Below are 230686 nucleotides of genomic sequence, written 5' to 3'. Positions count from 1 at the left end.
AAAAGCCCCTGATCTGCAATACGCCCCTTTCTATCTCCCCCGCCATGAATCGTACCAGCCTGATAATATAACGGGTGAAGAGGTAAATGACGAGGATGGTAAGCAGGTTGGGTATGTAGGCCAATATATTGCGGAGGATATCTTTCAGCGGATCGAGCACATAAGTGAGCAGCCTTTCTGCCAGCTTCTCCGTCCAGGGGAATATGCCGAATAATATGGGTAGTGTAAAGTAAACGATGATAAGAAGTGCCGCCAGCCGGATGATGGCTACTGTTTTAAGCCAGAGCCCGCGCACGCGGTCGCCCGAGAGGAGGGTATAGTTGTTGACCACAAAGGGTTTGTAAGTACGGCGCGCATACCGGTATTTGATGCGGCGGTACAATTTGTTGAGCAGCCAGATGATCACGAGCAATCCTGCCAGTACTGCCAGCGCTTCTAGGGCAAAGAGCATCACCTGCCGGAAGCTGGAAAAGGATTGCAGTTCACCGGTCTTCTCTTTGATGACTGACAGGTAATTACTGGCAAGCATGGTCCTGTCGAGATCGGTGAAGCCGGCATCACGGGAGGTGATGGTCATAATCACCTGCCCTTTATACATAATCCGGGAGGCCACCGTGTCTTCTGTCAGTATCATTGAATCCGGACGGAAGTCGTGCTGGTTGTAAATAGCGGTAAGCCTGTTGCTGATAAGGGCCGCCCTTTCGTGCAGGTGGAGATTGTGGGGAGCTGTTTGCAGCACAAACAAGGTATCTCCCTGGAATATTACAGGGGCGGAGGGAAGGCTGTCCTGTGCTACAGACCGTAGTCCGGTAAGCAGGCACAGAACGAGCCATACTATTTTCCAGTGGTGCATACAAACATGGGTTTGTATGTAATTTAACAAATTGCCGCTAAATCAGAGCGTTATGGCGGAAGTGGTATTTTCTGCATACAGCACCCAATCGAAACGCTCCTGCAGTTTTACCGGTAGCAGCGTAAACTGATGCTCAGAAGCATATACGCCTACCGTACGCATTCTGCCAACGAGGTTAGCTTTCTTTAAAGGCAGCAGGAACAGTGGGACTTTGAATTGCTGCAACTGTGCATCTACAGAGCCAGGAAGGGGAGGGATAATAAGATGACCGCTATCTGGATCGCTCCTGAGTTCAGCCTGCGCGCGATAAGTGCCGGAACCGGTGAGCATCGCAATGTTTACATAATGATTGCCATATGCTTCCCGAAGGTGTGCACCCATGGGCTTGAATACCACCATGGAGTCAATATAGTAGTTGCCGAGGTGTGAATTATGTGCCCACAGCATCATCTTTTCCCCTTTGTATTTTTCCCTTATCCACTGCACATTACTGGCCATCATGGAATCGCGGGTATTCATGGATTTAGCCCAGTCTCCTTCCTGCGCCAGGAACTCAACAGATGCAGCCCTGATATTATCGAGATAGAACCTTGCCAGCTGCCATTGTTCTGCCGGAACACTATCGTTTTTTTGAGGAAGAATAAGGGCTAAACTGTCTGCAATCCTGATCAGGGGTATCATAGCCTGTGTGAAGGGGACGGCAGTATCTGCACTATATTCCAGCAGCGGGTTGAAACAATGCAAATTGTAACGGGATGAGATTTCAGTAAGCCCCTGATGGAAATAATGCATCTGCTGGCAGTCGAACCCTGTGAACCGGAGTTTTTTATCGTGGGCAAGATTGTACTTGCGCATCCAGTAAACGAGATCAGCGAGTTCCTGTACCTGGTATACTTTATGGAAATGCTCACGGATAATGGCGATGGGGTTGCCTACGCCCGTTTCGAGGTATTGCTGGATAAGAGCGGCGCCATACGGACTGTCTTCCATCGCGAAAACAGTATATCCCATTTCTTCAGCGAGGAAACGGAATAAGCGGTGCTTCATCCTGAAGAACTCCCGGGAACCGTGTGTGCCTTCGCCGGCACCGATCACTGTGGCGGAGGAGAGGGATGCTTTTAGCGGAAGGAGGTCAGCATAGGAGGTAACAGGATCGGTGCTTTGAAGGCGGTAAGGTTGCTGGGCTATCGCGCCTGTGTACATACAAAGGAGTGCCAGTAACGGCATGCAGATGCGTTTCATGTTATATGGATTATTGATGGAGGATCGGATCAGATGCCGCGCAGCTCACGGAAGAGTGCCGTCTGGCGGCGGCTAACAGGCACGGTGGAACCGTCTGTCATCTCCAGCTGCAACAATTGTGAAGGCAGCAGGGAAACGGATTGTACGTGCTGCAGGTTCACGATATGGCGGCGGCTGGCACGGAAAAAGAATTGCGGATCCAGCTTCTGCTCCAGCGATTGCAGGCTGCGGGGCAGCAAAGGCGCATGCTTCCCGAAGCGGAGGCGCACATAATCATCAGCGGCTTCCAGCAGCCGGATATCTGCCAGCGGCACAAACCAGCAACGGTCTCCGTCTTTCACGAAGATCTTTTCATGGATGGGAAAGTAGGATGCGGCAGAGGCTGCAGGAACTGTGGCCGGTATACGGGCCAGCGCTTCTTCCAGCCGTTTTTCAGTTACGGGTTTCAGCAGATAATCGAGCGCATTGATCTCAAACGCCTGGATGGCATAGGCATCATAGGCGGTGGTGAAAATAACATGGGGTGTGGTTGTTAACCGTTCCAGCAGATCGAAGCCATTGCCTTCGGGCATTTCTATATCGAGGAAAAGGAGCTGCGGACGCAGGCGCATGATCATCTCTTCCGCCTCCCGGATATTGGCAGCTTCCCCTGTGATGGTTATTTGAGGGAAGGCTTTGAGTACACCCCGGAGGTCGCTCCGGGCCAGCCTTTCATCATCTATGATCAGTGCCTGAATCATGCTGCGGGTAGTTTAACCGTGGCACGCACGGTAGTGTCGGAAATATTGGCGATGCGGAAAGTTGCTTTTTCTCCATATAGCAACGCAAGGCGTTTAAGTGTACCGCTGATGCCGAAACCATCGCCTGAACCGGGCTCCGTAAGCTGCCCCGTATTATCGACCTGTATAATGAAATGATTGCCTTTGGTTGCTGCTGATATATGTATAGTGCCACCGGAAGAGCGTTTGGATACCCCGTGCTTGATGGCATTTTCCACGAGTGTCTGCAACAGCATGGGCGGCATGGTTTGTTTTTCAGGAATCGGGCCTATGGTGTATTCTATCAGCAGCCTTTCTTCGAAGCGGATCTTTTCAATTGCGAGGTAATGCTTCACCACTTCCAGTTCTTTGTCGAAAGCAATGAGCTGCTGCCTTTCAGAAAGCATAGCGCTGCGTAGTACTTCCGCCAGTTCGCCCACCGCCCGTTGTGCCCGTTCGGGATTTTCTGCGATAAGACTGCGAATGCTGCTAAGTGAGTTGAACAGGAAATGCGGATTGAGGCGGGTTTTCAGATTATCCAGCTCCGCCTGCTTCAAACGGTTCTCACTTTCCAGTTCCTGTCTTTTTATGCGGCCCTGCGCCAGTGCAAAATAGATGGCCACCCATAACCACACGAGCAGGTGCCATACGAAGATGATCAGGATAAAGACGATGATTAATTGCGCATTGGCGGATAGGCCGTCTCTTTCTTTAAGTCCGTTTGAGGAAAAGGATTTCCATCCGCCTGCTTCCCATACAGACAGGATACCCATATTCACTACCAGGAGGATGGAGGTGCCGATCACGGCCAGCCAGAGTTTAGGGAACACCCCACCGAACCGCATACGCTCCAGGCCCTGCTTCCGGATGAAGAGATGCAGCAGGTGAGTACAGAATATTCCGTTAGCGATATGGAAGTAGTAATCGTAATCGACAAACACATCACTCCGCAACCCGAAGCCATCTATCCGGAGATTGCTCCACAGGTAAGTGAAGATGGCCCAGCCAAGGAGCTGGCTTATCCAGTATCGGTATTGCAGTTTCATGGAATCAAAACTAGTCGTTATAGAGTAAGGTAAGAAATTCAATCAGCCGGATGGTGGAAATAGCCGGTGAATGGCGGGAAGTACCTGCAATAAAAAAAGCGCCCCGGTTCCGGGGCGCTCTCAGGTATGGTCAGTTTTTATCAGCGGATGGAATATACTGCCCCTTTCACCGTGGGGAACGAGGTTTGCCGGGCTGCGTTTTGAGCCTTGTAAACGGCTACGCCTTTGGCATTGTAAACTGATTTGCCGGCAGGTACTACCACAGCACAGGGACCGCCTTTGAGGGAACGGATCTTCGCGGTAGCGATAGCGCCATTTTTCCAGTCCATATCCACAGCAAAGCCCCCGCGTGCCCTGAGCCCTTTCACACTGCCCTGCTGCCATCCGGCTTCGGTAGGGAGAGCGGGGAGGAAGCGGATAACGGTGGAGTCGCCATGACTTTGCAGCAGCATTTCCGCCACACCGGAGGTGAAACCGAAGTTACCATCAATCTGGAAGGGAGGGTGGGCACAGAAGAGGTTGGGATAAGATCCGCCTCCGCGTGCATTGGCGGGATCTACCGGGCGCAGCAGCTTGTGAATCAGGCCAAGGGCATGATCTCCATCCTGCAGGCGTGCCCAGAAGTTAATCTTCCACGCGAGCGACCATCCGGTACCATCATCACCACGCTGGCGGAGAGTTTCGCGCATGGCTGCCGCCAGCTCAGGCGTTTTCCAGGGAGTGATTTCATCATAAGGATGCAAGGCGTATGCATGGGAAACGTGGCGGTGGTGGGGCTCGTTATCTTCCCAGTCGTGCAGCCACTCGTTGATGTCTCCTTTTTTACCGATCTGGTTCGGCGCCAGTTGTGCACGCACACTGTCCATTTCCTTACGCCAGGAGGCATCGGTATTCAGGATGCGCGATGCTTCAATGGATGCGCCGAAGAGTTCGCGGCAGATCTGCATGTCGATGGTAGGGCCCATTGCCGTGCTGGCACGGGTACCATCGGGCATAATGAAGCTGTGCTCAGGCGAGTTGGAAGGCGCTGTTACCAGCCAGCCATGCTCCGGCTCGCGGATAAGGATGGCACGCAGGAAGTCAGACGAGCCTTTTAATACCGGATAATATTCGCGGAGGAAAGCAGTATCGCGTGTAAAGCGGAAATGCTCCCAAATGTGTTCGCATAGCCATGCACCGCCGGTGAGGGTAGAGCCCCAGTCGGCCCCTTCGCCGGGCGATGTAAAGCCCCAGGGGTTAGCGATCACATGCGCCACCCAACCGGGGGCATTGTAATACGCTTTCGCTGTACGGGTACCTTCGTTAGACAGCAGGCGGATATAGCGGTGAAGCGGTTCGGAGAGTTCGTCGAGGCCGGTGATGGGTGCCAGCCAATAGTTCATCTGGAGGTTGATGTCGATATGATAATCTCCGTTCCAGGGTGTCTGATACTCTGGTGCCCAGAGGCCCTGCAGGTTGGCAGGGAGGAAGCCGGGGCGCGATGAGCCGATGAGCAGGTACCGGCCATAGTTGTAATACAGAACAGGCAACTGCGGATCGGGTGTGCCATCGAAATAACGGCGGAGCCTTTCCGGAGTAGTGAGTGCATTGGCACCGGCAGCGTTAGCCGCCAGTGTAAAAGAGCTGCGGTTATAATATGCCTGGTGCGCCTGCTGCTGTGCTTTGCGGAGTGCATCATACGATTTGCCTTTCACACCATTGAGGCGTGTAAGCACAACGGGTAACGGAGCCGGACCACGCTGGCGGAAGTCGGTATTATTATAATCTGTTGCTGCGGAAAAATAAAGAGTAACGGCATCTGCATTTTCAATGGTGAGTCCATCCGCAGAAGCAGTGCTACGGCCACCGGTGAGCTGCGCGGAGAGTGCTCCGGCAAAGCGCATTCCCGGTTCTTTCTCGTTATTAAGTTGCCCTTCCATGATGAGGAATCCGTTTTCGGAACGGGTGGCAGCTTTCTCGCGGCGGGAAAGGGCGGCGGTGAAGGAAACTGCGCCTTTCCTGGAGGAAGTGATGCGCACGGCCAGTACATTGGCAGGGGCGCTTATCCAGGCTTCCTGCGTGTATGTGATGCCGTTACGCTGCCAGGTGGTACGTGTTGCGGCGGTGGAGAGGTCGAGTGTACGGCGGTATGCGCTGAAAGGTGCGGTGGTATCCTTCCAGTTGAGGGTGAGGTCACCAAAGGTCTGATAACAGCCAAAGGGAACATTGGCGCCATTGCCATGACCCGAGCCTTTGCCTTTACAGATGAAGTACTGCTGCAGGAGTGTTTGTGCTTCCTTGTTACGACCTGCAAGGAGTGATTCACGGATGCGGGGGAGGATGCGGTAAGCAGTATCGTTGTCAGCTTCCTGCGGACCGCCGGACCATAAACTGATTTCGTTCAGAGAAATGCGGTCGCGCACCGGGCCGCCATAAATCAGGGCACCGAGGGTGCCGTTCCCCAATGGGAGGGCCTCCTGGTAATAATTGGCGGGCTTATCGAAGTAAAGTGTCTGATCAGTCCGCTGCTGGGCGGTTGCTGCAATGGATACGGCCATCAGGGCCGGGAGTAGCACGTGGTTCATATGTTTAAATATAACCGGATTACAGCTAAAAAGAAAGCGTGTGGTAAAGCAGCAACGGGAAAAGATAAAATGGCATCAACACTTACGAATGGCGGCTTCTTCGTAAATTACCGGATGCGTGTTTATCTCCCTTTGTTGTGGGTACTTGTTTCCTGCCATAGCAACGCTCCCAGGTCAGGGATACCCGATATTTCATACGTTGCTGTTGGCGATTACCGCTATCTGGCACCATGCGGTAACCCTGCATACAGCGATACACTGGCCGCAGGTAAAGGGCGTGGTGACTTCAACGTATATGTATTGAAAGACAGTTCGGATGTGAACAATTGCATCGCATCTGCTTATCCCATTTTACAGAAGCAGGCGTTTCCTATGCGTTACGGAAAAGATTTTTTACTGGCGGTAGAGATGAATGATGCGCCGGACTGGGGGATGGATGTAAAGGTGACAAGAAGTGAGGGCGGGATACTGGAGCTGATGTTAATACCGGTGCGGCAGAAGAGTGGGAAAGAGAAGGCGCAGTACATCTGGCACTTTGCAGCCGATGATAAACGGGTGGTGAAGCTGTTGGGCGCCAACAGGCGATTTGCCTATGCGAAAGGGCCGGCCTGGCAACCGGGGCAGGTTTGGCAGGAAGAGGATTGGGCACAGGGAAAGTGACAGCGGTTTGGGAAGGGGCAGGTGACTGAAAAGAAACCCGCATTGTCTAAGCATCTAAGTAGATCGTTTGATCTTAACCGCGTTATAAATAAATCGATATATCGCTGGACAGGCGCCTCCTCTCAGAAAAAATTGCAGGCCGGTAACTGAAAAGAAACCCGCTCATGCAATTAATAATGGGGAAAAGCAACTGCCGGATGTGTGAATTCGGATGTCAGACGGAGTAGTCAAAACGGCAAAAAGCTACTTTGTTGCCGTGGTATGAATACGGCAACAAAATAGCTTTTAGGGATGCACACGGGAGTTAATTGATTGTTAACCGGCGCATTGGTGACGATAAAATAATGCTGACTCCTTTATGAGAAAATGATCAGCAGCATGGGTACTGCCGAGGTAAGCCCGGCCAGCAGCTTGGTGAATTTGATATTAAATCCACCTTTTTCCCCATAATAATAGCTTTCCTTGTATCTGTCATATTCAATGGGAGCTCCCAGATCTTTCATGAGTTTGAGGAACTCGTACAAGGTACGTTCCGAGATCCGGAGGCGCTTGGCGAGCTGGGCTGGCTTGCCGGTCCCTTTAATACGGATCAGGTAATCGATGGTCTGTAGTCTTTCAAAATAACGCTTTGGCATGGATCAACAGGGGGTTTAAGCTAAATTGTAAATGTTGTTAACGAATGTGTCCTGGTATGGAATTGAGACTTCACTGTGTCTGTGTCTAAAAAAGTTGAAAAATCACATCATTCGCGGGTATTGGTTTAAAGGTTAACGAATAAACAGTACTGTTTTGCTTAAATAGGATTCGCCTCTAAATTACGCCGCAGTCCTGCAATATTATGGCAGCAGGCGAACTATTTGAAAAGGCAACCTCATAAAAGAGGTTGCCTTATTAACGGTTAACCTGGAGCTTGAATCATGTACCAATATTACATTACAGCCGTTTCTTACCTTGTTAACGGCATGTTATAAATATGTCATATTTTGATTTTTATTAACAAATAGAATGGGTAGCCTCTGGGTAGCCATTGGGTACCTGATCTACTGCCACCTGCCTGCATCCCAACACCCCTGCTTTTCCACGCTCATGCCAACCTGCCGCACCTCCCTGCGGCACAACTGGTAGTGTCCTTGAATTTGCAAACCCTTTACAGTAGCGAATTATTGCAATAAAAAACCGCCGGCAGGGAGGATGCCAACGGTCATTTTGCTTAAATTAAACCAGAGGCCCGAAGGCGTAAAACGAGCGGTTTTATGGATCAGGTGGTAAATTTCGTACCCAATGTTAATGGCGTTTGAAAAATACTTTTGTTAACAAGATGTTAATGAAATATGATTTAACAGTCTGCTGGGTTTAAACCCAACACGTATTTTGCCACTAAACCGGGAGTCATTTCGGGAAATATTTATCTCAGCATGCATCATTCCACGCATCTTGTCACTTTATGCCCCTGCCCCTGAAAATTTCACACCCATTTCAGATTTACACATTCCCGGCCAATAAACTACCATTTTTCACCCCGCAGGCAAACTAACTTGCCGGCTTCATTCAAAATCAAACGCTAAGCATGAAACGATCATTGATCCTGGCCGCCTTCTGCGCCCTCTGCCTTTCCACAGCAGCTCAGGAAAAACGCATCTTCAACGAAACTCCTGCCCAAAAAGAAAAACGCCTCGCCTGGTGGACCAACGACCGGTTTGGCATGTTCATCCACTGGGGTATCTATGCCCTCCCGGCCCGCCACGAATGGGTACAGAACCGCGAACAGATTTCCGACTCCGCTTACAGGAAATACTTCGAACTCTTCAATCCGGATCTCTACAACCCGCGCGAATGGGCCCGGCAGGCCAAAGCCGCAGGTATGAAGTATGCCGTAATCACCACCAAACACCACGATGGCTTCTGCCTGTTCGATTCCAAATACACCGATTATAAATCCACCAACACCCCCGCCAAAAGAGATCTCATCCGCGAATGGGTGGATGCTTTCCGCGCCGAAGGACTTAAAATCGGATTCTACTATTCACTCATCGACTGGCACCATCCCGATTTTACCATCGATAACACACACGCCCAGCGCCCGCGTAACCCGGAAGATTATGATAAGCTCAACAAAGGCCGCGATATGAATAAGTACCGCACCTTTATGCACAACCAGGTGCGGGAGCTGCTCACTAATTATGGTAAAGTGGATATGCTCTGGCTCGATTTCTCTTACCCTGGCAAAAACGGTAAAGGGCATGAAGACTGGAACTCACTCGATCTCATCAAAATGGTGCGCAAACTGCAGCCCGCTATCATAGTTAACGACCGGCTGGACCTGAAGGAGTATGCTGATGGCGGTGATTTCGTAACGCCCGAGCAATTCAAGGTATCGGCATGGCCCACCCAAAACGGCCAGCGCGTACCCTGGGAAACCTGCCAGACCTTCTCCGGATCCTGGGGCTACTACCGGGATGAAAACACCTGGAAAGACAATAAACAACTCCTCGTACTCCTCATTGAATCGGTAAGTAAAGGAGGTAACGTACTACTGAACGTAGGTCCTACTGCCCGTGGCAAATTCGATCCCCGCGCACAAAAGGCACTTGCCGGTATGGGGGAATGGATGGAGCTGCACGGCCGCAGCATTTACGGTTGCACTCAGGCGCCAGACGAATTCGCCCGTCCTGATCATAGCCTGATCACTTACAACCCAACCACCAAACGCCTCTACATCCACCTGCTCGACTACCCACTGCAAAACTTCACCCTGCCCGGCTATAAAGGCAAAGTGAAATATGCCCAGTTCCTGCACGATGGTTCCGAGATTAAATTCAGCGCCCCCGCAGGCCACTGGATCAAGAACGAAGTAGGCGCCAACGATCTCAACCTGAGCCTCCCCGTCATCAAACCCGGCGTGGAAATCCCCGTGATTGAACTCATCCTGGCAGATTAACCGTATTTGATGGCAATCAGAAGCCATGCAATAGCCACTCAGATGGTCATGTAAATGTCATGTGAGATACCTTTGAGTTACCTTTGAGATACCTTTGAGTCACCTTTGTCATACCCTTAAAAGGGGTAAGACAAAGGTGTCTCAACTTTGGGACAATCATCATACAAACGAGTTTGTTATTAATCACTTCTTATCGTTGATGACGGTGTTTCGCTGCTTCTGCTATCTTTATTCCCTGATTAAGGGTTAAATCCAACTCAAATGATTAGAAAAATCGCTTCCTTCCTCCTTTTGGCAGCCACTGCAGCCGGATCAGCCAGTTTCCTTCCCGCAGAGCCGCCTCCGCCGGCTAAACCGAATGTTATTATCATTTTCATGGATGATATGGGGTATGGAGACCCCTCGTGTTATGGTGGAGGGCCTTATACCACGCCTCACCTCGACAGGATGGCTGCACGGGGAATGCGTTTCACCCACTTCTATGCTGCTCAGGCAGTATGTTCCGCTTCACGGGCTGGCCTGCTTACGGGCTGTTATCCTAACAGGATCGGGATTCACAATGCCCTTAACCCAAATGCTAAAATTGCGCTGAACGGTGAGGAGGAAACGATTGCGGAGATTTTGAAAGATCAGGGCTACAAAACAGGTATGGTAGGCAAATGGCACCTCGGGGCCAAAGTGCCGTTTCTGCCATTACAAAATGGCTTCGATGAATATCTGGGCCTGCCATATTCCAATGATATGTGGCCGGTACATTACGACGGCAAGCCTTATCCGGATACATCGAAAGTATGGCGGGCACAATACCCGCCGCTGCCGCTTATTGAAGGCAACGAAACCCGCCGCATCATCCGTAACCTCGATGATCAGGCGGAACTTACCGGGATTTATACCGACCGTGCATGCGAGTTCATCCGCAAAAACAAGAAAGCTCCCTTCTTCCTCTATATGGCGCATAGTATGCCTCATGTACCCATTGCAGTATCCAAAGCTTACCGCGGCAAAAGCGGTGCAGGACTGTTCGGGGATCTGATGACGGAGCTGGATGCTTCTGTGGGTAAAGTCCTCCAAACACTCAAAGAAAACGGACTCGATAAAAATACCCTCGTGATCTTCACTAGTGATAATGGCCCTTGGCTGAATTATGGTAACCATGCCGGTAATACCGCAGGCTTACGGGAAGGCAAAGGCTCCAGCTGGGAAGGCGGCCAGCGCGTGCCCTGTATCATGCAATGGCCCGGACAAATACCTGCCGGCACCGTATGCAATAAAGTAGCTGCTGCCATTGATGTACTGCCTACCGTAGCTGCCATCTGCGGAGCAAAGCTGCCTGCAAAGAAGATTGACGGACTAAGTATTTTACCCCTGCTCAAAGGCGATCCCACAGCTAATCCGCGCGAGCATTTCGTGTATTACTACAACGTAAATAACCTGGAGGCGGTACGCAAAGGACAGTACAAGCTGGTATTCCCGCATAAAGGCCGTACATACCGTTTACATGTACCCGGCTACGATGGTTTCCCTGGTTCCGCGCCGGATGTAGATGTACCGGCTGCACTGTACGACCTCAGTATTGATCCGGGAGAAACAACGGATGTCAGCAAAGTATTCCCTGAAGTGGTGAAAGATATTGAAGCCATTGCAGATAATTACCGCCAGACGCTTGGTGATGAGCTGCGTAAAATGCCCGGAACGGAACGCCGCCCTGCGGGTAAAGTACAGCAGTAATAATATCAAACTAATTTGCATTGCCCTCCCGGTTTCATTACCGGGAGGGCTTTTTCATGGCTGTTAGCACCTGAATCGCAGATAAGGCCCGCCTGTATTGAACTTTCAACTGTGGCCGATGTTAATATATGTAGTTGCATCTGTCCGTTTTCTCCCTCTGCCCCCGCCTGTTTAGCCCTCTTCCTTTCAATCCGATTGCTGACATTCTAAACACGTTGATGTATGAAACCAGGCTTACTCAAGTATGTCGCGGTACTGATGCTGTTCCTTTGCACAGGGCTGGCACAGGCCGGTCCGCCAGCAGACCCCGTGAAGGGTACAGTGCGGGATAAAGAAGGAAATCCCCTGCCGGGCGTAACCATTCAGATCAAAGGCACGAACCAGGGCACAGTAACCCAGCCCGATGGTACGTATTCCCTCAATGTTACAGATCCCAATGCCATACTGGTATTTTCTTATATCGGCTACACTCCGCAGGAAGTACCGCTTGGCGGCCGCGCAGTGGTGGATCTGGTACTGGAATCTTCCGCCAGTGAACTGAACCAGGTTGTAGTAGTGGGGTATGGTACCCGCCGCAAGCGCGACCTCACAGGGTCTGTAGGTAGTGTGAGTGGCGATGCTATTGCCGCCCAACCTGTGAATACTGCCACGCAGGGCGTACAGGGTAAGCTGGCCGGGGTACAGATCATCAGTTCCGGCGCTCCCGGATCGCAGCCGCAGGTGCGTGTGCGCGGTACGGGTAGTATGCTCGCCGGCGCGGAACCATTGTATGTGGTGGATGGTGTGCTGACGAATGATATCCGGAATATTAATACGACAGACATTCTTACCATGGATGTACTGAAAGATGCATCTGCATCCGCCATCTACGGTGTGCGGGCCGCTAATGGCGTAATCATTATTACCACCAAACGCGGGCGTGTGGGTAAGATGGAGGTAAGTTACAACATGTCTGTAGGCTGGCGGGAAGTGGCCAGTCTGGTGAAAATGGCTAACAGTGCCCAGTATACCGATTATCTGAAAGATGCCGGACCCAACGTTACCATTCCTTCCTACAATGCAGATAGCGATTGGTATGATGCGCTGCTCCGCAAAGGAATGCAGCAAACGCACAACGTTTCCCTTTCCGGCGGTACCGAAAAGTTCCTGTACTATTTCAACGTTGGTTACCTCACCGATGAAGGTATTGTGCGCAGCAATAAATACGACCGCTTCACCATACGGTCTAACAACGAATGGAACATCGCCAGCAACCTCAAATTTGTTGCGCAGGTTTCCTATATGCACAACACCACGCAGAATGTAAACCTCGCGGAAGTGTATAACAACACCTACCGTGCAGCGCCTGTTATCCCTATCACCCGCGATGGTAAGTATGGTAATACTTCCGCCTTTCAGAACGTAGGTAATCCCATCCTTTCGATTGATAAGGTTAACGACCGGTATAAGGAAAACCGGTTGCAGGGAACGGGGTACCTGGAATACAGTCCGTGGGAGTTTATTAAACTGCGCAGCAGCATGAGCGCTAACCAGGGTTTCCAGAACCGGCGGCGTTATAACGTAGCATTCCTCAACAACGAATCCACTTTCCTGGTAGCCGGTGGTAACCAGCAGCGGCCTGAAAGCCAGCTCACGATGGTGAAGGAAGAAGGCACGGAATGGATATGGGATAACACGGTAACGTTCCAAAAGAAGTTCGACCGGCACGATCTCACAGTACTGGCAGGCTTCACCTCGCAGGAGTACCAGGGTAATTATCTTGAAGGCCTGCGGCGAAATGTGCCTAACAGTCCTGATTTATGGTACCTCATTGCAGGTGATCCCAATACATCCACCAATACAGCGGATGGTGATAAATACGCCCGCCGCTCCTGGCTGGGCCGTATCAATTACAGTTATGCAGACAAATATCTGCTGACGGCATCTTTCCGTAATGATGCTTCATCCCGGTTCCCGTCCGATAACCGGAATGGTTATTTCCCCGCGGTAGGTGCCGGTTGGGTAATTTCAGAAGAACCCTGGATGCCGAAAGGCGGCGCGCTGAGCTTCCTGAAACTACGCGGCAGCTGGGGGCGTATCGGTAACGATAACATATCTTCCAACCTCTACATACTCACGGCTAATTCTGGACTACTGTACTTCTTCGGCGGTACACCCACGCTGGGTACCAATCTTGCCGATATCAAAGACAGGAATCTGAAATGGGAAACAACAGAGGAATACGACTTCGGCCTTGAATTCGCTTTCCTCGACAGTCGCCTCACCGGTGAAGTAAACTATTACAATAAGAAAACCAAAGACGCACTGGTGACTGTGAAGATACCCGGTTTGCTGGGTGATCCCGATAATGAATACACTACCAACGCGGGCTCTTTTGTGAACAAGGGATGGGAGTTTACAGTAGGCTGGAAGGATAATATCTCGGAAGATTTCAGTTACAACATCGGAGGTAACCTTACGTTGAACGATAATGAAGTAACCGGCCTCAACCAGGGCCAGCCGTTATTCCGTGGCGGAGTAGGGCAGCAGGGTAATATAACCAAGACTGATAACGGGCAGCCCATCGGCAGCTTCTTTGTGCTGGATGCCATGGGCGTATTTCCTACGCAGGGTGCCATTGATGCTTATGTAAATAAGAACGGGCAGAAGATTCAGCCTAACGCCCAGCCCGGCGATCTGCAATACCGCGATGTAAATGATGACGGCTCCATTAATGATCTGGACCGCATCTACGCAGGCTCGTATCAGCCTAAATTCTACTACGGTATCAACGCGGGCCTCGCCTGCAAAGGGATCGATTTCAGTATGGATTTTTACGGTAACGCCGGCAATAAGATCTATAACGGGAAGAAGGCATTCCGCTATGAGGTGACGGATAATGTGGAAGCAAAGTATGCCGACCGGCGGTGGACCAGCACCCGGCCATCCACTACCGATCCGCGTGTACTGTATGGTAATACACCAGCATCCACCTATTTCGTCGAATCAGGAAATTTCTTCCGGCTTAACAATATCACATTGGGGTATAGCCTGCCTAAAAGAATATTGGATAATATCAAAATGGAAAAGATCCGTATTTACCTGACATCGCAAAATCTGTTTACCAGCAAGCGCTTCAGCGGTTTCAGCCCGGAAATGATTTCCAGTAATCCCAAGCAGGATGGCTTCCTTAGTCTGCAAAACAGTAGTAGCCCGCTCGAAGCCGGTATCGAACTAAGTCCATATCCCACAACGCGTACATATGCGCTGGGTCTGAACATCACCTTCTAAAAACGGCGACATGAAAAAACTGAATTATATACCATTTGTGCTGATTGGCTCCCTCGTAATATATGCCGCCTGCGGAAAGAGTTTCCTCGACATTCCGCCGCAGGGAAGGGTAACGGAAGACGAGATCAGGACCAATCCCACCGCTTCCATCGATCTGGTGAACGGTGTATATAACGTGATGTGGCTGGGCGGGTTTGGCCCCGATGTACACGGGCTGCAATTCATTACCCTCACCAGCATCTCCAGCGATGATGCCGATAAAGGCAGTACTCCACAGGACTATGAACCCGCACTGCAGATAGACAATTTCATCTTCACGGCCACCAACCCGATTGTTCAGAATTACTGGACGGGTTTGTACCAGGCCATTGCGCGGTGTAACCAGGCGCTGGATAAATTGCCGCTAAGTCCGTTGGAGGCTGCAGAGAAAAACAGGCTGATAGGTGAAGTACGTTTCCTGCGCGGATACTTTTATTTCAACCTCGTGAGAACATATGGAGGCGTACCAAAGCTGGACCGTGTGCCTACACCAGACGAAGCCAATTCAGACGAGTTTCAGACACGTGCCACGGCCGATGTGATCTATGAACTCATTATCAGTGATCTGCAGTTTGCGGTGGATAATGTGCCGCTGAAAGGCGCCACACAGGTAGGGCGCGTTACAAAAGGCGCAGCACAGATGTTGCTGGGGAAAGTTTATATGTACCGTAAAAACTGGCAGAAAGCTTTTGAGCTCTCGCAGGCGGTGGTGAACTCAGGCCTGTACGATACCCTTTCTGCCTATGCCGATATCTGGCGGGCAAAGGGAGCCAACTCCATCGAATCGATCTTCGAAGTGCAAACCGGTACAAATGCAGCCTGCAATGCGGCAATTGAACTATATGCGAATTCGCAGGGGATAAGAGCCAGGAAGGGGTGGTCCGATTTCGGATTCGGATTTAATAATCCCACTGCCGACCTCGCTGCCGCCTATGAGCCTGGCGATAAACGGAAAGATGCCACCATCATCACGATTCTTCCCAATGGTACCGTACTGTGGGACGGCTTCCGGGTACCCAGCCGCGACTCTGTGGAAAACGACCGCTACAGTTATAAAGCTTATCACAGCCGTACGCAGGAGCCTTATTGCGGCAGTCCGGACCGTACGCCGAAAAACCTCCGGGTACTGCGTTATGGTGAATTGCTCCTGCAATATGCTGAAGCTGCCAATGAAGCAGGGAACGGCGGGGAAGCACTGGCCAAACTGAACATCGTTCGTAAAAGAGCAGGCCTGCCGCCTGCCGTTAGCGGTGGACAGGCAGATCTCCGGCAGAAGATCTGGAAAGAAAGAAGGGTAGAGCTGGCCATGGAGCACGACCGCTTCTGGGATCTGGTGCGTACCGGCCGTGCAGGCGCCGTAATGCGGGCACATGGAAAAGCATTCATGGATAACAAGAACGAGTTGTTCCCTATTCCGCAGGAGCAGATCGTGCTTTCCAACAACCGTCTGAAACAAAACCCGGGTTATGATTGATATGCTCCGGCAATTTGCCATAACATGTTTTACAATATTCCTTTTGCCTATGGTGCTAATGGCACAGCAAAAGAAAAAGATCCCCCGGCAACAGCTGGGGGATACTGCTTTGGTGACGCTCGTGCAGCAGCGCACCTTCGATTACTTCTGGAAGTTTGCTCATCCCGTATCTGGCCTGGCGCCGGAACGTACCATAACACCGGATACCGTAACCATCGGTGGTTCCGGGTTTGGAGTGATGGCCATCCTGGTGGGAATCGAAAGGAAATTCATTACCCGGGAAGAAGGGCTGGACAGATTGCTGAAGATCGTGAACTTCCTGCTTACTGCCGATCATTACCACGGCATATGGCCGCACTGGATGCATGGTGCCACGGGTAAAACCGTACCCTTCGGGCGGCGCGACGATGGGGGCGACCTTGTAGAATCGGCCTTCATGTGGCAGGGGCTATTGTGCGTGCGGCAGTACTTCGACAGGGATGTTCCCAAAGAAAGGCAGCTGCGCGATAAGATAGGATGGATGTGGAATGAAACGGAATGGAGCTGGTATACACAAGGCGGGCAGGATGTGTTGTACTGGCACTGGTCGCCTAACCAGGGCTGGGCTATGAATCATCCCGTGCGGGGGTATAATGAATGCCTGATCGCTTATGTGCTGGCTGCCTCATCTCCCACATATCCCATTACGCCTAAAGTGTATCATCAAGGCTGGGCGGTGAATAACCATTTTCTGAACGGAAGGGAATATTACGGGATCACTCTGCCGCTGGGGTTCCCTTATGGAGGACCGCTTTTCTTTGCGCATTACTCCTTCCTCGGTCTTGATCCGAGAGGACTGAAAGACAGGTACGCTGATTACTGGGAACAGAACCGGAACCATACGCTTATTAACCGGCAGTATTGTATCGACAATCCTAAGAAGTTCAAAGGTTATGGTCCGGAATGCTGGGGGCTTACCGCGAGTGATAACCATGAGTTTTACAATGCCCACAGTCCAACCAATGATCTCGGAGTGATTACACCAACGGCTGCACTCTCTTCTTTCCCATACACGCCGGAGTATTCCATGCAGGCCATGCGTCATTTTTATGATAAGCTGGGCGACCGGCTATGGGGACCATACGGTTTTTACGATGCCTTCAATGAAACGGAAAACTGGTTTGATTATCAATATCTTGCTATAGACCAGGGACCTATAGTGGTGATGATCGAGAATTACCGCAGCGGGCTGCTGTGGCGGCTTTTCATGAGTTGCCCGGAAGTGAAAACGGGTTTAAAAAGACTGGGCTTCAGTAGTCCTGTTCTGTAGAATGCGAATCCACTACCAGTATCCGTTAAAATAATGCTTTGTTACATGCAACCGATTGCATAATTTCGGTACACGTTTACAGGATGGTTTTAAAGATATGGTTGCCCTGATACCTGCAAACGTTTGCTTAAATAATTACACGTCGCCAACGATCAACTGAATAATTTTTTTTATATATGCCCTGCGAGGCACCGCGTTATGAAAAGTAGTATCATGTACTTTTCCAATCAAATCCAGTTTTCCGGGAAGTTCACGGGTGGTATGGTTGTGTTCCGTACCCCTGTGAATGCCGGGACCATGGAGCGCCGGTGCGGCAAATTAAAACAGGTAACATCAATATGAATGTAAGGATGAAAGGCTGGGTAGCCGGGTTGTTGTGCCTGGCAGCTACACCGGTGACGGCACAGAAAGTGATGCCGGCCGATCCGTTGCTGAAGCTCTGGTACCGCCAGCCTGCTGCTAACTGGAATGAGGCATTGCCAGTGGGGAATGGGCGTATCGGGGCTATGGTATTTGGGTCGGTGGAAGAGGAGCAGCTGCAGCTGAACGAAGCTTTTTTATGGAGCGGCGGGCCGGGTGTGGGTAATAATCCGGATGCTTATAATCAGCTGCCTGTAGTACGGCAGGCGCTGTGGAGCGGGGAGTACCTCAAAGCGGATTCCATCAGCCGGTTGATGCTCGGGCCTTACTCAGCACGGTACCTTACATTAGGCAGCCTGTTGCTTAAAACGGATAATACTACAAATACCACAGGGTATGAGCGCACGTTGGATCTCAACACCGCTACTGCCACGGTTTCTTATACTGCGAATGGAGTACGTTTTACGCGGGAGGTTTTTGTATCCTATCCCGATCAGGTGATGGTGATCCTCTGGAAAAGCAGCAGCAAAGGTGCCATCAACTTTACAGCCAGCTTCCGGAACCCTATGCAGTCTGTTACCGCTGCAAAGGCGAAAGATCACCTGGTGATGAAAGGGCAGTGCCCGTCTTACGTGCCCCACCGGCCGTATGAAAAGCGCTCCATAGAATATGATCCCGCCAAAGGCATCCCTTACGAAGTGCATGTGAAAGCCACGCTTAAAGATGGTAGTTCCACTGCCGGAGTAGATGGCCTGCATATCAAAGGCGCCACGGAAGTGACGTTGCTCGTTTCTATCGGAACGGGATATAATGGTCCAAATAATGATCCGGTGCGCAATGGCCGCAAGGCGGACTCCGCTGCACTGGCACCCCTGAAAAAGGTGGCCGGAACTGCGTACGGTGCCCTGCTGCAACGCCATCTCGCTGACTACCGGCCCCTTTTCAGCCGGGTAGCGCTGGACCTCGGGAAGGATACTTCCGCCGGCAAACCTACAGACGTAAGGCTGCTGGAATACACCCGCGCCAAAGGCAACCGCGATCCTCAGCTTACCACACTGCTTTACCAGTTTGGCCGCTACCTCATGATCGCAGGATCGAGAAAGGGCGGGCCGGCTATGAACCTCCAGGGTATCTGGAACGATAAAGTACAACCACCATGGGGCTCTAACTATACCACGAACATCAACACCCAGATGAATTACTGGCCGGCAGAAACCGCCAACCTCAGTGAGTGTGCCGCGCCTCTGTTTGAATTCATCGCCCAGCTTGCAGAGAACGGCAAAGAGACCGCCAAAGTCAATTACGGGCTCTCCGGCTGGACCGTACACCACAATGCCGATATATGGGCTATAACTGCCCCTTCCGGCGGTTTTGACTGGCGCGACCCCAGAGGCGATCCCCGCTGGGGCATCTGGCCCATGGCAGGCGCCTGGTTGTGCCGCCACCTCTGGGAGCATTATGCTTATACGGGAGACAGTGTGTTCCTCGAAAAAACTGCTTACCCACTCATGAAAGGGGCTACGGAGTTTATGCTGGACTGGCTCATAAAAGATACATCCGGGCATTGGGTTACCAACCCCTCTACTTCCCCGGAGAATAATTTCCGTATCAACGGAGTGCGCAAAGGCTCGGTAAGCATCGCCTCCACCATGGATATTTCTATTATCCACGACCTGCTGAACCGTACTGCGCTCGCAGCCACATTGCTGAAGCGGGATAAAGAACTGGTATCGCAGATCAGGCAGAAGCTGGCAAAACTATACCCCTTCCAGGCAGGTCAATACGGCCAGCTGCAGGAATGGTACCTCGACTGGGATGATCCGAAAGACAGTCACCGTCACCTTTCACATCTCTACGGCCTGTTCCCCGGTAATGCGATAACGCCCCGCCGTCAGCCCGAACTGGCTGCCGCCGCAAAGCGCAGTCTGCTGCTCCGTGGCGATGGTGGAACAGGATGGTCGAAGGCCTGGAAGATTAACTGGTGGGCTCGCCTCGAAGATGGTGACCATGCCTATACCATGCTCAATAAGCAATTATTCCTGGCCACGGCAGACTCTATCAGCGTGGCAGACAACAGCGGCGGTTCTTATGCCAACCTGTTTGATGCACATCCTCCTTTCCAGATAGACGGCAACTTTGGGGTAACCTCCGGGATTACAGAGATGCTGGTGCAAAGTCATGACGGGGTGATTCATATTTTACCGGCATTGCCATCCGCATGGCCCAACGGCAGCGTGAAGGGATTGAAAGTGAAAGGCGGAATGGAAATCGACATCGTATGGAAAAACGGAAAACTGCAATCCGCAAACATCCGTTCACAGAAAGATGCCGGCAGCAGGATTATCAGAACCGGAGTGCCTGTGAATATCGCAGCGGCCCCTGCATCAAAAGAAACTGCAGGCGGATTGAAGGATTTTGATTTCGCTGTGAACAAGCGCATTTCCGCTGCGGATAAATTACCAGCACTGGACTTGCCAACGGTACAGGATCAGGCGGTACAGATTAAAAAAGGTACAACCACGATAATAGTAAAATGAGAAAGGCAGGTTGGATATTGGGATGTGGGCTCGCTTTGGGGCTTCCTGCTACTGCACAGTTCCAGGGCGATGACGAAGGCATCCTTATGCAACGCGCCGCCAGCAGAGACAGTGTGGCTATTGCTTCGGCAGTAAATGGCTGGTGGACGGCCTCCATGAACGGTCACGAGCAACGCATTGCCTGGTGGAGAGAGGCCCGGTTTGGGTGTTTTATTCACTGGGGCGTATACTCCGTACCGGGTGGATTGTGGAAAAACAAGAAAGTGGGTGGATATGCGGAACATCTCATGCGGAAAGAGAAAATCTCCCGCGCAGATTATGCCCGCGAACTGCTGAAACCTTTTAACCCGGAAGCATTCAATGCCGATAAATGGGTGCGCACGATCCGTGATGCCGGAATGAAGTACCTGGTGATCACCGCCAAACATCACGACGGCGTAGCGATGTACCCATCCGCAATCGGAGACTATACTATCAAAGCATCTGCCTTCCGCCGCGATCCTATGCAGGAACTGGCAGAAGCCTGTAAGAAGTACGGTATACGCTTCGGGTTCTATTATTCCCACGCCTTCGACTGGGAGCACCCCGATGCTCCGGGCAACGACTGGGATTATAAGAACCCCGGTGGCGACAAGCAGCTGTATGGCGGCACCAACTGGTATGATCATCATCCTGAATTACTGCCCAAAGCAGTGAAGTATGTGGATGAAAAAGCCATCCCGCAGATAAAGGAGTTGCTGCAAAAGTATCATCCGGATATTCTTTGGTTTGATACCCCGCATAAATTACCCTTATCAGAGAATATTCGCATCCTTAAAGCGATCCGCGAAGTGGATGTCAATGTGGTTGTGAACGGGCGCTTGGCACGTAGTTCGGCAGTTTCTTTCGGAGATTATAAAAATACTGCCGACAGGCCTGCTGCATTTTACCCGGTAGAAGGTGATTGGGAAGCCATCCCTACCACCAACGAGTCTTACGGTTATTCCAGGTACGACGATAGTCATAAATCGCCCGCGTTCTTCATCCGCCTCCTCACAAAGGCAGCGGCACGCAATGGCAACCTGCTTATGAATATTGGTCCAATGGGTAACGGGCGCATAGATCCGCGGGATACTGCCATTCTGCACAACATTGGCGAATGGCTGAAAGTGAACGGAGAAAGCATCTACGGATCTCAGCCATCACCATTACCCGTACAACAGTGGGGGGATGTAACACGCAAAGGAAACAGACTGTACCTCCACTTGTATGAGTTGCCTGTTGAAGGTATACTGACCATAGGCGGACTTACGGCTGAACCTGAAAAGGCTTATCTCCTCGCTACAGGAGCGCCATTGAAAGTGAAGCGCATAAGCCCGAAAGATGTACAGATAGAAATGCCCCAAACCTGGGTAGACCCTGCGGCAACGGTGATAGTGCTGGATGTAAAAGGCGATATAACAAAAGAAGAACACCGGCTGGTAGAAGGCAGGGCGCAACATATATTTCATGCTTTCGACGCAGCACTGCATGGCAAAGGCTGGAGCTATGGCGATGGAAAGGCAGGGAAGGATGTTGCACAAAACTGGAAAGACACAACGCAATACCTTACCTGGAAAATACGGCTGACGAGGCCAACTAAATTTAAAGTAGCGCTGCGATTTGCGGAAGGTGGAGGGCCAAAGAACTGCAGGTTTATCCTTAGTGCCGGAAGGAAGTTGCTGGAAGGAACGCCCGGGGCGGATGGGGAATGGGATATGATTCAGCTGAATGCCGGTATTACGGAACTAAAGCTGGCGCTGGAAGGTGGTGCTGACGCAGAAGGATTGAAGTTCCGGCAAATGGAATTGTTATTACCATGATTATCAGAATGCCTGAAATGGAACGATACAACATTTTAAAGCTTGCACTCGTATATGTTTGCCTGATGTGGCTGCAAACCGCAACCGCAGGGGGCGGCGACTGGCTGAAACGGGCGCTGGAAGTGAGGCGTACGCAGATACGTACGGAGGCTGCATGGGCTATGCAACAACAGCCGGTAACGGTAACCGCATCGTCCTGCGATCGCAGTGCCGGTGGCAAGCACGATTTTTACTCCGAAGGTGATTATTGGTGGCCCAATCCTGTACATGCTGATAGTCCGTATATACAGCGCGACGGGCAAACCAATCCCGGAAATTTTGTGGCGCACCGCCAGGCAATGGTACGCTTCAGCCGTGTTGTAGGGGCTTTAGCTGCGGCCTATGTGGCAGACGGTAAGCGTGCATCGCTGGAGCATGCAAAGAAGCATGTGCTGGCATGGTTTGCTGACAGTGCTACCAGCATGAGTCCGCACCTGTTATATGCACAGGCTATTAAAGGCAGGGCAACGGGCCGTGGTATAGGTATAATTGATACCATTCACTTCCTCGAAGTGGCGCAGGCGCTGCGGATTATGGAGAAGGCCGGCGTGTTGAAAGGGCAGGAGCTGGAAGCAGTGCGCAGGTGGTTTCGGGAGTACCTGCAATGGATGACGGAACACCCTTATGGGAAAGATGAAATGCAGGCGAAAAACAACCACGGTACCTGCTGGGTAATGCAGGTGGCGGCGTTTTCCGCCTTCCTGAAAGATACCGCCTGGACGAGTTTTTGCGAACGCCGTTACAAAGAAGTATTGCTGCCCGGGCAGATGGCCGAAGACGGCAGCTTCCCGTTGGAACTGCGCAGAACAAAACCATATGGATATGCGTTATTCAATCTGGATGCCATGACTACCATATGCCAGATCCTCAGCAAACCCGGCGCGGATCTCTGGCAGTATGAGACTTCCGGAGGGAGGTCAATAAGTAAAGGCATATCCTTTATGTACCCCTATGTTCAGCAAAAAGATTTATGGCCTTGCGGCAAAGACGTAATGTATTGGGAAGAGTGGCCCATGGCGCATCCTTTCCTGTTATTTGCAGCCGTGGCTTATAAAAAAGAAGAGTATTTCCGGTTGTGGGAGCGATTGCCTCATAACTCGGCTGTAGAAGAGGTATTGCGCAACCTGCCGGTTCGCAATCCTGAAATCTGGTTGGTTAAACTTTAAGATATTATATACATGAACGCATAAAGATTTTTACTGTAGACGTGGAATATGATAACGCCGGTCTCGTCTGAGCCGGCATCTTTTTTTACTTCCGGCGCACAGTAATGCCCGCTGAATTTACAGTAGCAATTTTGTTTTAAAAAGAAGATGATAGTAGTTCAATCAGCTGCAGTGTGCGACGCAACGGCTGTTAAATGGTAAAGTAAATGCCGGCTGCTGCCTGCATTATTTATGTATTTACCGCGCTTGGGCAAACTTCCGAAACAAGGCGGAAAAGTATGTCGCGCAGCAGGTCGGCATCCTGCTCCCCGATAATGCTGGTGTAATACTCCTGAATACCTGTAACGGCTCCGAACATATCGATCATGAGCTGCTTCCCTTTCTCACTTAAAAAGATAACTGTAGCGCGCTTGTCGGTTTCATGCTTGCGGGTTACAATGTAATCGCTTGCCTCCAGGTTCTTAACCACCTTACTCATCGCCTGCTTGGTGATGCGTGCCTTTTTAGCCAGCTCATTATTAATGGTGCCTTCCGTAGAGATGTTCGCCATAAGCACCATGTCGCCAATCTTAAAATCGGCATAACCATTCTTTTGCAAATGCTCGGTGAGGCGGGCATCGTAATCTTTTTTTACAATGCTCAGCAATCTTATCAGCAGCTTATGCCGTTGTGCAATAATATCAGTCAGTTGTTGGTCCTTATCAGAAATTGTCATGGTGGTGCGGACAGTGTTTGGATGAAGGGCTAAAATATTCCTTTTGTCATACAAAGATAATAATATTTTGAAGAAGGTCAACTTATTTGTCTAATTGGTAAGCTTGGTTTACCTTTGGCCCCATTTCTTGATAAACACACACAATGGAAACTGCACCCGCAAGCCCGCGTAAGGGCAAACTCGTGGCGCGACTGATCTTTGTCGCCATACTGATTCTCGGCGCCATATTCGGCGTAAAACAATGGCTTTATGCCCGTCATCACGAAACTACAGACAACGCACAGGTAGAAGGGCATTCCGCTCCCGTAATAGCCCGTGTGGCTGGCTACGTGAATGGGCTTAGCGTTCAGGATTACGGTAATGTGCACCGGCATGATACCCTGGTAACCATCGACGATGAGGAATACCGGATTGCACTTCAGCAGGCGGAAGCCGACCAGCTGCAGGCTGCCGCAGATGTGGCAACTGCACGCGCTAACCTGGTAAATGCCCAGGCAGGCATTACCGTGGCACAATCCAACGCGCAGGTAGCATTGGTGCGGAAGGATAAATCTACTGCCGACCTCCGGCGCGATCAGAACCTTTTCGACGATCATGCCATAACCAACCGCCAGCTCGACGATACCAAGGCTGCGAGCCTCACTAACGACAAGCAATACCAGGCAGCACAGGACAACATTACCCTGGCCCGCTCTGCTGTTCAGGTAGCCGCAGCCAAAGTACAGCAGGCAGAAGCCCTGCTGGCAAGTAAACAGGCCGCTGTAGGCCAGGCGAAGCTGAAGCTGAGCTATACCAACGTAACTGCTAACATTACGGGCCGCATCGGCAAAAAGAATGTGGAAGCAGGGCAATTTGTACAGGCCGGCCAAAGCCTCTTCACGATTGTGGACGAGAATGGCTTTTACATAGTAGCCAACTTCAAGGAAACACAGCTCGCGCATATCACCGTAGGCCAGGAGGCCGATATTGAGGTGGATGGTATCAGCGGATTGCATCTGAAAGGGCATGTGGTTGCTATTTCCCGCGCTACGGGTGCCAAATTCTCCCTGCTGCCGCCCGATAATGCTACCGGTAACTTCGTGAAGATTGTGCAGCGTGTACCTGTTAAAATATCCATTGACAATGCTGACCAATACCTCGACCGCCTGCGCGCCGGCCTGAGCGTGGAAGTGGCTTTAAAATACTAGACGCATGACAGCGAAACCAAAAGGGCTCGCCAAATGGATCATCGTGGCCACCGTCATCTCCGCTACCATGCTGGAGCTGATAGATACCACGATTGTGAACGTGGCGCTGTCGCAGATCAGCGGCAACCTGGGCGCCACGATCGAAGACGCCTCATGGGTCATCACCGCATATGCCATCGCTAACGTGATCGTGATCCCCATGACCGGGTTTCTTGCTTCCTATTTCGGCCGGAAAAACTATTACCTCACCTCCATCCTCATCTTCACTTTTGCTTCGTATATGTGCGGGCAATCGGGCAGCCTGTGGGAACTGGTGGCCTGGCGCTTTTTGCAGGGCGTAGGCGGAGGGGCACTGCTGAGTACTTCACAATCCATCCTGTTCGATACTTTCGAGATATATGAACGCCCCACGGCATCAGCGATCTTTGGGATGGGGGTTATTATCGGTCCAACCGTAGGGCCCACACTGGGCGGCATTATCGTGGATAACTTCCACTGGTCGCTCATCTTCGACCTGAACGTACCCATCGGTATCATAGCTGCTTTCCTCGTATTTACTTTCATCGACAAACTGCCGAACGAATACAACATCAACCGGAAGGCTATCAAGATCGATTACCTCGGCATCCTGCTCCTCATCATATGGGTAGGCAGCCTGCAGTATATTCTGGAGAAAGGGCAGTCGGAAGACTGGTTTGCGGCTACGCACATTGTAGTGCTTACCATTGCGGCAGCAGTTTCCTTCATCGCCTTTATCTGGTGGGAACTGCGAACGGATGCACCTGCGGTGAACCTGCACGTACTCAAAAACCGGACGCTGGCCATAACCACCCTGCTCACCTTTATCATGGGTATGGGTATTTACTGTTCCATGTTCGTGTACCCGGTATGGATGCAGCGGGTGATGGGTTATACCCCAACATTAACCGGGGAAAGCCTGTTTCCGGGGGCTATTATGGCGGCGGTAATGATGCCCATGGTGGGTAAAGCCATTCAGCGGGGTGTACCGCCAAAGTACCTCATCACAGGGGGCTTTATCATATTCGCGATATTCTGTTTCTGGATGTCGGCCGCCAGTCCGGATGCGGGGGAGATGTTCTTCTTCATTCCCCTGTTGCTGCGTGGTGTAGGCTCTGCCATGCTGAGTGTACCACTTACAAATCAGGCAGTATCGGGGCTTGCACCGCACGAAATGCCACAGGGCATCGCCATCAATAACATGCTCCGCCAGCTGGGAGGCTCCTTCGGTATTGCGTTCATGAATACCTACGTGGCGCGGCAATACCTGGAGCACCGTACCCAATTGCTGCCGTATGTAGGGCCTGATAGTCCCATTGCCACCGAGCGCCTCCAGCAAATGGGGAACGCCATGATAGCTAAGGGAATGACGGCGGCTGATGCTCACCGGGCCAGCCTTTCCATGCTCGACGGACTTGTAACCAAACAGGCATACATACTCACTTATCTCGACGCATTCCGCATCGTAGGCATCTTCTTCATATGCGTGCTGCCGGTAATGCTGCTTGTGAAGAAAAGAAACCTCAGCGCATCCGCCATGAAAGAAGCGTCGGAACATGCGCATTGATCGTATAAACACACAACAAATGAAAAAAGCATTTATCATCATATTGACATTGGCGGCAGGAGGGGCCGCTGCACAGGAGGCTCCCGCAGCTCTGAAATCCCTCGTGCAGCAATCCTTCTCCCATTTCACGCAGATCAAAGCGATGGAAACACAGCAGCGCATTGCTGCTGACCAAACCACCCTGGCAAGGGCCGGCCGTTTACCCGAAGTAAATGGTAGTGCCAGCTACAGCCACGTGTATCCCGTTCCCAAGGTACAGTTACCCGGCAGTTCATTCACTTTCCAGCCGGTGCCTTCAGAAAACCTGAGCACTACAATTGAAGCACGCCAGCTGCTGCTGGATTTCGGTAAGTCGGGCAGCCAGATTAAAAAGAGCACTGCTCAGGCTGGCCTGCTGGGGGTGCAGACAGATGAGGCGCGTGAAGAACTCGCATACCAGGTGGCCAATGTTTATCTGAACATCGCTTTCCTGCAAGACAATATTTCCGTGCAGGATGCCAACATCCGCCTGCTGGAAGACACCGAAACAATGGTGGAAAACAAACTGAAGCATGGCGATGCCATTGATCTGGATCTCATCAACACCCGCGTGAAACTGGAAACATACCGTAATAAAAAAGTAGATTTCCGCAATTCGCTTCAAAAGCAACTGGCCGCCCTGGAATACCTCACCGGCGAGCCTTTGAGTGATACCGTGAATACTGACTTTGCATGGGCTGTGCCCCCGGCGGCGGATGATTTTACACGTAACTCTGCCATCCGCACCTCCCTCGAGAAAGAGAAAGTTGCTGATACGGACATTGAACTGGCGAAGGCGCAATTCAAACCTTCACTGTTCCTCAATGCAGGTACTGGTTTCAAAAACGGTTACCTGCCGGAGATCACTACGCCTAAGTTTAATTACTATGCGGGCGTAAGTTTGTCTGTACCCATTTATAACGGAAAGAAACTCCGCACCCAGGAGCATATGGCTGCCACCGAAGCAGAAATAGCAAAACTGCATACCCAGGATGTGAAGGAAAACCTCCGGAAAGAAGCCATGCAGCATAACGCTGATATTGCTGCCGGAAAAGAAAGGCTGCTCACGGCAGAAGTGTTGCTCGAACAGGCGAACAAAGCGCTTACGCTGGCGCAGAGCCGCTACCGTAACGGGGTAATTACTTATCTCGATCTGCAGAATGCACAAACCTCCCTGCTGGAAGCGCAGCTCTCGAAAATACAATACCAGTACCAGTTATCGCTTGCAGGCCTGGAGCTTATGCATCTCGGAGGACAACAATTTTGGAAACAATAACCATCTGGTTATGTTTTCGTAGTGTGTGTTTAAATAAAAAGGCCCGGTCTTTCGAGGACCGGGCAATTTTTTATAAGGCAGTTGCGTTGGGGTTATTTCCCGGCAATGCCCATTTCGAGGCCACGCAGTTCGGCAAGTCCGCGGAGGCGGCCTATGGCGCTGTAGCCAGGGTTTGTTTTCTTGTGGAGGTCGTCCAGCATCTGGTGGCCATGGTCTGGACGCATGGGGATGGAAACACCTCTGCGCTTCATTACAGCAAGGATGTTTTTTACCACGCTGTACATATCTACATCACCTTCCAGGTGATTGGCTTCGTAGAAGTTGCCTTGTGCATCGCGCTTGGTGGAGCGGAGGTGGATGAAGTGGATGTGCTCGCCGAGGCGGTCTATCATGCCGGGCAGGTCATTATCTTCCCGCACGCCGTATGATCCGGTGCAGAAGCATAAGCCGTTAGAGGGCGATACGATAGTAGCCAGCAGTTCGCGTGCATCCTGTTCCGTACTAACCACACGGGGGAGGCCCAGGATAGGGAACGGAGGATCGTCCGGGTGAATGGCCAGCTTAACACCCACTTCTTCTGCTACCGGCACAATTTGCTGGAGGAAGTAGAAGAGGTGCAGCTTGAGCTTAATGGCATCAATGTCTTTGTATTTATCCAGTGCTTTCTGGAACAGTTCGAGGGTGAAGCTTTCTTCCGAACCTGGTAAGCCGGCAATGATGTTGCGCTGCAGGAGTGCAATTTCATCGGCGGTCATGCTGTCGAATTGCTCCTTGGCGCGGGAGATCTCTTCTTCCGGATAATCGTTTTCTGCACCGGGGCGTTGCAGAAGGAAGAGGTCGAATGCCATGAACTGGGCTTTATCAAACCGGAGGGCTTTGGAACCGTCTTCCACGGTATAGGCCAGATCGGTACGGGTCCAGTCGAGTACAGGCATGAAATTATACGTAACCGTATAGATGCCGCAGGCGGCGAGGTTACGGATGGATTGCTGGTAGTTTTTGATGTAATCCTTGAAGCGCCCGGTCTGCGTCTTGATATCTTCATGTACGGGAACGCTTTCCACTACAGACCAAACGAGCCCCGCGGCTTCAATTTCCTGTTTGCGCTGCATGATCTCTTCTTTAGTCCATACAGTGCCGTTAGGAATGTGATGGAGGGCAGTAACGATACCTGTGGCGCCGGCTTGCCGGATATCAGAAAGGCTTACCGGGTCTTTAGGTCCGAACCACCTCCAGGTCTGTTCCATTCTCAACATAAACTTGACAATTTTTTTAGTTTCCCAAAATTAGCATTACCGACCAGATAAGCAAATTATCTGCCGGGAAATTGTCAAACGTTTGCCGGGCCGTGGATGAGGATAACGGCGAGATCCATAACATTGGTGTTGGTTGGGCCGGGAGAGATGTGTGTGCGGGTTTGCAGGAAATAATGCCAGCTGTCGTTATTCTCCAGGTAAGGCACCGGGTCGGGCCCCTGTGCCAGGGCTTCCGCATCTATCACGGCGCCCGCAGCATCAGTAGGGCCATCGATACCATCTGTACCTGCAGAAAGGAAAGTAATCTGCGGATGATCGCGGAGCAGCATACCTGCCGCCAGTGTTAATTCCTGGTTACGCCCCCCAAGGCCCGTGCCCGTTACCTGAACGGTGGATTCTCCACCAGCCAGTAGGCATCCCGGAAAAGGCCCCTTGTATGCCAGGGCGCTTTGAACAAGCGATGCTGCAAGGTCACGCGCCATGCCGGTGGCATGATCAGTTAGTATATGGGGGAAATATCCAAGATTAGAAGCTTTTTCTGCCGCAGCTTCCAGGGCTATGCGGTTGCTGGCAGCTACGATGTGCGTGGCATGCGGGAGCTCTCCGGCACGGGCGGTTTCAGGGATAAGTCCTGCCACACCCTGTTCAAGATGTGCAATTATGCCGGAAGCCACCTGATCGCGGAGTTGATATTTATCGATGATATCAAGGGATTCGCTGAATGTGGTATTGTCTGCAACGGTAGGGCCGGAGCCGATAACGGCAGGGTCGTTACCAGGTACGTCAGATAACAGGATGGAATGCACCGTAGCCGGATGGATAGCACGTGCGAGTTGACCGCCCTTGATGGCAGAAAGGTGTTTACGCACGGTGTTCATCTCCGTTATATCGGCACCGGAGTTGAGTAACAGCTGAAATGCATGCCGCAGCTCTTCCATGGTAACACCTTCCGGCACATCGGCCAGCAGGGAAGAGGCGCCTCCGGAAAGAAGGAACACCACATGATCTCCCGGACGGAGGCCTGCCGCCAGTTGCAGCATGGTGGTGCCGGCTATAATGCTGTTGATATCCGGCACGGGATGGCCCGCCGTAATAATTTCGGTTTTCTGTAAGGGAAAAGTGGAGGGATGGCTGGTAACTGCAAAGCCATGGGTAAGCCTGTCTCCCAATATACGCTCTGCCTGGTGCGCCATGGCTGCGGCTGCTTTACCTGCTGCCAGCAGAAATATCCGGCCATCGCCGGGAGGCAGGGCTGGTAAACTGAGCGGAACAAAATAGCGTGGCTGAACAGCCTTTACGGCTTGGAGGTAAATGGCTTCTGCATGCTGACGACCTTTTAAGCTCATCCGTGGCCGGGTTTTCTCGCTTCCTTCTTCTCCTGCTTGCGGTCCATCTTCTTTTCCATGTCTCCCTTTTTCATCAGCTCCCAGTCGTTCCATTTTTTGTATTGGGAAGTGGAAAGTACTTCACGGAAGCGGCGGTTGCGGTCGGCATCGAGCTGCTGGAATACCTGCATACGCTGACGCGGGCTAAGTGAGGAATCCTTCTTGGCAGCATCCCGCTTACGCGCAATGTCTTCATTGATATCGTAAATAGCCTTGCGCTGGTCTTTGGACAGGTCCAGTTCGCGGTAGAGTTTATCACTCATCTTGTCTGCCTTCCCTGCAGCGTCCCAGCGGTGGCCACGGGTACGCGTGGTATCCTGCGCCTGTACCGAAAGACCGGTAGCCGCTAACAGGATGATAATGAGCCAAATCTTATTTTTCATATAGTGATGCCGTGTATTATTACCAGGTGGTTTACCGCTTGTAAAAATTTATACTAAAATACTAGGTTCGGCGGACAATCATTTATTAAATTTAAAGCTTGTTGCTGTATTGAAACCTGATTGCCGTGCTTTTTCCGGATCTAACCTGTGCCGGCATCGTCGTCCTTTTCAGCCATTATCTAAACGTATCTTAATCAACCTGCCATGAAAGCAATTAAAATTCCTGCCGGGGCGCCAATGCCGGAGACAGGGTTGCAGCATCGCCGCTATCTTTTAACGCGGTGGGCGATTGGTGCAGTATGCGGACTGTCGGCTTTATTGCCGGCCGGCGCAGTACTGGGCCAGCAAACTTTCCCTGTAAACGGTGTGGCCGAACCGCGCGAAGGCTGTTATGCCTTTACCCATGCCACCATAGTAAAAGACGCGAAAACCACATTACGGGATGCCACCCTCATTATCCGTGATGGCAAAATTGTAGCCGCCGGTACCGGGGCTGCAGTACCTAAAGATGCCGTAGTTGTCGACTGCAAAGGGAAATACATTTATCCGTCGTTCATTGACCTCGACAGCGACTATGGCATGTCTTCCGCTCAGCGTTCGCCTGGCGGCCGTGGATCACAACAGTTCATATCCGGTACTAAAGGCGCCTATAACTGGAACCAGGCCGTTAAACCGGAAGTGAACGCTGTGGATATCTTCGGCGCAGACGCCGCCAAAGCAAAGAATCTCCGCGAACAGGGCTTCGGTGTAGTGCTTACCCATCAGCACGACGGTATTGCCCGCGGTACGGGAGCGCTTGTAAGCCTTGCCTCCACACGGGAAAACAAAACCATCCTACGCGAAAAGGTTTCTTCCCACTATTCCTTCGATAAAGGTTCTTCCTCGCAGGATTACCCCGGTTCCCTCATGGGGGCCATCGCACTGCTGCGCCAGCAATACCTGGATGCACTGTGGTACAAGGGCAACCCATCTGCAGAAGGCGTTAACCTCAGCCTGCAGGCCTGGAACGATCAGCAGAACCTCATACAGATCTTTGAAGCCGGCGATAAATGGAACGCGCTTCGTGCAGACAAGATCGGGGATGAGTTTGGTGTGCAATATGTAATCAGGGGCGGTGGTAATGAATACCAGCGTATTCCTGAAATGACCGCTTCCAGAGCATCCTTCATCCTGCCCGTCAGCTTCCCTGCCGCTATGGATGTGGAAGATCCTGCTGATGCGCGTTTTGTAGCCCTTGCAGATATGAAGCACTGGGAACTGGCGCCAACAAACCCTGCGGCATTCGAGAAAGCCCGTATCCCTTTTGCGCTCACGCCCGGTGATGTGAAGGATGCAAAGTCTTTCTTCACTAACCTGCGTAAAGCAATCGATAATGGCCTCTCTGAAGAAAAGGCCCTCGAAGCACTTACGCAAACTCCCGCCGCAATTCTGAAAGCTTCCGATAAGATCGGTAGCCTTGATGCTGGTAAACTGGCCAACTTTCTCATTGCATCCGGTCCTATTTTCGATGAAAGCACCGTGCTGTACCAGAACTGGGTACAGGGTAATAAATATGTGCTGAAAGAAGACGGCTGGTCCGATCTCCGGGGGAAATACAATATCGTGCTGACGTATCCCAATGGTTCCGGTACATATCCTGTGGAAATCAAAGGCACGCCTGCAGCACCTTCTATTGTTAATAAAGATACCATCCCCGGTAAGATCGATGTAGCCGGTCCGCTGGTAACAATCATTCTCAATACTACCAAAGATAACAGCCGCCAGATCCGCCTCAGTGGTGCCATCCGCTTTATGGAAGGTGCCACGACCACCATGCGCGGTGCCGGTATCGACGAGAAAGGTGTTCCTGTAAGCTGGGAAGCAGTTCAGACTGCTGCTCATGTAGCCAAAGCCGATACTGCTAAGAAGAAGACCCCGGAAGCTCCCGGTAAAATTTACTTTCCGTTCGTAGGCTATGGTTTCGAGGAAATGCCGAAGCAGCAGGATCTGCTCATCCGCAACGCCACCATCTGGACCAACGAAAAAGAAGGAAAGATAGAAGGTGCCGATGTACTGATCCGTAATGGGAAGATCGCACAAATCGGGAAAGGCCTTTCTGCGGGTAGTGCCCGCGTGATTGATGGCACCGGTAAGCACCTCACACCCGGTATTCTCGACGAGCACTCGCATATCGCCATCAGTCGTGGTGTGAACGAAGGCACGCAATCTGTAACTGCAGAAGTGCGGATTGCCGATGTGGTGAACCCCGATGATGTGAATATTTACCGTCAATTGTCTGGGGGTGTTACTTCCTCTCACCTGCTGCATGGCTCCGCCAATACCATCGGCGGCCAGAGCCAGCTGATCAAACTGCGTTGGGGAGCCAATGCGGAAGATCTGAAGTTCGCCGGTACAGACGGCTTTATAAAATTCGCGCTGGGTGAGAACGTGAAGCAGTCGAACTGGAACCTGCCTGCCCGTGTCCGCTTCCCGCAGACGCGTATGGGAGTAGAGCAGGTGCTGACAGATGCATTTACCCGTGCCCGCGATTACGAGAAAGCAGGGGCCGGCAAGCGCCGCGATCTGGAACTCGATGCGCTGGTGGAAATCCTCAATAAGAAACGTTTCGTAACCTGCCACTCTTATGTGCAGAGTGAGATAAATATGCTCATGAAAGTAGCCGAGCGCTTCAATTTCCGCATCAATACCTTCACCCACATCCTGGAAGGTTATAAAGTGGCGGATAAGATGAAAGCGCATGGTGCCGGAGGTTCTACATTTGCCGATTGGTGGGCGTATAAAATGGAAGTGATCGATGCTATTCCGCAGAACGCCACTATCATGCAGCGCGTTGGTGTTACCACGGCCATCAATTCCGATGATGCTGAAATGGCACGCCGCCTCAATCAGGAAGCTGCCAAAAGTGTGAAGTATGGTGGAATGGGAGAAGAGGAAGCCCTTAAAATGGTAACCCTCCATCCCGCTCAGCTGCTGCATGTGGCAGACCGTATCGGTAGTATCAAAACCGGTAAGGATGCCGATGTGGTACTCTGGAGCGATCACCCCCTCAGCATTTACGCTAAAGCGGAGCAGTCTATTGTTGACGGTATCGTGTACTTCGACCGTTCCCGCGATCTCGAACTTCGTACCCGCATTGCAGCAGAGCGCAGCCGCCTCATTGCAAAAATGCTGGGCGAGAAGAAGAAAGGTGCCCCCATGCAGAAAGCAGTGCCCTCCCGTGAGGAAATCTATCACTGCGAAGATCTGCAGGCCGGTCATCAGCATCATATTTTGAACGACGTGGAAACACACTAAGCCACGCAAACATCCAACAACATGAAAAAAGTATTCCTCTCCATAATCGGACTTACCGCCTGCCTCGCCACGCTGCGTGCACAGGAAACGGTGTATCCGGCCAAAGCACAGCAGGGACTGGTATTTCTTAAGAATGCCACTATCCATACCGGGGCCGGACAGGTTATTGAACGTGGTACCATAGGCTTCAGTAACGGAAAGATCATTGCCGTTGGAGCTAATGTACCCATCCCTGCCGATGATGTACGTGTGTTCGACGTACAGGGCCAGCATATTTACCCCGGCCTCATTGCATCCGACAGTAATCTGGGGCTAACGGAAGTAGAAAGTGTGCGTGCCACGAATGATTACAGTGAAGTAGGAGACATCAACCCATCGGTCCGCTCTATCATCTCCTATAATACAGATTCCAAAATCATCAATACCCTGCGTACCAACGGTATCCTGATTGCGCAGGTAGTACCGGAAGGCGGGCTGGTTACCGGCAGCTCTTCCGTTGTGCAGCTCGATGCCTGGAACTGGGAAGATGCTGCGTATAAGACAGATAACGGCATCCATTTCTATATGCCCCGCCTTATGCCCCGTTCCAATCCGTTTGGTGCAGAAGCCCGTGGTCCGGGAAATGATGCTGTGAAAGAAGCCATGGAAAGAATAGAATCCGTGAAAGGATTCTTCCGGGAGGCCAAAGCCTATCTCGATGGTGGTTCGAAAAAGAACGGTACCAACCTGAAATATGAATCAGTGAAAGGGCTGTTTGACCGCAGTCAGAAGCTGTTCGTACACTGCGACCTCATGAAGGAAATGATTGTTGCTGCAGATATGGGTCAGGAGTTTGGCTTCGACGTAGTAATTGTTGGCGGAACCGACAGCTGGATGATTACCGGCCTGCTGAAGAAGAACGGTATCCCCGTTATCCTGAGCCAGCCGCACAGCCTGCCCGTAATGCAGGACGATGATGTGGACCAGCCTTATAAAACACCGGCCATCCTTCAGAAAGCCGGTATACTGTTCAGTATTTCGAACGAGGGTTTCTGGCAGCAAAGGAACCTCCCATTCAATGCCGGTACAGCGGGGGCATATGGTCTTACCAAAGAGGAAGCCCTCAGCGCCATAACCCTTAACGCAGCAAAGATCCTCGGCATTGCTGAGAAAACCGGGTCACTGGAAGTAGGGAAAGATGCAAACATCGTGGTAAGTACCGGGGATATTCTGGATATGAAGTCGAGCGTAATTACAAAAGCTTATATCCAGGGCCGGGAAGTAGATCTTACGGACAAGCATAAGCAGTTGTACGAGCGTTATAAGCACAAGTATAATCTGCAATAGATTGATTTGTAATGAATAATATGGAAGCCGTCCGCATTAGCGGGCGGCTTTTTTTATGGAGTAAGTTTTCCAATTTCACCACCTTCCTGCCCATATTTTGACAGGATGTAGGACTGTTTTCGCCCAGCCAGCCATCATGGGGGTATTATAAAGTATTGATAAATAATGATTTAAGTCTAAGTTGTATCACAGTGAAGATGCATTCAGGGCAGGGGAGGATCGGGGAAAGAAAATACATAAAGGCTGCTGACATACCCTTGTCACATGCTGGTGTGAGATTTATAAAAAAAAAGATGAGACAAGCGATAACAACGGCCCGCCTCTTTGGGCTGAATGAGATTTCGCCGGAGGAGGTACTCCGCCGGTTAGAGGAACCGGGTTTCCGTATGATCGATAATAACAGTTGTGCCTCATTTAAGCGGCATCACATTCCGGGTGCACGCCATTTGGATCCGGGGGATTATGGCGCTGGAGATCTGGGAAGTACGAAAGCAGATACCATTGTATTTTATTGTTCAGACGCATTGTGCGGAGCGGCGCCATATGCAGCCAAGCGTGCTAAGAACATGGGATTCGAGCATGTATATGTAATGACGAAAGGAATATCTGCCTGGTTGAAAAACGGGTATCCAATTATAAAAAGTGAATAAAAGTATTTTGGGTTGAACAATAATCGAAAAAGCCCGGAGTACATTGTATCTCCAGGCTTTTTCTTATTTCATGACAGTGTGGTATTCCTACACCATGCGAACGAGGTAATAATTTTTCTTGCCTTTCTGAAAGAGGATGCTCTTTCCGTTGAGGAGTGATGATTCATCGATGATCAGGTCAACACCTGTAAGTTTAGAGCCATTGAGGCTTACACCGCCACCCTGAATAGTTTTGCGAGCTTCGCCTTTACTGGGGAAGATGCCGGCCTCCGCAAGGAAGGTAACCACATCTTTTCCTTCTGTCAATGAAGTCGCGGGCATTTCATATTGCAACACACCGGTGAGTACATTGATCAGCTCTTCTTCAGAAAAGGAGCGCAGTGTTTCGATAGATGCCTTACCGAAGAGGATCTCAGAAGTTTTAATGGCTTTCTCATAGCCTTCTGCCCCGTGAATAAAGGTAGTTACTTCCTGTGCGAGCTTCTTCTGCAGCAGGCGCTTCCCGGCGTCTTCACGGTGTTCAGCAATAAGATTGTTGATAACAGCCTCTTCGAGGAAGGTGAAAATGCGGATGTAGTTTTCTGCATCGTCATCATCTGCATTCAGCCAGAACTGATAGAACTGGTAAGGCGTGGTTTTATTAGCATCCAGCCATATGTTCCCGCTTTCGGACTTGCCGAATTTGGTACCGTCTTTCTTCTTGATCAGCGGGCAGGTAAAAGCATAGGCTTCTCCACCGCCCAAACGGCGCACAAGCTCCGTTCCGGTTACGATGTTGCCCCATTGGTCGGAGCCGCCCATCTGCATTTTACAGTTCTTCTGATTATATAAATGATAGAAGTCGTAGCCCTGGATCATCTGGTAAGAGAATTCCGTGAACGACATGCCGCTGTCACCATCAAGGCGTTTCTTCACAGAGTCTTTCGCCATCATGTAATTGACGGTGATATGCTTGCCCACATCACGGATGAAGTCGAGGAAAGTGATGTTCTTAAACCAGTCGTAGTTATTCACCATTTCCGCATAATTCGGCTTAGACGGGTCGAAGTCCAGATACTTTTCCAGTTGTGCCTGAATGGAGCGGAGGTTGTGCGCCAAAGTATCGAGATCGAGCATTTTGCGCTCTTCTGCTTTAAAAGAAGGGTCGCCCACCATACCGGTGGCGCCGCCTACCAGTGCGAGTGGCTTGTGGCCTGCGCGCTGCAGGTGTTTCAGCAGCATAATAGGAACGAGGTTACCCACATGCAGCGAGTCTGCCGTAGGGTCGAAGCCTACGTAAGCAGTCGTCATTTCCTTTTCCAGCTGTTCTTCCGTGCCTGGTTTGATATCCTGTATCATACCACGCCAGCGCAATTCCGATATTAGATTCATGAAATGGTGAAAAATTTTTGCAAAGTTACGTTTATATCCACGAATAACCGCCCCTTTTGTCACATGCGGGGGCGCCAGGGCAGTTCTTCTACCTGGAGCTGGTGCCCTACATACCGCGCCAGTACAAAGAGGTAATCGCTTAACCGGTTCAGGTATTGCAGCACCAGTGGTTCCACGGGCTGGCCTTCGTCCTGCAAAGCTACACACAGCCGCTCGGCTCTCCTGCAAACACAACGGGCAATATGGCAGTGAGAAACAGCTACATGCCCGCCAGGCAGTATAAAGTGTTTCATTTCAGGAAGAATTTCGTCCATCTTATCCATGGCATCTTCCAGCATTTTTACATCTTCTTCGTGAAGGTCCGGCCTTTTCATTTTGGATTCCTTCTCAGGATCGGTTGCCAGGGAGGCGCCGATGGTAAACAGCCGGTCCTGCGACTCCCGGAGCATTGCCCGCACGCCGGGATCGGTCATATGGTCGTTCACCAATCCTATCCATGAATTGAGTTCGTCTACTGTTCCGTAAGTTTCGATGCGGAGGTGCCCTTTGGAGACTTTAGTGCCTCCGATGAGGGATGTTTTGCCCTTGTCACCGGTTTTGGTATATATTCTGAATGCCATAAAGCAGGGTTTTGGCGAATGTACTAAAAAAAGCGGCCCCGGTTTTACCGGAGCCGCTGTGCATATCGTGAGGCTTTCGCTGGCTAGTGGGCCAGTACTTCCTTAATAGCGTTCAGTTTATCAGATTCCATCAGGCCATCGCGGAGGCGGATGATCCGGCGGGCATGTTCGGCAATATCTTCTTCGTGGGTAACCAGTACTACGGTATTGCCGCCGGCATGGATCTTCCCGAAAATATCCATAATTTCTATGGAAGTTTTCGTGTCGAGGTTACCGGTAGGTTCATCGGCGAGGATGAGGGAGGGATCGTTTACCAGCGCCCTTGCGATAGCAACGCGTTGGCATTGGCCGCCGGAAAGCTCGTTGGGTTTATGTTTATATCGGTCGCCCAGGCCAACTTTTTCCAGCATGGCCCTGGCTTTATCTTCTCTTTCCTTTTTGCTTACGCCGGCGTAAATGAGGGGGACAGCCACATTTTCGAGGGCACTAAGCCGGGGCATGAGATTGAATTGCTGGAATACAAACCCGATTTCCTGGTTGCGGATGCGTGCCAGTTCGTTATCCTCCATGCTGCTCACATCATGCCCGTTCAGGATGTATTTACCGCTGGTAGGCGTATCCAGCGCGCCGAGGATGTTCATCAGGGTCGATTTCCCGGAGCCGGAGGGGCCCATCAGTGCTACATATTCATTTCGGTTTATGTCGATGCTTACGCCTTTCAGCACGGGCAACTCGTTTTTACCGATGAAGTAGCTTTTCCTGATTTCTTCCAGGTGGATAACGGATTGGGTCATATTATTTCTTGATTACTTTGGGAACGCTGAAATATTCTTCGGTATGTACGGGCGCGTTGCGAAGGGCTTCTTCCCGGGTAATGCCGGGGATTACTGCGTCTTCACGGAAAACATTGGCGTCGCGGGTCATATGCAGCAATGGTTTCACGTCGGTCGTGTCCAGTTCATTCAGTTTCTCCACAAAGGTGATCATCCGCTGGAGGTCCAGGCGGATTTCCTCCCCTTCTTCCTGGCCGATCTTCAGTCTTGCCAGCGTAGCCAGCTGCTGTATCAGCGCGTCATTCACTTCCATGAGTTTAAATTAACGTTTTAAAGCTAATAAATTGTATTCATATAACCGATAAATGTGATCGGTATGGCAAAAATAGGGATAATTGGGCGGGATGTGGATGTATCCTTTCCCAAAAGCCTTGTTAAAATTTCTTATTTTGCGGCCCGATATGGCTAAGGAAAAAGAAATCGTAGTGAGCGGTATCCGCTCTACCGGCATTTTGCACCTGGGTAACTATTTTGGTGCCATCCGTAATTACATCCGGATGCAGGAAGAATTCAATTGTTATTTTTTCGTGGCCGACTGGCATGCGCTTACCACGCATCCCGATCCGAAAAGCCTCAGGGGCAACGTGTACCGGGTGCTGGCAGAAAACATCGCTTCCGGCCTCGATCCTGAAAAAGTAACGCTTTACGTGCAGAGTGATATCCCGGAGATCGCGGAGCTTTACCTGCTGCTGAATATGATGGCTTATAAGGGAGAACTGGAGAAGGTACCCACCTTTAAGGATAAAGTGCGCCAGAACCCCGATAACGTGAATGCCGGACTGCTGACCTATCCGGTACTCATGTCAGCCGATATTCTGATTCACCGTGCGGTAAAAGTACCCGTAGGGAAAGATCAGGAGCAGCACCTGGAAATGAGCCGGAACTTCGCGCAGCGCTTCAACAACCGCTACGGTGAGCTTTTCCCGGAACCTTATCCTTTTAACTACGGAGATGATCTCGTGCGCATCATGAGCCTCGACGGAAACGGTAAAATGAGCAAGAGCGAGAATGAAAACTCCACGCTTTACCTCAACGACAGTGACGATGCCATCCGTAACAAGCTGAAAAAGGCGAAAACGGACAGTGGCCCGCAGGAACCCAATTCCGCGAAACCCGACTATATCGCTAATCTTTTCACGCTCATGCAGCTCGTTTCTGCCCCCGATACCCTTCAGGCATTCGAAGATGCCTACAACGGGTGCAGTATCCGATATGGTGATATGAAAAAGCAGCTGGCAGAAGATATGGTGAATTTCATCAGGCCGATCCGTGAAAAGGCGGAGGCTATCCAGCAAGATCATGCCTACCTGCACCGCATCATGCGCCAGGGAGCCGAAAAAGCCCGCGAATCTGCCGCAGCTACTCTCAGAGAAGCACGCAATCTGATGGGCATCAACTTCTATTGATACTTAACTGTTGAATCATACCCCACTGCATGGCAAAGAATAAAGTCAAACATATCGCGGTAGCCGGGAATATCGGTGCCGGGAAAACCACCCTCACGGAAATGCTGTCGAAGCACTACAAATGGGTGCCCCAGTTCGAGGATGTGGAACATAATCCATATCTGACCGACTTTTACGACGATATGCCCCGCTGGTCGTTCAACCTGCAGGTGTATTTCCTGCACAGCCGCCTCAAGCAGCTGGTGGATATACAGCATGGCAAAGACACCGTGATTCAGGACCGCACCATTTATGAAGATGCGCACATCTTCGCGCCCAACCTCTACGAAATGGGGCTGATGACGAAGCGCGACTTCGACAACTATTTCAATTTCTTTGAGACACTGAAGTCAATGGTGAAACCACCGGATCTGCTGATTTATCTGCAGGCATCAGTGCCTACACTGGTAGCGCAGATTCAGAAACGCGGGCGGGAATATGAAGAAAACATCCGCCTCGATTACCTGAAACGGCTCAACGAATATTATAACAGCTGGATCGATAAGTATAAGGATGGCCCCCTGTTAATCATTGACGTAGACAAGAATAAATTTCCGGAAAACGAAGAACATCTCGGAGAAATTATTTCTCGCGTAGATTCGCAACTGTACGGGCTTTTCTAGGAATTTCGAATACCTTTTTTATCTCCGGATAACGGTTAATCTCCGTTTTTCGGAGATATTTTTTTTGGTGCATATCTGCACTGTCTTTAGTTTTGAATTATTGTTTGATTGAACCCGTTTTACTATGACCATTGTTTGCAAGCTCACCCTGCATTGGGTGTTTCTTCAATTATTTACGATTCCTCCGTTAACAGCCGCTTTTGACATCTGGAATGAGCCGGGCAGTTTAGCTGCACAGCGGCACGTAGTGGCAGGAGTTTACACGGAAAAAAGATTTATGATCGATGGATGGAACATTCATGCATTGTCTGCTGCTATTCCTGTGGGGAGTGGTGTTGCAGGATTACAAGTTTTGCAGGAAGGAGTAAGTCCGTACGTGCAAACACATTTTAACCTGATGTATGGGTTGCGGTTGGGAAAATCCCTCCGGATGGCAGCAGGATTGGGCTATGGAAAAGGGAGGCCGGAAGCCACGGTAGGTTCTGTCTGGGAAACCGGGAAGCATTGCAGGTTGGGGCTTCAGTTCAGGATGGGCGGAGCCGGGTTAGGGTATGGCGGCGCTTCATTGACTTTCCAGCTGGGGCAGCCCGCGGAGTTGGAACTGGCTGGCGGAAAGGAAGCAAGGCAGCCGCTTACAGGCAGGTTGCAACTCCGGTACCGGCCGGTAGACCGCTTCCTGCTATTGGGCGGGTATGCTGTTGGTCCATTATTTCCCTACTTCGGTGCAGGTTGGGGAATGGGGAAATGGGAAATAGGCGTGATGGGAAGATGGCATCCCTATCTGGGTATCAGCCCCGCAATAATGGTAGGTTGGAAAGACAGGAAGAGTGATAAACAGAATAGGCAGGTAGAGTAACATATCAATTGCGGACCTGCAGTAGCGTTTGAAAAGGTAGTGATTACCAGAAAATTAGCAAAGGGGAGGCTGACCGAAGATTGATAATCAATCACGTTCTGTTATACAGGACCGGATCAGTATAGTATAGATAGTGGTTGGGCAGAATGTAGTTGCATAGCTGGCTGTTGCGTTTTAAGAAAACGTTGACTGTTCATTTTACTTAAAAGAAATGAAGCAGTTCAAATGTAGAAATCATGTATTGCCAGTAGGTAATGTGTGGAAGTTAGTTTTTCAGCATGTATGCTGCTGCCTGATGATGTGTTTGGCTAACCCTGTATATGCAATTCAGGAAGAAGAAAGGCATACTTCGGAAACACAGGAGCAGCTGGCAGAGCTGGATCCCGGGAGCCTCCGGGAAAATGATGAACAATGGAGCCTGTTGCAAAAGTACCTTCATCGTCCACTGGACCTTAATGCAGCATCGGCAGAAGATTTACAGGAATTGGGATTGTTGCTGCCGGTTCAGATATTTCAATTACTGGAGCACCGGAAATCACTGGGGCCCTTAGCGGCTATATTCGAGCTGCAGGCGGTAAAAGGTTTTGATCTGAACACTATCCGGAAGTTACTGCCATATGTGACTGCAGGCAATCCATTCCGTCAGGAGGTTCCATTACGCACTTCCTGGACTGATGGAACCCATATGCTTCAGCTGAGATTTGCAAGAACCTGGGATGGCCCCGGAGCAAAGCTTTTCCCTGCTGCGGAAAAGGCGCCTGCATATGCCGGCAGTCCGGAGAAGATATTGTTGCGTTACCGCTATCAAATGGGGCGGTATGCTGGATGGGGAATAGTGTTGGAGAAAGATGCCGGTGAATCTTATCTCCGTAAAAAAGGGATTCCCATACCCGATCATCTCGGTTTTCATTGGGTAATACGGCGGCCGGGATTACTCAAAACCCTGGTGTTGGGAGATTACACGATCAATATGGGGCAGGGGTTAATTCAATGGCACGGCCTCGCTCCGGGAAGAAGCTCATCCGTACTTTTTTTAAAACGGGAAGGGGAGTCGCTCCGCCCTTATGCCGGAGCCGGTGAGTACTACTTTTACCGTGGAGCAGCGGGGACGCTGGCGTTTCGGAAATGGGAACTCACTTCCTGGCTTTCCGTTCGGGCGCTCGACGGAAGGGTGCGCCCGGTAGCAGGAGAAGATTTTGATTCAGCAGGTTCTTTAATGACAGGAGGCTACCATCGCACAATTTCTGAACAGGAAGCCCGGGGCAACATTATACAACATACAGCCGGAGCCATGCTGAAACTGCGGTTGAAAACTGGGCATGCAGGATTGAATGTACAGGGCCAAAAGTTTTCGGTGCCCCTTCGCGCAGGTGATGAACTGTACCAGCGGTTTCGCTTCCGGGGAAACCAATTGCTGGAATGTAGTTTTGATCATGCATTCACCTGGAAGAATGTTCACTTTTTCGGAGAAGTAGCGCAAAGCGGATCAGGAAACCGGGCAGCCATGCAGGGATTACTGGTGGCTTTATCACCGGTGCTGGATGCGGGAATGGTTTGGAGGAAAGGCCAGCCGGGTTTTTCGGGGTTATATGGTGCACCGTTCGGCGTAACGGGCATTGCAGGGAACGAAGAAGGATGTTATGGAGCATTGCAATGGAAGGTCCGCAATAACTGCGTGGTATCAGGATATGTGGATTTATACCGATTTCCCTGGTTGAGATACCGTGTTGGCAGCCCGTCGGCCGGTACAGATGCACTGCTGGCTGTACAATGGAACCCTGAACGCCATGCCATGATTCAGGGTAGTTACCGGTACGCGGAGCAGGCGCAGGATATGCTGCGGGAGGGGTATCGCGAGATGCAGACGTTGAAGCAGGCGAAGCATCAGATTCAGTTGCGGGGAGAAGTTCCTTTATCCGCCGCTGTAACATGGAAGGTGAGGGTGCAGGCTCAGCAGGTTGCCGGTGCTTCCAGCTGGATGGCTCTTCAGCAATGGAAATGGAAGTATGGAAAATGGAAGGGTGTATTTGCCCATACCTGGTACAGTCCATCTCCCGGGCAGGCCATGTATCTCTCTGGTCAGGGATTTGCAGGAGATGGAACCGTTAGCCGGTTTAGCGGAACGGGATGGTACTGCCGGTTCCAGGCCCAGCGGAAGCTTGGAGAACGCTGGAGCATCTGGGGCAGCTGGCAATACGCACAATCAAAAGAGCATCCCCAAACGTTGAATGAATGGAGGGAAGTATTAGGTCCGGAAAGTCGTAGTACTGTGCAGCTACAAATTGAATATGAGTGGGGGAAGGAGAAATGAATGTGTGGATGAAAACTAGTGATTCCGGATAGATCAATTCCTGGCAAAACGGTCAGAATTCATGGTCAGAAGATTGCCGGCAGGCGCCCTGTAGTATGCATTGTTTTACGGGCTTCAATCTCTTTTGACATATTTGCCACTTACCACTCATCCTCAAAACAGTTAATATCGGTAAGGGCACCCACTATTTCCACTTTGCGCTCCGGGCAACATAATTGTCTATCCCTTGTTATTTATGTGAACTTCATCCCCCAATTACTAGGCGATTGCAGTATTACAATGTATCTTGCATCGCTTGTTTATCCAAGTAGCCCTTAACTCTTTGATGATTTAGATTTTGATTGACACCAACTGATCATCAATCCGCCGGTTTCTTCGGAAACCGGCTTTTTTGTGCCCCAAACTGAAAAATATCTCCTCTTTTTCAATCACTTTTAGAGCTATCATGAAAAGTTTAGTCCAATATTGAACATCAATAACTTATCTAGTGATTACCGCACATCCGCTGCAGTAGGGTGTTAATAACCCTTAACAAAGTTTTAACTTAAAATTTTTGCGGATTCAAAAAACTACCTACATTGCGGTAGTCAACCAAAATCTAAATCATCTATGAAAAAGGCTCTACTTTTTCTCACCATGCTCATGGTGAGCGGGAGCCTGGCTTATGCCCAATTACGCCAGGTCACCGGTAAGGTTACAGGGGAAGACGGTTCTCCCATACCTTACGCCTCCATCCAGATCAAGGGAACCACAAAAGGTACCACCGCTGATCAAAACGGGAATTACAAAATTCAGGTCTCAGAAAAAGACGTACTGCTGATTCGGAGCGTAGGCTATAACACGCTCGAAAAACCAGTAGGCTCTTCTACCTCTTTACCCGTAATCCTGATGCTGGATTCGCGCAGTCTGCAGGAAGTCGTAATCACTACGGCTATGGGTATCCAGCGGCAGGCTAAATCTGTTGGCTACTCCGTCGGGAAAGTGAAAAGTGCCGACCTGGTAACGGCAAAGGCTACCACGGTAGCCTCGTCGCTCGTAGCCAAAGTTTCAGGCCTGCAGGTAAACACGGTTAATAACTCGGCTAACCCCAGCACCCGCATCATCCTCCGGGGGAACCGCTCTATCACGGGCGAGAACCAGGCACTGATCGTACTCGATGGTGTGGAAATCCCCGGCAGCCAGTTCAACACCATCAACCCGGAAGATGTGGAAGATGTGAACATCCTGAAAGGCGCCAACGCTTCCGCCCTTTACGGCGCCCGTGCCTCCAACGGTGCCATCATCATCACCACCAAAAAAGCACAGAAAGGCCGGCCTGTAGTCCAGCTTGCTAACTCCACCCAGTTCGAGGAAATATCTTTCTTCCCTGCGCTGCAGGACAAATTCGGGACCGGCTCCACCAAAGCCCCCATCCCTGTTTACAATGCTTACGAAAACCAGCAGTACGGCCCCGCTTACGATGGTTCCGAAGTGGAAATAGGAAAACCACTGGAAGACGGATCTATTCAGCGGGTGAAATACTCCCCAACGCGGGACAGGTACAACTTCTGGAACACAGGACTCACCCTGCAAAACAACCTCTCTGTTGCCACTGCCGATGATAAAACATCTTTCTTCGCTTCCATTCAGAACCAGAAAGTGAACGGTGTAGTGCCGAAGGATAAGTTTGGCAGAAATGGTGTTCGGGTGAATGCCAGCCGTGAGTTCGGGAAAGTAACCGCAAGTGCCAATATCAGCTATTCCCAGAATACCGCAGATGTGCATACCAATGCCGGTGGGCTGGAGGAAAGCGTATACTGGATGGTGATGAACACCGCTGCCCATGTACCCCTTACCAGCTATAAGAATTGGCGTACCGATAAATTCGCGAACCCCAACGGGTACTATAACGAATACTACTATAACCCTTACTTCATCATCGATCAGTTCAGGACCGATGCTAAAACCGATAACCTCATCGGGAACGTTACCCTGAATTACAAACCCCTGGAATGGCTGTCGTTCCTCGGAAGGGTATCAACCTCTACGCAAAACTCCGCTTCCAAAGACCGTGCAGACAAATTCACTTACACGCCCTACACGGAAGAGATTTCCGGCAATAAAGTGAAAGCCGAGGTGACCAATGGTTTTGTACAGGATAACTGGAGCAATTACGCGTTAAACCAATTCGATTTCATGGCTACTTTCCAGAAGAAGTTCAATGATCTCGATGTGCGCGTGATGTTGGGTAACCACATCAGGCAGGAGAGGAGCAAGGTTGGGTTTGTTCGTGCCAATGCACTGGTGAACCCGGGCTTCTTCAATGTGAGCAACCGCGTGGGTGAGCTGGATGGGGATGAACGCAACTTTACCGCCCGTGAGCATTCGCAATACATGGATGCTTCTTTCGGGTATAAAGATTTCGTGTTTATGCACGGCAGCTACCGCCTCGATCATATCTCCCGCCTTTCCAAAGTGAACCGCAATTTCGGATATCCCAGCATCGACGTTGCGTTTGTGGCCACAGAGGCTATTCCTTTCCTGAAGGGTAAACGCGCTATCAATTATCTCAAACTGTTCCTGGGGTATACGGAAGTAGGCCAGGCAAACATCGGCCCGCACTCGCTTGATGAAGTATTCGTTCGTGGTCCCGGGTTCCCCTTTGGATCTACTGTGGGGTATACTGTGGGTAACACCCTCGTGAGCGACAACCTTCGCCCGGAAAGACTGAAGTCAAAAGAAGCGGGTGTGGAAATGGGCTTTGTGGACGGCAGGGTGAACTTGCAGTTTACGTACTACGATCAGCTTTCTATTGACCAAACCATCACGGCAGGTCTTTCCAACTCTACAGGATATGGCGGATACCTCATCAATACTGGTAAAGTGAAGAACAAAGGGTATGAAATTGATCTGAAGTTACTGGCGCTGAAAACTGCGGATTTCCGTTGGGAGATTGGTGGTAACTATGCTTTCCGTGATAACAAAGTACTGGAGATCGGGGCAGACCTTCCTGAGCTGGCACTGTCAGACGCTTCAGGTAACGCTTATGTGGCGGCCATTCCGGGATATCCCTATCCCATGCTGAAAACAACTTCTTACGAGAAACATAATGGCAAAGTGATCGTGGATGCGGAAACGGGTATGCCCAGCCGCGCTTCCGGTTATTTTATCATCGGTAATACAAATCCAAAACATGTAGTGGGTATCAATACCAGCTTCCAATGGAAAGGTCTGCGCTTTACCGCACTCGGCGAATACCGCGGAGGGTATGTTGTGTACCACGACATTGGTTCCGACCTCGACTTCACCGGCGCTTCTGCAGTTAGTGCTTCCTATAACCGCCAGCGCTTCATCTTCCCCAATTCCGTTATTGAGTCACCCGCAGGATCCGGGAAATATATAGACAACAACAACGTGCTGGTAATGGATGGTAACTACGACTTCTGGCCGGAAAGTGCGTATCGTACTTCTATCGGGGAAAACTATGTGTCCAGCGGTGCCTTCTGGAAACTGCGGGAGCTGACGCTTTCGTATGATTTACCAGCTTCAGTTTTACGCCACCTGAAAATCGTGAAGAAAACGACTATCGGGTTCACCGGCAGAAACCTGGTTACCTGGCTGCCCAAGTCGAATCAATACACCGATCCGGAATTCAACTTTACCACCGGCAACGCCACGGGGTTGAATGACTATCGCCAGACCCCGCCAACACGCCTGTATGGTTTTAACGTATCTGTTACTTTTTAATCCGATCCGATCATGAAGAAACTCATCTATATCATACTGGGTGTGGGCATGCTCGCCACCAGTTGCAAGAAAGACTTCCTTGAAATTAATAATACACCCAACGATGCTACCGACGCAACGCCTCAGGCCGTACTTACCGGGGCGCTTTCAGGAACAGGCACTCTCGTATGCAATACCTGGCAGACTTATGGTGCCTGGACGGTTGGTTACTGGGCTAAATCCAATGTGGTAAGTGGTTATAATACCTACCGCACCTATAACTATACCAGTGCTACAGAACAAGGCGTATGGAATCAGTCGTATAACAACCTGATGGATTACGAGTTTATTGAGAAGAAGGCCGCTGCACTTACCCGGCATGAATATTTCATTGCCCTGGCCAAAATCATGAAAGCATATGTGTATCAGCAGGTTATTGACCAGTACGGAAACGTTCCCTACTCAGAAGCGCTGAAAGGAAAGGCTAACCTAACGCCTGCATATGATAACGCAGTTACGATTTATGAAGATCTTATCAGGCAGCTGGACGCTGCCAAGAAAATTATTGATGAAACCGACCCTGATAATACTATCCACGTGGGTAATGAAGATATCCTCTTCGATGGGGATCTGGACCGTTGGAAGCAGTTGGCAAATTCAATAAAGATGCGGTTGCTCATCCGTCAATCGCGCGTAGCGTCCCGGCTGGCATATATTACACCTTTACTCACTGCCCTGGCAGCAGATCCTGATGGTTTCCTTGAGGAAGACGCTGTAGTGGATCCGGGTTATCTCAGAACTGAGGGCAAGCAGAATCCTTTTTGGAACAGATACTATATGAATGCGGCAGGTTCTTCCGCCACAGAACATGATTATGTTATGCCAACAACTTACGGTGTTGCTAAGGTGGATCATGATCGCGGGGTAGCAATATTCGGTAGTACAGCTGCCAGCGGGGTAGATCTTGGAGATCTCAATCCGCCTGATGCCACGCCTTTTGGAGCCGCTTCAATTTTCCGTAGTTATAATCAACCGGTTGTTATTTTCCAGGTATCGGAAATGAAGTTCCTGCTCGCCGAAGCCGTACAGGAACTGGGGATAAATTTCGGGAAAACTGCCAAAGCATTTTATGAAGAAGGCGTTGCAGAAAGCTTCTATTATCTCATGACATCCCCTGCCATGATTGCTTATAACGGTTTTGATGACCGTGCCACCATTTATGATGAGCTGGTGCAGCCTTATCTCACCAGTGAGGAAGTAGATGCTGACTGGGAATTTTCGCCTAATAAGCTGAAAGCAATTGCCACCCAGAAATGGATCTCCATGTACCTCATCAACTCCCTGGAAGCATGGAACGAATACCGCCGTACCGGTTACCCCAATATTCCGGCTTCGCTGGAGTCTATCAAGCCCGGGCAGCTACCCTCACGCCTCCTGTATCCGCAAACGGAGGAGTCATATAACGCCGCCAACCTGGTGAAACAGGGTAAAATAGATCAGTTCACGAGCAAAATTTTCTGGGACGTAAACTAAAAATGAAGATCATGAAAAAGCTTTCTCAATATATCCTCTTCGCTTCGGCCACCGGTCTCCTTTTTACCGGTTGCCTGAAAGACGATGCCAGTTTTATCGACTACACCACTGCCCCGCCTGCCCTGCAATTCCTGTATGCAGAGCATGACGGTGACAAGGTGATCGAGGCCTTCGACTTGTCTAACGATGCGCAGGACATGCCTATTGAAGTGGCCATAGCATCGAAAGATCCGCTGGGTACTGCCGTAAATGCAAAAGTGAGCCCAATTACAAATGCTGCACAGATCTACAACCAGAAGTTCGATGATGAATACAATCAACTGCCGGCCGATGCATACACCATGACGGTAAATACAGTATCGGTACCAGCCGGTACAAGGTCTGTACCTTTCGTGGTGAAGGTAAACTCCAGCAAGATCCCTGATCTGTCTAAGAAATGGATGGTGGGCTTTCAACTGACAGATCCCAGCGGCGCTGTTATTGCATCCAACCTGGGGAAGGTGTTTATCGAAGTGGTGGTAAGAAATGCTTATCATGCCTACTATCGTGCCACCGGCGTCTTTCACCACCCTGTAAATGGCGATCGCCCGATTGATATGCGTAAAGAGCTGATTACCACTGGACCAAACTCGGTTATTGCCTATCTGGGCGACCTTGGGCCGGATTATCAGATGGTGCTGACCGTAAATGCGGATAACTCTGTAACCATCACTCCGGCGGGCGATACACCCAATATTGACCAGCATTGGGGAGTAAACAGATACGATCCTGCTACCCATACTTTCCACCTCCATTATTCCTATAACACGGCAGCGCCGCGTATTGTGGAGGAAACTTTTGTGAGAGAATAAGAAGAAGGATACATATTATAAAAAAAGAGGTGCTGGAAATGGCACCTCTTTTTCTATTTTTGTGATTCCAAAGCCACATTATAATGGAAAATGAAAATGAACAGCAACAGCTGAATATTGAGTTAAGCGAGGAAGTAGCAGACGGAACGTATGCCAACCTGGCGATCATCACGCATTCACCGTCGGAGTTTGTGGTTGATTTTATCAATGTGATGCCCGGTTTGCCTAAGGCCCGGGTGAAATCCAGGATCATCCTGACGCCGCAGCATGCCAAGCGCCTGATGAAAGCGCTGGTAGACAATATCAAGAAATATGAATCCGCTCATGGCGCCATCCAGGACCAGGAACCGGTTTCCTTACCGATGAACTTTGGCGGTCCCACCGCTCAGGCATAACCGCAGCATTAGGATGGAGCAAATTTTCCCGTATAGCCACCTGCAGGCATTTACCCGCGATGTATTTCTGAAAATGGGCTGCTCTGCAGCACATGCAGAACTTGCGGCTACCGTTTTACTCTCTGCTGACCTCAGGGGTATTGATTCTCATGGTGTTGCACGCCTTAGCGGGTACGTTCGCCTATGGGAAGCAGGCCGTATCAATCCCACGCCGGATATCCGGATCGTCCACGAAACGCCTTCTACGGCAGTGGTGGATGGAGACGGAGGCCTTGGCCTCGTGGTAGCGCCTTTTGCTATGCAGGTAGCCATCGAAAAGGCAAAAATCGCCGGCACGGGATGGGTTAGCGTCCGCCATTCCAACCACTTCGGGATAGCCGGATACCACGCCATGATGGCACTGGAGCAGGATATGATCGGCATGGCCATGACAAATGCCAGTCCGCTCGTAGCCCCTACTTTTGCCACGGAGCGTATGCTGGGTACCAATCCCATCGCGGTAGCCATCCCGGCAGGGGAACAGCCTCCTTTCGTTGCCGACTTTGCGACTACCACAGCCGCCAACGGTAAACTGGAGATTCTCCAGCGCAAGGAAATGGAGGCCCCTACAGGCTGGGTGCAGGATAAGCATGGCCATTCCAGTACCAATCCGAACGAGCTTAAAAGCGGTGGTGCATTGCTGCCGCTCGGAGGCGACCGGGAACATGGCAGCCATAAAGGCTATTGCCTCGGCTCTATCGTGGATATCTTCTCGGCTGTGTTGTCTGGTGCCAATTATGGTCCCTGGGCACCGCCTTTCGTGAGTTTCCTTCCCCTGCCTCCCGACCCAGTCGGGAAAGGACTGGGCCATTTCTTCGGGGCTATGCGGGTAGATGCCTTCCGTCCGGCTGATGAGTTCAAGTCACATATGGATACCTGGATCAAGCGCTTCCGGGGAGCTAAAACCGTTGCGGGAGAAGAAAAAGTACTGATCCCCGGCGATCCTGAAAGGGAAATGCAGGCCTACCGTATGGAAGCCGGTATCCCGATCCTCGATCCTGTGGTAAAAGACCTTGGCGAAGTAGCCATGAAATTTAAAATCGATTTTTAAGTAATATATATCACAAACAAATGAAAGTCTTAAAATTTGGCGGAACCTCGGTTGGCAAACCGGAGCGCATGCATTCCGTAGCACAGTTGATCACAGCTGACACCGATGCCAAAATAGTGGTACTCTCCGCCCTTTCGGGAACAACCAACGCACTTGTCGAAATTGGTCAATCGCTGTCTGAAGGAAAGAAGACGGAAGCGAAGCAGCAGATCGACAAGCTGGAAAGCCATTACCGGGCTTTCTGTAACGAACTGGTGAAAACCGAAGCAGGACGGGCTAATGCCAAAGCCATCGTAGACGAACATTTTGAATTCCTTAATATCATCCTTCGTATTTCTTTCAACGAGGCACTGAACAAAGACATCCTCGCCCAGGGCGAGCTCCTGTCTACCAAACTATTCAGCGCATACATGGAGGAAACCGGCGTGAAAGCCGTGCTGCTGCCTGCGCTGGATTTCATGAGCATCGATGAGTTTGAAGAACCGGACATTCCCCGCATCAAAGTAAAACTCAACCACCTGCTGGAACAGCAGAAAGGCCAGACGCTCTTCATTACACAAGGATACATCTGCCGCAACTTCCGCGGAGAAGTAGATAACCTGAAACGTGGTGGCAGCGATTATTCTGCTTCCCTCATCGGCGCAGCCATCCAGGCAAAAGAAGTACAGATCTGGACCGATATCGACGGTATGCACAACAACGATCCCCGTGTTGTGAAGAAAACATTCCCGATCGAGCAGCTCTCTTTCGACGAAGCTGCCGAGCTGGCTTACTTCGGCGCTAAGATCCTTCACCCTGCATCCATCTGGCCTGCACAGCATTTCAACATTCCCGTGAAACTGCTGAACACGATGCAGCCCGAAGCGAAAGGCACCATCATCACTGAAATGCCTAACGGCAACGGTGTGAAAGCTATCGCAGCGAAAGATGGTATCATCGCCATCAAGATCAAATCCAGCCGCATGCTCCTGGCTTACGGCTTCCTCCGTAAAATCTTCGAGATCTTCGAGAAATACCGCACACCGATCGATATGATCACCACTTCAGAAGTGGCGGTTTCTATCACGATCGACGATCAGCGTCATCTTGATCAGATCCTCAAAGAACTGCAGCCCTTCGGAACAGTAGAGCTGGATCACCACCAGGCTATCGTTTCCATCGTGGGTAATGAGGTTGCGGCCACACCGTCTATCCTCAAGAAACTGTTCGATTCCCTGAATGAAGTGCCCCTGCGTATGATCTCTTACGGCGGCAGCAGGCACAACATTTCCATCCTCGTTGGTGGCCAGCACAAGGAGAAAACACTCCAGCTGCTGAATAAAGGACTGTTCGGACTGGAATAGTAATGATTGTTGATTACATGAATACAAAAGCCGCCTCATTCTCATGAGGCGGCTTTTTTTATATGTTTATAGGCGGAAAGAGACGCTATTATGCAGTACTGAGCGGAGCGCGAAGGGTGCCGGTTTCTTTCGCTTTATCTTCGAAGTATCCTATTTTCCGCATGTAGTGTACATCGAGGGAATATACCCCGAACTCCTCTATCACTTTGCCTTCAAGAATATAAAAGCCGCCTTTCATAAAAGGGTACCGGCGCAGACTGTCGGGGAAATGCACAGTGTCGAGAAAGTCGCCATCACGGTCGAGGAAAGTACCGAAGCACATGGCTTCCTGTTTTACGGTATAGACATGTTTGAGTGTTACGAGGTAGCCGAGCATGGATACGTTTTTGCCCAGATGACGCTCCAGATCAGCAACCGGCATGTATTTGCGCTGGTCGTGTTGCAATACGCCAAAGGGTGAAGTCAGCGGAAAGCCCAGCAGTTCAATTTCATCGAATGCATCCTCGTGATCGTGATAGGAGAGCGTAGGCAGCGTCCAGTTGCGGGAAGGCTCCCTGAATAGCCCGGGCTTTGAGGGATCGTTTGTATCCCTGCGCAACAGCGCAGCGCTTTTCCACAAAAGGTTCTTCTTTGTTTCCTTCGTGAAATGGAAAGCCCCGATGCGTATCAGAATTTCCAGCTGTGCAGGGTGAGGCTGCGTACGGTTCACGAAATCTTCCATATTGAGGAAATACCCGTTCGCTTTACGGTCGTCCAGCACGGATTCGATCCATGCCTGCTCCAGTTTCTCCACATGTATAAACCCAACATGCACTTCGTTTTTCTTGATGTTAGTGTAATAGTCACTACGGTTAACACAGGGCGGGTTGATATTGACGCCGGTTTTCTTCAGCTCCCTGAAATACAGTTCCCGGTTATAGAACCCGCCGAAATTGTTGATAACTGCCACCATAAACTCTGCCGGAAAGTAAGTTTTCAGGTAAAGACTCTGATAGCTTTCCACGGCGAAACTGGCCGAGTGCGCTTTGGAAAATGAGAAATTAGCAAAGCTGGCGATCTGGCGCCACACCTCATCACTCACGGCCCTGGGGCGCCCCAGTTTTTCACAGTTATCGAAGAAAAGGTTCTTGATCTTCTCGAAGTTCTGCTGCCCGCGGTATTTTCCTGCCATAGCACGCCGGAGAGTGTCTGCATCTGCCAGATCGAGGTTGGCGTAGTGGTGCGCTACCTTGATCACATCTTCCTGGTACACCATCACGCCATACGTTTCTCCCAGCAGGGTTTTCATGACGGGGTGGAGGTATTCCACTTTGTCGGGCTGATGGAAGTTCAGCACATACTGCCGCATCATGCCCGCCTGTGCCACACCCGGACGAATAATCGAGCTGGCAGCCACAAGCGTGATGTAATCGTCGCAACGCAGCTTGCGCAGCAGTTGCCGCATGGCGGGAGATTCGATGTAAAAGCAACCGATAGTCTGAACATTACGGAGGGCGTCCTTCACCTTGGGATCTTCCATGAAGGATTTAACATCGTGGATGTCCAGATCCAGCCCGTGGTTTTCTTTAATGATATCCAGCGAATCACGGATGTGCCCGAGGCCGCGCTGACTAAGGATATCGAATTTATGCAGGCCGATGGCTTCTGCCAGATGCATATCCAGCTGCGCGGTGCAAAGCCCTTTGGGGGGCAGGTGCGTTGCGCAGTGCTGATGGATGGGCGCTTCACTGATGAGGATACCGCCGGCATGAATACTCAGGTGATTGGGGAACCGGTCGAGCATGCGGCCATAGCGGATGATGCGCTGATGCACATTGTCTTCTCCCAGTTTTACCTGGTAAGGGTTTTCAAGGATTTTGTCGATCTCGCCTTTGGGTAATCCATATACTTTGCCCAGCTCGCGTACGATGGCGTTTGTCTGGAAGGTAGCCACGGTTCCCAGCAGGGCGGTATGTTCTGTCGTGTATTTATTGAAAATATAATCGAAGATCTCATCCCGGTCGCGCCAGGAGAAGTCGATATCGAAATCAGGAGGAGAGCTGCGGTGCGGATTGAGGAACCGCTCGAAATACAGATCCAGCGCAATGGGGTCTACGTTCGTGATGCCCAGGCAATAAGCAATGATGGAGTTAGCCCCGCTGCCTCTGCCTACATGGAAGAAGTCGCGGTGACGGGCATAGCGCACAATGTCCCAGGTAATGAGGAAGTAAGCATTGAAATCCTGCTGGTCGATGATCAGCAATTCTTTATCGATGCGTTGTTTCGCTTCTGCATTTCCAATTCCGTAGCGGTATTCCATCCCTTCATATGCCAGGTCCCTCAGCAGTTCTCGGTCGCCTTCGCGGCTGTGTGTAAAACGTTTTTTGTTGAGGTGTTGCCCGAAGGTGAAATGCAGCTGGCATTCCTCCATCACCCGGAGGGTATTGCGGACGATGTGGGGTTGTTCTTTAAATAGTTCCAGCAGTTGAAAGGGAGGGATGAAGCATTCATCTATCCCTGCCACTTCTTCCGGCGGCAATTGGCTGATGAGCAAATTATTATCGACTGCCCGTAAAACCCGGTGCAGCCGCTGGGATTCTTCGTTCTGGAAACTGATGGGCTGTAATACAACGAGCTTATCTGCATAGCGCCGGGTATCTGTCCGGAACAGGCGGTTTAGTTCCCTGGGGCGGATGCCTATCAGTTCGTTTTCCGCTAAAGAATGGAGTGGTCTGGCTCCGCAGGCGTATATCACAAAGGTTTCCGGCAGAAAAGGGGCTTGCTCCGGAAATGGTTCTTCTGATTGGAGGTGCCGGGAGAGGAAGCGGTTAATAGACAGCCATCCGTCCATATTCCGGGCAAGGAGGATGTACCGGAAAGCAGCACCGTTCCGGCATTCTAAGCCGAGGATGGGCTTGATGTCGTGCTGCATGCATTCCTGTACAAACATCCATGCATCCGTAGTTGCATTGATATTTGTAAGTGCGAGCGACGTAATCCCGTGGGCCTTGGCGGTAGCCACGAGCTCGTCGGTACGGATGGTGCCGTAACGCAGGCTGAACCAGGATTTGCAATTCAGGTACATGTTAATGAGGATATCGGCGTTTCATAATCAGGGTTTCCTTCTGGTAGGGCTGCAGCTGCTGATCGAAGTTTCCACCGCTGCTGCTGCCACGCATCAGGTATTGCCAGCCGAACTGCTGTTTAATGCTGTCGATAGCCTGGTATAATGAAATCATATCTTCCGTATCATCGAAAAGACTGATCTGGTAATTCCCTGAAACGAGGTTGCTGAACCGCACGCCGATCAGGCGTACCAGCAGCCTGCGGTCGTACAGCTTGGAGAACAGTTGTTTCACATGCTCCAGCAGCACATGATCGCTGGAGGAATAGCGGATACTGAGTTGTTTGGTGACGGTTTCGAAGTCGGAATACCGGATTTTGACAGTTACACAGCCGGTAAGCCGGTTTTGCTGCCGGAGCTCGAAGCCGATCTTTTCCGTCATCCTCACCAGTTCGCTGTGCATAAAACCCAGGTCTATCGTGTCCTGCGGGAAAGTCTGTTCCGTAGAAATAGATTTTTGCTCATGAAACGGAATTACGGGCGATTCATCGATCCCATTGGCTTTGTTCCAGAGGGATATCCCGTTTTTCCCCATCCAGGCCTCCAGGAGGCCAACAGGGATCTCGCTGAGGGTTTTCACGGTTTCTACCCCCCGGCGGCGGAGCTGTGCAGCGGTTTCTTTCCCTACCATGGGTATTTTATCGACCGGCATAGGGGCGAGGAACCCTTTTTCGTGCCCGAAGGGGATGGAAAGCTGTCCGTTTGGTTTGGCTTCGTTGGTGGCTACTTTCGACACCATTTTATTGGACGCCAGGCCGAGGGAGATGGGCAGATGCGTCTGGCGCATGATTTTCTGGCGGAGTTCGGTGGTCCATTTGAGGGAACCGAAGTATTTATCCATCCCTGTCAGGTCCAGGTAAAATTCGTCGATGGAGGATTTTTCATATAACGGGGCCGAACCGGCGATAATGTCGGTCACTTCCCGCGAAAAATGACTGTATTCTTCAAAGTCCCCGCCTCTGATTATGGCATGCGGACAAAGCCGCAAAGCCATTTTCATAGGCATGGCGGAGTGGATGCCAAAAGTGCGGGCTTCATAGCTGCAGGCTGCCACCACGGCCCTGTCGCCCTTGCCGCCTACGAGGAGGGGCTTGCCCTTAAGGCTGTGATCTTTCAGGCATTCAACCGAAACAAAAAAGCAGTCCAGGTCGAAATGCGCGATCGTGCGTTGGCCGTCTAACAACATAATCGTGTCTTTACCCAAAATTACTAAAATAATTAGCAAAACTAATGCAGTTAGCAAAGAAATAATAAACTAAAGCAACCAGGCGTTTGTTTAATAGGTAGAACTAATCCATTTCGTTATGAAACACACGGATTATGTTAAAGAAGTCCTGCTGCTGGCACTGCTGTTAGGGCCCATGGTGTACCTTGCACTGATCTGGAATACGCTTCCTGCGCAGATTCCCACCAATTTTAACCTGAACGGCGAGGCCGACGGGATGGTGTACAAAAGGGAGTTCCTCCTGTTAATGATCTTCCTCTTTTTTACGAATGGCATGCTGTACGCATTGTTCCGGTATATTCCGAAGCGGGATGTATGGGATGAAACGCCGGCTGAATTCAGGGCGTATATGAAAGAATATTACCGCATCCGTTTCCGGATACATATCTATCTGGCTGTATTTACATCAATTGTCATCTATCTGATCAGTACAGGCAGGGAAATATTCCTGGAGAAATGGGTGTTTGTGGGCGTAGGGCTCCTTATTGCAGCGCTGGGTGTTTTCCTGCGGAATCTCAAACCCAACTATTTTGTGGGCGTCCGTACTCCGTGGACGCTGGCCAATGATGTTATATGGACGGAAACGCACCATATGGCAGGCAGGTTGTGGCTGTATGCAGGTATTGTAATTATGGTAGCCGGGATGTTTATGCCGGTGATGAGCGGGGTGTTCCTGTTTATTTTTGCGGGGATGGCCCTGGCGGCACTGCCTTACATTTATTCTTACCGGTTATTTTATAAGACGCAGGGTTGAATCGTCGTGGGCACGGGAAGTGGCAAGCATTCCCGTGCATAAAAAAAAGTAAGAACGGGGATCAACCTGTTCTTACTTTTTTTATGGATAGTTATAAAACTATTAACGGAGGGAGGGGAGCAGTGCTCTGCCGATCAGTTCACGGCCGGGCCATGGGATCATGGCGAGGATGAGCACGAGTCCGAGACCGAAGAAGATGAGCGCGGTTTTGTGCTTTTTAGCATCCGAGTCAGCTTTCTTGATTTTGGAACGGCCGATGTGAACGAGCGCGATGGCGATGATGCCCAGCAGGGTGTGCTCAACGGTAAAGAAACGGAGCACTTTGTCGCCCATTGCGGCGCCCATATTGCCAAAAGCGGTTTTGGTGAGCGAGCTGGTGAACATAAGCACCAGGCCGATCAACAGCTGAATGTCCAGGAAGATCATGAAAAAGAGGCCGGCCTTGGTATCGCCTGCGCCGTAAGGCTTCTTTCCGGTAACGCCCATAATGGCGCGGATCACTGCGATTACGCCAAAGGCGAGGATGAGCCAGCGCACGTAAGAGTGAATGTCTAACAAAGCTTGCATATTGTTTGAGTTTGTCCGGGGCAAAAATAAGCGTTGAGTCACAGATAAAATTTTTTATTACAAAAAATGTTTGCTAATTTTGTTAGCATTGTTGTACTAAATAATTTAGGGATGTCTACTGTTTGCCAAAATCTTAAATATCTGCGCAAGCAAAAGGGCTGGACGCAGCAGGAATTTGCTGACCGCCTTAACATAAAGCGTTCTTTACTGGGGGCTTATGAAGAGGAGCGTGCCGAGCCTCGAACAGAGGTATTGGAACAGGTGAGCGATATGTTCCGTGTTTCGATCGACGATCTGTTGCGGCGCGACCTGAGTTCTGCCAAGGAAAGCTTCCTGGAGCGCAGGCGCCAGCAGAAGCTGGGCGGTACCAACCGTCAGAATGTAGTATTTGTTCCGGTAAAGGCCGCTGCGGGTTATCTCGCGGGCTTCAATGATGACGAGTTCATCGATGAGCTGAACACATTTACTTTGCCCATGCTGGGTGCGGGCCAATACCGTGCTTTTGAGATCGCAGGGGATTCCATGTTGCCAACACCATCCGGTTCCGTAGTAGTTTGCCATAAGGTAGACGGCTGGGAGGATATCCGGAATAACGAGGCATACATTGTGGTGACCAACCGCGAAGGCATTGTTTACAAGCGTGTACTGAAAAGCAACCGTTCCAAAGCCAAGGTTACGCTTGCTTCCGACAATCCCATGTACGATCCTTATTCTGTGAATATGGAAGAAGTACTGGAGATCTGGGCGGCAGATGCTGTTATCCAGAAAATGGGCCAGCAGCATAAAATGAGCGTGAACCACCTTGCAGGTATGGTAAACCAGCTTCAGGAGCAGGTAAGCATGCTGAAGAAGCAGATGAAGAACTGATCTGTAGCCTGAAGAGGTTGCAGTTTGGTAACCACTGCTACCAATCAACTTACTTTCCATTACCCGGAAGTATGAAGAAGCTTTCCGGCCGTGAGAGATCGCGGCCGGGTATTGCTATCGGCAGTTGCGCGTATTAATGCCGTGATAACTACTGTCTGGAGTTTCCGGTAGTAACACATGGATTGCTTTCAGTGGGTTCAGGTAATGATTGCTGTGTGTTATTTTCAGCAGGTGTGGGATGTGATACCAGCATATTATTAACAGCAAATGCAGATAGCGATACCAGAATATGATTATCTGTAGATGCGTGTAGTAATACCAGGATAATATTATCAGCAGTTGCGGGAAGTGAAACCAGCATATTATTGTCAGTAGATGCAGGTAGCGATACCAGGGCATTGTAGTAACATAAAATAATTTTGCGACCGTATCAGGGCAACAACTGAACGCTTAAAGATTGTGACATAGAATAAACCGTATGTCATATGCAAAGGATTTCATCGTTGTTTTCCCAACCCCAAGTTAACCATTGACAGTGCCGGAGGAAACTCCGGCATTTTTTATTTGGCTTCTTTCTCCGGACACGCCATTTCCCCATGACAAGTTCAGGTAACTCAGATCCCGCTTCCCTTCAATTATCTGCAATTCCCGGATAGTTAAAGCCTGGAGTCAGGTTGAGACATGCCTGATTTGAATACCCGATTCTCTACCATTACGGGGGGTATTTGATATTTATCAGGATTATTTATATGGTTTACCACTTTTCGAAATCCTCTAACCACCATGCATTTCACTTTAGAGATTACTGAAGCATGAGTGCTTCTAACCTTCGACGTTTTACAATCCCTGAAATTACTGTATTAGATATCCTTCAATTATCGCAACCTTAGCTCCGTGGCGGTTTACATAAATTTAGGGGTAACAAAATTTCTCTATTATGGCAATCTTAGATTCTCTCATTCCATTTACCGGCAGGCTGGGCAATATCATTGCCTACAAACGAAACGGCAAACACTGCCTGCGAACCGTGCCGGAAAAAGTAAGGCAAACGGCAAACACCCGCCGCGCTGCCAAAAGGTTCGGTGCAGCCAGCAGCAAAGGCGCCCTTATCCGCCATGCTATCACGCCACACCTGGACATCCATACAGATCATGCGCTGGTAAACCGCCTGAACAGCTTAATTCTGCAGGCTGGCAGGAACAATCATGCAGCACTGGCTAAATTCCGCTTCAATGGATACACAGGTATCAATACGCACATCAATGCAAGGCCCGTATTCACTAAAGACGGGAAACTGCACATCCCCGCACAGGAATTCAAAGCATTTGCAAAAGCAGACCGCATTGAGATAAAGTTGATTGCCACCCGGATCGACTTCACTACACGAACAGTAACCGGTTCTGACACTGCCGTGCTGAACATCACCCTGAATGGACGTTATCAATACTTCGAAGGTGCAGATATGCAGGTAAACGTACCCGGTAAAGGCACACTGATAGTAGTGCTGCAGGTAAGGCAGTTTAAAGATGGTGATGATATCGGTAACCGAAGGGGATATGCAGCAGATATCATTGCAATAGTGGAAGAGGAACAAAAGGAAACGGTTATTACCAAAGTAAAGCCCGTTCACGAACCATCTCACCCATCAGTCTCTCCTGTCCTCACCACACTCTCTGCTCAAAACAGACAGGTGCTCATCCAACGGGAATAGCCTATCGCCATAAGAGAGAGATTTTGTTATAACTAATTAATTATCAAAATATATGGAACCCAAATCTACACGGCAGGCAATTCCTCCGCCAGCCATTGCCATATACCCCATGCTCGTCATCTTCACTATTTCTCTTTCCTGTCCCCTTTTCACCAACTTCGCATAACATCCTCCCCGCATTCGCATCAAGTCCACGTTCTCTCCAACAATAATTTCTGGTTACCACAAAGTTACTATCCGGTAATCAGGTAGTAATTAGCTTCAAATAAGCACTGTAACTGCACTTTAATGTACGCTAAATAACCTGCAGCTAAGGTGTGAGCCGGGTATGATTCCGCAATATGCCTGCGTACCTTCTATTCTTAGAATATATGTGTTCAACTCCCATTCTTCCTACGAATATTACCAAGATGCGTAGCCGCATTCTTCCATAACCATCAATTCTTTGTCGATAAACACCAGCTGTAGGATATCTCATCCGACACCGCTGGAGTGAAGCAAATGGGCAGCATTTTCTTCGTACATTCATCTTACATAAAACTCCTCACATGAAAGCCTTTTGCGCAGCAACCATCTTCCAGGTCAGGGATCTCAGTATCGCAGTTCCATTTTACACTGAGGTGCTTGGGTTTACAAAGTATTTTGAATTCGCCAGCATAGTAGGAATCGAACTTGGAGAAGTGCGCATACATCTTTCCGGCCCGGAAGCTCAGGGACATAAGAAAGCCATCGGAGAAGGGGATATGTATATTTTCTGTGATGAAGTAGACGATTACTTCAGGGATATTAGTACCAAAGGAGCGAATACCTTCGCACCTCCGGAAGATCGTGGTTACGGCATGAGAGATTTTGCAGTACAAGATCCGGACGGAAACGTACTCGCATTCGGTAAAAATATAGAAGGAGAGAAGTAGTCACCTACACCTTAAACACCCCCGTCCCTCCAATTACAAAAACCTCCGAATCTTCCCCGGGCTCCACACAATACGTCCCGGTAAATGCACTGAACGCAGGCAGGATAGCACCCTCCGCACCAAAATAAAAACACGGCAGCCGCAAACGTTGCCGGCCATTACCCACCATCCAAACTCCCGGATGAATGTGGCCCGACATGGCATAAAGTTCCCCGTTATCTGCAGGTTTGTCTTTTGGGTCATGCACAAAGTAAATGCCTCCCAGCGTCAGCGTATCCATCAGCTGAACATCGAGAGATGCATATACAGACGGGTCCATGATATCGTGGTTACCCGTTACCAGCTCGAACCGGATATGTGGAAACTGGTTGCGCCAGATCCGGAAATACTGCACTTCGTTATTAGCAGAACTATGGAACATATCACCCACCACAATTAGCCGCTGCGGATTGTATTTGGTGATCAGTTGCTGCAACCGGTACAGGTCTTCCTGCACAATGTTCCCCGGTACCGCAATACCCGCTTTGCGGAAATGAGCCGCCTTTCCCACATGAAGGTCTGCCACAATGAGCGCCCGCTCTTCTTCCCAATACACTGCTTTGCCGGCAGATAACCGCCAGTGTCCGCCCTTCATTTCATACCTGATATCTTCCAATGCTATCTTTATTTTAACCGGATATGCCGGGATGTTTTTGTTATAGTTATAAAAGTAGGGCGACCCTCAGCTGCCTTAAACGCAGCAGGGCATCACTGCCACAGGGTCATCTTCTTAATCCTGTCTTCCAGCTTCTCACTGGTCAGTTCCTCACGCAGGCTATCCACCTTAATAGGGAAGCAGAACGGCGTTAGCCGCTGTGGGAAAGTAATCACGATCTTACTGTTGCGGATGCGCTCCAAAGTTTCCCGTAAACGGGCTTCTTCCATCTGGTAAAAAAATGCTTCGTTGTACGCCTGCCGCACCAGGATATTCTGCGCGTCATAATCCTCAAACACTTTAAACAATAACGAAGCAGACGATTGCAGATGTCTGTTAGCTTTCGATTTACCCGGATACCCCTGGAATACAAGCCCTGCAATGACTGAGATGTCCCGGAACTTACGGCGCGCCATTTCCGTGGCGTTTACACTGCTTTGCAGATCGGTGGTAAGATTTTCTACAGAGAAAAGCTCATCCGCATTAGTATCGTCTACCGGGATGGGCTGGTCGCTCAGCAGCTCGAATCCGTAATCGTTCATGGCAATGGAGAACGTGATGGGATGCAGCTGACTGATACGCCAGGCCAGCAGCATGGCCATCACTTCATGCACCAGGCGCCCCTCGAAAGGATATACAAAAAGATGATACCCGTCTTCCGTTTTGATTTGCTCCATCAGCAGCTCATTTTCCCGTGGGATGTGAGACAGCATCTGCTGCAACTCAAAAAGCGGCTGCAAAATAACGATTTCCGGCTCATGGGCCTTGCCTGCCATAGCCTCATGGAACTTCCGGCGCAGCATCATCCCGAGGTTGGCGGAAAGGGGCATACGGCCACCGTTCCAGCTGGGTACAATGCTTTTCTTTGATTTGGATTTGCGCACCAGCACCGTCATGTCTTTGATCATAACAAATTCGAGGTTATGACCGCTGAGGCGGAAGCTGTCGCCCGGAGTAAGGCGGGATATGAAATATTCTTCAATAACACCGATGTATCCCCCCGTCATGTACCGCACTTTCAGCATGGCATCGCTCACTATGGTGCCTATGTGCAGGCGGTGGCGCATGGCCTGCTGCTTGCTGGTGCAGTAGTAACGGTCGCCCACGAGGTGGACTTTATGATATTCATCGTATACCTGCAGTGCTTCGCCGCCCGATACGAGGAAGGAAAGGCACCAGTTCCATTCATCATTGGTCAGATCCCGGAAGCAGAAAGTAGACTGTACTTCTTTCCGTATTTGTTCCGCCTCAAACCCTTCAGACACACTGAGCGTCATCAGGTATTGGAGCAGCACGTCATACGCTAGGATAACGGGCATCCTGCTTTCGATAAGGTTCTCCACCATGGCGTCTTTCAACGCGGCGGCTTCTACCAGTTCGAGGGAGTGGGTGGGGAGGAACCAGATACGGCTCACAGCATCGGGCCTGTGACCGCTACGCCCTGCCCGTTGCAGGAAACGGGCCACACCCTTTGGACTGCCCACCTGAATCACCGTATCCACCGGCCTGAAATCCACGCCGAGGTCAAGACTGGAAGTACATACCACCAGTTTGAGGGTACCGGTATGCAGGGCTTCTTCCACCCAAATGCGCAGCTCGGCGTCGATAGATCCGTGGTGCAGGGCGATGGCGCCTGCCAGCTCGGGGCATTCCTTCAGGATCTGGTGGTACCATATTTCGGACTGTCCGCGGGTATTGGTGAAAAGGAGGGTGGTGTTACTTTCCATGATCACGGGCAGCACTTTATGCAGGAGGCGCAACCCCATATGCCCGGCCCAGGGATATTTCTCGATCTCATCGGGCAGGATGCTTTCCACTTCGATGGCCTTATGCACATCGGCCCTAACAATCACCCGCTCACCGGGCAGATTGCCGAGGAGTACATCAAGCGCTTCGTCGAGGTTGCCGATAGTGGCGGAAATGCCCCAGATGCGGAGATGAGGACGTAAGCCACGGAGACGGCTGATGCCCAGCTCGGTCATAACCCCGCGCTTGGAGCCAAGCAGCTCATGCCACTCGTCGGCCACGATAGTTTCCAGGTGCTCAAAGCGTTTAGGATATTCCCGCTGGGCGAGGAGGATGTGAAGGGATTCGGGGGTGATGATGAGCACTTCGGGCATGCTGCGCTTTTGTTTTTCGCGCACGCTGGCAGGCGTATCCCCGCTGCGGATACCTACCGCCCAGGGTACATCCAGCTCACGGAGGGCTTCCTCCATGGCGCGCCCTATGTCTTTAGCGAGTGCCCGCAGCGGGGTGATCCACATAAGGCGGAGACCGTTGCCGGTACGTTTCCGGTAATCTTTGGGGTTTTCGTTGATCCAGCGGATCACGGTTCCCAGGAATAAGGAAAACGTTTTGCCGAAGCCCGTAGGGGCATTTACGAGGCCGGAGCGGCCCTGCAGGTAATGTTCCCATGCTTCTTCCTGGAAGGCAAAGGGGGCAAGCCCTTTTGCTCCCAGCCACTGTTCGATCGCTTGCCAGCCGGGTGTGTTTTTCATCAGACATTGAAATTAGGAAAAATTCCCGCAAGGCATACCTTTGCCGTATGCGCGATTTCTTTCGTTTACACGAGAACGGTACCACCGTCAGGCAGGAGTTGCTGGCGGGCCTCACTACCTTTTCCACCATGGCCTACATCCTGGCGGTAAACCCCATGATCCTCTCCAAAACAGGCATGGATTTTAACGCGCTCATCACCGCCACCGCCCTGGCCGCCGCCATCGGTACGCTCGTGATGGGACTGTACGCCAAACTGCCCGTGGGCCTCGCTCCGGGCATGGGACTGAACGCTTTTTTCGCCTACACCATTGTGCTGGGTATGGGTTACAGCTGGCAGTTCGCACTAACAGCCGTTTTCCTGGAAGGGATCATATTCATCTTCCTTTCCCTTTTTCATATCCGTGAAGCCATCATCAATTCCATTCCCGAAAATCTCAAACACGCCATATCCGTCGGAATCGGACTGCTGATCGCACTGATAGGCATGGCCAATGCGGGCATAATTGAAACAGGTATGCGCCATATAGGGGAGGACAAACTGGATGGGGTGATCCTCAAAATAGGGCACATTACCAGCGCCGGACCGCTCATTGCCCTGCTTGGGCTGGTTGTGAGCGCCGTCTTAATGTACCGGAAAGTAAATGCCGCACTTCTGATTGGGATACTCTTCGCCACGCTGGCGGGCATTCCCCTGGGGCTTACCATGTGGCCGGAGCATGGTATCGTAAGCCTGCCGCCCAGTCTTTCCCCGATTGCCTTTCAGCTTGAATTCGATAAGATTTTTACCATGGACATGGTGGTGATCCTCTTCACCCTCCTGATGGTCAACTTGTTCGATACAGTGGGTACATTGATAGGGCTCTGCAATAAAGCCGGACTGCTCGATAGTCAGGGCCGCATCCCCCGCGCCAAACAGGCATTGTTTGCAGATGCCGTAGGTACAACGGCAGGGGCATTGCTGGGTACGAGTGTGGTAACGGCTTATGTGGAAAGCGCCAGCGGTATTGCATCCGGCGGGCGCACAGGGCTTACTGCCGTTACCGTTGCGGGCATGTTCCTGCTGGCATTGTTTTTTGCACCGCTTTTTGCCATGATACCCGCGGCAGCTACGGCGCCTGCCCTGATTATTGTGGGGATGCTGATGATGGGGTCGGTAGTGAAGATCAATTTTGAAGATGTGACAGAAGCCATCCCCGCCTTTCTGGCGATTGTGATGATGCCATACACGTACAGCATCGCCGAAGGAATCGTGTTCGGGATGCTGTCTTATGTTTTACTGAAAGTATTTACAGGAAAATACCGGGAGATCAGCCCGGTGATGTACGTGCTTTCCGTACTGTTTGTACTGAGTTTTCTACTACAGTAATCAGGTAAAAAGAAGTCTTACACCAACAATAAGCAGTGCGCCTGCCAGGGCAATCATGATGCCTTTGGGCTTTACTTTGCTGGAAAGTCCTGCGCCCAGTTGGGCACCTACCACCACACCAATACCAATGGAGAGAGCTGTTTGCCAGCCTTCCCAGAAGCTGCCCTGGATCATGTGCACTATCGTGCCTGCCAGCGACATAATGGCCAGAATAAAGTGACTGGTGGCTGTGGCGATGTGGATGGGGAAGTTAAGTACGCTGATGAGTGCAGGCACATGGATGATGCCACCGCCGATGCCCAGCAAACTGCTGATAAAGCCTACGGCAAAGCTGATGGCGATGCCGTACCAGATGTTAAAACGGTACTGATGCTGCTCCCCGCTGCGTTCGGTAAGATCACGATCTACACATTTACCCTTGAGGGTACCCGCGGCATAGGCTCCGCGGTTAGGTTTCAGTATGAGAAAAATTGCGATGACGATTAATAATCCTCCGAGAATGAGGTTAAAGGTATGCCTTGAGATAACGCTGGTGGCCATAGCGCCGAGGATAGCTCCCGGCAGGGTGGCTACTGCAAAGATGGCGGCCGACCGGTAGTCGATCCGTTTTTTACGGGCATAGGCTACAGATCCTGAAGTAGCGTTAAGACAAACTACGGCGAGTGAAATACTGGTGAGCACATCCGGTTCCATGTTGGGATACATGAGTAACAGGAGGGGCATTAATATAAAGCCTCCACCGGCCCCTATCAGGGTACCGAAGGTTCCGATTCCAAATCCTATTAATACTAACAACAATGCGGCCTGCAAGTCCATCTGGCGTTATCAAATTTTCACGTGTGAATAGAATGTTGCATCCTCGGGCATTACGAAAGAAAAGCCAATGACTTCGGCAATGGTAGGTACAATTGCGTTTTTTTAATGTTGGTCGTCGAATGATTGGTCCTTTTCCCTTCCGTTCTGTACGGTTTAAGGATGTTTTGGCGGCAGGGACTTCTCCCCCGCAAACCAAAGGTAGTACATGACTTCAACACATATTCTGTAGACTAAAAGGGTAATGCGATGGGGCTACGATTGTTGTTCCAGCAGTTGCTTCAGATCGTCGAGCGTATTGATTTCTGACACGGGTTTATCATGCCGCCAGCGGTGGATACGCGGGAAGCGGAGGGCTATACCGGATTTATGCCGGTTGCTGGCGGCTATTCCTTCAAAAGCAATTTCGAACACCAGTTCAGGCTTTACCGTGCGCACCGGCCCGAATTTTTCCACGGCATGCTTCTTCACCCAGGCATCTACCTGCCCGATCTCCACATCCGTAAGCCCTGAATATGCCTTTGCAAAAGGCACCAGCTGATCGCCATTGCGCACGGCAAAGGTATAATCGGTATAAAGATTCGACCGGCGGCCGTGCCCTTTCTGGGCATAAACCATCACGGCATCCACCGTAAAAGGGTCTACTTTCCATTTCCACCAATCGCCCCGCCTGCGGCCCACCTGGTAGGTAGAGCCTGCATTTTTCAGCATGAGGCCTTCACTGTTATTGTCCCGGCTTTGCGCTCTAATGGTGGCCAGTTCGTCCCAGTCGGTATAGGTGATCAATGGCGATATCTTCAATGCCGGCTGGTTGACGGAATCTGCCAGCGCTTCCAGCTGCAGGCGGCGGTCGCGCAGGGGCAGCAGGCGTATATCCTGCCCGTTCCATTCCATCAGATCATATGCCAGCAGTACTACGGGCGATTCCTGTAGTTGTTTTTTAGTAAGGTTCTTCCGGCCGATGCGGGTTTGAAGATTCTGAAAAGGGAGCGGGCGTGCCAGTACTTCATCCCATGCGAGTATCTCTCCGTCTATCACCGTTCCATCCGGTAAATAATCGAGCAATCCGGCTATTTCGGGGAATTTATCCGTAATCAGCTCTTCCCCGCGCGACCATAAAAATACCTGTCCGTTCCTGCGGATAAGCTGGCCGCGGATGCCATCCCATTTCCACTCTGCCTGCCACTCGGCTGGTTCTCCCAGTGTGGCAGGCCCGCCATCCAGCGCATGCGCCAGAAAGAAAGGGTAGGGCCTCGAATCGTCCGGATTGTTGTGATGATTATGCAGCAGCTGCGGAAGCGTGGTTTGCTGCGGGTCCCAGTTGCCGCTGATCATATGGCTTACCACAGCCCCTTCCATGCCATAAGCTTTCGCGATGGCATTCACCATCGCCCCCTGCGATACCCCTATCCGGAAGCCGCCGGTAATAAGCTTGTTGAAAACAAACCTCTCCCCCGGCTGCAGCTGCTCCCAGGCGTTGCGGATAAAAGCCTGCTTTTCCGCTTCCGGCGCTTTTTCCAGCAGCATGAGTGATTCTATCCAGTAATGCAGCGGCCTGGGCGCTTCCCCGCGTTCAGGCGGTGGCAGCAGCAGGGCAATGGTTTCGGCGAGGTCGCCTACGGTATGATAACATTCATTGAAGAGCCATTCAGGCAGCCCGGCAGCCTCCTGGCACCAGCGGCGCAGCTGAGCGGAGTTAACTGCCCGTTTGGGCCTTCTGCCACTGAAAAGGGCCAGCATCCAGGCTTTGTCGCGCTCGTCGGCAGTAGAAAAATACCGGCTGAGCAGCTCCAGTTTTTCATTGGTTTTGGTGCTATGCGAAAGGTCTGAAATGAGTTGGGAGAACTGATGCATGGGTCATACAGTGGTTTCGGTCGTTTCTTCTTCTCCGCCGAAAGCAGTACGCACGGCTTCTGCGGGTATGTTGTTTTCCTCGAGGTAACGCGCCAGCGTGCTGCTGAAGCCGTGTGTCACGAATACTTTTTCGGCATGTGTGGCGCGGATGGATTGTAGCAGCCCCGTCCAGTCTGCATGGTCAGAAATCGCGAATCCCGCATCGGCATTCATTCTCCGGGCATTGCCCCGCACCTGCATCCATCCGCTGCATACTCCGAGGGAATATGGGGAGAAGCGCTTCATCCATGCGGAGTCCGCCGCCGAAGGAGGCGCAATTATTAGCTGGCCTTTCAGGTCACTTTTAGGTGTTTCAGGGGTGATCAGCTCCACGGGAGGGAGGGGCCATCCTGCCGAAAGCAATACCTGGTGGGCGTTATAAATTGCCCCGTGAACGAAGAAGCGCTTGCCGGTATGCGCCAGGTTATACAGGAGGCGCTGGGCTTTACCCAAACTGTAAGCCACCAGTATACTCTGTTTCCCGGAAGCCTCATTTTCCCGCATCCATGCTTCGATGTCACCGAAGATGGCGGTTTGGGGCCGCCAGCGGTAAATGGGCAGGCCGAAGGTACTTTCCGTAATAAAGGTATGGCAGCGCACAGGTTCAAAGGCTCCGGAGATGCCGTCGTTCTCTGTTTTATAATCGCCGCTGGCCACCCATGTTTGTCCGCCTACAGTTACTTTCACCTGTGCCGATCCTATCATATGGCCCGCGGGATGGAACGATACTTCCGCACCGCCTATCTTCACCGTTTCTCCCCACCCCGTTCCCTGCACGGAAATATCCTTCCCCAGCCGCAATTGCAGGAGAGGCACGGAATCCTTTGTACAGAGGTAATGCCGGCTGCCGATACGGGCATGGTCTGCATGGGCGTGGGTAATCACGGCACGGTCGGCCGGCTTCCAGGGGTCGATGTAGAAACCTCCTGCGGGACAATAAATCCCTGTTTCGGTGAATGTGAGAACGGGCTGCATGGATATCTGAAGCTACAACAAAAACCGGTCCGCCGGGTTGGGAGGCAGGGGCATAAAAAAAGACCGGGGATACCGGTCTTTTTTCTTAATTATTTGTTCATCAATCAGTTAATCGTATTCATTTTAAAGTCTGCACTGTCTCCTTTCTGAATGATGTAGATGTTTTTATTCTCGAAGTAATCCGGTGTTTCCCCATTTTCCTGCAGATAAACCGGCTGGTAATTGAAGGTGGTGAATACACGGTTACCCGGTTTGTTGAGGTCTTTGTTGAAATAAACCCCGTCCTGTGCAAGGGCTTTCACGAAGTAATAAGTTACCTCGAAGCCTTTGAACGCCATGTCGGAAGGTCGGGATTTATACTTATGACGGAACGCGTCTGCTACGTATTTGCTGTAGTAATCAGACTTATCGTTGTAATAAGGCGAAGAGTAATACAGGGTGATGCCTTCGAAATCGGGCTCTTTAAACTTCATCACATCCCAGGTAGGCATGCCGAAGATGTGCATAGGGTAAGCAGCACGCTGGGGAGCCAGTTTGCGGAGGATGCTTTTGGCGCCTGCTTCGTCGAGTGCGGTTACGATCAGTACGTTGGGCCTGTCGGCCAGCAGGTACTGGGAGAGTTGTGCTTCCGTAGTGCCTTCGTTCCAGATCACTTCGCGGATGCGGGATTTCTTATCGTAGTTCATCCTTTCGTATGCAGCCTTGATATTGCCATAAATGCCGTTTTCGAAAGGCGTGTTCCGGCGGAGGATGAGGATATTCTTGTTGGCAAAACCTTTCTGTACATAATCATGCATGGCTTCCACATGGGAGCGGAGGGTGCTGTTGGTGATGAGGAAGAAAGGATTGTTGTTAATACCGCCGTCGTTGGGGAAGGTGGCCGATACGAAATTGATCTCTTTTTGTTTGGCGAAATCGCTGAGGGCTTTGATCTCAGGGGAGCTTACCGATCCAATGATAAGGTCGGCATTATCGAGGCGGCGGTTGCGGATAAGCGTTGCCGGATCGTTTTGCCGGGATTTGCTGTCGAACACCTGTACGTTCAGCTTAATGCCGAGGTGGGAGAGGGAGTCGAGGGCCAGCTGGGCGCCTTCATAAAATTCGAGGCCGGGCAATACATAGCGCGGCATAGTGCGGCCGGGAATTTCCAGGCTGTTGGCGAATACGGAATCAAGATACAGCGGTGCGAAAAGCACCACGTTATATGCGTCTTTTTTCACTTCGCGGGCAAAGGCAGGAACGTTGAAGGGTGCCCGGGCTGCGGGCTTCTCGTCAACGGGCTTTTTAGGCTCTTCCTTTACCGGCTTGCTCAGCTCGGGAGGAGGCCCGTCCGTTTTCTGTGGTGCCTGACGGAATATTCCGCAGGCGGAAAGCAGGAGCATGCAGGATAAGGTAACCGTCAGCCTGCTCAGGATGTTCGTTCGGTTCATGAGGCCAAATTTGCAAAAATCATTCCATGGATAAAAACAATTACGAATTACAAATGAATAAAATTGTTCATCCGTAATTCGTAACTGCTCATTTCTTCGGGGAAACTATTCCCATTCTATCGTTGCCGGTGGTTTGGAGCTGATGTCGTACACCACACGGTTGATGCCTTTCACTTTATTGATAATGTCGTTCGATACTTTGGCGAGGAACTCGTAAGGGAGGTGAGCCCAGTCGGCCGTCATCCCGTCTGTAGAAGTAACTGCACGGAGCGCTACGGTGAACTCGTAGGTACGCTCGTCGCCCATAACCCCAACGCTTTGTACGGGGAGGAGGATGGTACCTGCCTGCCATACCTGGTTGTAAAGGTTCATTTCCTTCAGCAGATCGATGTATACGGCGTCGGCTTCCTGGAGCATGTCCACCTTTTCAGGGGTGATTTCTCCGAGGATGCGGATAGCAAGACCGGGACCGGGGAAGGGGTGGCGGGCGAGGAAGATGTCGCTGATGCCGATTTCCTTACCTACGCGGCGTACTTCATCTTTAAAGAGGAAGCGCAGCGGTTCTACCAGGCCCATGTTCATCTTTTCAGGAAGGCCGCCCACGTTGTGGTGGGATTTGATAGTAGCGGAGGGGCCGTTAACGGAAACAGATTCGATCACATCCGGGTAGATGGTGCCCTGGCCGAGGAACTTAATGTCTTTCAACTCTTTAGATTCCTGCTGGAATACCTCGATGAAGAGGCGGCCGATGATCTTCCGTTTTTGTTCTGGATCGGATACACCTTTGAGCTCGCCGTAGAAGAGGTCTTTTGCGTTAACACCTTTTACGTTGAGACCCATGTGTTTATAGGAATCCAGTACGGTTTCGAATTCGTTTTTGCGCAGCAGCCCGTTGTCTACGAACACGCAGTACAGGTTGGAGCCGATGGCTTTGTGGATCAGCTCGGCAGCCACGGTAGAGTCTACCCCGCCGCTGAGGGCCATTACCACTTTCTGGTCGCCTACCTGCTCTTTGATGCGGGCTACGGTTTCCTGAACGAAAGCGGCCGGCGTCCATTCCTGGTGCATACCACAGATATGAACGAGGAAGTTGCGGAGGATCTGCTTGCCTTCGATGGAGTGCGTTACCTCAGGGTGGAACTGCACAGCATGGATGGGGTGCTTGGCGAGGGTGAGGCTTTTGAAGGCCGCCACCGGAATATTATCGGTATGTGCGATAGGGGTGAACACTTCAGGCAAACGAACAATCGTGTCCGCATGGCTCATCCACACCTGGCTTTTCAGGTTTACGTCGTAAAAGAGGGGTTCTTCCTTGTCGGAATGCTCGAGGAAAGCACGGCCGTATTCGCGGGTGCTGCTCTTGGCTACTTCACCGCCAAATACTTTGGCCATCAGCTGTGCTCCGTAGCATACGCCTAATACCGGAACGCGCTCGCCCATGGCGGCAATATCTACCACTGGTGCCAGCGGATCGTTAACGGAGAAGGGAGAGCCGGAAAGAATAATGCCTTTGATACTGTCGTCCCACTCTATGGGCTTGTTACATGGCTGTATTTCACAATAAGTATTCAGTTCCCGGATGCAACGTGCAATCAGTTGCGTGTATTGGGATCCGAAATCGAGGATCAGGATCTTTTCTGTCATGGTGGTGCAAAGATAAAGGAATTTCGGACTTCGGATTTTGCTTTCCGCCAGATTCGCCCGAAATTACCCCGGGCCGTGCGTTCTGAATATTTTATCGTATTTTTCGCCCATAACCCTCGTTCTAAATCAACTGCTGTATGAAAACGCAATTCACCATGCTGGCTTTCCTCCTGGCTGCAATGCCATTCTGGATGGCCTGCGACCAGGTTAACGGAAGCGGCCGCGTAGCCACTGAATCCCGTCAGGTCAGGAATTTTTCCCGGATACACGTTCAGGGATCCATGGATGTATATATTACCAAAGGCACCGGCGGCAGCGCCAAAGTGGAGGCCGAAGATAATATCCTACCCCTCATCGAACTGGAAGAAGACGGTGATGTGCTGCGGGTACGGTTCAAAAACAATGTCAATATCCGCACCCATAAAGATATTAAGGTGTTCCTCGCCACTGAAACCCTCCGGGAGGTAGAACTGGCAGGTTCTGGCGATATTAAAGTGGAAAGCCATTATGCCTCCGCCGAGCCGGTAGAGCTGAGCGTTGCCGGCAGCGGCGATATCGAAGCCGGATTCAGCGCCCCCGCCATTCGTGTAAACATTGCAGGTTCCGGTAATGCCGATGTAAAAGGGGAGACCCGTGAGCTGAATGTAGACATCGCAGGCAGCGGTAATTGTGATGCCTCCGACCTGCTAGCGGAAACCGCCGAAGTAAGCATTGCCGGCAGCGGCGACGTGAAGCTGCATGCCAGCCGTTCCCTCTCCGCCAATATTGTAGGGTCTGGCAACGTTTATTATAAAGGAGAGCCTGCCATGAACGTGAGTAAAATGGGTTCAGGCACCGTCCAGAAGCGATAACAAATTGAAAAACTTTTGTATGTTTGCAGGTTTTATTTGAACATACGACTGCCGTATATGAGTCAACTTCCCAAGATATTAGTGGTGTATTACACCCAAACGGGCCAGCTAAAGAGAATAATAGATCATGTGTTAGCGCCTTTGCAGGGCAAGGCGGAAATAACGTTCGAGGAAATTGAGCCGGTAGAGGATTTTCCTTTCCCCTGGCCCAAACAGCGTTTCTTCGACACTATGCCGGAAACTGTACTGGGCAGGCCTAAAGCCATCCAACCTCTGAAAACTGATCCCGGAGCACACTATGATCTGGTATTACTCGCTTACCAGCCCTGGTTCCTCTCACCGTCGCAGCCCATCGCCGCTTTTCTGCAAAGCGAAGAAGGGAAGCGCCTGCTGAAAGGGAAGCCCGTGGTTACACTCCTGGGATGCCGTAATATGTGGATCAACGCGCAGGAGAAAGTAAAACGCTACCTCCAGGCCGCCGGTGCACAGCTGGCCGGGCATATTGCGCTGGTAGACAAGCACCCCAATCTCGTATCGCTCATCACCATCCTCCGTTGGGCTACCAAAGGAAAGAAAGATGCATTTTTTATATTTCCCCCGGCCGGTGTGCAGGAAAAGGAAATCGTGGAATCGTCCCGGTTTGCGGCTCCCATCGGTGAGGCACTTGGGAAGAAGGATTTCAGCAGGCTGCATTCGGAACTGCTCGCTCTCAACAGCGTGGAAGTAGACCCCGGCCTGATAGTGCTCGAAATGAGAGGCGTTAAGCCTTTCCGATTCTGGGCCAACTATATCAGCGCTGCCGGAGAGCCGGGAAGCCCCGCCCGCCAGGGCCGCGTTACCATGTACCGCGTGATCCTGCTGGCCGCCATTCCCATCCTGACGCCTTTTACTACCATTGCCGGATGGCTTAAGCTCACACTGGCAAAGAAGCAACTTAACAGCGATGTAACATATTACAAAGGAATACAGCTACGCGAAAACTGATAAAATTCTATATTTACGGCCGCTTAATCACTTAAAAACAACCCTGAAATGACTGCGGTGCCCCGGAAGCACCGTTTCTTCAGATCGACAAAAAGGACAACTCACTGCGATGAAAGAAGTATATATAACGAGGCTCTCCAAATTTTTGCCGAACGAGCCAGTAGCGAATGACGAAATGGAAAGCATCCTCGGTATGGTGGATGGTAAGCCTTCCCGGGCACGTAATATCATCCTGGGAAACAATAAGATCAAGACACGATACTACGCACAGAACAAAGAAGGAAAAAGCACCCACACCAACGCAGAAATGACTGCCAAAGCCGTGGAAAACCTGTTCGACGATAAATTTCCCATCAGCAATATGCAGCTTCTGGCCTGCGGCACCACCAGCCCCGACCAGCTGTTGCCCAACCATGCCGCCATGGTTCACGGCATCCTGAAATGCCAGCCCGTAGAGATCGTAGCTGCCACCGGCGCCTGTGCTGCCGGTATGCAGGCATTCAAATACGCGTGGATGGCCGTTAAATGCGGCAGCGCTGCCAACGCGGTAGCCACAGGCTCAGAGAAATTCTCCGCCTGGCTGCTCTCCCGCAACTTTGAGCCGGAAACAGAAAACCTGAAGTCGCTCACCGATAATCCCATTATCGCTTTTGAAAAAGACTTCCTCCGCTGGATGCTCTCCGATGGTGCCAGCGCCGCCCTTTTCCAGGATAAGCCTAACGAAGATGGGCTCAGCCTGCGGGTAGACTGGGTAGAGATCGCCTCTTACGCCCATGAACTGGAAACCTGCATGTACGCAGGCGCCGTTAAAAACGAAGATGGTTCCACCAAAGGCTGGACCGACATGACGCCCGAAGAATGGGCTGCCAACAGCGTATTCTCTTTCAAACAGGATACCCGCCTGCTCGGTAAAAACATTGTGCCCTCCGGTGCACAAATGTGGAAAGAGCTGGTAGAAAAACATAACATCGACCTGGATAAGCTTACCTGGTTCCTCCCGCACCTCTCTTCTGAATTCTTCCGTATGAAAATCGATGAAGAGATCGCCCGGGTGAACTGCTACGTACCCCAGGAGAAATGGTTCACCAACCTCACCCGCGTAGGTAACGTTGGCACAGCTTCCCCGTATTTCATGCTGGAAGAACTGCTGAATCAGGACAAACTGAAGAAAGGAGATACAATCGTGATGATGGTACCGGAAAGCGCACGCTTCTCCTATGCATACGCACACATCACTGTTGTCTGATCTCTTTTGCCCGTGCAAAAAACGATTTTCCATGCAGCAGCCGCCGGAAAAAACCGGTGCCTGCTGCATTTCTAAATAATAACAGGGGGCTGTTCCCCCAACCCTAAAACTGCACAATCATGAAAAAAGATGAAGTTCCGCAGGATGGCGACAACCTGCATAAAGGTACATTCAGGCAACTATTTTATGCAGTAGACCAGTCTGGCGACTACACCACCGCCACCAGCATCGGCTGGGAACCGGAAAACGTAGCCCTGAGCCAGGCCTGGGATGAAGTGGAACAGCGCGTGGCCAATACCAAAGCAAAGGTAGATGCCGGTGAACTAAGCCCCATAGCCTACTATATGGAACGCACCCTGCTTGATCTGCCACTGCTGGCCCTCAAAGCCGGTAAGTTTCAATGGCAGGTAAAGCGGCATATGAAACCGGGTGTGTTCAAAGGCCTCAGCGATAATATGATTGCCCGCTACGCGGAAATTTTCGGCATTCCTTTTCAAACACTCCGCAGTGGCGAACTGCTGCCTTTCAAGCGCCCAGCATAACAAACAGACATGACACAATTCAGTCACACGCAAACCGCACACTGCGAAAGCGGCGTAATATCCAACCTCTTCGGTCATTATGGTCTCCACATCAGTGAACCCATGGCCTTCGGCATCGGTGCCGGCATCTTCTTCGGCCACCTGCCTTTTGTGAAGGTGAACGGCGTGCCTGGCACCACCTACCGCATCTGGCCCGGAGCCATCTTCTCACGTGCCTGTAAAAGGCTCGGAGTGGAAATGGAATCGCGCAAATTCAGCAGCGTGGATAAAGCCATGAAAGCCCTCGACCAGCTCCTTGAAGAGGGGGTGCCCGTAGGGATGCAGTCCAGCGTGTACTACTTGCCATATTTCCCGGAATCATACCGCTTCCACTTCAACGCACATAACCTCGTGATTTATGGTAAGGAAGGCGACGATTACCTCGTCAGCGATCCTATCATGGACACCGTTACCCGCATAGACACCGAAAACCTCATCCGTGCCCGATTCGCCAAAGGCTTTCCGGCACCGAAAGGGAAAATGTATTACCCCGTGAACGTTCCGCAGGAAGTAGACTTCCGGGAACCGGTAAAAGCAGGCATTGCTCAGGCATGCCATTACATGCTGAAAATCCCCATCCCCATGTTCGGCGTAAAAGGCATCCGCTTCCTCGCCAACAGGATGAAGGATTACCCCGCTAAACTGGGCGACCGCCGCGCGGCACTTTACCTCGGTAACGTAATCCGCATGCAGGAAGAAATAGGTACCGGCGGCGCAGGCTTCCGCTTTATGTACGCCGCTTTCCTCCAGGAAGCAGGTACACTGCTGAACCGCCAGGAGCTGAAAGACATTGGCCGTGAGCTGACATCCGTTGGCGACGGCTGGCGTAACTTCGCATTCGCTGCCGGCCGTGTATGTAAAGCACGCGCTGCCGATAACATGTCGTATGGCGAACTGAGCAAAATGCTCCTGCAGATCGCAGATGAAGAAGAAAAAGTATTCCGCCGTTTATCCACCGTAAAACTCTGAGGACGTGAACAGTATTGCCGTGAAAGATCTGCAGAAAACCTATGCAGGGGCCTTAACGCCCAGCCTGCAGGGGCTTTCATGCACTTTCGCAGAAGGCACTATTGCTGGGCTGCTGGGGCCTAACGGCGCCGGCAAAACCACTACCATCTCCATCCTTTGCGGACTGGTAGAGCCTTCAGGCGGTACAGCTGAAATATTCGGTATCCCGCAAACACCAGCCAACCGCGAGGCAATAAAACGGACCATCGGCGTGGTGCCCCAGCAGATCGCACTTTTCCCGCAGCTCACCGCATATGAAAACCTCCGTTACTTCGGTAACCTGTACGGTTTCAGCGGCCGCCCGCTCCGGGAAAAGATCATGCAGCACCTCGAAGCATTCGGACTGGAAAAAGCTGCGCATAAAGAAACAGGCAGGTTTTCTGGCGGGATGAAAAGGCGTGCCAATATCATCGCTTCCATCCTGCACGAGCCAAAGCTGCTGGTACTCGACGAGCCTACCGCAGGGGTGGATGTACAGTCACGCTCCATGATCCTGCAGTTCCTGCGGGAATATAATGCGAAAGGTAACAGCGTCATTTACACCTCGCACCTGCTCGAAGAAGCCGAACAGATCTGTGAAGAAGTGGCTATCATAGACGAAGGTAAACTGGTTACCCAGGGCGCCCCGACGGAACTGATAGGCCGCCACGGTCATTGCCGTAACCTGGAAGACGTGTTCCTCCATTACACCGGCCATGCCGTACGGGATTAAAGCAACAACAACATGTTAAGGATCATCGCCACGATACGGAAAGAATGGTTACTGCTGCGGCGCGATAAAGCCGGGCTGGCGCTGCTTTTTGCCATGCCCCTCGTGCTCATCACCGTGATGGCCCTCATACAGGATGCTCCCTTCCGCGATTATCAGGAAGTGCAGTTCGATATCCTCACCGTCGATAAAGACCAGGGCCGCCTCGGCCGATATATCCGCGAAGGCCTCCAGACCGGCGGACAGTTTAAAGTGATCGATTCCCTCAACGGTCAGCCCGTGACGGAAGAAGCAGCTAAGAAGATGGTGGCCGAAGGGAAGTATAAAATCAGCATCACCATCCCTAAAGGCGCAACGGCGGAAATCGTCAGTAACGCCAATAAGATTGTAAATGATATTTCGAAGCGGATGGGCCTGCCGGCGCAATTACCGGTAAAAGCCCTGTCCAATGATTCGCTGGCTGTACAGCTGTATTTCGACCCTGCGGCAAAGAAAGCATTCAAAAGCGCGATCCATCAGGCATTGGATAATTTCCTCACGCAGGTGGAAACCGATCTGCTGCTGGAGCGCATCCAGCTGCAGCTCCGCAACCGCGACAGCCTGCAGCAGGATACATTCCCCGCCATCCGCCTCAAAGCTGTGGCACTCCGTGAAACAAGCGTGGGGGAAGGGAAGCAGATAGATGTCATCTCCAACTCCGTACAACACAACGTGCCGGCATGGAGCATTTTCGCCATGTTCTTCATCGTAATCCCCATCGCGGGCAATATGATCCGTGAGCGGGAAGATGGCAGCCTGGTGCGGATGAAGCTGATCCCAGGTAATTACCTGTCTGTACTGTCGGGTAAACTGCTGTTTTTTGTCGGCATATGCATTGTACAGTTCTACCTGATGATTATGGTAGGCCTTTACCTGCTGCCCTTGCTGGGCTTACCGAAGCTCCAGCTGGGGGTCGATCATCTGGCGGGTTTCCTCGTGGCGGCCAGTATCGGCGTAACGGCTACAGCTTACGGGATACTCATCGGTTCGGTATTCAAAACGCCCAACCAGGCGCTGAACTTTGGAGCGGTGAGCATCGTGATCCTCAGCGCCATCGGCGGCATCTGGATACCGCTGGAAATCATGCCGGAAGCAATGCAGCACATCGGCCGGCTCTCGCCCCTGAGCTGGGGGCTGGATGCCATTAACGATGTTTACCTCCGCAACGGCCATATCCGGTATGTTTTACCTGATCTGGCGAAACTGCTTTGCTGCGGCGGAGCCATGCTGGTAATAGCCGCCATGGTGGAACAGCGGAGGATCGGATAAGAACAATTTTCATAACAACGGTAAAACAACTAATTTTACTCCCCCGGAATACGCCACTGGCGTAAAACCTACAACAACATGGAAGCATTAAAACTGAAACTCAAACAGCAGATCATCGAAGCCCTCAACCTGCAGGACACCAAACCGGAAGACATTGACGACAATGCTCCCCTGTTCGGCGAAGGTCTTGGGCTCGACAGCATCGATTCGCTGGAATTGATGGTGCTGCTGGAAAGGAACTATAAGATTAAAGTGGAAGACCCGCGCGAAGGCCGTAAGATCCTTCAGAGCGTGCAGACCATGGCAGAATTCATCATGAGCAAACAGGCGGCTTAATCCGCTGAACTGTATGGCAGAACGTGTGCTGATAACAGGGATGGGTATGATCTCCGCCATCGGGAATAACGTGGAGGAGAATTTCCGCAGCCTCCGGGCGCAACGGAGCGGCATCGGGTACTCGCAATATGTGGATACCATTCACCGCGATGTGCTGCCGGTAGGTGAAGTGAAATGCAGTACGGCAGAACTGGCGGAAATGGCCGGTATTACCGATGCCACCGGCTTCACCCGCACCACGCTCCTCGGCCTCATAGCCATGCAGGAAGCACTGCTTTCCGCAGGCATCCGCGATGCCGCAGAAACGCCCACCGCATTCATCAATGCCTCCACCGTTGGAGGCATGTGCGATACCGAGAAGATTTACTTCGATATTCTCGACCCCGAAAAGGAAGGCACTTTCCTGCAACTCATCGATGCCCTCGATTGTGCAGACTGTACACAACGCATCGCTGACCACACCGGCCTCACTGCCTACGTTACCACCATCAGTACCGCATGCTCTTCCTCCGCCAATGCACTCATGTATGGCGCAAGGCTCATTCGCGCAGGACTCGTTCAGCGCGCAGTATGCGGCGGTACCGAAGCCCTTACCCGGTTTACCATCAACGGCTTCAATTCCCTTAAAAATATCGACAAAAGGCATTGCATGCCCTTCGACAACGACCGGAATGGTCTTAACCTTGGCGAAGGTGCGGCATACCTCGTACTGGAATCAGAAAGCTTCGCACAACGCCGTAAGGCAAGGCCCATGGCCGAGCTGAGCGGGTGGTGCAATACCAACGAAGCCTTCCATCCCACATCGCCCTCACCGGAAGGTGATGGCGCTTTTGAGGCTATGCGCAAGGCCATTGCCATGAGCGGCCGCACATTGGAAGATGTGCAATACATCAACGTCCACGGTACCGCCACGCTCAATAACGATGTATCTGAAGGCCGGGCACTGGAACGGCTCTTTGGCGACAACGTACCTTCATTCAGTTCTACCAAACCTTTTACCGGCCACACCCTTGCGGCAGCCGGAGCGATAGAGGCCATTTTTTCCGTGTTGTCCATCAACCGGCAGATGATTTGGCCAAATCTCAATTTTAATGCGCGAATGGAAGAGCTGCGCATCTCACCGGAAACGCGCCTGCTGGAAGAGTCGCCCGTGCTGAACGTGGTGTCTAACTCCTTCGGGTTCGGCGGTAACAATGCATCACTCGTGATCAGTAAGTATGGATATTAAGTGCTACATACAGTCCAGTGCGGCTATCTCCCCCCAGCAAAGCTTTACGGGAGATTACATACCGCAACTGCTTCCCCTCACGGAGCGTAATCTGATGCGCGCCGTGGAGCCGGCGTATACAGGCTTTATCCCGCCCAACAGTTTGCGCCGTATGAGCCGTTTGCTGAAGATGGGTTTAACCTCGGCATTGCAATGCCTCCGCAACTGTAATTCTGCCGTTCCGGGTGCTATCATCACCGGCACTGGCCGTGGCAGCCTGCAGGATACCGAGAAGTTCCTGCACGATATCCGTACGTATGAAGAAACGGCCCTCAATCCCACGCCGTTCATACAGTCCACCTACAATTCCGTAAACGGACTGATAGCATTGCAGCAGCAATGCACCGACTATAACAATACTTTCGTTCACCGTGGTTTCTCTTTCGAACACGCCCTCCTCGACAGCATATTGCAGATTCAGGAAGGCGTAGCGGAAAGTGTACTCACCGGTGGTTTCGACGAAATGACAGTTGAACATCACTACATCAAAAGCCGTATCGGCTACTGGAAAACCGAACTCACACAACCGGCAGACATGCTGGGATCCGATACCCAGGGTACCATTGCAGGTGAAGGTTCCGTATTTTTCCTCATCGGCACCGCTCCATCTGCAGTTGAGTTGAAAGGCATGCAGATGCTTTATAAACCCACACCTGAGCAGCTCACTGCCAGTCTCTCTCAATTCCTCACACAGCAAGGCGTTGCCCCGGAAGAAATCGATCTGCTGGTAAGCGGCCGTAATGGCGATACCCGATTCGATCATTATTACGACGTGGCTGAAAAGGTACTCCCTTCTTCCGTAGAGAAAATTCACTTCAAACAATACTGCGGCGAGTACGATACCGCCGGCGCTTTCGGTATGTGGACGGCCACGCAGGAGTTACTTTCCGGCCGCCATAAAACTGCCCTTCTTTACAATAACTTTTACGGGGAGCAGCATACGTTTGTGTTGCTGCAGGGAAGTAAGTCCTAAACCCGTTCCCAAATACCCGCAGTTTCCATCAACAATCCCGTCTCACTTTCGTGCAATAGGACTAAGTAAGTTTTATTGTCGCCGGATGTAAAGGAGACGAGTAGTGCAGACCGGCTGAATGGATTAGTCAGATCCGGTTTTAGGTCATAGATATCGTTATCCCGGTTTTCCTGCAATAATTGTTTCGCGATTGCAATGGTGGTAGTTGAGCTGATGAATTCATGCAGAATGGCAGGTGAAATTATCCCCTTGTTATTGTAATGTTTCGAATTTTCAATGGCCTCACAGATTTCAGTGAACCATGGCATTTTCTCTTTTTGTTTACGGTTTCTTTCCCTGAACCATGCGCCTGATGCTGCAATGACGGAGAAGATAAGGCATAATAGTATTGCCAGCGTGAAACCACCAGTAAGAAAAGCTATGAGAAAAAAGATAATGGCTGCGGCAAGGGGGATATGCCACATTTTAGGCTCCCGTGCCGCGGTTTTCTTCCGGCCGGGTCTGAACACGGCTGCAATGAGGATACAATTAAAAACCACCGCGGCAAATTCAAATGCGTACATAGGATAAGGGGAATAATAAGATTAAGATATACTTTTCAGGACATAAGAAGAAAAAAGGCCGCTCCTTTATCGGGAGCGGCCAGTGGGTATTAAACTATGTGGGTATTAATCAATAACATGGGATAACATTTTCGAGGGCAATTTTACTTAGTTTTTCCGCGACTTCGGCAGATTCGGATCAGCCCTGTAACCCGTCCAGGCTTCAATCTGATCAAGATCGGATTCAATGCGGATCAGGCTGCTTTCGATGGGTGCTAATCTGATTTCAAGAAGGTTGAACCGGGTATGCATCAGTTCAAACCGATTGTCTACGTCATCGAATCTTCTGTCTACCTCATCAAACCTTAAATCAATCAATTCGAATTTCTTGTCCATTGATTCGAACCTTTGATCAATCAATTCGAATTTGCTGTCCATTGACTCGAACCTTTGATCAATCAATTCGAATTTGCTGTCCATAGATTCGAACCTTTGATCAATCAATTCGAATTTGCTGTCCATTGACCCGAACCTTTGATCAATCAATTCAAATTTGCTGTCCATGATGGTGAACCTTTGATCGATCAATTCAAATTTCTCATCCATTTCATCAAACCTAAGGTGGATCATGTCGAATTTGCTGTCCATTGATTCGAACCTTTGATCGATCAAATCAAATTTGCTGTCCATGATGGTGAATCTTTGATCGATCAAATCAAATTTCATCTCAAATTTGATTTCCATCTCGTCGATTCTCTTCTCCAGTCCATCGAATCTAAATTCCAACCTGTCCATCCTCTTCTCCAGTCCGTCAATTCTACCATCCAGGTAGTCGAACTTGTAGGCCATCTCTGTGCCTAATGAATTAATTGCGTTTAAAATTGCCAACGTTTCTTGCGTCATAGATTAATATTAAAATGTTAAACAATGATGGCAATGTATATTTTTTTGTAACTGAAAAATTTTTCTGGCAGTTATTTTTTTTCTGTCGATTCGATGAAGAATTGCTTGTTGAGAGTATTAGTATCATTTCACTATTCTGAACACCGGATACCGCATGAATCCCGGCTCGTTCCAGGGGGATTGACGGTATACGAAATTCAACTGGTCACCACCGCTTTTTGCAAACGAAGAATCGCTGGCACGGCGTGTTTCAAGTGCTTTTCGTACTTCAGGATTTTGACGGAGGAACTCACCTGCAGTATCTTCAAACACATACGTTGAATACCCTTCTTTCTTTCCCAGAATAGCATCAAAGAAATTCCATGCGAAGTAAGAATCCGCACCTTTCGGTTCCAATGTTTCCACAACAAAACGATTAGCCGCCTGATTCATGGGGATGAGATAATCACCTTTCCGGAATGCAATTTTTTGTTGCGATGTTTCCGTAGTTACGCCGTGATGCATGTAATGTTTTTCATAGGGCTGCGCTACGGTTTTTATATCCTTGATGGTATATACTTCAACAGTGATGATGGTATCACGGGTGAGGCGCTTCATCTGTACTTTATTGTTTTGCAGCAGCTCAATCACAGTCCACCATCCCTGCGGAATAATATAAGCTTCAGGTTTGGTTACGAAGTTGTCCGGCTCAAAGTGGTTAAATATCCGGATTTGCTTTTCGTATGGTTTGTTGCGATCATAGTAAAGCCGCGGCAGTCCGGATACCTCGCTGGGTTTGTAACCAGCTTCATAACCTTTGAACGTGTACAATTGTGGCCTACTAACATCAGGCTGCCAGCTGAGCGGGAAGCTTTCCTGCGTTTTTACGGATGCCCGGGTAGCATCGCGGAGGGCTTTGATCTTATTACTGTTCTCGGAGGTGAAGCGGATGAAGCATTCCATCAGGGCATAGGTTGCCTCTACACGCTGTTTGTAGGGCTTCAGCATATGGGTTTCGGGTACAAAGCCGAAGGTGTGGAATAAGGTGGTGTATCCGCTGGAATACCGGGGCCCGTCGGCGAAGGCAGTCCAACCGCTGTCGGGCGTTGGCCCGAAGTGGTTCACATAGGGGAGGAGGTCGTACCCTTTCTCAGCCATCATTTTATAGAGGGCCGGTTCAAAAGTATCGTGGAGGTAAGCGCCCATAACACCGCCAAGTTTACCGTGCTGGGTGGCGAGCAGGGTCATGACGTGCTGGTAATCAGCACCATTGCTTACGTGGTTGTCCACAAACACGTCCGGATCGGTGAGGTGGTAGATCTGGTGGAAGGTGCGGGCGTTACGGGAGTCGGCTTTAATGAAATCCCGGTTAAGATCCAGGTTCTGGGCGTTTCCCCGGGAACCGAAGGCATCGGGGCCATTCTGATCTACCCGGAAGAATTCGGAGCGGTTGAGCGCTCCGCCGATATTGTAGATGGGGATAATGGCGAGGGTCACATTGGCCGGGAGCTTCTTTTTGCCGAGGCAGAGGTCGCGTACCAGCATCATGGTGGCATCTATGCCATCAGGTTCACCGGGGTGGATGCCGTTGTTGATGAGGATAATACGGCGGTTTTTGCGGTGCAGGCTGGCATAGTCAAAGTCCCGGTCGGGGGAGAGGGTGACGAGGTGGAGGGGGAACCCTGCATCTGTAGCTCCTATTTCCCGGATATGGAGCTGCGGGAAGCGGCGGACGAGCGTTTTCCAGTAATCGATGCATTCGGCATAGGTTACGGTTTCCCGGGCGCCGGAGCGCTCGTATTTTGTCGTTAAGTCTTGTGCCTTAGTGTGTTGGGAGAATGCGGCAAACAAAGCTGCCAGCGCAAAGCTGCGCCAGGTTCGGTTTAGATGATTGATAATCAACGGTTAAGTGTTTGATTGTTGAAAGGTGTTGTAAATATACAAAACCTGCTGACATCCTCCTGCCATCCTTCAGTGATCCTTCAGTGGTGTTCAGTGGTGGTATAGGTTTGAGGGTGTTTGACTGAAGGTTCACTGAAGGAGTACTGAACAAACGGGCCTGCTCAAAAGAGGTTATAATTGCAAATTGTGTTATTTAATGGATATACAGGGGGGCTTGATGGCGTAAGTAGCAACTGTAAGGATAAGGTTGGCGAGTCAGGGAATCTCCCGGGAAAGATAGAAGATCTGAGTTTGGAGCGGAAAAGGGTTAACCTGAGGGAATCCGGGAAATTAAAAAAGCCCTTCCCGTGTTGCAGGGAAGAGCTGGAAAATTATGTTAACAGGCTGACTATTAAGCGAGAGCGTTCACCTTAGAGGCGAGCTTGCTTTTCAGGTTAGCTGCTTTGTTCTTGTGGATAACGTTACGCTTAGCCAGTTTGTCGATCATAGAGATCACTTCCGGGAGGTTCTCGGAAGCTGAGGCTTTGTCGGTCAGTTTCTTCAGATCCCGTATGGCATTGCGGGTCGTTTTGCCGTAGTAACGGTTACGCTCATTACGCTTTCTGCTCTGACGTACGTCTTTTTTTGTTGCTTTATGGTTTGCCATTGTTTAAATTTCAAGTTTCGGACGGCAAAGGTAAGTTTTATCTTTTTATAAACAAAAATAAATACCGGGATTTCAGGATTTTACCGGTCTTACCATTGCGGAATGCGAACAAAGATCATGAAAAAATGTGAAAAACCAACACGTTTTCCACCCTGTAAATCCGGTAAAAAGGCCGCAAAATCCCAAATCTTTAGCGATATTTGCAATCCCGTAACACATTTTTCTTGTTATAGGTTAAAGCAGAATTAAAGACCAAGCTTAAATTCGTTGTAAATGAAGGACTTTTCGTTTGTCACCAACTCGCACCCGGCGTACATAGAATCGCTGTACAATTCGTACCGCGAAGATCCGGCCTCGGTAGACCCGGACTGGATCAAATTTTTTGAAGGATTCGACTTTGCAGTGAGCAACGCAAACGGGAAAGCAGGCGCCGCGGCAACCGGCACCACCGCTCTGGGAGTTTCGAACGAACAGCTGACCAAGGAACTGGCGGCTTACCGCCTCATTCAGGCCTACCGCAAAAAAGGCCACCTTATCGCCAAAACAAATCCCATCCGCGAAAGAAAAGACAGGCATGCCAATCTTGACCTCGCACATTTCGGCCTCTCCGATGCCGATCTTAAAACAGAATTCTATGCCGGCCAGATCATCGGGATCGGCAAAGCTCCCCTCGAAAAGATCGTTCAGCATGTAAAAGAAATCTATGCAGGTAAAGTAGGCATCGAATTCACCTATATCAACGATCTCAAAAAGATCGAATGGCTGCAGAAGGAAATGGAGACCACCCTCCGTGCTCCCCTGAAAGCAGAACAGAAGAAACGCATCCTCGGTAAACTGAACCAGGGCGTGATGTTCGAACAATTCCTGCACACCAAATACATCGGCCAGAAACGTTTCTCCCTCGAAGGAGGTGAAACCACCATCCCTGCGCTCGATGCCATGATCAATACTGCTGCTGAATACGGTGTTAAAGAAGCCGTAATCGGTATGGCCCACCGCGGCCGTCTGAACGTACTGGCCAACATCCTCGGCAAAACCTACGAGCAGATATTCTCAGAATTTGAAGGAACCGCCGTTCCCGACACCACTATGGGCTCGGGCGACGTAAAATATCACCTCGGCTTCCGCGCCAGCATCCAGACGCCTAACGGCAAGGAAGTGAACGTGCAGCTCACTCCCAACCCCTCACACCTTGAGGTGGTAGACCCCGTGGTAGTAGGCTTCGCCCGCTCCAAGGCCGATGTGATCTATAACAGCGACTACGATCAGATCCTCCCCATCCTCCTCCATGGCGACGCCGCCATTGCCGGACAGGGCGTGGTATATGAAGTAGCCCAGATGAGCAAGCTCCGCGGTTACTATACCGGCGGTACCATGCACTTCGTGATCAACAACCAGATCGGTTTCACCACCGATTTCGAAGATGCCCGCTCATCCGACTACTGCACCAGCGTAGCCTCCATTGTTCAGGCTCCCGTGTTCCATGTGAACGGGGATGATGTGGAAGCTACCGTGAAAGTGGCAGAAATCGCCACCCGTTACCGTCAGGAATTCAACTCCGATATCTATATCGACATGGTTTGCTACCGTAAGCATGGCCACAACGAGGGGGACGATCCCAAGTTTACCCAGCCCAAGCTGTACGAAGCCATCGAGAAACACGCTAATCCCCGCGAGATCTATTCCAAACAACTCATCGCCAATGGTGATGTGGACGCGGCACTCGCCACGGAAATGGAAAAGTCTTTCTGGAAAGACCTTCAGGAGCGCCTCGACAATGTGAAGCAACACCCGATCCCGTATAAATACCAGCAGCCGGAAGTATGGTGGCAGGAACTGCGGAAATCGACCCCGGAAGATTTCGTGAAATCTCCCGACACCGCAATCTCCAAAGAAGAGCTCGAAAAGCTGTTTGCCGATATCATGGCCATCCCGGATGGGTTTAAGCAATTGCGTAAGATCGAAAAACTCCTGAAGGATAAACAGAAGCTGTTTGCCGAACAGGGGCTGCTCGACTGGTCGTCTGGCGAACTGCTGGCGTATGCCAGTATCCTGGGTGCCGGTAAAGACGTGCGCCTCAGCGGGCAGGATGTGAAGCGGGGAACTTTCTCCCACCGCCATGCCGTACTCCGCAGCGAGGAAACCGATGAGGAATACAGCCGTCTCAGCCGCATCGGCGAGAACCAGGGTAAGTTCCGTATCTACAATTCCCTGCTGAGCGAGTTTGCCGTGCTGGGCTTCGAATATGGTTATTCTATCGCCAATCCTAATGCACTGACCATCTGGGAAGCGCAGTTTGGCGACTTTATGAACGGCGCGCAAACGCTGATCGACCAGTTCATCACTTCTGCCGAAACCAAATGGCAGAAGCAAAGCGGGCTGGTAATGCTGCTGCCGCATGGTTACGAAGGCCAGGGCCCCGAGCACTCCAGTGCCCGCCTGGAACGTTTCCTGCAGCAATGCGCCGAATACAACATCTTCATCACCAACTGCACCACCTCGGCCAGCTTCTTCCATGCACTGCGCCGCCAGCTGGCACTGCCGTTCCGGAAACCGATGATCAACTTCTCCCCCAAAGCCAACCTGCGCCATGTGCGGAGCTACAGTCCGGCTACGGACTTTACCCAGGGAGGCTTTAAGGAAGTGCTGGACGATCCGTTCATCACCGATCCTTCAAAAGTGAAGAAAGTGCTCATCTGCACCGGCAAAATGTACTTCGACCTGAGCGAGAAGCAAATGAAGGACGACCGGAAGGACGTGGCCGTTGTTCGCCTCGAGCAGCTGTACCCCCTGCCCATTGCGCAGCTGGAAGCTATCCAGTCGAAATACAAAGGCGCTACATGGTTCTGGGTTCAGGAAGAGCCCCTGAACATGGGTGCTGCCAGCTTCCTGCAGATGAACCTCAAGCAGTTCAATTACGGCGTCATCTCCCGCAACCCCAGCGCCGCCACGGCCACCGGTTATGGCAAAGTACACGCGCAGGAACAACAGGAAATCATCGATACCGCATTCAATATTTAAGGAGAAAGTAAAAGAAAGGCTGACCGCACTAACGCGAAAGCCCTTAATTTTACGCATCAAATTTTTAACGTAACTTTTTACGGGAGGGTTAAACACATGATAATCGAAATTAAAATACCTCAGGTAGGAGAATCAATCAGCGAAGTTACTATCGCAAAATGGCTGAAGAAGAACGGCGAATTTGTGAATCAGGACGATGTTCTGTGTGAAATGGAGTCTGAAAAGGCCACACTGGAGCTTACCGCCGAGAAGTCCGGCGTGCTGAAGATTGTGGCAGAAGAAGGCGCCACTGTTAAGATCGGAGAAGTAGCCTGCACCATCGATACCGATGCAACAGGTGATGCACCGCCCGCCGCTGCTCCTGCAGCAGCAGCCCCCGCAGCAGCCGCTCCGGCTCCCGAAGCAGCTCCCGCTCCTGCCGCCCCCGCTGTCAACAAAGGCACGATTGATATCAAAGTTCCTACTGTAGGTGAATCCATCAGTGAAGTAACCCTCGTAAAATGGCTGAAACAAACCGGCGATTACGTGGAAAGGGATGAAGTGCTTTGCGAACTGGAATCTGAAAAAGCCACCTTCGAGCTGAATGCAGAAGAAGCCGGTGTACTGAAAACTATTGCAAAAGACGGCGACACACTGAACATCGGTGACGTTGCCTGCCAGATCGATACTTCCGCAGCACGCCCTGCCGGTAAAGCACCCGCCCCACAGGCCGCTGCCGCTCCCAAGGCTGCCCCCCAGGCACAACAGGCCCCTGTAACCTCCATCCCTAATGATGTGAAGGCCAGTCCCGTTGCCGCCGCGGTTATCGCAGATAAAAAGGTAGACCCCGCCAGCATCAAAGGCTCCGGCGCCCATGGCAAGATCATGAAAGATGATGTAATGGCTGCCCTCCAGAACCCCGGTGTGGCGATCGGACAGGAACTCTTCTCCCGCAACGACCGTCGCGAGAAAATGAGCAACCTCCGCAAAACCGTTTCCCGCCGCCTCGTGGAAGCCAAAAACACCACGGCCATGCTCACCACTTTCAACGAAGTGGACATGACCAACATCATGGCTATCCGCGCTAAATACAAAGAAACCTTCAAAACCGCCCACGGTGTAAACCTCGGCTTCATGAGTTTCTTCACCAAAGCAGTATGCTTCGCCCTCCAGGAATTCCCTGCGGTGAACGCCTACATCGATGGTGAGGAAATCGTTTACCACGATTACTGCGATGTTTCCATCGCCGTATCCGCCCCCAAAGGCCTCGTGGTACCCGTGATCCGCAATGCAGAAAGCCTGGGCATGGCTGATATCGAAAAGAAAGTTGTGGAGCTGGCTACCAAAGCACGCGACAGCAAACTGACCATGGACGAAATGACCGGCGGTACCTTCACCATCACCAATGGTGGGGTATTCGGTTCCCTCATGAGCACGCCCATTATCAACATCCCGCAGTCTGCCATCCTCGGTATGCACAAAATCCAGGACCGTCCCATGGCCGTGAACGGACAGGTGGTAATCCGCCCCATGATGTACCTGGCGCTGAGCTACGACCACCGTATCATCGACGGCCGCGAATCCGTAAGCTTCCTCGTAAGAGTGAAAGATATGCTGGAGAATCCCGATCAGCTGCTGTTCGGCAAAGATCCGGTGAAGGCTTTACTGAAACTGTAATTTACCGTAATAGTATATCGCAAAAGGGGCGGCCTTCATTGGCCGCCCCTTCTTTATTTATTTAACTTCACGGAGGAACTTCCTTTCCCGTGGCCCGCTTTTGAACAGGAGCGTATCACCTTTGAATGTGAAAAAAGCCGGGGTTTCTGTAATCACAAAACGGTCGGGGTGTGTGAAATACATTTTGCAGGGTTGCCCGTCATTGAAAGAAGCATGCAGTCCACCTTCGGAAGTATTGATTTTTACTTTTGTAGTCTTTTCCACATAGCTGCCGGTATACTTCCTGCTCAGGCTGTCGGGGAGCACGGGAAGCAAGGGTAGTTTTTCTTCATCCTGGAAATCTTTCCATTGGTATACATTCCCGATAGCCCGGGCAATCTCATCGATAATCATGTAATTGTTGCAGTTGGTCATAATCACAAACCCGTTGCCGCCTTCCATACTGCCGTAATACACACAGGCAAATCCGTAGTTGCCGCCGTTGTGATTGAACCAGCGGCCATCCCGCGCCATAAAAACACCTAACGCCGAGTTGGGATTGAGGTAAGGAGTGAGGCGGGTTTTAGTCATGGATTGAGAGAGTACTTTAGAAGATTTGCCCTCTTTAGCCAGCTGCGTTTCGATGATGTATTTTGCAAGATCGGTGGGGTTGGTCCAGAGGCCGGCTGCACCCTGCTCCGGGTACACGTGGTACTTACCTTTAGCGGGCTTACCCTCACCCACATATGCCGTGGCCAGCAGATTCGCTTTATCCTTCGGCGGGGGCTGGGAGAAGAAGCTTTGCGTCATACCCATGGGGTTCAGTACTGCAGCCTGGAGGTACTTTTCATAAGGTTCGCCGGTGATGGTAGTGAGGATCAGCTGGGAAACGGTAGTGCCGCCGCCGGAATACTGAAACTTTTCTCCGGGAGCGCCAAAGGGCCTTACCTCGCTGGTATTGGCGGGTTTGGCTCCACGTAATATCTGTTCTGTTGTAGGCAGGTTGTCTGTTGTTTCGTATCCGGGGAAGCCATGTATGGTAAGGCCGGCCGTATGGCTGAGGAGGTGCGCCAGGGTGATGGTGCCTTTGTTCAGTTCGGGGTGCCAGGTTTTCAGATAGGTATTGATATCCTCATCCAGCTTTAGCTTTCCATCCTGCACCAGTTTCAGAATGGCCATAGCATTGAGCGATTTACTGATAGATGCCGCCTGGAAGAGGGTTTCGGTAGTAACCGGGCGCTTTTCTTCCTTATCGGCATAGCCATATCCTTTGGCCCATTCGAGTTTGTAATTTCTGATAACGCCTACCGTAACACCAGGAATTTCAAGGGCTTTAAGCCTGTCTTCCACGGAGAAACGCATGGGCTGCTGGTCCTGGAACTGTACCCAGGGCATCAGGCCGTTTTCAACACGGCGCATATTGTCTGCTGCAGACTGGGCGAAGGCGCTTAATGGGAGTAAGAGGCAGAGCAGGGTTCTGATAGCTTTCATGGAGGGGGATTTTTCTTTTAAAATTACGGCTTTCACGACATGAATCCCTGCAATGTGATTAACAGGATAAGGTGCGATTTGAAATACTGCTTCCGCGGGATCGATTATCTTTGCGGCCATGACGCGATGGGAAAATTATCTCCGTTCGGCCACAGCCGTACTGGAGGCCTATGATGGCAGCGTGCCGCTGCACCACTTCCTGAAGAGTTTCTTCAAATCCAGGCCCCAGATGGGCAGCCGCGACCGTAAATTGGTTACGCAACTGGTATACAGATATTACCGCCTTGGCCGCTGGCAGCTGGATATGCCGGTGGAAGACCGCCTGTTACTGGCCACATTCCTCTGTGAAACATCCCCTGAACCCATGCTGGAAGCCCTGCGTCCGGCGTTTTCCTCCCACATGGCCGCCTCTCTGGATGAGAAACTGGCCGTAGCCGGACTTACCTGGGATGCCGGAGCGGTATTCCCCTTCCTGCAGCAACTGTCTCCGTCGGTCAATACAGCCCAATTCAGCCGCTCTTTCCTCCAACAGCCCCGATTGTTCCTCCGGGCCCGTCCAGGCCGTAAGAAAGCCTTAATTAAGCAATTAGAGCAGGCCGGGGTAACCTATGCCACGGTAGGAACGGATGGTATTGCTCTGCCGAACGGCACCAAAACTGAAGCCATCCTCCCCGAAAAAGGCTGGTATGAGATACAGGACCTCTCCTCACAGGAAACCGGCCAGCGCTTTCATCCCAAAGCAAAAGAATACTGGTGGGACTGCTGCGCCGCCAGCGGGGGTAAGTCCATCCTCCTCCACGACATTCAGCCCGATCTGAGACTGCTGGTCACCGATGTAAGGGCATCCATCCTCGATAACCTGCGGAAGCGCTTTACAGAGGCCGGTATCCGCGATTATGCCTCCAAAGTGGTGGATCTTACATCGCCCCATGTAGGGGGACAGCTACCTCATACCCGTTTCAACGGCATCATCCTCGATGCGCCCTGTACCGGTTCAGGTACCTGGGGCCGCTCGCCGGAGAACCTTTATTTCTTCGATAAAGCCAGAATAGCAGAATATGCCGCCCTGCAGAAGAAGATCGCGGGGAATGTGGTACCCTTTCTGGCGCCGGGAGGCACGCTTATCTACATAACCTGCTCGGTATTCCGGGAAGAGAATGAGGATGCAGCAGCTTACATACAGCAGGAATGCGGGCTCCGGATTGTGGAAAGCACGGTGGTGGAAGGATATAACCGGTATGCGGATTCTATGTTCGTGACCGTTGCCCGGAAGGAATCATAAAACAGCCTTCTGTTAATATTGTATCAGATGGAGGTGTTCCTAATAGGGGTGAAAAGTCGTTTTAGGCAGGGATTTTATAGGGAAATGTTCTTCTAACCGTATTCTAACCGTATTAAAACAGTATTGTAACCGTATGCTAACCGTATTGTAACCGTATTAAAACCGTATTGTAACAGTAATGCTATAGTAATAGCAAAGTAACAGTGTGGCATGAATACAGCATTGAAACAGTAAACTACAATTCTTAAGACATGCCGGAAAGAAGGATCCCACGGCAAAGATTCTCAGAAAATAAAAGGCCCCTCTTGCGGAGGGGCCTTTGTATATAGCTGAATTACAATGCTTATCTGCGGATAATGCCACCACCCAGTACATCGTCGCCTTCGTAGAAAACGGCGCTTTGTCCGGGTGCAATACCTTTCACCTGGTCGTAGAAGTGAACCTTCACGAGATCACCGGAATTGTGGAGATTGGCTAAGGTGCCTTTATCCTTGTAGCGCACTTTTACCACGGCTTCCATGCCTTCGGGGAGGTGATCGTATTTTACGAGGTTGATGCCGCCTACGTTCATTTCGCTGCGGTTCAGTTCTTCTTCATCGCCCAGTACCACGGTATTGGTTTCGGGGATGATCTCGGTAACGAAGATGGGGCGGCCCAGGGCAATATCAAGCCCTTTACGCTGGCCGATGGTGTAGAAGGGGTAACCTTTGTGCTGGCCTACCACTTTGCCATTGGCGAGTACGAAATTACCGCCGTTTACACGTTCTTCCAGCCCGTCTACCTTCCGCTTCAGGAACCCGCGGTAATCGTTATCGGGTACGAAACAGATCTCATAGCTTTCGGCTTTCTTGGCCAGTTCGGGGTATCCGAAATCAAAAGCCATCTGGCGGATCTCGGTTTTACGGTAGCCGCCAAGGGGTAGGAGGGTGCGTTTGATAACATCCTGATCAAGGCCCCAGAGCACGTAGCTCTGATCCTTGGTTTCATCTACCCCCTTGCTGATGATACCTCTACCGTTCTCCACACGTATCTGGCCATAGTGGCCGGTGGCGATGAAGGCACAATCCATGGCATCGGCCCGTTTCATAAGGGCGCGCCATTTGATATGGGTATTGCACAGCACACACGGGTTGGGGGTGCGGCCTGCGAGGTATTCGTCCACGAAGTTATTGATCACGAAATCGCCGAATTCGTCGCGTATATCGAGAATGAAGTGCGGGAAACCGTGATGTACGGCAGCGGCACGGGCGTCGTTGAAAGAATCCAGGTTGCAGCAGCCGGTCTCCTTTTTGGAGGCTCCGGCGGAAGCATAGTCCCAGGTTTTCATGGTGATGCCCACCACTTCATATCCCTGCTCATGGAGCATAAGGGCGGTAACGGTACTGTCGATGCCCCCGCTCATGGCTACCAGCACTTTTCCATGCTTGCTCATTTTCCTATCGGTTTAGCGTGCAAAATTACTGAAAATACCCGGGATAGGGGGGCACGACCTATAGATACTGCTGATAGCACCATAGTTTCACCCGATAGGCCCGATGGAAAAAATTCAAAATGAATGGATTTACAACGATTGATATTGCATTTTTGCCATAATTCTTTAACTATTCGTCAAAAAAGTCACAGTCTAATTTTATATTTATCGGAAATTAGCCAGGTCATATATTAAATTTAGATGCATGCTACCTCGTTTGAATAAGGCTCACGTTATGAATCACCCCGAGTGGGGCGTTACCTCCGATCATCTTCAGTTACCGGAAAAAATTCTTCAGTTCGGCACCGGCGTACTCCTGCGCGGACTGGTCGATTACCTCGTAGATAAAGCAAATAAACAGGGTATTTTCAACGGCCGTATCGCCATTGTGAAAAGCACCGATGGCGGAGACGCCGCTGCGTTCCATGCGCAGGACGGACTGTTCACCACCCACATTAAAGGTGTTTCCCAGGGGAAGCCCGTTGATCAATACCTGGTAAATGCTTCTGTTAGCCGTGTATTGCAATCGAATGCAGATTGGGAAGCGGTGCTCGAAGCAGCCTGCCAGCCCTCCATGGAAATCATTGTTTCCAACACCACGGAAGTGGGCATTCAATATGTGGAAGAGAACGTGGCGGCAGGAGTGCCGGCATCTTTCCCCGGAAAACTGCTCGCCATCCTGTTTGAACGCTTCCGCCGCAAGCTCCCCGGCTTCGTCATCATCCCTACCGAACTGGTAGTGGATAACGGCGAACTGCTCCGCTCCATCGTCCTCAAACTGGCAGCGTATAACGAAATGCCGGATAATTTCATCCAGTGGATCAGCCAGGGCAACCGCTTCTGCAGTTCGCTGGTAGACCGTATAGTGCCCGGCAAGCCCAAGAATCTGGCGGAATGCTGGGAAGAAGCAGGGTATGAAGATGAACTGTGGATTGACTCCGAGCCCTTCCTGCTATGGGCCATTGAAGGCGATGCCGGTGTGGCACAGAAGCTGGGCTTCCACCGTGGAGACGACCGGATGCTCATCGCCCCCACCATCACCCCGTACCGCGAACAGAAACTGCGTATCCTCAACGGCAGTCATACCGCCGCCGTTACCCTCGGATATCTCTCCGGACTCAATACCGTGTACGAATGCATGGAAGACAACTACATGCGCCGCTTTTTCGAAACAGTGGTGAAAGGGGAGATCCTGCCTACGCTGGAACATCTCGGGCCGCAGGTAGCCGTGTTCGCCTCCGATGTGCTGGACCGCTTTGCCAACCCTGCCATCGAGCATAAACTATTATCCATCACTTTCCAGCAGAGCAGTAAAATGAATGCACGCAATGTGCAAACCATGATCCGCTACCGCGAAAGCAAAGGCCTTCTGCCGGAAATGATGCTGCTGGGCTTTGCCTGTACATTGCTCTTCCTCCGCCCTGTGCGGGAAAACGACGGCAAGTACCAGGGCCAGCGGGGAGACGATCTGTATGATATCAACGACGACAATGCCGCTATATTTGCCGGTTACTGGAAATCGGTTGCTAAAACAGGGTACCCCGAGATATCCGCTATGGTTCGTGATATTTGCGCAGACGACCGCCTTTGGCAAACCAACCTCAACCAAATGCCCGGTTTTGCAGACACCGTTACCGATCACCTCGTTGGCATGTTGCAAAACGGCGTAAAGGAATACATCATCCACCATTCCAAGGTTTTATAATCGCATGAAACAATTTTTGTCGGAAGACTTCCTCTTACAAACCGAAACGGCCCGGCGCCTGTATTTCGATTATGCGAAAGACATGCCCGTGATCGATTACCATAACCACCTCCCTCCGGATGAGATTGCGATGAATAAAACCTTCGCGAACATGACGGAGATATGGCTGAAAGGCGATCATTACAAATGGCGCGCCATGCGGGCCAATGGGGTTGCTGAAGACCTGATCACAGGTAATGCAGATGATTTCACGAAGTTCCGCGTATGGGCGGAAACGGTACCCTATACACTACGTAACCCGCTCTATCACTGGAGCGCGATGGAACTGAACAATCCTTTCGGCATCCGCGAAACCCTGAACGGGGATAACGCCGCCAAAATATATGAAGCCTGTAATGCACAGCTGCCGCAATATTCCACCCGCAACCTGCTCCATCATTTCAAGGTTAAGGCGCTTTGTACTACAGACGATCCTTCCGATTCCCTGGAGCATCATATTGCTTTGCGGAAAGAAGGGTTCGATGTGAAAGTACTGCCTACCTTCCGGCCCGATAAAGCCATGGCAACCGAAGACCCTGCCGTTTTCAAAGCCTATTTGGAAAAGCTGGGCGCAGCAGCGGGGATAAACATCAACTCTTACAAAACACTGTTGGAGGCACTTAAAAACCGCCACGACTACTTCCATGCAGCAGGCGGCCGCCTTTCCGATCACGGACTTAACTACTTTGTATACAGTGATTTTACGGAAGCAGCGCTGGAACAGGCATTCGCAGATGTAATGGCCGGAAAGCAGCTGGAGGATAAGGATGCAGTTATGTTCAAATCCGCCACGCTCCACTTTATTTGCCAGTGGAACCACGAAAAAGGCTGGGTACAGCAATTTCATGTGGGCGCCATCCGTAACAATAACAGCCGCTTACTCACCAGGCTGGGTGCGGATGCAGGCGTAGATTCTATCGGCGACTGGTCGATGGCTGCAGCCATGAGCAAATTCTTCGACCGCCTCGATAAGGACGACCGACTGGCCAAAACGGTAGTATACAACCTGAACCCTTCCTACAACGAAGTATTTGCCACCATGGTGGGCAACTTCCAGGACGGCAGTGTAGCCGGTAAGATGCAGTTCGGCTCCGGCTGGTGGTTCATGGATCAGAAAGACGGGATGGAGAAACAGATGAACGCCCTCAGCAATATGGGCCTCATCAGCCGCTTTGTAGGTATGCTCACCGATTCACGCAGCTTCTTGTCGTACAGCCGCCATGAGTATTTCAGAAGAATATTGTGTAATTTGTTCGGCAACGACGCAGAGAACGGTGAACTGCCCGCCGATATTCCATGGCTGGGCAAAACGGTGCAAAACATATGCTATAACAACGCACAGGCGTATTTTAATTTTTAATGCAACCAGTATCAGTCATCACTTTCGGAGAGATATTATTCCGCCTTTCGCCCGAATGGGCTAATCACCGCGCAGCCATGTACGTTGGCGGTGCGGAAGCCAATGTAGCCGCAGCACTGGGCACATGGGGCAATACAGTAGCCTACATCAGTAAGGCGCCCGACAATGGCCTTTCCCGCCAGGCTATGGCACAACTGGAAGCAGCAGGCATTGCTACTGACAGAATGCTCTGGGGCGGCGACCGAATCGGTGCATATTATTTATCGCAGGGAGCAGATCTGAAGCACTCCGAGGTGGTGTACGACCGTAAATACTCCAGTTTCAGTGAAATACAGCCGGGTACCGTAGACTGGGATGCCTTACTGGAAGGAGCCAACTGGTTTCACTGGAGCGCCATTTCGCCCGCACTCAACGCCAATGCAGTACTGATCTGCCGCGAAGTGCTGGAGGCTGCCACCCGTAAAGGCATGACCATCTCCACCGACCTGAACTATAGAAGCAAGCTCTGGCAATATGGACAATCACCGCTGGATGTAATGCCCGCGCTATCGGAATACTGCCATGTGATCATGGGGAACATTTGGGCGGCAGATATGATGCTGGGCGTGCATTTGAATAAAGAAGCCGTAGGGGAGAACTCGAAAGAGGGATATCTGCAGGCAGCACGGGAATCTGCAGCAGCTATCATTGCCCGCTTTCCCAAGTGCGACCGCGTGGCGTTCACTTTCCGGTTTTCGGAAGGGCCCACACACAACCAGTACTATGCCGTGTATTACACGCAGGGCGAGTTGTTTGTAAGCCGGCAATATGAAACCAATGACGTGGTGGACCGTGTGGGGAGTGGCGACAGTTTTATGGCAGGCCTTATTCATGCCAACCTGCATGGCTTTACCCCGCAGGATACAATCGGGTATGCCGCAGCCGCAGCTTATACGAAACTGTTCAGGATGGGAGATTTCAACCTCACGCCCCGGGAAACAATCACGCAAATGATGTAGTAAGATGAAAACGCAACCAGATATAATTGTAAAAGCATTTGAAGACACGAAGGTGATCCCGGTATTTTACCATGAAGATCCTGAAGTGTGTGCGGAAGTGATGAAAGCCTGTTATGCAGGTGGTATCCGCGTATTCGAATTTACCAACCGCGGGGAGGGCACCCGTCAGAACTTCGCGCATCTGCGCGATCTGAAAACCGCTACCATGCCCGACATGCAACTGGGCATCGGTACTATTAAGAATGCAGCCGACGCAAAAACGTTCACTGACATGGGGGCCGATTTTATCGTGTGCCCTGTAGTAGACCCTGAAACCGCTGCTTACTGCAAAGCTGCCGGCATCCTCTGGATTCCCGGATGTATGACGCCCACAGAGATTTCCATCGCGGAAAAGAATGGTGCACCACTGGTGAAGCTCTTCCCCGGAAGCGCACTCGGTCCTGATTACGTAAAAGCCATCAAACCACTGTTCCCCGGCCTGAAGTTTATGCCTACCGGTGGCGTGGAACCTGAAATAGCTAATCTGAAAGCCTGGTTCGGCGCAGGCGTTGTCTGCGTAGGTATGGGATCCAATCTCATCCCTAAAGATATCCTGTCTAAAAAGGACTGGTCCGGACTGGCTGAAAAGATTAAGCAAACGTTTGCATTATTAAGGTCGTTTCAGTAAATTGTTCTGTAATGATCATCCCTTAAACAATCAACTGATATGAATTCCACTGTAATTGGCCGGTATCGCTGGCGAATTGTCGCATTACTTTTTTTTGCCACAACCATATGTTATATCGACCGTCAGGTATTGTCGATGATCTCTACTGATGAAACTTTTCAGAAAGATATTCTGGGTTTATCGGCCGACCATGTGATGGGAACTTCCGATCATGCGGAATTTAAAAAAGCACTGGGTAATACCGATGCAGCTTTCAAGATCGCATATGCACTGGGTTTCCTGATAGTGGGATGGTTCCTCGACCGCATTGGCGTTCGCAAAGGCTTCCCGATTGCCCTGGGTGTATGGAGCCTTTCGGGTATGCTGCATGGACTGGTAAAAAGCGCGGGGGGATTAATAGGGGCCAGGTTTGCATTGGGATTGGGAGAAGCAGGGAACTTTCCATCGGCCAATAAAACCATATCGGAGTGGTTGCCGCGAAAGGAGCGGTCGCAGGCTACCGGTATCATGAATGCGGGCGCAAATATTGGGGTGATCGCTACCGCATTAGCCGTTCCGTTTCTGAATCAGCATTTTGGATGGAGAGTATGTTTTATTGTGACAGGGGCGCTGGGTTTTATACTGATCGCATTCTGGATTAAAATGTACCGTAAGCCCCGCGAAAGCCAATCGCTCAGCGCAGCAGAGCTGGAATACATTGAAAGTGATAAGGAGCAGGACCCTCCGGGTAAAGTATCCTGGATCAGGCTTTTCGGTTACCGCCAGACATGGGCTTTTGCCGGCGCCAAATTCCTTACCGACAGTGTTTGGTACTTCTTCCTCACCTGGCTGCCGCTCTTCTTCTCCCGCAACAATACGCTGGATCAGAAACTGGATATTTCTTCCATCGGTTTCACCTTCGTTTTCATTTATATCATTTCTGATATCGGCAGTATCTTCTTCGGATGGCTGACCACCAAATTCCTGAAAAACGGCTGGACGCTGAACCGCGCCCGCAAAACCACACTTGTTATCTGCGGACTGTGTGCATTACCGATTTTCTATGCAGCCTTTACCGGCAGCTACTACGTAGCGGTGGGCATTATTGCCCTCGGTACCGCAGCGCACCAGGGCTTCTCATCTAACATCCTCACCATGCCCGGCGATCTCTTCCCGAAATACGCCGTTGGTTCCGTAACCGGTATTGGTGGCACGCTCGGCGGTATCGCAGGTGCTATGATGACCTGGTACGCCGGCCATACAGACAGCTATGTTCCCTTCTTCATATATGGCAGCACCGCTTACCTGGTGGCCACGTTAGTGATCCACCTCTGTGTACCTAAAATGGAGCGTGCGGAAATAGCGTAAGAATGTTTAATCTTTTAAAGGGGAAAACAGCACCACCGTAAAAAGTGGTGCTGTTTTTTTATTGGCTGAACGATAAAAAAGAAGCGGCGGAGCAAAGGCCCCGCCGCTTTTCTATTTTCATCTACTTAAACGCTGATTAAAGGCTCACCCCGCGTTTCCAGGGAATGAAATCATCCTGGTGGAGGAGCTCGGCTTTGGTTACTTCTTCGCCACTCGCTACTTTGATCACGTATTCGAGGATCTCTTCACCCATTTGCGCAATGGTTTTTTCGCCACTGATAATGGTGCCGGTGTTGATATCGATGATATCAGGCATACGCTGTGCGAGGCGGGTATTGGTAGCCAGTTTAACAACAGGCGCAATGGGGTTGCCGGTAGGCGTGCCGAGGCCAGTGGTGAACAATACTATGTTAGCGCCGGAACCTACTTCAGCAGAAGTGGATTCCACATCGTTACCCGGAGTACACAACAGGTTGAGGCCCGGTTTGGTCACGTATTCAGTATAATCCAGTACATCGCGCACGGGAGAAGTACCGCCTTTTTTGGCAGCACCGGCAGATTTAATGGCGTCGGTGATGAGGCCGTCTTTAATATTGCCGGGCGAAGGGTTCATGTAGAAGCCGGAGCCTACAGACTGTGCCTGGCTTTCGTATGCACGCATGATGGAGATGAACTTATCGGCCGTGGCTTCTTCTTCGCAACGGTTAATCAGTTCCTGTTCCACGCCGCAAAGTTCAGGGAACTCGGAGAGGATGGTGGTACCGCCCAATGCTACCAGCATATCGGATGTATGACCGATGGCGGGGTTTGCGGAAATACCACTGAACCCGTCGGAGCCACCGCATTCCAGACCGATAACGATCTTTGAAAGAGGAGCGGGTTTGCGTTCCTGTTTATTGGCTTCCACGAGAGCAAGGAAGGTGTCACGGATGGCGTTGCTCAGCATGCTGAACTCCGAACCGCTTGTTTGCTGCTCGTATACCAGTACCGGTTTATTGAAATCCGGGTTGAGTTTTTTAAGTGATGCCTGCAGGATAGAAACCTGTGCGTGCTGGCATCCCAGGCTGAGTACGGTAGCACCGGCCACATTGGGATGGTGGATGTACCCGGCCAGCAGGGCGCAGAGCGCATCAGAATCCTGACGGGTGCCGCCGCAGCCACCTTCGTGGATGAGGAATTTAACACCGTCTATATTCGGGAAGATCTCACTGCGGGTATTGGCTTTTTGAGTCTCCGCAGCCTGATATGTTTTAATGGCGTCGAGATTGCCGCTTTTATACAGGCTCACAAGGTCGTTCACCTGCTCATTATATGCCTCCGTTGGCGCGAAACCAAGTCCTTTTTCAAAGGCGGTTTTAATAACGTTTACGTTCCTGTTTTCGCAAAACACCATGGGGATCACGAGCCAGTAGTTACGGGTACCCACCTGTCCGTCTTCCCGGTGGAAGCCATTAAACGTGGCATTTTTCCATTTGGTAACATCCGGTGCCTGCCATTGGATGGAGGCATCTTTTTCGTGAAACGCATCGGCATCGTGCTGAAGGTTCTTAACGGTAATGGGCTCTCCGGCCGGAATGTCAGTTACGGCTTTACCTACCAGCACTCCGTACATCAGTACGGGATCGCCGGAATGGAGCGTCCTGAATGGAAATTTATGTTTGGCGGGAACGTTTTGCAGCAATTGGATCGATGTGCCGTTGAAGTCAATCTGCCGGCCTGCCGGGAGATCCTGTAAAGCCACCAGCACATTGTCTTTCGGGTGAATCTGAAGAAAGGTATTCATGATATGCTAAAATAGATCATTTCGAAAACCTGCGTTAATACTATCGTCTGTATTCATGATTAAATATTAACGCTACCACAAAGGTACGAAAGCCCCTACCAAGTGATACCATTCTTTATGCAAACGTTTGCAGATACGGAAGATTCTTTATAACTTCCGGTCCCGTTCCACGGTTATTATTTTCATTACGATCACGCATTTATCAAAAACATCAATTATTCATGAGCACGCATATCGAAACCAGGTACGCCAGCAGTCCCGCTGAAGCCAAATCCTGGGACACTGCACAGGCGCGCGAAGCCCTGCTGATACCCTCCCTGTTTGAAGCAGGGCAGGTGAAGCTGGTATATAGTCATTACGACCGTTTCATCACCGGTGGCGCCATGCCTGCTGGGGCACCCCTCCGCCTCGAAGCTCCCGATACACTGAAAGCAGACTATTTCCTCGAACGCCGTGAACTGGGTATCATCAACGTAGGCGCCGCAGGCACCGTAACCGTTGACGGAGAAGCATTTGAACTGGGCCATAAAGAAGCCCTTTATATCGGAAAAGGAAAGAAAGAAGTGATTTTCGCCAGCGCAGGCTCAGCAGCCCCCGCCCTTTTCTACCTCAACTCCACCCCGGCGCATATGACCTACCCCACACGCCGTGTTACGAAAGCAGAGGCAGAAGTGGTAACCCTCGGCGCACAGGAAACTGCCAATCACCGCACAATCAATAAGTTACTCGTCAATTCCGTAATCCCCACCTGCCAGCTGCAAATGGGTATGACGGAGCTGAAACCCGGAAATACCTGGAATACCATGCCGGCACATACCCACGACCGCCGTATGGAAGTTTATTTCTATTTCGAAGTGCCGCAGGGCCAGTCGGTTTGCCACTTCTGGGGCCAGCCACAGGAAACCCGGCATATCTGGATGCAGAACAACGAAGCCGTAATTTCCCCTCCCTGGTCTATCCACTCCGGCTCAGGCACCAGCAACTACACCTTCATCTGGGGCATGGCAGGCGAAAACCTCGACTACGGGGATATGGATCACTGCGCTATTACCGAATTAAGATAATCATGGATATGATCACTAACTGGAAGAAATGGTGCCTCGCCGGCATCATCAGCGCCGGAATAGCCATGCCTGTATGCGCACAGGAAAGGCTGGTACCCGATACCATTTTCACGTATATGAAAAAGGTAAACGACTGGCAGTTCAAAAACCTGGAACGCAAAGGCTGGACATGGTCTAAATGGGACTGGACCAACGGCGCCCTCTATGCAGGCGCCTTCTCCTTTGCAGAAATCGCCAACGACCCGGTGAATATGGAACGCCTGCTCCGCATTTCGGAAGATAACGGTTGGAATACCGGTCCGCGCAGGCTGTTTGCCGACGATTATTGCGTAGGCCAGCTCTATTCCCAACTATACCGCATATACGGAGAGGAAGCCATGATACGCCGCTGGCGCTCACTGGCCGACAGCATCGGCCGCCTGCCGCACGACGAATCCCTCGAATGGAAGAACCATATCCATATGCGCGAGTGGGCCTGGTGCGACGCACTCTTTATGGGCCCCCCGGCCCTGGCGTACCTTTCCACCGCCACCGGCGACCCTTCTTACCTCGAAACTGCCGTGAAGCTCTGGTGGAAAACATCAGACTACCTGTACAATAAAAACGAACGCCTGTACTACCGCGACGCGCGTTACTTCGATAAAAAAGAAAGCAACGGTAACTCCGTGTTCTGGAGCCGTGGCAATGGCTGGGTAATGGGCGGCCTCGTACGCATGCTCAGTAATATGCCCGCAAACCATCCCTCGCGGCCTGCTTTCGAAAAGCAGTTTAAAGAAATGGCTACCCGCCTGGCCGCCCTGCAGCATGCAGATGGCACCTGGCATGCCGCCCTGCTGGATATGGACAATTACCCCTCGAAGGAAACTTCCGGCACCGGGTTTTTCCTCTATGCCATGGCTTGGGGCGTAAACAACGGACTGCTCCCGAAGAAAGACTTCCGCCCCGTGATGGTAAAAGCATGGAATGCGCTGCAGTCCAGCGTGCATACCGACGGCAAGCTGGGTTTTGTACAAAAGATAGCAGACTCTCCCGGTAAAACTACTTTCGACGATACAGAGGTGTATGGCGTTGGAGCCTTCCTGCTCGCCGGTACCGAATTGCTGAAAATGACGCTGGCAGAACAGAAGTTCCCCATTACCGTGGAATTGCATAACCCCGCAGGAGCTTCCGGCGGACTGGTGGAGCTGGACTACGCCGCGGTTGCTGCAAAGTGGAAGCCCCTCCGCAAAGGGCATTTCAGGATCATCAACGCTGTTACTGGTAAAGAAATCGCTTATCAGCTTATCACCGAAGGCGGTAAACAACCCGTGAAGATCCTGCTGGATGCTCCATTGGCACCCGGCGCAAAGGCTGTACTTACTTTCACGGAAGGCATGCCGGCGCCCGTTGAAACGAAAACCTACGGACGCTTCATTGCAGAACGCCTCGATGATTTTGCCTGGGAAAACAACCGCGTAGGCTTCCGTATGTACGGCCGTGCCCTCGAAGCACAGCCCAAACACAACGCTTACGGGGTCGACTTCTGGAATAAACGTACGGAAAAGATGATCGTCAACAGCTGGTACAAACGCACCAATTATCATAAAGACGAAGGCGAAGGGCTCGACGGTTACAGCGTAGGCTTTACCCTCGGAGCCGGCGGCATCGCACCTTATACGAAAGACAGCATCTGGTATTCCCGCAACTACGTTTCCCATCGCATGCTCGACAGCGGCGCGCTCCGCACCACCTTCGAGCTGGGATACGAGCCATGGAACGTGAACGGGCAGCAGGTGAGTGTTACAAAAAGAGTGTCTATTGACGCACATGCGCAGCTGTCACGTATGGAAGTTACCTATACCGCACCGCTTACGGCAGCTGTGGGGATTGTAAAAAGATCCGCGCCGGGAACGGAATATTTCGGTGAGAAAGACGGGGTGATGGGCTACTGGGAACCTGCCTCTGCGAAAGACGGTACCACCGGCATCGGTGTGGTAATGGCAACACCGGTGAAAGAGATGGCCATGGAAAAAGGGCATCTGCTTTCCATGGTGCCAACCGGGAAAGATAATAAAGTAGTGTATTACACAGGCGGCGCCTGGGATAAAGCGGGACTTATCACTTCTTCCGGAGAATGGTTCCAATACCTGCGGGAGCAGGCACAGCGGCTGAAGCAGCCCGTTCAGGTACGGATTTATTAAATTTGAAAAACAGGCATTATGTCCATATTTGACAAGTTCAGCCTTAAAGGCAAAACTGCTCTCGTAACCGGCTGTAAGCGGGGAATAGGTAAAGCGATGGCCGAAGCACTGGCGGAAGCCGGAGCAGACGTGATCGGGGTATCGGCCTCCCTGGAGCTGACCGGAAGCGACGTGGAAAAAGCCGTAACGGCTACCGGCCGTAAGTTCAAAGCTTACCAATGCGATTTTGGGAACCGGGATGCTTTGTATACATTTATTGCGGCAGTCCGGCAGGACTTTCCGGTTATCGACATACTTGTGAACAATGCAGGCACCATTATGCGCAAGCCCGCAGCAGAGCATCCGGACGAATACTGGGACGAGGTGATCGCCATCAATCAGACGGCGCAGTTCATCCTCACCCGGGAAATAGGGAAGCAAATGCTGGAAAGAGGCAGCGGGAAAGTGATCTTCACCGCATCGCTCCTCACATTCCAGGGCGGCATCAATGTGCCGGGGTACGCGGCCAGTAAGGGCGCGGTAGGACAGCTGACGAAAGCATTCGCCAATGAATGGGCGCACCGCGGTGTTAATGTAAACGCCATTGCGCCGGGGTATATCTCCACCGACAATACCGCAGCACTGCGGGCCGATGAAAAACGGAGCCAGGGTATCCTGGAACGTATACCGGCCGCGCGCTGGGGAGAGCCGGAAGATTTTAAAGGCCCCGTAGTATTCCTGGCATCGGAAGCTTCCTCCTATATGCATGGTACGGTAATGACGGTAGACGGGGGCTGGATGGGCCGTTAAAATCAATATAATTGTATGTCCGCACGTTCTGAAAAAACCATCGTTGATATCGCTGAAGAGCTGGGGCTCTCCGTATCCACCGTTTCCCGCGCACTGAATGATCATCCCAACATCAGCGCCAAAACAAAGGAAAAAGTTAAGAAGATGGCCCGGAAGCTTGGCTACCGGCCAAATGCCATGGCGGCGGGCTTGCGGAATAACAAAAGCAAGACCATCGGGCTCATCATCCCACGGATCTCCATGTTCTTCCCCGCAGCCATCACCACCGTGGTGCAGAACAAACTGCAGGAATATGGTTACCACCTCATCATCTGCCAGAGCAACGATTCACTGGAGCAGGAACAGGAACTGGTGAACACCCTGTATTCCGCGCGCGTCGACGGACTGGCGGTTTCCGCCACCCTTTCCACGACAGACTTCTCCCACTTCGACATTTTCAAACAGCACAATATCCCCGTTGTTTTCTTTGACCGCACGCCGAAAGATTACCAGGCCAAAGTGATCAAGGGAGATGATTTCCTGGGAGGCTACACTGCCACGGAGCACCTCATCGAACAGGGCTGCCGCGATATCGTGCATATATCCGGTCCGCTCACCTGTAACCTGTATAAGGAAAGGCTGGCGGGGTATAAAGATGCCCTTTCAAAGCACAAGCTGCCATACAAAAAGCCACGCGTTTTCTTCCACGAACTAACGCGTGAGAACGCATTGGCCACTGCCGAGAAGATCTTCGCACAGCAGCCTTACCCCGATGGTGTTTTCGCTACCAACGATACTACGGCCATCACCATCCTGGAATATTGCAGGAAGCAGGGTATCCGTGTTCCGGAAGATGTGAAGATTGTGGGATACTCCAATGATCCGCGAACCGAGATCGTGACCCCTTCCATTACATCGGTAGACCAGTTTTCCGCCACTATGGGCGAAAGGGTGGTAGCCGCACTGATGGACCTGATACAAAACAGGCATCCCAATTCTTACCGGCATCCCCAGGAGATCGTGCCCATTCAGCTGATCAAACGGGAGTCGAGTGTGGGATCGCCGAAAAAGAAAAAATGATCCACTTATGAAACGACTTGTCTTAGCATTACTCATTACCAGTTCCACCACCGCCTTCGCACAAACGAAGGTGAGCAAAAAAGAGATGAAAGCCCTTGTGAAGGAAAGCCTCGATTTTTCCGCAAGGCAATACAAAGGGATGATGACGGCAGTACCCGATTCTCTCTTCCCCCGTTCCACTAACAAAGACGGCAGTATGATGACTGCGAAGTATAACTGGTGGACGGCCGGCTTCTACCCAGGCTCCTGCTGGTACCTCTTCGAAGCCACCGGCGATCCGGCTTTCCGGGCAGAAGCAGAAAAGCGCCAGGAAAATCTTTTGCCCAATCAGTACCGCACCAATACCCACGATCTCGGGTTCCTCATGTATTGCAGCTTCGGTAACGACCTGCGGCTTACGAAGGATACTGCCGCCCGCAGCATCCTGCTTACCAGCTCCGCATCGCTCATCAAACGGTATAAGCCTTCCATTCAGGCCATCCGCAGTTGGGACCATGCCGGTTGGAAGTGCCCTGTGATCATCGACAATATGATGAACCTCGAAATGCTCATGTGGGCCGCCCGCGAAAGTAAAGATCCCAACTTTGCCCGCATTGCCGTGGAGCATGCCAATACCACATTAAAGAATCACTTCCGGGAAGATTACAGCTCCTACCACGTTATTGATTACGACACCGCCACCGGTCAGGTATTTGCGAAGAAGACGCACCAGGGCCACTCCGATGCCTCGGCCTGGAGCCGGGGACAGGCATGGGGGCTGTATGGATATACCATGATGTACCGCGAAACGAAAGACCGTACCTACCTCGATCAGGCGCGCCACATCGCGGATTACATGCTCAACCATCCCAACATGCCGGCCGACCTCGTACCTTATTACGACTACGACGCACCGGAGATACCCAACGCCATCCGCGATGCTTCCGCCGCCGCAGTAATGAGTTCCGCACTGCTGGAACTGAGCCGGTATGTGGATAAAGCGGAGTCTAAACGCTACTGGAATGCCGGTGCGGATGCATTGGTGAGCCTCAGCAGCGATGCATACCGTGCAAAAGAAGGTGCCAACAATCACTTCATCCTCATGCACAGCACGGGTTCGGTGCCGGGTAAGTCCGAACTGGAAGTGCCGCTTTCTTACGCCGATTATTACTATCTCGAAGCGTTGCTCCGCTATCAGAAGTGGGGAGGCCGTTAATATTTTATTTATAGGCGAATAGCCTTTCTGGACGGGGAATGTAGCCATAGGGGCGCGTTCCCCGTTTTGTTTAGACTCCCATCTGCCGTCTTTTTTTCCTATTTTAGCCATACTCAGATAACAAAAGAAACTAACATAAGACGAGCGTATGGGCCATTTTCCGAACCTGATTGTAGACCTTGCCCTGATCCTGGGCGCAGCGGCTGTAACCACATTAATATTCAAAGCACTTAAACAACCACTGGTACTGGGCTACCTTATTGCAGGTATCCTGGTAGGGCCTTACTTCCACCTGTTCCCTACGGTGCAGGAAGAGGGCAATATCAAGGTTTGGTCAGAAATAGGGGTGATCTTCCTGTTATTTAGTCTGGGTCTTGAATTCAGTTTCAAGAAGCTGATGAAAGTGGGAGGCAGTGCGGGGATCACCGCATTTGTGGAAGTGGCCGTGATGCTGGGCTTCGGTTATGTAGCCGGGCAGCTCATGGGCTGGAACACCATGGATTCCATTTTCCTCGGCGGTGTATTATCCGTTTCTTCCACCACCATTATCATCCGGGCATTTGAAGAACTGGGCGTGAAAGGGCAGAAGTTCGCAGGACTGGTTTTCGGTATCCTCGTAGTAGAAGATCTTATTGCCATCGTATTGTTGGTATTGCTTTCCACCCTTGCCGTAAGTCAGCAGTTTGCCGGTTCGGAAATGCTCATGGCCGTGGTGAAACTCGTGTTCTTCCTCGTGCTGTGGTTCATCGGCGGTATCTTTTTCATCCCTACATTATTGAAGAAGACGAAGAAGCTGATGAGTGAAGAAACCCTGCTGGTAACCTCTATTGCGCTGTGCCTCCTGATGGTGGTACTGGCAGTAAAAGTGGGATTCTCTCCGGCACTGGGGGCCTTTATAATGGGCTCCATCCTTGCTGAAACCACACAGGCGGAAAAGATAGAACACCTCATCAAATCGGTTAAAGACCTGTTTGGCGCCATCTTCTTCGTATCCATCGGTATGCTGATAGATCCCGGCATGCTGCAGATCTATATTGTTCCTGTAATTATTATCACCTTATTAACACTGTTCGGCAAAACCTTCAGCACCACGCTGGGCGCGGTAATATCCGGGCAGCCGCTGAAAACTTCCGTGAAAGCAGGTATGAGCCTGGCGCAGATAGGGGAGTTTTCCTTCATCATCGCCATCCTGGGCCGCGACCTTAATGTAACGAGCGATTTCCTGTATCCCATTGCCGTGGCGGTATCTGCAGTTACCACGTTTACCACGCCCTACATGATCAAAGTAGCCGATCCTTTCTACAACTGGCTCGATAAATACATTCCTGAAAAATGGAAGTCATCCCTCGCCCGGTATAGTACCGGTGCGCAAACGATCTCCCAGGCGTCTGACTGGCAGGTGCTTTTCAAGGGATATGTGCTCAATGCCATGGTGTTCTCCGTGATCATTCTGGCGCTGGGACTGCTGTCGTCCATATACGTACTACCTTTTGCAAACGGCTTTATTGGCGACAGATGGGGTAAAATGGTGACCGCAGCTATTACTTTCCTCGCTATGCTGCCCTTCCTCTGGGCGCTGGCGGTAAGGCAGATACAACCCAAGGCGTTCGCCAACCTGTGGTCGCAGAACCGGTATAAAGGCCCGCTTACGCTTTTCCGTACTGTCCGTATAGGTCTCGCGGTATTCCTTGTAGGCTTTATGCTGGACCGTTTTTTCTCCTTTACCGTGGCCTTAACCGCCACCGCCCTCATTACAGGGGTGCTGCTGATTATGAACCGCAGGATCCAGACCTTCTACGACCGCCTCGAAGCGCGTTTCCTCTCCAACTTCAATGCCCGCGAAACTGCAGAAGCAGCACGCAGGCCGGTATTGGCACCATGGGATGCCCACCTCGCCTCTTTTAATGTGCATGCCGACTGGAATGGCGTAGGTAAAACCCTCGAACAGCTGGGCTTCCGTGAAAAGTACGGTGTAAACATCGCCGTGATCGAAAGGGGAGAAAGGCTTATTCCCATCCCCCCGAAAAACGAGCGCCTCTTTCCGGGCGACCGCCTGCAGGTAATCGGAACCGATCAGCAGATAGAAGCCTTCCGCCAGTTTATAGAGCATCACGAGCCGCATCCACAGTATACCCGTTCAGAAGTACAGTTGCGCCGTTATGAAGTGCTGGAAGGGTCTGGCGTGAACGGTAAAACCATCCGTGAATCCGGTATCCGGGAACTGGCGCACAGTATGGTGGTAGGTGTGGAGCGTGGAAACGAGCGTATCCTGAATCCTATTTCCGATATGCGCCTCGAAACGGGGGATGTGGTATGGGTAGTGGGTAATCCACGCCGTACAACGGCCCTTTTCCGCGTAAAAGGCGACCAGCAGAAAATGATGTAAATCTTTCCCTGAATTCTATAATGCCCCGCCGGGTGTTCCTTCCGACCTTTGTATCCTCTAAAGGAAACATAACATGGAAACAATGGAACAGACGGTCAAAACAAGCTTCCCGGTAACCGGCATGAGCTGCGCAGCCTGCGCCGGCTCCGTGGAAAGCATGCTCCAGGCCCAGCCGGATGTAGTATCTGCCGCCGTAAACTTCGCCAGCAGCTCTGTGCTGGTAGAATACGTACCCGGTGAAGCTGATCCCGCAGCATGGAAGAAAGCAATTCAATCCGTAGGATACGACCTGCTGACCGAAAATATGGAATCAGGCCTGGAAGACCACCAGCGCCATCATTACCAAAACCTCAAACAACGCACCATCTGGGCCGTGATCTTTTCATTGCCCCTTGTGGTGATCGGGATGTTCTTCATGGACATGCCATACGGCAACTGGATCATGTGGGCACTCGCCACACCGGTTGTTCTCGTGCTGGGAAGGCACTTCTTCATCAACGCCTGGAAGCAGGCGCGCATGGGGAAAGCTAATATGGATACCCTCGTAGCCCTCAGTACCGGTATCGCTTACCTATTCAGCGTATTTAACACCCTCAACCCTGATTTCTGGCATAGCCGCGGCCTGCACGCACATGTGTACTTCGAGGCCGCCGCCGTGGTAATCGCCTTCATCCTCCTCGGCAAACTGCTGGAAGAAAGAGCAAAAGCCTCCACTTCCTCCGCCATTAAGAAACTGATGGGCCTGCAGCCTAATACCGTGGTGCGTGTTGCCGCTAACGGCGAAGAAACTGTAGTACCCCTCGCCGATGTACAGGTTGGCGATGTGCTGCTCGTAAAGCCCGGAGAACAGGTGCCGGTAGACGGGGAAGTGATCGCAGGTAAATCTTACGTAGACGAAAGTATGATCACCGGCGAACCGGTGGCAGTATCCAAAGAGCAGGGTTCCGAAGTATTCGCCGGTACGCTGAACCAGAAAGGCAGCTTCCGGCTGAAAGCCGCGCAGGTGGGCGGTACCACCCTGCTGGCGCAGATCATCCGCAAGGTACAGGAAGCGCAGGGCTCTAAAGCCCCCGTGCAAAAGCTGGTCGATAAAGTAGCAGGCATCTTTGTACCGGTGGTAATCGGTATCGCACTGCTGGCCTTTGCCGCATGGCTCATCTGGGGTGGCGAGAATGGTCTTACCCAGGGGCTGCTGGCACTGGTAACCGTACTCGTAATTGCTTGTCCCTGTGCGCTGGGCCTTGCCACGCCAACCGCCATTATGGTAGGCATGGGTAAAGGAGCGGAAAACGGGATACTTATTAAAGACGCGGAAAGCCTCGAAAAAGCATATCGCATTCAGGCATTGATCCTCGATAAAACCGGCACCATCACAGAAGGTAAGCCCGCCGTAACCGGCCAGGAATGGCTTTCTGAAGAAGACAGGCTCATGTATTCCGGTACCCTGCTGGCATTGGAACGTGAATCAGAACATCCGCTGGCAGAGGCCGTAGTGAAACAGCTGCAGGGCATTACACCCGAAAAGCTGCAACATTTCGAAAGCGTGACCGGCCGAGGTGTGAAAGGGAAAGCACTGGGGAAAGGATTTTATGCCGGTAACCAGCAGCTACTGGAAGAAAATGGCGTCCGCATTGCGGATTCACTGAAGAAAACCGCGGAAACATGGCTGAATGCAGCTTATACCGTAATCTGGTTTTCCGACGAACAAAAAGCACTCGCCGTAGTAGCCATCGCTGATAAGATCAAAGCGGGTTCTGCCGAAGCCATTAAACGCCTGCAGGACATGGGTATCGAAGTATGGATGCTCACGGGCGACAATTCCCGCACCGCCGCCGCAGTAGCCGCGGAAACCGGGATTAAGCACGTGAAAGCAGGGCTTATGCCCAGCGATAAGGCCGACTTTGTGAAAACGCTGCAGCAGCAAGGTAAAGTGGTAGCCATGGTTGGCGATGGTATCAACGACAGTCACGCGCTTGCACAGGCAGATGTGAGCATCGCCATGGGTAAAGGAACGGATATTGCGATGGACGTAGCCATGATGACGCTCATTTCTTCCGACCTCAGGCAGATCCCCAAAGCGATCAGCCTCTCCCGGAAAACAGTGCGCACCATCCGCCAGAACCTTTTCTGGGCCTTTATTTACAACATCATAGGCATCCCGGTGGCAGCAGGTGTATTGATTCCCATCACCGGCTTCTCTCTCGATCCCATGCTGGCAGGTGCGGCCATGGCCATGAGTTCTGTATCGGTAGTGAGTAACAGTCTACGCCTGAAGTTGTCCAAAATATAAACATCATTCAATCACCCAATATATAGTTAAACATGAAAACACTCCAATTCAAAACCAATATCAATTGCAGCGGCTGCGTGAAATCTGTTAGTCCGGCATTGAACGGAGAAAAAGAAATCGCCCACTGGGAAGTGGATACCGCTAACCCGGACAAGATCCTTACCGTTAATACGAGCACGCTTACCCCTGAAGAGGTGGAAGAAACTGTGAAGAAAGCAGGATTTAAAGCGGAAAAGATATAACGGGAACTGGTAGCGAATAGTGAGGTCAGGTAACCGGTTACTGCTTTCGGGCAGTAGCCGGTTTTTTTATGGGATAAAGAAGGGATGAATTATGCTTACTTCAGGGTAAAGGCTGGTATGATCAGGGTATGCTGTATGTATATAGTATGTATATAAAACGCAGTTTTTTCGCTACAGTATTGGGTTTGACCCCATTTTATATACATTAAGTATACTTTAACCCTTCTTTATCCCTTCTTTAGGGTAGCATAAGATATGGCGTAAATGCTCCGTTTTCCTGGTTTACTCTGATCTGGAAACTGCATATTGTTTACTTCAGCAACCCCAAATGAGGGTAAATGCGGCTAAATGAGGCAAAACGGCGTTTTCGTTTGTTCCGGTGACGCGTTCCCGGTAGATTTACAGTAAATACAACTCATGAAGCCACTGATGATCCTGTTGTGCCTGTTTCTCTGTTCATGTAATCATATCCGTGAATGGAATTTGAGCCGCCAGAAGGCGACGTGGATCAGGCGTCTTTCGGAGGCAGAACAGTTACGGGGTATCTGGTATTTTACGGCACCCGGTGTAGAAGGTAGCGTATATCCTCCGGCAGCAGAAACGCCGCTGGCAATGGACAGGCCGGTTCCGCTCATGTTGCAAGAAATACTGATTGTAGAAAGCTTATTGCAGGAGCAGTTGCCGGAACTGATCGTGGAAAAATATGGAGATATTTCATTGCCGCATCTTCATTTGAGTAACTACCGCCGTTATTACAAAGGTTTTCTCGACCGGGGCGGGTATCTGCATGTGAGGGTAGCAGGGCAGGCAGTCAGGGAAACTATGAGGAGGAAGGTGAAACCGGTACCGGTATTTTGGACAGTATGGATCAGTATTCCGTTTGGGAAGGCGTTTGATCTGGAGTGCGAATAAAAAGCTGTAACATGAGCAGCAAATGTTGGATGTTTATTTTATTGTTATCCGCCTGTCAACAGGATCACGATAGTATTAAACCTGTGGATGAATCAGTACTTCCCGGTGTTTGGCGGATAGCAGCCCCGGGGATGGTGGGATTTGTATTTCCGGCAGACGGGTATGTATATGCGCCTATGACACGTATTGCCGAACTCATGATTACAGATATTCTCATGGCAGAACATGTATTACAGTCGCAAATGGTATTGCTTGATTTACATACCACGTATCCTTTGTCACCAGTGCGGTGGAAATTACATGGTTATACCCGGCAGTATAAAGGGTATTGGGATACAGATGGGAACCTGCATATATACATAAACGCAATCTGGCAGGAGGAGCAGGGTGGAAAGGGGTTTTACCTGGTACACGATGGAGGGAACTGCTACTGGCAGGCATGGGTGGATGTTAAGAATAAGCGGTTGTACGATTTGATGATCAACGGAGAAGCGTAGGAGTCCTTCTCAATCCCTCCTTCATGGCGATTCTCCAAAAATTGCAGCGGGATATGCGGACTGGTGGTTCCTTTTAGGGTGATACAGCAATGGAAGGCCCTGCGGTCAACGGGTACACGCAGCGGGAGAGGGGCATCCGGCATCTTCGTACCTTTAAAACATAAATACAGGCGTATGAAAGTCATTTATAAGAAACTGGGGCGGGAAAAAGCCTTCGGGCTTTCGGACTACGGCTCCAATACGATTGTGATAGACAGCAGGCTGCAGGGCCGCAAACACCTCGAAGTGGCCCTCCACGAATCATTACACGTATATTTTCCCGAAAAAAGCGAAACCGTAATTACCAACACCGCACGCAGGCTCGCCAACATCCTGTGGCGGATGAATTACCGTAAAGTAGATAACTCCCTGGGCATGTGAACGCCCTGCTTTTCCAGGTACCGCCGGCTGGCCTGGCACGGAATTGTCATGAATGTGGCATAAGAATTCCCCTTTTTACCTTAATTTCCCGCCTGTAAGCTATTTTGTCAACCTCCCGCCGGATACAACACCGGCATAAGCGACCTGTATAAGATGAAAGAACAGAAAGGCCAGGAAATGAAACGGTTATCCCTGAAAGATGTGGCTCGCATGGCGGGTGTTGCTCCATCTACAGTGTCGTTTGTCCTCAACGGTAAAGCGCGGCAGATGCGTATCAGCGAAGAACTGGCTGAGAAAGTGATGGCCGTGGTGAAAAAGACCGGCTATCAGCCTCATTCTGTAGCAGTTAACCTCCGTACCGGGCAGTCCAAAACCCTCGGTTTAATGGTGGAAAGCATCTCCGGCAGCTTCTTCGCAGCACTGGCAAGGGTAATAGAATCGGAAGCAGACCGCTACGGATATCATATCGTTTATTGCAGTACTGAAAATAACGCAACTAAAGGTGGTGAGCTTATCAAAATGCTCAGCCGCCAGCAGGTAGACGGTTACCTGATTACACCGGCGGCCGGAATGGAGAAAGATATTCAGCAGCTGATAGCGCACAAACGTCCGCTGGTACTGATGGATAGTTACTTCCCCGATGTAGCTGCCCCACATGTGCTGATCGATAACTTCGGCGGAGTGAAGCAGGGGATGGAGCATCTTATAGACCGGGGTTCGAAACAGATCGGATTTGTGACGGTTGATATGAACCTGGTGCAGATGCAGGAGCGGATGAAAGGTTATAAAGAAACCCTGCGGAGCCACAATATACCCGTAAAGAACAAGCTGATACTGGAACTGCCATACGATGGCGACAAGGAAGCATCGGTACGTAAGATCCGTCAGTTCATACAAACCAATAAAGGGCTGGATGCATTGTTTTTCGCGACCAACTACCTGGGGATACTTGGATTGGAATGTATCGCAGGGCTAGGTCTGAAAATTCCGGATGATTTAGCCATGGTTTGTTTTGATGATCATGATATATTCCGTTTGTACCCTCCCGGCATTACCGTGGTGCAGCAACCTATTGACGATATCGCAAAAACTGCGATGCAACTTCTGATGAATCAATTGGATAAAAGTCAGCGTGCATTGCGCAAAACGAAACTCGAACTGCCGGGTAAATTCATCAAAAGAGGTTCTTCCTGATGCAGCCATTTCTCAGTATGAGAATTCCTTCAAAAAATTTTTGTTTCCAAATAATATATTCTACATTTACGGCGTGCCTCGTAATAAGGCCTTTTTTTAAAACCCTTTGCTAAATCGATTTTGCTGTTTAGCATTGGACATTTTAAAGAACAGGCCCGAAGCGGGGCAGAACCTGACAATGAATGTAACAGCAGAAGTTTGCGGGCAACCGCAGCCTGATGCCAGAACCAAAATTCTACGATCGTATACGAAGAAGGATGGACACACTATCCACGGACTATTTAGGTGAACGAATTTTTATCTTATTACGAACGACACAATCATTGGTAACACACAGGAAGAATTGCTGGCTAACTTTACCACTTCGGCAATCTCCAATTGTAAAACTCAATTTCACAAATCGATGACGAATTAGCCAAATGGCATACCCAGGATGCCATCCCCTAGAAAACATCGCCCTTCTGACCTTTAGCTAAATCGATTTATCGCAGCCTTTAGCTGGCTGTGTAAGCCGGTTTATTGCCCATGAAAATTATCCCTCCTAAAGGGATATGGCAACGTATTGCCTGTGAATAATGCTCCTGCATAAGGGGCACGGGATACTGTTGCCCATGAAAACTGCCCCTGCATAAGGAGCACGGCAATCTATTGCCCATAAAAAAAACGTCCCGCAAACGGGGCCTGGCAGCTTATTGCCCGCATTTTCTTAACCAAATCAATACATTGCAATGAACACCGCATCCACGTTTTCCAGGCGTGTAGGTTGGATGAGCGTTTTACTTACGCTCTTCTGCTCCGTGGCATTCTCCCAATCCAGAACCATCAGGGGGAAAGTAACGGATGCCCGCGACAACACGCCACTTCCCGGCGTAACCGTGAAAATCGTAAAAACTGCTGCCGGTACAGTTACCGGTACAGACGGTACTTACTCCATCTCCGTACCTGCCGGCAACACGCAACTGGAGTTCAGCTTCATCGGCTACGAAACGCTGACAGTGCCCGCCGGCTCCGATGGCACACTCAACATCTCCCTTCCCCTTTCTTCCAAAAACCTGGAAGATGTGGTTGTGGTAGGGTATGGCACGCTGAAGAAAAAAGAAATTACCAATGCCGTAACATCCCTCAGACCTGAAAATTTTAACGCCGGCGTAGCCCGCTCTCCCATGGACCTCATCCAGGGTAAAGTGCCCGGTCTCAGCATCACCCGCGCTAACGGTAATAACCCCAACAGCGGCGCCACTTTCCAGATGCGTGGCATCACTTCCCTCAGCGGCTCCAGGGATCCGCTCATTGTAATCGACGGTGTACCCGGCGGTAACCTTGACCTCCTCATGCAGGACGATATCGCATCTATCGACGTACTCCGAGACGGCTCAGCCGCTGCTATCTACGGTACCCGTGGTAACGGTGGTGTTATTCTCATCACCACCAAAAGAGGCCGCACAGGTGAACCTCAGTTTAATTTATCCACCGCCGTACAGCGCGACTATGTAGCTAAAAAGCCGCGTTACCTCACGGCAGACGAATTCAGGAAACTGGCACCCAACTACGACGAAGGCAGCAACACCGATGTATACGATATGCTGATCAACAAGGGCAATCTTTCCCAATACTACACGCTCAGCGCAAGCGGCGGTACTGATAAAGGAAATTACCGCGCAGCAGTGTATTACAACAAGGGAGAGGGCATCGCCAAACGCAACTCGCGTGATCAATACGGCGGCCGGTTGAACATTAATTCCACAGGCCTCAAAGGCAGGCTCACCCTCCAGTCTAATCTCGCCATCAATTTCAACAAAGCCGACCTGCTCGGTGGTAATAACGGCGACTTTGAACAGGCGGTACAGCGCAATCCCACTTCGCCGCTCATGAAAGATGGTAAGTACGTAAACCCGAATGGTTACAACGTCTACAATCCCATCGGCCGGCTGGAGCAGGAGCTGTCTTTCCGCGACCAGCAAACCCTTCAGGGCGACGCGAAAGTGAGCCTCGAACTGGTGAAAGACCTCCGTGCTTCCGTGTTTGGCGGTATTTCCCGTAATACTTACAACGATCGTCAGTTCCGCACCAAAGATTCGAAATCGTCACAGGATTCGTACGAAGGCAGGGGATATGCGTACAAAGGCAACTTTATGATGCTGGAGAAAACGCTTGACCTCACGCTCGATTACGTAAAAACCATCAACGACAAACACCGCATTACCGCAGTGGGTGGTTACAGCTACTTCTTCAGCACCACCGAAACCTATAACATGAACAACTCCGGATTCCTGACCGATGGTTTCCAGGACTGGAACATGGGCAATGGTTTGTTCCTTCGCGAAGGAAAGGCCGGTATGGGCAGCTACAAGAGTGAATACGCACTGATTGCATTCTTCGGCCGGGTAAACTATTCCTTCAACGACCGTTTCTTTGCTCAGGGCATCTTCCGGTACGAGGGTTCCACTAAGTTTGGGGTGAATAATAAATGGGCACCATTCCCTGCCTTCTCCGCAGGCTGGAACCTCCATGAAGAAAGCTTCGTGAAAAATGTAAGCTGGATCGATCAGCTGAAACTGCGTGTAGGATATGGTGAAACGGGCAACTCCGGATTCTCATCCTACAACTCCCTCATTCTCCTCAGCACGGGTGGCGCATATCCGCTCGACGGGCAGTATCCTGAAACCGTTGGTCCTTCCCGCAACCCCAACCCCGATCTGCAATGGGAAAAGAAGAAGGAGCTGAACGTAGGGCTCGACTTCTCGCTGGTGAAAGGCAGGCTGAGCGGTTCGTTCGATGTGTATAACCGTACCACATCTTCCCTCGCTACCAACTACGATGTATCGCTGCCTTCCAACGTAACCAGTCAAACCATGCTCAACATCGGTACGATCAACAACAAAGGTTTCGAGATAGTACTGAGCGCAGTGCCGGTAGATAAGAAGAATTTTACCTATAGTACAGACATTACCTTCAACCGCCAGCAGAATGAAATGACCCGTATTTCCGGTAACCTGAAAGGGAACCAGTACAGGTTGGAAAGGCTCACCTTCGGTGATCTGCCATCTCCCGGAGCGCTCGGTCCTGCCATCCGTGTGGTGGAAGGCGGTGCGCTTGGTAACTTCTATGGCAAGCGCTTCGCAGGGTTTACCGATAACGGTGATTTCCTCTTTTACAAGAAAGACGGCAGCAAGGCAGTGGCCGGTGATATCAAGGAAGAAGACCTGGCCATCATAGGCAACGGTGTTCCCAAGATGATGTTCTCCTGGAATAACAACGTGCGTTACAAAAACTGGGACCTGTCGGTATTCTGGAGAGGTAAGCTCGGTGTGGATCTGCTGAACCTGCAGGATATGTATTTCGGTAACCGTAAATGGCTGCCCAATAACCTGCTGATGGTGGCGCTCACCAAACACGGCAAGCTCAATGCTGCCCCGCAGTATTCGGATTATTACCTGGAGCCGGGCGGCTTCGTGAAGCTGGATAACGTAACGCTTGCTTACCGCTTCCCCATTAAATCGGAGTATATCCGTAACCTCCGGGCATATGTAACCGGCAGGAACCTGGCTACCATCACAAAATACTCCGGCATGGATCCCGAACTGCAGGATAACGGTTTGACCACCGGTATAGATAACAGAGGGTTTTACCCCCGCACACGTTCCTTTACGGTAGGGATTACCATGGGCTTCTAATTTTAACCGCTAACTGAAAAATTTTATGCAAAAGAAACATATGGTGCTGGGGCTCGCCGCAATGTTATGCGGAAGCGTTTCCTGCACAAACCTTGATGAGAAAGTGTATTCCGAACTGGTGGCGGATTCTTATTATAACAACCGTACAGAGGTAATGACGGCAGTACTGCGCCCGTTTACCCATGCCAATGCCTGGGCTGCTCCTACAGGACAGGTGGGTTACTGGCGTGTAAGCGAGCTTTCGGGTGACCAGCTTGCCTGGCCGCAGAAAGGTATCCACGGGTTCGACGGCGGGCAATGGATCAGGCTGCATTATCATACCTGGACCGTGGAAGATGATATCGTCTGGAACCCCTGGCGGCTCATATTTTGGGGCATCGGATTTTGTAACAACACCATCTCCGACCTGGAGAAGCTTGACTTCAATAAAATAGGGATGACGGATGCCGATAAAGCATCTATTATCGCAGAAACGAAGGCACTCCGTGCCTGGCACTACCTGCGCCTGCTGGACCTTTACGGTATTATCCCCATTGTTACACAGGTGGGTGAACCAGCCAAGCCGCATACAGCTTCCCGGAAAGAAGTATGGGAGTTTATTGAAAAGGAATTGCGGGAGAACGTGGAGAAGCTTCAGCCGCTGGGGCCATCCATGGTAGGCCGTGTAAGCAAGGCCGCAGGGTACGCGATGCTGGCTGAATTGTATATCAATTCCCAGAAATGGACCGGCGTGGTGAAGTGGGATGAATGTGTGGCTGTCTGCAACAAGATTATCAACGGGGAAGCGGGTAGCCTGAAAGGTGCGGCTCCTGCACTGGAGACGGATATTGTTAAACCTTTCACAAATGTGAATCACACATCACCCGAAAACCTGTTCCAGATTGCCTATAACCAGACAAAAGGTAAATTCCGCTTCGGGTTCCATGGAGATATGTGGCATTACGTGCAATGGCAGGCGTATAATGCGGTAGACCGCGGTAACAACGGTATTGTGGTGGTGCCCAGCGCCTACGACGCTTTCGCTGATAATGACCTGCGTAAGAAAACCTGGATGCTGATTGATACCCTTAAGAAGCACCCTACGGTACGGGCAAACGAAGCAGATTCCGTGGTAATGGCTACGGAAGAGTATAAAGGCAAACCGCTCGTATTTGTGAAAGAGATCCGCCGTAATTCCGAAGGGGAAACCGGTGCGGGAGGTATGACGAGAGGGGAGGAAAACAGCGGTGCACGCTTTGCCAAGTACCTGCCTGGCACGAAAGATGATGCTGAATTCTGGAATAATGACTTCGTGCTGTACCGCCTTGCGGAGATCATTTTGTACAAGGCGGAAGCCATCATGCGGAAGAACGGAGGGGTTGCCAATGGAGAAGCCGTAACGCTGGTCAATTCTGTCCGTCAAAGGGCCTTTTTGCCAACTGATTGGACGTCAGCCGCTTATACAACCGCAACTTTAACTTTGGACGAACTTTTGGCGGAAAGAGGAAGGGAATTTATTTTTGAAGGGAAAAGACGCCAAGATTTGATTAGGTTTGGTAAATTTACGTCCGCAACATGGTGGGACCATGCTGCGTCAAGCGCCAAAGCTGAATTGTTTCCGATACCGGCCCGCCAGATCAGGCTAAACCAGAATCTGAAACAGAACGAAGGCTATAATTAGGCGTACATTAATTTGTGCTTATCATACAAACAATAAAGAGTAGCATCTAACGGCTGGCCCATTCCTGGGCCGGCCCCCTTTCTTTACAAAATCGATTTTGCAACATGAATAAATTCCGCTGGTGCCTTGTCGCATTATGTGCAGGCTTTCACGCAAACGCTCAGACAGTTCAGAAGATCTCAGATCCGGTAGAATGGGTAAACCCTCTCATGGGTACAGATTCAAAAGGCAGTTTATCTAACGGTAACACCTATCCCGCCATCGCCACCCCATGGGGCATGAATTTCTGGATGCCGCAAACCAACCAGAATGGCAACGGTTGGGCTTATCAGTACAGTGCCGATAAGATCCGCGGTTTTAAACAAACCCACCAGCCTTCCCCCTGGATCAATGACTATGGCCAATTCTCCCTCATGCCCGTTACAGGCCGCATGAAGTTTACGCAGGACGACCGAGCCAGCTGGTTCTCCCACAAAGCAGAAACCGCCAAACCTTACTATTATAGTGTTTACCTCGCCGATGCCGACGTAACCACAGAAATAGCTCCCACGGAAAGAGCCGCCCAGTTCCGGTTCACTTTCCCTAAAACCGATAGCGCCTTCGTGGTTATCGACGCTTTCGACCGTGGCAGCTATATAAAAATCATCCCCGCCGAAAGAAAGATCATCGGCTACTCCACCCGCAACAGTGGTGGTGTTCCCGAGAACTTTAAAAATTACTTCGTCCTGCAGTTCGATAAGCCCTTTGCCCTCGCCCATACCTGGGATGGCAACCGCCTGGCTAAAGACACTCTCGAGCTCAAAGCCGGTCATGCCGGAGCCATCATTGGCTTCGCTACTTCCAAAGGGGAGATCGTGCATGTAAAAGCCGCTTCTTCCTTCATCAGTCACGAACAGGCTGCTCTCAACCTCCGCCGCGAAGTAGGAGCCGATAATTTCGAGACCACCAAACAGAAAGCAAAACAGGCCTGGAATAAAGAACTTGGCCGCATTACCGTGGAAGGAGGAACCTCCGACCAGGTGCGTACCTTCTACTCCTGCCTCTACCGCACCCTGCTTTTCCCCCGCAAATTCTTCGAATACGACGCACAGAATAAAATCGTGCATTACAGTCCTTACAACGGACAGGTACTCCCCGGTTATATGTTTACCGACAACGGCTTCTGGGACACCTTCCGCGCCGTATTCCCCTTCTATACCCTCATGTACCCCGAGCTGAACGGCCAGATCATGGAAGGTCTTGCCAATACTTACAAGGAAAGTGGCTGGCTCCCTGAATGGGCAAGCCCCGGGCACCGCGACTGTATGATAGGCTCCAACTCCGCTTCCCTCATTGCCGACAGCTACCTGAAAGGTATCCGCGGGTACGATATTGAAACGCTGTACCAGGCACTGCTGAAGAACTCAGAGAACGAAGGCCCGCTGACTTCCGTTGGCCGCAAAGGCGTGAAGTATTATAACGAACTCGGCTATGTGCCTTACGATGTAGACGTCAATGAAAACGCTGCCCGTACGCTGGAATATGCATACGACGACTTTACCATTTATAAACTGGCAGTAGCCCTGAAGCGCCCTCAGGAAGAAATAGAACGCTTCAAAAAACGCAGCCAGCACTTCCGTAACATCTTTGATCCGGAAACGAAGCTGATGCGCGGTAAGAATAAAGACGGCAAGTTCATGGCGCCTTTCAATCCCTTCAAGTGGGGAGATGCTTTCACCGAAGGAAACAGCTGGCACTACACCTGGTCTGTATTCCACGACGTGGAAGGCCTGGCACGCCTCATGGGCGGACGGAAACAGTTTTCCGAAATGCTCGACTCCGTATTCGTAATGGCTCCTGTATATGACGAAAGCTATTATGGCTCCGTGATTCACGAGATCCGTGAGATGCAGATCGCTAATATGGGGCAGTATGCGCATGGCAACCAGCCCATCCAGCACATGATTTACCTCTATAACTACGCAGGCCAGCCCTGGAAATCCCAGTATTGGGTACGCCAGGTAATGGACCGCCTTTATCATGCCGGCCCGGACGGGTATTGCGGGGATGAAGATAATGGTCAAACCTCCGCGTGGTACGTGTTCTCAGCTATGGGCTTTTACCCGGTATGCCCCGGTACCGACCAGTATGTACTGGGCGCGCCCCTCTTCCCGAAAATGACGGTAACGATGGAAAACGGTAAAAAGCTGGTGATTGAAGCGCCTGGCAACAGTAAATCCAATGTATATACCCAAAGCATCTCCCTGAACGGGAAGCCGCTCAATGCAAACTGGATCAGCCATTCGGCTATCCAGCAGGGTGGAATCATGAAAGTGGTGATGGGGAAAGAACCTAATAAACAAAGGGGTACAAACGAGTCTGCTTATCCTTATTCGTTCACTACTTCTGGAAAATAACTATAAAGATCCTGGAATAGTAGCACTCAATGCTATTTCATTGTTCACTGTAAATTTCGCATCCCGGTTCTCCGGGATGTTTTTTTTTTGCCTACCGCTTTGCAGGCTTTGCACTCATGTGGAATACGAGCGTACCACCGTTCATGATATCACTGTGCTGAATGAAGCGGCTTATCTCACGGCCGTTCAGCACTGCTTTCTGTACATAAACATTTTTCGGGCTTTGGTTCACCGTTTTTACTGTAAACGTCTGGCCATTCTCCAGCTTTATTGCTGCTGATACAACAGCGGGGCTGCCCAATGCATATTCAGTAGCGCCGGGGCAAACGGGGTAGAAGCCAAGGGCGGTGAAGAGGTACCAGGCACTCATCTGTCCGCAGTCGTCGTTGCCACCAAGACCGTCCGGAGTGGGTTTGTACATTTTTTCAATGATCATGCGCACCCTTTCCTGGGTTTTCCAGGGAGCATCCGTCCAGTTATAGAGGTATGCAGCATGGTGGGCAGGCTCGTTGCCATGAACATAGTTGCCGATAATGCCTTCGCGGGTGATATCTTCCGTTTCTGCAAAAAACGCATCGGGGAGGTGCATGGTGAACAGGGAATCGAGGTGGCCGGTGAACTGTTTCTTCCCGCCCATCATGCTGATCATAGCTTCCGGGGCATGTGGTACATACAAACTGTAGTTCCAGGCATTGCCTTCGATATAGCCCTGGCCATGGGTGCTCAGTACATCAAAATCTTTCCGGAAGGAGCCGTCGCTCAGGCGTGGGCGCATAAAGCCGGTAGTTGCATCGTATACATTACGGTAGTTTTCGGCGCGTTTGGAGAACTCCGTATAGAGATCGTTACGGCCGAGTTTTTTGGCTACCTGTGCAATGCACCAGTCGTCGTAGGCATATTCGAGTGTTTTGGAAACGGAAGAACCGTTTTTGTCTTCCGGCACATATCCCAGTTCCATATAATACCCGAGACCGTCGTACGGTTTGTAACGGGCAGTGTTTGCACATGCCTCGAGGGCCTGCATGGCATCGTACCCGCTGATGTTGCCTTTCATAATGGCGTCTGCAATCACCGAAACGCTGTGGTAGCCGATCATGCACCAGTTTTCGTTACCCTGATGGCTCCATACCGGCAACATTTTGTGCACACTTTGGTTATAATGTTCCAGCATCGAGCGTACCATGTCGGCATTCCGGGCCGGCTGAAGGATGTTGAACAGGGGGTGCAAGGCACGGTAGGTATCCCAGAGGGAGAAAGTGCTGTAGTTGGTCCACCCGCTGGCACTGTGGTTATTCTGATCGATTCCGCGGTAGGAGCCGTCTGCATCGGCATAGGTGGTGGGGCCGAGGTAGGTGTGGTAAAGAGCCGTGTAGAAGTTGATAAGGTCACCCGGCTGCTGCATGTCCACTTTTACTTTAGAGAGCTCCCGGTTCCATGCTTCGCGGCCCTGTTGGCGCACGGCATCGAAATCCCATCCGGGGTTTTCTGCACGGAGGTTGCCTAAGGCGCCTTCGGTGCTGACAGGGGAGAGGGCGAATTTAACGGTTACGTTTTCTCCGGCCTTTGCTTCGAAGCCGAACCAGGCCCTGATCTGACGGCCGGCCATTTCGGGGAAATTCTCCGTTTGGTTGAATTTACGCCAGAAGCCGCGGTACACGTCGCTTGCCAGATTCTGGTGGCCATAACTGCGGATGGGTTTCGAAAAAGCCATGGCAAAATAAAGGGTGCGGGTGCGGCCCCAACCTGAGGTTTGACGGTACCCGGTAACCAGGGTGTCGTTTTCAACCCGTACAAACGTCCATACATTCTTGTTTGCGTAGTTGTACAGGTTCGCCATGAGGTCGAAAACAATGTGGGGGTTGTTGCCGGAGGTGAAAGTGTACCGGTGCATACCCGTGCGGTTGGTGGCGGTGAGCTCTGCGGTGATGCGGCTTTCATCTAGCAATACCTTGTAATAACCCGGCTCTGCGGTTTCGTTCTGGTGAGAAAACGGGGAGCGGTAACCGGTTTCAGGGTGGCTGGCCGTTCCGGGATTGAGCTGTACAGGGCCGTTGGCGGGCATGAGCAGGAAGTCGCCCAGGTCGGAATGCCCGGTACCGCTGAAGTGGGTGTGGCTGAACCCGGTGATGGTAGGGTCGGCATACTGGTATCCGGCACAGTAGCGGTAAACATCGGGATTGTACTTCCCGTTCATTTCATACGGAATGGTGTCTGTGTCCGGACTAAGCTGGACCATGCCGAACGGGACGGTGGCGCCAGGGTAGGTGTGCCCCATTTTGGCGGTCCCGATAATGGGCCTGACGTAGCTGGCCGGGTCCTGTGCAAACAGCAGGACGGGGGCCAGCAAAGTGAAGCTGGTGGAGAGTAAACGCATGTGTAAGGAGGAATTGATTAATCTAAGTAAAGATAAATCGTTTTAGCCTTGTTAGGTAGCGGTTGATTGGATATGATTTGTTAGATTACCGGTTGAATTTATTTTTGGAGGGATACCCCCTGCGGGGTAGGAAATTCCATCTTTAATATAACACCTCTTAGTTTATGGCAGAAAATTTAGATCATATACGGCAGTTGTACCTGCAGAAACTGGCAGAAGCTACCACCGAAAGTGAGAATGCCGAGCTGGAAGCTGCAATGGCTGATCCACAGATCAGGAAGATGTGTGAAGAGCTGGAAGAGCTGTACAACTCACCAGAGATGCTGGAGCTGCTCAAAGAGCGCCCGACCAATAAACGGTGGGACGAGCTGGCTGCCCAGGCTATGCAAAGCGCGGAACGTTCCTCCCGGACGATCCGGGTTTTCCGTTATGTGGCGGCTGCGTCCATTATATTAATGGCAGGAGCGGTTATTTATACCCGTTACGTTCATCATCCGCAGCCTGAGATCCGGGAAATGGCCCGCCTGCAGCCGGAGTTTACCTCCGACCAGGTTACCCTTAAAGTGGGTAGTGGCGACCGGATCGTACTTACACCTAATACATCCCGGCTCATATCGCGGGTAAGCCTGCATATGGAAAGCGATAAATCCCTGCGGTATGAAGACCCTACCGGGCAGGCCGACGGCTGGAATCAGCTGGAGGTGCCACCGCGGCTGGATTGCAGGCTGGTGCTGTCAGACGGTACCGAGGTATGGCTGAACTCCCGGACCTCTCTCAGGTTCCCATTCACTTTTACCGGTAACAGCCGGGAAGTGGAAGTAAGCGGGGAGGCTTATTTTAATGTTACTACCGATGCCGGTAAGCCTTTTATAGTTCATACGCCCCAGGGTGAGATCAAAGTATTGGGTACCAGCTTTAACGTGAATACCTATGAAGAAGGAGTGGTGGCCACATCGCTGGTAAGTGGCAGTGTTCGTGCAGCAGGCAAGGGGGGGACGGCTATATTGAAGCCCGGGCAGGAAGCGGTATGGCGGACGAATAAGCCTATGGAAGTGAGCCGGTTCGAGCAAAAGGATAAACTCTCCTGGATGCAGGGGGTGTATTATTTTAAAGCGGCTGATTTCCAGACGATTGCGAAAGCTATACAGCGTTGGTACTCGTTGGAGCTGGTAGTAGACAAACCGGAGCTGGCAGCCTATAAATTCGACGTAAAGCTCGATAAAAATAAGCCGGTGGAGGATTTCATGGAGATTTTGCGGGTAACGAAAGGCCTGCACTACCGGATCGAAGGTAAAGAGCTGCATATTTTCTAAAGTATTTCAGGCAAATCAGGACCATATATTAATTTTTTCATTATGGAAAATTCATATTTGACGAACAGATTGCAAGTCATATTCTTGACCGACAACCTAAGCTGGGATGATTTCGTTCACCGGGCGGGGGAAAACGGCCCGAATCTGCGGGAGGAACTGTTGGATTTACTGGATGAGTCCAGTGAATTACTTTCCCGGATAGGTTACCGTTTGGAGATCGTCAAGAACAGTGAGCATATCCTTTAACTTGTTTGTGTAATCCCTGAGTTAACCATTATATTTGTTTTTACGGGGGTGCATGCATGACATGACCAGTAAGTCCTTAACGCGAGATTAACATTTTCGCTTTTATTGCATTACAATTTTTCACTAACTTCAGTGAAGAAGATTTCCGTTTAAGCATATGAAACAGCCATCTGCAAACTTTCCGGAGATTCGATTGTTCGGGGATTAGGCGGGTGATATTTAACACTTCATTAAACGTTGATTGCGCTAATATGCCGGAAGAACATCTAAAGTCAGACAACAATCCAGGGGCGAAGGATCAATTGATCCGGGAATTGTTCGAGCAACACCGTAAAGGGTTGATCGTGGAAGCATATGCTGTCCTGAAGGATATGTGGGAGGCGGAAGATGTAGTGCAGGATACCTTTGTGGCGATTTGGTCAGGCAACCATCTCAGCAAAGTGGAACCTGAAAAATACCGGGCATATATTTTTCGCGCAGTACGGAACAACTGCCTCAGCACGCAACGCAAAATCCAGACAGACGATCGTAAGATGGCACGTTTCATAGAAACTGCACCCCGGTACGAGCCGGGCGAAAAGCTGGAAGCCTGGGATTCCCGGGATAAAATGAGTGATGCAGTGCAGGCTTTGCCGGAACAGCGGAGGCTGGCTTTCACCAAAACATACCTGCAGGGTAAGCCTCACCTCCAGGTGGCTCATGAAATGGACCTGAAACCCGAAACAGTGAAGAGCCACATTAAAATCGCGCTGAAGAACCTGCGCGACCGGTTAAAAAATCTGAGATAACATCCCGATGGCGGGTTCTATCGACTACACAACACAAGCATGCTTAGACAAAAGCGAAAATCCTATTTTTGTAAATAGGATTTTTATTTATTTTATGAAACAATCCCCGGATTCCCCATGGCCCATCTCCATGTGAAGTACCCCGGAGTCTGCTCCCAGAACGAAAGAAGTACAAAACAACCAAATTTTGTAATGTAATCCGTATGGGGAAATTTGCAGCGATTCTGGCCTACACACTTTTAGTTACCATGTTCCTGACAATGGCAGGCCCCGCCTACGCCCAGGATAAGCCTTCTAAAGAGATCACTTTTACCTTATCAGGTACGTACACCATTGAGGAAATATTTGACCTGATACATTCGCAAACACGCATCTACGTTAACCGCGAACATTCCATCGTTGATTTAAAGAAAAAACTCACGGTCCACTTCCGTAATACCCCCATCCGCGAAGTGATGGATAAGGTATTGGGGGATTATCCGGTAGACTGGATGTTCTCCAGCGGCGATATCATCCTGTTCGAAAGCAAGAACCCCGAGCGCAGGAAGGAAGATGAACCCATCACCGTTCTTGGGATGATCACCGATAAGGAGGGCAGCCCCCTGCCCGGTGTTACCGTAATTGTGAGAGGGGAACATAAGGGCGGTGTTAGTGATGGAAACGGACGATTCAAGATCGAACGGGTTGCACCGAAATCGACATTAGTCGTTAATTCCATCGGATTCCTCAGCCGGCAGTACCGGCTAGACGGGGAGCGGAAGGTTCACTTTGTTCTGGAACCGGCAGTTTCAATGATAGATCCCGTAGAGGTTACTGGGAATACCGGCTACCAGGTGCTGAAGAAGAAACAGACGCCCGGAGCGGTTTCAGTCATTGATAGTGGATTTATTAACCGCTCCACCAGCTTTAATATCCTTGACAGACTCGAGGGTGGAGCAAGTGGGCTTATCTTTTTACGTACGCCTGAAATGGCTCAATATGTATCAAGATTGCCAGATGGAGCAGATATGGGCGTATATCTTAGGGGCTTCAGTACAATTTCCCCTAATAAAGTAAATCCCAACCCGCTGATAGTATTAGACAATTTCCCCTATGAAGGCGATATCAGGAACATAAACCCGAACGATATCTCTAATGTAACAATCCTTAAAGATGCGACCGCTGCCGGTGTTTGGGGGGCCAGAAGCGGCAATGGTGTGATTGTATTAACGAGTAAGAAGGGGGAATATAAGGAAAAGATGAAAGTTGATTTTACGACCAGCTTTTCATTATCTATGAAACCGCGTCTCTCCTATGACCGCAATTACATGAGCGCTTCTGATTACATTGAAGTGGAACGCATATTATATAACCAGGGTTATTTTACCTCCGATTTATCCAATACTTCTACCTTTCCAATGATTTCGCCTGTTGTTGAAATACTGGATCGGCAGGATAAGGGGGAGCTAAGTCAAATTCAGGTAGATAATTTACTGGACAGGTTGAAGAAGAATGATTTACGATCCGATATTGGGAGGTATTCATATCGGAAAGCACTTAGTCAACAGTATTCGATAGGCATAAGAGGTGGAACGAAGGATTTTACATATTACGTCTCACTTGGGCACGACAGGAACCAGTCAAGCATGGTACGTAACCGGACTGAACGAACAACACTGATTTCTTCAAACCAATTCAAACCGGTAAAGAATTTGGAAATAACCACGCTTCTCAATTTCAGTCAGCAGAAGATTGATGCAGGAAATGAAATAAATCCCAAAAGGATGCAGATGATTGGAGGGAAGTACAAGTTTATGTACCCATATGCTTCATTTTTCGATGAATCAGGCAACAAGTCCAGTATAGATCAAAATCTCCGTGGAAGTTATACCGATAGCCTGAGTAAACTGGGTTTTCTGGATTGGAAATACAGACCATATGATGAGATTTACAATGTTCACAATAACTTCTCGTTACAAAATCTGTTGTTAAGAGCCACCGTGAAATATTCCTTCTTACGATACTTTAATGTGGAAATGAACTATCAGAATGAGCGCCAGATGATTTTTAATCAAAAGTATTGGGACGCAGATTCATATTATGCCAGGAATCTTATAAATACATACACGGTCTATAATCAGACTACTAAGACGATTAACCGGGCCTTGCCACTGGGAGGCATGATGGCAATAGGTGACTATGATTGGCGTGCCAATAGTTTTAGGATCAGCACTAACTTTCAAAGGCAATATAATTCTCATATTATTAACGCAGTCTTGGGAGGTGAAATCAGGGAGATGTCGGCTACAGGATTTGACAGAGAAAGCGTTGGTTACGACAATGCAAAAGGGATACCTGTAACTAATTTAAATCCGAGTCAGATTTTTCCGATTACTCCTTCTGGAAATGCAACATTGAGAGAGCGAATCAATCTTGCAGGGGAAAATGATGGAATGTTAAACAGGTATTTGTCTGCTTTTGTTATCATTAACTACAATTTCCTCCGGAAATATGATTTGACGGTTATAGGTAGAAAAGATGGAACCAACATGTTCGGGGCTAGGACAAATGAAAGTATGCGCCCATTTTGGTCTGTAGGAGCAGGATGGCATATTGATAAGGAGGAGTTCTTCCATTCTGAAATTGTGAATACCCTTAGGCTACGAAGCTCAATTGGTGAAAATGGTAATATCAACAATAGTTCTGCATACCTGACTGCCACTCGTGGGGTTGATCCGTTAACTGGATTGCCAAGCAGTTTAATTGGTAACCCTGCAAATGAAGATCTGAGTTGGGAGAAAGTAAATATGTTGAATGTTGGTGTAGACTTCACAATGTTTAAGCAGCGCTTATCAGGTTCTATTGATGTTTTTTCGAAGAATACAACAGATCTAGTACAAAGAATAGCCTTAGCACCGCAAACCGGATATACGGGTGCATTTTTAAATTCTGCAGAAATGAAGGCTAAGGGCTTGGAAGCGACAATAAATGGAATGTGGAAAATTAAAAAGATTCAGTGGTATAGCCGATTGAACGTTACGTACATAACCGACAAATTAACAGTATATGAACTGCCTCCAAGTCGGCAAAATATTATATTGAATGATCCATTCTTTGAAGTAGTATTTGTGAAGGGAAGTTCACTCAAAGGAATCTTTAGTTATAAATGGGCTGGTTTAGATCCTAAGAATGGAGATCCCCAAGGTTACTTAAATGGTCAGGTAAGTAAAGATTATGCCCGAATACTTAATAATTCTAGCCCAGACAGTTTGGTTTATCATGGTTCGGCGTTCCCCAAATGGTTTGGCGTTTTAAAGAATGATTTCAATTATAAGAACTTCAATCTTTCAATTAGCATTTCATATAAATTAAATTACTACTTCAGAAGATCTAGCATAGAATTGGGCTATGCAGATATTCTTAACAAAAGTATGAATGTAGATTATCAGGATAGATGGCGGGCACCTGGTGATGAGCTTAGTACTCATGTTCCTTCTTTAGTATATCCTTCAAACGAGGCCAGAAACCAGTTTTACCAAAGATCAGAAGTATTAGTACAGCGAGGTGATCATATTCGATTGCAGGATGTAAGGTTAAGTTATCAGTCGCCAGAGAAAGAAAAGGGACTTTTTAGAAAGTATGATATATTTTGCTTTGCAAGCAATCTCGGCATTTTGTGGCGGGCAAATAAGTTAAGGCTTGATCCTGATGTAACGCACGCTAATCTCAATGCTGGTTTCTTTCCGCAACCATTATTAATTTCAATTGGGGCAAACTTAAAACTATAAACTATGCGTCAGGTGTTGTTATTGTTTTGCTTAATCGTAATTAGTGGATTTGGTTGTAAGAAGGCTACTGATTGGCTTAATACACCTAAGTTCAAAAAGGATATTACAATTGAAACCTTGAAAGATTATCAGTCGCTATTAAATAATACTTCTATTCTGAATTTAACCATGCCGATAATTAGTCAGATCGGGAGTGATAATATTTATGTGAATGAAAGATCAGTTCCTAACCTTCCTGTAATTGATAGAAATGCATATTTATGGAATAAGGATATTTTTGAAGGTAGAATATCTTTGGATTATTCATTCTCCTATCAAGCTATAAATTATGTAAATGTAGTATTAGAAGGTATTGAGACTATAGAAGTAAATTCTGGTAATTTTTCTGAGTATAATTCAATAAAGGGACAAGCATCTTTTTTTAGATCGATTTTTTACTTTGAATTGGCAAGTATTTTTTGCAAACAGTATAATCAAACAACTGCCGCAGTTGATAAAGGACTATGTCTAAGAGTTAATTCAGATGTAAATGGAATTGTGCAGCGTTCTTCAGTATTAGAGACATATAAGTTAATCCTTTCTGACGCCCACAAGGCTGTTGAGCTTTTGTCAAATACAAAAACAGTAAAAACGCAACCTTCGAAGACTGCGGCACTCATCTTATTAGCTCGAGTTTATTTGAATATGGCAGATTACGAGAATGCAAGGAAGTACGCTGATGCTGCGCTGAATATAAGTAGTGAACTAATCGATTTTAATAGCGTTCCTGAGCTCGCTTTGCCATTTCGGTTTCCGGATTTCAAAAATGAGAATGCTGAGTTAATATTTTATGCACAAGGTAATTTATATCAAACAGTATATCCAAGCGATTTAATTACTTCAGGCTTAGTTGATACGATGTTGTATCGGTCATATAATCAAAATGATCTGAGGAAAATCTATTTCTATAAGGAATTTGATTCTGTAACAATTAAATTTAAAGGGAGTTACACTGGTGTCGCTAGTAATTTTGCAGGTTTAACAACAAGTGAAGCATTTTATATTCGCGCTGAATGTAATGCTCGATTAAATGACCTATCAATCGCAATAAGAGATTTGAATATTGTTTTGCGATCCAGATATAAAACTGGTACTTACATAGATTTTGATTCTAATGACTCTTTTGAGGTTTTGCAAAAAGTGTTGCAAGAGCGAAGAAAAGAATTTCCATTTACAGGAAATATAAGGTGGCAAGACCTAAGGAGAAATAATCTGGATCCTAGGCTTGCCACTATTATAAGAAGGAAAATTACTGGTGAGGTGAAAGTTTTGCCTCCCAATGACCCGAAGTATGTTTATCCATTTCCGCAGAGCGAAATACAGTTAGCTGGTTTGGAACAAAACGAAAGATGATGATTAATCTTCGTAGGATGTAAGTGTCGTACAAACTGAACTTGCAACTACTTGGCCGGGAGTAAATGAGCCATTTGTAGAAAACGTACATACATACGGCAGAAGTGTGCCACCTCCGCAAGCGAAACCTGGCGAAGAAGATGCAACAGTAAAATAGTTGCTTGTAGTTGGCGTAAGTGGTGCGCAATAGTAAGTCGTAAACCTCATCCCTCCATACGCCTGAACTCCCCCGATGATCAATGCGATGGCAATTAAGCTAATTTTGAGCTTTTTCATAGTTAATGGTTTTTGTTTGTGAAACAATACGTAAGTGAAAAAATAACTGTGAGTGATAACAAGACGTAGATGACCTACCCACTAACGCGGTTAAGAGTAGTTGAATCAATAATGTAGGGAGAGGATTGTTGGCAAAAACTTGTACAGGAGAGATGGTGTGTGTAGACTTACGATAACTGTACTCCAAGAGTAGCTAAATCACTTTGCGGTCTTTTAATTTGAAAGATGGCTATAATAGTGAGTGTAAGTATAGCAATGTTGAAGATTAAATGTTCCGTCCAGCCGAAAGATTTGATAATGCCTGCACAGCTGCAGGGTATGTGATTAAAGAAGTTTAGCTGGATGAGGCCGATGTATCCCGAGAATACTATTAGCAGCAAAGCGCTGGCATACACCCCCAGTTTCAATGTCTTTTTCGAAATCAGTAAGGCCGCAATTACAAACTCCAGGGCAGGAAGCCCGAAGGCCAATGGGTCAGTCAATGTATCTGAAAATGGCTGCTCCCTTAATTGAAACCTCCACATGCTAATGTCCGCCAATTTTATTACGGCGGCGTAAATCCAAAAAATAAACAGGAAAAATATCAATCCTTCAAGCAACCTCTTGTGCTTCATAGATACGCGCTTTACTACGGTTAAGATGCTAGTTTCTCTAAGTGTAGACATATTACTTTTAACCCCGCATGGAACGTGCTGCCTGTTGTGCTCTGCTCATGTCGTTCATGCTACTACTGTAAATCTACTCTACTAATTTTATTTTCCAACCACCAAATTGATATAATTCTTTGCAATTTTTTCAACATGCTATTATTAAATCCGCCGTATATCCATAGGGGGATGCTGATAGTAATGTGCAAATACACGCGAGAACCCTGCTGCTGATTCGTACCCTACTTCCCATGCAATTTCCTGAACGGGTATGCCTGTATTTGTTAATAGTTTGCGAGCCTTATCGAGCCGCAGATCGCGGACGTAGTCACACAAATGCTGATGAAATAATTTGTAATATCCGCGCCGAAGCTGTGTAGGCTGTATTCCGAAGCGCTTAGCCAGGTGTTGAATGGAAAGTTTTTTGTCGATGTTTTCGGCGATGTAGGTTTTTACCATGTTAAGCGTTTGGTAATCGCGATGGTAAACAGCCATGTCTTCACGCCGGTATTGCACACCTGCTTCGCTTAAGGTCCGGAAAAAAATATCAAGTAACAAGACCTGGCGCTTCACACGCCAGATATACCCGTCCAGCTCACGCTGGTAAAGCCCCATCAGCTGATCCCTGCTGCTAATTGTTAATCGGCCGGAAGGGGGCTGGCAAAAAGGAGCCGGAATGGATTCTTCATTAACAAGTGATTGTATGGCCGGCGAAAGGAAGAGGAAGAGGAACCGGTGCCTCCCTGCAGGTAGTTCCAGAGTATGGATGTTAGGCTGCAGGGATAATAAGTAATAACTATCCTGCCCGATCTCCAGTTGTTCCTGCCGGCGTGTATGCAGTACGGTGTTCCCATCAAAGTTAAAGAGGGCTACGATGGCGGAGGATGCCAGTTGAATCGAAAGCTCCTGCGACTCCTGTTGATTGGATTCGTATAACCATGCTTGTAAGTACTGGTCGGAAAAGTACTGGGTGAGAATGTCGCCGCCGGAATTGCTGTTATAATTGGCAATGGCTTCGTGAATAAGACTCTGTTGGTAACTACGGGGAATCTGCATGGTAAAATCATAGTTGGCCCCCTGCAGGATGCCTGCGGATGTTTTCATTGGCATGGAAGTGCTGATTTAGGTAATGGAAAGATTACGCGGTGTTGTGCAGCAATATCACGATTTCGGAGCGCCTGTACGTATTGGTTCTACTGAAACAATACCGCAGTGTAAAATGTTGTGTAGCGATGCTAATCAGTATGTCATTGGTTCGTCAGCTCCGGAGAGGTAATTTAACCATCCGGAAGGCCTTTCTCTCAGTGGTCTAATCAAAAAGTAGCGGATTGACAGGGCTTTGCAGGAGGTTTATTCATTTATGCCGGATGCAGATGCTTTTGGCATCCGGTGCTCTGTCATCCGCATTTCAGTTTTCCAAATCAGGTATGGCAGCCGCGTGTATGACGCCTTATCTTGTAACCGCTATCCGTTCAATGCAGAAAACCCTTTATCAGCCGTACGCCGGCTTTAGTTGCTACTCTATATTGTACGGACGGGCAAACAGCCCCTTCCGTAAACTAAGCCAACCATTAAAATCGCAAAAAGCAGCCATACACGGGCATCCCAAAAGGATGCCCTTTTTTTTGATGGCGGGGGCGACTAACAGATGTTCGAAAAGAACTATATTTATCGGTATAATAAACGAATGATGAGATCCCGTACACTGTTTTTCATGCTCCCGCTGTTGGCGCTTACTTCATTGGCCTTAGCCCAAAAAATCGACGTTTCTTCCGGTAAAATAGATGCGTTGAAGGGCATCGATACATTTCACATCGTATATAAATACGATAAATTGATGGTGGGGGATTTGGGAAGAGAGCCAAATTATATCCGGAAGAAGAAAGCCGATGCGGAAAAGAAGGCGCCGGGCAGTGGGTACGCCTGGGAAGAGATGTGGATCGGGGACCGTACCAAATACTACGAACCGCAGTTCCTGGAATCCATCAGGAAGTTTTCCGAGAAGGAAATCGGCAACTATCCGGAGGCCCGTTACCAGCTGGTGCTCAGTTCTACTTTCATAGAACCCGGACAGTCCGGAATTATCCGGAAGGCAGCCAAGATGGAAGGTACCGTAACGGTGATAGATACGCAGACCCCGGGTAAGCCTCTTGTAAAGATCCAGATAGATGATGCCCCGGGCGATAGCGGGCTTACTGATAATGGTTCCGGCCCCCGGATTGGGGCAGCTTACAACAGGGCAGGGAAGGAGCTGGGTAACTACCTCCGCCAGCGCCTAGACTAATCTGCTTTTTTCAACTGCCGGCGGATGTTCTCCTTATGCTGGGTGCCCCATTTCCTGAGGGCATCCACTACTTCACCGAGCGTGTTGCTGTAATCAGTAATACAATATTCTACCAGTACCGGTGTGGTGTCATGTACCCGGCGGGTTACAAAGCCGTTCAGTTCCAGTTCCTTCAGCTCATGGGAAAGTACCTTGGCGGCAATGCCCGGAACGGTCTTCTGCAGCTCGTTAAACCGCTTATTACCTGAGCTGAGCGCCACGATGATAGGCAGCTTCCATTTACCGTGAAGTACATACAATGCATCCTGCACAGCGGATAATGCAGTACAGGTTTCCCATTCTGCCGAAATAGTTTGTAACTTTAGCATAAACCCTAACATTTAACTTACCTCAATGTAACCAGTAACCTTTAGGTAACTACTAACAAATCGTAAGCAAATGTACATAAGTTTGCATTCCTGTTAAAAACCAAACAGCACACATATGAAAAAAGTAATGAGCCTCCTGCTGGTAATGGCAGTTTCCGCTGGCGCTTTTGCCCAATCTTCCTGGAAATCCGATAAAGCACACTCTCAACTGAAGTTCGACGTGCAGCACCTTGGCCTTTCCACCGTATCCGGTTCCTTCACCGACTTCGAAGCTTCCGTTTCTGCATCTAAAGCTGACTTTAGCGATGGTGTATTTACCCTCACCGCACAGGTTGGTTCTATTAATACCGGTATTGAGCAGCGTGATAATCACCTGAAATCTCCTGATTTCTTCGACGCAGCCACCCACGGTACCCTCACCTTTAAAAGCACTTCCGTGAAGAGCCTGGGTGAAAACAAATACAGCGTTACCGGCGACCTTACCCTCCATGGCGTAACCAAACCCGTAACCCTGGACCTCTGGTATCGCGGTACTATCGAAAACCCGATGAGCAAAAAGCCCACCGCTGGTTTCCGTGTTACCGGCAGCATCAAACGCACCGATTTTGGTATCGGCGCTAAATTCCCCGCTCAGATGCTCAGCGACGATGTTGCCATCTTCGCAGACGGTGAATTCGTGAAACAATAAGCATTTATCGACCTTCGATATAAAGAAACCCGCCACTACGGCGGGTTTCTCTTTTTATAAAATAAAAGTCCACCAATTTGGTGGACTAATAGATTTTCTCCTTATCTTTGTACTGTCATTAGAAATCAGCATCAAAAACCAACCTACATTTTATGTTCACCACCAACCGCTATGCAGATTTGCTCCCCTTCCGTTACGACGTGATTAACACCCGCCCGAAAGACCGTACACCTATTCAGCCTGTTTCCGAAGGATCCGTATTGCCACTCTTTCACCTCCACCGGGAAGACTTCCTAGTACCGCTCTCTTTCCTCAGCCCTGAAGGGTCTTATATTGTAGGAAGCGAACTGTTGAACCAGCCGCTCGTACTGGCCTTCTTCTCCGTGCATTGGAACGATTATGGTCCTAAATTCCTGCAGCAGCTGGAAGATCTGTATGCTGATATACAGGTAATGGGTGGACAGTTGCTGGTAGTTACCGGCGACCGTAAAGAAGATCTGAAAGGCTTGCAGGTGAAATTCCCGCTGGCGTACGATAAGGATTACCGTATTGCGAAAAGTGCGGGTATCTATGCGGAAACCGACCCCCTGTGGGCACGCCTCTCCGGTTTTGAAGAGAATGCCCCGCTGCCTGCGGTATATGTACTCGGGCAGAGCCAGCGTATCGGCTGGTCGTTTACCGACCGCCTATTCGACCAGCAGATTCCCCGCCGCGAATTGCTTACTGCAGTTTATACAACCGGCCAGGCACAGGCGCTCAGCCGTGCAATAGCATAGGGATCAGAGGTAAGGCTTCATTTCATCATCGATATTCTTCCGGAGGTCCATCAGCCGGTGGGCATATTTCTCCATATTCAACTCCTGCTCCGTCCGGGGTGTCCATTTAGGAACGGGCACCGTCTGCCCTTTTTCATCGATCGCGGCAAATACCATGATGCAATGGGTGGTTTTCACCTTTTCCTGCTGCCGGGGATTACCCGCATAAACATGAATGGAAATATGCATGCTGGTTTGGCCGGTATAGATGATGGAAGCGGATATCTCCACCAGATCGCCAATGGAAATGGGTTTGTAGAAGCGGATGCCGCCTACATATACGGTTACACAGTATTGCCCGCTCCAGTTGGCCGCACAGGTAAAACCCGCCTGGTCTATCCATTTCATTACCGATCCGCCATGAACTTTGCCTCCGAAGTTAACATCAGAAGGTTCCGCCAGGAAGCGGAGGGTAACGGTGTGCTGAGGTGATTCCATATAATAATATTATGTCTGTTATCTGGCTGAGCGGCGGTGCTGCTTCCGCCAGGTCCATGGGGCAACAGGGTGTTTATCTGCCCATAGCCCTTTCTTTTCCAGTTTCGCCTGTTCCTGTGCTTTTGCCCATTCGGGGTCTTTACTGAACTCGGTATATTGCCAGGCAAAGCCGGCAGCTATCAATCGGGCGTTGAGAGAGCTGCCATCGGGCAGGAATATTTCCCCTACAATTCTCCCATACTGGTCCTTATCCTTCTGCTGTAAGCGGACTACCTTACCATAACAGAGATCTGCGGTATACTGCCGGGCCTTTTCTCCGAAGGGCTGGCCCTTTTCCGGACTATCGACCCCAAATAGCCTGATGCGGACTGCTTTCTTTCCCATCATCATTTCAATCGTATCTCCGTCTTTGACTGCTACTACTTTTCCTGTTTGTGCGCTGGTTGCGCAACCGGTAAATATTAAAAAGAATACTAAAACAAAACGCATGACCGCAATATCCAAAAAATACCTGGATATATCCGGATGGCTTATTATTTTTATGCAAACGATTGCAGGTTAGTATTGTATCCATCCTGTTTACAGTTAAATAGTTTTTCCATGACTTCCACTATTGGAAAATGGGCTACCGCCCTGGCATTCCTCGTTATTCCTGCTGCGGCAAATGCACAGCAGCCTTCCAAAAGCGACATGCGCCGGCTGATTGATGAGAACATGCGCTTCGCCGTAAAACAATACCAGGTTTTAAAAGACAGTACACCGGCAGATCGTATGCCCCGTACTTTCCAACAGGGCCGGTCTGTTACGTCAGATACAGAATGGTGGTGCAGCGGATTTTATCCCGGTACGCTCTGGTACCTTTATGAATACACTAAAGATCCTGCGGTGAAAGCAGAAGCAGAACGGCGACTGGGTATCCTTGCGAAGGAGCAGCGCTACACAGGCAACCACGATATCGGATTCATGATCTACTGCTCTTTCGGCAATGCATACCGCATCACGGGCGATAAGCGTTATAAAACCATTATAGACACTGCTGCCGTTTACCAGATCACCCGGTACCGGCCTTCCATCAACTCCATCCAGTCGTGGAACAGGAATAAGAAACTGAATTGCCCGGTGATCATCGATAATATGATGAACCTGGAACAATTACTATGGGTAACTGAACAGGGCGGCAGCCCCCGTTATCGTGAAATAGCCCTGGCGCATGCCAATACCACTTTAAAGAATCACTACCGCCCTGATCATAGCACATTTCACATTGTAGACTACGATCTCGATAAGGGAACGGTTATCCAAAAGGTAAACGGTCAGGGTGCGCACGATACTTCCGCCTGGAGCCGCGGACAAGCATGGGGGCTCTACGGTTTCACCATGATGTACCGTTTCACTAAAGAGGAGAAGTATCTTAATCATGCAAGGAATATCGCCCGGTTCATTTTAAGGCATCCCAACCTCCCGGCCGATAAAATCCCTTACTGGGATTATAATGCACCGCAGATCCCTACTGCCCGCGATGCATCCGCAGGCGCTATTGCAGCTTCTGCATTGCTGGAACTGGGGCAGTATGTAGATAAGAAAGAAAGAGCGCAGTTTGTGTCTGCCGCAGGCATCATGCTGCAATCCCTTTCCTCTCCCGCATACCGGGCAAAATTGGGAGAGAATGGCGGGTTTATTCTGCAGCATAGCGTAGGGCATTTCCTTGCTAATTCAGAAGTGGATGTACCGCTTACGTATGCGGATTACTACTTCCTGGAGGGGTTGCTGCGGTATAAAAAATGGTATTTGTAAATAGTTTGGGCTTTTGCACATCACGGCAACGGCTATCCGCAACTTTATTGAATGGAATTCGTTATATTGTAGCTGGGGCAGATAGTATGTAATCCATACATTTTGTCCCGCATTGTTTATTTAGTAGTAATGATGAAAAAACTAGGGCTGCTATTTTTATACCAGCCCCTTTTTATTGATTGAGAATCAGTTTGTTTTACGGTTTCTGCGCTTTGGCGAAGTCGCGGAGGTAACCGCATTCCTTCACAATGTCCTGGTAAAAACGGGTGTTTTTGTATTGGCTGTGCAGTTCCGGGAAGTAAGGGTTTTTCCGTATAGCCTGCAGGTGCCATTCCAGGTCGTCCGAATAAGGCAGGTGCTTCTGGGCACATCGGGCAGCCAGGTAAAGGGCTTTTGCCTTAAATTCCGGATCAGTGGAAGCGTCCGCCGCTTTCTTGTAGAAAGATTCTGCACGGTAACAGCCATAGTACTCCTTCAGCCAGGGCGTTTTATCGTCTTCCGGCGTCCACCAGTCTGTACTCGGACGGTAGCTCGTGGTAAGGTGATAAGATGCACCGTAGTAGGATATGCTGAACAGTCCGCTTGCATATTCGAAATACGTTTCCGGGCTTACCTTCGACTTCTTCATGTCTTTCTCCAGCGAAGCCATTTTCTCCGCAAACTGCAGTTCGGAAATGGGCTTACTCATGGAATCAATTTCTTCCAGTCCATAATCCTGTAACTGGGGTTTCAGCGCTCTTTCTGTACTAAGGGAGCTGCCACTGCGTTTAAACCACTCCACTGCATCAGGGAACTGGTGATGGCGCACATAGCTGATGGCAATAGCCTCTCCCAGTTCATCTTCCTTCATGGGCAGGCTTTGGTACATATAGGCTTCGTAGGCCGACTGGTTACGGGCTTTACGGCCGTTATACAGCGTTATTATGGCGTTGGTGGGCAGGCTGTCGGAGATGAAGCTTTTTGCAGACACATACTGCCAGTAATACTGGTAAGGCTTTGCCCGGTCGCGGTTGGAAAGGGCAAGCGCCTGGCGCACGGGGTCGCCCTGCATGGCATAACGCGGAGCTATGATGAAATCCATCAGGTTGCGGTACAGGCGGGCGTAATAACTGCCATCCAGTGTAGCCGGGTCAGGATCATACCAGTAATCCTCATTTTCGTTTTTCGTGATTTTAGTATCGAGCCAGCGGAGGGAAGGCAGCAGCGCCTGTTCGAAAGGTGCGTCAATTCGCGGCTGCTCTGCGATAGTGAGTAAAAGTTTCACCACCTCAAACTGATCTTTTACCGCGGGCCTTGCAGGAAGGTTCTGTGCAGCGGCAAGACTGGCACGTGTTGCTTTGTAATCACGTATCATATACGAGAGGTAGGCACTGCTGATGTGGAACAACGCCGGCTCTTTCACTTTTCCTTCTTTCGCAATACGGTCGGCTACATCTCGCAGGGTTTCTACACTGGTGGGCTCTAATTCGGAAGAGATCCAGTAGCTACCCATCACACCGCTTTGTTTGGCCAGTGCATTGGTGAAATAGTTCTCTTCCAGCTTCGCGATCTCACGGCTGAGCAGCACTTCCACCAGTGGGTGCTGGGGGAATACAGCGTATGTCTGTTCCAGTCCCTGCGGATGATAATCTACCTGGCGCATGGCGTACATGGCGGTAACGGTGCCTTTCTCATAAGGTGTTTTACAGAGCTGGAGCACGCTGTTTTCATATACATCGGCCCATTTCAGGTTCTGGAAGGCAAGCTTCCGCTGGCTGGGTACTTTATCGAATATCTGGGAGAAGATGTAAGCGCTCTGTGCCTTCTTGCCGGTGCGCATCAGGGCGCCGGCTTTCAGCATCAGTGTGCGGTACTGGATGAGGGATTCTCCTTTCAACGGAGCAGCAAGTGAATCGTAATACTGCAGTGCCTGCTTGTAGTTACCTGCGTAGTGCGACATCCTTACAGACTGAAACGCATACCGTTCCCTGATCTGTTCATTCTGCGCAGCGCGGTATAGTTGCATGCCGTTCCTGGCGAGGCGCAGCATACCTGCAGAATCCCGCTTGGGGGCATCCCATGGATCACCGGCGGCGGAATTGATTTCACATTGCCTGGCGTACATAAGGTAGCCGAGTGTTTCACGGTCTTTCGTTTGCAGGAAGTATTTCGTCAGCCCGTTTTTTTGGACACTGTCCGGCAGCTGCAGCGGCTGGTTCTTTTCGATGTGGTTATACAACGCACTCATCTGCGGACGGGTGTAGTAGTATATGAACTCCTGCAGGTCGTGCTCATTCACTTTCCCTTTAAAGAAAGCACCCCACTCTTTCAGGTTAAGCTTTTGTTCCGGCGTTTCGGCGGCATAGTAATCGATGAGGGCCGTGTAGTAAAATGGTTCAAAGCCGGGCTTCTCCGCCAGGTTGGGGTTGAACATTGAGGTGTAGTAATCATAAGGGTCAGGCTCCGGACCGCAGGACCACACATAGGCAGCACCCGCCAGCGTCATGGCCAGCGCGCTACCCGAATAGACGGTAAATCGTTTCCAGTTCATGCAGGTCATATTTATTAAGAATTTCAGAATCGAGATGATAGAAGATAATCACCGGGCTGCCCGGTTGCCGTTGCTTAGAAATATGCTTCGCGGCTTTGCGGAGTACTTCCGGCGGACTGTCTTCATGCCGGATGATATCTCCGGGATGGAGGCGTACGCTGTTGATAGCGGTGTCTTTAACTACGGAATAAGTGAGGCTGCCGGTTTTGCGGAATATGCTTTCATTGCCAAGGGGCATATTACGGGTAAGGCCGGCGTACCGTCCCTGCCGGAAGAGCACATCCCATTCAAAGAGCGGGAGGGCAAAGTCGAGCGGCAACGGGTAATCCTCGATACGGCTGTTGCCGGTATAGGATTCGAGCGTGGGCAGGTCTATGATAGAATTATGGTCGCCCGGCTTGCGGAGGTCGCCCATGTTGTAACACATGAGGAGACCTTTATCTACAGGAGGTACTCCGCTGCCATTGGTGTACTTCACCTGGTGCAGGCGTATGGTAGCAGAAAGCTGACGGTGCTGAAAGAAAGGCTCGTTGCGGATGGCCTGCAGGAAAGCGAAGTAGGCTTCGCGGCTGGAGCGGGTCCAATCACAATCGAGTTGTATTTCCGGGATGTGTGATGCGGGAATATTGCGGCACACCTGCTGAAGAAGGTCGGCCGTGCGCTTTGCCAGTTCACGGGGCCATGCACTGTCTTTCCGCTGCCATACTTCGTTCATGATAAATACAACCGGTACAATGAGTGTACTGTCGGGGAATGCAGTGCGTATGTCTGTCACGGCAACGGGTAGGGCATTATTATGCTGCCAGTCTACATCGAAGCATTTAATATACATCCTCCGGACATCCAGTTTTTGCAGGGCATCTTTTTCGCCGGGGGCGGGGTCGTACCGTTGCTTCCAGTGGTAAAATGCGCGGTGTGTTTCCCGGGGCTGATGGCAGGCAAAGAAGGCCAGCAACAGGGGCAACCATATGTATCGGTGTATCGGCATCTGCGTGCAAATATCGGAAAACAGCTATAGAATGGACACGAGTGAATCAAAAACCAAAAGATTTCCGTGTTTCCCTGTAATCTCCGCAATGCGTATTTACCGCAGCGTAACCATCGCCGAGTATAGTTGCGCGCCACCAAACCGGGAGGGCATCGTATGTAAAAGCCGGGCTTCTCCCAGCTGAAGGGAACGGAAGAGTTGTTGCAGAGTTTTAAAGCTGAGCGGATAGGGTACCCATGGATTAGGCGTGTCCGTATCGTATTCTACATACAGGAAGCGCGCGGCAGGCAGGAGTGTATCGGCAGCCTTTTGGAGGAATGCTTTATGGTCTTTGACAAAATGTAATGAATTGGCCATGAGGATACCGTGAAGTGGCGGTGTTTGCCAGTTGTGGGCGGTGAAGTCGGCCTGCCGGGAGACTATACCCGCAGAGGGGGCCGGAACTTCGTCACGGTCAATGGCGTATACAGTTGAGCCGGGAGGGAGTTGGGTGAGCAGGGTACGGGTAAACAGTCCGCTGCCTGATCCAAGATCGGCCCATGATTGTGGGGTACTGTTGCCGGGCAAATCGGGCATGTGGATGAGGGTACTGGCTTCGGCGGCGGTCATATTACCGGGCGTTGATGGCGATGATGCGGTAGCCTTCCGGTAATGGAGCGAACCAGATACGGCCATTAGCGATCATGGCGCCCTGTGAGTTCCGGAAGATGCGATCGAGGCGGAGGGTATCTACGGCTTGTTTAAGGGCAGGGTCGAAGATATTCGTGTATTGAGATTTGAAATCGGCAGCAGAAGGGTAGAGGCGGAGGGGGAAGCGGATCACGGAAGCGATACTATCCCGCTGATCGAGCTTTACCCATGTTTTGAAGCGGGCGAGGAACATTTTAAATTCCTGCGGGTTGCTGAACCCGGCGTTCTCCCAGCTGGTAGGGATGGAGCCATCGTCGAAAACAGAGTCCTGGGCCTGCAGCTGGGCGGTATGGATATCTACAGCGGGTGGCGGTGTAACGGGCACCAGCTCCTTAACGTCCTGGATGATGGAGGTATCGCCCGTAGTGGGTTTGGAGGCCTGGTTGCAGGCGGCGCAGAGGGCGAGGAGGAGCGCAGGTGAAAGGTTCTTCATATGTGATGGGTTGAGCGTTAATGAAATTACCCAATTCCGTGCTAAAAATAAATCCTAAAAAAGATTTGCGTTTGTGCAGATTTTGTCCTTATCTTTGCAATCCCAAAACGGAAGCCCCCTTAGGGCTTTTTTTAAAGGGAAGGATCGGTAGTTCAGTCGGTTAGAATGCCGCCCTGTCACGGCGGAGGTCGCGGGTTCGAGTCCCGTCCGGTCCGCATCTTAAGCTCATGCAATTAGCATGGGCTTTTTTGTTTTAGCGACTTACCATTGCTTTCAAAGCACCCTGCGGTCATTATCGCCTCCAAATATTAGTTATGTAAATTCTATTTTTGTTGCTGACTTGCTGTAAGGACAGATTTTTCTATTAACCATTGTGTTACTTTGAATCATTTACACAAATAGTTTTAAGGTAAAATGATAGCAATATTGGAAGGAAAAGAAATAAGAACAATTGAAGATTTTCACAAAGCAATCAGTGATCAGTTAAGTTTCCCAGACTTCTATGGTAAGAATCTTAATGCGCTGTGGGATTGTATAACTGGTTTTATAGCGATTCCCGCCATGGTTATTTGGCGAGATTTTAAACTAAGTAATTTGTATCTAGGTGACTTTGCTGTTATGGCTAAGCAAATTTTCGAAGATGCGGAGAAAGAGATTGAAGGATTTAAGTTTGAATGTTGCTGAGAGACCTAGAGAATCAGAGAACTCACTTCACTAAACACCTAATAACATTCTGTAGAAATCTTTATATTTTTCACCTCCTGCAGTTTCGCCAAATGCTGATGCAAATTTAATTTGCGCGGCATCGTTTTCAAACAGATTGACATCTATGCCTCTTTGCTGAAAGATTGGGGCGATTTGCAATAATGCGTTTAGAAAAGTTGTACTGTTGGACGCGCAATAGTAAAGGACATGATTTATTCCGCTTTCCAGAAGCAGTATTTCATTTGTAATTTTACTTATTACCAGGTCATCCGTTTCGGCTCTTCCGAAAATGATGTAGTCTTGACCGTTGACGATTTTATCATTGAAACGTACCATCCCAATTTCCACATTGGACACATCAAAAGAACGAACCAAATTTAGGATAGGATCAACACATTCGGGGATGGTATTACTTGGTTCCTTGGGTAAAAAAGTATGCCGTTTGAAAGTGTCTTCAATGAATTTTTCTGACCAGCCATGTTGTTTATAGACTTCTGGAGTGAATGGGACTTTAGAAATCTTTAAAGCGAATTCCTTATGCGTCATACGATTTTATGTTGTTACGGCAAACGGTATCCAGATCAGTTATTTCCCATTACAAATCGCCCCCCTGATACAATCACCCTTCCGGCTGGCACCCCCTAACCACAGGACAGTCTTATAATTTATAAATTATAACTTCCCTGCTAAATGCCACCGAAATTTTTCACCCAATTACAAGATAGTACCTAATCTTGTTAATTGACAGATATTATAAAATCCGGAAACACTATACTTTCGGGCCGGAAACACTATTCTTTTAATAGCGTTTAGTTTTTGATATTGTATTTTATTTATAAATATCCAATGCAATGAGCACAACCTTTTCTCCGAATTACCCGAATACAGACCTCTTAAGGCTTAAAGCCAGAAAACGTATCCCCGGGTTTGCATTCGACTATCTGGATGGTGGATGTAATGAAGAGATCAATCTGATAAAGAACACAACAGATATCCGGGCGGTAGAACTCGTTCCGCGTTATCTCGAATCATTTGGTAAGGTGGATCTTTCCTGCCCGCTTTTCGGTAAGGTTTATAGCGCTCCATTTGGCATTGCTCCGGTAGGGCTGCAGGGGCTGATCTGGCCCGGGGCTCCGGAAATCCTTGCAAAAGCTGCTGTGGAAAACAATATCCCCTTCATACTAAGCACTGTCACAACCAGCAGTATTGAAACAATAGCCGAGGTAACCGGAGGACAGGCATGGTTTCAACTGTATCACCCTGCTGAAAAGGAAATGACAGACGATATTCTAAAAAGAGTATCCCAGTCGGGCTATGATGTGCTGGTTTTACTCGCGGATGTACCCTCTTTCGGGTACCGTCCGAAGGAAATCAGGAACGGATTGGCCATGCCTCCGAGGATGACGCTTAAGAACATTATGCAAATCATGTCGAGACCACAATGGGCATTAAACACGCTCCGCCACGGATCTCCGGAGTTCATGACCCTGAAGCCTTATATGCCGAAGGGAATGAATATGCATCATCTTGGCCTGTTCATGAACAAAACATTTAACGGCCGGTTATCGCCCGATAAAATTGCTTATATACGTGATAAATGGAAAGGGAAACTGGTGATAAAGGGCATTGCCTCCGAAAGTGATACTGAAAAAGCGTTGCAGCTCGGGGTAGATGGCCTCATCGTTTCAAACCATGGTGGCCGGCAGCTGGACGCGGCAGAATCTTCCATAAAGTCCCTCAGCAGGGTGCGGAATATCTGTAACAACAAAATCCCTGTAATGCTGGATAGCGGTATGCGCTCCGGACCCGACATCGCAAGGGCTATGGCCAGCGGTGCCGACTTTACCTTCATGGGGAGAACGTTTATGTATGGTGTGGCGGCACTGGGCAGCCAGGGAGCCTCGCACACCATTTCCATGTTAAAAACGCAACTGACGCAGGTAATGCAACAATTGTCCTGCAACGATATCAAGGGGCTACCCGCTCACCTTGTAAAATAATAGTCCATCAGACTCAACTAGCCAGAAACCCGTGCAAAAGCGCGGGTTTCTGGTTTGTCTCCACATCGGTTGTAACCGATTGAAACAGTATTTTGTTAAATCGCTATCTTTTTTTGATAAAATATCACCATGTAATTATCCTGGCAGATATGAAATTTGTTTTATTTCTGCTAATTTGCCGAGCCGATACTAACTATTGCTAACAGTGGACATTGTAGTCATCAACTTCTTCAATGCTTATGGGCCTGAAGTGTATTAACAATGAGGAAGACGTACTGAAAAGTGTTGCAGAAGGTTCCAGGAATGCCTTTGCAACACTGTATAATGGCTATGTGAACCAGGCCGGTCCCATTGTTTACATGATCACCGGATCCCGCGAACATACAGAAGACATACTTCAGGAACTGTTCGTGAAAATCTGGAACGACCGCGAAAAGCTGCACACTGTACAAAGGTTCAACGCCTATTTCTATATCCTCCTCCGCAACCAAACCTTAAATTATATTGACCGCCTTGCCACCGAACGGAAAAAGCGCGATCAATACGTGCGTTCAGTGTATTTACAGGAAGAAGGGGAGAGCCTGCCATTCCGCCAGCGCCTGGATATCCTCGATAAAGCCATTGATGCACTGCCCGCCCAACAGAAAACCGTATTCCTCCTCCGTGCCCAGGGGTATCGCAACCCTGAAATCGCCTGCCGCCTGAAACTGTCTCCCGATTCCGTTAAAAAGTACAACCAGCTGGCCCTTAAATCCATCCACCAGTTCATGAAAGTGGGCGTCCTCACCGCCTTTACAATGGCTGCCGGACAAATTTTCAAATAATTTTCCAGGACATATCTCCTTTTTGACCCCCTCAGCTGTCTTTATATCAGTCAGCAGTAAAAAGCTGTGCATGTATGCAGGAAGATCGTTTACAATATCTAATGCAAAAGGCCGTCTCGGGAACAATTTCCCGGGAGGAACGGGAAGAACTGCATACACATATGACCGGCGCTGATGCCGAACGGATTTTTGATGCTTTGCATGAGATGATGGCAGCGCAACAAGGGGCAAGCCCTATGTTTTCCGAGACTGAAGCTGCGTCTTTACTGGATAGGATCAACGCGGAAACGGAAGTGCCGGTAATGCGTCCGGTTCAAACACGTGCCCGCATCCTGCGGATTACCGGATGGGCAGCAGCGGCATGCATGGTAGCACTGGGAAGCTTCATGGCTTACCAGTTTATGCAAGCGCCTGTAAAACCCGGCACCGTTAAAGTGGCCGGCGCCAAAGAAAATACTGCTGTAGTCCCAGTGGCAGAACAGGTCAATAAGGTAACACTTACCCTGGCAGATGGAAGTACTGTAGCACTGGATAGCACCGGCCGCACCATTGCGCAGCAGGGCGCGCTGGTGGTAAATAACGGCAACGGCACTGTGACTTATACCGATAACGAACCGCAACAAACTGATAGCGATAATGAACCTGTAATAAACACGCTGGTTACCCCCCGTGGCAAGCTGTTTAAAATCGTATTGCCGGACGGCAGTAAGGTGTGGCTGAATGCCTCTACCTCACTCCGGTACCCCACCCGTTTCGGCAACGATCAACGCAAGGTGGAGCTGAATGGTGAAGCATATTTCGAAGTGGCCGGTGACCCAGCCCATCCTTTTATTGTAGAAACAGGGGCAAAAACGATCACAGTACTGGGTACCTCTTTCAACGTAAAAGCATATACAGACGAATCCTATACCAAAACAACCCTGCTGGAAGGTAGTATTATGCTCGATCCGCATGGTGATGGCAAACCAAGGCTCATGAAACCGGGGGAGCAGGCCACGCTGGAAAACGGCAGGCTCAGCATCCGCAGAACAGACAGCCGCGAAGCAGTAGCATGGACGAATGACCTGTTTTATTTTTCCAATACAAACCTCCGGGAAGTGGCGCACCAGTTGCAGAGATGGTACAATATCGAAGTAGATTTCGAATCCCTGCCAGACGAGAACCTGTATGGCGAATTGCCCAGGAGCACGCCGCTGCCGCAATTACTGAAAGCAATAGAAAGAACAACCAATATTAAACTAAAGATGAGCAACAACCGGCTGCAAGCAGAATAATAGCACCCGGTTCTATCAACCAACAATCATTTACTTACTCGTAAAACTTCAGGTATGAAATTTCAGCATGGCCGTGGCACGCGCCATTGGAAGCGGCATGTCTGTTGCCTGGCGATCGCATTGCTATGCGTATTGTCTACGGCGGCATCCGCTTTTTCTCAGAAAGTTACCCTTTCGGTTTCTAATGCCCGGTTAGACCAGGTGCTGGCTTCCATCAGGGCACAAACCGGCTACTCTTTTGTGTTTGACGCTAAATATGTCAAAGACGCGCTGCCAGTAACAGTGAACATCAGTTCAGAGACGCTTGAAAACGCTTTGCAAAAGGTTTTCGCATCTCAACCCTTCACCTTTGAAATTAATGACAAGATCGTAACAGTCCTCGAAGCACGGCAACGGGCGGTAGTTACACTCACCGGTAAAGTCGTGAGCCCGGACAATCAGCCGATCATCGGCGCCTCCGTCATTGTACAGGGTTCCAATCCACGTATTGGAACCAGCGCAGACGAGAACGGCCGGTTCGTACTGGCAGGAGTACCTGAAGATGCCACCATCGTGGTTACATCTATCGGCTTCAACTCCCTTACGCTGCGTTTGAGCAATGGCGTTCTGTCTGCCGCCAACCGTGAGAACAAAGGACAACTGGTGCGGAACTCCTTACAAAGCATCCTCGTATCGCTGCTGCCTTCCGCATCACAACTGCAGGAAGTAAATGTTACCATCGGTTACGGTACACAAAAACGGAGGGAAACAACTTCTTCCATCTCCAGTATCAACGTATCACAATTACAGAACAAGCCCAGTGGTTCCATCGAAGGATTGCTGCAGGGCCTGGCGCCGGGCCTGCTGGTGCAGAACAACTCCGGTATGCCGGGTGGCCGCAGCATGGTGCAGATAAGGGGGCTGGCTTCTTTCTCCAACTCTGCAAATTCCAACGTGGTGAGCACGCCGCTGTTTATCATTGACGGTGTACCCCTGGAGCAGGATGTTTTCAATCCTTCCGATCCCCGCCAGTCTATTACCAGCGTGTTATCCGGCTTCAGTCCGTTTGACCTTGAATCGGTTGACGTTCTGAAAGATGCTTCCGCTACGGCCATTTACGGTTCCCGCGGTGCTAATGGTGTTATCATCATCAATACCAGGAGAGGCAAGATCGGTAAACCCATCGTAACACTGAACAGCCAATACGGCCTCAGCTATTACCCGGCTCTTCGCAAAACGCTCGCCGGCCGTGAGGAACGCGACTTCAAGCTCGCGCTTTACAACCAGTACGGTGCAGCAAAAGTAGGTGGCGGCGCTACTGCCATACCCATCGAACTGACGGACAGCCTCAATAGCTTCTACAACAATAATACAGATTGGCAGAAGCTCTATTTCCGTAACGCTGACCTGAAAAACATCAACCTCGGCATCAGCGGTGCCACGGAGAATGCCAGCTACCGCATCGGCGTGGATTACTATAAAGAAAAAGGAATTGTGCTGGGATCGGGCTTCTCCCGTTTCTCACTCACCTACACCGGCATTTTCAAGCCCACTTCCAAATTAACCATCACCGGCCGTGCTAACTTAAGCCAGACGGATGCCAGCCAGAAGCGTGGCGACAGCTATAATGCCGCAGTAGTAGGTAATAACTTCTCTTCCTCCTTCCGCCCCGGCCCTAACAGCGGCTTCTTCGACGCGTTCCTGGAATCCTACAACAAAGGCGTGAACATCGACCTTACCCGCCGTGGCCTTGCGCAGGTGGAGCTTAGTTATGACCTGTTCAAATTCCTGAACATCACGTCCAGGGCTTCCGGCAACTACGAATTTTACCGGACCCGCTCTTTCGAACCTTCTGCCACAAGGAGCGACTTCAAAGCTGCAGCCTCTTACTACTCGAAAGAGAACGTAAACCTGCTCAGCGAAACCATGCTTCGGTTGTACCACACATTCCCTTCCAACCACTCGTTCGATCTGGTATTAGGGAATACGGTAAACACCAGCGAGAACAACAACATTTTCGGCAGTGCTTTCGGCGGCCCGAGCGATGCCCAGCAGGTGATCCTCGGTTATCCGCAGGCTAACCTGAAGCTGGAAACACATAACATCCGCTATGGCCTGTTATCCTACTACTCCCGCCTTTCTTATAACTACGACCGCAAATACCTCCTGCAGGCAGTGGTAAGGGCGGATGGTTCGTCCAAATTCGGTAAGAACAATCAATGGGGTTACTTCCCGTCTGTTTCTGCCGGCTGGGTGTTCACCGAAGAAAAACTCATCAGGAACGGTATCGGTTCATGGATGAACTTTGGTAAGATCCGCGTGAGTGCGGGTAAGACAGGCAGCCAGTACGAAGACAACTACCTGGCCGTAGGTGCTTACCTGACCCGCAGTGGTGATAACTCCACCTACAACGGTGTGCCTACACTTTCACCGAACTACGGCGAAGGAAATGGTATTCCGCTGCCGAATCTCACCTGGCAAACGGCGCGAGATAAAGGAATTGGTCTTGACCTCGAGTTCCTTAACAGCCGCATCACCACTACATTCGATTATTACGACAAGAACACGGAAGGCTTCCTCTTCCCGGACGCGCTGAACGGTACCAGCGGTTACAAATCCCGGTACGTGAACAGCGGTGCGGTACGCAACTATGGTTTTGAAGGTAAGATCACGGCGTACCTGATGCGCCCGTCTGCCAGCTTCCAGTATAACGTTACGCTGATGGGTTCCCTGAACAGGAATATCCTCACTGAACTGCCCGATTTCGGCAGAAGCGTGGCCAGGGCTGGCTATACTGTAGGTCAACCATACCTGCAGATCGGCCGTCCGCTCAACGGTTTTTACCTCATGAAGTACCTGGGCGTATATCCAGACGACGCTTCTGTACCCGTGAACAAATACACCGGCAAACGCCTCTTCCCGAATACGAGTGGTTTCGCTTCTCAGGATCCTTACAAGGCCGGCGACATCCGCCTGCTCGATGTAAATGGAGATGGCATGATCGGGGTGATGGATAACTCCGACCGTATTTACAGCGGCGATCCCAACCCCAAGTTCAACGGCAGTATCTTCCACAGCTTCAGCTACCGTTTCAAAAACAGCGGTATCATCCAGCTGGATCTCTTCTTCAACTACGCCTTTGGCAACAAAGTGTATAACAAGGTGCTGGTAGACCGCCTCCGCGGCGTGAGCTGGACAGCCAGTGAGAACGTGAATTACCCAGGCGGGCAACGCAACCTGCTGGATGTGTCTGACCTCGACTACTGGACGCCCACCCACACCAATGCCAAATACCCTTCGCTGAACCCCTGGCGTTATTACGGCCTTTCCAGCTACGACTTCATCGGGAACTATGAATCCAATACGGATCTGTTCCTGGAAGATGGCGGATTTATCCGGCTGAACAACGTGAACCTCAGCTACGACTTCTCACCCAAAATACTGAGCCGGGCTAATATCCGGAGGGCGCGGGTGTATGCGGGGATGAGCAATGTGTTCATCATCACGAAGTACTCCGGAGTAGACCCTGAGAACATCGATTCTTACGGGTATGATCTCGGAAACGGCTACCCGATCCCGCACAAATTTAACCTTGGTTTTAACTTCGAATTCTGATCAATATGAAGCGCTTTAAGCTGAAATATATACCACTCATCGTTGGGATTTCCTGCCTGTTTTCGTGCAAGGGAATTTTGAATCCCGACATTATCGAGCTGCCTACGGCCGAGAACGCTATCACATCCGCACAGGATGTGGAAAAGGCAGTAGCTGCCGCTTATTCTTTCCTCCGCACCGTGGTGCCCGACAAGATCTTCCTGATGGGCGACGTGCGTGCTGACGTATTCTCCAGCTACTCGCAAAGCTCGAACGTACGTACGGAAACCTGGATCGCCACTAACGCTGCCCGCGACCTGCTCGCCAACGGCGGTGGCAACTGGAACCAGTTTTACACGGTAATTGCCCAGTGCAATCTTATCCTTGAAAGGATACCTGCGATCAAAACCTACGACGAGGCTCTGAAAAGAAGGCATATCGGAGAAGCAAGCTTCATCCGCGGACTCACCTATTTCTACCTTGCACGCTTCTGGGGCGATGTGCCGCTGAACTTAAAAAGCGTGGACATCGAAAACATCGGCCGTGCGCCGCAAGCGGAAGTGTTCAACCAGATAAGGGCAGACCTGGATGCCGCCATTGCTAACCTGGAGCTGATGTATGCGGATGGAAGCAAAGGCGCCCGTGCTACCAAAGGAGCCGCCTGGGCCATCAAAGCACACGTTCTTGGATGGCAGCAGGATTTCGCAGGATGTGAAAAACTGTGCGACAGCGTACTTACCCGTTCACCTTTCAAACTGGTAACAGACACCTCCAACCTGATCAGCATTTTTGTGGGAAGAAGTGATGAAGGGATCTTTGAGATCAACTTCGACGCCAATGCACGTGAATTACAAAAGAACCGCGTGTACAACCGCACCCTCGGCAGGCCCTGGTACAAAGACCAGTCAGATGGTGGTGGCGGAACAGACAAGTTCATATTGTCACCCACCCGTACGCAGCTGAATGCCATGTTCACGCCCGATGCCCGGGATGCCCGTCTCTTCACCTGGTTCATCAAAGAAACCGTTCTCCAGGGTGTGATGGACGACCGCATCTTCCTCGGTAAATACCGCACGCTGCAACTGAAAGGCGATACCTCTTCCCAGAACATCAATGAATCCAACATCATCATCACCCGGGTGGCGGATATCATGCTGCTCCGCGCCGAAGCCTGTGCAAACCCTGCCGTAGGTAAAACTGCGGTAGCGATAGAGTTGCTGAATAAGGTGAGAGACCGTGCCTTTGCGCAACGCTATACAGGTGGTGGAAACCTGCAGGATACCATCCTCATGGAACGGAAAAAGGAACTCATCGGGGAAGGACAGTATTTCTTCGACCTGGTCCGCACCCGTAAGCTCGATAAGGATTCCAAAATCACGCAGGGCGACTGGTTCACCAAAGGTGCCTGGTTGCTGCCGATCGAGCAGAGCATCATTGCCAAGAGCAATTTCCTGATCACCCAGAACGATTACTGGAAGTAATAATTCACCGAAAGAAAACGAATTCACATGCGTAAACATATTCTGAAAAAAAGAACGGCATTACTGGCGGCCTGTGCAGCCCTGGTATTGGCGGCGTGCGGCAAAGACGATTATTTTATTGACGGGGGATTATCCCGGCAATCTGCAGAGGAAATGAAAATGCCGGTATACGACTTCCTCGCAAGCCGCTCCAACCATATGTTCGATTCCCTGATCAAAATCATTGACCTCACGGATGCAAAGAACATCGTGAACCAGCAGGACATCACGTTTTTTGCGGCACCCAATAGCGCAGTACAGCGGCTGCAGATGAACTATAACCCGGACGACCGGCAAACGCCGCGCCCGCTTGCCATGATCGGTAAGGATACACTGCTGAACTTGCTGGGCCGTTTCATCATCAAAGGCAACCGCATAACATTGGAAGAAGCCGTACGCGACAGGGAGAAATTCCACAAGTCGCTGAACGGCGACAGCCTGTATCTTTTCGGACGCGGCGGCGGTATCAATGCAGGCAGCTCCATCCAGACGTCTGCATATTACCTGGAGTACATGCACCTGAAGATCCCCGGGGTAGATTCAGTGCAGTACTCGACCAGCTTCCAGACACACAATCTTATCACCGCCAACGCTATCGTGCATGTACTCAGGTATGAAGCCAGTTATGCGGCGGGGCTGAAGCAACGTTATTTCAGATAATTCAATCGTATTGCCATGAAAATTTTCAATAGCAAACTCAACCTGTGCTGGCTGATAGCCGCAATGTTCCTGGTGTCTTGCGATAAAGACGACTCGGATGGCTTCCTCAGTCCTGCACTCAAATACACCAACCCGTCCATCAAGGTGGCGGTGGGCGCTTCGCTTATACAGTCCGGTGCGATGGTGACAGATGAATCCACCAAACCACTGACCTTCAGCATCGCCGCCATCCGCACAGCAGACGGGAAGATCGCCGATAAGGTCATGAACTACAAAGTGGATACCTATTGGTGGAAAGCAGAATACACCACTAAAGAAAAAACGGTGGAAGAACTGGACGCCAAGCGCGAGAAGAAGAACCGCCCGGCGATAGACATCAATCCCGATAACGGGAACATCGTGATCTATCCCGAAGCCAGCGACAGTCTCCAGCTTACGAAAGGCATCTACACCATTGATGTGAAAGTGAAGAATAGCGGGGGAGAGCGGGTCATCGAAAAAGCACTGACCATCGAAGTAAGTTACGCACCGCCCTATTCCTACCGCCTGCGTGGGATAGACGGTAAGCTGACCGGCATAGATGTAAAATTTGAACGTACCGCCCCTGTCGGGAATAAAATCCTGGTATATACATTGAAGAAAGACGGCACAGCCATCGATCCTAAAGAGCTGGAAGGGTACGATTACTCCACCACGCCTGGTGTGCCTGATCTGAAAGACTGGCATAACCTTGGCCTTAACAACCCCACCAAGTACACCGAACATCCGGACCACCTGGAGCTGGAGATTGCCGGGTACCCGCTGCCGTTCGTTAGCGGCGCGGTACTGCGGATCGATATGTACAATAACGGGAGCGTCAACGGAGCCTACTTTAACTATTGGTTTGATATGGCCATCCTCAAAGAAGGTGTGTGGAAAGTCACGATCCAGTTGAAGTATAACTAAAGCTTGTTCACTAGCACATGGGATAAAATGGAGGGGAGCGTGCCGCAAGGCATTGCTCCCCTTACTATTTAAGGGGGAAGTAATGCAATTTTCGAAAACATCTAAATCGCGATGCAGTCTGCTTCGAAAATATCTATGCTTTAGTACGATTAGCCTTCGATGTTTCGCAACCCTTAATGCACTGATATTGAATGCCTTCTAATGCCAATCACCCACACTTCCGGTGCGCTTTTTGTATATTAAGGGATAACAAAAAACTCAATATTATGGCCATCTTAGATTCTCTCATCCCCTTTACCGGAAGGCTCGGCAATATCATTGCCTACAAGCGCAATGGTAAGCACTGTTTACGCACCGTTCCTGACACCGTGCGGCAAACTGCTAACACCCGCCGTGCTGCTAAAATGTTCGGCGCAGCCAGCCGTAAAGGTGCTCTTGTCCGCAATGCCATCAGGCCGCACCTGGACATCTTCCCCGACCGTGCGCTGGTAAACCGCCTCAACAGCTACATTTTAGAAGCAGGCAGAAACAACCACGCAGGCCTGAAAGGATTCCGGTTTAATGGTTACACGGGGCTTAATAAATACTTCGGCCCGCCGCCTGTATTCACTAAAGACGGCAGGCTCCATATTCCACCGCAATGCTTTCAGCGATTTAAAAAAGCCGTCCGCATGGAGATCAAGGTAATCGCTTCCCGGATTGATTTCAGTACCCGTACTATAACAGGTACAGACACCGCCGTGCTGAGCATTGATCTGAACGAACGCTTCCAGAACTTCGAAGGCGGGGATTTGTGGGTAAATGTACCCGGTAAAGGCACCCTGGTAGTAGCGTTACAGGTAAAGCAGTTTTTCGATGATTTTGACATCCGCGACAGGAAGTGTGAAGCAGCAGATATCATTGCCGTAGTAGAAGAACAACCAAAGAAAGTGGTGGCCACTCCTTCTAATCCCCATAAGCATCTCTCTTACCCGCCACGCCCCATCGTTCACAAACCGGTTCACACTCACAACGGGCAGCTGATCACGCAACGGGAATAGAGAATCGCCATAATAGAGAGATTTTGTTATAACTAATTAAATATCAGATAATATGGAACCCAAAACTACCCGGCAGGCCACTCCTCCGCCAGCCAATGCCATGGGCTATAAGAACCCAATCTCCCCTTTCCCTTCCCGCCACCAGTAAAACCCCACCTCCGCACCGCATCCGCACCACCTCCGCATCAAGTCCACCTCATCTCCGAACAAGATTGCCAGTTCACCTATAGTTGTCGCGTACATGCTACGTAGATGCTACCCGGTAATAAGCTTGTAATAAGGAAGTAATAAGCTTGTGAGTGCATTGTATCAGTTCATGAATACCTTTTATTCCTATGCAGCATCCACTTGTTGCTATCCGGAACATGGCAAATGTCCGGCAAAAATACCATCGGTTTTTATCAACATAATGGGTGTCAGCCATCCGGTATGGGCATACCTTCGGCGTTTCCTCATTACAGTGATTAATTAAGACGAACAAACAATAACATGAGGCTGCTACTCTTTATTTTTTTCCTGATAAGCCCCGGGAGCGGGCTGCTGTTGGCGCAAAAAGCACCGTCAACTATCTACACTGCCGATAATGGTAACGGCACTTTTAAAAACCCTTTCCTGTGGGGCGACTGGCCCGATCCTGACGTGATCCGCGTGGGCGACTATTTCTATTTCATATCCACCAGCATGCACTACGTGCCGGGTTGCCCCATCCTCCGCTCTAAAGACCTCGTGAATTGGGAAATGGCAGGCTATGCGGTAGACCGTTACGACGAAGACCCCCGGTTCGATATGCAGGGCGGTAACATGTACCTGAACGGCTCCTGGGCCAATACCATCCGCCATCACAACGGGAAGTTCTATGTAGGGTTTTGCACCCCCAAAGGCTATGGCTCCGACAGCGGCCGCTTTTCCATCTGCATTGCAGACGATGTAAAAGGCCCCTGGAAGCGCACCATATTTCCCCAGTATTTGTATGACCCGGGCCTTTTCTTCGACGACGATGGCCGGGTTTATGTAGTGCACGGTGCAGGTACCCTTTACCTCACCGAACTGAATGCCGATGTGCAATCCGCGAAAGGTGATGGCAAGCCCGTTCAGATCTGGAAGGGGCGCGTTCCCCGGCCGCAGGGATCTACGGCCTATTACCCGGAGTATTCGATGGAGGGCTCGCACATGTATAAGATCAACGGTTACTACTACATCACCAACCCCGCCGGTGGTACAGAAGGCTGGCAGATGTGCCTGCGAAGCAAATCCATAACCGGTCCATATGAAAGCAAAGTAATTTATCAGGACGAAAGCTCTTATCCCAATAACGGCCTGCACCAGGGCGGAATGGTGCAGCTGAAGAACGGGGAATGGTGGTTCATCATTATGCAGGACCGTGGCCCCATTGGCCGTGTACCTCACCTGGTGCCCGTTAAATGGGTAGACGGGTGGCCCATCCTTGGTGATAACGGGAAAGGCTATGCTTCCGGGAAGAAACCCGATGTTGGTAAAACGTACCGGGTGATGAACCCTGCCGCTACTGACGAGTTCAATAACAGCCGGCTGGGCCTGCAGTGGCAATGGAACCATAACCCGGATAACAGTAAATGGTCGCTGACGGAAAGGAAAGGGTACATGCGCCTGAAAGCCTCAACTGCTGCGGACCTCAAATCTGCCCGCAATACCCTCACACAACGCGTACAGGGCCCCGCTTCAGAAGGTGTAGTGGAAATGGACGTAAGCGGCCTTAAGCCCGGTAACGTGGCTGGATTCGGTGTGTTTCAATTCCCGTATGCATTCATTGCCGTACAAAAGGATCCCGGGGGAAACAGGCTTATTATGGTTAATGACGGAAAAGTGATGGATAGCATCGCCAGCTTCCCGCATTCCAAAATATGGCTGCGGGCTAACATAACGCATACAGACTACCTCGCCACTTTCGCTTACAGCACTGATGGTAAAACGTTCCACCCATTCGGGGACACCCTGAAAATGGGCCTGGGCCTCGACTGGACCGCCAACCGCTTTGCACTCATCAACTATAGCCTTACAGCAGAAGGAGCAGGCGGATATGCCGATTTTAACTGGTTCCGTTTTAATGGCGCCAATCCTTAATCTGTACCAATCATCTGAGTGAATAACCAAAAAAAAGACCTGTGCACCTGCACGGGTCTTTTGCATTATATCAGGGGTTGACTGCCAGATTCCTGAACAGGTTATGCATCAGCCGGTCGATCAGCCGCATGTTTTTGGTAATGACGAGCCCCTGCGCCTGAAGCCCTGTTTTATAAACCAGCGGCACCTGCTGGTTGGTCATGAGGCCATTATCCAGCTGCACGGTAGCCACCAGCCCGCTGTCGGTTGCCACTTTGGATACATAGTTGATCGTGCCTTTTACATACCCCGTTTCCTGGTAAGGGTATGCGGCAAACCGTAATTGCACCTGGAGGCCGGTATCTATCTTCCCCAGGTTAGCCTGGGGTAAATGGATTTCAGCAAAATACCTGCTCTGCCCGGGAGTTATATAGCCGATGCGCCTGCCCTGCTGAAGGAACTGGTTTTCCTGTACCGGTACATCCAGCACCAGGTCTCCTGCAATGGGTGCTATAATGGTGTACTTCTTTTTCCATTCGTCAACAACCTGGCGGAAGGAAAGCAGGGTCTGCATAAAAAGTACCCTTTGCCGGGAAATGTCATGTTCCATTCTGGCGATCTCTTTTTGCTTGTCCCTTTTCTGGGACATATTTGCCAGCAGGGAAGCATTCAGTTGCGGCACCACCATTTTTTTGCTGAGGAATCTGCTCTGTTCGTTCCGGTATTCCTCCCGCGCTATGATCTTTCCATCAAACAACGTTTTATTCATGACAAAGCTCTCTTCCGCAATTTGAAGATCCTGTTTAGTCAGTTCCAGTTGGTTCTCAATGGTTCCCCGTGTTTCATCCAGCGTTTCCACATCCGTTTTCAGCAAACCGGCTTCGCGGGCGTAGTAGCCGTTTACCAGGTAGTCATCGAATTGCTGCAGGGCAATTATAAATTGGCGGTAAGGCTCCTGCACTTCGCCGAGGTTGTGATGGTAAGCGGAAAAGCAACTGACTACCGCTGCATACCTGTTGCTTTGTAATAGAAGCAGGCCGGTATCGAGTTTGCCCGACAGACTGAGTACTTCCTGGTGGCTGGCAGTACTTTCAATCCATCCCAGCACTTCGTTTTTCTTCACTTTCATACTATCCGGCGTAAATAGGCGGATCAGGCGCCCGTCGTGCATGATGGTGATTTCTTTGGGGGCATTCTCCGCCGTCAGCGTTGCGCGGCCTTCGATAATATCTGGGTAGCGGATAAACCAGGTGATAAAACCCAGTACCAGCAATATGCCTGCAAAGAAGCACAGCGCCCACTTCTCCATGAACCCCGGTTGATGGCTGATGACTTCCTGCGCCAGTTCAGACCGCCTGGCCGGCTGATGTATGGTTTCCGAAGGAAGCAGGGTAGTTGTTCCATTCAGATGTGGATGATGGATGAGATCGTTTTCCATGGTCTATATCAATTACCTAATTCCAGCTGGTTCTTCACCAGCTCAAAATATTTTCCTTTTTGCCGGGTCAGCGAAAGGTGGGTACCTTCTTCGCAGATCCTTCCCTTTTCCAGGACTATTATTTTATCCGCGTTTTTAACCGTACTCAGCCGGTGCGCCACTACTACCACCGTTCTTCCGGTAAAGAATTGCTGAAGGTTTTCAACGATCGTTTTTTCGTTGTTGGCGTCAAGCGCGTTGGTGGCTTCGTCGAAAAACAGGTATTTCGGATCTTTGTAAACGGCACGGGCTATCAGCAGGCGTTGGCGCTGCCCCTGGCTGATGCCGGCGCCCTCCGCGCCCAGCAGGGTATTGAAGCCATTGGGCTGCGTTTCTATAAAGGGGAGGATATTGGCAATGTTGCAACTGTAAACAAGTTTTTCATGATCCACATATTCATCGCCCACCGCAATGTTGCGTGCGATGGTATCGTTGAAAATATACCCGTCCTGCAAAACTGCGCCGCATTGTTTCCGCCAGAAAGACGGGCTGATATGGCTGAAGGGGCTGCCGCCGATTCTGATATCCCCCTGATATTGCTGGTATATTTTCAACAGCAGTTTGATCAGCGTGGTTTTACCGCTGCCGCTGGCTCCTACAATGGCGGTTACCTTGCCTTCGGGTATCGTGAGATCGATCTTTTCCAGTACAGGATCACTCCCGGTGGTAGGGTAAGTGAATGAAAGGCTGGTGATGCTGATATCATGGTCTTGCGGAAGTTGCCGGGAGAACGATTTTCCTGCGGGTTCCTCATCTTCCATATGATGGATTTCGTTAAGCCTTTCCATGCTGATACGGGCATCCTGTATGCTTTGAGATAGCCCGATAAACTGCTGCACAGGGCCGTTAAGCTGGCCGATGATATATTGTATGGCAATCATGGCGCCGAATGTGAGATGCCCCTGTACTACCAGCTGCGCTACCGTGAAGCTCAGCACAATATCCTTCCCCTGGTTGATGAACAATGCTCCGGCCGATTGCCATTGGCCGTAGTTTAGACTTTTGAAATTCAGTTTGAATATACCTGCCTGTATATTTTCCCACTCCCAGCGCTTTAGCTGCTCGGCATTGTTAAGCCTTATTTCCTGCATGCCCTGTACCAGCTGAAGGGTGGCGTTATTTTCTTTGGCAGAGGCATGGAAAGTGGCATAATTGATCTTTCTCCTGATACGCATGAAGAGGCGTATCCAGAGGAAGTACAGCACACTGCCGGCAGAAAAAATCAGGAACAGGGGTACACTGTAGGTCATGAGTATGATGGCATACAGGAAAAAATTAATGACGGAGAATATACTGCTCAGGGCATGACTGGTGAGGAAAGATTGTATCTGCTTATTATCACCTATCCGCTGGATAGTGTCTCCCGTATGATGCGTATCGAAATACGAAAGGGGGAGCCGCGTTAATTTGATCCAGAAATCTGACAGGATAGACAGGTTGACGACATTGGATATCCGAAGCTGCAGCCGGTTCCGGATAAATTCAACGACCGTACCGCTGAAGGTCAGCGTCAGCTGGGCCACCAGCACGATCGTTATATACTGCATGTTGCGGGTATTGATACCCGTATCCACCATGCTCTGGGAAAGGAATGGGAGTATCAGCTGCAGCACAGAGCCTATCAGTAATGAAAGGAAAACCTGTGTGATCTGCCATTTGCTGGTGCGTAAATAACGGGTGATGTTTCCCCATTTGAGCTTGTTCTCTTTATCGCCCTGCTCTTCATAAAAAGCGGGTGTTGGTTCTAGCAGGAGTACAGTGCCGGTTCTTTCCTGTTGTTCATTATGATCGGATAACCAGGCCTGCAGGAATTCTGTTGTAGAAAATTGCACGATGCCCCGGGCAGGGTCTGCTACCTTTGCCCCCCGCTTTGTAATGGAAATAAGGACCACGAAATGGTTCTGATTCCAGTGCAGGATGGATGGCTGTTCGATAGTCAGTATTTTACTGTGAGTGATTTTTACACCACGTGTCCTGAAGCCTAGCGACTCCGCTGCTTCACTGATACCCAGCAATGTAACACCCTGCTTGCTGAAACCGGATTTTTGCCGGATGGTATCGGTATTATAATGACGGCCGTAGTGCCTGGAAATCATTCTCAGGCAGGTAGGGCCGCAATCCATTTCATTCAGTTGCTTATAAAACGGGAATTCCATGCAGTAACATTTTACAACCAGTAATCATAACGTACATTCCTTCAGCACATCACGGCCGTTAGCGGCCATCCAGATTATATTCAACGGGTTCAGCCGGGTCAGGAGCCGTTTCTTCTGTTGCCTGATATATTTTATCCGCTTGCGATATGCATTATCCCGGATAGATTCAATCATCTTTTCAGCCGCCGAATGGGGCTCCTTTACATCCACCCTTACAAAAGCCCTTTCATCGATGAACTGCTCCAGGTTGGTGCAGCCATCGTAAAAGCACAGTGTTTCTGTTATGATGGGGTCTGTGATCTTTTCTGTGAAATATCCGGGTACGAAAGAGTTTTCGCTGATAAAATGGTATTCATACGGCCACAGGCCGTCGTATTTCTGTTCTAATTCTCCGCGATATTTCCGGATATCTTCAAAAAAGGTATTGCCATGGTGCTTACCCCAAACATCCAGTCCGTCTTCTATCACCTGGTCGAGCAGGTGTACCATCCGCAGCCTGAAGAAATGACCTTCCATAAAATTGAGGTCGCTCGTGATGCAAGACAATAATTTCGATTTAAGGATGCGTGTTCCATTCCCGCCATGGCGCAGGGCACCCGTTATCTGTGCAGGCAGAAAGGGAAGTGGCAGGTACATTTCCTCAGTACGGCTGCAGGAGATGCTTCGCCTGTTGGTAGAGCGCGGCGGCTCGGTATGGAAGAGAATGGCCTTTCGGGGATCGTAGGCAGACAGTAATTCGTTTGGCCGGGTTAGTATGATGAGCACATCATAATCACCTCCCGTCACAAATTCCAGGTTCTTCCACTGAAGGCTTCCCCCGCCATATAAACGAAGGGTATTCAGATAGTTTTCGTCGCTTTCCCAGAAACAGGTAACCCGGACTTTTATTTTCATTGGATTGAGTTCAGAATGAAGAATGTTACTACATCGGCTGGTCATACTCATCATACACACTGCCAATAAATTCCCCGGTTGCCCGGGGGGTAGGGAAGTCAATCCCATCACCGAAAAGCTGATAGCTGTCGTGGATCATGGCGTGTTCTTTGACCTGCGGGTATATGTTGTGTGACAGAAAGAGCTGATCGGTTCCTTTCAGACATTTGTGTGGATAGTTGTCTATCAGTGATTGCATCCCCTCCATATTCCTGCATCCCCACATACCACCCATAATCAGTGAGGTATGCTGCGGATGGTCGCGCATAATGTGGAAGTGACAGCCGCTGTCCAGCCACTGGTCTACCGCTTTCACTTCTCTTTCCGATATCCGGGAGTCGGTATCGCGGCATATCATAATATCTGCATCTTCCGCCGCATAAAACCGCCAGAACAGCCCCGCAAATTCATCCGATGGGTTTACCAGCACTACTTCACTATCCGTTTTTTCTATCATCCTTATCAGGCCGGCCGGTGCATTCCGGTCTGTATAAAACCGGCATACCCAGCCGGGATACAGCTGCCTGGCGAGTTCAACGTTTTTGACCGCTCCCTGCCAATACATTGGTTTATTGCCCCAGAGGGAGAATGATATGATCTTTTTCATGTGCTTGATTTGTTGATGTCTGACAATTGTTCCGTCCACAACGCTTCTATCTTTTGCTTTCTGACGATATTATGGCGGCGCATGTTTTCGGATATCCCTGCCAGATCAGCGGAGCGCAGTTGTTCGTCGAGATCCGAAAAGGACTCGAAGAAGGTGATATGGGGCATCCATCCTTCATCGTACCAGTCACAGAAGTTGATCCAGTGTTCCAGTACTCCTACCTGCCCGGTAAGATTAGGGTCGGCGTCTCCGCCATGGATGGCCGGCGGAGCCGATGTTTCCTGCACCTGTAACCAGGATACTTCCGAGAGCACGCCGAGGCCGGCATATTGCCGGTACAGCTCCAGACAGAATTTTTTGGATGGGAAGAAGAGCGGAATGCAGGCGGTGTAATATTCAAATACCGACATCACGGATACATTGTAAGGAATTACTACTATCCCTGCATACCTCACAAGGTCGCTCCACTGGTAGCGGCCCAGTGTACTTTTGTGTACGAGCCGGGCCTGCCGCAGGCGGATGGTAAGCTCCCTGCTGTCTAAAAGAAATGCAGGCAGCTCCGGTGCCCATCGTTCGCTTACATGACCGCAATAGCTGGGTATATGCTTCCAGCGCAAACCGGTATAGCGCTCACAGTATAGCTGGTCGTACTTATTGTTGGCCACACGCTGCATCATCTTCTGTACACTCTTTTGCTGTATGCTGCGGTTCAACCATTCCCAATGCCGTGCGCTCAGGGTAAAAGGAGCTTCATAGCGGGTGGAGGCTACTGTAATAACCGGCTTGTTAAACTCCTGGTAAAGCAGCGAAAATGCAGGCGTATGCGTAACAATGAAAGCATCATATTGCTCCAGTTCCGATTTGTACCGCTCATAAAACCTTTTACACATATGCCCGTTCAGATGCCGCCAGGTGTATTGATTGACTACGTCCACCGTTGCGGTTTCCCAGCCATGCACCCAGCTGTGCGATGATATGGACCAGTGATCCACTTGATGCCCCATAGCACCGAAAATATCCATCAGGTCTTTTATCACGGAAACATGCAGGTCGAGGTTGAATAATTTCATGGTAGCGACTGGCGGTTTATAGTGGAAGGGATCTGTTCAGGGAAATACAGGATGCGTTGCTGCCACAGGCTGGTGATGAACCCGGTGCAGTCGGTCAGGTCATAATTGCTTCCCAGCGCAGTAACTATCTCTTCCAGCGTCCGGTTGCCATTACAAAGCCGGATCAATGCGATCTCATATTCACCGGCTACAGCGAGTATCTTATTGGTATGAACCTGTTGCAGCCAGTAGCTGTCTGAACCTGGCATTTCAAGGACGATAACGGATGCGGAAAGCGCCGGCCGCAATGTCCGGGACAAATGGCCGTTGCTGAGGCAATGAATCAATTGTTGCTGGGCTAGTATAGTACCGGCAACCGCTTCATTAATGTAACCAGGAGAAAATACCCGGAGGTTATTGTACTGGCTGCCTGATAAACCGGTGAGGTAAGCCAGCTCAGAGCTTTCGGCGGCTTCAATGGCGTATTTGATCTCCTCCATCAAAAGCCCGGAGGCAATACGTTCTCCCACCCGGCCTCCGGGCCTCCCCCTGAAGGCGGAAGTAAAGAAGGCGGGCAGATTATCTGACGTAACGAGCCCTCCCAGTCCGGCCGGGCCGGCTATAATAACGGGCAAGCCGGCCAATATCCCCTGCAGCGCCGGCTCGCCAGCCGCTATCAGTAGCCGGCAACCGGTAAATGCATCCTGGGATGGCCTGCTTTCCGTAAAGGATATGTTGGAATTGGCGATTGCCTTCAGCCGGGGGATTAGGGCTGCCGGTACAACGCAATGACAGTTCAGGTGTAGCAGGCAATTAAATGCACTGATTACCGACAGACTGATCCGGCAATCCGGATCGTTCTGCTGATCGTTTAAAACATAAGTAACTACCTCCGCCCTATGGTCAGGAGAGTCTGCTGCAGCCGTCGGGAGAGGGGAAACAGGATATGGGAAGGATGAAATGAATTCTGAAGGAATGCCCCATGCCGCCATGCCAGCCGCATTTCCCAGCACGATGTAGTATACTGCGTGTGAAAAATTAATCGCCTCAGGCAATGCATCCGCTTCGTAAATCAGGCAGATGCAGGCAGGGTGGTGTTGCTTGTCAGGATATATGGTGAGGTAACCCTCGTGGTATACTACCTCGTCGGCTAATTGTTTCAATTGGGAAATCACAAGAGTTAGTCCGTCCATATACTAAGTGATTAAAGAGGCTGTACCATTAACCGTTGTTGGCTTTGCCGGTCGTAAATATGCCGCAGCCTGTTTTCTGTATCCGAATTGCTTTCCGAAACAAAAGGACACAGCAGCATTTTATTGCTGAGGCAGCCGGAAAGAAAATCTTTCGTTTCAGTGATGTTATCCTCCGGAGCTTCCAGTATCTGTGAAAACCCTGATTTGAAAAGGATTACAAAATGAGGGGAAACAATAGTGCTGACCCAGAAAAGGCTATCGGAGATGGCCACGGTAAGGCCAATGTCAGACGCTCCGCCAAACAACATTTCTGCCCCGTACCGGTGCGCTTCCAGAATCTGCCTGATAAGGTATATCCCTGAATAGTTTTTGGGGAACCGGTGTTTTTCGCTGCAAATGATGATGATATCTTCATCCTCCATAATGGCATGCGTTATAATATTTTTCAACACACCGGCATTCAACTGATTAGTGCCTGTTGCTCCCGGCTGGGTATGCCAGCTAAACGGAATAAACTCGGGTTTATCCGCGAATTGACCTCCGGTGAATACTTCCAGGTGCGGGCCGCCCGGGTGGAGCACATAGGTGGTTATGGATACACCTGAAACATCTTCCGGCACTGGCAGGGGAGGAGCTGCAGATGTTTCATAAAACCGGCGGATATTATTGCAGATAGTCACATTCGCAGCGCTTCTTTCAAATAACCCTGCAACCCAGCCCGCAGTATTGTTTTGCGGGGTCACATCGGAATATCCGAATGACTGCTGTATGGAAATAAACGGATGAATAAAGTATTTTCCGCTGGTTACCGCGGATATTTTATGGTCGGCTACGTCTTTATTGACAAAGGGGGCTTCCAGTATTTTCCCGTATGCTTTCCGGAAGAAGACGGTGAACTGCAGCCCGGAGAAACGCTCCGTCCAGTACAAATGATCCCCTGCCGGAACGGAGCAGCTGAACCAGCTGGGCCCGCCGTTGAGCAGGTCAGCATCCAGATCAATGGCCATTGCTATGGACCTGAAAAGCAGTTCTGGAGAGTAATGTTCGGTAAACTGGTGATCGTCTTCACATAGCACGAAGTAGTCTTCCTCCATGGCATGGTCGCTGATGATGTGGGAGATAGTTTCCCATAATCCGGTAGCACCATAGGTATGCTCCCGGGCGGCAATCACGGTTGCATCGAATTCGGTGCGCCCTTCAAACTCACGGAGAATATGCTTCTTCCTGTCTGTCCGGTGAGGCAGGTTAATGATAAACACTTTAATGGTGCGGCTCTTGATGTTGGTGGCCATTGGAAGAGGTTTCAATGATGTGTACAATTTCTGAAGGGGATATATTCTTCGCAACGATGTTTCGCTTACTGTCCAGCAGGAAATTGGCCGGGATGGCGGTGATCAGGTAGTTTTTCCATGCCCAGTCTGCCGACGGTGCTACGAGATTGATCCAGGGCATCTGTTCCTGGTGGAGCGCCTGCTTCCATTTTAGCGTGTCTTCGTCAATAGAGACACCTACTATGGATAGTTCGTTATGCTGTGCAACTGCTGCTTTAAGGGCGGGGATCGATTTGCGGCACGGGCCGCACCAGCTGGCCCAGAACTCCACCAGCAACCATCGCCCTTTCATGGATGACAGCGTGTGTGACTGGCCTAGGGAGTCGGGTAAGGTGAAACCTGTTAATGGCTGCCCAACCGCCGCGGTACTTGTGACCTCAAGTGTGGATAACAGCTTCTGGTAAGATGGGCTTTTCTGAAGCTGGCTGAACTGCGCGCTCATTTTTTTAAGTTCTTCAGCGGTAAAAATGCCGGCATTATCCAATATGGTATGCAGTGCCACATAGCTGCCCATATGTTCATTTACCACAGTTTTTATCTGCCGGGTATGTTGTGATTCCAACGCAACGATTTCCGCCCGCCAGCCGCTTATAGAGTCTTTGGGCAATTCCTTTCCGGCAATCTCCGCCTGGTAAAACTGGTTTCGCAAATGGCCATAGCGGGGAGGGTAGGCCGTGGCGGCTGCAATTTTCTTCCGGATGGCTTCTTCCCGGGCGCCGGAGATGCTGATATCGCGGCGATTCCGGATATCTCCTTTAAGCTGGATGTCTGCATTTTCGAGATAAAACGAACTATAAAGCGGCTCCATCACTCCGGAGGAATTGCGAAAAAAGAGGGTAATACTATGCGGCTCATCCACGCTTCCCCTGAACGTAAAGTGTTCCTGTTCCAGCAACGCAGAGTCTGTAAAAGTAAGGCCGCTGTCTGTACGGGTCTGGATAAAAACTTTGTCTCCTTTCATTCCGGCTATTTCTCCCTGTAGCTGATAACTGCCTGCCGGGATACCCTGCTGGCAGGCGGCCATCACAGAGAAGACGGCGGAAATGACCATTACCTTTTTTGCCTGCGATTGCGGCAGATGGATTTTCATATGCGTGGTATTAAATGAAGTGAAGAGCCCTGAAATGTATCAGGGCTCTTCTGAAGAACATTGCGGATTAGAGGTTACAGCTGCTCCAGGTGCCGGGATCAGTCTGATGTGTACCGTTCACGCAAGAACAACGAACAGAACCGCCTTCGTGGAAGTCGGTGCAATCTCCTTCCACGTCGATGCCCAGGTCACGGATGTGGAGCATGCATTTACCTACTTTACAGTGCCCGTCGTTATGACCGCTGCCGGTACCGCCGAGTACGTTTTTCAATTGGGTTCTGGTCAGCACCTCTGTGGCGCCCAGGCTGAGGGTTGTCAATTTCAGTTTTTTCATTTTTGTGTTTTTTAACAGGGTGGATAATGTCAGGTCCGGATGCTTCCGGGCCTTTTTTACCGGGCGCATTATGCACAATGGCCCGGCTGGGGTGAATGCAGGGTCTGGAGCCGTAGTACTCCGGCAACAGCAGGCGTCCCTGGCTTTTCTGCTGGTTGCCTACACCATCAGAAAGTATTTTAGATCCTCTACGGAATATATCTCGGGGAGCTGATGTCCGTTGATGAAAAAGGTAGGTGTGAAGCTGATGCCGGTTTCGGTGCACCACTGGTGCATGGCTTCGATCTTACCATTTTGCTGCTGGAGTTCGCCGTTCATAGGATATTTGGCGGAAAACCGGTTGTAGTCCTTGTCGTTGGAAAGATACCAGTCATCCAGCCCTTGTTTTATGAGTGTTTCATCGTTCCGGGAGGCTAATGCCATAAGGTGCCGGACGGGAGTGGCGCCCCGGTCTCCTTCTTTGTTGCTGGCGGTAAAAATGATCTGCACCTGTACATCCGGGTTGTTTTCCAGTAAGGCTTCCATGGGAGTATGTGCCCTGGAGCAGGGGCCGCAATAAGGATTACAAACCTTGATGATTTTATGCACAGCCGATGGCTTGCCCAGCGTAATACCCAGGCCTTCAGGTACTGTGGTAACCTCTTTTTGCCTGGCCAGTAGCGAATCGAATATCTGAGGATTGTGTTTCAGCTGTTGCAGCCTGTTGTAATTCAACCGGCTTTCCTTTGCTTTTTGGAAAACGGGGATGAGCGTATGGGTTAAAGCGAATGGGATACCGTAAGCGGCGAGCACTGCCGGCAACCACCCGGCTGCTACTGTTACCACGGTAATCTGGCTGGCCCATCCGGCAGACAATACCGTAGCCAATTGAAGGAGCAGCAGGGCCTGTACGCTCAGGCATAAGGCACACCATTGCCTGGCAACGCGCCATTGGTAGTAAACAGAGAAAAAGACATAAGGTACAGCGGCCAGGTTGAGGAAGGCAAGCGTAACGTGTACAACAGGGTTAGTGATGCCGGCAAATACCAGCAGGAAAACGCTACCCGTGAAATAAGTGAAGCCGATGGTGCTCCAGCTTATCCCCGCTATCTTCGAAGCGCCCGATTGCAATATGGCCCCACAGGAAACATGCTTGCCGCTTCCGCATATCTGCTGTAAAGCCGGATTGTAACTGTCCAGCTCATACCATAACAACAGGCAGCCGATAGCAGTGCCGGTCAGGCAAAGCAATGCATAAATGAGTGATGGTATTACAGCGGTGCCGGCCTGCATCCATCCGGCTATGCCTGCGGCCAGCAGTGCCAGGGGAAGTAACAGGGCTGCCAGTGTCCATTGCAGCGACTTTCGCTTTTCAGCCTTCCTGTTTTTTTGATAATCTTTCTCACCGGCATTTTCGTCCGCTTCCGCGAGCAGGGCCAGGCCTGTACACCGCTTCTTAAATTCACCTGCAGGTGTATGCAGCCATTTCAGTAACTCGGTATCGTAGTAGTATACGGTTCCCGCATCGGCCCTGCGGACTACCGTAAAGTATAGATCCGGGCCGGAAGCCCCCCTGAGCTGAGTAATGAATGGTAGCGGAAGTTGCAGCAACTTTTCCGTCTCAAAACGGGCGGTCAGGTTATCCACACCAAATTGCCGGAGGCAATCACTGATGCTCAGCAGGCTGTTCTGGTCCGGATGCTCATCCAGCATTTTAGTGGTAGTACTGCGGGTAACCGGTATGTTCAATTCCGCCAGTAATATCCTCGTAACAGTCAGGACGTTGTTTTCCGGTGTCGTCAATAGTTGAATGAATTTCTTCACCTTGATCTGATTAGGTTTCTGAAGTCTGATAATGGAAATCCGGGCAATAGGTTTCCCTTATGCGCAGTACGGTCGGAGACCGGCGTGGCATGGCACAGGGAAATATGGATAACTGATCAGTTATCTGCAAAACTGGCTCTACTGCCAGTATCGGGAATGAAAAAGTTTGCTGATTTGTACGGGCATAATAAATCGGGAATAGTTAACAAAATCGGGCTGCTTTATTATCGGGTTTCCATTCACAACATTCGGTAATCAAGGGCAATACAGGGTCTCATACAAGTTGTGCCGGATATTTCAAAACACATAAGGCCATATGCGTTTGAAACGAAATTAGGGGTTTGGTTATAACTAAATAAGTGCTTTATTGACATTAACATGTGCTTTTTTGATGCAGCAGTTTCGAAACAAAGTATCCGCTGCAGTTATACTTCAGTGCAACAACATTGGGGATAGCATGCTTTTTGACGCGTTTATCATTCATCCAATTTTCCCATGTATGGCAAAGCAAATCCTCCACCGCACCGTACCCGTAAATGGCACCGGTATCTTCTACCGCGAGGCAGGAGATCCCCGCAACCCGGCCTTACTTCTGTTGCATGGTTTCCCTTCTTCTTCTGCCATGTTTAAGAATCTGATGACCGTTCTGTCTGATAAATACCATCTCATTGCACCGGATTATCCCGGCTTCGGATTCAGTGCTTTCCCCGAAGTGTTTGACTATACTTTCAAAGGAGTTTCCGAATGCATGAATGCTTTTACAGATGCCATCGGACTGAAGCGTTTTTTCATTTACCTGCACGATTACGGCAGCCCGATAGGTATGCGTATCTGCATTCACCACCCAGAAAAGATTGAAGGGATCATTGTGCAGAACGGGAATTCGTATGATGAAGGCAATGGCCCCGGATGGGATGAAACCATTGCATACTGGAAAAACCCAACGCCGGAAAAGAAAGATAAAGTTTACGCATTCCTCAGTGAATCAGGTACCCGGGAACAGTATTACCTCGGCCTGCCGGAGGAATATCATCCACACATCAGCCCCGAATTGTGGATGCTCGACTGGGAACGCATGCAACGGCCGGGGAATCTGGACATGCAGTATGTCCTGAATTGTGATTATCTCAGTAATTTCTCCATGTTCCCCCTGTTCCAGGAGTACTTCCGCACACATTTGCCTCCCGCATTGGTTATTTGGGGAAAATATGACCCGTATTTCAGTGTAGATGAGGCTCCCTGCTACAAACGCGACCTTCCGGAAGCACAAATCCACATACTTGACGGCAGCCATATGCTGCTGGAATCCCACTTTGATGAGATGCATCAGCTCATTACAGGTTTCCTGGAACAAAAAAAGCCCGGGAATTAAATCCCGGGCCTTCTTTATTGTTTAGTTTCTTGGGTTATCTGGTGCAATCTGCCGACCAGTTTCTGCCATTACGGGCGAAGCCGATCACAAGCCGGTCTTTCGTAATAGTGATAAGTCCTGTACCATCACTGCCTATGCTGGTCATTGTATTAGCGTCTTTTTTCTCGAACTGCACACCGGTAAGGTCCGGAATACCTTCAGAAAAACGGAAGTCGTAGCGGGAGCCAACTTTTGTCACGAACACATTGCCATTGGCAGCTACGGTACGGTCGGCATCTCTGTATCCGATACTTCCTTTAAATGTACCGGCGAAAACATCTACGTCAGCGGGGTCGGTGTCTTTACTGCAGGAGCTCATCACAAAGGCGGAAAACAGCAGTACTGCTAAAGATTTAAGCATAAGTCTCATAAAGAATCGGTTTAAGTCAATAAAGTATGTCTCTGCCCTTAAATTGCAATTCCCATACCAAAGCCGTTTACCGGGGCCGGAAACAACAATGGGGTAGGGGCGCCACGGCCTGTGGAAATAAAAAGAACCCGCGACAGGCGCGGGTTCAGGGCAATGGATGATGGGGGTTGTTTATATTTCTTCCGAGCGCTTAGCCCGTGCATCACGCGTATTTTTCTGCACTGCAATCGCACCGAACATGGCCAGTACGAACGACATGGCGTAGAAGCCTTTTTCACTCTTCGTCAGTTCCGCATTCCACAATCCGATGGTGAGCAGCAGTACCGTTAAAATCGTACAGAACCACGACAGGCCGTAATACAATCCTGTAACCGGGATGCCTTCCATCTGGTCGCGCACGGATTTCTGCACCGATACTGCGGCGAACAGGCCGAACATCAGCACGGTGAAATAATAACCTTTCTCGTTGAGTTGCATCGGGGCGTTCCATAACCCGATGTTGTAAGCGATGGCACCGGCGAAAAGTGCGATCCAGGAAGCAGCTACAAAGGCGGTAGAGGGTTGTTGATGTTTTACAGTTTCCATACAGGTATCATTGTTTAATGACACCAAGGTATATCGCCCCGGAGGAGTTTCTTTTGACATCCGTCAAAAACCGTCAGCAGGATTGTTAAATACGCCCGCGTACCCGGCTCAGCGTTTCCTGGGAGATGCCGAGGTAAGATGCTACATAGCCTAAAGGGGCGCGTTCAAGTATGTGGGGAGATTGTTCCAGCAATTGCTCATACCGCTCTGCCGCCGTCCTGAACTGGGCATTCACATACCGTTCCTCCAGCCGCAGGTAATACTTCTCATACGCGATCCGCACGAGCCGCTCCAGTTCATGATGCTCATCCAGCAACTTCAGCAATGCCTCCCGCGATATAGACCACAGCACGGAACCTTCTATCAGCTGAATGTTCTCTACCGAAGGCTGGCCTGTTGTGAAACTGTGGAAAGAGGTTACAAAGTCCTGCTCGAAACCGAACCAGTGCGTGATTTCCTTCCCCTCGAGATGGTAATAGCCCCGAAGGCATCCCTTTTCCAGAAAATACAAGTTCCGGCATACCTGCCCCTGCGTAATGAGCATATCGTTTTTAGCATGCACCGTTTCCGTTACACAGGCCTGAATAGCTTCCCGCGCTGTGGTGCTGAGGTGGTGGAAGTTGGCAAGATGGGCGAGCAATTGTTGCATCCCCCAAAATTACGGTGCCGCCTATCTTTTTCCAAAGAAGAAACTTTACCCCGTTCCCTTTGATAACTTCACATTCCGCCATACCTTGCAGCTGCAAAAATTCCTGATTACCTCCTGCACATATCCGCAGGATAGCGCCATGCTTATTATATGTAATGCAAAAACTCTATATGTACCCGTGCTTTGCCGGTATAGAAAAAGCTTTTGATTAATTGGATTTCATGTCTTAACTTATGTACAGTCTGTTCCGGCAGATTGTCTGTTATACTCAATAATCGGAGCACCCCGCGCAGAGAGCCTCAGGAGCTGTTGGCATATCAACCAGATTGTAATTTTTATTAATCATGTACACACATGCATATGATCGATTCCTATACGTTAGCCCGGATATGGCGTAAGCTGTCTCCGGTTGTCCTGCTTTTGCTATTAACCGTAATCGCACACCCTGCTGAAGCATCGCCACCCCCTTATTACCAGGATAGTGTTCCCCAGGCGAGGGGCCGCGTAATGGATGCGGAAGAGAATGTTCCGCTCCCCGGCGTTACCGTCGAGAACCTGGTAAGCCGGAAAGGCACCCAAACCAACAGTGATGGTTTTTATGCCCTGGCTGCCCGTAGTGGCGACAGCCTCCGGTTCTCCTACCTGGGTAAACGCTCCATCGTACGCACCTACCGCGGCCAGCCGCTGAACGTTACCCTTTCCAAAGCGGAAGGGCAGCTGTCGGAAGTAGTGGTTACCGGCTTCCAGGACCTGGATAAACGCAGGTTTGCCGGTGCTGCCACCACCCTGAAAGCGGATGATGTGAAGATTGATGGCGTGGCCGACCTCAGCCGTATGCTCGAAGGCCGGGCCGCAGGCGTCACCATTCAGAACGTATCCAGCACCTTCGGCTCTGCACCCAAACTCAGAATCCGCGGCGCCACCTCCATTAACGGGGATAACAAACCGCTCTGGGTGGTAGACGGGGTAGTGCTGGAAGATGTAATCAACATCTCCAACGACCAACTTTCCTCCGGGGATCCCACCACGCTGCTGGGCTCCGCCGTTGCCGGACTTAACCCTAACGATATTGAGAGCTTCGCCATTCTGAAGGATGCCGCCGCTACAGCCCTCTATGGCGCCCGCGCCATGAACGGGGTAGTGGTGATAACTACCAAGAAAGGCCGCATCGGTAAACCCGTAGTCAATTACACCGGTAACTTCAGTACCCAGCTGGTACCGTCTTACGGAGAGTACAATATCATGAACTCGGGAGACCAGATGTCTGTTATGGGAGAACTGGAAAGAAAAGGGCTGCTGAATGTAGGCATGCTCAACCAGTCGAACTGGGGTATGTACGGCAAAATGTACCAGGGCCTGCAGGCTGATGATTTCGGCAACTTCAAAATCGAGAATACCCCTGAAGCCAAAAAGGCTTTCCTCATGCGGTATGCCAATGCCAATACCGACTGGTACGATCTCCTGTTCAAAAACAACTTCCTGCAGGAGCATTCCCTCAGCATGTCGTTCGGGACCGACCGCTCGCAGTCTTATTTCTCTACCAGTTATTACGGAGACAATGGCTGGACCATCGCCGACCGCGTGAGCCGCTATACCCTGAACTTCCGGAATAACTACCAGCTGTCGGAGAAGATCAAGGTAGGGTTCAGCACCCTCGCATCTGTACGCCAGCAGCGTGCACCGGGTTCGCTGAGGCGGCAGCCCAATGCCGTTTCCGGCCGTATGGACCGTGACTTCGACATCAACCCCTTCAATTACGCCCTCAACTCCAGCCGTGCCCTCACGGCCTACGATGAGTTTGGCGAGCGCGAATACTTCCAGCGGAACTATGCGCCGTTCAACATCCTCACCGAGCTGGAGAATAACTATATCGACATTAATGTGGCCGACATCCGGCTGCAGGGCGATTTCTCCTACCAGATCACGCCCGAACTGAAGTTCGACTTCCTCGGTGCCCTCCGGTATGTGAAATCATCCATGGAGCACCAGATCAAGGAAAGCGCCAATATGGCCAATGCCTACCGCGCGGCAGGTAACTCCACCATCCGCGACAACAATAAGTTCCTCTACCGTGATCCGGACGATCCGGAAGCGCCCCCGGTGGTAGTATTGCCCTATGGCGGCTTCTATAACCGTACGGAAGATCAGATGGTGAACTACGACATCCGTCCCAGCCTGAACTACATCAAAACCATCAATAACCTGCATTCCCTGAACCTCCTGGGCGGTATGCAGGTGAAATCGACCGACCGGCAGAATGCCAGCAATACCGGCTTCGGCTATCAGTATGGCAACGGCGGCGTACCCTTTGTGGATTACCGCATTGTGAAGCAAACCCTGGAGGCGAATTTCCCGTATTATGGTATGAGTAAGGATTATGACCGGTTTGTGGCGTTTTACGGCTCCGCAGGCTACTCCTTCCGCCAGAAATATAACCTTACGGGTACCGCCCGCTACGATGGTTCCAACAGGCTCGGCAGCACTGCCAAAGCACGCTGGCTGCCTACCTGGAGCGTAGCCGGTTCCTGGAACGTAGACGGGGAACCTTTTATGCAGAACCTCCGCTGGGTCGATTACCTGACGGTGCGCGGTTCCTATGGCCTCACAGCCAGTATGGGCCCTGCCACCAACTCGTCCATCGTGCTGCGTAATATCAACACCAACCGGCCTTTCCTCACGGAAATGGAATCTGTGATCGTGCTGTCTGAACTGGAAAACCAGGACCTCACCTGGGAGAAAGCCTATACCACCAACGGAGGCATCGATGTGGGGCTGTTCGGCAAGCGCGTGAATGTGAGTGTAGACGCTTACCTCCGCAAAAGCTTCGACCTCATCAGCCTCATCCGCACTTCCGGAATAGGCGGGCAGAGCGAAAAGGCGGCCAACTACGCCAACCTGGATGCACGCGGTATAGAAGTGCTGATCGGCGGGCATGTTATTAAGAAAGCAGACTGGGGATGGAAAACAAATTTCACCTTCGGATACAATACAACAGAAATCTCCAACGTCCGCAACCGTCCGAGGATATTCGACCTCGTTCAGGCAGAAGGCGGTGCGCTGGGCGGCTATCCGGCAAGGGGGCTGTTTTCCATTCCGTTCAACGGGCTGCATCCTGTTACCGGGAAGCCGGAGTTTATCAACGAGAAAGGCGAAGTATCGGGCGGCGTATTTCTGCAGGACTATAACGTGAGCTACCTGCGTTACGAAGGCCCGGTAGACCCCACCATTGCCGGGGGCTTCTCCAATACCTTTAACTACAAATCCCTTTCGCTGAACGTGTTCCTGACCTACCAGGCAGGTGGCATGGTGCGGTTGTACCCCGCCTTTGCTAACAGCTATACCGATCTGGACGCACTGCCGAAAGAGTTCCGCGACCGCTGGCTGATGCCGGGCGATGAGCGGGTAACCAGGGTACCGTCTATTTACGGTGCTTACGAACAATCTACCCTCAGCGGAGAATACCCTTATAATAACTACAACTACTCATCGGCCCGTGTGGCAAAAGGCGATATGGTGAGGCTGAAATCAGTATCCCTCACCTGGCAGGTAGATCCCCTGCTGCTGAAGCGCCTCGGTTTGGGCAGTGCCAGCATCTCAGGCGCCGCCATCAACCCCTGGCTGATATATGCAGATCCCAAGCTGAAAGGGCAGGATCCTGAGTTCTTCAATGCCGGTGGCGTAGCGCAGCCTGTGCAGAAACAATTTACCCTCTCCCTGAAAGTGGGCATCTAAAAAGATATAACCATGCAAAAGCACCTCACAATACTCACCGCTCTGGCACTCCTTGCAACCACAGGTTGTAAGAAGTTCCTCGAACAGCCTCCCGATAACCGGGCCAAGCTGGATACACCCGAACAGGTATCCCGCCTGCTGGGCACCGCTTACCCCAACGCCAACTACATGCAGTTTATGGAACTGGCATCCGATAACGCAGTCGACAAAGGGGCTGGCGATCAGCAAAACTCACTGGCAGATCCTTTTACCTATACCGATGTGCGCGACGAAGAGCAGGACAGCCCGGAATTTTACTGGAATGCCTGTTATAAAGCCATTGCCACAGCCAACCAGGCGCTGGAAGTGATCCGGAAAGCTTCCAACCCCGGCGCGTTTTCAGCCCAGAAAGGAGAGGCCCTCCTGGCCCGTGCCTATTCCCACTTCATGCTCGTAACCGTGTTTGCCGAGATATACGAACCTGCCACGGCAGCCTCTAAACCCGGTATACCTTATGTAACTGACCCGGAAAAAGAAGTGCTGAAGCAATACGACCGCAAAACTGTTGCGTATGTATATGAAATGATTGAGAAAGACCTGCTGGAAGGCTTGCCTCTTATCAACGAGAAGTCGTACACCGTTCCCCGTTACCATTTCAATAAAGCTGCGGCAAACGCTTTTGCTACCCGGTTTTATCTCTTTAAGGAAGATTACCAGAAGGCTGTGCAATACGCCAACCAGGTGTTTTCCGACGGGAATATTGCCGGTAAACTACGCCCCTGGAATACCCGGTACAAAACACTGACCTACCGCGAGATGTTTAATGAATATGCACAGGCTGCAGAACCAGCCAACCTGCTGCTGATAGAAACACAGTCGTGGTGGGGCCGGTACTTCATCAACAGCCGTTACGGCATGAACTCCGCGATGCGCGACGAGATATTCCGGTTTAACGTGACACTGGGCGAATGGGCGTTCTCCAACCACACCTATTCCGTTGCTACCATCAACTACCTGATACCGAAGATCAATGAGTACTTCGTACGGAATAGTGTGAATGCAGAAATCGGGACAGGATACGTGATGGTGCCGGCATTTACGACAGAAGAAGTTTTGTTCAACCGTGCAGAGGCAAACCTGTACCTGAACAATGTAAATGCGGCGATGGAGGATCTGAACATCTACGCCAGCACGCGCATCAACAATTACAATCCCGTGAATCATAAGATCGATGCGGCAAGGGTAACCTGGTATTACAGCACGAACAATGTGCGAACCGGCCTGCTGCGTACCATCCTCGATTTCAAACGGGCAGAATATGCACAGGAAGGCATGCGCTGGTTAGATATCCTGCGCTACCGTATTCCCGTGGAACATGTAACGCAGGAAGGGAAGTTATATACCCTTAGGGGCGATGATCCGCGCCGCCTGTTCCAGATCCCGCAATCAGCCGGAGAATCCGGAGTACAACCCAACCCCCGTTAATCATATTAAAGAACACGAACTAACATGCATATGAAGCATATAACGATATCTCTGCTGTTGCTCGCATTGTTTGCGGGTTGCCGGAAAGACGATAAACCGGGAAATGTGGGAGACATACCCGGCCTGGGTGGCGATACCTGGGTGCCCGGCCCCATCGACATATGGATCAAAGACAGTCTCACCAAATCACTGAACATAGCCGTTAAATACAAATGGGATCAGGGCGAACTGGCTCCTTACCAAACGCTGGTGCCCCCGCGGGAAGATAAGATCATCCCCGTACTCAGCACCATCCGCCGGGCATGGATCAAACCCTATACGGAAGAAGTAGGTGAGCTGTTCATGAAGAAATACACCCCCAAGTTCTTCGTACTTGTAGGTAGTGCTTCCTATAACATCGATGGCACCATCACCCTCGGCCAGGCCGAAGGAGGAAGAACCATTGAACTGTATGCGCTGAACGATTTCCGCGTAAGCTGGATGCCCGGCTATCAGCCAACAGATTCCCCTAACGTGAAGATGATGTTCCACACCATCCATCACGAGTTTGCGCATATCATGAACCAGACGCTCAACTACCAGGTGGAATACAAACGCATCTCCGTAGGACAGTACACTTCCAACTGGAACAACATAAGCGATGAAGAAGCTAACCGCCGCGGTTTTGTTACGGCATACTCCATGGCTGCACCGGATGAAGATTTCGTGGAAATGGTAGCCATGATGCTCATGGAAGGTAAAGATGGTTTCGACCGGCTGGTGAACAGCATCACGGAAACTGCGGAAGATGGTACCACACCAGAGCAGGCGAAGGCACGCATCCGGCAGAAACAGGCATTGGTGGTAGATTACTACCGCACCAGCTGGGGCATCAATTTCTCTAACCTCCAACTCCGCACCAGGGCCGCTCTGGTTGGGCTGATCAAATAAAACGACGACGATGAAAAGATTACTTACCTGTATCATAATAGTCTGGGCTGCCTTTGCCGGTTGCCGTAAGGAAGATGATCCTGTTTTCCCTGAATCGGCAGATGAGCGCCTCAATAAAACGCTCGCCGCATACCAGACCGCCCTCATTGGTTCCCCCAGCGGATGGAATGCCGAGCTGGTTACAAGAAACGGTATCTCCTATAAGTTCCATTTCTCTTTCAATAATGCGAACCGTGTACAGATGTATTCGGATTTCGACATAAATACGGCTACCGATCGCAAGGAAAGCAGTTACCGCCTTAAAGCACTGCAGCAGCCGGTACTCATGTTCGATACCTATTCTTATATCCATTACCTGTCAGACCCTTCAGACACGGTGGCCGGTGGCCCTGCCGGGGAAGGACTGGAGTCTGACTTCGAGTTCAGGTTCGATCAGATGGCGGGCGACAGCATCACTTTGGTAGGCCGCTTCAAGAATGCGAAGCTCGTACTGCGTAAAGCATCCGCACAGGATCTGCAGACATGGCAGAACGGTAATTGGGTGAGCGCACTCAATTTCGAGCAGGTGAATAAAAGAATCCTCACCTACTGGAAGCGCCTCACCATTGGCGGCAGACAATATGAAGTAATAATAGACCCGAGTTACCGCAAGGCTTCCTTCGTATGGCGCGATGGGGGAGGTATTGCACGTTCCCATGTAACAGAGTTCTTCTATACAGCAACAGGGCTCACATTCGTGAAGCCGCTGGTAGACGGGGCCAATAACATTACAAGCCTTTCCGCTTTTACCTGGAACAATAATGCTTCCAACTTTACCATGACGGTGAATGGCAATACGGCAGGTACCATTGCCGGGGCCATTACCCCGCTGGTACCGGATGTAAATGCATCTGGCCGGTGGTGGCTGGCAGTGGCAGGTACGGGCGATTACTGGCAGTCGCGCACCGGGTTCAGAGTGAATGGGGTACAGGATGCTTTCGGACTGAGGAAGATCCCGAATTTCTACTCCATCATGTTTCAGGCAGAATGGGACGAATACCAGGGCGTACAGTTAGATCTGGCCGGTTTCCTTTACCTCGAAGGACAGGAGCTGCAACTCTATTTCGGCGCCGCTTTCGCCCCACCTATTTTTACCGCCAATGGCCGCATCATCCTGCGCTACGTAGGCTACCTCGGCGACTTGCCGGCAGATGCGGAAGTGCCCTTCAATAATACAGTGGAACTGTTTGATAACCCCGCCGGGTTCTACCTGATACAAACAGGGCCCTCCAGCTGGGATATGGTGAGTGCTTCGGATGCCAGATCATGGATTTCGTGGAACTGATAGATGAAAGTGTTATCTCTAAAATTTATCTATAACCCAAAATCTTGTTTTATGAAAAGTAGTATGCCTCGCATTTTATACCTTTTCTTCGCCTTTGCCACACTGCTGGCAGCCTGCGGTAAAGATGGCGATACTGGTCCTGCCGGCCCTGCCGGTCCTGCTGGTCCTCAGGGGCCGGGTGGTGCAGCCGGTCCGGGTGGTGCCCAGGGCCCTGCCGGTACAGCGAATGTGATTTACTCAGACTGGATCGATGTGGGATATGACGAGGATACCACTGTAATTGCCGTTGGCGATACATTGTTCCGGTATTACAGCGGAATAGATGTACCGAAACTGACGGCGGATATCGTAAACCATGGAGACGTGAAGGTGTACGTAAATATGGGAACTGCGGCAGATCCTTATATTACGCCATTGCCGGTTGCCAACCTGGTACTCTTCGGGGTGTTTATAAATATCAACTATCACTTTTATCTGAACGTAATCGAATTCAATTCCAATATAGATGCAGGCACCGGTCTGAATTCGCAGAACCAGAAAGTATGGCAGTACCGTTATGTCCTCATTCCGGGTGGCGTAGCGGCAAGGAAAGCTTCTGGCGCGGATGTGGACTGGAACAACTACAAATCCGTACAAAAATATCTCAACCTGAAAGATTAGTCTTCAGGCACATAAAACAAAGGAAGGCTGATGCAACACATGCATCAGCCTTTTTTATGTACTGGATTATCATCCGTGCTTATGCGCTTCCGGTTCTCATGAATTGATGGTACTTTAGGGTAACGGGACGGACCATGACAGTCCATGACAGATCAACTTAGCATTAGCCTTATATTACCAAACATGTCCAATTCCACGATCAAAGGCTTTCAATGCCTGATAGCCTTATTAGTATTATTCACTACTACCACAGCGCAGGTCAAAACCAGTGACCTCAGTATCCGCGATCCCTTTATCTTCACCCATATTGCCGACAGCACCTATTACCTCTACGCCAACGAGCGCCCGCGCATTGCGGTCTATAAAAGTAAAGATCTCGGACATTGGGAGAAGATGGGCTTTGCTTTCGAGGCGCCGGAAAACTTCTGGGGTAAACAGGACTTCTGGGCGCCGGATGTTTATGCGTGGGGGAAGAAGTTTTATATGTTCACCACCTTCAGCGCCCCAGGTATAAAGCGCGGAACTTCCATTTTAATAGGCGATCATCCCGCAGGCCCGTTTACACCATTGGTCAACCATGCCGCCACGCCTGATAGTAATCTGTGCCTCGATGGGATGTTGTACGCCGGGAAAGACAGTCAGCCCTGGCTCGTGTACTGTTGGGAATGGCTTGAAGTAAAGGATGGGCGCATTATGGCACAGCGCCTCTCCCGTGATCTCAAAACCACCAAAGGCAAACCCATAGAACTGCTCCGCGCGGGAGATGCCCCGTGGACCGGTCCCGTAAAAGGCCACAACACAGAAGGCATCGTGACCGACGGGCCTTTCTTTCACCGGGCCTCCAACGGAGAACTACTTATGATCTGGAGCAGCTTCACGAAAGGAGGGAAGTATGCTATTGGCGTGGCGCGCTCGGAAAGTGGGGAACTCAAAGGCCCCTGGAAGCACGATGCGGAACCGCTTAATACCGACGATGGCGGCCATGCCATGCTGTTCCGCGACTTCAGCGGCCAGCTCCGCATATCCTACCACGCACCCAACGGTGCACCACACACCAGAGTGAGGATCTACAAAGTGACAGACGTTAACGGAAAACTGAAAATCGTACTATAAATGCAACTGAAAAGGATGATACTGGCGCTGCTGCTGATTGCAGGCGCAACGCAGGCCCAAACGCCCGCCATAGCACCCGCACAGCTCACCTGCGAGTACCGGCAAAACCCGCTGGGTATTGATGCTGCAAGGCCGCGCCTTAGCTGGATGGTGACTGGTACCGGCCGCAATCTCCGTCAAACCGCGTATGAAATATTGGTTAGTTCAACCGCCAATGGTAATGGCGATATCTGGAAGTCAGGGAAAGTGCGTTCCCCTGATAATATACACATCGCTATCGATGGCACACCGCTGCAATCCTTTACACGGTATTGGTGGAAAGTGAGAATATACGGCGCAGACGGGAAAGCATCCGCATGGAGCGCCCCCGGCTGGTTCGAAACGGGTATTATGGCACCGGTCGACTGGACCGGCACATGGATCGGTGATGGCAGTAAAATACCTGCAAGGCCGGAAGATTTCTTCAAAGACGATCCCATGCCCCTCTTCCGCAAAAGCTTCCCCGCAACAGGAAAGATCGTTTCCGCCCGGCTGTACATCAGCGGTGCGGGTTATTACGAAGCATACATCAACGGACTAAAAGTAGGCACACAGGTGCTCGACCCGGGGTGGACTACCTACCATAAATCCGTGCTTTATGCCGTACACGATATCACCCCGCTGATGAAGCCCGGGCAGAACGTGGCCGGTATTATGGTTGGCAACGGTTGGTATAATCCGCTGCCTTTGAAGATGTGGGGCTCCCGTAACTGGCGGGATTTCCTCACCACCGGCCGCCCCTGCACCAAAGCCATGATCCGTGTTACCTACGCCAGTGGTAAATCGGAAGTAATTGCTACTGACGCCTCCTGGCAAACTGCTCCCGGCCCGGTAGTCCGTAATAACGTATACCTTGGCGAACATTATGATGCCCGCCGCGAAATAAAGAACTGGGCTGCAAGCAACCCTTCCGGCAACTGGACCAGCGCCACTGTAGTGAAGGGGCCTGAAGGGGAAATGCTGGCGCAGGTACAGCCTCCCATCCGCATCACGAAAACCCTTCGTCCACGGAGCGTTAAAGAAGTGAAGCCCGGCACTTTCCTCGTGGATATGGGACAGAACTTCGCCGGTATAGTGCGCCTCCGCGTACAGGGCCCCGCTGGCCGGCAGGTAATATTGCGATATGGGGAAGACACGCTGAAAGATGGCAACGTGAATGTAATGACCGCTGTAGCGGGACAAATCAAAGGCGGTAACGGTGGCCCCGGTGCTCCGCACATCGCCTGGCAGGAAGACCGTTACACCCTTAAAGGAGAAGGCAAAGAAACCTGGACGCCCCGCTTCACCTTCCATGGGTTCCGGTTCGTAGAGATCACCGGCTGGCCCGGCAAGCCTGGTGTAAACGATATCGACGGTCTCCGCCTCAGTGCTGACCTCCAAACTGCCGGTAGCTTCACCAGTTCCAATGCCATGCTGAACCGGCTGGATACCGTTATTCAAAATACTTTCCTGAGCAATGTGTTCAGCGTACAATCCGATTGCCCTGCACGCGAGAAGCTGGCGTATGCCGGAGATATCCTTTGCAGCGCGGGGTCATTCATGTATCATTTCCAGATGCCGGGCTTCTATACCAAAACCCTTCGCGATCATGTGGATGCTCAGCGTCCTGAGGGTGGGATTACTGAAACTGCACCTTATGTTGGTATTGAAGATTCCGGTCCGGGTGATGGTTCCGGCCCTATGGGCTGGCAGGCAGGGTACCCCTTCCTGATCAAAAGAGTGTATGATTTTTATGGAGATAAGCGCATTGTGGAAGTGAATTATCCTGCCATGCAACGGTTGATAAAATTCCTGCAGTCCCGTGCAAAAAATCACCTGTTCGATAAAGAAGACCTTGGTGATCATGAAGCACTGGACGACCGGGAGATTCCTCTCACCGCATCACTCTTTTATTTTCTCAGCGCCAAAGTAATGGCAGACTTCGCGGGGATACTGGAGAAACCAGCTGATGTTGCGGAATACACCAAGCTGAGCAACGATATCCGCTTAGCGATAAAGAATAAATTCTATCAGTCGTCCACAGGCCAGTTCCGCACAGGTACACAAACCGCGCAGTCCATGGGCCTTTGGTCGGATATATTGGATGAAGGCGAAGAAGGGAAAGCACGCGAAGCATTATTGAACGCTATCAGCAAAAAAGATCATCATCTGTCCACCGGCATCTTCGGTACCAAAATGATGTTTGATGTACTGCGTGAGCAGGATCAGAACGAAGTGGCTTACCGCATCGCCAACCAGCGTACTTATCCAGGTTGGGGGCATATGATCGAAAGCGGGGCCACCACGTTGTGGGAAACCTGGAAGTATTCAGATAACACCTTTTCCCAGAATCATCCTATGTATGGCTCCATCGGAGAGTGGTTCTACCGCTCCCTGCTGGGCATTAACGCAGCTGCACCGGGCTTCAGGAAAATCATTATCCGTCCGCAGCCTGCGGGCGACCTCACTTCCGCCAAAGGGCACCTGCGCAGCATGTATGGTACAATCAGCAGCGGCTGGAACATCAGGAATGGCATATTTACGCTTACTACCAGCATCCCGGGTAATACCACGGCGGAAGTTTATATTCCCCTGAAGTATGGGAGCATGGTGAAGGAAAGCGGGAAAGTGATGCAGCCGTTACATACAGAAGGCAGTAATGCTGTGTTTGCCGTAGGTTCCGGGAATTATGTGTTCACAACATCAGGTAAGTAAATGCTAAGAATAACCGGTTTATTACTGTTGCTGTCGATGGCTACTGCCGCGCAGGAAACGATTCTCCTGCATGGCGGTACGCCCCCTCATATGTTGCCCGCTGCGGCAACGGCAAAGGAAAATGTGCGCACGGATAAAACGGTGGGATTGCTGGTGTCCAACATCACGCAGCCTACACTGGAAGTGTTCCTTCCTGAAGCAGGGAAAGCCAATGGCACGGCGGTGATTATTTGTCCGGGTGGGGGATATGGTGTATTACTGATGAGCCGGGAAGGGACTGATGTTGCCAAAGCATTTACGAAAGAGGGCGTTACTGCTTTCGTATTGAAATACCGGCTGCCGGCAGCTTCACTGATGCGCGAGCCTTCGTTAGCCCCTTTACAGGATGCACAGGAGGCTATCCGCATTGTGCGGGAGCGTGCTAAGGAATGGGGGATAGATGAAAAGAAGATCGGCATCATGGGCTTTTCTGCTGGCGGACATCTGGCAGCTACCGCAGGTACGCACTTTGAACAGGCCGTTATCAGAAACAAATTGGGTACTTCCCTGCTGCCTGGTTTTATGCTGCTGGTGAATCCTGTAATCAGTTTCACGGACAGTATTGGCCATGCGGGTTCCAGGAAGAATCTGCTGGGTACAACACCAGCTCCTGAAAAGGTGCGCTGGTTCTCCAATGAGTTGCAGGTAAGTGATAAAACTCCGCCAGCTTTCCTCGTGCATGCGGGAGATGATACAGTGGTGGATGAAAAGAACAGCCTGTATTTCTATCAGGCCCTCCGGAACCATAAGATTCCCGCATCGCTGCATATTTATCAGAAAGGGGAGCACGGCTTTTTAAAAGAACCGGCCTTCGATGAATGGTTCGGCCGCTGCCTCTTTTGGATGCGGCAGGCGGGGTGGATGTAATTATTGGAAGTGATAGCGCAGGCTGATTTATAACTGCTTCAACCCTTTCTCTGTCAGGTATGGCCATAAAAGACCCTGAAACACATTCGTATACGCCTGCTCCGCCTGTTTTCCTTTCAGCCGTTGCGTAAGCTCGTTGTGAGCTAACCAATAATCCCCCACCAGGAAGATCTGCGTAACCAGCTCCTGCAGCACAGGCTCAGGAAACCCTTTCCGGAAAATCCCTTTCTCCTGCCACTTGCCGAATAAGCCCATAAACTCTTTCTCCCTGCGCTTCACCAGTATGTGATACTTCTTTTTGATATCGGGTATGCGCATGCCTATTTCCGGGAAATGAAGGAAGATGAAGCGGTATTTATAGAGAACGGCAAACGATTGTCCGGCGAAAACAAGCAGATCCTTAGGACGGGCGGATGCTGCGGCTTCTACGCCGGCCATAAGTGCATCCATACCTGCGGCAAGTGCTTCATAGAGTGCGGTAATGATATCATCCGTGTGCCGGAAGTGATAATGCAGGTTCCCTGCGCTGATGCCCATTTCCGCCGCAATATGGCGGCTGGTAATGGTGTGGATGCCCTTCTCATTATACAAATCCAATGCGGTCTGCAGAATCTTCGCTTTCGTATCCATCCACAAATATACCCACCTTTCTTTGGAAAACTGATTTAGATTAGGTCTTTTGTTCTAAACGGGTAGTACATTTGTTCTAAATAACTGAAAAATGGAACAAACTACTGAACAGCAACAGTCGGGGAGATCGTGGTTTCAGGGTATCCGGGAGATGTTTCTGCCCCTGAAGCCTACAGACGGGCCGGTGGCCAGAACGTTGAAAGATAGTGCTTTCTACCTCTTCGGTATCCTTGCCCTGCTGGTATCTGTTTCCCTGGCGGCCGTGATAATTTTCGTAGTCTGATATGCGGCTGTTCATTACATCCGCCATTGGATGGAGCATCATCCACGGGTTCCGCGCCCTCGGTTACCCCATTCCCATTCTCAACGGTTACCTTACCGATCTGCTGGCCGTGCCGGTGATGATCCACATCGCCCTGCTGTTCACCCGCCGCTTCCTCGTGCAGGATCCCTCTTTCAGGTATCCCTTCTCCTGGATCCTGTTTATCTCCGCATATGTATCGTTGGTCATGGAAGTGGTGGTGCCGCATTTTTCTCCCGCTTATACGGCCGATGGCTGGGATGCAGTGGTTTACTTCGCGGGAGGCATCTGTTATCACATAACCGGGCAATACCTTTTACGGGTACAGCCGAAATAAGAAAGGGCCGGCTTTCGCCGGCCCTCGCAAGGTTTCCATAAGCATAATATTCATCAGGGGCGTTGCCACCAGAGCTTCGTGCCGGGGTTATCCGCTCCGTTCAGGAGGGCGGCGGCTTTGGTGGTCTCGTCTTTGTTGTTCTTATATTCGTCGGGCGGGAAAGGCAGGCGGTTGATGAAACCGGGTACCGTGCCCCCGCTAAGATTAACTACCACAGGCCAGAGTTTGGGATATCCCGTACGGCGGAACTCCGTCCATGCCTCCTGCCCATCAGGGAAGAGGCTGATCCATTTCTGGGTAATGATCCTTTCCAGTTTTCTTTCCACATTATCCCCATCGTTCCAGGCTATGGTTACAGTGCTGAGGAATGCATCGGTCACCGCTACGTTGTTTTCTGCATTCACAGGGTCAGTATATACTGCGGGTTTGGCGGTGCTGTTGGCGATATATGCCGAAGCATCCCCTGCATCATACTGTGCGAAGGAAGTGCGGATACCTTCTTCATACATAGCTTTAGCCGTGCCTTTCATATCCCAGCCACGAAGCGCACCTTCTGCCCGGAGGAAAAACATCTCGGAAGCGGCCATCACACGGATGGGCGTGCTGCGCTCGATGTTGAGAGGGGAGAAGGTTTCATAATCCGTCTTCACCTTGATGTCGATCCCGTTACGGACACCTTTGAACGGATTGCCCGCGAGCGCAGAAGCACGGAAGTATTTCGGCAGACGGGGATCACTGTACCCTTTAAGGAACGATTCCATGGGAGCGCCCATCCGTATATCATTGTATTCCTGGCTGATCACGTACAGCGAATTGCTAACCGTGATGCCACCACCTGAACGTACCATGGCGTTCTGTGCGTTGGTGGTGAGTACACCGTATTCATTGGCAACTGCTTCCTCTGCTTTTGTTTTGGCTACCTGTGGTTTGGCATAGTACAACCGCATGGCAAGCCGCAGCTTCAGGGAATTGGCAAGGCGTATCCAGTTAGCATATTCACCTCCGTAAACAAGATCGAAAGGCTTCAGCTGCGCTTTACCTCCGGGATTGTTTTTATCGAATGTAGTAAGCGAGGCTATTGCCTGATCCAGCTCCGTGAAGAAGGCGTTGTATACGCTTTCCTGGCTGTCGTAGGGCGTGGAGAAGCCTCCTGCGCCAAATTTACTGTAGGGTATAGGGCCGAATACATCGGTAACGCGGTGCATGGCCGCTACTTTAATGATAGTGGCCACGGCAAAGAGATCCGGGCGCGTGGTTTCTCCACGCTCCTTTACCAGCTTCCAGCCACTCATAACGTTATCAAACGGAACTTTGAACACCCAGTTGTTCCAGTCCATCATGAAATAGTTGGAGTTGTTCTTGCCGCTGTTAAAGGGAGTAGGGATACCCATGAAACCGGAATAGATATCGGCATTGAGGTTTTGCTGCAGCTGGTACTGCCAGTCTACCGTACTGTAAATACTGGTGAGCATGCCAGGAATGAACGCGCCCACATATTTATAATCGTATTTCAATAATGAATCGGTTAACTCATTTGGGTTGGTGTTGAATGACTCAAAGTTTTTGGTGCAGGCCGTTTGTCCGGTGAGGAAAAGCCCCAGCGCTGCGGCGGGCAATAGTTTATATATGGATTGGATACTTTTCATGTTGTTGTGCTTTTGCGGTGAGCATTAGAAGGTAACTTTCAGGTTGGCCCCGATGTTGCGCTGGCTGGGCAGACCGAAGTAATCATAACCCTGGAACTGGTTAGTGGTAAAGGCGGTGATCTCCGGATCGTATGGCGCCTTCTTGTGAATGAGCCACAGGTTGCGGCCAACGAGCGAAAGCTGCAGCTGGCGCACTTTGTTACCCAATGCCTTCGTTGGAATGCTATATCCCAGCGAAAGCTCGCGCAGGCGTACATTGGTTGCGCTGTAGGTATACAGCGCCAGTGCCGATGAAGTAGCGCCGGTTATGCTTTGATAGTAATCTTTCGCGGGCACGGTTTTATCTCCCACTTTCACTCCGCCATTATCCCGGGCTTCTGCTGTACGCTGCGATACGCCGAAGTTATCCATGATGGCCTCTGTGGTGGATACTACTTCGCCGCCAATGCGGGCATCGATCAGGAATGATAACTGGAACTGCTTCCAGCCAAAACTGTTGTTCCAGCCCATGAGGTAACGGGGATTGGCATTGCCTACTTTCTTGTATTCTCCAATCTCGGGAACGTTTTTGTCGTTCAGCGCAATGGTGCCGTCTGCAGTACGTTTCACATCTTTTGCGTAGATGTCGCCATAGCTGCCGCCTTTGCGCACGATGAGCCTGTACCCTGCAAAGTCAGACACCACAAATTCTTCCTGCGTTCTCCGCGTGCCGGTGAACGGATCGGTGTAATCCATCATCTCTACCACCTTATTGCGGTTAAGCCCGTAATTGAGCGTGCTGTTCCATTGTACCTGCCCGATCTTTCCGTTGTAACCCAGACTGGCTTCTATCCCTTTATTCTCGATGTTGCCGGCATTCACATAGTATGCGTTGTAGCCAACTGAGGGCGATACCTCTACTTTGAAATACTGGTTGCGGGTAGATGATTTGTAGTAGGTGGCGGAGAATGAAAGCTTATCGTTCAGGAAGCGCATATCCAGCCCGGCTTCGAAAGAGCGGGTACGCTCGGGCTTCATCTCTGCAAAAGGTTTGGCATGGATGGCCTGAATGGCACCACCGGTAGTAAGGGCGATGGTGGGCATGGAAATATAAATGGGAATGGAGTTGGCTACTTCACTGAGTGAAGTACGCGCTTTCAGGAACGATATTGCCTGCGGGAGTTTCACCATTTCACTGATCACGGCAGAAAGGCCGGCAGATGGATAGAAGTAAGATTGGTTTTGGGTGAATGCCAGTGCAGACGACCATTCGTTCCTCGCCGTTACGTCGAGATACAGCATGTCGCGGAAGCCCAGTTGTGCAGTGGCAAATACAGCCTGTGTCTGTATCCGGTCGTTCTTTTCAAAAGGAGCAAAGCGGGTAAAATCGATGTTGGCGAAAGTGAACATGTTCGCGAACTGCAGGAGGTAGCCATTACTCCAGCCGGTGGCGTTATCTACCACATCCTGCACACTGCTGCCCACATTGGCCTGGATGGAGAAATCACCGGCACGGTGTTGTGCGGTTACGAGAATGTCGGCATATGTCTGCCGTACGAAGGAGCGCGTTTTGTCGTAGCGGCCATTATCACCCGCGAGGAATTTAGGGGTGGATGCGTAGCTCTGTGCTTCATACACATCATTGGTACGGTCGTGCTTCGCACGCCCGGTTACGCTCAGCCAGGGTGTGATGCTATACTTCGCAGCCACGGAACCGATGAAGCGGTTGCGCTGTAATGAGTTGGTATTGCGGTTCACTACCCAGAACGGGTTCTGCAGCATCATACCCGGGTCGGAATAAGGCCAGCGCTGGGTATTGAAGTTGCGGTTCACATTATATTCTTCGAACTGCCGGAAGCTGTTGAAGTCATGCGCACGGGGGAAGAGGTACACGCCCACAATTGGGTTGTAGTACTGGCCCTGTACAGGTACATTGTCCTGATCCATGTTCAGGTACTGTGCGCTTACATCAATGTTCAGCCGGTCGTTGAGCAGACTGGTAGTATGGCGGGCGCTGAAGTTGTAACGGGCATACGTGTTTTTAGGAACGATGCCGGTGGCGTTTACCGCTGCTGCGGAAAAATAGTTCTGGCTGCGCTCGTTGCCTGCAGAAATATTGATGGCATGGGTATAGCTGTTGCCTGTCTGGAAAAAGCTCTTATTGTCGGCATTAGCGGCCTGTTTGTTGCCCCAGCTGTAGAAAGAGCCTGCGGTGGGCGTGGCGCCGTAGCTGCTCTGGAACTCAGGCAGCAGGAGGGGCTTGCTGTAATTGGCATTGAGGGAATAATTCACGGAGGGCTTTCCGCTGCGGCCTTTCTTGGTGGTAAGCAGGATAACGCCGTTAGCAGCCTGGCTGCCATAGAGCGCTGCGGAAGAAGCGCCGGTAAGTGCAGTTACGCTTTCAATATCGTCGGGGTTGATGTTGGCAATACCATCGCTGCCACCGGGTACGGAGAAGCCGTCGGTTTTCTGCTGGGTGAAGAGGTCGGGCAGGGGGATACCGTCTACCACAAACAGCGCGTTGTTATTGCCGTAAATGGATTTGTTTCCACGCATTACTACTTTGGTGGCACCACCCGGACCGGAGGAACTGTTGCTCACGGCCATACCGGCCACTTTGCCGGTGAGGGTATTCACCAGACTGGGGTCTTTTACATTGTTCAGTTCCCCGCCGGAAATGGTTTGTACGTTATAGGTAACGCTGCGGGCCGATTTGCGGATGCCGAGTGCCGTTACCACTACCAGCTCCTTCAGTTTGTTCACACCCTGCCGGAGTGTGAATGAGATGTTCAGCGCTTCGTTACCTGCCTGTATGGTGCTGTCCTGCGCTTCGAACCCGAGGAAGCTCACGCGGAGGGTATGCGTGCCGGCAGGTATATCAGCCAGCCTGAAGCGGCCCTGTGCATCGGTAACGGTGCCGCGGCGGAGGTTACGCAGTTCCACAGTGGCGCCGGGGATGGGAGCACCAGCTTCATCGGCCACCGATCCGGTAATCTGGATGGCTGCGGGTGCGGTTTCGGTAACTGCTTTCTCCTGTATAACGATGATATTATTCCGGATTACGTAGGTAAGGGAGTGGCCTTTCAGGCATTTGTCCAGCACTTCTTCTACCGTGGCGTTCTGCACGTCGATGGTAACGGGTGCGGCGCTGCGGATAAGTTTCATGTCGTACAGGAGGGAGTACCCGCTCTGCTTCTGGATCTCCGTAAAGATCCTGCCCAGCGGTGCATTCTTCCTGCTGAGGGTGATGGTTTGGGAGAAGCCGGCGGCGCTGACGTGCAGGGCTGCCGCAAGCATCAAAATGGCCGTTAATTTCATAACGAGTAATAGTTTAGCAGGCAAGAGCCGTTTACGTGGCATGGCTTTGCCGGACACAAGTAGTTTCATACTTTTGTACAGTTTGGGTTTGGTAATGTAAATAGTGTTTAACCGCGCTTTTCTGACGAACCCGAACAAATCCGCCGGGAGTGTTGACGCACTCCTGGTTTCGTTTAGGGCTGTCTCACATTGTCAGCTTTTCATGTTTTATCTGATTTTGGTTTGACTTCGTTGCTGTTATGGTAATACTTCGAGCTTTCTTCCCTGTATACGGCAATTAACGCCACTGCTGCGGAGGGCGTCTACCATCGCCTGGAGGCTTACATTCCGGGCTATCCGCCCTGCAAATTCACGGTCGGAGATATCTCCTTTCCATTCTACTTCCACATCGTACCAGCGCCCTATCTGCCGCAGCAGCACGGGAAGGGTAGTACCTTCAAACTGGAAATACCCGTTCTTCCATGCCAGCGCCTGCTCCATGTCGGCAGCTTTTACTTCCAGCATGCCCCCGGCAATAAACCGTGCTTCCTGCCCCGGGCGCAATTGCACTGCATTCCCTTTCCGGGTTACGCGCACCGCACCTTCCAGCAGGGCAGTTCGGGCCTGCGGCTCTTCGGCATAAGCGTTCACATTGAACTTGGTTCCCAGTACTTCCACCACCGCATCACTGACCTTTACACGAAAGGGTTTTGCCGCATCAGCAGCCACTTCAAAATATCCTTCACCTGTCAGCTCCACCAGCCGCTCGTTACCCGTAAAGGCGGAAGGAAACCGGAGAGATGAAGCGGCGTTCATCCATACCACCGTGCCATCCGGCAACTGTACCTGGTACTGGCCGCCGTTGGGGGTTGCAATGGTGTTGTATACCGGCGCACCGCCATCTTCTTCGGAATGGTACTGTATACGCCCGCCATCGAGCTTCACGATTCTGGTGTTGCCCTGTTGGGAAAGATCGCCGGCATTGGCATCGTCAAGGTTAATGACGGAGCCGTCGCCGAGGGTGAGCGTGGCTTTATTACCACCGGGTACGGGCTTTGGCGCCTGCGTAATGGCTGGTTTGTCTTGTTGCTGAGTTTGGCGGTAGATGAACCAGCTGCCAGCTACCAGCAGCAGTACCGCTGCTGCGGCAGCTATCTTCCGCCAGATGGGGTATATATGGGGGGCAGGTAGCTGTTCCTCATATTCCAGCCTTTGCCGCAGACCGGCTACGGATGCGGCAGTGGGTACCGGATAGGCTTTCAGTGCATCGGATACACCGGCTTCGTCCAGCATGGCATGGAACTCATCAGGCGAAGCAGTATCCAGCCAGGCGTGGAATGCCTGCTCTTCCTCCGGCGTAAGCGTGCCGGAGGCGTATTTCTCCAGGCAGGAAATGATTTTATCCCTTGTCATGCGCTAAAGACGGGCGACAAAGAAAAAAGGACACCCCCTCCGGAAAATATTTTTTAACGGGAAAGAAAAATGAGGGCCAGCATGCCTGCCGTCCACTCCGCATGCAGCCGCAGGTAGTCTTTCACCTGTGCCGTAGCCGTACTCAGGTGCTTTTTTACGGCCGACCGGGATATGCGCAGCCGGGCGGCAATCTCATCGAGCGATAAGCCTTCTTCTGTACTCAGGAGGAAAACAGCCTTCCTGCGCTCAGGCAGGTGGGTAATAGCCTCACGGGCCATACGGTGGTACTCCCGGTAGGCCACGGCAGCCTCGGTAGGGTTATCCAGCAAAACATCCTTTTGCTGCAGATGGTGGATGGCCTTGCGGCCGGATTGGTTTTTACGGAGCAGGTCCACCATCCGGTTCTTGGCCATGCGGAACAGGTAATCCTCGAGGGACCTAACTCCGGTAAGAGTATCACGGCATGCCCAGACTTTGAGGAATACATCCTGCACGATTTCTTCCGTGTCTTCGTGCTGGCGGTTAATGAAGAAGATGAAGCGGTACAGGCGGGGATAGTAATGCACGTACAAACGGGTAAACGCATCCATGTCGCCGGCTATGGCCAGCTGCAGGAGGGTGCGCTCATCTCCGGGCGTCAGGTGTTCACTGTCGGTACGTCCGCTCAACATGGAATTACTTGTCTGATACTGCGGTAAGGTAATAATTATTTGGAAACCGGTAATTATTCGTGACCTCCGCGCATGCCCAGCAGGCGGCGGTAGATTTCTGCAGCTATGGGGCCGGGCTTACCATTGCCTACCGGGCGGCCGTCGATATTCAGTACCGGTGTAACGATCTTGGTGGTGCTGGTAATGAACGCTTCGCGTGCGGTAACGAGGGAGGAAAGGGGAAGCTGTGCTTCCTGTGGCCGGAGGTCGCGCATGGTCAGGATCTTTTTGCGGGTAACCCCTTTCAGGATACGGTCGGCCGGGGTGATGAGGTCGCCGTTTTCAGTTACTGCCCAGAAGTTAGCCCGGGGGCATTCTCGTACGGATCCGTTCTGGTGATACAGCACATCATCGGCATGATGCTCGCGGATGTAAGGCTGCAGATAAATTGCCTGCAGGTAATCGATGGTTTTAACTTCAGGCAGTTGGCGCTGATAATCATGCTTTACCAGCTGAATGCCTTTATCGAAAATGGCCGGGTCGTAATGATACGGCGCCAGTGTAATGAGCAGATTGGGAGTGGCAAGGGTATATCCGTTTTCAGAATAGCCTCCGGTAAGCGTGATGCGCACGCCTGCATGTGGCACTCCGTTTATTTCAATGAGTTCTCTCAGCAATTGCTTCAGCCTGCTGCGGTCTACATCGGGTGTGAGCCGCATTACGGAAGCAGAGTGGTAGAAGCGGTCGAGGTGGTCTTCGAGGAAAACAGGTTCCCATTCCCTTGCACGGAAATAATCGAATATACCATACCCGCGTTGTATGGAGAGGTCGGAGATAAGAACTTTCGCTTCGCTTTCCGGAACAATGGCTCCGTTGATGATGGCATGGCTCATGGTTGCAAACGGTTATACTGTTGAAGGATAGGGATTACTTTGTCTAAAGGTAAGGCTTCCACGGTGTTGCCCTGCTGCCCTTTGGATGAGCGGGCCATAAAAAGGGAATTGATAATGGCTTCTTCCGTTGCTTCTATGGCAGCCATGAACAGGGGCGACATGTTATCGTTCTGCAGCAGGGATACGGATTGCACCGGCTGATCGCTGCTATAGGGAACACGCAATCCTGCCGCGGTAGAGAAGGCGATCACATAATCACCGCTGCCGTTGGATGCGATGCCGCCTGTTTTTCCCAGTCCCAGCATGGCCCTGCTGGCAAGGCGCATCAGGTTCCGGTGATCGATGGGCGCATCGGTAGCCACCACTATCATACAGGAACCATCTACATTATTCAGTAAGTGATTGCTGAAGTTGAATTTCCCCAACTTCCTCCCAACAGGCGCACCGTTCACTTCCAGTGCCCCTCCGAAATTGGATTGTACAATCACGCCCACGGTATACCCGCCCAAACTGGCAGGCAGTTTACGCGATGCAGTGCCTATGCCGCCTTTGAAACCAAAGCATACAGTACCGGTACCCGCACCCACATTGCCTTCTTCCACTTTACCAGTAGCGGCCTTCTGAATGGCAGCAGTTACGTCTTCTGTCGTTACATGCCGGCCACGGATATCGTTGAGATAACCATCATTCGTTTCACCTACCACTGCATTTACGGACTGTACTTTCTCATTGCCCTTTTCTGCCAGTGCCAGTCCGGTTACGGCCTGCATGGCCACCGGCACACTGAGGGTATTGGTGAGGACGATGGGTGTTTCGATATTACCCAGCTCGTTTACCTGGGTACTACCCGCCAGCTTTCCGAAGCCGTTGCCGACAAAGATGGCGGCAGGAACTTTTTGCTGGAAGAGGTTGCCATCGGCTGGGATAATAGCAGTTACACCAGTGCGTACAGAGTCGCCTTTGATGAGGGTGGTATGCCCCACCTTCACGCCCTGTACATCCGTGATACTGTTCAGCACACCGGGTTGCATCACGCCAATGCGGATACCGTATTCCCGTGCGCGCTTGCGCTCCTGTGCGGCCAGCGCTCCGGGGAGGAGGAGCAGGGCCAGAATGGCTGAACGATTGAACATGATACAATGATAATGATTTTTTCAGGGGGCGAAAAGGGGCTTCTGTAAAAGCAGAACGCCCCCGTTTCCGGAGGCGTTGCCAATTTATCATAATTGCTGATCAGGGCATGTTATCGCGGCAGGGGAGGAAGGTAAACATCCACTTTACCGGGTTTTGCCAGTCGCGGCCTTTAAAGGTGGTTACGGGAGCTTTGATTTCCACGATGTTCCAGCCTTTCTTCAGCATCACTTTCGCAGGAGCACGGTAAGCATAACCTTCGTTAGTATAAGGTGTTTCGAGGGTAATGGTTTTGCTGGCGTTTTCCCATACCGGAGGGGGGATGATGTTACCATTCACCCGGATGCTGCTCTGGCGGCTGTCCCATGCACCGGCAACGGGAGGCAGGGAAGCGTGGGAACGTGAGAAATCATGGAAGCCTATCCAGCAATCGGTTTCTCCATCCCGGTCGCTCCAGATTCGGGTGGAGGCATACCAGGTGGTGTTCTCTGCCGGGTTTGACAGCAGTCCCTGCGGATTAGGTGCCCACCAGTGACGCAGGATAATAGTGCCGCCAACGGCAGTCTGGGATGGTTTAGCGGCCGCGGTATCGAACTCCTGTGCAGGGTTACCACTGTTCGCAAACGGACCGTACAGCTGCCACTGCTGCCCGCTTTGCGGATAGTAGGTAAACGGCAGGCCTTTGAAGTACCGCACCTTATGATCTGTCAGCCGCTTCTCGAACTCAGCGAATGCTGCGGCTATCTCCGGACCTATATGAACTTTAATGCCCGGTGTGCCACCACCTTTCCAGGTGCGCTCGGCGAATGTGAGGAGCGACGGATAGGCCGGGTTCATGATCATTACGTCTTCTTCATGGGTAACATTCCGGTCGTGCCAGAGGCAAAGCGTTCCGCCGAGTGCGGAGGCATTGCCCACAGGCGTATTGCAGAGCTGGCGCTGGTAAATGCTTATAACGCTTTCCAGCGGGTCCATGTGGTTGATGTAGAGCTGGCGGGAATCGATGTAGCGGATATTTTCTTTCCCCTCTTCAATATCCCCTTCAGACCATAACTGCCGCAATACGCTTTCCGGGAAGTTGCCACCCGGCATCCAGCCTATTACTTTCTTACCCATGTTTTCGAGGAGGGCAGTCATTTCCGGGAGGAACGCTTTGTTGGTGATCTTCACTTCATCGGCTCCGATGTGCAGGTAAGGCAGGTCATATTCGGCACAAAAGTCTTTAAGGATCTGTTTAACGATGGCCGCGCCGGAATCGCTTTGCATATCCACACCCATGGCTCTGCGGAAGGCGGCGCTATGCCCGGGCATATCTATTTCCGGCACCAGTTCTATGTGGCGCTCGCGGCAATAACGGATCAGTTCATGCAGGTCTTTTTCTGAATAGAACTTCCCTTTCTGCCGGATCATATGACGGGCTTCGGTGAGCTGAGGGTAATGCTTGAAGTGGAGCCTCCAGGCCACGTCTTCCGTAAAATGGAAATGAAACACGTTCATTTTGTAACGGCTCATGATATCGATCTGCTCTTTAAGTAGTGCCATAGGCTGGTAATTACGGCCCACATCTACCATGTACGACCGCCAGGAGAATGCCGGCCAGTCGCGGATGGAGCAGCCCTCAATATAACCGGAAGCACTCAGCTGGCGAAGGGTTTGCAGGGCATTAAAAATACCATGGGCTGTGCCGGCCGTAACCTTCACTTCCTGCGCGCCTGCTTCAATGGCATACGCTTCTTCCGCATGTACCGGTACGGTAATCTCCGCTTTTACAAGACGGATTACTTTTTCACCGGCCGGAGCTTTCCGCACGATTTTAATATTGCGGAAACCCTGCTCTGCCAGCATAGCCTGCAGCCGTAGGGCTTCTGCTTTCAGCGCCGGATCGGAATATATTATTGACCGGCAGGCTGCCAGTTCAAAACGTGCATCGCGCCACGTCAGTTCTGCAGGGAGCGGTAATAACGAAGGACGGGCATTTTCAGTTAGAACTACAGGGGAATTGGCTACGGGCGATGCCGCTTGTGCAGCATGCAAACAGAAGGCCAGGAGGCCTCCGAAGAGTAGGCGTGGAAGTCGGAATGTCATGAATTAATATGCTACGTTGGTAAATACAATCTGTTTGTAATCGTCGTATTCGAACAAGATACCCACTTTCTTTTTACCATTTGCCACCAGATCGGAATAGGCGGTATGGGAGTTCCTGCGTGGGTTATCGGGCCGGTTAGCGATGGGGATGCTTTTGTAATACGATTTGCCATCGTTGCGGCTTACCCGCAGCACGAGGTTATTGCGCTGTACGGTATCGGCATTATTGCAGAACAGCAGGATGCGTTTCCTGGCGCTGCCCACGCTTAATACCGCGCCCTGGCATACAGGGTCTGGCAACTGGCGGTCGAAGAAGGTAGTGTCCCATGTGGCGCCGCCATCACTGCTTTCTGCAATGATACGCGACCTTTCATCCCCCCGCTGATTGCGGATGTTCATCACCATTCTATCGCCTTTCAGCTGAGCAGCCATAGCTTCATTTCCACCGGGCGTACTTACGGTTTCGCTGAGGTGGAAGGTTTTGCCGTGATCATCGGTATAAAAGCCGTGTGCCTGGTAATCTTTAAACTCCCTGTCGGGCGTACCGGAAGAGTGATTCGCAGCTACGAATATTCTTCCCTTGAATTTACCATCTGCAAACTGCATGGCGTGGCCGGGTGTATTGGCATAGCTGCGCCAGTCTTCTTTGAAATTATATGCAGGATTGAGATCAGGACGGTTAGGCCGGTGCGTTTGCGTGGTGATGTTTACGGCATCCGACCAGCTGAGGCCGCCGTCTGTTGAAGTCTTATACCATACTTCGCGCAGCCCTTTCCCTTTTCTTACTTCACTTTCATGATTGTCGCCGGTATTGTAAAAGAGGAAGATCCTGCCGCTGGGATATGCCGGATCAGTCATATCTACTACAGGCGCAGGGTTACCTGCCTGCAGATTATTGTAATCCACCACGGTGCGTAATGCACTCCAGGTTTTACCGCCATCGGCGCTTTCTTTCAGTACGATATTGATATCCCCGAAATCCCCGGCATGGTCTACCCGGCCTTCACAGAATGCGAGCAGTTTACCGCCGGCAGATACAATGGCGGGAATGCGATAACTTTTATGGCCATCCTGCCCGCTGACAAACACGGGCGTAAAAGATTGCTGTGCCTGCACACCTGCACCAGACAGCAAAAGGAACAGGCTAAAGAAATATTTATGGATCATGTTACAATTTTTAAGGTTCAATACGGAGGCGGAATGTGGATGCCGGTAATCCGGCGGCATTCTGAAGATTTGCGTCCGTATAGGGCTGCCATCCGTAATATACGAAAGCAGGCCTTTCAGGAGCCGCAATTTCCACAGTATTCCCATGAATAGTGGCGGCTGCGGGATGTATGCCGTCGAGGGAAAACCCTTTCAGCATTGCGCTTCCGGCAGGCCGCAGCCCCTCCGCCCAATTAAAATGAATAATGACTTTCCCGGCTGCATACGCTGCTTTTTGCGCAAGTGGTCCGGATGGTACAACCGCATACCCGTAAAAGTCATATAGTGCCCATGCGGCAAGGCGTTCACCTACCATCTTCTTATCAGTGGGGTGTACGTCATGCATAGCCCCCACATCGCTGGACACAGCCATGCCGGTATGCGGAACTTCCTGCAGCATACGCCGCTGCCCGTCGCGGAAAGCAGGCCATAAGTGAGAACGGTATTTAATGCTGTCGATGGAAGAGAGCTGTACAAAATAACAGGGGCGTTCGGCCAGTAGTGGCGATAGGCTTCCAGTATTACCCTAAATAGCCGGCCGTATTCCTCCACGCGTGCCATTTCCTGTGCATTGGTTTCCCCCTGATAGAAGAGGAAGCCGGCAATAGGATTTTCAGTTAGTCGCCGCAATCCTTTATCGAATGCAAAACCCGGTTTATATCCATGAGCTGGCCCTTCAACACTGGAATCTGCTCCGCGGTTCTGCCTCCCTCTTTCCCGGGCCCAGTCGGGCAGGTGCTTATTCTCCAGCCAGTTGCCACGTACTTTTTGCACAAATACGGAGTCTGCCGCCAGTGCTTCTTTCGGAATAAATGTTTCCAGTGGTGCGCCACCAATGGCCAGGTGTACCAGCCCGATGGGAACGCTCGTCTGCTTCGTTACCCGCTCCGCAAAGTAAAATGCCACAGCACTCATGCTGCGGATGGAGGTACTATCGCACTGTTCCCAATATCCTGTGTAAAAGGTGCCGCCATCAATGAGGCGGGCAAGACTGTCGGGGAACGCCGTACCGTAAATCCCTTTCCCGATGTACCGGGGATTATACTGGCGTATCAGCGGCCGGGCAACAAATGGTTGTAACGATTTGTAATGCGCCTCCCCATTCATAGGAAACTCCATGTTAGATTGCCCGAGGCATAGCCACACATCGCCCACCAGCAGGTCGCGGAGCTTTATACGCTCTTTGCCGGAAGTGATGAACATATCACCGGGCACGGCATTCGCTTTCATCGGGCGTAGCTGTACACGCCAGCTACTGTCTCCCCCGGCACGGGCAGCAAGCTTTTGGCCGCTGAAGGTAATATGCACGGTTTGCCCCGGCGTGGCTTTCCCTTCGAGTGTGAGGGGCTTTCCACGCTGCAGCACCATATGGTCCATCCATTCCGGCGCGGTTTTCAGTTGCCCTAAAGCCAGCGCCGGAGTCAGGATCAGCAATGCGATGCCCCTGACCATACTGCGTTCTTTTGAAGATAAGTGTTCAATATCTGCATACAATACCATTCCTGGCGTGGTAAATGGAAAGGCCCTTTAAACAGGTTACCCTTCGCAGTTTGTGCAATACTGCCATCGCGGTGAAGATAGCCAAACCATTCGCCATGTTCCTTGTCGTGGAAGCGGGCGTAGGAATAATCGTGTACCTGCCGGTGCCATTGTGCGTATTTGGGATTGCCGGTTACAAGATAGGCTAGGAGTGTGGCAATGATGGTTTCGTTATGCGGCCACCAGAACTTCATATCCTGCCAGTATTCCTGAACAGGTTTGTTATACACATCCCGGAAGTAGAGAATGCCTCCATGCTGCTCATCCCATCCGCGCTCCCACATATAATCCAGCATGCGGCAACCCAGGCTGATCAGCCGCGCATCGTTACCACGGTGCATTGCCTCATGGAGAATGAACCAGGCCCCTTCAATGGCATGCCCGGGGTTTAATGTTCTGCCGTCGATATGATCGATGATGGAACCATCCGGTGCCACCTGCTCCATCACACAACGGATATCGTCTTTTACAAAGTATTGTTCAATCTCATTAATCCAGTTATCGATCAGCGCATCACAACGCGGGTCACCAATAGTATCACGCAGCTGCTGCGCTGTGTTGAGCATGATCATGGGCACACCAATCCCTTTAGCCGGGCGTGTTGGCTCAAACTTGGGTTGCAGCAGTCCGGGGATGGTAGCGTATTCCACGCATTTACCAAACAGCTCCCGTGCCTGGGCTGCGATGTTCTCGTCGTTCGTAGCACGGGCATAGGATGCCATGGCTATTACGGCAAAGGTTTCGGAGAAATAATAGCGGCGCTTGCGGATAGGGGCGCCATTGCGGGCTACGTGGAAGAACATCCTGCCATCGGTATCAAAGCAATGGTTTACGAGGAATTCATATCCCAGCTTTGCCCCTTCCAGCCAACCCGGACTGGGCACTACCGTGTTGTACAGAGTAGATAACAGCCAGGTGGCCCGTCCCTGGATCCATACGGCCTTGTCGTCGTCAATTAGTTCCCCGTTGGCATCACGCATCAGCAGAAAGCCACCGTGCTTATGGTCGTAGGAGCGCGGGAACCAGAACGGCACCGTGTCGTTCAGTAGTTGTCCGGCGTAAAAATCGCGCAGTCCTTCCAGTTCCTGATATGAGTATTGCATAGTGTAGTTTTTAGCGGTAAACGTTTTAGCGGTAGATGGTTAAACCCTGGATATTTTGTGTTTTCGGAAACAGTATACTCCATGCGTATCCGGTGATGACGCAGGAGGCGAGGCCTGTAAAGGCGTACATGAGTAAATGCATATCGGTGTATTGCAGCAGCAATACCTGTATAATGGCGCTGGCCATAAAGCCGGCTATAGCGCCTGCTCCTGTGGCCCTGCGGGTAAAGATGCCCAGTACAAAGAGGCCGCCCACACCGCCGGTGAATAATCCCAGTATGAGGTTGAACTGGTCCCAAAGCGAAGTGGCGCCCTGCTCTGCCATAGACCAGGCAAAGCCGGTTCCCAGTAACCCCACCAATAGCGTGGTGATCTTGGCGGAACGGAGGTAATACTTATCTCCTTTTTCCGGCGATAATCTCCGGAGGAAGTCGTTTACAAACACGGTAGACACCCCGTTCAGGCTGCCGTTCAAACTACCCATGGCAGCGGCAAAGATGGCAGTGATGACCAGCCCGGCCACACCGGGTGGTAGTTGTGTTACGATGTACCAGGGGAAGATGGTATCCTGCGCATCCAGTGCCATATTCACCTGCCCGGGATGATCGCGGTAGAATAGGAAAAGGAGTGTGCCGATGGCGAAGAAGATGATGGTGGAAGGCAGGGTGAGCCATGCGCCCAGCTTCAGGCTTTTTACTGCGGTCTTTTCATCGGGCGTGGTTAGGTAACGCTGTACCACCGTCTGGTCGCAGCCATACTGAATAAGGTTCAATGTAAATCCGCCGATGATAACTACCCAGAAGGTGGCCGATGTAAAGTCGAACCGGAAATCAAACAGCCTCAGTTTGTTGTACTGCTCCATCGTATGGGCAACTGCAGCTCCGTCGCTTTTGAGGGACAGGGGGATGAGGATCAGCGCGAGTAATGCCCCCGCCAGCAGGATGATCACCTGCACCACTTCCGTCCAGATAACGGCCTCAATACCTCCAAGCACTGTATAGAATAAGCTCACCGCGCCCATAAGGAGGATGCTCAGCTTTACATCAATACCTGTTACTACTGAAAGGGCAATAGCCGGCAGCAGGATCACAATGCCCATCCTGCCCAGTTGCAGCAGAATGTACATACCAGCTGATACAGAGCGAACGGCATAACTGAAGCGCTTCTCAAGGTATTCGTAAGAGGAGGTAACCCCCAGTTTGCGGTAATAAGGAATGAAGAAACGTACCACCAGCGGCATGCACAGGATGATGGTCATGAGCAGGAAGAAGTAGGTCCAGTCGGTAGCATATGTTTTGGCCGGAATACCAATGAAAGTAATGGCACTAAGTTTGGCGCCGAAGATGCTGAGCCCGGTAGCCCATCCGGGAATCTTTTCCCCGCCTTTGAAATAATCTGCAGTGGAATGCTGATGGCGGGAAGTCCATAGTCCGATCACTACCATGCCGATGAAGTACAACCCCAGTACAATGTAATCGGTAAGAGCAAAGTAAGACGGCTTGCTGATAGTGCCTTTCAATATATCGGTGGTGCGTGTGCCGGGGCGTATTTCGCCACTGGGAATATAGATGTCGCCATTCCATTTCACGGCAGTTGCAGTAACGGGTGCTGCATAGGGTAGCTGGCCGGTAACGGTCCAGGTATCGGTAATGGTATTGTATAAAAGAACGTCTTTGCTGAATCCGGGATGGTCGCGGAGGATGGAGAGCTTCTCCTCTGTAAGTTTCGCTTTTCCATCGCCCTCCGATAGTGCTATCTGCGCATTGAGGGTTTCGATGCGGTGAAAGATGTCGCCTTTGTCGCCACCCATTACCAGGATGTAACTGGCGCCGGTGGCCACTGCGGTGGCGGCGGATAATGTGGTAATGCCTTTTTCGTCGTGGACAGGGGCAACAGGTGCCCATTGGTTACGCCCGGGGTCATAGGCCCAGGCTTTGGAAGAGCGGTCGCTGATACCTGAAGCGGTACGTGCGCGGCCACCGATGAGGTAGAGTTGAGTTTTAGATCCGTTGGACTGTGCCACCAGTAAACTGTGCGAGAGCGCGGCAGGTATATCGGCCAGCATTTTCCAGGAAGGGTTGGGAGCAGCAAGGTCGATGGATAGCAGTGCGTTGGAAACCCGTTCGCTGTTTTCCCCGCCGGCCACATAAACTGTTTGGCCGATTGCCGCCGCGGCAGCATTGGTGAGGGGAAAGGGCAGCGGCGGAAGGTTTTTCCTGACTACTTTTCCCGGTGTTTCCTGCCATTGGAGTAGGAACGTTTGGGTAAGGGCGCCGTTATCATTTTCCCCGCCGATACATACTACCCCATCAGGAACGGAAGCACTGGCGCCATAGGCAGCCGGGTTTTCAAAAGGGAATACCGTTACGGTATCTCCCCGCATCACATACACTTCACTGCGGTAAGTTTTTTTGCCTCCTTCCCAGGGCATACCGTTGGGGAAATTGGCGCCACCTGCAAGGATGAGCGCGTTGTTATGGATGCCCGTAAAGGCCCCCGCAACACCAGGTTGCGGGGTGCCATCGGGCAAAGCGGGCAATGTGGCGGCTACATCCCACCGGATTTGGTTGGGCTGTTGCGCATTACCTTTATTGATCCAGGAAAAGAACAGGCTTGCTGTGAGCATGAATCGAATGTCTCGGATGAATCGCATGATGATCAGGAATGTGTCTTGGCCGCTGGCCGGGATTTAAATTGATCGAACCCCAACGCGGCAACGTCTGCAGTAAACTGCCTAAATTGCTCGCTGCTCATGTTGGAGACCGGCAGGCGGAAAGCCCCACAGTCCAGCCCGATCAGTTTCATATATGCCTTTCCGGTGGCTATACCTCCATACTTACCCAACAGCCGGATCATATCGATCGACTGCTGCTGTAATTGTGCAGCTTTTGCCGGTTCACCATTATCAAATGCTTCCATCAGCTGGTGGTACAGCGGGGCAGCGTAATTGAAGGTGCTGCCTACAGCGCCTTTTGCGCCAATGGCAAGGGCAGGGAGCATGTTTTCGTCGCGGCCCCAGAGCATATCATACTTACCGTTTCTGAAATTCATGCAGGAGAGGAAGTCCATGAAATCCTCATGCGTGTATTTCACCCCGGCAAAGTTGGGGATGCGCCCTTCCACTGCTTTCAGCAGATCGTACATGGCGAAGCCAACGCCGGTCAGCACGGGAATGTGGTAGTAGTAAAAAGGCATATCGGGCACAGCAGAGGCTACATCTGCACAGCATTGTGCCAGTGCTTCCACGGTTGCGGGCTTGAAGTAGAACGGTGCTGTGAAAGACACGGCGTAGATGCCCTGTTCCTTTGCATACACGGCCAGTTCCCGGCAGTCGGCAAGACAGGTGCCTCCCAGCAGCAACATCACTTTAAAATCATCATCGCCCTTTGCTGCAGCGGCCCAGGCGGCCGTTGTCTGCTTCTTTTCAGTGAGGGTCATGGAAACACCTTCTCCTGTGGAGCCGCAAATGAAAGCGCCTTTAACGCCGTTGGCTTTCAACAGGCGGTAATACTCCGGGATCAGTTTCGTGTTCAGCGCTCCCGCCTCATCCATGGGCGTAAAGGGAGCAGCAATCAGTCCTTGCAAATGTTTCATGCGCATCTGGTATCGTATGGTTAATTGTTGCGGGTTAATTCGTTTTGGCGGTCAGGTAGCCGGGTGTCTGGTTCACGAGTGGGTCATTCGTCCAGATACTGGTCTCTACCGGCCAAAGGATTTTATAGCCTTGTGTGGCTTTGTCGAGTACACCGAACGGATGGTTCGGGCTTTTAAATACAAGCGGCTCATTGGCGAACTTCATCCGGCGGATGTCGTACCAGCGCTTACCTTCGAACACAAACTCTTTACTGCGCTCGCGGAAGATGGCCAGCTCGTTGGCATCTTTGCTGCCATTTACAAATGGAGAAGGATCGTTACCTGCACCATATGCCCTGTCGCGGATAGCTTTGATATAAGAAGTGGGGTCTGCATACTGGGCATTGGCGATCTCTGCCAGCATCAGCAGACGGTCTGCCTCACGGTATACCGGCCAGTCGTCAGCGAAGTAGCGCTTATTGGCATCGATAGTACCGATGAATTTCACCAGTGCCGTATTGCGGATAGTTGTTACATATGGAGTGGCAGAAGTGTTTATGCGGTAGTAATCGTAGAAAGTAGCATTGCGGCGGGTGTCCTGTACATCGTATGACTGAAACAGTTCAAACGTATACCGGTACCGCTGGATCACCTGCTGGGAATTGGGTTCCGCAATCTTCAGCGGATCAACCAGGAAGTTGCCTACGCCTTCACTTACCAGGGAGTCTTTGTAATGAAGTCCATTGAAGTTGAAGGTGGAATAGGTAAAGGCACCCACGCTCATTTCCGCTTCCGCCACCCGGTACCGGATGGTGAATATGATTTCGCTGTTGCCTTTGTTAGCGTAGTTGAAAGTATTTGCGAAAGAAGGCATCAGGCTATAACCGGTAATACCATCGAGCGCGGTTTTGGCCTCGGCAAGATCGGCAGTGGTGCCATATACTTTGGCAGACCAGAGATATACTTCTCCTTTCAGCATCCGGGCAGCATTGGGAGTAAACTGGGTCTTGTCAGCAGAAGCCGCTGCGCCAAACTGCGTCAGTGATTGGTTTACGTCCGATTTGACGAGTGCCAGTACATCTGCTTCTGAAGCTCTTGCTTTCCGGAGCGATACCACATCGGTATTGCCATTCAGTACTTCCGGCTCGGTACGGATGGGCACTCCGCCGTAAGTGCGGAGGAGGTGGAAGTAGTAGTAGGCACGCATGGCAAATGCCTGGCCCAGCAGGTAACTTTTCTTTTCTGCAGAAAGGAAGCCTACTTCATTTACTTTCTGAATAAACAGGTTCAGCTGAAGGATAGGACCATAGAACCCGGCCCATCCGGTTACGCCGGAAGAGTTTTCTTCAATACGCTGTTCGATGATCTGAAGTTCATTGAGCGAGGTGTTTTGTACATCCACATTGCTCATTCCGCCTCCACGCATTTCACCCAGACGATAAAACTGGAACTGGTTATCACGGAACTGTTTATGAAGGCCTACCATGAAGTTGGAGACCTGCGTTTCGTTCTGCCAGAAGTTACCGTCACCGAAATAGTCTTCCGGTGAAAGGTCCAGCGTTTTGTTACAGGATGCGAGTACGGCCGTAACCATCAGCACCCGGAATATATATTGTAGTTTGTTCATGTCGGAGAAGTTTGAGATCAGTTATCAGAATTTAAGATTGGCGCCGAAAATCAGTTGTGTCGGAATGATATATGCGCTGTTCTGGCTGCCGGTACGCTCCGGCAGGTTAGTTTGGCTGTTGGTGATATAACCAAGGTTCTGACCGGTTACCGTCAGGGTAAGACCGCTGATGCGCGCCGGTTTCAGGATATGGGAGGGGATGCTGTAGCTGAGTGAAACATCGCGGAAGCAGAGGTAGGAAGAGTTAACCCAGAACATGTTGCTCGGGCGGTCGAAGTTCTTCGTGTTCAGCTGGTCGGCCCAGGAATAGCGGGGGTATTTGGCATTGGGGTTCTCTGGCGTCCAGGTGTCCTTAACCACATCAGTGGCATTAAACTCGCCCTGGAAGCTGCCCAGTGCCCACATGTTCATAAAGTCCTGCTGGATGTGGCCCAGTGCAAAGTCAAGACGGGCGAAGAGCTGGAAGTTCTTATAGGAAACAGTAGTGTTGAAACCACCTGTCCACCGTGGGATGGATCTGCCAAGGCGTGTCTGGTCGCGGTAATCGATGGTGTCGTTCCTGTCGAGGTCGCGCCACATCATATCACCCAGTTTGGTGGAAATATGATTGGTGAGCCCTTTTTCAGTAATGAGCTTCTGGCTGGCAACACGTTTACCTGCCGCAGCGCCGCCCTGTACTTCACCTGCAGCGATATCTATTTTGTTATAATCAGCAAGGTCTTTATCGTTGCGGATAATACCATCACTCACAAAGCCATACACTTCACCCCATTCCATGCCTTCCTGTAAACCGCCTACCCACACATTACGGCCTGAGGCGGGATCATATACCAGCTGGCCACCCTGGCGGTTCTTTTCGTTGCCGTTGTAAGGAAGTTTCACCACCGTGTTTTTATTCCAGCTGGCATTAGCAGAAACCTGCCACAGGAGGTCTTTCTGTTGAATCACTTTATACGTCAGGTCCATTTCCACACCGCGGTTGCGCATGCTGCCATTGTTGGTGCGGATGGAAGAGATGCCTGCAGAAGTTGGGAGATTGATGTAAGTCAGCTTATCATCTGTAAGCCTGTTGTAATATGCTACGGAAGCGGTGAGACGGTTGTTGAAGAATCCGAGGTCTGTACCTACTTCCACCGTCCTTGATTTTTCCCATTTCAGTTTAGGATTGGCGATACCAGTTTGCAGGAAACCCGTAATGCCGTTGTAAGGCTGTTGCGCCCCATAAGAGCCCTGCAGCTCGTAGAGGCCAATAGCGTTATCTGTGCCGATACCGATGTTGCCATTAATACCGTAGCTGGCGCGGAGCTTCAGGAAGGAGAGCCAATTGCTGGTGCCTTTCATGAATTCCTCCTTATGCGCCATCCAGCCGATGGAGCCTGCAGGGAAGGTGCCATACTGATTGTCGCCGATGAGACGGGAGTATCCGTCGTGACGTACGGTGAAGTTGGCAATGTACTTACCATCATAGTCATAGATCAGGTTCCCGAATCCGGACATGATCCTTTCACGGGCATGGTAAGAATCGGTGCCGCGTGTCTGTGTGGTAGCGTTGTTCAATGTCAGGCCCAGATCCATGAAATCATCAGTAGGGGCAAGCCTGCCGCTGGCACCTACGCCTTTGTTGTATGCATCGAAATACTCAAAACCAGCCAATGCATCAAGGCTGTGGCGGTTGATCTGCTTTTTGTAGCTGAGAGTGGCATTGTAAGTCTGCCGGATGGTACGGTCGAATGCTGCAGAGCTGGAGCGGTCGCGGTTCCAGCCTGTATTCGGGTTGGTGTAAGACTGGATACCGGTACGGAAGTCTTTGTTGAAACTTTCGTTGAAGCTTTCATCATAATAAAGAATAGCACCTATGCGGCCGGAGAGGTCGGGAGTGAATTGGAGGTTAAAGCGTTGGGTGATGGTGAATTTATCGCTTTGGTTTTTACGGATGTATTTGTCGGCATTAAAAAGCGGGTTGCCATCGCTGGCATCACGGCCGAGAAGCATTTCTCCTTTTGTATTGGTGCCGCGCATGGTGGGAGGTGCGGATAGCATCCTTCCCCAATAGTTGGCTTCACCATTGGTCAGCGTCTGATCTCTCCAGTTGGCCATGGCGTACTGGATACCGGTTTCGGTATTAACCCAGTCGCGGATTTTGTAATCGGCATTTCCGGTGAAAGTGAGCCTTTTGTAGAATACGTTCAGGGGCAGGCCTTCTTCGTTAAAGTACCCCAGGTTGGCGTAGTATTTACCACGCTCATTGCCGCCAGACATACCGAGGTTATAGTCCTGCGTTACTGCGGGTGATTTGAAAGCGTAATCGCCGTAGTTGAAGTCTTTATAGATTAGTTGTGCGTTGGTACCGTTCGGATCATAGTCACCGGCAGCGTTGGTCTTCACGGGGTCGGTCATCACTTTCCAGCCGTCGTTGGCATTGAGCAGCTCACGGTTTACGTCGTTGAGGCGCATGGTGCTCCAGATGGCGCGGGAGTCGTAATTGCCGTCGAGGATGTTGCCTGCGGCGTCTTTATACAGGTTACCGGTACCGCGCGGCCCTACGCCGGAGAGCGCAGAATTGGCGAGGGTGCCGTTTTTGATAGCTTCCACCACGCCCATGCGCGTCCATTTGATATAATCTTCCGCATTGAGGAAGTTATAAGGACTGTTCATGTAAGCATAGCCACGTTTTGCCTGGAGGTTGATTGAAGTAGTTCCTGCTTTACCTCTTTTGGAGGTGATAAGGATTACACCGTTTGATGCACGGGCTCCGTAGATAGCAGTAGCGGCGGCATCTTTCAGTACTTCGAGAGAACCGATGTCTTCCGGATTAATATCGCTCAGGGAGCCACGAACCTGTCCGTCGATCACTACCAGCGGACTGCCCGACCCGTCGAAGTTGGTACCGCCGCGGAGAACGATGGAAGGGAGGGCGCCTGGCCTGCCGGAGCCCGTAGCTACCCGTACCCCGGAGATGGTGCCTGCCAGTGCCTGGGCGGGGTTGGAGCGGAGGCCGGTTTCCAGGATCTTATTATCCAGCTTCGCAATGCTGGAGGTTAGTTTAGACCTTTTGGTGGAACCGTAACCGGTGATGACCACTTCGTCCATGCGGGAAGCTGAGGAAGTGAGGGTGATGTTAAGGGTACGTGCCTGGCCGATGGTTATTTCCTGCGGGGCGTAGCCGATATAGGAAACGGATAGAACATCGCCCGGCTGTGCGTCAATAGAGAACTGGCCCTGCGTATCGGACTGAACCGCTTTCTTTTTGGCCTTAATAACGATGGTGACCCCTATAAGCGGGGTGTTATCGTCCCCGGAAACCACTTTTCCGGTGATGGGACCGGATTGAGACCGGCCTGTGATGGATAGGAGGAGGCAGGTCAGAATGACGAGGCCCCTGCTGAAGGCGAATTTCATAAATGGAGTATTTTGGTTGTATTATGTATAACATAACAAAAGTAATGAAATCCCGATAGGAACCAATTTTTATGTGATTTTTCGCTGGGTGTTAACAAAATTTGATGCTGTTTACTAATTAACGTGCTGTTATTCAGTAGTTAGTGTAGAAATCTCTGAAATCGATTGACATGTCAAAATTTACATTGACATTGATTATATTTGCACGATAAGTAATACATATTATGGACCTCATCGACATCAAGGATAGTTTTAAGACGGTAGATACCAGTTCGCTGGTGGATAAGGTGGAAGCCAACCTTGTAGCGTTATTGCAGCAGCGGAAACTGAAAGTAGGGGATTCCATACCCAAGGAGCTTGAACTGGCCGAAGCACTGGGGGTAAGCCGCACTGTGATCCGGGAGGCCTTGCTCAGGTTACGCATGATGGGCCTGATTGAGTCGAAGAAGAAGAAAGGCGCCGTGATTACCAGTCCGGATATCCTGGATATAATGGGGAAGAGTATGAACCCATATATCCTCAGTGAGGAAACGCTTAAGGATATATTTGAGATCCGGCTGGTGCTGGAAATAGGAATGGCCGACCTGCTGTTTAAGAATCTCCGTCCACAGGATATAGAAGATCTCTACAATATTGTAAACAACGAGCCTGCCAATGTGGGAGAGAACCACATCTTCAACATCAGCCACGAGATCGCTTTCCACGGGAAACTGTATGAGATCACGGGTAATGCCACGTTGAAGAAGTTCCAGAAAATGCTGCTGCCGGTATTCGATTATGTACATCACAGCGGCCTGCTCCGCAAACAATCCACCGTACGGAATTTCGTAAGCCATAAAGGCCTGGTGGATATACTGCAAAACGGCTCCCCTGAATTGTTCCGGAATGCGATGCGCAATCACCTGGAGAATCATTTCTCCCGGTTGTTCGATTAGACAATATTTTTTGTCAAAATAATTGGCGGATTAAAAATTAAATCTTTTCTTTGCTGCCCCGAAAGGGGAAAAGGATCGGTAGTTCAGTCGGTTAGAATGCCGCCCTGTCACGGCGGAGGTCGCGGGTTCGAGTCCCGTCCGGTCCGCAGAAGGGGACAAATCATTTAAAAAGTGATTGTCCCCTTTTTCGTTTTTTGCCATATCCCGCTGTAGTTGGGCGATTCGGACGAAAAGCGGGTTGATGTTTTCGGTTCGATAACCCTGTTTTTTGCGGTCGTAGAAAATTCCGGTTGGGAAGATGAGTTTTTGCAGTTTTTCTTGCTTATCGATTTCGCTGGAAAGCCATGTGGTAGGCAGTCTGGAGCAAAAATCTACGACTGATTTTACCTTCTCTTCCAGGTTCGATATTGTTCCCTGACATTTTCCGAGTTCGAGGCTGATTTCGTCCCGCTCTTTCGCATATCGGAAGGCAAGTTTCTGGAAAGTGTCTTTTGTCATTTCATTTAAGGCGTAGAATTTCTCCTCAATGGCGTCGATCTTCTTATCCACTTCTTTTAAGCGGTCGGTGTAGATTTTCTCTTGCTCTCTATTTCCCTCGGTTGATTCGTGATAGGCTTCGATGAGCGCCTTTTCTACGTATGGTATGCAATCTTCATCTACGGAAAGCTCTTCTAACAGTTTTACAAAGTCGTCATGCATCAGTTTGGCGCTACGGTTACAGCGGCATCCGGTCTTGTTGCATTTGTAATACCAGAGGTTTTTAGCCTTTACTACGTATCCTGTAAAGGGGACACCACATTCCCCACAGCGAATGAAGTTCTTAAGGGGTAAAGCGGCGTCTTCCTTCTTGTGTGGTACTCCATAACCTTGAGCTTTCTCGTTGATCCCGTTTATCTTTAGGAATAGCGCCTGCGATATCAACCTTTCGTGTTTCCCCTCCACCACCTTTCCGTCTAGCATACTATGATTGATGATACCACTGTAAAACGGGTTCTGCAGGATTTTGGTTAGTTGCTGCTTATACATCTTTACCCCCATTGCCCTTAATCGGGTAACGATCTCCTCGTTCTTCATTCCTTCAGCTTTCCACTCAAAAGCTTTACGGATCTTCTTTCCGATATCATTCACCCGGATTTTACGTTCTCCACCTACCCGCACGATTTCGTAGCCCTGCGGTGGTCGTGTTACCCAAATACCGGCTTCAAATTTCTGACGCATATTAATGATGGTACGTTGCCGCCTGACTACGTTATCGTGTTTACTGAAGATCAGGTGAATATCCTGCTGGAAAGAGCCGTTGGGATTGGAGGTATCGATGGGCTGGGTAACCGAAATGACATTAATTCCATACTGTTCTAAAAGATCGTCTTTCAGCTTGATGGCTCCGCCGCCGGTGCGGGAGAACCGGTCAAAAGAATATACAAACAAGGATTTAATCCTCCCCTTATTGGCAGCGATGTAATTGAGCATCCGTTGAAACTCCTTCCGTCCATCGGTTTTCGCACTTTCGTAAGTGCCTCCAAAATATTCGACAATCGGAATATTTAGCTTAGCAGCCTCCCGGTCTATCAGGGCTTTTTGGGTAGCAAGGCTCATGTTATGCTCAAACTGTTCCTTGGAGGAAACTCGCGTATAGGCGATGCTATTATTTACCAGTACGGCAGGAGCATTACTTCTGGAGGGCTTTGCAAACTTTGAGAAGGAGTTTAGGGAGGTCATGTCAACTTAGTTTTAAGTAAAAATGCTTATGCGGTAGTTCTGATAGTTTCATTAGGCATGGCTACTACCGTGCAACTAACGTTAAGCGCTAATAGGATGCTAGCGAGTAGTCTGATACTATCAATAAATCCCTCCTTCTGCTCATCTGTCAAATGATCGAAGGAGGGATTTTGCCGGAGGGATTCGGTCCAGTTGGGAGTAAGGTTCTTTGGATTCATGGCATATCTTTTAAGCAAGATGCCACATCTTAAATTGTCGGTTCCGGGAATGGACGGGATTGTCCGGCTTTTTCCCGATTATCCTCGATATTTTATCATATTGACCACTTACCCAAATAGTGTTTTGAAACTTTTTCAATCATTTTTAAACATCGGCAAACATTTTCAAACATTTTTGACTGGTGCGCAAATAGATTTCAAATCGGAATCGAATCAATTTGACCTTCTCGCTGCGTTCTTGGGGGGCGAAATTGCATAAGTGACCGAGTTCCATAAGGGCGACGGGAGACTAACCGACTCGTAACTGATAGGTATCCCGGGAAAAACCAGTGGACTGGTAGCTTCAAAATGGAGGGTGAGGAACACGCTCTTTATAGATGGATTGACTTCCTGGAGTAATTTGAACATTTCACTCATTACCAATTCCAGTTCCTCCCTGTTTTTAATGATTAAGTTTGTCATAACCAATGATTAAGGTGTTTAGAGCAGTGTTTTCTGATTTCCGTTCTTTGATTATTTGTTCGGTAAATAATTGCATTTCAAGCAGTAAGGAGTATCCTACTTTAAAAATCACCTCTTCCTCTGCTTTAGTGGCTGGTCTGGAATATTTGAGATAGCGTTGGAAGGTTTGATCGCTCCAGCCTAATTCCATGCAGATATTCTCTTTGAATCTTCTCGCGAGTTGGCTATGCGCTTGGAAGAAAGTGTATTGCGCGGAGAGGCAATAGCCTAGCTGATCAGTCAACTTGACATTCATAAATAATGGAAATAAATTGGTGAAGAAATGGGGTGCCTGGGAACTAACGAACAAAAAAAATGGCGTGGGTTAGTTCCTACCGGCCTGAGGGCTACGACACCCCGTACGAGATAAGAACGCCCACACCAGTATGATGCAGGCGATTTACCTTATACTCTCGTACGGTCAGAAGGTCGTAGTTTCAGGCGCGAGTGTAAAAGCAAATTCGCTTTGTTATATTATGGATTGCAAAAGTAAAATTTTACGATGTATTCATATAAGTGAATTTATTCTCACTGTTATTGCAATATAAGTGGAATAATTGAATCTACCTAATTAGTGCCGACCTAATTGAATCTGGTGTAATTCGGTAGGAAAGAGCAGATTTACAGCATGTCAGAGAAGGAACCCACAAATAATAATCAACCCGAAGATCGTCAAAGAGAAATGGCCCGCCTGGTGGGCGCCCGTATCCGGGAACTCCGGATTGCAAAGGGGTATTCCAGTTATGAGGATTTCGCTTATAAGCATGATATGGGAACCAGCCAGTTTGGACGGTATGAGCGGGGGGATACGTTTATTCAGTTGGATACATTGGTTAAGGTATTAGATGCACTTGAGATAACTTTTTCCGACTTTTTTAATGCAGAATCTTTTAAGTAATTGGTCATTAACCCCTTCCCCCAATGGTTTTTAAGGAAAAAAATGTATTTTAGTTATATATTACGATAAGCAGCCTAGTGTGGTTGCATTTATTTGAATACGCTCCTTTGTTAACAGACAACTTAATTTAGTAACCCTTATTGTATTTGTCCCATGGCGATATACCGATGTGAAAAATGCTCTATGTAGTGTTGTTCCGCGTTTAATAGCTACCCCTTTTTTAACTATCATACACCTATGGCAGGATTCTTAATTATTCTAGCAATCCTTATTTGGATTGTAATTGCTGACAAGAAACGTAGAAAGGCTAAACTTCAGAAACTGACAGAAGAATATGTCAGACAGCAGGCTGACCAAGAAGTAACAAACCGTTACCCGAAAAGTGAGGCACCACCCAAACGAGAAACACCGGCCAATACGATCTCAATTCAAGCCCAAAGTAAGCTCGGCCATATGGACCGTGAAAAAGCCGAGCCAATTACAACGGATGATTTCATTGTTGAGGTAAGCAAAGAGTTCGATTTGAGGAGTATACATCAAGCCCCCCAAACTCCGCCTCAAAATTCCTCTCGCACACAAGCCCATCCTCAACATCAAACCTACTCTAACATCATACAGATCTCCATACAGACTGGAGTTCAATATGACTTTGATGAATATAAACTGGGGAAACGCTACAAAGACAAATTAAGCCTTTCAGCCCAGGAAGTCGGCTTGCTAAATAAGTTTTATCATCACCAGAATGTTTTCACTTCGATTGAAGGATGTTGCATTGAAATAATGAAGTTATATCTAGCAACTATAAAAAAGACTAACAATAAACTTAAAAAAGCAGATAGTTCAATTGCGAAAGAAGTAAAAAGTATGCAAGAAATTGCCAGGAAAGATCCTGCAAACAATTCGCAATATTATGACTATCAATATGTTATAGATCGCGTTGAAGATGACGCATATCTGACCATTTTTAAACGTGCAGAAATTCAAATTCGAGAGGCATGGTCACATAAGCGAAAAATTGGCGGTGAGTATCCTTTATACAGTACTCTTTCTGATACATTTAATGCTAAAATTGGGAAATACGTTGATGAATCTATCGAAGAATTAAAACAAACTATTGGAATTCCTGACCGAGAAACTGAGATCGAACTGAATGCCCAAAACGTTAATAGATGGAAGGAACAACTAGAAAGAATAAATTATGCGTTTAAGATTAGTGATCGTGGGCTGGAACAAGGTCAAGAATATGCACAATCAATACATAAATTGGCTACGTTAAATGTAAAGAATGTTCAACAAGAAAATATCTATTATGATGCTTCCCGATTTATGGCTGCATACTATCCCGCCGAATCTCTAAAGCTATTCATCCATTACATAAATATTGATCTTAACTCGTCAAAATTCGATAACAAACCTTTCACCAAAACTATCCAAAAAAGTTTATTCAAATCAATACAACAGCTGCACTCATTCGAGGTTGCCGTAAGCGAATTCATAAAGTCAAAAGATTTACAGGCTGCATTGAAGGCCGTTAACACTATATATGAGCCTGCCCGGAAGCGTATTTCATTAGACAAGGCGCTTATTTCCAAGGTACAAGAAAAAGATCAGGATACTGTTGAATTGCTAAATGAATACCTGGAGGATGAATATGAAGATGATCAAGTTCATATCAAAATGGAAGAGGTAAGTGCTGAGGAAGTCAAGCTGGATATCCATAAGAAGGGACAAGACAAACCGCCTACCTTATATTCCCAAGATTTGACTCTTTCAAGCATACAAATCCAAACCCTACAGCATTTTGAGAAAAATAAATTGACAATTGTTAAGCCAGAGTTGGATATTTTTTGCCGAGAGAATGGCTATATGGCAGGACAAGTGATTGATAGTATAAATGAAACTTGCTTTGACCTGATTGACGACAATTTGATCGAGGATGTGGAAGGTGCTTTCACAATTACTGAAGAATATTATTCTAAAATAAAGTGCAATGATTGAGAATTTAAAACCAAGAGAAGCTACCGCAATAGTTAATTCGCTGCTTGGTGGCGTTGTCCCTAAAATTGGCGTGCAGCATATAACAGTTGGAAGATCCGACGAGGTAACTGCATTCATCGATGCCTTGAATGACGTTAAAAATGGACACAGTATAGTTAAGTTCTGGATTGGAGATTTTGGCTGCGGAAAGTCATTCATGTTGCATTTGCTGGTAACTGTCGCTTTGAAGCAAAAGTTTGTAGTTGCTAATGCAGATTTTACCCCCGACAATCGTCTTTATTCAAACGACGGGAAGGCGGTTGTATTATACACCGCCATTATGGATAATCTTGCTATCCAAACCAAGCCCGAGGGAGGAGCGCTACCTAGCCTATTAGAGAAATGGATTGAACAGATTATTCAAGCAACAGCCCAAGAGAACGGTATACCAATGACTGAAATTAGGGACGATCGTCATCTCCCCTTAATTCAGGATAACATTATGAAAACAATTAATGAGTTTACTGATGCAGGTGGCTTTGATTTTGGGCTCGTTGTTGTGAAGTATTACGAAGGATATATTAAAGGCGATGAAATACTACGCAGAAATGCCTTACGCTGGCTAAAGGGAGAGTATAGAACCAAGACAGAAGCCCGGCAGGATCTTGGTGTTCGTGAAGTGATCAATGATATCAATTATTATGATATGCTGAAAAACTTTGCAAGATTGTTCGTTAGCATGGGGTATAGCGGCTTCATGGTTAATTTGGATGAAGCTATCAACTTGTATAAAATCTCCACCTCAGTAATGCGAGAGAAGAACTACGAAAAGATACTCACAATCTATAATGATTGTCTACAGGGGAAAATTTCAAATCTATTTTTCAACTTCGCGGGTACGCGTGAGTTTTTAGAAAATGAACGTAGAGGACTTTTTAGTTATCAAGCTCTCAAATCACGTTTGGAAACCAACAAATTTGAGATGGCTGGCCGAAGGGATTTCGCACAGCCCGTAATCAGACTAATGCCTCTTGATCATACAGAAATATTTGTGTTGTTAAAGAAATTGTTAGCGGTTTTCAATTTTAACTATAAAACAGAACTTAATGTTTCTGATGAGGATATTCATCTGTTTATGGAAGAAATGTTTAATAAGCCTGGTGCCAATGAATTCCTGACGCCACGGGAGGTAATTAGGGACTTCCTAAGTATACTAAGCTTGCTTAGACAGAATCCAAATCTTGATAAGAAGAAGCTATTTGGCGACATTGAGATCAGAGATGAAAGACCATCCGAAGTTTCTCTTGACAGTATAGAAGAGTTGTAATGCCTTATAATCTATTATCCGAACCCATAAGAAGATATGTAAGGGATAAACGCTGGGATGCATTCCGGCCCATCCAGGCTGCAGCCATCAAGGCGATCCTCTCAGACGACAGGAACTATATTTTAAGTTCACGAACTGCTTCGGGGAAGACGGAAGCTGCTTTCCTACCCATTCTATCGAAAGTGGATTTTAAGAAGCCAGGAGTTGCAGTCCTTTACGTTTCCCCTTTGGTGGCATTAATAAATGATCAATTTGACCGTGTAGAGGATCTTTGTAAGTATTTGGACATTCCTGTTACGAAATGGCATGGTGAAGCAAACAGATCGCTTAAGAAACATCTTATTGAAGATCCTAAGGGTGTAGTATTAATCACACCCGAATCTATTGAAGCTATGTTTGTTAATGCGCCTTTTAATGTCAGGAAGTTGTTTCAAAATTTGCAATACGTTGTCATTGATGAAGTACATGCCTTTATTGGAAGTGATAGAGGGATACAGTTGAGATCAATATTAAACAGACTAAGAAGAATTAATACAGATAGATTCAATATTGTGGGGCTCTCAGCAACTTTGGGTGACTTCAATGAAGCGCGTAAACTTACTTCAGAGCCTGAAAATACGGTCATACTTCGCGACAAATCACCTAAAATAGTCGAAGCAACTTTTAGACATTTCGATAGCGACGGTGCCGGCTTGCCATTAGATTTGATGAAGGATTTGTACAGGAATGTAAGCAATAGGAAGACATTAATTTTCCCTAATAATAGGGGTCGTACAGAAGAAGTATCAGTTAAACTCGGGAAAATTGCGGAAAAAGTAGGTGGACACCTGAACTATTTTTCCCATCACTCATCGGTAGATAAACTTGAACGTGAATATGTTGAGCGATTTGCGAAACAGTCAAAGGGTCAGAATTTCAGTATTTCATGTACCTCAACACTGGAATTAGGTATTGATATCGGAGCGGTGGATTTGGTAGTTCAGATCGATGCTACTTTTTCAATTGCTTCGTTGGTTCAGCGAATAGGCCGGAGTGGCCGAAGGGATGGGGATAAAAGTCAGCTCATTTTATACTCTACGAATCCCTGGAGTCTGCTACAAGCTCTGGCAAGCTGGTCACTTTATAGAGAGGAGAAGATTGAATCATTTAATATATCAGAAAAAGCCTATGACATTTTATTGCACCAGCTTTTATCTATCGTTAAATCCAATTCGGGGATTGAAATCGAAGAACTTGTTTTGCAGTTAACCTCCAATAGGGCATTCGCAGCTATACAAGAAAATGAAATATATGAAATTATTTCCCATTGTGTGGAGGAGGATCTACTGGAAATAATTAGAAGTGAACTGATAATAGGTTTGGGAGGGGAAAAGCTAGTAAATAACTATGATTTTTACAGTGTTTTCAGCACTGAGCCTTACTTGCATGTGATGGAGAAAGGGAGAAAGGTTGGCGAGATCCCATTTTCACCAATGATTTTTCCTGGGGAAAATATTTTGCTGGCTGCGCGGATTTGGAAAATTGTCGATGTAGATGAAAGTGTGTCAAAAATTGAAGTAGTTCCCGCTAATGATGGGAAAAGCCCAATTTTCTATGGTAGTGGTGGCGTTGTTCATTGTATGGTAAGGCAGAGAATGTGGGATATTATTAAGAGCGATGTACCTATAATGAATATTGCAGATGATTGTAAACGGATAATTCAAGAATTAAGGGATGAATTTGAACATAATCATTTTGACGAGACTTTTGTTGATCGCCCCGTCTTTGTCTCCGAAGAAGGAATTGTTTTCTATACTTTCTGTGGTACCCGGATTAATAGAACTATTTCAGTGGTACTTGAGAACTTAGGGTTTTTGCATGAGCTAAACGAGAATTCTTCTGGCTTTAAAGTATTCGATAACAAAGTCTCAATATCCGAATTGGTAATTTTAGTCCTTAATGCAATCAACAATATTGATTCGGTGCTTTCTGATGTAATTCACCGAAATCCTAAGATACTTATGTTCTCAAAGTGGGGTCAATATTTACCAGTCAAATTCAAGATTGAAATTGTTAAATGCAATTATCTAGATGTTGATGGTACTATTAATTTTCTAAAGGCTAGAAAGCTATAATGAATGAGACAGTGGTTATATTATACACTTTAATTCGTGAAATTGGAATGATTTTCTAACTTTTTATCAATCAAAATTCTAAAATAATTTGAAGTAGAGAATGATTAGGTTATTGGCTTTTCAAATTACAGGAACTATAAAAAATGGGCGAATATGGAAAACGGCAGTAAATTTAAAACTAACTTAGATTGGTTCTCTATTTTTCTATTAATACTTGCACTAGTATTGTTTGGATTTTCCTTTTTTGCACCTTCTATTTTCGTTAAAGAGGCAGCGAATACTAACCTCGATTTTACAAAAACAGGAACAATCGGTGATACTATAGGCGGGACCATGGGGCCATTCATTAATCTTGCCGCTGTCGTTGTTACGGGGCTAGCATTTTATATGCAATACCGTGCGAATAAATTACAGATGTTCATATTTGACAATCAAACAATGTCGAATGATAAACAACAGAAACAACAGCAATTTGAGAACCATTTTTTTGAAATGCTTAAGTTGCATAAAGAAAATGTAGATGAACTGAGTATTATAAGTGTGGCCACCGGTCAAATTACAGATAAGAGAGATGCTTTTCGCGTAATGGCAAGTGATTTTACCAGATTCTTAGAATATTTATACTTGGAGAATGCCGATTTCGAGGTGGAATATCAACGTGCTTATGCAGTATTCTTTTGGGGCTGGGCAAGTACGGCAAATGATATAGACGAGTATTCACATGTATGGCAGCGTGTTAGGGAAGGGCCTGAAGAAATGGATTATACTTATTCGATTGATTTCCGAAGTTATAATGGATATGCTGCCGCGCTGGGACACTATTACAGGCATCTTTTCATGATGGTTAAGTATGTTTCAGAAAGCATAGTTGTTGATAAACATGAGGATAGGATGAAGTACCTAAAGATTTTACGTGCTCAATTAAGTAATCATGAACAGATTATGTTATTTTATAATTGGATGGCCGAAGGATATGGGGATGCATGGGAGAATGAAGACAACCATTATTTTACTAAGTTTAAAATAATCCATAACCTTTGGGTTGCGGAGCTCTTTCAGCACCCTACTGTTGCAAACAAGGTTAATCAAATGATTGATTATTATAATGCGCATGAAGCTGGATCAAGTCCTTTATTTGAATTTCAACGAAGGGATTTCCACTACAAGATGCCAGTTCCTGATTTCAAAAAGGCAGGTAAGTAAGATCCCATCTAGGACTTTAATTTTTATCATCTTAACTATCTGTCTTCAATATGCTGGTTGGAGTTCATTTCAGCAAAATTCGACTGGGAATCAGTTGCAACGATGGTGGAAAATTACATCGAAGAAAGGGAGGCGCTGCTGCGAATCTTCCTAAATCCTCAATATTACCCTTATGAGTTCCCGGTCAGTGATGTACTTGAGCTCTAGAAGTACCACAGCCACTGACGGATGGCGTGCTGTTGCCGGTAGCAATAAGCGATCATCTGCAGCAGAAGAATGGGGAGGTCCGCAGGAAAGTATTGATAATGTCGGAGAAGCTGTGGGGGCGGCTCACAAGCTATCCATTCCTGCAAAGAAAAACAAACGACAGGATAATTAGTTTGTGTTATTCAGCGTGTTGCCAAGTAATAATTTTTATTATTTTACAACCAATATTTACCCACTATGGAAGTTCCCGTAAAGAACCTGGTTGAAACAGTTGACCTTACCTCAGAGGATGTACTGCTCCCTCTTCTGGAATGTGTTGTGAATTCCATCATCAGTTTACAGCAATCAATACTTCCGAAGTCTCAACAGAAGATTCAAATACAAATTGAACGAGGAGATCCACCCCAAATGCTAAACTTTGACAATGTAAAAACCATTGCGTCTTTCAAAGTGATTGACAACGGTGTCGGATTCAACAATAGAAACTTTGAATCCTTCGAGACACCCTTTTCACAAATAAATAAGGATCATGGCTGCAAGGGAATAGGCCGTTTCACGGTCCTAGCTGCCTACCAGGAATTTCTTGTAGATAGCAATTATAGCGAAAATGGCCAATGGTGGAACAGAACATTTAGGTTCACAACCGACAAGGAAATAGAATCCCAGACCTTTAATGCAAGCGATAAAAGCAAATGGAGAACCACTGTATATATTAAAAATTGTTGCAATCAAATAATACAGGAACGGTCCGCATTGACGCTGCAGCAGATAGCGGAAGTCATTATGCAACACTGTTTTATTTACTATCTCAGCGGTAATCTTCCAACCATTGAACTTATTGATATGGAGGATAAAAAAGGTGAGGTGATAAACGATCTTTTTGAAAAGGTCTCACGCGAGAAGGAACGCGAGTTCTCTGTAAATGGCCACAAATTCAAGATATATATTACAAAATCACCTAAAGTAGGTAACCGGCGAAATAACTATCTCTATTACTGTGCAAATGATCGGTCTGTAGGTAATCCTAGAAACTTAAAGAATATAAACAGCATCTTTACTTTTCCCATTCTGGTTGATGGCAATTACTATTTCTTTGATATTTATCTGGTGTCAAAATTCCTAGACAGCAAAGTCTATAAAGCCCGGAATGGTTTCAATATTCATAAGGAAAAGGAAAATTTGTTATTCAAATCTCCTGATATAATTACTTTCCAGGACATTGAAGAGGAGATCTCAAAACTACTCGAGAAGGAATACGACAGTTTCGTGAAAGGGGCTAAGGAAAAGAGTGTTAAACAAATCGCAACCTATATTCAGACAAAAGCTCCTCGATATAATAGCTTTATTAAAAATCCGGAAATTCTGCAAAGTATCCCACCTAATCTACCAGAGGATAAATTAGAAGAACACCTATACCGGATATCGTACACTGCGAGGAAGAACGTTGAAAAGAATATTCAGAAATTCATTGATGATAAATCAATTGACGAGGCAGCCATTTCCAGTATTATCAATGACATAAAAGAAAAGACAGCCTATGACGTGGATAGCCTTGCCGATTATATGACTCGCAGAAAAGCCATTCTGGAGTTATTTGATAAATTTTTAGATGCCGATGAAAATGGCAAGTATAAACTAGAACAAGATGTGCATAAATTGATATTCCCGCTTGGCCTTACCAATAGTGATTTGGACTACGAGAACCATAACTTGTGGCTGCTTGACGAAAGGTTTATTACCTATAAGTTTATCGCTTCAGACAAAAGCATCACATCCTACTCGCAGAAGAGCAGCCGGAAGGAAATGGATTTGATCTTACTTGATAATCCCCAGATGTTTGACAATCCCATAAGTTTCGGAGATCGTAGCAGCGGCGAGGTAAATTCTTTGGTTGTATTTGAATTTAAAAGGCCCGGTGATACGGCACATCAAAAGGACAAAAAGGACTATCGTTGGCAGTTTTCAGAGCTGATTGAGCCTTATTTTGATGAATTTCTTTATAAACCTGATAAAAAGAACTACAAAGGAAACCAGATTGTTATTCACAAGACAACACCCAAATTCGGGTTTGTAATCTTAGATGTAATTCCTTCCCAACTGTCGGGATACAACAAGGATAAGGGATGGAAGGAAACACCTTTTGGCACTTACTTTAAGATTGAACCGGAAATTAATCTTCACATTGAAGTAATGACGTTTAGGAAATTACTCGACTTTTCCATAACCCGTCATAATCCTTTTTTTGATAAACTTTTTAGTAGATAATTTTCAAACTGAAAAACGGAGTGGCATCAAATTGCCAATTAGTCTATCCTCCAAAAAGAAGGACAACAATGCAACCAATCACTCAAGACTTAATCAAACGATGAGGATGATTTTCTAAGAGATTACTTGGGCAGGGTTCTTCCCGAAGAAATAGGCCAAGCGCTCAAGACGCTGTTAAGTTATGGCAATTATTATACAATACACAACTTACGACCAACTAGTATTGTTGAAAAGAAGGAGATCCCATGTCCATTTTACCATTGACTATAACTTTGGTTCACTGTTCTGTGATTATATCAACAAGGTGTTTGTTGGTTTTTTTATCTATCAATTCATTGCGTCTTTCAGGAAGTATGGGAAGAGCTAGGTGAAATTCTTTTAATAGTTATGAAAAAAAGAAAAACGCACTATCCTTGGAGCGAGTATAAAATTGGCCCCGTGCCAACGAGAAATTACCCAAGTAATGATTGTCAAATTTTGGATAAGGTTTATCATGTCGCCCATCTTGCTACGGCTGTTAGGATTGTTGAAGATGGGAAGATCAAACAAGGACTGATTTACGATAAAAGTAAACTAAACACAAGCCGGATTTTAGTAACATGGCTTTCTCCTAATGTCTGGTACCACGGCTCGCAGTATGGGAATATCTCATTTGAGTTTGATTTCTCCAAACTCGTTGCAGGAAAGAATTACTACTGGGTAGAAGTTATGGAGGAATATAACCCACATGCCTGCAGGATACTTATTACTACAGAGAATTTTGACGGTACTCTTATTCCTTATGTCCCTACGCAAGGTGATGGACCATGGTACTATGATGTTGAAAATAAGAGACATTACTGGAATGGTACATACTGTCTTGAGTTTATGTTTACAAGGGATTTGTCACTGTCTATAGCAAATGAGGTAAGTTTTACAGGGCACCATAGTGAATATTGCAATATGAAAGAATCGGCCTGCCGTGATCAGAAAGTTCCTAAACAGTATATCAATGCTAGGTTTGTTTCACACCTTACAGCAAGCCTCGTGTCTGTGGATTCGAAGCTTTTTACCAGGAATGTGCGCAGAGGTATCGGTCCGGCTGAAGGACTTCGAAGTGGATTGGAACAAATTGTCCAAGAGGGCATAAAGCCAAATAGGGACAAAAAATGGGGTGATCTTGAATCAGATAGCGACCTTGCCGAGGCCACGGTCAAAGCTGCTCTGAACTTTTTGAGCCAGGACAACAAGTCAGATTTCAGGAAAATGGTGAGGCAGTTTTGTAATATAGACTCATTCACCGAATGCCTAAAGGAAATCGTAGCTGAAAAGTTTGGAATCGATAAGCCTACGTTGCGGTTCTTGGATGATTAGGGAGTTTATCAGAGGGCTTTTATCTGTAGAGGCAGGAAACGAAGTGATTTTGGAAAATTAAAAGTTCGATAATTGTCCCTCCCAGCCCGCAGAAGGGGACAAATCATCTAAAAAGTGATTGTCCCCTTTTTCTTTTTTAGCTACATCCCGCTGTAGCTGGGCGATTCGGAAGAAGAGTGGGTTGATGTTTTCGGTTCGATATACAATTGAACACCTCATTAATAAAGCCAAAGAAGTCTTGCAATTTTCATATTCTCATAAGATGACGTAGCTAATATCCGGGAAGAGGAGCGCTAGTTGCAAGGAAAATATAGAGAACTCCGAACGTGCATTACGTCTGGCGTTCACAGTATTTAGATATCAGGGAGGTGGAAGAACAACCTGGTTACGTTTGAAATTCTTAAATAAGTTGAAATAGCTACGATTTAATCTGACAGTTAGGGTTAATTTTAAGTAACCACACTTTTAATCAACCCTTTAAAACTGCCAGACATGAATGTAGCGGTAAAGTTAATTAAAAACAAAGTAGGCTTATTA

Annotated in this window: 174 protein-coding genes, 2 tRNA genes and 1 pseudogene (1 of these 177 cut by a window edge); 102 read left to right on the top strand and 75 right to left on the bottom strand. The window is 50.0% G+C overall.

The window, feature by feature from the left end:
• The 5 genes from DEV76_RS00885 to DEV76_RS00865 all read right to left on the bottom strand — a co-directional run.
• Positions 1-853: the 5' portion of a mechanosensitive ion channel family protein gene (locus DEV76_RS00885; protein WP_109694155.1), read on the bottom strand. 704 nt of this gene lie to the left of the window's left edge; only the first 853 of its 1557 coding nucleotides appear in the window; its start codon is at positions 851-853; the stop codon falls past the left edge of the window.
• Between the two features lie 42 nt (positions 854-895).
• Positions 896-2095, bottom strand: coding sequence for an erythromycin esterase family protein (locus DEV76_RS00880; protein ID WP_109694153.1), 1200 nt, complete (start codon positions 2093-2095; stop codon positions 896-898).
• 29 nt (positions 2096-2124) lie between these two features.
• The gene (locus tag DEV76_RS00875; RefSeq protein WP_198651896.1) at positions 2125-2835 is read right to left on the bottom strand and encodes a LytR/AlgR family response regulator transcription factor; all 711 of its coding nucleotides are present in this window, start codon (positions 2833-2835) and stop codon (positions 2125-2127) included.
• The gene (locus tag DEV76_RS00870) at positions 2832-3899 is read right to left on the bottom strand and encodes a sensor histidine kinase (protein ID WP_109694151.1); all 1068 of its coding nucleotides are present in this window, start codon (positions 3897-3899) and stop codon (positions 2832-2834) included. The genes DEV76_RS00875 and DEV76_RS00870 overlap by 4 nt, the downstream gene beginning before the upstream one ends.
• Positions 3900-4039: 140 nt before the next feature.
• Positions 4040-6463, bottom strand: coding sequence for a glycoside hydrolase family 95 protein (locus DEV76_RS00865; RefSeq protein WP_109694149.1), 2424 nt, complete (start codon positions 6461-6463; stop codon positions 4040-4042).
• Between the two features lie 69 nt (positions 6464-6532).
• Between DEV76_RS00865 and DEV76_RS00860 the strand changes: the two genes are divergently transcribed.
• Complete coding sequence (locus DEV76_RS00860) at positions 6533-7123, top strand: hypothetical protein (RefSeq protein WP_157962644.1); 591 nt, start codon at positions 6533-6535, stop codon at positions 7121-7123.
• Positions 7124-7479: 356 nt separating this feature from the next.
• Here the strand turns inward: DEV76_RS00860 and DEV76_RS00855 are convergent, their stop codons facing one another.
• Positions 7480-7758, bottom strand: coding sequence for an HTH domain-containing protein (locus DEV76_RS00855; protein ID WP_109694145.1), 279 nt, complete (start codon positions 7756-7758; stop codon positions 7480-7482).
• Positions 7759-8690: 932 nt separating this feature from the next.
• On the opposite strand from DEV76_RS00855, the gene DEV76_RS00850 reads away from it, so the two are divergent.
• The 8 genes from DEV76_RS00850 (at position 8691) to DEV76_RS00815 (ending at position 23824) form a co-directional block, all read left to right on the top strand.
• The gene (locus DEV76_RS00850) at positions 8691-10061 is read left to right on the top strand and encodes an alpha-L-fucosidase (RefSeq protein ID WP_109694143.1); all 1371 of its coding nucleotides are present in this window, start codon (positions 8691-8693) and stop codon (positions 10059-10061) included.
• A 261-nt stretch (positions 10062-10322) separates the two neighbouring features.
• Positions 10323-11789: a sulfatase family protein gene (locus DEV76_RS00845; RefSeq protein ID WP_109694141.1), complete on the top strand. Its 1467-nt coding sequence runs from the start codon at positions 10323-10325 to the stop codon at positions 11787-11789.
• 222 nt (positions 11790-12011) lie between these two features.
• Positions 12012-15059: a SusC/RagA family TonB-linked outer membrane protein gene (locus tag DEV76_RS00840; RefSeq protein WP_109694139.1), complete on the top strand. Its 3048-nt coding sequence runs from the start codon at positions 12012-12014 to the stop codon at positions 15057-15059.
• Between the two features lie 10 nt (positions 15060-15069).
• A complete protein-coding gene (locus DEV76_RS00835; protein ID WP_109694137.1) occupies positions 15070-16572 on the top strand; it encodes a RagB/SusD family nutrient uptake outer membrane protein in 1503 nt (500 codons plus the stop codon).
• A 49-nt stretch (positions 16573-16621) separates the two neighbouring features.
• The gene (locus DEV76_RS00830; RefSeq protein ID WP_232826839.1) at positions 16622-17881 is read left to right on the top strand and encodes a glucoamylase family protein; all 1260 of its coding nucleotides are present in this window, start codon (positions 16622-16624) and stop codon (positions 17879-17881) included.
• 338 nt (positions 17882-18219) lie between these two features.
• Complete coding sequence (locus DEV76_RS00825; protein ID WP_109694136.1) at positions 18220-20778, top strand: glycoside hydrolase family 95 protein; 2559 nt, start codon at positions 18220-18222, stop codon at positions 20776-20778.
• On the top strand, positions 20775-22619 hold the full coding sequence (locus DEV76_RS00820) for an alpha-L-fucosidase (protein WP_109694134.1): 1845 nt from the start codon (positions 20775-20777) through the stop codon (positions 22617-22619). Before DEV76_RS00825 ends, DEV76_RS00820 begins: the two co-directional genes overlap by 4 nt.
• Positions 22616-23824, top strand: a complete 1209-nt coding sequence (locus tag DEV76_RS00815) for an alginate lyase family protein (protein WP_232826838.1) — start codon at positions 22616-22618, stop codon at positions 23822-23824. The genes DEV76_RS00820 and DEV76_RS00815 overlap by 4 nt, the downstream gene beginning before the upstream one ends.
• A 229-nt stretch (positions 23825-24053) precedes the next feature.
• Here the strand turns inward: DEV76_RS00815 and DEV76_RS00810 are convergent, their stop codons facing one another.
• A complete protein-coding gene (locus tag DEV76_RS00810) occupies positions 24054-24539 on the bottom strand; it encodes a MarR family winged helix-turn-helix transcriptional regulator (RefSeq protein WP_109694132.1) in 486 nt (161 codons plus the stop codon).
• 143 nt (positions 24540-24682) lie between these two features.
• On the opposite strand from DEV76_RS00810, the gene DEV76_RS00805 reads away from it, so the two are divergent.
• From DEV76_RS00805 to DEV76_RS00795, 3 genes are read left to right on the top strand one after another with little or no spacing between them, the layout of a single operon-like run.
• On the top strand, positions 24683-25726 hold the full coding sequence (locus DEV76_RS00805) for an HlyD family secretion protein (protein WP_109694131.1): 1044 nt from the start codon (positions 24683-24685) through the stop codon (positions 25724-25726).
• Between the two features lie 4 nt (positions 25727-25730).
• A complete protein-coding gene (locus DEV76_RS00800) occupies positions 25731-27311 on the top strand; it encodes a DHA2 family efflux MFS transporter permease subunit (RefSeq protein WP_109694129.1) in 1581 nt (526 codons plus the stop codon).
• A 19-nt stretch (positions 27312-27330) separates the two neighbouring features.
• Positions 27331-28605 (top strand): TolC family protein, encoded by a 1275-nt coding sequence (locus tag DEV76_RS00795; RefSeq protein ID WP_198651895.1) that lies wholly within the window; start codon positions 27331-27333, stop codon positions 28603-28605.
• A 92-nt stretch (positions 28606-28697) separates the two neighbouring features.
• Here DEV76_RS00795 and uxuA read toward each other — a convergent pair whose 3' ends face one another.
• From uxuA to DEV76_RS25805, 3 genes are all read right to left on the bottom strand, one after another.
• Complete coding sequence (uxuA, locus tag DEV76_RS00790) at positions 28698-29861, bottom strand: mannonate dehydratase (RefSeq protein ID WP_109694125.1); 1164 nt, start codon at positions 29859-29861, stop codon at positions 28698-28700.
• 74 nt (positions 29862-29935) lie between these two features.
• The gene (locus DEV76_RS00785; RefSeq protein ID WP_198651894.1) at positions 29936-31207 is read right to left on the bottom strand and encodes a glycerate kinase type-2 family protein; all 1272 of its coding nucleotides are present in this window, start codon (positions 31205-31207) and stop codon (positions 29936-29938) included.
• Complete coding sequence (locus tag DEV76_RS25805; protein ID WP_157962643.1) at positions 31204-31629, bottom strand: hypothetical protein; 426 nt, start codon at positions 31627-31629, stop codon at positions 31204-31206. Before DEV76_RS25805 ends, DEV76_RS00785 begins: the two co-directional genes overlap by 4 nt.
• 204 nt (positions 31630-31833) lie before the next feature.
• Between DEV76_RS25805 and DEV76_RS00780 the strand changes: the two genes are divergently transcribed.
• The 3 genes from DEV76_RS00780 to DEV76_RS26320 all read left to right on the top strand — a co-directional run bounded on the left by DEV76_RS00780 (position 31834) and on the right by DEV76_RS26320 (position 36899).
• A complete protein-coding gene (locus tag DEV76_RS00780) occupies positions 31834-34923 on the top strand; it encodes an amidohydrolase family protein (RefSeq protein ID WP_232826837.1) in 3090 nt (1029 codons plus the stop codon).
• Between the two features lie 21 nt (positions 34924-34944).
• Positions 34945-36249, top strand: a complete 1305-nt coding sequence (locus DEV76_RS00775) for an amidohydrolase family protein (protein ID WP_109694122.1) — start codon at positions 34945-34947, stop codon at positions 36247-36249.
• Between the two features lie 197 nt (positions 36250-36446).
• Positions 36447-36899, top strand: coding sequence for a rhodanese-like domain-containing protein (locus tag DEV76_RS26320; protein WP_109694120.1), 453 nt, complete (start codon positions 36447-36449; stop codon positions 36897-36899).
• Between the two features lie 87 nt (positions 36900-36986).
• On the opposite strand, the gene tyrS is transcribed toward DEV76_RS26320, so the two are convergent.
• The 4 genes from tyrS to gatC all read right to left on the bottom strand — a co-directional run bounded on the left by tyrS (position 36987) and on the right by gatC (position 39976).
• Positions 36987-38270, bottom strand: coding sequence for a tyrosine--tRNA ligase (gene tyrS, locus DEV76_RS00765; protein WP_109694118.1), 1284 nt, complete (start codon positions 38268-38270; stop codon positions 36987-36989).
• A 59-nt stretch (positions 38271-38329) separates the two neighbouring features.
• Positions 38330-38890 (bottom strand): cob(I)yrinic acid a,c-diamide adenosyltransferase, encoded by a 561-nt coding sequence (locus DEV76_RS00760; RefSeq protein WP_109694116.1) that lies wholly within the window; start codon positions 38888-38890, stop codon positions 38330-38332.
• 83 nt (positions 38891-38973) lie between these two features.
• Positions 38974-39684, bottom strand: coding sequence for an ABC transporter ATP-binding protein (locus DEV76_RS00755; protein ID WP_109694114.1), 711 nt, complete (start codon positions 39682-39684; stop codon positions 38974-38976).
• Between the two features lies 1 nt (position 39685).
• On the bottom strand, positions 39686-39976 hold the full coding sequence (gene gatC, locus DEV76_RS00750; RefSeq protein WP_109694113.1) for an Asp-tRNA(Asn)/Glu-tRNA(Gln) amidotransferase subunit GatC: 291 nt from the start codon (positions 39974-39976) through the stop codon (positions 39686-39688).
• Positions 39977-40124: 148 nt separating this feature from the next.
• On the opposite strand from gatC, the gene trpS reads away from it, so the two are divergent.
• The 10 genes from trpS (at position 40125) to DEV76_RS00700 (ending at position 53875) form a co-directional block, all read left to right on the top strand.
• Positions 40125-41129: a tryptophan--tRNA ligase gene (gene trpS, locus DEV76_RS00745; RefSeq protein ID WP_109694110.1), complete on the top strand. Its 1005-nt coding sequence runs from the start codon at positions 40125-40127 to the stop codon at positions 41127-41129.
• A 29-nt stretch (positions 41130-41158) separates the two neighbouring features.
• The gene (locus DEV76_RS00740) at positions 41159-41791 is read left to right on the top strand and encodes a deoxynucleoside kinase (RefSeq protein ID WP_109694109.1); all 633 of its coding nucleotides are present in this window, start codon (positions 41159-41161) and stop codon (positions 41789-41791) included.
• Between the two features lie 124 nt (positions 41792-41915).
• Positions 41916-42647, top strand: a complete 732-nt coding sequence (locus DEV76_RS00735; protein WP_109694108.1) for a hypothetical protein — start codon at positions 41916-41918, stop codon at positions 42645-42647.
• A gap of 295 nt (positions 42648-42942) precedes the next feature.
• The gene (locus tag DEV76_RS00730; protein ID WP_157962641.1) at positions 42943-44958 is read left to right on the top strand and encodes a ComEA family DNA-binding protein; all 2016 of its coding nucleotides are present in this window, start codon (positions 42943-42945) and stop codon (positions 44956-44958) included.
• A gap of 609 nt (positions 44959-45567) precedes the next feature.
• Positions 45568-48684, top strand: coding sequence for a SusC/RagA family TonB-linked outer membrane protein (locus tag DEV76_RS00725; protein ID WP_109694105.1), 3117 nt, complete (start codon positions 45568-45570; stop codon positions 48682-48684).
• Between the two features lie 12 nt (positions 48685-48696).
• Positions 48697-50196: a SusD/RagB family nutrient-binding outer membrane lipoprotein gene (locus tag DEV76_RS00720; RefSeq protein ID WP_109694103.1), complete on the top strand. Its 1500-nt coding sequence runs from the start codon at positions 48697-48699 to the stop codon at positions 50194-50196.
• 11 nt (positions 50197-50207) lie between these two features.
• Complete coding sequence (locus DEV76_RS00715; RefSeq protein ID WP_198651893.1) at positions 50208-51047, top strand: BT_3044 domain-containing protein; 840 nt, start codon at positions 50208-50210, stop codon at positions 51045-51047.
• 83 nt (positions 51048-51130) lie between these two features.
• The gene (locus DEV76_RS00710; RefSeq protein WP_172621591.1) at positions 51131-51442 is read left to right on the top strand and encodes a DUF3467 domain-containing protein; all 312 of its coding nucleotides are present in this window, start codon (positions 51131-51133) and stop codon (positions 51440-51442) included.
• Positions 51443-51455: 13 nt separating this feature from the next.
• Positions 51456-52532, top strand: coding sequence for an Ldh family oxidoreductase (locus DEV76_RS00705; protein ID WP_109694098.1), 1077 nt, complete (start codon positions 51456-51458; stop codon positions 52530-52532).
• 20 nt (positions 52533-52552) lie between these two features.
• Positions 52553-53875, top strand: a complete 1323-nt coding sequence (locus DEV76_RS00700; protein ID WP_109694096.1) for an aspartate kinase — start codon at positions 52553-52555, stop codon at positions 53873-53875.
• 88 nt (positions 53876-53963) lie between these two features.
• Here DEV76_RS00700 and DEV76_RS00695 read toward each other — a convergent pair whose 3' ends face one another.
• Both DEV76_RS00695 and dinB read right to left on the bottom strand, forming a co-directional pair.
• On the bottom strand, positions 53964-56939 hold the full coding sequence (locus tag DEV76_RS00695) for a DNA polymerase III subunit alpha (protein WP_109694094.1): 2976 nt from the start codon (positions 56937-56939) through the stop codon (positions 53964-53966).
• Position 56940: 1 nt separating this feature from the next.
• Positions 56941-58164 carry a DNA polymerase IV gene (dinB, locus tag DEV76_RS00690; protein WP_109695319.1) on the bottom strand — a complete coding sequence of 408 codons (1224 nt, stop codon included), beginning with the start codon at positions 58162-58164 and terminating at the stop codon, positions 56941-56943.
• A gap of 118 nt (positions 58165-58282) precedes the next feature.
• Here dinB and DEV76_RS00685 point away from each other — a divergent pair, with 118 nt between their 5' ends.
• Positions 58283-58957, top strand: coding sequence for an SdpI family protein (locus DEV76_RS00685; RefSeq protein WP_109694092.1), 675 nt, complete (start codon positions 58283-58285; stop codon positions 58955-58957).
• 102 nt (positions 58958-59059) lie between these two features.
• On the opposite strand, the gene DEV76_RS00680 is transcribed toward DEV76_RS00685, so the two are convergent.
• Complete coding sequence (locus DEV76_RS00680) at positions 59060-59524, bottom strand: hypothetical protein (RefSeq protein ID WP_109694090.1); 465 nt, start codon at positions 59522-59524, stop codon at positions 59060-59062.
• A 111-nt stretch (positions 59525-59635) separates the two neighbouring features.
• Between DEV76_RS00680 and DEV76_RS00675 the strand changes: the two genes are divergently transcribed.
• The 3 genes from DEV76_RS00675 to DEV76_RS00665 all read left to right on the top strand — a co-directional run bounded on the left by DEV76_RS00675 (position 59636) and on the right by DEV76_RS00665 (position 63016).
• The gene (locus DEV76_RS00675) at positions 59636-60391 is read left to right on the top strand and encodes an XRE family transcriptional regulator (protein ID WP_109694089.1); all 756 of its coding nucleotides are present in this window, start codon (positions 59636-59638) and stop codon (positions 60389-60391) included.
• 937 nt (positions 60392-61328) lie between these two features.
• Positions 61329-62102 (top strand): hypothetical protein, encoded by a 774-nt coding sequence (locus DEV76_RS00670; RefSeq protein WP_109694087.1) that lies wholly within the window; start codon positions 61329-61331, stop codon positions 62100-62102.
• A gap of 548 nt (positions 62103-62650) precedes the next feature.
• Positions 62651-63016 carry a VOC family protein gene (locus tag DEV76_RS00665; protein ID WP_109694086.1) on the top strand — a complete coding sequence of 122 codons (366 nt, stop codon included), beginning with the start codon at positions 62651-62653 and terminating at the stop codon, positions 63014-63016.
• 4 nt (positions 63017-63020) lie between these two features.
• On the opposite strand, the gene pdeM is transcribed toward DEV76_RS00665, so the two are convergent.
• Positions 63021-63671: a ligase-associated DNA damage response endonuclease PdeM gene (pdeM, locus tag DEV76_RS00660; RefSeq protein ID WP_109694084.1), complete on the bottom strand. Its 651-nt coding sequence runs from the start codon at positions 63669-63671 to the stop codon at positions 63021-63023.
• 92 nt (positions 63672-63763) lie between these two features.
• Positions 63764-66208 carry a ligase-associated DNA damage response DEXH box helicase gene (locus DEV76_RS00655; RefSeq protein ID WP_109694082.1) on the bottom strand — a complete coding sequence of 815 codons (2445 nt, stop codon included), beginning with the start codon at positions 66206-66208 and terminating at the stop codon, positions 63764-63766.
• Positions 66209-66255: 47 nt separating this feature from the next.
• On the opposite strand from DEV76_RS00655, the gene DEV76_RS00650 reads away from it, so the two are divergent.
• A complete protein-coding gene (locus DEV76_RS00650) occupies positions 66256-67575 on the top strand; it encodes an NCS2 family permease (protein ID WP_109694080.1) in 1320 nt (439 codons plus the stop codon).
• On the opposite strand, the gene DEV76_RS00645 is transcribed toward DEV76_RS00650, so the two are convergent.
• The 5 genes from DEV76_RS00645 to guaA all read right to left on the bottom strand — a co-directional run bounded on the left by DEV76_RS00645 (position 67576) and on the right by guaA (position 74330).
• Positions 67576-68391: a sulfite exporter TauE/SafE family protein gene (locus DEV76_RS00645; protein ID WP_109694079.1), complete on the bottom strand. Its 816-nt coding sequence runs from the start codon at positions 68389-68391 to the stop codon at positions 67576-67578.
• A gap of 252 nt (positions 68392-68643) precedes the next feature.
• Positions 68644-70242 carry an ATP-dependent DNA ligase gene (locus DEV76_RS00640; protein ID WP_109694077.1) on the bottom strand — a complete coding sequence of 533 codons (1599 nt, stop codon included), beginning with the start codon at positions 70240-70242 and terminating at the stop codon, positions 68644-68646.
• Between the two features lie 3 nt (positions 70243-70245).
• Complete coding sequence (locus DEV76_RS00635) at positions 70246-71256, bottom strand: ligase-associated DNA damage response exonuclease (RefSeq protein WP_109694075.1); 1011 nt, start codon at positions 71254-71256, stop codon at positions 70246-70248.
• Between the two features lie 104 nt (positions 71257-71360).
• On the bottom strand, positions 71361-72686 hold the full coding sequence (locus DEV76_RS00630) for an ABC transporter substrate-binding protein (RefSeq protein ID WP_109694073.1): 1326 nt from the start codon (positions 72684-72686) through the stop codon (positions 71361-71363).
• 105 nt (positions 72687-72791) lie between these two features.
• Positions 72792-74330 (bottom strand): glutamine-hydrolyzing GMP synthase, encoded by a 1539-nt coding sequence (gene guaA / locus DEV76_RS00625; protein WP_109694071.1) that lies wholly within the window; start codon positions 74328-74330, stop codon positions 72792-72794.
• 137 nt (positions 74331-74467) lie between these two features.
• Here guaA and DEV76_RS00620 point away from each other — a divergent pair, with 137 nt between their 5' ends.
• From DEV76_RS00620 to DEV76_RS00575, 10 genes are all read left to right on the top strand, one after another.
• Positions 74468-75181 carry a head GIN domain-containing protein gene (locus tag DEV76_RS00620; RefSeq protein WP_109694069.1) on the top strand — a complete coding sequence of 238 codons (714 nt, stop codon included), beginning with the start codon at positions 74468-74470 and terminating at the stop codon, positions 75179-75181.
• Between the two features lie 57 nt (positions 75182-75238).
• Complete coding sequence (locus DEV76_RS00615) at positions 75239-76165, top strand: dialkylrecorsinol condensing enzyme (RefSeq protein WP_157962640.1); 927 nt, start codon at positions 75239-75241, stop codon at positions 76163-76165.
• Positions 76166-76274: 109 nt separating this feature from the next.
• Complete coding sequence (locus DEV76_RS00610; protein WP_109694065.1) at positions 76275-77411, top strand: beta-ketoacyl-ACP synthase III; 1137 nt, start codon at positions 76275-76277, stop codon at positions 77409-77411.
• A gap of 119 nt (positions 77412-77530) precedes the next feature.
• Positions 77531-77953, top strand: a complete 423-nt coding sequence (locus tag DEV76_RS00605) for a hypothetical protein (RefSeq protein WP_109694063.1) — start codon at positions 77531-77533, stop codon at positions 77951-77953.
• A gap of 9 nt (positions 77954-77962) precedes the next feature.
• Positions 77963-78961: a BtrH N-terminal domain-containing protein gene (locus tag DEV76_RS00600; RefSeq protein WP_109694061.1), complete on the top strand. Its 999-nt coding sequence runs from the start codon at positions 77963-77965 to the stop codon at positions 78959-78961.
• 4 nt (positions 78962-78965) lie between these two features.
• The gene (locus tag DEV76_RS00595; RefSeq protein ID WP_232826836.1) at positions 78966-79712 is read left to right on the top strand and encodes an ABC transporter ATP-binding protein; all 747 of its coding nucleotides are present in this window, start codon (positions 78966-78968) and stop codon (positions 79710-79712) included.
• A 12-nt stretch (positions 79713-79724) separates the two neighbouring features.
• Positions 79725-81017 carry an ABC transporter permease gene (locus DEV76_RS00590; protein WP_109694058.1) on the top strand — a complete coding sequence of 431 codons (1293 nt, stop codon included), beginning with the start codon at positions 79725-79727 and terminating at the stop codon, positions 81015-81017.
• 48 nt (positions 81018-81065) lie between these two features.
• Entirely contained in the window at positions 81066-81353 is a 288-nt protein-coding gene (locus DEV76_RS00585; RefSeq protein WP_262509820.1) for a phosphopantetheine-binding protein, read from the top strand.
• A gap of 13 nt (positions 81354-81366) precedes the next feature.
• Positions 81367-82581: a beta-ketoacyl-[acyl-carrier-protein] synthase family protein gene (locus tag DEV76_RS00580; RefSeq protein ID WP_109694054.1), complete on the top strand. Its 1215-nt coding sequence runs from the start codon at positions 81367-81369 to the stop codon at positions 82579-82581.
• The gene (locus DEV76_RS00575) at positions 82571-83593 is read left to right on the top strand and encodes a beta-ketoacyl synthase chain length factor (RefSeq protein WP_109694053.1); all 1023 of its coding nucleotides are present in this window, start codon (positions 82571-82573) and stop codon (positions 83591-83593) included. Before DEV76_RS00580 ends, DEV76_RS00575 begins: the two co-directional genes overlap by 11 nt.
• On the opposite strand, the gene DEV76_RS00570 is transcribed toward DEV76_RS00575, so the two are convergent.
• The 4 genes from DEV76_RS00570 to rpsT form a co-directional block, all read right to left on the bottom strand.
• Positions 83590-84156 (bottom strand): hypothetical protein, encoded by a 567-nt coding sequence (locus tag DEV76_RS00570; RefSeq protein ID WP_109694051.1) that lies wholly within the window; start codon positions 84154-84156, stop codon positions 83590-83592. The genes DEV76_RS00575 and DEV76_RS00570 overlap by 4 nt on opposite strands.
• Positions 84157-84303: 147 nt before the next feature.
• On the bottom strand, positions 84304-85038 hold the full coding sequence (locus DEV76_RS00565) for a hypothetical protein (RefSeq protein ID WP_109694049.1): 735 nt from the start codon (positions 85036-85038) through the stop codon (positions 84304-84306).
• 123 nt (positions 85039-85161) lie between these two features.
• Positions 85162-86919 carry a M14 family metallopeptidase gene (locus DEV76_RS00560; RefSeq protein WP_232826835.1) on the bottom strand — a complete coding sequence of 586 codons (1758 nt, stop codon included), beginning with the start codon at positions 86917-86919 and terminating at the stop codon, positions 85162-85164.
• Positions 86920-87310: 391 nt separating this feature from the next.
• Positions 87311-87565: a 30S ribosomal protein S20 gene (gene rpsT / locus DEV76_RS00555; RefSeq protein WP_109694047.1), complete on the bottom strand. Its 255-nt coding sequence runs from the start codon at positions 87563-87565 to the stop codon at positions 87311-87313.
• 273 nt (positions 87566-87838) lie between these two features.
• Here rpsT and DEV76_RS00550 point away from each other — a divergent pair, with 273 nt between their 5' ends.
• Complete coding sequence (locus tag DEV76_RS00550; protein WP_109694045.1) at positions 87839-90586, top strand: 2-oxoglutarate dehydrogenase E1 component; 2748 nt, start codon at positions 87839-87841, stop codon at positions 90584-90586.
• Positions 90587-90682: 96 nt separating this feature from the next.
• A complete protein-coding gene (gene odhB / locus DEV76_RS00545; protein ID WP_109694043.1) occupies positions 90683-92242 on the top strand; it encodes a 2-oxoglutarate dehydrogenase complex dihydrolipoyllysine-residue succinyltransferase in 1560 nt (519 codons plus the stop codon).
• A gap of 57 nt (positions 92243-92299) precedes the next feature.
• On the opposite strand, the gene DEV76_RS00540 is transcribed toward odhB, so the two are convergent.
• Positions 92300-93712, bottom strand: a complete 1413-nt coding sequence (locus tag DEV76_RS00540; protein ID WP_157962639.1) for a serine hydrolase domain-containing protein — start codon at positions 93710-93712, stop codon at positions 92300-92302.
• A 118-nt stretch (positions 93713-93830) separates the two neighbouring features.
• Between DEV76_RS00540 and DEV76_RS00535 the strand changes: the two genes are divergently transcribed.
• Positions 93831-94994 (top strand): RsmB/NOP family class I SAM-dependent RNA methyltransferase, encoded by a 1164-nt coding sequence (locus DEV76_RS00535; protein WP_109694039.1) that lies wholly within the window; start codon positions 93831-93833, stop codon positions 94992-94994.
• Positions 94995-95337: 343 nt separating this feature from the next.
• On the opposite strand, the gene mnmA is transcribed toward DEV76_RS00535, so the two are convergent.
• A complete protein-coding gene (mnmA, locus tag DEV76_RS00530; protein ID WP_109694037.1) occupies positions 95338-96426 on the bottom strand; it encodes a tRNA 2-thiouridine(34) synthase MnmA in 1089 nt (362 codons plus the stop codon).
• A gap of 274 nt (positions 96427-96700) precedes the next feature.
• Between mnmA and DEV76_RS00525 the strand changes: the two genes are divergently transcribed.
• From DEV76_RS00525 to DEV76_RS00505, 5 genes are read left to right on the top strand one after another with little or no spacing between them, the layout of a single operon-like run.
• On the top strand, positions 96701-98170 hold the full coding sequence (locus DEV76_RS00525; protein WP_232826834.1) for a tagaturonate reductase: 1470 nt from the start codon (positions 96701-96703) through the stop codon (positions 98168-98170).
• Between the two features lie 4 nt (positions 98171-98174).
• Complete coding sequence (gene uxaC, locus DEV76_RS00520) at positions 98175-99569, top strand: glucuronate isomerase (RefSeq protein WP_109694033.1); 1395 nt, start codon at positions 98175-98177, stop codon at positions 99567-99569.
• Positions 99569-100567, top strand: coding sequence for a sugar kinase (locus tag DEV76_RS00515; protein ID WP_109694031.1), 999 nt, complete (start codon positions 99569-99571; stop codon positions 100565-100567). The genes uxaC and DEV76_RS00515 overlap by 1 nt, the downstream gene beginning before the upstream one ends.
• A 4-nt stretch (positions 100568-100571) precedes the next feature.
• A complete protein-coding gene (gene eda / locus DEV76_RS00510; RefSeq protein ID WP_109694029.1) occupies positions 100572-101234 on the top strand; it encodes a bifunctional 4-hydroxy-2-oxoglutarate aldolase/2-dehydro-3-deoxy-phosphogluconate aldolase in 663 nt (220 codons plus the stop codon).
• Positions 101235-101273: 39 nt separating this feature from the next.
• The gene (locus tag DEV76_RS00505) at positions 101274-102581 is read left to right on the top strand and encodes an MFS transporter (RefSeq protein ID WP_109694028.1); all 1308 of its coding nucleotides are present in this window, start codon (positions 101274-101276) and stop codon (positions 102579-102581) included.
• Between the two features lie 136 nt (positions 102582-102717).
• Here DEV76_RS00505 and DEV76_RS00500 read toward each other — a convergent pair whose 3' ends face one another.
• Positions 102718-104364 (bottom strand): UxaA family hydrolase, encoded by a 1647-nt coding sequence (locus DEV76_RS00500; RefSeq protein WP_109694026.1) that lies wholly within the window; start codon positions 104362-104364, stop codon positions 102718-102720.
• 221 nt (positions 104365-104585) lie between these two features.
• Between DEV76_RS00500 and kduI the strand changes: the two genes are divergently transcribed.
• The 15 genes from kduI (at position 104586) to DEV76_RS00425 (ending at position 126322) form a co-directional block, all read left to right on the top strand.
• Positions 104586-105428 (top strand): 5-dehydro-4-deoxy-D-glucuronate isomerase, encoded by an 843-nt coding sequence (gene kduI / locus DEV76_RS00495; RefSeq protein ID WP_109694024.1) that lies wholly within the window; start codon positions 104586-104588, stop codon positions 105426-105428.
• Positions 105429-105430: 2 nt separating this feature from the next.
• A complete protein-coding gene (locus DEV76_RS00490; protein WP_109694023.1) occupies positions 105431-107608 on the top strand; it encodes a glycoside hydrolase family 88 protein in 2178 nt (725 codons plus the stop codon).
• A 24-nt stretch (positions 107609-107632) separates the two neighbouring features.
• Positions 107633-108397 (top strand): SDR family oxidoreductase, encoded by a 765-nt coding sequence (locus tag DEV76_RS00485; RefSeq protein WP_198651929.1) that lies wholly within the window; start codon positions 107633-107635, stop codon positions 108395-108397.
• A gap of 15 nt (positions 108398-108412) precedes the next feature.
• On the top strand, positions 108413-109456 hold the full coding sequence (locus DEV76_RS00480; protein ID WP_109694019.1) for a LacI family DNA-binding transcriptional regulator: 1044 nt from the start codon (positions 108413-108415) through the stop codon (positions 109454-109456).
• A 7-nt stretch (positions 109457-109463) separates the two neighbouring features.
• On the top strand, positions 109464-110651 hold the full coding sequence (locus tag DEV76_RS00475; protein WP_109694017.1) for a glycoside hydrolase family 88 protein: 1188 nt from the start codon (positions 109464-109466) through the stop codon (positions 110649-110651).
• Positions 110652-110799: 148 nt separating this feature from the next.
• Positions 110800-113037 carry a cation:proton antiporter gene (locus DEV76_RS00470; RefSeq protein WP_109694015.1) on the top strand — a complete coding sequence of 746 codons (2238 nt, stop codon included), beginning with the start codon at positions 110800-110802 and terminating at the stop codon, positions 113035-113037.
• A gap of 82 nt (positions 113038-113119) precedes the next feature.
• Positions 113120-115327, top strand: a complete 2208-nt coding sequence (locus DEV76_RS00465; protein WP_232826833.1) for a heavy metal translocating P-type ATPase — start codon at positions 113120-113122, stop codon at positions 115325-115327.
• 32 nt (positions 115328-115359) lie between these two features.
• Positions 115360-115569 carry a heavy-metal-associated domain-containing protein gene (locus tag DEV76_RS00460; protein WP_109694011.1) on the top strand — a complete coding sequence of 70 codons (210 nt, stop codon included), beginning with the start codon at positions 115360-115362 and terminating at the stop codon, positions 115567-115569.
• A gap of 417 nt (positions 115570-115986) precedes the next feature.
• The gene (locus DEV76_RS00455; RefSeq protein WP_109694009.1) at positions 115987-116481 is read left to right on the top strand and encodes a hypothetical protein; all 495 of its coding nucleotides are present in this window, start codon (positions 115987-115989) and stop codon (positions 116479-116481) included.
• Between the two features lie 11 nt (positions 116482-116492).
• Positions 116493-116978: a hypothetical protein gene (locus tag DEV76_RS00450; protein WP_157962638.1), complete on the top strand. Its 486-nt coding sequence runs from the start codon at positions 116493-116495 to the stop codon at positions 116976-116978.
• Positions 116979-117152: 174 nt separating this feature from the next.
• The gene (locus DEV76_RS00445) at positions 117153-117398 is read left to right on the top strand and encodes a hypothetical protein (protein ID WP_142679033.1); all 246 of its coding nucleotides are present in this window, start codon (positions 117153-117155) and stop codon (positions 117396-117398) included.
• A 153-nt stretch (positions 117399-117551) separates the two neighbouring features.
• Positions 117552-118592, top strand: a complete 1041-nt coding sequence (locus DEV76_RS00440; protein WP_232826832.1) for a LacI family DNA-binding transcriptional regulator — start codon at positions 117552-117554, stop codon at positions 118590-118592.
• Positions 118593-119320: 728 nt separating this feature from the next.
• Positions 119321-122266: a SusC/RagA family TonB-linked outer membrane protein gene (locus tag DEV76_RS00435; protein ID WP_232826831.1), complete on the top strand. Its 2946-nt coding sequence runs from the start codon at positions 119321-119323 to the stop codon at positions 122264-122266.
• A gap of 25 nt (positions 122267-122291) precedes the next feature.
• Positions 122292-123926 carry a RagB/SusD family nutrient uptake outer membrane protein gene (locus DEV76_RS00430; RefSeq protein WP_109694003.1) on the top strand — a complete coding sequence of 545 codons (1635 nt, stop codon included), beginning with the start codon at positions 122292-122294 and terminating at the stop codon, positions 123924-123926.
• A gap of 104 nt (positions 123927-124030) precedes the next feature.
• A complete protein-coding gene (locus DEV76_RS00425; RefSeq protein WP_109694001.1) occupies positions 124031-126322 on the top strand; it encodes a GH92 family glycosyl hydrolase in 2292 nt (763 codons plus the stop codon).
• Positions 126323-126413: 91 nt separating this feature from the next.
• Here DEV76_RS00425 and DEV76_RS00420 read toward each other — a convergent pair whose 3' ends face one another.
• Entirely contained in the window at positions 126414-128696 is a 2283-nt protein-coding gene (locus DEV76_RS00420) for a GH92 family glycosyl hydrolase (RefSeq protein ID WP_109693999.1), read from the bottom strand.
• Positions 128697-128860: 164 nt separating this feature from the next.
• On the opposite strand from DEV76_RS00420, the gene DEV76_RS00415 reads away from it, so the two are divergent.
• From DEV76_RS00415 to DEV76_RS00395, 4 genes are all read left to right on the top strand, one after another.
• Positions 128861-130009, top strand: coding sequence for a FecR family protein (locus tag DEV76_RS00415; protein ID WP_109693997.1), 1149 nt, complete (start codon positions 128861-128863; stop codon positions 130007-130009).
• Between the two features lie 497 nt (positions 130010-130506).
• Positions 130507-131043 (top strand): sigma-70 family RNA polymerase sigma factor, encoded by a 537-nt coding sequence (locus DEV76_RS00405; RefSeq protein WP_109693993.1) that lies wholly within the window; start codon positions 130507-130509, stop codon positions 131041-131043.
• A 203-nt stretch (positions 131044-131246) separates the two neighbouring features.
• Entirely contained in the window at positions 131247-134810 is a 3564-nt protein-coding gene (locus tag DEV76_RS00400; protein WP_109693991.1) for a SusC/RagA family TonB-linked outer membrane protein, read from the top strand.
• Between the two features lie 3 nt (positions 134811-134813).
• Positions 134814-136202 (top strand): RagB/SusD family nutrient uptake outer membrane protein, encoded by a 1389-nt coding sequence (locus DEV76_RS00395; protein ID WP_109693989.1) that lies wholly within the window; start codon positions 134814-134816, stop codon positions 136200-136202.
• Positions 136203-136205: 3 nt separating this feature from the next.
• Here the strand turns inward: DEV76_RS00395 and DEV76_RS25800 are convergent, their stop codons facing one another.
• The 3 genes from DEV76_RS25800 to DEV76_RS00385 all read right to left on the bottom strand — a co-directional run bounded on the left by DEV76_RS25800 (position 136206) and on the right by DEV76_RS00385 (position 138235).
• A complete protein-coding gene (locus DEV76_RS25800; protein WP_157962637.1) occupies positions 136206-136478 on the bottom strand; it encodes a hypothetical protein in 273 nt (90 codons plus the stop codon).
• Between the two features lie 167 nt (positions 136479-136645).
• Positions 136646-137092: a MauE/DoxX family redox-associated membrane protein gene (locus tag DEV76_RS00390; protein ID WP_109693987.1), complete on the bottom strand. Its 447-nt coding sequence runs from the start codon at positions 137090-137092 to the stop codon at positions 136646-136648.
• 195 nt (positions 137093-137287) lie between these two features.
• A complete protein-coding gene (locus tag DEV76_RS00385) occupies positions 137288-138235 on the bottom strand; it encodes an AraC family transcriptional regulator (RefSeq protein WP_109693985.1) in 948 nt (315 codons plus the stop codon).
• Positions 138236-138812: 577 nt separating this feature from the next.
• Here DEV76_RS00385 and DEV76_RS00380 point away from each other — a divergent pair.
• Entirely contained in the window at positions 138813-139409 is a 597-nt protein-coding gene (locus tag DEV76_RS00380; protein WP_157962636.1) for a hypothetical protein, read from the top strand.
• Here the strand turns inward: DEV76_RS00380 and DEV76_RS00375 are convergent.
• Complete coding sequence (locus DEV76_RS00375; protein ID WP_109693981.1) at positions 139406-139777, bottom strand: winged helix-turn-helix transcriptional regulator; 372 nt, start codon at positions 139775-139777, stop codon at positions 139406-139408. The genes DEV76_RS00380 and DEV76_RS00375 overlap by 4 nt on opposite strands.
• 115 nt (positions 139778-139892) lie before the next feature.
• Here DEV76_RS00375 and DEV76_RS00370 point away from each other — a divergent pair, with 115 nt between their 5' ends.
• Both DEV76_RS00370 and DEV76_RS00365 read left to right on the top strand, forming a co-directional pair.
• Entirely contained in the window at positions 139893-140465 is a 573-nt protein-coding gene (locus DEV76_RS00370; protein WP_109693979.1) for a YceI family protein, read from the top strand.
• 152 nt (positions 140466-140617) lie between these two features.
• Complete coding sequence (locus DEV76_RS00365) at positions 140618-141241, top strand: redoxin domain-containing protein (protein ID WP_109693977.1); 624 nt, start codon at positions 140618-140620, stop codon at positions 141239-141241.
• Positions 141242-141244: 3 nt separating this feature from the next.
• Here the strand turns inward: DEV76_RS00365 and DEV76_RS00360 are convergent, their stop codons facing one another.
• Positions 141245-141718, bottom strand: coding sequence for an acyl-CoA thioesterase (locus DEV76_RS00360; RefSeq protein ID WP_109693975.1), 474 nt, complete (start codon positions 141716-141718; stop codon positions 141245-141247).
• Between the two features lie 18 nt (positions 141719-141736).
• On the bottom strand, positions 141737-142207 hold the full coding sequence (locus DEV76_RS00355; protein WP_109693973.1) for a thermonuclease family protein: 471 nt from the start codon (positions 142205-142207) through the stop codon (positions 141737-141739).
• 111 nt (positions 142208-142318) lie between these two features.
• Here DEV76_RS00355 and DEV76_RS00350 point away from each other — a divergent pair, with 111 nt between their 5' ends.
• On the top strand, positions 142319-143512 hold the full coding sequence (locus tag DEV76_RS00350; protein ID WP_232826830.1) for a glycoside hydrolase family 88 protein: 1194 nt from the start codon (positions 142319-142321) through the stop codon (positions 143510-143512).
• Between the two features lie 196 nt (positions 143513-143708).
• Here DEV76_RS00350 and DEV76_RS00345 read toward each other — a convergent pair whose 3' ends face one another.
• The 4 genes from DEV76_RS00345 to DEV76_RS00330 all read right to left on the bottom strand — a co-directional run bounded on the left by DEV76_RS00345 (position 143709) and on the right by DEV76_RS00330 (position 148153).
• The gene (locus DEV76_RS00345) at positions 143709-146042 is read right to left on the bottom strand and encodes a hypothetical protein (RefSeq protein WP_157962635.1); all 2334 of its coding nucleotides are present in this window, start codon (positions 146040-146042) and stop codon (positions 143709-143711) included.
• Positions 146008-147030, bottom strand: a complete 1023-nt coding sequence (locus DEV76_RS00340) for a hypothetical protein (RefSeq protein ID WP_157962634.1) — start codon at positions 147028-147030, stop codon at positions 146008-146010. Before DEV76_RS00340 ends, DEV76_RS00345 begins: the two co-directional genes overlap by 35 nt.
• A 96-nt stretch (positions 147031-147126) precedes the next feature.
• Positions 147127-147639, bottom strand: coding sequence for a class I SAM-dependent methyltransferase (locus tag DEV76_RS00335; protein ID WP_109693967.1), 513 nt, complete (start codon positions 147637-147639; stop codon positions 147127-147129).
• 1 nt (position 147640) lies between these two features.
• Entirely contained in the window at positions 147641-148153 is a 513-nt protein-coding gene (locus DEV76_RS00330) for a hypothetical protein (RefSeq protein ID WP_109693965.1), read from the bottom strand.
• 141 nt (positions 148154-148294) lie between these two features.
• Here DEV76_RS00330 and DEV76_RS00325 point away from each other — a divergent pair.
• Both DEV76_RS00325 and DEV76_RS00320 read left to right on the top strand, forming a co-directional pair.
• Positions 148295-148368: transfer RNA gene (locus tag DEV76_RS00325), tRNA-Asp, on the top strand.
• Positions 148369-148567: 199 nt separating this feature from the next.
• A complete protein-coding gene (locus DEV76_RS00320) occupies positions 148568-148837 on the top strand; it encodes a barstar family protein (protein ID WP_109693963.1) in 270 nt (89 codons plus the stop codon).
• 30 nt (positions 148838-148867) lie between these two features.
• On the opposite strand, the gene DEV76_RS00315 is transcribed toward DEV76_RS00320, so the two are convergent.
• Complete coding sequence (locus tag DEV76_RS00315; RefSeq protein WP_109693961.1) at positions 148868-149404, bottom strand: hypothetical protein; 537 nt, start codon at positions 149402-149404, stop codon at positions 148868-148870.
• Between the two features lie 305 nt (positions 149405-149709).
• On the opposite strand from DEV76_RS00315, the gene DEV76_RS00310 reads away from it, so the two are divergent.
• The 9 genes from DEV76_RS00310 to DEV76_RS00270 all read left to right on the top strand — a co-directional run bounded on the left by DEV76_RS00310 (position 149710) and on the right by DEV76_RS00270 (position 162794).
• Complete coding sequence (locus DEV76_RS00310; protein ID WP_109693959.1) at positions 149710-150858, top strand: alpha-hydroxy acid oxidase; 1149 nt, start codon at positions 149710-149712, stop codon at positions 150856-150858.
• 239 nt (positions 150859-151097) lie between these two features.
• The gene (locus DEV76_RS00305) at positions 151098-151682 is read left to right on the top strand and encodes an RNA polymerase sigma factor (protein ID WP_157962633.1); all 585 of its coding nucleotides are present in this window, start codon (positions 151098-151100) and stop codon (positions 151680-151682) included.
• A 101-nt stretch (positions 151683-151783) separates the two neighbouring features.
• Positions 151784-152956 carry a FecR domain-containing protein gene (locus DEV76_RS00300; protein ID WP_198651892.1) on the top strand — a complete coding sequence of 391 codons (1173 nt, stop codon included), beginning with the start codon at positions 151784-151786 and terminating at the stop codon, positions 152954-152956.
• A gap of 54 nt (positions 152957-153010) precedes the next feature.
• Positions 153011-156550: a SusC/RagA family TonB-linked outer membrane protein gene (locus DEV76_RS00295; protein ID WP_109693953.1), complete on the top strand. Its 3540-nt coding sequence runs from the start codon at positions 153011-153013 to the stop codon at positions 156548-156550.
• Between the two features lie 5 nt (positions 156551-156555).
• Positions 156556-158010, top strand: a complete 1455-nt coding sequence (locus DEV76_RS00290) for a RagB/SusD family nutrient uptake outer membrane protein (RefSeq protein WP_109693951.1) — start codon at positions 156556-156558, stop codon at positions 158008-158010.
• A gap of 27 nt (positions 158011-158037) precedes the next feature.
• Positions 158038-158709, top strand: coding sequence for a hypothetical protein (locus DEV76_RS00285; RefSeq protein ID WP_109693949.1), 672 nt, complete (start codon positions 158038-158040; stop codon positions 158707-158709).
• Between the two features lie 15 nt (positions 158710-158724).
• A complete protein-coding gene (locus DEV76_RS00280) occupies positions 158725-159654 on the top strand; it encodes a DUF5007 domain-containing protein (RefSeq protein WP_109693947.1) in 930 nt (309 codons plus the stop codon).
• 266 nt (positions 159655-159920) lie between these two features.
• Positions 159921-160694, top strand: a complete 774-nt coding sequence (locus DEV76_RS00275) for a hypothetical protein (RefSeq protein WP_109693945.1) — start codon at positions 159921-159923, stop codon at positions 160692-160694.
• Between the two features lie 489 nt (positions 160695-161183).
• Entirely contained in the window at positions 161184-162794 is a 1611-nt protein-coding gene (locus DEV76_RS00270) for a glycoside hydrolase family 43 protein (RefSeq protein ID WP_109693943.1), read from the top strand.
• Between the two features lie 70 nt (positions 162795-162864).
• On the opposite strand, the gene DEV76_RS00265 is transcribed toward DEV76_RS00270, so the two are convergent.
• The 10 genes from DEV76_RS00265 to DEV76_RS00220 all read right to left on the bottom strand — a co-directional run bounded on the left by DEV76_RS00265 (position 162865) and on the right by DEV76_RS00220 (position 174746).
• Positions 162865-164211 (bottom strand): HlyD family secretion protein, encoded by a 1347-nt coding sequence (locus DEV76_RS00265; protein WP_109693941.1) that lies wholly within the window; start codon positions 164209-164211, stop codon positions 162865-162867.
• Between the two features lie 8 nt (positions 164212-164219).
• Positions 164220-166406 (bottom strand): peptidase domain-containing ABC transporter, encoded by a 2187-nt coding sequence (locus DEV76_RS00260; protein ID WP_109693939.1) that lies wholly within the window; start codon positions 166404-166406, stop codon positions 164220-164222.
• Between the two features lie 24 nt (positions 166407-166430).
• A complete protein-coding gene (locus DEV76_RS00255) occupies positions 166431-167300 on the bottom strand; it encodes a hypothetical protein (protein ID WP_109693937.1) in 870 nt (289 codons plus the stop codon).
• Between the two features lie 28 nt (positions 167301-167328).
• Entirely contained in the window at positions 167329-167946 is a 618-nt protein-coding gene (locus tag DEV76_RS00250) for a hypothetical protein (protein ID WP_109693935.1), read from the bottom strand.
• The gene (locus DEV76_RS00245) at positions 167943-169016 is read right to left on the bottom strand and encodes a hypothetical protein (protein WP_109693934.1); all 1074 of its coding nucleotides are present in this window, start codon (positions 169014-169016) and stop codon (positions 167943-167945) included. The genes DEV76_RS00250 and DEV76_RS00245 overlap by 4 nt, the downstream gene beginning before the upstream one ends.
• Complete coding sequence (locus DEV76_RS00240; protein WP_157962632.1) at positions 169013-170188, bottom strand: hypothetical protein; 1176 nt, start codon at positions 170186-170188, stop codon at positions 169013-169015. The genes DEV76_RS00245 and DEV76_RS00240 overlap by 4 nt, the downstream gene beginning before the upstream one ends.
• Before the next feature lie 11 nt (positions 170189-170199).
• A complete protein-coding gene (locus DEV76_RS00235) occupies positions 170200-171480 on the bottom strand; it encodes a glycosyltransferase family 25 protein (protein ID WP_109693932.1) in 1281 nt (426 codons plus the stop codon).
• Entirely contained in the window at positions 171449-172609 is a 1161-nt protein-coding gene (locus DEV76_RS00230) for a TlpA disulfide reductase family protein (RefSeq protein WP_109693930.1), read from the bottom strand. The genes DEV76_RS00235 and DEV76_RS00230 overlap by 32 nt, the downstream gene beginning before the upstream one ends.
• Positions 172610-172676: 67 nt before the next feature.
• On the bottom strand, positions 172677-172943 hold the full coding sequence (locus DEV76_RS00225) for a hypothetical protein (RefSeq protein ID WP_157962631.1): 267 nt from the start codon (positions 172941-172943) through the stop codon (positions 172677-172679).
• A 159-nt stretch (positions 172944-173102) separates the two neighbouring features.
• Entirely contained in the window at positions 173103-174746 is a 1644-nt protein-coding gene (locus DEV76_RS00220; RefSeq protein ID WP_157962630.1) for a vitamin K epoxide reductase family protein, read from the bottom strand.
• 499 nt (positions 174747-175245) lie between these two features.
• Between DEV76_RS00220 and DEV76_RS00210 the strand changes: the two genes are divergently transcribed.
• Positions 175246-176118, top strand: a complete 873-nt coding sequence (locus tag DEV76_RS00210) for an alpha/beta fold hydrolase (RefSeq protein WP_157962629.1) — start codon at positions 175246-175248, stop codon at positions 176116-176118.
• A gap of 34 nt (positions 176119-176152) precedes the next feature.
• On the opposite strand, the gene DEV76_RS00205 is transcribed toward DEV76_RS00210, so the two are convergent.
• From DEV76_RS00205 to DEV76_RS00195, 3 genes are all read right to left on the bottom strand, one after another.
• On the bottom strand, positions 176153-176527 hold the full coding sequence (locus tag DEV76_RS00205) for a hypothetical protein (RefSeq protein ID WP_109693920.1): 375 nt from the start codon (positions 176525-176527) through the stop codon (positions 176153-176155).
• A gap of 171 nt (positions 176528-176698) precedes the next feature.
• Positions 176699-177112: an inner membrane protein YiaA gene (gene yiaA, locus DEV76_RS00200; RefSeq protein ID WP_109693918.1), complete on the bottom strand. Its 414-nt coding sequence runs from the start codon at positions 177110-177112 to the stop codon at positions 176699-176701.
• 85 nt (positions 177113-177197) lie between these two features.
• Complete coding sequence (locus DEV76_RS00195) at positions 177198-177761, bottom strand: Crp/Fnr family transcriptional regulator (RefSeq protein WP_198651891.1); 564 nt, start codon at positions 177759-177761, stop codon at positions 177198-177200.
• A gap of 354 nt (positions 177762-178115) precedes the next feature.
• Between DEV76_RS00195 and DEV76_RS00190 the strand changes: the two genes are divergently transcribed.
• The 8 genes from DEV76_RS00190 to DEV76_RS00155 all read left to right on the top strand — a co-directional run bounded on the left by DEV76_RS00190 (position 178116) and on the right by DEV76_RS00155 (position 190623).
• Positions 178116-181493: a SusC/RagA family TonB-linked outer membrane protein gene (locus DEV76_RS00190; protein ID WP_109693916.1), complete on the top strand. Its 3378-nt coding sequence runs from the start codon at positions 178116-178118 to the stop codon at positions 181491-181493.
• 12 nt (positions 181494-181505) lie between these two features.
• The gene (locus DEV76_RS00185; protein ID WP_109693914.1) at positions 181506-182957 is read left to right on the top strand and encodes a RagB/SusD family nutrient uptake outer membrane protein; all 1452 of its coding nucleotides are present in this window, start codon (positions 181506-181508) and stop codon (positions 182955-182957) included.
• A gap of 30 nt (positions 182958-182987) precedes the next feature.
• Entirely contained in the window at positions 182988-183887 is a 900-nt protein-coding gene (locus tag DEV76_RS00180) for a zinc-binding metallopeptidase (RefSeq protein ID WP_109695305.1), read from the top strand.
• A 10-nt stretch (positions 183888-183897) separates the two neighbouring features.
• On the top strand, positions 183898-185211 hold the full coding sequence (locus tag DEV76_RS00175; protein WP_109693912.1) for a DUF4302 domain-containing protein: 1314 nt from the start codon (positions 183898-183900) through the stop codon (positions 185209-185211).
• Positions 185212-185262: 51 nt separating this feature from the next.
• Positions 185263-185871, top strand: a complete 609-nt coding sequence (locus DEV76_RS00170; protein ID WP_157962628.1) for a hypothetical protein — start codon at positions 185263-185265, stop codon at positions 185869-185871.
• Between the two features lie 183 nt (positions 185872-186054).
• Entirely contained in the window at positions 186055-186984 is a 930-nt protein-coding gene (locus DEV76_RS00165; protein WP_157962627.1) for a glycoside hydrolase family 43 protein, read from the top strand.
• Positions 186985-189717, top strand: coding sequence for a family 78 glycoside hydrolase catalytic domain (locus DEV76_RS00160; protein ID WP_109693906.1), 2733 nt, complete (start codon positions 186985-186987; stop codon positions 189715-189717). It abuts the gene before it with no gap.
• Positions 189718-190623 (top strand): alpha/beta hydrolase, encoded by a 906-nt coding sequence (locus DEV76_RS00155; protein ID WP_198651890.1) that lies wholly within the window; start codon positions 189718-189720, stop codon positions 190621-190623.
• Between the two features lie 27 nt (positions 190624-190650).
• On the opposite strand, the gene DEV76_RS00150 is transcribed toward DEV76_RS00155, so the two are convergent.
• Positions 190651-191253, bottom strand: coding sequence for a TetR/AcrR family transcriptional regulator (locus tag DEV76_RS00150; RefSeq protein WP_109693903.1), 603 nt, complete (start codon positions 191251-191253; stop codon positions 190651-190653).
• Between the two features lie 91 nt (positions 191254-191344).
• On the opposite strand from DEV76_RS00150, the gene DEV76_RS00145 reads away from it, so the two are divergent.
• Together DEV76_RS00145 and DEV76_RS00140 are read left to right on the top strand one after the other, a co-directional pair.
• Positions 191345-191536, top strand: a complete 192-nt coding sequence (locus DEV76_RS00145; protein WP_109693901.1) for a hypothetical protein — start codon at positions 191345-191347, stop codon at positions 191534-191536.
• 1 nt (position 191537) lies between these two features.
• Complete coding sequence (locus DEV76_RS00140; RefSeq protein ID WP_109693899.1) at positions 191538-191891, top strand: hypothetical protein; 354 nt, start codon at positions 191538-191540, stop codon at positions 191889-191891.
• Positions 191892-191944: 53 nt separating this feature from the next.
• On the opposite strand, the gene DEV76_RS00135 is transcribed toward DEV76_RS00140, so the two are convergent.
• The 15 genes from DEV76_RS00135 to DEV76_RS00065 all read right to left on the bottom strand — a co-directional run bounded on the left by DEV76_RS00135 (position 191945) and on the right by DEV76_RS00065 (position 215432).
• Complete coding sequence (locus tag DEV76_RS00135; protein WP_109693897.1) at positions 191945-193537, bottom strand: RagB/SusD family nutrient uptake outer membrane protein; 1593 nt, start codon at positions 193535-193537, stop codon at positions 191945-191947.
• A gap of 24 nt (positions 193538-193561) precedes the next feature.
• Positions 193562-196903, bottom strand: a complete 3342-nt coding sequence (locus DEV76_RS00130) for a SusC/RagA family TonB-linked outer membrane protein (RefSeq protein WP_109693895.1) — start codon at positions 196901-196903, stop codon at positions 193562-193564.
• 168 nt (positions 196904-197071) lie between these two features.
• Positions 197072-198226, bottom strand: a complete 1155-nt coding sequence (locus DEV76_RS00125) for a FecR family protein (RefSeq protein ID WP_109693893.1) — start codon at positions 198224-198226, stop codon at positions 197072-197074.
• A 53-nt stretch (positions 198227-198279) separates the two neighbouring features.
• Complete coding sequence (locus DEV76_RS00120) at positions 198280-198897, bottom strand: RNA polymerase sigma factor (RefSeq protein ID WP_109693891.1); 618 nt, start codon at positions 198895-198897, stop codon at positions 198280-198282.
• 53 nt (positions 198898-198950) lie between these two features.
• On the bottom strand, positions 198951-199769 hold the full coding sequence (locus DEV76_RS00115; protein WP_109693889.1) for an aminotransferase class IV: 819 nt from the start codon (positions 199767-199769) through the stop codon (positions 198951-198953).
• Positions 199766-200902: a DmpA family aminopeptidase gene (locus tag DEV76_RS00110; RefSeq protein WP_109693887.1), complete on the bottom strand. Its 1137-nt coding sequence runs from the start codon at positions 200900-200902 to the stop codon at positions 199766-199768. The genes DEV76_RS00115 and DEV76_RS00110 overlap by 4 nt, the downstream gene beginning before the upstream one ends.
• A 100-nt stretch (positions 200903-201002) precedes the next feature.
• Positions 201003-202985 carry a beta-N-acetylhexosaminidase gene (locus DEV76_RS00105; RefSeq protein WP_109693885.1) on the bottom strand — a complete coding sequence of 661 codons (1983 nt, stop codon included), beginning with the start codon at positions 202983-202985 and terminating at the stop codon, positions 201003-201005.
• Between the two features lie 3 nt (positions 202986-202988).
• Positions 202989-204152: a sialidase family protein gene (locus DEV76_RS00100; RefSeq protein ID WP_109693883.1), complete on the bottom strand. Its 1164-nt coding sequence runs from the start codon at positions 204150-204152 to the stop codon at positions 202989-202991.
• A gap of 10 nt (positions 204153-204162) precedes the next feature.
• Positions 204163-204537 carry a hypothetical protein gene (locus DEV76_RS00095; protein WP_157962626.1) on the bottom strand — a complete coding sequence of 125 codons (375 nt, stop codon included), beginning with the start codon at positions 204535-204537 and terminating at the stop codon, positions 204163-204165.
• On the bottom strand, positions 204501-205643 hold the full coding sequence (locus DEV76_RS00090; RefSeq protein ID WP_109693879.1) for a hypothetical protein: 1143 nt from the start codon (positions 205641-205643) through the stop codon (positions 204501-204503). The genes DEV76_RS00095 and DEV76_RS00090 overlap by 37 nt, the downstream gene beginning before the upstream one ends.
• A complete protein-coding gene (locus DEV76_RS00085) occupies positions 205619-206833 on the bottom strand; it encodes an AGE family epimerase/isomerase (RefSeq protein WP_109693877.1) in 1215 nt (404 codons plus the stop codon). Before DEV76_RS00085 ends, DEV76_RS00090 begins: the two co-directional genes overlap by 25 nt.
• Positions 206834-206858: 25 nt before the next feature.
• Entirely contained in the window at positions 206859-209486 is a 2628-nt protein-coding gene (locus DEV76_RS00080; protein WP_198651888.1) for a sodium:solute symporter family transporter, read from the bottom strand.
• Positions 209487-209491: 5 nt separating this feature from the next.
• Positions 209492-210427 (bottom strand): dihydrodipicolinate synthase family protein, encoded by a 936-nt coding sequence (locus DEV76_RS00075; protein WP_232826829.1) that lies wholly within the window; start codon positions 210425-210427, stop codon positions 209492-209494.
• 34 nt (positions 210428-210461) lie between these two features.
• On the bottom strand, positions 210462-212033 hold the full coding sequence (locus DEV76_RS00070) for a RagB/SusD family nutrient uptake outer membrane protein (RefSeq protein WP_109693871.1): 1572 nt from the start codon (positions 212031-212033) through the stop codon (positions 210462-210464).
• 24 nt (positions 212034-212057) lie between these two features.
• A complete protein-coding gene (locus DEV76_RS00065; protein WP_109693869.1) occupies positions 212058-215432 on the bottom strand; it encodes a SusC/RagA family TonB-linked outer membrane protein in 3375 nt (1124 codons plus the stop codon).
• Positions 215433-215656: 224 nt separating this feature from the next.
• On the opposite strand from DEV76_RS00065, the gene DEV76_RS00060 reads away from it, so the two are divergent.
• Both DEV76_RS00060 and DEV76_RS00055 read left to right on the top strand, forming a co-directional pair.
• Entirely contained in the window at positions 215657-216367 is a 711-nt protein-coding gene (locus DEV76_RS00060) for a FadR/GntR family transcriptional regulator (RefSeq protein ID WP_109693868.1), read from the top strand.
• Between the two features lie 72 nt (positions 216368-216439).
• Positions 216440-216513, top strand: a tRNA-Asp gene (locus DEV76_RS00055).
• A 742-nt stretch (positions 216514-217255) separates the two neighbouring features.
• Here the strand turns inward: DEV76_RS00055 and DEV76_RS26315 are convergent.
• The 3 genes and pseudogenes from DEV76_RS26315 to DEV76_RS00040 form a co-directional block, all read right to left on the bottom strand.
• A pseudogene (locus DEV76_RS26315) lies at positions 217256-218086 on the bottom strand (recombinase family protein); the annotation flags it as partial.
• Between the two features lie 26 nt (positions 218087-218112).
• The gene (locus tag DEV76_RS25795; RefSeq protein ID WP_157962625.1) at positions 218113-218304 is read right to left on the bottom strand and encodes a hypothetical protein; all 192 of its coding nucleotides are present in this window, start codon (positions 218302-218304) and stop codon (positions 218113-218115) included.
• A 442-nt stretch (positions 218305-218746) separates the two neighbouring features.
• Complete coding sequence (locus tag DEV76_RS00040; protein ID WP_109693864.1) at positions 218747-219061, bottom strand: hypothetical protein; 315 nt, start codon at positions 219059-219061, stop codon at positions 218747-218749.
• Between the two features lie 372 nt (positions 219062-219433).
• Here DEV76_RS00040 and DEV76_RS00035 point away from each other — a divergent pair, with 372 nt between their 5' ends.
• The 7 genes from DEV76_RS00035 (at position 219434) to DEV76_RS00005 (ending at position 230149) form a co-directional block, all read left to right on the top strand.
• The gene (locus DEV76_RS00035; RefSeq protein WP_109693862.1) at positions 219434-219703 is read left to right on the top strand and encodes a helix-turn-helix domain-containing protein; all 270 of its coding nucleotides are present in this window, start codon (positions 219434-219436) and stop codon (positions 219701-219703) included.
• A 237-nt stretch (positions 219704-219940) separates the two neighbouring features.
• Positions 219941-221701: a tellurite resistance TerB C-terminal domain-containing protein gene (locus DEV76_RS00030; RefSeq protein ID WP_109693859.1), complete on the top strand. Its 1761-nt coding sequence runs from the start codon at positions 219941-219943 to the stop codon at positions 221699-221701.
• Entirely contained in the window at positions 221694-223007 is a 1314-nt protein-coding gene (locus DEV76_RS00025) for an ATP-binding protein (RefSeq protein WP_109693857.1), read from the top strand. Before DEV76_RS00030 ends, DEV76_RS00025 begins: the two co-directional genes overlap by 8 nt.
• Positions 223007-225121, top strand: coding sequence for a DEAD/DEAH box helicase (locus tag DEV76_RS00020; protein WP_109693855.1), 2115 nt, complete (start codon positions 223007-223009; stop codon positions 225119-225121). The genes DEV76_RS00025 and DEV76_RS00020 overlap by 1 nt, the downstream gene beginning before the upstream one ends.
• Positions 225122-225274: 153 nt before the next feature.
• Entirely contained in the window at positions 225275-226324 is a 1050-nt protein-coding gene (locus DEV76_RS00015; protein ID WP_109693853.1) for a putative phage abortive infection protein, read from the top strand.
• Positions 226325-226768: 444 nt separating this feature from the next.
• Entirely contained in the window at positions 226769-228796 is a 2028-nt protein-coding gene (locus DEV76_RS00010) for a hypothetical protein (RefSeq protein WP_109693851.1), read from the top strand.
• A gap of 387 nt (positions 228797-229183) precedes the next feature.
• The gene (locus DEV76_RS00005; RefSeq protein ID WP_109693849.1) at positions 229184-230149 is read left to right on the top strand and encodes a hypothetical protein; all 966 of its coding nucleotides are present in this window, start codon (positions 229184-229186) and stop codon (positions 230147-230149) included.
• Positions 230150-230686 lie beyond the last annotated feature (537 nt).

Source organism: Chitinophaga deserti (assembly GCF_003149455.1).
Classification (GTDB): Bacteria; Bacteroidota; Bacteroidia; order Chitinophagales; family Chitinophagaceae; genus Chitinophaga; species Chitinophaga deserti.
The sequence above is the reverse complement of the archived record's forward strand: the minus strand, read 5'-3'. Positions and strand labels throughout refer to the sequence as shown.

What these genes read in the sequence shown, in the direction of transcription:
- DEV76_RS00570 (WP_109694051.1), bottom strand. Translation starts at nt 84,156, where the DNA reads ATGTACGCATTTGAATTTGCCGCGGTGGTTTTTAATTGTATCCTCATT.
- DEV76_RS25795 (WP_157962625.1), bottom strand. Translation starts at nt 218,304, where the DNA reads ATGAATCCAAAGAACCTTACTCCCAACTGGACCGAATCCCTCCGGCAA.
- DEV76_RS00845 (WP_109694141.1), top strand. Translation starts at nt 10,323, where the DNA reads ATGATTAGAAAAATCGCTTCCTTCCTCCTTTTGGCAGCCACTGCAGCC.
- DEV76_RS26320 (WP_109694120.1), top strand. Translation starts at nt 36,447, where the DNA reads ATGCATTCAGGGCAGGGGAGGATCGGGGAAAGAAAATACATAAAGGCT.
- DEV76_RS00730 (WP_157962641.1), top strand. Translation starts at nt 42,943, where the DNA reads ATGATGTGTTTGGCTAACCCTGTATATGCAATTCAGGAAGAAGAAAGG.
- DEV76_RS00780 (WP_232826837.1), top strand. Translation starts at nt 31,834, where the DNA reads ATGAAAGCAATTAAAATTCCTGCCGGGGCGCCAATGCCGGAGACAGGG.
- DEV76_RS00685 (WP_109694092.1), top strand. Translation starts at nt 58,283, where the DNA reads ATGAAACACACGGATTATGTTAAAGAAGTCCTGCTGCTGGCACTGCTG.
- gatC (WP_109694113.1), bottom strand. Translation starts at nt 39,976, where the DNA reads ATGGAAGTGAATGACGCGCTGATACAGCAGCTGGCTACGCTGGCAAGA.
- DEV76_RS00470 (WP_109694015.1), top strand. Translation starts at nt 110,800, where the DNA reads ATGGGCCATTTTCCGAACCTGATTGTAGACCTTGCCCTGATCCTGGGC.
- DEV76_RS00725 (WP_109694105.1), top strand. Translation starts at nt 45,568, where the DNA reads ATGAAAAAGGCTCTACTTTTTCTCACCATGCTCATGGTGAGCGGGAGC.
- DEV76_RS00090 (WP_109693879.1), bottom strand. Translation starts at nt 205,643, where the DNA reads ATGGTCAGGGGCATCGCATTGCTGATCCTGACTCCGGCGCTGGCTTTA.
- DEV76_RS00390 (WP_109693987.1), bottom strand. Translation starts at nt 137,092, where the DNA reads ATGAAGCACAAGAGGTTGCTTGAAGGATTGATATTTTTCCTGTTTATT.
- DEV76_RS00120 (WP_109693891.1), bottom strand. Translation starts at nt 198,897, where the DNA reads ATGTTGAGCGGACGTACCGACAGTGAACACCTGACGCCCGGAGATGAG.
- DEV76_RS00305 (WP_157962633.1), top strand. Translation starts at nt 151,098, where the DNA reads ATGGGCCTGAAGTGTATTAACAATGAGGAAGACGTACTGAAAAGTGTT.
- trpS (WP_109694110.1), top strand. Translation starts at nt 40,125, where the DNA reads ATGGCTAAGGAAAAAGAAATCGTAGTGAGCGGTATCCGCTCTACCGGC.
- DEV76_RS00300 (WP_198651892.1), top strand. Translation starts at nt 151,784, where the DNA reads ATGCAAAAGGCCGTCTCGGGAACAATTTCCCGGGAGGAACGGGAAGAA.
- DEV76_RS00150 (WP_109693903.1), bottom strand. Translation starts at nt 191,253, where the DNA reads ATGGATACGAAAGCGAAGATTCTGCAGACCGCATTGGATTTGTATAAT.
- DEV76_RS00445 (WP_142679033.1), top strand. Translation starts at nt 117,153, where the DNA reads ATGAAAGTCATTTATAAGAAACTGGGGCGGGAAAAAGCCTTCGGGCTT.
- DEV76_RS00700 (WP_109694096.1), top strand. Translation starts at nt 52,553, where the DNA reads ATGAAAGTCTTAAAATTTGGCGGAACCTCGGTTGGCAAACCGGAGCGC.
- DEV76_RS00620 (WP_109694069.1), top strand. Translation starts at nt 74,468, where the DNA reads ATGAAAACGCAATTCACCATGCTGGCTTTCCTCCTGGCTGCAATGCCA.
- DEV76_RS00865 (WP_109694149.1), bottom strand. Translation starts at nt 6,463, where the DNA reads ATGAACCACGTGCTACTCCCGGCCCTGATGGCCGTATCCATTGCAGCA.
- DEV76_RS00680 (WP_109694090.1), bottom strand. Translation starts at nt 59,524, where the DNA reads ATGCAAGCTTTGTTAGACATTCACTCTTACGTGCGCTGGCTCATCCTC.
- DEV76_RS00065 (WP_109693869.1), bottom strand. Translation starts at nt 215,432, where the DNA reads ATGAAATTCGCCTTCAGCAGGGGCCTCGTCATTCTGACCTGCCTCCTC.
- mnmA (WP_109694037.1), bottom strand. Translation starts at nt 96,426, where the DNA reads ATGAGCAAGCATGGAAAAGTGCTGGTAGCCATGAGCGGGGGCATCGAC.
- DEV76_RS00575 (WP_109694053.1), top strand. Translation starts at nt 82,571, where the DNA reads ATGGATATTAAGTGCTACATACAGTCCAGTGCGGCTATCTCCCCCCAG.
- DEV76_RS00880 (WP_109694153.1), bottom strand. Translation starts at nt 2,095, where the DNA reads ATGAAACGCATCTGCATGCCGTTACTGGCACTCCTTTGTATGTACACA.
- DEV76_RS00165 (WP_157962627.1), top strand. Translation starts at nt 186,055, where the DNA reads ATGTCCAATTCCACGATCAAAGGCTTTCAATGCCTGATAGCCTTATTA.
- DEV76_RS00100 (WP_109693883.1), bottom strand. Translation starts at nt 204,152, where the DNA reads ATGATCCATAAATATTTCTTTAGCCTGTTCCTTTTGCTGTCTGGTGCA.
- DEV76_RS00635 (WP_109694075.1), bottom strand. Translation starts at nt 71,256, where the DNA reads ATGCAGCCCGTTCTCACATTCACCGAAACAGGGATTTATTGTCCCGCA.
- DEV76_RS00095 (WP_157962626.1), bottom strand. Translation starts at nt 204,537, where the DNA reads ATGCATGACGTACACCCCACTGATAAGAAGATGGTAGGTGAACGCCTT.
- DEV76_RS00460 (WP_109694011.1), top strand. Translation starts at nt 115,360, where the DNA reads ATGAAAACACTCCAATTCAAAACCAATATCAATTGCAGCGGCTGCGTG.
- DEV76_RS00605 (WP_109694063.1), top strand. Translation starts at nt 77,531, where the DNA reads ATGAAAAAAGATGAAGTTCCGCAGGATGGCGACAACCTGCATAAAGGT.
- DEV76_RS00380 (WP_157962636.1), top strand. Translation starts at nt 138,813, where the DNA reads ATGATGAGATCCCGTACACTGTTTTTCATGCTCCCGCTGTTGGCGCTT.
- DEV76_RS00540 (WP_157962639.1), bottom strand. Translation starts at nt 93,712, where the DNA reads ATGAAAGCTATCAGAACCCTGCTCTGCCTCTTACTCCCATTAAGCGCC.
- DEV76_RS00720 (WP_109694103.1), top strand. Translation starts at nt 48,697, where the DNA reads ATGAAGAAACTCATCTATATCATACTGGGTGTGGGCATGCTCGCCACC.
- DEV76_RS00580 (WP_109694054.1), top strand. Translation starts at nt 81,367, where the DNA reads ATGGCAGAACGTGTGCTGATAACAGGGATGGGTATGATCTCCGCCATC.
- DEV76_RS00830 (WP_232826839.1), top strand. Translation starts at nt 16,622, where the DNA reads ATGGTGCTAATGGCACAGCAAAAGAAAAAGATCCCCCGGCAACAGCTG.
- DEV76_RS00465 (WP_232826833.1), top strand. Translation starts at nt 113,120, where the DNA reads ATGGAACAGACGGTCAAAACAAGCTTCCCGGTAACCGGCATGAGCTGC.
- DEV76_RS25805 (WP_157962643.1), bottom strand. Translation starts at nt 31,629, where the DNA reads ATGAAAAATAAGATTTGGCTCATTATCATCCTGTTAGCGGCTACCGGT.
- DEV76_RS00270 (WP_109693943.1), top strand. Translation starts at nt 161,184, where the DNA reads ATGAGGCTGCTACTCTTTATTTTTTTCCTGATAAGCCCCGGGAGCGGG.
- DEV76_RS00505 (WP_109694028.1), top strand. Translation starts at nt 101,274, where the DNA reads ATGAATTCCACTGTAATTGGCCGGTATCGCTGGCGAATTGTCGCATTA.
- DEV76_RS00535 (WP_109694039.1), top strand. Translation starts at nt 93,831, where the DNA reads ATGACGCGATGGGAAAATTATCTCCGTTCGGCCACAGCCGTACTGGAG.
- DEV76_RS00285 (WP_109693949.1), top strand. Translation starts at nt 158,038, where the DNA reads ATGCGTAAACATATTCTGAAAAAAAGAACGGCATTACTGGCGGCCTGT.
- DEV76_RS00810 (WP_109694132.1), bottom strand. Translation starts at nt 24,539, where the DNA reads ATGACAATTTCTGATAAGGACCAACAACTGACTGATATTATTGCACAA.
- DEV76_RS00710 (WP_172621591.1), top strand. Translation starts at nt 51,131, where the DNA reads ATGGAAAATGAAAATGAACAGCAACAGCTGAATATTGAGTTAAGCGAG.
- DEV76_RS00400 (WP_109693991.1), top strand. Translation starts at nt 131,247, where the DNA reads ATGGGGAAATTTGCAGCGATTCTGGCCTACACACTTTTAGTTACCATG.
- DEV76_RS00170 (WP_157962628.1), top strand. Translation starts at nt 185,263, where the DNA reads ATGAAAAGTAGTATGCCTCGCATTTTATACCTTTTCTTCGCCTTTGCC.
- DEV76_RS00060 (WP_109693868.1), top strand. Translation starts at nt 215,657, where the DNA reads ATGGACCTCATCGACATCAAGGATAGTTTTAAGACGGTAGATACCAGT.
- tyrS (WP_109694118.1), bottom strand. Translation starts at nt 38,270, where the DNA reads ATGAATCTAATATCGGAATTGCGCTGGCGTGGTATGATACAGGATATC.
- DEV76_RS00015 (WP_109693853.1), top strand. Translation starts at nt 225,275, where the DNA reads ATGGAAAACGGCAGTAAATTTAAAACTAACTTAGATTGGTTCTCTATT.
- DEV76_RS00070 (WP_109693871.1), bottom strand. Translation starts at nt 212,033, where the DNA reads ATGAACAAACTACAATATATATTCCGGGTGCTGATGGTTACGGCCGTA.
- DEV76_RS00705 (WP_109694098.1), top strand. Translation starts at nt 51,456, where the DNA reads ATGGAGCAAATTTTCCCGTATAGCCACCTGCAGGCATTTACCCGCGAT.
- DEV76_RS00755 (WP_109694114.1), bottom strand. Translation starts at nt 39,684, where the DNA reads ATGACCCAATCCGTTATCCACCTGGAAGAAATCAGGAAAAGCTACTTC.
- DEV76_RS00480 (WP_109694019.1), top strand. Translation starts at nt 108,413, where the DNA reads ATGTCCGCACGTTCTGAAAAAACCATCGTTGATATCGCTGAAGAGCTG.
- DEV76_RS00250 (WP_109693935.1), bottom strand. Translation starts at nt 167,946, where the DNA reads ATGAAAAAGATCATATCATTCTCCCTCTGGGGCAATAAACCAATGTAT.
- DEV76_RS00110 (WP_109693887.1), bottom strand. Translation starts at nt 200,902, where the DNA reads ATGTTCAATCGTTCAGCCATTCTGGCCCTGCTCCTCCTCCCCGGAGCG.
- DEV76_RS00675 (WP_109694089.1), top strand. Translation starts at nt 59,636, where the DNA reads ATGTCTACTGTTTGCCAAAATCTTAAATATCTGCGCAAGCAAAAGGGC.
- DEV76_RS00815 (WP_232826838.1), top strand. Translation starts at nt 22,616, where the DNA reads ATGATTATCAGAATGCCTGAAATGGAACGATACAACATTTTAAAGCTT.
- DEV76_RS00020 (WP_109693855.1), top strand. Translation starts at nt 223,007, where the DNA reads ATGCCTTATAATCTATTATCCGAACCCATAAGAAGATATGTAAGGGAT.
- DEV76_RS00315 (WP_109693961.1), bottom strand. Translation starts at nt 149,404, where the DNA reads ATGACGCATAAGGAATTCGCTTTAAAGATTTCTAAAGTCCCATTCACT.
- DEV76_RS00080 (WP_198651888.1), bottom strand. Translation starts at nt 209,486, where the DNA reads ATGCGATTCATCCGAGACATTCGATTCATGCTCACAGCAAGCCTGTTC.
- DEV76_RS00005 (WP_109693849.1), top strand. Translation starts at nt 229,184, where the DNA reads ATGAAAAAAAGAAAAACGCACTATCCTTGGAGCGAGTATAAAATTGGC.
- yiaA (WP_109693918.1), bottom strand. Translation starts at nt 177,112, where the DNA reads ATGGAAACTGTAAAACATCAACAACCCTCTACCGCCTTTGTAGCTGCT.
- DEV76_RS00855 (WP_109694145.1), bottom strand. Translation starts at nt 7,758, where the DNA reads ATGCCAAAGCGTTATTTTGAAAGACTACAGACCATCGATTACCTGATC.
- DEV76_RS00785 (WP_198651894.1), bottom strand. Translation starts at nt 31,207, where the DNA reads ATGAGCTTAAAAGGTCGTCAGCATGCAGAAGCCATTTACCTCCAAGCC.
- DEV76_RS00035 (WP_109693862.1), top strand. Translation starts at nt 219,434, where the DNA reads ATGTCAGAGAAGGAACCCACAAATAATAATCAACCCGAAGATCGTCAA.
- DEV76_RS00875 (WP_198651896.1), bottom strand. Translation starts at nt 2,835, where the DNA reads ATGATTCAGGCACTGATCATAGATGATGAAAGGCTGGCCCGGAGCGAC.
- dinB (WP_109695319.1), bottom strand. Translation starts at nt 58,164, where the DNA reads ATGTTGTTAGACGGCCAACGCACGATCGCGCATTTCGACCTGGACTGC.
- DEV76_RS00670 (WP_109694087.1), top strand. Translation starts at nt 61,329, where the DNA reads ATGGCAATCTTAGATTCTCTCATTCCATTTACCGGCAGGCTGGGCAAT.
- DEV76_RS00850 (WP_109694143.1), top strand. Translation starts at nt 8,691, where the DNA reads ATGAAACGATCATTGATCCTGGCCGCCTTCTGCGCCCTCTGCCTTTCC.
- DEV76_RS00290 (WP_109693951.1), top strand. Translation starts at nt 156,556, where the DNA reads ATGAAGCGCTTTAAGCTGAAATATATACCACTCATCGTTGGGATTTCC.
- DEV76_RS00405 (WP_109693993.1), top strand. Translation starts at nt 130,507, where the DNA reads ATGCCGGAAGAACATCTAAAGTCAGACAACAATCCAGGGGCGAAGGAT.
- DEV76_RS00825 (WP_109694136.1), top strand. Translation starts at nt 18,220, where the DNA reads ATGAATGTAAGGATGAAAGGCTGGGTAGCCGGGTTGTTGTGCCTGGCA.
- uxaC (WP_109694033.1), top strand. Translation starts at nt 98,175, where the DNA reads ATGAAACAATTTTTGTCGGAAGACTTCCTCTTACAAACCGAAACGGCC.
- odhB (WP_109694043.1), top strand. Translation starts at nt 90,683, where the DNA reads ATGATAATCGAAATTAAAATACCTCAGGTAGGAGAATCAATCAGCGAA.
- DEV76_RS00125 (WP_109693893.1), bottom strand. Translation starts at nt 198,226, where the DNA reads ATGACAAGGGATAAAATCATTTCCTGCCTGGAGAAATACGCCTCCGGC.
- DEV76_RS00335 (WP_109693967.1), bottom strand. Translation starts at nt 147,639, where the DNA reads ATGACCGCCGCCGAAGCCAGTACCCTCATCCACATGCCCGATTTGCCC.
- DEV76_RS00190 (WP_109693916.1), top strand. Translation starts at nt 178,116, where the DNA reads ATGCATATGATCGATTCCTATACGTTAGCCCGGATATGGCGTAAGCTG.
- DEV76_RS00840 (WP_109694139.1), top strand. Translation starts at nt 12,012, where the DNA reads ATGAAACCAGGCTTACTCAAGTATGTCGCGGTACTGATGCTGTTCCTT.
- DEV76_RS00320 (WP_109693963.1), top strand. Translation starts at nt 148,568, where the DNA reads ATGATAGCAATATTGGAAGGAAAAGAAATAAGAACAATTGAAGATTTT.
- DEV76_RS00225 (WP_157962631.1), bottom strand. Translation starts at nt 172,943, where the DNA reads ATGAAAAAACTGAAATTGACAACCCTCAGCCTGGGCGCCACAGAGGTG.
- DEV76_RS00330 (WP_109693965.1), bottom strand. Translation starts at nt 148,153, where the DNA reads ATGAAGAACCTTTCACCTGCGCTCCTCCTCGCCCTCTGCGCCGCCTGC.
- DEV76_RS00805 (WP_109694131.1), top strand. Translation starts at nt 24,683, where the DNA reads ATGGAAACTGCACCCGCAAGCCCGCGTAAGGGCAAACTCGTGGCGCGA.
- DEV76_RS00565 (WP_109694049.1), bottom strand. Translation starts at nt 85,038, where the DNA reads ATGACGCAAGAAACGTTGGCAATTTTAAACGCAATTAATTCATTAGGC.
- DEV76_RS00600 (WP_109694061.1), top strand. Translation starts at nt 77,963, where the DNA reads ATGACACAATTCAGTCACACGCAAACCGCACACTGCGAAAGCGGCGTA.
- DEV76_RS00590 (WP_109694058.1), top strand. Translation starts at nt 79,725, where the DNA reads ATGTTAAGGATCATCGCCACGATACGGAAAGAATGGTTACTGCTGCGG.
- DEV76_RS00140 (WP_109693899.1), top strand. Translation starts at nt 191,538, where the DNA reads ATGCGGCTGTTCATTACATCCGCCATTGGATGGAGCATCATCCACGGG.
- DEV76_RS00075 (WP_232826829.1), bottom strand. Translation starts at nt 210,427, where the DNA reads ATGAAACATTTGCAAGGACTGATTGCTGCTCCCTTTACGCCCATGGAT.
- DEV76_RS00395 (WP_109693989.1), top strand. Translation starts at nt 134,814, where the DNA reads ATGCGTCAGGTGTTGTTATTGTTTTGCTTAATCGTAATTAGTGGATTT.
- DEV76_RS00735 (WP_109694108.1), top strand. Translation starts at nt 41,916, where the DNA reads ATGACCATTGTTTGCAAGCTCACCCTGCATTGGGTGTTTCTTCAATTA.
- DEV76_RS00115 (WP_109693889.1), bottom strand. Translation starts at nt 199,769, where the DNA reads ATGAGCCATGCCATCATCAACGGAGCCATTGTTCCGGAAAGCGAAGCG.
- DEV76_RS00230 (WP_109693930.1), bottom strand. Translation starts at nt 172,609, where the DNA reads ATGAAAATCCATCTGCCGCAATCGCAGGCAAAAAAGGTAATGGTCATT.
- eda (WP_109694029.1), top strand. Translation starts at nt 100,572, where the DNA reads ATGAAAACGCAACCAGATATAATTGTAAAAGCATTTGAAGACACGAAG.
- DEV76_RS00640 (WP_109694077.1), bottom strand. Translation starts at nt 70,242, where the DNA reads ATGCATCAGTTCTCCCAACTCATTTCAGACCTTTCGCATAGCACCAAA.
- DEV76_RS00265 (WP_109693941.1), bottom strand. Translation starts at nt 164,211, where the DNA reads ATGGAAAACGATCTCATCCATCATCCACATCTGAATGGAACAACTACC.
- DEV76_RS00260 (WP_109693939.1), bottom strand. Translation starts at nt 166,406, where the DNA reads ATGGAATTCCCGTTTTATAAGCAACTGAATGAAATGGATTGCGGCCCT.
- DEV76_RS00370 (WP_109693979.1), top strand. Translation starts at nt 139,893, where the DNA reads ATGAAAAAAGTAATGAGCCTCCTGCTGGTAATGGCAGTTTCCGCTGGC.
- DEV76_RS00820 (WP_109694134.1), top strand. Translation starts at nt 20,775, where the DNA reads ATGAGAAAGGCAGGTTGGATATTGGGATGTGGGCTCGCTTTGGGGCTT.
- DEV76_RS00715 (WP_198651893.1), top strand. Translation starts at nt 50,208, where the DNA reads ATGAAAAAGCTTTCTCAATATATCCTCTTCGCTTCGGCCACCGGTCTC.
- DEV76_RS00525 (WP_232826834.1), top strand. Translation starts at nt 96,701, where the DNA reads ATGAATCACCCCGAGTGGGGCGTTACCTCCGATCATCTTCAGTTACCG.
- DEV76_RS00340 (WP_157962634.1), bottom strand. Translation starts at nt 147,030, where the DNA reads ATGCCGATACACCGATACATATGGTTGCCCCTGTTGCTGGCCTTCTTT.
- DEV76_RS00440 (WP_232826832.1), top strand. Translation starts at nt 117,552, where the DNA reads ATGAAAGAACAGAAAGGCCAGGAAATGAAACGGTTATCCCTGAAAGAT.
- DEV76_RS00610 (WP_109694065.1), top strand. Translation starts at nt 76,275, where the DNA reads ATGAAAGAAGTATATATAACGAGGCTCTCCAAATTTTTGCCGAACGAG.
- DEV76_RS00365 (WP_109693977.1), top strand. Translation starts at nt 140,618, where the DNA reads ATGTTCACCACCAACCGCTATGCAGATTTGCTCCCCTTCCGTTACGAC.
- DEV76_RS00135 (WP_109693897.1), bottom strand. Translation starts at nt 193,537, where the DNA reads ATGAAAAGTATCCAATCCATATATAAACTATTGCCCGCCGCAGCGCTG.
- DEV76_RS00210 (WP_157962629.1), top strand. Translation starts at nt 175,246, where the DNA reads ATGGCAAAGCAAATCCTCCACCGCACCGTACCCGTAAATGGCACCGGT.
- DEV76_RS00760 (WP_109694116.1), bottom strand. Translation starts at nt 38,890, where the DNA reads ATGGCATTCAGAATATATACCAAAACCGGTGACAAGGGCAAAACATCC.
- DEV76_RS00435 (WP_232826831.1), top strand. Translation starts at nt 119,321, where the DNA reads ATGAACACCGCATCCACGTTTTCCAGGCGTGTAGGTTGGATGAGCGTT.
- DEV76_RS00235 (WP_109693932.1), bottom strand. Translation starts at nt 171,480, where the DNA reads ATGGCCACCAACATCAAGAGCCGCACCATTAAAGTGTTTATCATTAAC.
- DEV76_RS00010 (WP_109693851.1), top strand. Translation starts at nt 226,769, where the DNA reads ATGGAAGTTCCCGTAAAGAACCTGGTTGAAACAGTTGACCTTACCTCA.
- DEV76_RS00145 (WP_109693901.1), top strand. Translation starts at nt 191,345, where the DNA reads ATGGAACAAACTACTGAACAGCAACAGTCGGGGAGATCGTGGTTTCAG.
- DEV76_RS00740 (WP_109694109.1), top strand. Translation starts at nt 41,159, where the DNA reads ATGGCAAAGAATAAAGTCAAACATATCGCGGTAGCCGGGAATATCGGT.
- DEV76_RS00350 (WP_232826830.1), top strand. Translation starts at nt 142,319, where the DNA reads ATGACTTCCACTATTGGAAAATGGGCTACCGCCCTGGCATTCCTCGTT.
- DEV76_RS00860 (WP_157962644.1), top strand. Translation starts at nt 6,533, where the DNA reads ATGGCATCAACACTTACGAATGGCGGCTTCTTCGTAAATTACCGGATG.
- DEV76_RS00795 (WP_198651895.1), top strand. Translation starts at nt 27,331, where the DNA reads ATGAAAAAAGCATTTATCATCATATTGACATTGGCGGCAGGAGGGGCC.
- DEV76_RS00180 (WP_109695305.1), top strand. Translation starts at nt 182,988, where the DNA reads ATGAAGCATATAACGATATCTCTGCTGTTGCTCGCATTGTTTGCGGGT.
- DEV76_RS00615 (WP_157962640.1), top strand. Translation starts at nt 75,239, where the DNA reads ATGAGTCAACTTCCCAAGATATTAGTGGTGTATTACACCCAAACGGGC.
- DEV76_RS00160 (WP_109693906.1), top strand. Translation starts at nt 186,985, where the DNA reads ATGCAACTGAAAAGGATGATACTGGCGCTGCTGCTGATTGCAGGCGCA.
- DEV76_RS00205 (WP_109693920.1), bottom strand. Translation starts at nt 176,527, where the DNA reads ATGAGACTTATGCTTAAATCTTTAGCAGTACTGCTGTTTTCCGCCTTT.
- DEV76_RS00870 (WP_109694151.1), bottom strand. Translation starts at nt 3,899, where the DNA reads ATGAAACTGCAATACCGATACTGGATAAGCCAGCTCCTTGGCTGGGCC.
- DEV76_RS25800 (WP_157962637.1), bottom strand. Translation starts at nt 136,478, where the DNA reads ATGAAAAAGCTCAAAATTAGCTTAATTGCCATCGCATTGATCATCGGG.
- DEV76_RS00385 (WP_109693985.1), bottom strand. Translation starts at nt 138,235, where the DNA reads ATGCCAATGAAAACATCCGCAGGCATCCTGCAGGGGGCCAACTATGAT.
- DEV76_RS00025 (WP_109693857.1), top strand. Translation starts at nt 221,694, where the DNA reads ATGATTGAGAATTTAAAACCAAGAGAAGCTACCGCAATAGTTAATTCG.
- DEV76_RS00155 (WP_198651890.1), top strand. Translation starts at nt 189,718, where the DNA reads ATGCTAAGAATAACCGGTTTATTACTGTTGCTGTCGATGGCTACTGCC.
- DEV76_RS00345 (WP_157962635.1), bottom strand. Translation starts at nt 146,042, where the DNA reads ATGAACTGGAAACGATTTACCGTCTATTCGGGTAGCGCGCTGGCCATG.
- DEV76_RS00450 (WP_157962638.1), top strand. Translation starts at nt 116,493, where the DNA reads ATGAGCAGCAAATGTTGGATGTTTATTTTATTGTTATCCGCCTGTCAA.
- DEV76_RS00245 (WP_109693934.1), bottom strand. Translation starts at nt 169,016, where the DNA reads ATGAAATTATTCAACCTCGACCTGCATGTTTCCGTGATAAAAGACCTG.
- DEV76_RS00475 (WP_109694017.1), top strand. Translation starts at nt 109,464, where the DNA reads ATGAAACGACTTGTCTTAGCATTACTCATTACCAGTTCCACCACCGCC.
- DEV76_RS00420 (WP_109693999.1), bottom strand. Translation starts at nt 128,696, where the DNA reads ATGCGTTTACTCTCCACCAGCTTCACTTTGCTGGCCCCCGTCCTGCTG.
- DEV76_RS00775 (WP_109694122.1), top strand. Translation starts at nt 34,945, where the DNA reads ATGAAAAAAGTATTCCTCTCCATAATCGGACTTACCGCCTGCCTCGCC.
- DEV76_RS00430 (WP_109694003.1), top strand. Translation starts at nt 122,292, where the DNA reads ATGCAAAAGAAACATATGGTGCTGGGGCTCGCCGCAATGTTATGCGGA.
- DEV76_RS00030 (WP_109693859.1), top strand. Translation starts at nt 219,941, where the DNA reads ATGGCAGGATTCTTAATTATTCTAGCAATCCTTATTTGGATTGTAATT.
- DEV76_RS00665 (WP_109694086.1), top strand. Translation starts at nt 62,651, where the DNA reads ATGAAAGCCTTTTGCGCAGCAACCATCTTCCAGGTCAGGGATCTCAGT.
- DEV76_RS00185 (WP_109693914.1), top strand. Translation starts at nt 181,506, where the DNA reads ATGCAAAAGCACCTCACAATACTCACCGCTCTGGCACTCCTTGCAACC.
- DEV76_RS00175 (WP_109693912.1), top strand. Translation starts at nt 183,898, where the DNA reads ATGAAAAGATTACTTACCTGTATCATAATAGTCTGGGCTGCCTTTGCC.
- DEV76_RS00240 (WP_157962632.1), bottom strand. Translation starts at nt 170,188, where the DNA reads ATGGACGGACTAACTCTTGTGATTTCCCAATTGAAACAATTAGCCGAC.
- DEV76_RS00455 (WP_109694009.1), top strand. Translation starts at nt 115,987, where the DNA reads ATGAAGCCACTGATGATCCTGTTGTGCCTGTTTCTCTGTTCATGTAAT.
- DEV76_RS00515 (WP_109694031.1), top strand. Translation starts at nt 99,569, where the DNA reads ATGCAACCAGTATCAGTCATCACTTTCGGAGAGATATTATTCCGCCTT.
- kduI (WP_109694024.1), top strand. Translation starts at nt 104,586, where the DNA reads ATGAGCACGCATATCGAAACCAGGTACGCCAGCAGTCCCGCTGAAGCC.
- DEV76_RS00695 (WP_109694094.1), bottom strand. Translation starts at nt 56,939, where the DNA reads ATGTACCTGAATTGCAAATCCTGGTTCAGCCTGCGTTACGGCACCATC.
- DEV76_RS00630 (WP_109694073.1), bottom strand. Translation starts at nt 72,686, where the DNA reads ATGAACCGAACGAACATCCTGAGCAGGCTGACGGTTACCTTATCCTGC.
- DEV76_RS00800 (WP_109694129.1), top strand. Translation starts at nt 25,731, where the DNA reads ATGACAGCGAAACCAAAAGGGCTCGCCAAATGGATCATCGTGGCCACC.
- DEV76_RS00550 (WP_109694045.1), top strand. Translation starts at nt 87,839, where the DNA reads ATGAAGGACTTTTCGTTTGTCACCAACTCGCACCCGGCGTACATAGAA.
- DEV76_RS00415 (WP_109693997.1), top strand. Translation starts at nt 128,861, where the DNA reads ATGGCAGAAAATTTAGATCATATACGGCAGTTGTACCTGCAGAAACTG.
- DEV76_RS00490 (WP_109694023.1), top strand. Translation starts at nt 105,431, where the DNA reads ATGGATATGATCACTAACTGGAAGAAATGGTGCCTCGCCGGCATCATC.
- DEV76_RS00130 (WP_109693895.1), bottom strand. Translation starts at nt 196,903, where the DNA reads ATGAAACTACTTGTGTCCGGCAAAGCCATGCCACGTAAACGGCTCTTG.
- DEV76_RS00195 (WP_198651891.1), bottom strand. Translation starts at nt 177,761, where the DNA reads ATGCAACAATTGCTCGCCCATCTTGCCAACTTCCACCACCTCAGCACC.
- DEV76_RS00085 (WP_109693877.1), bottom strand. Translation starts at nt 206,833, where the DNA reads ATGCAATACTCATATCAGGAACTGGAAGGACTGCGCGATTTTTACGCC.
- rpsT (WP_109694047.1), bottom strand. Translation starts at nt 87,565, where the DNA reads ATGGCAAACCATAAAGCAACAAAAAAAGACGTACGTCAGAGCAGAAAG.
- DEV76_RS00355 (WP_109693973.1), bottom strand. Translation starts at nt 142,207, where the DNA reads ATGCGTTTTGTTTTAGTATTCTTTTTAATATTTACCGGTTGCGCAACC.
- guaA (WP_109694071.1), bottom strand. Translation starts at nt 74,330, where the DNA reads ATGACAGAAAAGATCCTGATCCTCGATTTCGGATCCCAATACACGCAA.
- DEV76_RS00040 (WP_109693864.1), bottom strand. Translation starts at nt 219,061, where the DNA reads ATGAATGTCAAGTTGACTGATCAGCTAGGCTATTGCCTCTCCGCGCAA.
- DEV76_RS00275 (WP_109693945.1), top strand. Translation starts at nt 159,921, where the DNA reads ATGGCCATCTTAGATTCTCTCATCCCCTTTACCGGAAGGCTCGGCAAT.
- DEV76_RS00310 (WP_109693959.1), top strand. Translation starts at nt 149,710, where the DNA reads ATGAGCACAACCTTTTCTCCGAATTACCCGAATACAGACCTCTTAAGG.
- DEV76_RS00255 (WP_109693937.1), bottom strand. Translation starts at nt 167,300, where the DNA reads ATGAAAATAAAAGTCCGGGTTACCTGTTTCTGGGAAAGCGACGAAAAC.
- DEV76_RS00650 (WP_109694080.1), top strand. Translation starts at nt 66,256, where the DNA reads ATGCGCGATTTCTTTCGTTTACACGAGAACGGTACCACCGTCAGGCAG.
- DEV76_RS00295 (WP_109693953.1), top strand. Translation starts at nt 153,011, where the DNA reads ATGAAATTTCAGCATGGCCGTGGCACGCGCCATTGGAAGCGGCATGTC.
- DEV76_RS00500 (WP_109694026.1), bottom strand. Translation starts at nt 104,364, where the DNA reads ATGAATACCTTTCTTCAGATTCACCCGAAAGACAATGTGCTGGTGGCT.
- DEV76_RS00655 (WP_109694082.1), bottom strand. Translation starts at nt 66,208, where the DNA reads ATGAAAAACACACCCGGCTGGCAAGCGATCGAACAGTGGCTGGGAGCA.
- DEV76_RS00375 (WP_109693981.1), bottom strand. Translation starts at nt 139,777, where the DNA reads ATGCTAAAGTTACAAACTATTTCGGCAGAATGGGAAACCTGTACTGCA.
- DEV76_RS00360 (WP_109693975.1), bottom strand. Translation starts at nt 141,718, where the DNA reads ATGGAATCACCTCAGCACACCGTTACCCTCCGCTTCCTGGCGGAACCT.
- DEV76_RS00105 (WP_109693885.1), bottom strand. Translation starts at nt 202,985, where the DNA reads ATGACATTCCGACTTCCACGCCTACTCTTCGGAGGCCTCCTGGCCTTC.
- uxuA (WP_109694125.1), bottom strand. Translation starts at nt 29,861, where the DNA reads ATGTTGAGAATGGAACAGACCTGGAGGTGGTTCGGACCTAAAGACCCG.
- DEV76_RS00280 (WP_109693947.1), top strand. Translation starts at nt 158,725, where the DNA reads ATGAAAATTTTCAATAGCAAACTCAACCTGTGCTGGCTGATAGCCGCA.
- DEV76_RS00425 (WP_109694001.1), top strand. Translation starts at nt 124,031, where the DNA reads ATGAATAAATTCCGCTGGTGCCTTGTCGCATTATGTGCAGGCTTTCAC.
- DEV76_RS00645 (WP_109694079.1), bottom strand. Translation starts at nt 68,391, where the DNA reads ATGGACTTGCAGGCCGCATTGTTGTTAGTATTAATAGGATTTGGAATC.
- DEV76_RS00835 (WP_109694137.1), top strand. Translation starts at nt 15,070, where the DNA reads ATGAAAAAACTGAATTATATACCATTTGTGCTGATTGGCTCCCTCGTA.